223 protein-coding genes and 2 tRNA genes (2 of these 225 running past the window's edge) are annotated in these 220,909 nt (G+C 66.8%); 97 read left to right on the top strand and 128 right to left on the bottom strand.

The window, feature by feature from the left end:
- From pheT to IEV56_RS02175, 4 genes are all read left to right on the top strand, one after another.
- A protein-coding gene (pheT, locus tag IEV56_RS02190; protein ID WP_188447268.1) for a phenylalanine--tRNA ligase subunit beta crosses the window boundary here: on the top strand, positions 1–1,222 show its 3' portion. It extends 1,151 nt beyond the left edge of the window; only the last 1,222 of its 2,373 coding nucleotides appear in the window; its start codon lies off the left edge, out of view; the stop codon is at positions 1,220–1,222.
- 29 nt (positions 1,223–1,251) lie between these two features.
- Entirely contained in the window at positions 1,252–1,551 is a 300-nt protein-coding gene (locus IEV56_RS02185) for an integration host factor subunit alpha (protein ID WP_188447266.1), read from the top strand.
- On the top strand, positions 1,532–1,885 hold the full coding sequence (locus IEV56_RS02180; protein WP_188447264.1) for a MerR family transcriptional regulator: 354 nt from the start codon (positions 1,532–1,534) through the stop codon (positions 1,883–1,885). The genes IEV56_RS02185 and IEV56_RS02180 overlap by 20 nt, the downstream gene beginning before the upstream one ends.
- A gap of 34 nt (positions 1,886–1,919) precedes the next feature.
- Positions 1,920–1,996: transfer RNA gene (locus IEV56_RS02175), tRNA-Pro, on the top strand.
- 51 nt (positions 1,997–2,047) lie between these two features.
- Here IEV56_RS02175 and IEV56_RS02170 read toward each other — a convergent pair.
- Together IEV56_RS02170 and IEV56_RS02165 are read right to left on the bottom strand one after the other, a co-directional pair.
- Entirely contained in the window at positions 2,048–3,817 is a 1,770-nt protein-coding gene (locus IEV56_RS02170; protein WP_188447262.1) for an acyl-CoA dehydrogenase C-terminal domain-containing protein, read from the bottom strand.
- Between the two features lie 31 nt (positions 3,818–3,848).
- Positions 3,849–4,310 carry an LEA/WHy family protein gene (locus IEV56_RS02165; protein WP_188447260.1) on the bottom strand — a complete coding sequence of 154 codons (462 nt, stop codon included), beginning with the start codon at positions 4,308–4,310 and terminating at the stop codon, positions 3,849–3,851.
- Between the two features lie 93 nt (positions 4,311–4,403).
- Between IEV56_RS02165 and IEV56_RS02160 the strand changes: the two genes are divergently transcribed.
- Positions 4,404–5,303 carry a S41 family peptidase gene (locus IEV56_RS02160; protein WP_188447258.1) on the top strand — a complete coding sequence of 300 codons (900 nt, stop codon included), beginning with the start codon at positions 4,404–4,406 and terminating at the stop codon, positions 5,301–5,303.
- Here the strand turns inward: IEV56_RS02160 and IEV56_RS02155 are convergent.
- Positions 5,282–6,685, bottom strand: a complete 1,404-nt coding sequence (locus IEV56_RS02155; RefSeq protein WP_188447257.1) for a GntP family permease — start codon at positions 6,683–6,685, stop codon at positions 5,282–5,284. The two genes, IEV56_RS02160 and IEV56_RS02155, sit on opposite strands and share 22 nt — an antisense overlap.
- Before the next feature lie 160 nt (positions 6,686–6,845).
- On the opposite strand from IEV56_RS02155, the gene IEV56_RS02150 reads away from it, so the two are divergent.
- Entirely contained in the window at positions 6,846–9,062 is a 2,217-nt protein-coding gene (locus IEV56_RS02150) for a TonB-dependent receptor (protein ID WP_188447254.1), read from the top strand.
- 104 nt (positions 9,063–9,166) lie between these two features.
- A complete protein-coding gene (locus tag IEV56_RS02145) occupies positions 9,167–12,496 on the top strand; it encodes a hybrid sensor histidine kinase/response regulator (RefSeq protein ID WP_188447252.1) in 3,330 nt (1,109 codons plus the stop codon).
- Here the strand turns inward: IEV56_RS02145 and IEV56_RS02140 are convergent.
- Both IEV56_RS02140 and IEV56_RS02135 read right to left on the bottom strand, forming a co-directional pair.
- Positions 12,493–13,155, bottom strand: a complete 663-nt coding sequence (locus IEV56_RS02140) for a response regulator transcription factor (protein WP_188447250.1) — start codon at positions 13,153–13,155, stop codon at positions 12,493–12,495. The two genes, IEV56_RS02145 and IEV56_RS02140, sit on opposite strands and share 4 nt — an antisense overlap.
- Before the next feature lie 4 nt (positions 13,156–13,159).
- Positions 13,160–13,963 carry a 3-hydroxybutyrate dehydrogenase gene (locus IEV56_RS02135; protein ID WP_188447248.1) on the bottom strand — a complete coding sequence of 268 codons (804 nt, stop codon included), beginning with the start codon at positions 13,961–13,963 and terminating at the stop codon, positions 13,160–13,162.
- A 137-nt stretch (positions 13,964–14,100) separates the two neighbouring features.
- On the opposite strand from IEV56_RS02135, the gene IEV56_RS02130 reads away from it, so the two are divergent.
- Together IEV56_RS02130 and IEV56_RS02125 are read left to right on the top strand one after the other, a co-directional pair.
- Positions 14,101–15,882 carry a 3-hydroxybutyrate oligomer hydrolase family protein gene (locus IEV56_RS02130; protein WP_188447246.1) on the top strand — a complete coding sequence of 594 codons (1,782 nt, stop codon included), beginning with the start codon at positions 14,101–14,103 and terminating at the stop codon, positions 15,880–15,882.
- 77 nt (positions 15,883–15,959) lie between these two features.
- Positions 15,960–17,339: a CapA family protein gene (locus IEV56_RS02125; RefSeq protein WP_188447243.1), complete on the top strand. Its 1,380-nt coding sequence runs from the start codon at positions 15,960–15,962 to the stop codon at positions 17,337–17,339.
- A 63-nt stretch (positions 17,340–17,402) separates the two neighbouring features.
- On the opposite strand, the gene IEV56_RS02120 is transcribed toward IEV56_RS02125, so the two are convergent.
- Positions 17,403–17,478 (bottom strand) — tRNA-Phe (locus IEV56_RS02120).
- Between the two features lie 165 nt (positions 17,479–17,643).
- Between IEV56_RS02120 and IEV56_RS02115 the strand changes: the two genes are divergently transcribed.
- Entirely contained in the window at positions 17,644–18,063 is a 420-nt protein-coding gene (locus IEV56_RS02115; RefSeq protein WP_188447241.1) for a DUF6491 family protein, read from the top strand.
- On the opposite strand, the gene IEV56_RS02110 is transcribed toward IEV56_RS02115, so the two are convergent.
- Genes IEV56_RS02110 through ftsY form a run of 3 tightly spaced genes read right to left on the bottom strand, consistent with a single transcriptional unit; the run spans position 18,064 to position 20,599 of the window.
- Positions 18,064–18,330, bottom strand: coding sequence for an oxidative damage protection protein (locus tag IEV56_RS02110; RefSeq protein WP_188447239.1), 267 nt, complete (start codon positions 18,328–18,330; stop codon positions 18,064–18,066).
- The gene (gene mutY, locus IEV56_RS02105; RefSeq protein ID WP_188447237.1) at positions 18,327–19,376 is read right to left on the bottom strand and encodes an A/G-specific adenine glycosylase; all 1,050 of its coding nucleotides are present in this window, start codon (positions 19,374–19,376) and stop codon (positions 18,327–18,329) included. The genes IEV56_RS02110 and mutY overlap by 4 nt, the downstream gene beginning before the upstream one ends.
- Positions 19,373–20,599, bottom strand: coding sequence for a signal recognition particle-docking protein FtsY (gene ftsY / locus IEV56_RS10560; protein WP_425488558.1), 1,227 nt, complete (start codon positions 20,597–20,599; stop codon positions 19,373–19,375). Before ftsY ends, mutY begins: the two co-directional genes overlap by 4 nt.
- On the opposite strand from ftsY, the gene rsmD reads away from it, so the two are divergent.
- Genes rsmD through IEV56_RS02065 form a run of 7 tightly spaced genes read left to right on the top strand, consistent with a single transcriptional unit; the run spans position 20,531 to position 25,423 of the window.
- Positions 20,531–21,037, top strand: coding sequence for a 16S rRNA (guanine(966)-N(2))-methyltransferase RsmD (gene rsmD / locus IEV56_RS10555; RefSeq protein WP_425488551.1), 507 nt, complete (start codon positions 20,531–20,533; stop codon positions 21,035–21,037). The two genes, ftsY and rsmD, sit on opposite strands and share 69 nt — an antisense overlap.
- Before the next feature lie 33 nt (positions 21,038–21,070).
- Positions 21,071–21,580 carry a pantetheine-phosphate adenylyltransferase gene (gene coaD / locus IEV56_RS02090; protein WP_188447230.1) on the top strand — a complete coding sequence of 170 codons (510 nt, stop codon included), beginning with the start codon at positions 21,071–21,073 and terminating at the stop codon, positions 21,578–21,580.
- 11 nt (positions 21,581–21,591) lie between these two features.
- A complete protein-coding gene (locus IEV56_RS02085) occupies positions 21,592–22,110 on the top strand; it encodes a hypothetical protein (protein ID WP_188447228.1) in 519 nt (172 codons plus the stop codon).
- A gap of 58 nt (positions 22,111–22,168) precedes the next feature.
- On the top strand, positions 22,169–22,423 hold the full coding sequence (locus IEV56_RS02080) for a YfhL family 4Fe-4S dicluster ferredoxin (RefSeq protein WP_188447226.1): 255 nt from the start codon (positions 22,169–22,171) through the stop codon (positions 22,421–22,423).
- Complete coding sequence (gene ggt / locus IEV56_RS02075) at positions 22,420–24,150, top strand: gamma-glutamyltransferase (RefSeq protein ID WP_188447224.1); 1,731 nt, start codon at positions 22,420–22,422, stop codon at positions 24,148–24,150. The genes IEV56_RS02080 and ggt overlap by 4 nt, the downstream gene beginning before the upstream one ends.
- Positions 24,147–25,010 (top strand): MBL fold metallo-hydrolase, encoded by an 864-nt coding sequence (locus IEV56_RS02070; RefSeq protein ID WP_188447222.1) that lies wholly within the window; start codon positions 24,147–24,149, stop codon positions 25,008–25,010. Before ggt ends, IEV56_RS02070 begins: the two co-directional genes overlap by 4 nt.
- Before the next feature lie 11 nt (positions 25,011–25,021).
- Positions 25,022–25,423 (top strand): MAPEG family protein, encoded by a 402-nt coding sequence (locus tag IEV56_RS02065; protein ID WP_188447220.1) that lies wholly within the window; start codon positions 25,022–25,024, stop codon positions 25,421–25,423.
- 48 nt (positions 25,424–25,471) lie between these two features.
- On the opposite strand, the gene IEV56_RS02060 is transcribed toward IEV56_RS02065, so the two are convergent.
- Together IEV56_RS02060 and IEV56_RS02055 are read right to left on the bottom strand one after the other, a co-directional pair.
- Complete coding sequence (locus tag IEV56_RS02060) at positions 25,472–25,909, bottom strand: nucleoside deaminase (RefSeq protein WP_188447217.1); 438 nt, start codon at positions 25,907–25,909, stop codon at positions 25,472–25,474.
- A gap of 129 nt (positions 25,910–26,038) precedes the next feature.
- A complete protein-coding gene (locus IEV56_RS02055; RefSeq protein WP_188447215.1) occupies positions 26,039–27,538 on the bottom strand; it encodes an aminotransferase class III-fold pyridoxal phosphate-dependent enzyme in 1,500 nt (499 codons plus the stop codon).
- A 139-nt stretch (positions 27,539–27,677) separates the two neighbouring features.
- Between IEV56_RS02055 and queA the strand changes: the two genes are divergently transcribed.
- The 5 genes from queA to secF all read left to right on the top strand — a co-directional run bounded on the left by queA (position 27,678) and on the right by secF (position 33,091).
- Entirely contained in the window at positions 27,678–28,712 is a 1,035-nt protein-coding gene (queA, locus tag IEV56_RS02050; RefSeq protein ID WP_188447213.1) for a tRNA preQ1(34) S-adenosylmethionine ribosyltransferase-isomerase QueA, read from the top strand.
- A complete protein-coding gene (gene tgt, locus IEV56_RS02045) occupies positions 28,709–29,821 on the top strand; it encodes a tRNA guanosine(34) transglycosylase Tgt (protein WP_188447211.1) in 1,113 nt (370 codons plus the stop codon). The genes queA and tgt overlap by 4 nt, the downstream gene beginning before the upstream one ends.
- A 75-nt stretch (positions 29,822–29,896) precedes the next feature.
- Positions 29,897–30,235 (top strand): preprotein translocase subunit YajC, encoded by a 339-nt coding sequence (yajC, locus tag IEV56_RS02040; RefSeq protein ID WP_188447209.1) that lies wholly within the window; start codon positions 29,897–29,899, stop codon positions 30,233–30,235.
- 33 nt (positions 30,236–30,268) lie between these two features.
- On the top strand, positions 30,269–32,143 hold the full coding sequence (gene secD, locus IEV56_RS02035; RefSeq protein WP_188447207.1) for a protein translocase subunit SecD: 1,875 nt from the start codon (positions 30,269–30,271) through the stop codon (positions 32,141–32,143).
- Positions 32,144–32,194: 51 nt separating this feature from the next.
- The gene (gene secF, locus IEV56_RS02030; protein WP_188447976.1) at positions 32,195–33,091 is read left to right on the top strand and encodes a protein translocase subunit SecF; all 897 of its coding nucleotides are present in this window, start codon (positions 32,195–32,197) and stop codon (positions 33,089–33,091) included.
- 66 nt (positions 33,092–33,157) lie between these two features.
- Here secF and IEV56_RS02025 read toward each other — a convergent pair whose 3' ends face one another.
- From IEV56_RS02025 to IEV56_RS02005, 5 genes are all read right to left on the bottom strand, one after another.
- On the bottom strand, positions 33,158–33,913 hold the full coding sequence (locus IEV56_RS02025) for a glucose 1-dehydrogenase (RefSeq protein WP_188447205.1): 756 nt from the start codon (positions 33,911–33,913) through the stop codon (positions 33,158–33,160).
- Between the two features lie 74 nt (positions 33,914–33,987).
- Positions 33,988–34,257, bottom strand: coding sequence for a DUF2752 domain-containing protein (locus IEV56_RS02020; RefSeq protein ID WP_188447203.1), 270 nt, complete (start codon positions 34,255–34,257; stop codon positions 33,988–33,990).
- 43 nt (positions 34,258–34,300) lie between these two features.
- A complete protein-coding gene (locus IEV56_RS02015; protein WP_188447201.1) occupies positions 34,301–34,627 on the bottom strand; it encodes a TM2 domain-containing protein in 327 nt (108 codons plus the stop codon).
- Between the two features lie 56 nt (positions 34,628–34,683).
- Positions 34,684–34,896, bottom strand: coding sequence for a TM2 domain-containing protein (locus IEV56_RS02010; protein WP_188447199.1), 213 nt, complete (start codon positions 34,894–34,896; stop codon positions 34,684–34,686).
- Between the two features lie 218 nt (positions 34,897–35,114).
- A complete protein-coding gene (locus tag IEV56_RS02005; RefSeq protein ID WP_188447197.1) occupies positions 35,115–35,915 on the bottom strand; it encodes an inositol monophosphatase family protein in 801 nt (266 codons plus the stop codon).
- A gap of 135 nt (positions 35,916–36,050) precedes the next feature.
- Between IEV56_RS02005 and IEV56_RS02000 the strand changes: the two genes are divergently transcribed.
- Entirely contained in the window at positions 36,051–36,794 is a 744-nt protein-coding gene (locus IEV56_RS02000) for an RNA methyltransferase (protein ID WP_188447195.1), read from the top strand.
- Here IEV56_RS02000 and IEV56_RS01995 read toward each other — a convergent pair.
- Together IEV56_RS01995 and IEV56_RS01990 are read right to left on the bottom strand one after the other, a co-directional pair.
- Positions 36,782–37,393, bottom strand: coding sequence for an exopolysaccharide biosynthesis protein (locus IEV56_RS01995; protein ID WP_188447193.1), 612 nt, complete (start codon positions 37,391–37,393; stop codon positions 36,782–36,784). The two genes, IEV56_RS02000 and IEV56_RS01995, sit on opposite strands and share 13 nt — an antisense overlap.
- Before the next feature lie 3 nt (positions 37,394–37,396).
- Positions 37,397–38,704 carry a hemolysin family protein gene (locus tag IEV56_RS01990; protein WP_188447191.1) on the bottom strand — a complete coding sequence of 436 codons (1,308 nt, stop codon included), beginning with the start codon at positions 38,702–38,704 and terminating at the stop codon, positions 37,397–37,399.
- 146 nt (positions 38,705–38,850) lie between these two features.
- Between IEV56_RS01990 and IEV56_RS01985 the strand changes: the two genes are divergently transcribed.
- The gene (locus tag IEV56_RS01985) at positions 38,851–39,480 is read left to right on the top strand and encodes a DUF47 domain-containing protein (RefSeq protein ID WP_188447189.1); all 630 of its coding nucleotides are present in this window, start codon (positions 38,851–38,853) and stop codon (positions 39,478–39,480) included.
- 10 nt (positions 39,481–39,490) lie between these two features.
- A complete protein-coding gene (locus tag IEV56_RS01980; RefSeq protein WP_188447187.1) occupies positions 39,491–40,621 on the top strand; it encodes an inorganic phosphate transporter in 1,131 nt (376 codons plus the stop codon).
- Here the strand turns inward: IEV56_RS01980 and IEV56_RS01975 are convergent.
- A complete protein-coding gene (locus tag IEV56_RS01975) occupies positions 40,618–41,028 on the bottom strand; it encodes a hypothetical protein (RefSeq protein ID WP_188447185.1) in 411 nt (136 codons plus the stop codon). The genes IEV56_RS01980 and IEV56_RS01975 overlap by 4 nt on opposite strands.
- A gap of 33 nt (positions 41,029–41,061) precedes the next feature.
- Here IEV56_RS01975 and IEV56_RS01970 point away from each other — a divergent pair, with 33 nt between their 5' ends.
- Both IEV56_RS01970 and IEV56_RS01965 read left to right on the top strand, forming a co-directional pair.
- A complete protein-coding gene (locus tag IEV56_RS01970) occupies positions 41,062–41,391 on the top strand; it encodes an MGMT family protein (RefSeq protein ID WP_188447183.1) in 330 nt (109 codons plus the stop codon).
- A gap of 43 nt (positions 41,392–41,434) precedes the next feature.
- Positions 41,435–42,085, top strand: coding sequence for a rhomboid family intramembrane serine protease (locus tag IEV56_RS01965; protein WP_229730135.1), 651 nt, complete (start codon positions 41,435–41,437; stop codon positions 42,083–42,085).
- Here IEV56_RS01965 and IEV56_RS01960 read toward each other — a convergent pair.
- A complete protein-coding gene (locus tag IEV56_RS01960) occupies positions 42,082–43,059 on the bottom strand; it encodes a hypothetical protein (protein WP_188447181.1) in 978 nt (325 codons plus the stop codon). The two genes, IEV56_RS01965 and IEV56_RS01960, sit on opposite strands and share 4 nt — an antisense overlap.
- 85 nt (positions 43,060–43,144) lie before the next feature.
- Complete coding sequence (locus IEV56_RS01955; RefSeq protein WP_229730162.1) at positions 43,145–45,199, bottom strand: M13 family metallopeptidase; 2,055 nt, start codon at positions 45,197–45,199, stop codon at positions 43,145–43,147.
- Between the two features lie 316 nt (positions 45,200–45,515).
- Between IEV56_RS01955 and serA the strand changes: the two genes are divergently transcribed.
- Genes serA through IEV56_RS01925 form a run of 6 tightly spaced genes read left to right on the top strand, consistent with a single transcriptional unit; the run spans position 45,516 to position 52,227 of the window.
- Positions 45,516–47,078, top strand: coding sequence for a phosphoglycerate dehydrogenase (gene serA, locus IEV56_RS01950; RefSeq protein WP_188447177.1), 1,563 nt, complete (start codon positions 45,516–45,518; stop codon positions 47,076–47,078).
- Positions 47,079–47,088: 10 nt separating this feature from the next.
- The gene (locus IEV56_RS01945) at positions 47,089–47,733 is read left to right on the top strand and encodes a histidine phosphatase family protein (RefSeq protein WP_188447175.1); all 645 of its coding nucleotides are present in this window, start codon (positions 47,089–47,091) and stop codon (positions 47,731–47,733) included.
- On the top strand, positions 47,730–48,980 hold the full coding sequence (folC, locus tag IEV56_RS01940) for a bifunctional tetrahydrofolate synthase/dihydrofolate synthase (protein ID WP_188447173.1): 1,251 nt from the start codon (positions 47,730–47,732) through the stop codon (positions 48,978–48,980). Before IEV56_RS01945 ends, folC begins: the two co-directional genes overlap by 4 nt.
- A gap of 42 nt (positions 48,981–49,022) precedes the next feature.
- Positions 49,023–49,931, top strand: coding sequence for an SPOR domain-containing protein (locus IEV56_RS10660; protein WP_188447171.1), 909 nt, complete (start codon positions 49,023–49,025; stop codon positions 49,929–49,931).
- A gap of 21 nt (positions 49,932–49,952) precedes the next feature.
- Positions 49,953–51,416, top strand: a complete 1,464-nt coding sequence (gene purF, locus IEV56_RS01930; protein WP_188447169.1) for an amidophosphoribosyltransferase — start codon at positions 49,953–49,955, stop codon at positions 51,414–51,416.
- Between the two features lie 7 nt (positions 51,417–51,423).
- Positions 51,424–52,227 (top strand): ferritin-like domain-containing protein, encoded by an 804-nt coding sequence (locus IEV56_RS01925; RefSeq protein ID WP_268235745.1) that lies wholly within the window; start codon positions 51,424–51,426, stop codon positions 52,225–52,227.
- On the opposite strand, the gene lpxH is transcribed toward IEV56_RS01925, so the two are convergent.
- The 4 genes from lpxH to IEV56_RS01905 are packed head-to-tail and all read right to left on the bottom strand — an operon-like array spanning position 52,205 to position 54,532.
- Positions 52,205–52,945 carry a UDP-2,3-diacylglucosamine diphosphatase gene (gene lpxH / locus IEV56_RS01920; protein ID WP_188447167.1) on the bottom strand — a complete coding sequence of 247 codons (741 nt, stop codon included), beginning with the start codon at positions 52,943–52,945 and terminating at the stop codon, positions 52,205–52,207. The two genes, IEV56_RS01925 and lpxH, sit on opposite strands and share 23 nt — an antisense overlap.
- On the bottom strand, positions 52,946–53,602 hold the full coding sequence (locus tag IEV56_RS01915; protein WP_188447165.1) for a peptidylprolyl isomerase: 657 nt from the start codon (positions 53,600–53,602) through the stop codon (positions 52,946–52,948).
- Between the two features lie 31 nt (positions 53,603–53,633).
- Positions 53,634–54,080, bottom strand: a complete 447-nt coding sequence (locus tag IEV56_RS01910) for a DUF3465 domain-containing protein (protein ID WP_188447163.1) — start codon at positions 54,078–54,080, stop codon at positions 53,634–53,636.
- Entirely contained in the window at positions 54,077–54,532 is a 456-nt protein-coding gene (locus tag IEV56_RS01905; protein WP_188447161.1) for a GNAT family N-acetyltransferase, read from the bottom strand. The genes IEV56_RS01910 and IEV56_RS01905 overlap by 4 nt, the downstream gene beginning before the upstream one ends.
- Positions 54,533–54,724: 192 nt before the next feature.
- Between IEV56_RS01905 and gltX the strand changes: the two genes are divergently transcribed.
- Both gltX and IEV56_RS01895 read left to right on the top strand, forming a co-directional pair.
- A complete protein-coding gene (gene gltX / locus IEV56_RS01900; protein WP_188447158.1) occupies positions 54,725–56,134 on the top strand; it encodes a glutamate--tRNA ligase in 1,410 nt (469 codons plus the stop codon).
- Positions 56,131–56,631 carry a transcriptional repressor gene (locus IEV56_RS01895; protein WP_188447156.1) on the top strand — a complete coding sequence of 167 codons (501 nt, stop codon included), beginning with the start codon at positions 56,131–56,133 and terminating at the stop codon, positions 56,629–56,631. The genes gltX and IEV56_RS01895 overlap by 4 nt, the downstream gene beginning before the upstream one ends.
- 34 nt (positions 56,632–56,665) lie before the next feature.
- On the opposite strand, the gene IEV56_RS01890 is transcribed toward IEV56_RS01895, so the two are convergent.
- The 4 genes from IEV56_RS01890 to IEV56_RS01875 form a co-directional block, all read right to left on the bottom strand.
- Positions 56,666–57,049: a DUF4870 domain-containing protein gene (locus tag IEV56_RS01890; RefSeq protein WP_188447154.1), complete on the bottom strand. Its 384-nt coding sequence runs from the start codon at positions 57,047–57,049 to the stop codon at positions 56,666–56,668.
- Positions 57,050–57,115: 66 nt separating this feature from the next.
- Positions 57,116–57,799 (bottom strand): glutathione S-transferase family protein, encoded by a 684-nt coding sequence (locus IEV56_RS01885; RefSeq protein WP_188447152.1) that lies wholly within the window; start codon positions 57,797–57,799, stop codon positions 57,116–57,118.
- A complete protein-coding gene (locus IEV56_RS01880) occupies positions 57,796–59,031 on the bottom strand; it encodes a threonine/serine exporter family protein (RefSeq protein ID WP_188447150.1) in 1,236 nt (411 codons plus the stop codon). The genes IEV56_RS01885 and IEV56_RS01880 overlap by 4 nt, the downstream gene beginning before the upstream one ends.
- Positions 59,032–59,079: 48 nt before the next feature.
- Positions 59,080–61,149: a TonB-dependent receptor gene (locus IEV56_RS01875; protein ID WP_188447148.1), complete on the bottom strand. Its 2,070-nt coding sequence runs from the start codon at positions 61,147–61,149 to the stop codon at positions 59,080–59,082.
- 96 nt (positions 61,150–61,245) lie between these two features.
- On the opposite strand from IEV56_RS01875, the gene IEV56_RS01870 reads away from it, so the two are divergent.
- On the top strand, positions 61,246–61,653 hold the full coding sequence (locus IEV56_RS01870) for a MerC domain-containing protein (RefSeq protein ID WP_188447146.1): 408 nt from the start codon (positions 61,246–61,248) through the stop codon (positions 61,651–61,653).
- A 76-nt stretch (positions 61,654–61,729) separates the two neighbouring features.
- Entirely contained in the window at positions 61,730–61,906 is a 177-nt protein-coding gene (locus IEV56_RS01865) for a 30S ribosomal protein THX (RefSeq protein ID WP_188447144.1), read from the top strand.
- Between the two features lie 58 nt (positions 61,907–61,964).
- Here IEV56_RS01865 and pcp read toward each other — a convergent pair whose 3' ends face one another.
- From pcp to IEV56_RS01825, 8 genes are read right to left on the bottom strand one after another with little or no spacing between them, the layout of a single operon-like run.
- Entirely contained in the window at positions 61,965–62,606 is a 642-nt protein-coding gene (pcp, locus tag IEV56_RS01860) for a pyroglutamyl-peptidase I (protein ID WP_188447142.1), read from the bottom strand.
- The gene (locus IEV56_RS01855; RefSeq protein WP_188447140.1) at positions 62,603–63,556 is read right to left on the bottom strand and encodes a DUF979 domain-containing protein; all 954 of its coding nucleotides are present in this window, start codon (positions 63,554–63,556) and stop codon (positions 62,603–62,605) included. Before IEV56_RS01855 ends, pcp begins: the two co-directional genes overlap by 4 nt.
- Positions 63,549–64,256 carry a DUF969 domain-containing protein gene (locus tag IEV56_RS01850; RefSeq protein ID WP_188447138.1) on the bottom strand — a complete coding sequence of 236 codons (708 nt, stop codon included), beginning with the start codon at positions 64,254–64,256 and terminating at the stop codon, positions 63,549–63,551. Before IEV56_RS01850 ends, IEV56_RS01855 begins: the two co-directional genes overlap by 8 nt.
- Positions 64,253–65,005, bottom strand: coding sequence for a LamB/YcsF family protein (locus IEV56_RS01845; RefSeq protein ID WP_229730134.1), 753 nt, complete (start codon positions 65,003–65,005; stop codon positions 64,253–64,255). Before IEV56_RS01845 ends, IEV56_RS01850 begins: the two co-directional genes overlap by 4 nt.
- Positions 65,002–65,952, bottom strand: coding sequence for a 5-oxoprolinase subunit C family protein (locus tag IEV56_RS01840; RefSeq protein ID WP_188447134.1), 951 nt, complete (start codon positions 65,950–65,952; stop codon positions 65,002–65,004). The genes IEV56_RS01845 and IEV56_RS01840 overlap by 4 nt, the downstream gene beginning before the upstream one ends.
- Positions 65,946–66,638, bottom strand: coding sequence for a 5-oxoprolinase subunit PxpB (pxpB, locus tag IEV56_RS01835; RefSeq protein WP_188447132.1), 693 nt, complete (start codon positions 66,636–66,638; stop codon positions 65,946–65,948). Before pxpB ends, IEV56_RS01840 begins: the two co-directional genes overlap by 7 nt.
- A complete protein-coding gene (hutI, locus tag IEV56_RS01830; RefSeq protein ID WP_229730133.1) occupies positions 66,622–67,824 on the bottom strand; it encodes an imidazolonepropionase in 1,203 nt (400 codons plus the stop codon). Before hutI ends, pxpB begins: the two co-directional genes overlap by 17 nt.
- 26 nt (positions 67,825–67,850) lie before the next feature.
- The gene (locus IEV56_RS01825; RefSeq protein ID WP_188447130.1) at positions 67,851–69,011 is read right to left on the bottom strand and encodes a CaiB/BaiF CoA transferase family protein; all 1,161 of its coding nucleotides are present in this window, start codon (positions 69,009–69,011) and stop codon (positions 67,851–67,853) included.
- A 23-nt stretch (positions 69,012–69,034) separates the two neighbouring features.
- On the opposite strand from IEV56_RS01825, the gene IEV56_RS01820 reads away from it, so the two are divergent.
- From IEV56_RS01820 to IEV56_RS10540, 4 genes are all read left to right on the top strand, one after another.
- Positions 69,035–70,249 carry a formimidoylglutamate deiminase gene (locus tag IEV56_RS01820; protein WP_188447128.1) on the top strand — a complete coding sequence of 405 codons (1,215 nt, stop codon included), beginning with the start codon at positions 69,035–69,037 and terminating at the stop codon, positions 70,247–70,249.
- Positions 70,246–70,917: a YoaK family protein gene (locus IEV56_RS01815; RefSeq protein ID WP_188447126.1), complete on the top strand. Its 672-nt coding sequence runs from the start codon at positions 70,246–70,248 to the stop codon at positions 70,915–70,917. The genes IEV56_RS01820 and IEV56_RS01815 overlap by 4 nt, the downstream gene beginning before the upstream one ends.
- Before the next feature lie 41 nt (positions 70,918–70,958).
- Positions 70,959–72,626 (top strand): urocanate hydratase, encoded by a 1,668-nt coding sequence (gene hutU / locus IEV56_RS01810; RefSeq protein WP_188447124.1) that lies wholly within the window; start codon positions 70,959–70,961, stop codon positions 72,624–72,626.
- A gap of 109 nt (positions 72,627–72,735) precedes the next feature.
- A complete protein-coding gene (locus IEV56_RS10540; RefSeq protein ID WP_229730132.1) occupies positions 72,736–73,224 on the top strand; it encodes a hypothetical protein in 489 nt (162 codons plus the stop codon).
- 6 nt (positions 73,225–73,230) lie between these two features.
- On the opposite strand, the gene IEV56_RS01800 is transcribed toward IEV56_RS10540, so the two are convergent.
- The 6 genes from IEV56_RS01800 to bcp all read right to left on the bottom strand — a co-directional run bounded on the left by IEV56_RS01800 (position 73,231) and on the right by bcp (position 77,942).
- Positions 73,231–73,587 (bottom strand): DUF1428 domain-containing protein, encoded by a 357-nt coding sequence (locus IEV56_RS01800; protein ID WP_188447122.1) that lies wholly within the window; start codon positions 73,585–73,587, stop codon positions 73,231–73,233.
- An 83-nt stretch (positions 73,588–73,670) separates the two neighbouring features.
- On the bottom strand, positions 73,671–74,549 hold the full coding sequence (locus IEV56_RS01795; protein ID WP_188447120.1) for a cytochrome c3 family protein: 879 nt from the start codon (positions 74,547–74,549) through the stop codon (positions 73,671–73,673).
- Positions 74,546–75,115 carry a hypothetical protein gene (locus tag IEV56_RS01790; RefSeq protein ID WP_188447118.1) on the bottom strand — a complete coding sequence of 190 codons (570 nt, stop codon included), beginning with the start codon at positions 75,113–75,115 and terminating at the stop codon, positions 74,546–74,548. Before IEV56_RS01790 ends, IEV56_RS01795 begins: the two co-directional genes overlap by 4 nt.
- Before the next feature lies 1 nt (position 75,116).
- The gene (locus IEV56_RS01785) at positions 75,117–76,328 is read right to left on the bottom strand and encodes a 2Fe-2S iron-sulfur cluster-binding protein (protein ID WP_188447116.1); all 1,212 of its coding nucleotides are present in this window, start codon (positions 76,326–76,328) and stop codon (positions 75,117–75,119) included.
- Positions 76,329–76,424: 96 nt separating this feature from the next.
- On the bottom strand, positions 76,425–77,315 hold the full coding sequence (locus IEV56_RS01780; protein ID WP_188447114.1) for an EamA family transporter: 891 nt from the start codon (positions 77,313–77,315) through the stop codon (positions 76,425–76,427).
- A gap of 6 nt (positions 77,316–77,321) precedes the next feature.
- Positions 77,322–77,942, bottom strand: coding sequence for a thioredoxin-dependent thiol peroxidase (bcp, locus tag IEV56_RS01775; RefSeq protein WP_188447112.1), 621 nt, complete (start codon positions 77,940–77,942; stop codon positions 77,322–77,324).
- Between the two features lie 108 nt (positions 77,943–78,050).
- Here bcp and gabT point away from each other — a divergent pair, with 108 nt between their 5' ends.
- Complete coding sequence (gabT, locus tag IEV56_RS01770; RefSeq protein ID WP_188447110.1) at positions 78,051–79,334, top strand: 4-aminobutyrate--2-oxoglutarate transaminase; 1,284 nt, start codon at positions 78,051–78,053, stop codon at positions 79,332–79,334.
- Positions 79,335–79,393: 59 nt separating this feature from the next.
- Here gabT and IEV56_RS01765 read toward each other — a convergent pair whose 3' ends face one another.
- Both IEV56_RS01765 and IEV56_RS01760 read right to left on the bottom strand, forming a co-directional pair.
- Positions 79,394–80,293 carry a peptidylprolyl isomerase gene (locus tag IEV56_RS01765; RefSeq protein WP_188447107.1) on the bottom strand — a complete coding sequence of 300 codons (900 nt, stop codon included), beginning with the start codon at positions 80,291–80,293 and terminating at the stop codon, positions 79,394–79,396.
- An 8-nt stretch (positions 80,294–80,301) separates the two neighbouring features.
- Complete coding sequence (locus IEV56_RS01760) at positions 80,302–80,904, bottom strand: methyltransferase (protein ID WP_188447105.1); 603 nt, start codon at positions 80,902–80,904, stop codon at positions 80,302–80,304.
- 127 nt (positions 80,905–81,031) lie between these two features.
- Here IEV56_RS01760 and IEV56_RS01755 point away from each other — a divergent pair, with 127 nt between their 5' ends.
- Together IEV56_RS01755 and IEV56_RS01750 are read left to right on the top strand one after the other, a co-directional pair.
- Positions 81,032–81,397, top strand: coding sequence for a PadR family transcriptional regulator (locus IEV56_RS01755; RefSeq protein ID WP_188447103.1), 366 nt, complete (start codon positions 81,032–81,034; stop codon positions 81,395–81,397).
- Complete coding sequence (locus IEV56_RS01750; RefSeq protein ID WP_188447101.1) at positions 81,394–82,323, top strand: sensor domain-containing protein; 930 nt, start codon at positions 81,394–81,396, stop codon at positions 82,321–82,323. Before IEV56_RS01755 ends, IEV56_RS01750 begins: the two co-directional genes overlap by 4 nt.
- 66 nt (positions 82,324–82,389) lie before the next feature.
- On the opposite strand, the gene IEV56_RS01745 is transcribed toward IEV56_RS01750, so the two are convergent.
- The 3 genes from IEV56_RS01745 to IEV56_RS01735 all read right to left on the bottom strand — a co-directional run bounded on the left by IEV56_RS01745 (position 82,390) and on the right by IEV56_RS01735 (position 85,900).
- Positions 82,390–82,773: an MAPEG family protein gene (locus IEV56_RS01745; protein ID WP_188447099.1), complete on the bottom strand. Its 384-nt coding sequence runs from the start codon at positions 82,771–82,773 to the stop codon at positions 82,390–82,392.
- 61 nt (positions 82,774–82,834) lie between these two features.
- A complete protein-coding gene (locus IEV56_RS01740) occupies positions 82,835–83,965 on the bottom strand; it encodes a BaiN/RdsA family NAD(P)/FAD-dependent oxidoreductase (protein ID WP_188447966.1) in 1,131 nt (376 codons plus the stop codon).
- A gap of 63 nt (positions 83,966–84,028) precedes the next feature.
- On the bottom strand, positions 84,029–85,900 hold the full coding sequence (locus IEV56_RS01735; RefSeq protein ID WP_188447097.1) for a DEAD/DEAH box helicase: 1,872 nt from the start codon (positions 85,898–85,900) through the stop codon (positions 84,029–84,031).
- Between the two features lie 117 nt (positions 85,901–86,017).
- Here IEV56_RS01735 and IEV56_RS01730 point away from each other — a divergent pair, with 117 nt between their 5' ends.
- Positions 86,018–86,434, top strand: a complete 417-nt coding sequence (locus IEV56_RS01730; RefSeq protein WP_188447095.1) for a CopD family protein — start codon at positions 86,018–86,020, stop codon at positions 86,432–86,434.
- Here IEV56_RS01730 and IEV56_RS01725 read toward each other — a convergent pair.
- The 3 genes from IEV56_RS01725 to IEV56_RS01715 all read right to left on the bottom strand — a co-directional run bounded on the left by IEV56_RS01725 (position 86,431) and on the right by IEV56_RS01715 (position 89,595).
- Positions 86,431–87,471 (bottom strand): synaptic vesicle VAT-1 family membrane protein, encoded by a 1,041-nt coding sequence (locus tag IEV56_RS01725; RefSeq protein ID WP_188447093.1) that lies wholly within the window; start codon positions 87,469–87,471, stop codon positions 86,431–86,433. The genes IEV56_RS01730 and IEV56_RS01725 overlap by 4 nt on opposite strands.
- 99 nt (positions 87,472–87,570) lie before the next feature.
- Entirely contained in the window at positions 87,571–88,881 is a 1,311-nt protein-coding gene (locus IEV56_RS01720) for a DEAD/DEAH box helicase (protein ID WP_188447091.1), read from the bottom strand.
- Positions 88,882–89,076: 195 nt separating this feature from the next.
- Positions 89,077–89,595: a C40 family peptidase gene (locus IEV56_RS01715; RefSeq protein WP_229730131.1), complete on the bottom strand. Its 519-nt coding sequence runs from the start codon at positions 89,593–89,595 to the stop codon at positions 89,077–89,079.
- 115 nt (positions 89,596–89,710) lie between these two features.
- On the opposite strand from IEV56_RS01715, the gene IEV56_RS01710 reads away from it, so the two are divergent.
- From IEV56_RS01710 to IEV56_RS01690, 5 genes are all read left to right on the top strand, one after another.
- A complete protein-coding gene (locus IEV56_RS01710) occupies positions 89,711–90,190 on the top strand; it encodes an FKBP-type peptidyl-prolyl cis-trans isomerase (protein WP_188447087.1) in 480 nt (159 codons plus the stop codon).
- 39 nt (positions 90,191–90,229) lie between these two features.
- Positions 90,230–91,417, top strand: coding sequence for a DUF418 domain-containing protein (locus IEV56_RS01705; RefSeq protein WP_188447085.1), 1,188 nt, complete (start codon positions 90,230–90,232; stop codon positions 91,415–91,417).
- Between the two features lie 24 nt (positions 91,418–91,441).
- The gene (locus tag IEV56_RS01700) at positions 91,442–92,692 is read left to right on the top strand and encodes an NAD(P)/FAD-dependent oxidoreductase (protein ID WP_188447083.1); all 1,251 of its coding nucleotides are present in this window, start codon (positions 91,442–91,444) and stop codon (positions 92,690–92,692) included.
- Positions 92,692–93,477 carry an N-formylglutamate deformylase gene (gene hutG / locus IEV56_RS01695; protein WP_188447081.1) on the top strand — a complete coding sequence of 262 codons (786 nt, stop codon included), beginning with the start codon at positions 92,692–92,694 and terminating at the stop codon, positions 93,475–93,477. Before IEV56_RS01700 ends, hutG begins: the two co-directional genes overlap by 1 nt.
- A gap of 63 nt (positions 93,478–93,540) precedes the next feature.
- A complete protein-coding gene (locus IEV56_RS01690; protein ID WP_188447079.1) occupies positions 93,541–93,714 on the top strand; it encodes a hypothetical protein in 174 nt (57 codons plus the stop codon).
- An 18-nt stretch (positions 93,715–93,732) separates the two neighbouring features.
- Here IEV56_RS01690 and parE read toward each other — a convergent pair whose 3' ends face one another.
- Positions 93,733–95,622, bottom strand: a complete 1,890-nt coding sequence (parE, locus tag IEV56_RS01685; RefSeq protein WP_188447077.1) for a DNA topoisomerase IV subunit B — start codon at positions 95,620–95,622, stop codon at positions 93,733–93,735.
- A 128-nt stretch (positions 95,623–95,750) separates the two neighbouring features.
- Between parE and pyrG the strand changes: the two genes are divergently transcribed.
- From pyrG to truD, 7 genes are read left to right on the top strand one after another with little or no spacing between them, the layout of a single operon-like run.
- A complete protein-coding gene (gene pyrG / locus IEV56_RS01680; RefSeq protein WP_188447075.1) occupies positions 95,751–97,394 on the top strand; it encodes a CTP synthase in 1,644 nt (547 codons plus the stop codon).
- A 4-nt stretch (positions 97,395–97,398) separates the two neighbouring features.
- The gene (gene kdsA / locus IEV56_RS01675) at positions 97,399–98,232 is read left to right on the top strand and encodes a 3-deoxy-8-phosphooctulonate synthase (RefSeq protein ID WP_188447074.1); all 834 of its coding nucleotides are present in this window, start codon (positions 97,399–97,401) and stop codon (positions 98,230–98,232) included.
- Positions 98,233–98,282: 50 nt separating this feature from the next.
- Positions 98,283–99,569: a phosphopyruvate hydratase gene (gene eno / locus IEV56_RS01670; RefSeq protein ID WP_188447071.1), complete on the top strand. Its 1,287-nt coding sequence runs from the start codon at positions 98,283–98,285 to the stop codon at positions 99,567–99,569.
- 4 nt (positions 99,570–99,573) lie between these two features.
- Positions 99,574–99,912, top strand: coding sequence for a cell division protein FtsB (ftsB, locus tag IEV56_RS01665; RefSeq protein WP_188447069.1), 339 nt, complete (start codon positions 99,574–99,576; stop codon positions 99,910–99,912).
- Positions 99,909–100,604 (top strand): 2-C-methyl-D-erythritol 4-phosphate cytidylyltransferase, encoded by a 696-nt coding sequence (gene ispD / locus IEV56_RS01660; RefSeq protein WP_188447067.1) that lies wholly within the window; start codon positions 99,909–99,911, stop codon positions 100,602–100,604. Before ftsB ends, ispD begins: the two co-directional genes overlap by 4 nt.
- Positions 100,604–101,077: a 2-C-methyl-D-erythritol 2,4-cyclodiphosphate synthase gene (gene ispF, locus IEV56_RS01655; protein ID WP_308419386.1), complete on the top strand. Its 474-nt coding sequence runs from the start codon at positions 100,604–100,606 to the stop codon at positions 101,075–101,077. Before ispD ends, ispF begins: the two co-directional genes overlap by 1 nt.
- Positions 101,074–102,081: a tRNA pseudouridine(13) synthase TruD gene (truD, locus tag IEV56_RS01650; RefSeq protein ID WP_188447065.1), complete on the top strand. Its 1,008-nt coding sequence runs from the start codon at positions 101,074–101,076 to the stop codon at positions 102,079–102,081. The genes ispF and truD overlap by 4 nt, the downstream gene beginning before the upstream one ends.
- Here truD and IEV56_RS01645 read toward each other — a convergent pair.
- From IEV56_RS01645 to IEV56_RS01635, 3 genes are read right to left on the bottom strand one after another with little or no spacing between them, the layout of a single operon-like run.
- Entirely contained in the window at positions 102,078–102,776 is a 699-nt protein-coding gene (locus tag IEV56_RS01645; protein WP_188447063.1) for a VIT1/CCC1 transporter family protein, read from the bottom strand. The two genes, truD and IEV56_RS01645, sit on opposite strands and share 4 nt — an antisense overlap.
- A 28-nt stretch (positions 102,777–102,804) precedes the next feature.
- Positions 102,805–103,347, bottom strand: coding sequence for a Smr/MutS family protein (locus tag IEV56_RS01640; protein WP_188447061.1), 543 nt, complete (start codon positions 103,345–103,347; stop codon positions 102,805–102,807).
- Positions 103,348–103,381: 34 nt separating this feature from the next.
- Positions 103,382–104,005 (bottom strand): hypothetical protein, encoded by a 624-nt coding sequence (locus IEV56_RS01635; protein WP_188447059.1) that lies wholly within the window; start codon positions 104,003–104,005, stop codon positions 103,382–103,384.
- A gap of 116 nt (positions 104,006–104,121) precedes the next feature.
- Between IEV56_RS01635 and surE the strand changes: the two genes are divergently transcribed.
- The 4 genes from surE to IEV56_RS01615 are packed head-to-tail and all read left to right on the top strand — an operon-like array spanning position 104,122 to position 106,971.
- Entirely contained in the window at positions 104,122–104,895 is a 774-nt protein-coding gene (gene surE / locus IEV56_RS01630; RefSeq protein ID WP_188447057.1) for a 5'/3'-nucleotidase SurE, read from the top strand.
- Positions 104,892–105,575, top strand: a complete 684-nt coding sequence (locus IEV56_RS01625; RefSeq protein WP_188447055.1) for a protein-L-isoaspartate(D-aspartate) O-methyltransferase — start codon at positions 104,892–104,894, stop codon at positions 105,573–105,575. The genes surE and IEV56_RS01625 overlap by 4 nt, the downstream gene beginning before the upstream one ends.
- Positions 105,575–106,183, top strand: a complete 609-nt coding sequence (locus IEV56_RS01620; RefSeq protein ID WP_188447053.1) for a YqaA family protein — start codon at positions 105,575–105,577, stop codon at positions 106,181–106,183. Before IEV56_RS01625 ends, IEV56_RS01620 begins: the two co-directional genes overlap by 1 nt.
- Positions 106,180–106,971: a peptidoglycan DD-metalloendopeptidase family protein gene (locus IEV56_RS01615; protein WP_229730130.1), complete on the top strand. Its 792-nt coding sequence runs from the start codon at positions 106,180–106,182 to the stop codon at positions 106,969–106,971. Before IEV56_RS01620 ends, IEV56_RS01615 begins: the two co-directional genes overlap by 4 nt.
- Positions 106,972–106,990: 19 nt before the next feature.
- Here IEV56_RS01615 and IEV56_RS01610 read toward each other — a convergent pair whose 3' ends face one another.
- The 11 genes from IEV56_RS01610 to IEV56_RS01560 form a co-directional block, all read right to left on the bottom strand.
- Positions 106,991–107,398 (bottom strand): FAD synthase family protein, encoded by a 408-nt coding sequence (locus IEV56_RS01610; RefSeq protein ID WP_188447049.1) that lies wholly within the window; start codon positions 107,396–107,398, stop codon positions 106,991–106,993.
- Positions 107,395–108,840: a CDP-glycerol glycerophosphotransferase family protein gene (locus IEV56_RS01605; RefSeq protein ID WP_188447047.1), complete on the bottom strand. Its 1,446-nt coding sequence runs from the start codon at positions 108,838–108,840 to the stop codon at positions 107,395–107,397. The genes IEV56_RS01610 and IEV56_RS01605 overlap by 4 nt, the downstream gene beginning before the upstream one ends.
- The gene (locus IEV56_RS01600) at positions 108,830–109,636 is read right to left on the bottom strand and encodes a Stf0 family sulfotransferase (protein WP_188447045.1); all 807 of its coding nucleotides are present in this window, start codon (positions 109,634–109,636) and stop codon (positions 108,830–108,832) included. Before IEV56_RS01600 ends, IEV56_RS01605 begins: the two co-directional genes overlap by 11 nt.
- 124 nt (positions 109,637–109,760) lie before the next feature.
- The gene (locus IEV56_RS01595) at positions 109,761–110,519 is read right to left on the bottom strand and encodes a queuosine precursor transporter (RefSeq protein WP_188447042.1); all 759 of its coding nucleotides are present in this window, start codon (positions 110,517–110,519) and stop codon (positions 109,761–109,763) included.
- A 3-nt stretch (positions 110,520–110,522) separates the two neighbouring features.
- Positions 110,523–111,161, bottom strand: a complete 639-nt coding sequence (locus tag IEV56_RS01590) for a DUF502 domain-containing protein (protein ID WP_188447040.1) — start codon at positions 111,159–111,161, stop codon at positions 110,523–110,525.
- 19 nt (positions 111,162–111,180) lie between these two features.
- Complete coding sequence (trxA, locus tag IEV56_RS01585; protein ID WP_188447038.1) at positions 111,181–112,038, bottom strand: thioredoxin; 858 nt, start codon at positions 112,036–112,038, stop codon at positions 111,181–111,183.
- Positions 112,039–112,058: 20 nt separating this feature from the next.
- Positions 112,059–112,523, bottom strand: coding sequence for a 6,7-dimethyl-8-ribityllumazine synthase (gene ribH, locus IEV56_RS01580; protein WP_188447036.1), 465 nt, complete (start codon positions 112,521–112,523; stop codon positions 112,059–112,061).
- Entirely contained in the window at positions 112,520–113,755 is a 1,236-nt protein-coding gene (ribB, locus tag IEV56_RS01575) for a 3,4-dihydroxy-2-butanone-4-phosphate synthase (protein WP_188447034.1), read from the bottom strand. Before ribB ends, ribH begins: the two co-directional genes overlap by 4 nt.
- Positions 113,752–114,381, bottom strand: coding sequence for a riboflavin synthase (locus tag IEV56_RS01570; RefSeq protein WP_188447032.1), 630 nt, complete (start codon positions 114,379–114,381; stop codon positions 113,752–113,754). The genes ribB and IEV56_RS01570 overlap by 4 nt, the downstream gene beginning before the upstream one ends.
- Before the next feature lie 4 nt (positions 114,382–114,385).
- Positions 114,386–115,393: a bifunctional diaminohydroxyphosphoribosylaminopyrimidine deaminase/5-amino-6-(5-phosphoribosylamino)uracil reductase RibD gene (ribD, locus tag IEV56_RS01565; protein WP_188447030.1), complete on the bottom strand. Its 1,008-nt coding sequence runs from the start codon at positions 115,391–115,393 to the stop codon at positions 114,386–114,388.
- Complete coding sequence (locus IEV56_RS01560; RefSeq protein WP_188447028.1) at positions 115,393–116,682, bottom strand: metal-dependent hydrolase family protein; 1,290 nt, start codon at positions 116,680–116,682, stop codon at positions 115,393–115,395. The genes ribD and IEV56_RS01560 overlap by 1 nt, the downstream gene beginning before the upstream one ends.
- An 85-nt stretch (positions 116,683–116,767) precedes the next feature.
- Between IEV56_RS01560 and nemA the strand changes: the two genes are divergently transcribed.
- From nemA to rlmH, 7 genes are all read left to right on the top strand, one after another.
- Positions 116,768–117,865, top strand: a complete 1,098-nt coding sequence (nemA, locus tag IEV56_RS01555) for an N-ethylmaleimide reductase (RefSeq protein WP_188447026.1) — start codon at positions 116,768–116,770, stop codon at positions 117,863–117,865.
- A 112-nt stretch (positions 117,866–117,977) separates the two neighbouring features.
- Positions 117,978–120,647 carry a leucine--tRNA ligase gene (gene leuS / locus IEV56_RS01550; RefSeq protein ID WP_188447024.1) on the top strand — a complete coding sequence of 890 codons (2,670 nt, stop codon included), beginning with the start codon at positions 117,978–117,980 and terminating at the stop codon, positions 120,645–120,647.
- Positions 120,647–121,141, top strand: a complete 495-nt coding sequence (locus tag IEV56_RS01545; protein ID WP_188447022.1) for an LPS-assembly lipoprotein LptE — start codon at positions 120,647–120,649, stop codon at positions 121,139–121,141. Before leuS ends, IEV56_RS01545 begins: the two co-directional genes overlap by 1 nt.
- Positions 121,138–122,175, top strand: coding sequence for a DNA polymerase III subunit delta (holA, locus tag IEV56_RS01540; RefSeq protein ID WP_188447020.1), 1,038 nt, complete (start codon positions 121,138–121,140; stop codon positions 122,173–122,175). Before IEV56_RS01545 ends, holA begins: the two co-directional genes overlap by 4 nt.
- Entirely contained in the window at positions 122,130–122,810 is a 681-nt protein-coding gene (gene nadD, locus IEV56_RS01535; RefSeq protein ID WP_188447018.1) for a nicotinate-nucleotide adenylyltransferase, read from the top strand. Before holA ends, nadD begins: the two co-directional genes overlap by 46 nt.
- The gene (gene rsfS, locus IEV56_RS01530; RefSeq protein WP_188447016.1) at positions 122,810–123,238 is read left to right on the top strand and encodes a ribosome silencing factor; all 429 of its coding nucleotides are present in this window, start codon (positions 122,810–122,812) and stop codon (positions 123,236–123,238) included. Before nadD ends, rsfS begins: the two co-directional genes overlap by 1 nt.
- Positions 123,239–123,241: 3 nt before the next feature.
- Positions 123,242–123,712: a 23S rRNA (pseudouridine(1915)-N(3))-methyltransferase RlmH gene (gene rlmH / locus IEV56_RS01525; RefSeq protein ID WP_188447014.1), complete on the top strand. Its 471-nt coding sequence runs from the start codon at positions 123,242–123,244 to the stop codon at positions 123,710–123,712.
- Positions 123,713–123,769: 57 nt separating this feature from the next.
- On the opposite strand, the gene katG is transcribed toward rlmH, so the two are convergent.
- The 3 genes from katG to IEV56_RS01510 form a co-directional block, all read right to left on the bottom strand.
- Positions 123,770–125,932 (bottom strand): catalase/peroxidase HPI, encoded by a 2,163-nt coding sequence (gene katG, locus IEV56_RS01520; protein WP_188447012.1) that lies wholly within the window; start codon positions 125,930–125,932, stop codon positions 123,770–123,772.
- A 108-nt stretch (positions 125,933–126,040) separates the two neighbouring features.
- Positions 126,041–126,334, bottom strand: coding sequence for a hypothetical protein (locus tag IEV56_RS01515; RefSeq protein WP_188447010.1), 294 nt, complete (start codon positions 126,332–126,334; stop codon positions 126,041–126,043).
- Between the two features lie 3 nt (positions 126,335–126,337).
- Complete coding sequence (locus IEV56_RS01510) at positions 126,338–127,966, bottom strand: alkaline phosphatase family protein (protein ID WP_188447008.1); 1,629 nt, start codon at positions 127,964–127,966, stop codon at positions 126,338–126,340.
- An 87-nt stretch (positions 127,967–128,053) separates the two neighbouring features.
- Here IEV56_RS01510 and IEV56_RS01505 point away from each other — a divergent pair, with 87 nt between their 5' ends.
- Genes IEV56_RS01505 through IEV56_RS01490 form a run of 4 tightly spaced genes read left to right on the top strand, consistent with a single transcriptional unit; the run spans position 128,054 to position 134,620 of the window.
- Positions 128,054–128,635 (top strand): Maf family protein, encoded by a 582-nt coding sequence (locus IEV56_RS01505; protein WP_188447006.1) that lies wholly within the window; start codon positions 128,054–128,056, stop codon positions 128,633–128,635.
- A 7-nt stretch (positions 128,636–128,642) separates the two neighbouring features.
- Positions 128,643–130,112, top strand: coding sequence for a ribonuclease G (gene rng, locus IEV56_RS01500; RefSeq protein ID WP_188447962.1), 1,470 nt, complete (start codon positions 128,643–128,645; stop codon positions 130,110–130,112).
- Positions 130,113–130,115: 3 nt separating this feature from the next.
- Positions 130,116–133,886: a YhdP family protein gene (locus IEV56_RS01495; protein WP_188447004.1), complete on the top strand. Its 3,771-nt coding sequence runs from the start codon at positions 130,116–130,118 to the stop codon at positions 133,884–133,886.
- Complete coding sequence (locus IEV56_RS01490; RefSeq protein ID WP_188447002.1) at positions 133,883–134,620, top strand: N-acetylmuramoyl-L-alanine amidase; 738 nt, start codon at positions 133,883–133,885, stop codon at positions 134,618–134,620. The genes IEV56_RS01495 and IEV56_RS01490 overlap by 4 nt, the downstream gene beginning before the upstream one ends.
- A gap of 14 nt (positions 134,621–134,634) precedes the next feature.
- Here IEV56_RS01490 and upp read toward each other — a convergent pair whose 3' ends face one another.
- From upp to IEV56_RS01455, 7 genes are all read right to left on the bottom strand, one after another.
- On the bottom strand, positions 134,635–135,288 hold the full coding sequence (upp, locus tag IEV56_RS01485) for a uracil phosphoribosyltransferase (protein ID WP_188447000.1): 654 nt from the start codon (positions 135,286–135,288) through the stop codon (positions 134,635–134,637).
- 126 nt (positions 135,289–135,414) lie between these two features.
- A complete protein-coding gene (locus IEV56_RS01480; RefSeq protein WP_188446998.1) occupies positions 135,415–136,011 on the bottom strand; it encodes a hypothetical protein in 597 nt (198 codons plus the stop codon).
- Between the two features lie 184 nt (positions 136,012–136,195).
- On the bottom strand, positions 136,196–136,891 hold the full coding sequence (locus IEV56_RS01475; protein ID WP_188446996.1) for a hypothetical protein: 696 nt from the start codon (positions 136,889–136,891) through the stop codon (positions 136,196–136,198).
- 548 nt (positions 136,892–137,439) lie between these two features.
- Positions 137,440–138,024: a hypothetical protein gene (locus tag IEV56_RS01470; RefSeq protein WP_188446994.1), complete on the bottom strand. Its 585-nt coding sequence runs from the start codon at positions 138,022–138,024 to the stop codon at positions 137,440–137,442.
- A 101-nt stretch (positions 138,025–138,125) separates the two neighbouring features.
- On the bottom strand, positions 138,126–138,737 hold the full coding sequence (locus IEV56_RS01465; RefSeq protein ID WP_012822995.1) for a cation efflux transmembrane domain-containing protein: 612 nt from the start codon (positions 138,735–138,737) through the stop codon (positions 138,126–138,128).
- Between the two features lie 94 nt (positions 138,738–138,831).
- Positions 138,832–139,623, bottom strand: a complete 792-nt coding sequence (locus tag IEV56_RS01460; protein ID WP_001261740.1) for an ANT(3'')-Ia family aminoglycoside nucleotidyltransferase AadA2 — start codon at positions 139,621–139,623, stop codon at positions 138,832–138,834.
- A 96-nt stretch (positions 139,624–139,719) separates the two neighbouring features.
- A complete protein-coding gene (locus tag IEV56_RS01455) occupies positions 139,720–140,061 on the bottom strand; it encodes a hypothetical protein (RefSeq protein ID WP_188446992.1) in 342 nt (113 codons plus the stop codon).
- Positions 140,062–140,328: 267 nt separating this feature from the next.
- Between IEV56_RS01455 and tldD the strand changes: the two genes are divergently transcribed.
- Positions 140,329–141,774: a metalloprotease TldD gene (gene tldD, locus IEV56_RS01450; RefSeq protein WP_188446990.1), complete on the top strand. Its 1,446-nt coding sequence runs from the start codon at positions 140,329–140,331 to the stop codon at positions 141,772–141,774.
- On the opposite strand, the gene yjgA is transcribed toward tldD, so the two are convergent.
- Entirely contained in the window at positions 141,771–142,313 is a 543-nt protein-coding gene (yjgA, locus tag IEV56_RS01445; RefSeq protein ID WP_188446988.1) for a ribosome biogenesis factor YjgA, read from the bottom strand. The two genes, tldD and yjgA, sit on opposite strands and share 4 nt — an antisense overlap.
- Positions 142,314–142,343: 30 nt before the next feature.
- Here yjgA and pmbA point away from each other — a divergent pair, with 30 nt between their 5' ends.
- The gene (gene pmbA / locus IEV56_RS01440) at positions 142,344–143,687 is read left to right on the top strand and encodes a metalloprotease PmbA (RefSeq protein WP_188446986.1); all 1,344 of its coding nucleotides are present in this window, start codon (positions 142,344–142,346) and stop codon (positions 143,685–143,687) included.
- 465 nt (positions 143,688–144,152) lie between these two features.
- Here the strand turns inward: pmbA and IEV56_RS01435 are convergent, their stop codons facing one another.
- From IEV56_RS01435 to rpsB, 24 genes are all read right to left on the bottom strand, one after another.
- Positions 144,153–144,374, bottom strand: coding sequence for a helix-turn-helix transcriptional regulator (locus IEV56_RS01435; protein WP_268235743.1), 222 nt, complete (start codon positions 144,372–144,374; stop codon positions 144,153–144,155).
- Positions 144,371–144,796: a hypothetical protein gene (locus tag IEV56_RS01430; RefSeq protein WP_188446984.1), complete on the bottom strand. Its 426-nt coding sequence runs from the start codon at positions 144,794–144,796 to the stop codon at positions 144,371–144,373. The genes IEV56_RS01435 and IEV56_RS01430 overlap by 4 nt, the downstream gene beginning before the upstream one ends.
- Positions 144,797–144,891: 95 nt before the next feature.
- Complete coding sequence (locus IEV56_RS01425; RefSeq protein WP_188446982.1) at positions 144,892–145,752, bottom strand: polyprenyl synthetase family protein; 861 nt, start codon at positions 145,750–145,752, stop codon at positions 144,892–144,894.
- Complete coding sequence (locus IEV56_RS01420; protein WP_188446980.1) at positions 145,742–146,002, bottom strand: exodeoxyribonuclease VII small subunit; 261 nt, start codon at positions 146,000–146,002, stop codon at positions 145,742–145,744. The genes IEV56_RS01425 and IEV56_RS01420 overlap by 11 nt, the downstream gene beginning before the upstream one ends.
- On the bottom strand, positions 145,999–147,279 hold the full coding sequence (tilS, locus tag IEV56_RS01415) for a tRNA lysidine(34) synthetase TilS (RefSeq protein ID WP_188446978.1): 1,281 nt from the start codon (positions 147,277–147,279) through the stop codon (positions 145,999–146,001). The genes IEV56_RS01420 and tilS overlap by 4 nt, the downstream gene beginning before the upstream one ends.
- A 4-nt stretch (positions 147,280–147,283) precedes the next feature.
- Complete coding sequence (locus IEV56_RS01410) at positions 147,284–148,246, bottom strand: acetyl-CoA carboxylase carboxyltransferase subunit alpha (protein ID WP_188446976.1); 963 nt, start codon at positions 148,244–148,246, stop codon at positions 147,284–147,286.
- Between the two features lie 41 nt (positions 148,247–148,287).
- Positions 148,288–151,815 carry a DNA polymerase III subunit alpha gene (dnaE, locus tag IEV56_RS01405; protein ID WP_188446974.1) on the bottom strand — a complete coding sequence of 1,176 codons (3,528 nt, stop codon included), beginning with the start codon at positions 151,813–151,815 and terminating at the stop codon, positions 148,288–148,290.
- Positions 151,816–151,912: 97 nt separating this feature from the next.
- On the bottom strand, positions 151,913–152,113 hold the full coding sequence (locus IEV56_RS01400) for a hypothetical protein (protein WP_188446972.1): 201 nt from the start codon (positions 152,111–152,113) through the stop codon (positions 151,913–151,915).
- A gap of 93 nt (positions 152,114–152,206) precedes the next feature.
- Entirely contained in the window at positions 152,207–152,878 is a 672-nt protein-coding gene (gene rnhB / locus IEV56_RS01395; RefSeq protein ID WP_425488557.1) for a ribonuclease HII, read from the bottom strand.
- Positions 152,788–153,933, bottom strand: a complete 1,146-nt coding sequence (lpxB, locus tag IEV56_RS01390) for a lipid-A-disaccharide synthase (RefSeq protein WP_188446968.1) — start codon at positions 153,931–153,933, stop codon at positions 152,788–152,790. The genes rnhB and lpxB overlap by 91 nt, the downstream gene beginning before the upstream one ends.
- Positions 153,934–153,937: 4 nt before the next feature.
- Positions 153,938–154,729, bottom strand: a complete 792-nt coding sequence (gene lpxA / locus IEV56_RS01385) for an acyl-ACP--UDP-N-acetylglucosamine O-acyltransferase (protein WP_188446966.1) — start codon at positions 154,727–154,729, stop codon at positions 153,938–153,940.
- On the bottom strand, positions 154,708–155,181 hold the full coding sequence (gene fabZ, locus IEV56_RS01380) for a 3-hydroxyacyl-ACP dehydratase FabZ (protein ID WP_188446964.1): 474 nt from the start codon (positions 155,179–155,181) through the stop codon (positions 154,708–154,710). Before fabZ ends, lpxA begins: the two co-directional genes overlap by 22 nt.
- A 2-nt stretch (positions 155,182–155,183) precedes the next feature.
- Positions 155,184–156,194 (bottom strand): UDP-3-O-(3-hydroxymyristoyl)glucosamine N-acyltransferase, encoded by a 1,011-nt coding sequence (gene lpxD / locus IEV56_RS01375; protein WP_188446962.1) that lies wholly within the window; start codon positions 156,192–156,194, stop codon positions 155,184–155,186.
- A gap of 6 nt (positions 156,195–156,200) precedes the next feature.
- Positions 156,201–158,723, bottom strand: a complete 2,523-nt coding sequence (bamA, locus tag IEV56_RS01370) for an outer membrane protein assembly factor BamA (protein ID WP_188446960.1) — start codon at positions 158,721–158,723, stop codon at positions 156,201–156,203.
- A 30-nt stretch (positions 158,724–158,753) separates the two neighbouring features.
- Positions 158,754–160,088, bottom strand: coding sequence for an RIP metalloprotease RseP (gene rseP, locus IEV56_RS01365; RefSeq protein ID WP_188446958.1), 1,335 nt, complete (start codon positions 160,086–160,088; stop codon positions 158,754–158,756).
- A 10-nt stretch (positions 160,089–160,098) separates the two neighbouring features.
- The gene (locus tag IEV56_RS01360) at positions 160,099–161,268 is read right to left on the bottom strand and encodes a 1-deoxy-D-xylulose-5-phosphate reductoisomerase (protein ID WP_188447959.1); all 1,170 of its coding nucleotides are present in this window, start codon (positions 161,266–161,268) and stop codon (positions 160,099–160,101) included.
- Positions 161,253–162,077 carry a phosphatidate cytidylyltransferase gene (locus IEV56_RS01355; RefSeq protein ID WP_188446956.1) on the bottom strand — a complete coding sequence of 275 codons (825 nt, stop codon included), beginning with the start codon at positions 162,075–162,077 and terminating at the stop codon, positions 161,253–161,255. The genes IEV56_RS01360 and IEV56_RS01355 overlap by 16 nt, the downstream gene beginning before the upstream one ends.
- Complete coding sequence (uppS, locus tag IEV56_RS01350; protein WP_188446954.1) at positions 162,074–162,814, bottom strand: polyprenyl diphosphate synthase; 741 nt, start codon at positions 162,812–162,814, stop codon at positions 162,074–162,076. The genes IEV56_RS01355 and uppS overlap by 4 nt, the downstream gene beginning before the upstream one ends.
- Positions 162,815–162,824: 10 nt before the next feature.
- Positions 162,825–163,382, bottom strand: a complete 558-nt coding sequence (frr, locus tag IEV56_RS01345; RefSeq protein WP_188446952.1) for a ribosome recycling factor — start codon at positions 163,380–163,382, stop codon at positions 162,825–162,827.
- Between the two features lie 75 nt (positions 163,383–163,457).
- Positions 163,458–164,378 carry a cation diffusion facilitator family transporter gene (locus IEV56_RS01340; protein ID WP_188446950.1) on the bottom strand — a complete coding sequence of 307 codons (921 nt, stop codon included), beginning with the start codon at positions 164,376–164,378 and terminating at the stop codon, positions 163,458–163,460.
- 2 nt (positions 164,379–164,380) lie between these two features.
- A complete protein-coding gene (gene pyrH, locus IEV56_RS01335) occupies positions 164,381–165,097 on the bottom strand; it encodes a UMP kinase (protein WP_188446948.1) in 717 nt (238 codons plus the stop codon).
- Between the two features lie 54 nt (positions 165,098–165,151).
- Complete coding sequence (locus IEV56_RS01330; protein WP_188446946.1) at positions 165,152–165,508, bottom strand: cupin domain-containing protein; 357 nt, start codon at positions 165,506–165,508, stop codon at positions 165,152–165,154.
- A 60-nt stretch (positions 165,509–165,568) separates the two neighbouring features.
- Complete coding sequence (gene tsf, locus IEV56_RS01325) at positions 165,569–166,441, bottom strand: translation elongation factor Ts (RefSeq protein ID WP_188446944.1); 873 nt, start codon at positions 166,439–166,441, stop codon at positions 165,569–165,571.
- A gap of 83 nt (positions 166,442–166,524) precedes the next feature.
- On the bottom strand, positions 166,525–167,346 hold the full coding sequence (gene rpsB, locus IEV56_RS01320; protein WP_188446942.1) for a 30S ribosomal protein S2: 822 nt from the start codon (positions 167,344–167,346) through the stop codon (positions 166,525–166,527).
- Between the two features lie 216 nt (positions 167,347–167,562).
- On the opposite strand from rpsB, the gene map reads away from it, so the two are divergent.
- The 7 genes from map (at position 167,563) to IEV56_RS10690 (ending at position 175,396) form a co-directional block, all read left to right on the top strand.
- On the top strand, positions 167,563–168,339 hold the full coding sequence (gene map, locus IEV56_RS01315; RefSeq protein WP_188446940.1) for a type I methionyl aminopeptidase: 777 nt from the start codon (positions 167,563–167,565) through the stop codon (positions 168,337–168,339).
- Between the two features lie 20 nt (positions 168,340–168,359).
- The gene (gene glnD / locus IEV56_RS01310; RefSeq protein WP_188447957.1) at positions 168,360–170,957 is read left to right on the top strand and encodes a [protein-PII] uridylyltransferase; all 2,598 of its coding nucleotides are present in this window, start codon (positions 168,360–168,362) and stop codon (positions 170,955–170,957) included.
- Complete coding sequence (dapD, locus tag IEV56_RS01305) at positions 170,954–171,781, top strand: 2,3,4,5-tetrahydropyridine-2,6-dicarboxylate N-succinyltransferase (protein ID WP_188446938.1); 828 nt, start codon at positions 170,954–170,956, stop codon at positions 171,779–171,781. The genes glnD and dapD overlap by 4 nt, the downstream gene beginning before the upstream one ends.
- On the top strand, positions 171,778–172,134 hold the full coding sequence (locus IEV56_RS01300) for a Spx/MgsR family RNA polymerase-binding regulatory protein (protein WP_188446936.1): 357 nt from the start codon (positions 171,778–171,780) through the stop codon (positions 172,132–172,134). The genes dapD and IEV56_RS01300 overlap by 4 nt, the downstream gene beginning before the upstream one ends.
- Before the next feature lie 10 nt (positions 172,135–172,144).
- Complete coding sequence (gene dapE, locus IEV56_RS01295; RefSeq protein ID WP_188446934.1) at positions 172,145–173,305, top strand: succinyl-diaminopimelate desuccinylase; 1,161 nt, start codon at positions 172,145–172,147, stop codon at positions 173,303–173,305.
- Between the two features lie 171 nt (positions 173,306–173,476).
- Complete coding sequence (gene asnB, locus IEV56_RS01290) at positions 173,477–175,162, top strand: asparagine synthase B (RefSeq protein WP_188446932.1); 1,686 nt, start codon at positions 173,477–173,479, stop codon at positions 175,160–175,162.
- 72 nt (positions 175,163–175,234) lie between these two features.
- Positions 175,235–175,396: a peptidoglycan-binding domain-containing protein gene (locus tag IEV56_RS10690; RefSeq protein ID WP_425488550.1), complete on the top strand. Its 162-nt coding sequence runs from the start codon at positions 175,235–175,237 to the stop codon at positions 175,394–175,396.
- Here IEV56_RS10690 and IEV56_RS10655 read toward each other — a convergent pair.
- Complete coding sequence (locus IEV56_RS10655; RefSeq protein WP_268235742.1) at positions 175,330–175,464, bottom strand: hypothetical protein; 135 nt, start codon at positions 175,462–175,464, stop codon at positions 175,330–175,332. The genes IEV56_RS10690 and IEV56_RS10655 overlap by 67 nt on opposite strands.
- A 23-nt stretch (positions 175,465–175,487) precedes the next feature.
- Positions 175,488–177,737, bottom strand: a complete 2,250-nt coding sequence (gene parC / locus IEV56_RS01280) for a DNA topoisomerase IV subunit A (protein WP_188446927.1) — start codon at positions 177,735–177,737, stop codon at positions 175,488–175,490.
- A 105-nt stretch (positions 177,738–177,842) separates the two neighbouring features.
- Here parC and IEV56_RS01275 point away from each other — a divergent pair, with 105 nt between their 5' ends.
- On the top strand, positions 177,843–178,016 hold the full coding sequence (locus IEV56_RS01275; protein WP_188446925.1) for a hypothetical protein: 174 nt from the start codon (positions 177,843–177,845) through the stop codon (positions 178,014–178,016).
- Positions 178,013–179,269: a multidrug effflux MFS transporter gene (locus IEV56_RS01270; protein ID WP_188446923.1), complete on the top strand. Its 1,257-nt coding sequence runs from the start codon at positions 178,013–178,015 to the stop codon at positions 179,267–179,269. The genes IEV56_RS01275 and IEV56_RS01270 overlap by 4 nt, the downstream gene beginning before the upstream one ends.
- A 71-nt stretch (positions 179,270–179,340) precedes the next feature.
- Here the strand turns inward: IEV56_RS01270 and IEV56_RS01265 are convergent, their stop codons facing one another.
- Genes IEV56_RS01265 through IEV56_RS01235 form a run of 7 tightly spaced genes read right to left on the bottom strand, consistent with a single transcriptional unit; the run spans position 179,341 to position 185,399 of the window.
- Positions 179,341–180,429: an aromatic ring-hydroxylating oxygenase subunit alpha gene (locus tag IEV56_RS01265; RefSeq protein WP_188446921.1), complete on the bottom strand. Its 1,089-nt coding sequence runs from the start codon at positions 180,427–180,429 to the stop codon at positions 179,341–179,343.
- Entirely contained in the window at positions 180,429–182,348 is a 1,920-nt protein-coding gene (locus tag IEV56_RS01260; RefSeq protein ID WP_188446918.1) for a M2 family metallopeptidase, read from the bottom strand. Before IEV56_RS01260 ends, IEV56_RS01265 begins: the two co-directional genes overlap by 1 nt.
- Before the next feature lie 16 nt (positions 182,349–182,364).
- Entirely contained in the window at positions 182,365–182,904 is a 540-nt protein-coding gene (locus IEV56_RS01255; RefSeq protein ID WP_229730127.1) for a hypothetical protein, read from the bottom strand.
- Between the two features lie 2 nt (positions 182,905–182,906).
- Positions 182,907–183,185 (bottom strand): cell division topological specificity factor MinE, encoded by a 279-nt coding sequence (minE, locus tag IEV56_RS01250; RefSeq protein ID WP_188446916.1) that lies wholly within the window; start codon positions 183,183–183,185, stop codon positions 182,907–182,909.
- A gap of 3 nt (positions 183,186–183,188) precedes the next feature.
- The gene (gene minD / locus IEV56_RS01245; protein WP_188446914.1) at positions 183,189–183,998 is read right to left on the bottom strand and encodes a septum site-determining protein MinD; all 810 of its coding nucleotides are present in this window, start codon (positions 183,996–183,998) and stop codon (positions 183,189–183,191) included.
- A 50-nt stretch (positions 183,999–184,048) separates the two neighbouring features.
- On the bottom strand, positions 184,049–184,801 hold the full coding sequence (gene minC, locus IEV56_RS01240; protein ID WP_188446912.1) for a septum site-determining protein MinC: 753 nt from the start codon (positions 184,799–184,801) through the stop codon (positions 184,049–184,051).
- Between the two features lies 1 nt (position 184,802).
- The gene (locus IEV56_RS01235) at positions 184,803–185,399 is read right to left on the bottom strand and encodes a GNAT family N-acetyltransferase (protein ID WP_188446910.1); all 597 of its coding nucleotides are present in this window, start codon (positions 185,397–185,399) and stop codon (positions 184,803–184,805) included.
- Between the two features lie 150 nt (positions 185,400–185,549).
- Between IEV56_RS01235 and IEV56_RS01230 the strand changes: the two genes are divergently transcribed.
- From IEV56_RS01230 to IEV56_RS01205, 6 genes are all read left to right on the top strand, one after another.
- Positions 185,550–186,710 carry a sensor histidine kinase gene (locus tag IEV56_RS01230; RefSeq protein ID WP_188446907.1) on the top strand — a complete coding sequence of 387 codons (1,161 nt, stop codon included), beginning with the start codon at positions 185,550–185,552 and terminating at the stop codon, positions 186,708–186,710.
- Positions 186,707–187,348 carry a response regulator gene (locus tag IEV56_RS01225; RefSeq protein WP_188446905.1) on the top strand — a complete coding sequence of 214 codons (642 nt, stop codon included), beginning with the start codon at positions 186,707–186,709 and terminating at the stop codon, positions 187,346–187,348. Before IEV56_RS01230 ends, IEV56_RS01225 begins: the two co-directional genes overlap by 4 nt.
- Positions 187,349–187,465: 117 nt before the next feature.
- Complete coding sequence (locus IEV56_RS01220; RefSeq protein ID WP_188446903.1) at positions 187,466–188,515, top strand: polyketide cyclase; 1,050 nt, start codon at positions 187,466–187,468, stop codon at positions 188,513–188,515.
- Between the two features lie 99 nt (positions 188,516–188,614).
- The gene (locus IEV56_RS01215; protein WP_188446901.1) at positions 188,615–189,541 is read left to right on the top strand and encodes an ABC transporter ATP-binding protein; all 927 of its coding nucleotides are present in this window, start codon (positions 188,615–188,617) and stop codon (positions 189,539–189,541) included.
- Positions 189,538–192,096 (top strand): Gldg family protein, encoded by a 2,559-nt coding sequence (locus IEV56_RS01210; protein WP_188446898.1) that lies wholly within the window; start codon positions 189,538–189,540, stop codon positions 192,094–192,096. The genes IEV56_RS01215 and IEV56_RS01210 overlap by 4 nt, the downstream gene beginning before the upstream one ends.
- Positions 192,083–192,748 (top strand): DNA-3-methyladenine glycosylase family protein, encoded by a 666-nt coding sequence (locus IEV56_RS01205; protein WP_188446896.1) that lies wholly within the window; start codon positions 192,083–192,085, stop codon positions 192,746–192,748. The genes IEV56_RS01210 and IEV56_RS01205 overlap by 14 nt, the downstream gene beginning before the upstream one ends.
- Here IEV56_RS01205 and IEV56_RS01200 read toward each other — a convergent pair.
- From IEV56_RS01200 to IEV56_RS01175, 6 genes are all read right to left on the bottom strand, one after another.
- Entirely contained in the window at positions 192,739–193,533 is a 795-nt protein-coding gene (locus tag IEV56_RS01200) for a M15 family metallopeptidase (RefSeq protein WP_188446894.1), read from the bottom strand. The two genes, IEV56_RS01205 and IEV56_RS01200, sit on opposite strands and share 10 nt — an antisense overlap.
- Positions 193,533–194,063, bottom strand: a complete 531-nt coding sequence (locus tag IEV56_RS01195) for a PH domain-containing protein (RefSeq protein WP_188446892.1) — start codon at positions 194,061–194,063, stop codon at positions 193,533–193,535. The genes IEV56_RS01200 and IEV56_RS01195 overlap by 1 nt, the downstream gene beginning before the upstream one ends.
- A 4-nt stretch (positions 194,064–194,067) precedes the next feature.
- On the bottom strand, positions 194,068–195,435 hold the full coding sequence (locus IEV56_RS01190; RefSeq protein ID WP_188446889.1) for an alpha/beta hydrolase: 1,368 nt from the start codon (positions 195,433–195,435) through the stop codon (positions 194,068–194,070).
- Positions 195,432–195,629 (bottom strand): type II toxin-antitoxin system antitoxin, encoded by a 198-nt coding sequence (locus tag IEV56_RS01185; RefSeq protein WP_188446887.1) that lies wholly within the window; start codon positions 195,627–195,629, stop codon positions 195,432–195,434. Before IEV56_RS01185 ends, IEV56_RS01190 begins: the two co-directional genes overlap by 4 nt.
- 9 nt (positions 195,630–195,638) lie before the next feature.
- Positions 195,639–196,505 carry an SPFH domain-containing protein gene (locus IEV56_RS01180; protein WP_188446885.1) on the bottom strand — a complete coding sequence of 289 codons (867 nt, stop codon included), beginning with the start codon at positions 196,503–196,505 and terminating at the stop codon, positions 195,639–195,641.
- A 135-nt stretch (positions 196,506–196,640) separates the two neighbouring features.
- Positions 196,641–197,573 carry a hypothetical protein gene (locus tag IEV56_RS01175; RefSeq protein ID WP_188446883.1) on the bottom strand — a complete coding sequence of 311 codons (933 nt, stop codon included), beginning with the start codon at positions 197,571–197,573 and terminating at the stop codon, positions 196,641–196,643.
- Between the two features lie 42 nt (positions 197,574–197,615).
- Here IEV56_RS01175 and purT point away from each other — a divergent pair, with 42 nt between their 5' ends.
- The gene (gene purT, locus IEV56_RS01170) at positions 197,616–198,812 is read left to right on the top strand and encodes a formate-dependent phosphoribosylglycinamide formyltransferase (protein ID WP_188446881.1); all 1,197 of its coding nucleotides are present in this window, start codon (positions 197,616–197,618) and stop codon (positions 198,810–198,812) included.
- Here the strand turns inward: purT and IEV56_RS01165 are convergent.
- A complete protein-coding gene (locus tag IEV56_RS01165; RefSeq protein WP_188446878.1) occupies positions 198,809–199,957 on the bottom strand; it encodes an endonuclease/exonuclease/phosphatase family protein in 1,149 nt (382 codons plus the stop codon). The two genes, purT and IEV56_RS01165, sit on opposite strands and share 4 nt — an antisense overlap.
- A 79-nt stretch (positions 199,958–200,036) precedes the next feature.
- Between IEV56_RS01165 and IEV56_RS01160 the strand changes: the two genes are divergently transcribed.
- Positions 200,037–201,878: a DUF4153 domain-containing protein gene (locus IEV56_RS01160; RefSeq protein WP_188446876.1), complete on the top strand. Its 1,842-nt coding sequence runs from the start codon at positions 200,037–200,039 to the stop codon at positions 201,876–201,878.
- A gap of 18 nt (positions 201,879–201,896) precedes the next feature.
- Here the strand turns inward: IEV56_RS01160 and asd are convergent, their stop codons facing one another.
- Positions 201,897–202,736 carry an archaetidylserine decarboxylase gene (gene asd, locus IEV56_RS01155; protein WP_188446874.1) on the bottom strand — a complete coding sequence of 280 codons (840 nt, stop codon included), beginning with the start codon at positions 202,734–202,736 and terminating at the stop codon, positions 201,897–201,899.
- Positions 202,733–203,368 (bottom strand): SCO family protein, encoded by a 636-nt coding sequence (locus IEV56_RS01150; protein ID WP_188446872.1) that lies wholly within the window; start codon positions 203,366–203,368, stop codon positions 202,733–202,735. The genes asd and IEV56_RS01150 overlap by 4 nt, the downstream gene beginning before the upstream one ends.
- Positions 203,369–203,450: 82 nt before the next feature.
- On the opposite strand from IEV56_RS01150, the gene prmB reads away from it, so the two are divergent.
- The 4 genes from prmB to IEV56_RS01130 are packed head-to-tail and all read left to right on the top strand — an operon-like array spanning position 203,451 to position 207,969.
- Positions 203,451–204,365, top strand: a complete 915-nt coding sequence (gene prmB / locus IEV56_RS01145) for a 50S ribosomal protein L3 N(5)-glutamine methyltransferase (RefSeq protein WP_188446870.1) — start codon at positions 203,451–203,453, stop codon at positions 204,363–204,365.
- 8 nt (positions 204,366–204,373) lie between these two features.
- Positions 204,374–205,483 (top strand): chorismate synthase, encoded by a 1,110-nt coding sequence (gene aroC / locus IEV56_RS01140; RefSeq protein WP_188446868.1) that lies wholly within the window; start codon positions 204,374–204,376, stop codon positions 205,481–205,483.
- Between the two features lie 9 nt (positions 205,484–205,492).
- Positions 205,493–206,524: an aspartate-semialdehyde dehydrogenase gene (locus tag IEV56_RS01135; RefSeq protein ID WP_188446866.1), complete on the top strand. Its 1,032-nt coding sequence runs from the start codon at positions 205,493–205,495 to the stop codon at positions 206,522–206,524.
- A 26-nt stretch (positions 206,525–206,550) separates the two neighbouring features.
- On the top strand, positions 206,551–207,969 hold the full coding sequence (locus IEV56_RS01130; protein ID WP_188446864.1) for a type IV pilus assembly protein FimV: 1,419 nt from the start codon (positions 206,551–206,553) through the stop codon (positions 207,967–207,969).
- Positions 207,970–207,981: 12 nt separating this feature from the next.
- Here the strand turns inward: IEV56_RS01130 and IEV56_RS01125 are convergent, their stop codons facing one another.
- From IEV56_RS01125 to IEV56_RS01115, 3 genes are read right to left on the bottom strand one after another with little or no spacing between them, the layout of a single operon-like run.
- The gene (locus IEV56_RS01125; protein ID WP_188446862.1) at positions 207,982–208,383 is read right to left on the bottom strand and encodes a hypothetical protein; all 402 of its coding nucleotides are present in this window, start codon (positions 208,381–208,383) and stop codon (positions 207,982–207,984) included.
- Complete coding sequence (gene tesB / locus IEV56_RS01120) at positions 208,380–209,264, bottom strand: acyl-CoA thioesterase II (protein ID WP_188446860.1); 885 nt, start codon at positions 209,262–209,264, stop codon at positions 208,380–208,382. Before tesB ends, IEV56_RS01125 begins: the two co-directional genes overlap by 4 nt.
- Positions 209,261–209,845 carry an N-acetylmuramoyl-L-alanine amidase gene (locus tag IEV56_RS01115; protein ID WP_188446858.1) on the bottom strand — a complete coding sequence of 195 codons (585 nt, stop codon included), beginning with the start codon at positions 209,843–209,845 and terminating at the stop codon, positions 209,261–209,263. Before IEV56_RS01115 ends, tesB begins: the two co-directional genes overlap by 4 nt.
- 66 nt (positions 209,846–209,911) lie before the next feature.
- On the opposite strand from IEV56_RS01115, the gene IEV56_RS01110 reads away from it, so the two are divergent.
- Positions 209,912–210,433 carry an alpha/beta fold hydrolase gene (locus IEV56_RS01110; protein ID WP_188446856.1) on the top strand — a complete coding sequence of 174 codons (522 nt, stop codon included), beginning with the start codon at positions 209,912–209,914 and terminating at the stop codon, positions 210,431–210,433.
- A complete protein-coding gene (gene rlmKL / locus IEV56_RS01105; RefSeq protein WP_188446854.1) occupies positions 210,430–212,562 on the top strand; it encodes a bifunctional 23S rRNA (guanine(2069)-N(7))-methyltransferase RlmK/23S rRNA (guanine(2445)-N(2))-methyltransferase RlmL in 2,133 nt (710 codons plus the stop codon). The genes IEV56_RS01110 and rlmKL overlap by 4 nt, the downstream gene beginning before the upstream one ends.
- Before the next feature lie 40 nt (positions 212,563–212,602).
- Here rlmKL and IEV56_RS01100 read toward each other — a convergent pair whose 3' ends face one another.
- The 6 genes in view from IEV56_RS01100 to ppk1 are tightly spaced (at most 59 nt apart) and all read right to left on the bottom strand, a layout consistent with a single transcriptional unit that may run on beyond the window.
- On the bottom strand, positions 212,603–213,721 hold the full coding sequence (locus tag IEV56_RS01100) for a polyamine ABC transporter substrate-binding protein (RefSeq protein WP_188446851.1): 1,119 nt from the start codon (positions 213,719–213,721) through the stop codon (positions 212,603–212,605).
- A 59-nt stretch (positions 213,722–213,780) separates the two neighbouring features.
- Positions 213,781–214,281 (bottom strand): phosphoglycerate mutase family protein, encoded by a 501-nt coding sequence (locus IEV56_RS01095; RefSeq protein WP_188446849.1) that lies wholly within the window; start codon positions 214,279–214,281, stop codon positions 213,781–213,783.
- A complete protein-coding gene (gene mfd / locus IEV56_RS01090; RefSeq protein WP_188446847.1) occupies positions 214,278–217,724 on the bottom strand; it encodes a transcription-repair coupling factor in 3,447 nt (1,148 codons plus the stop codon). Before mfd ends, IEV56_RS01095 begins: the two co-directional genes overlap by 4 nt.
- Positions 217,725–217,750: 26 nt before the next feature.
- Positions 217,751–218,593, bottom strand: coding sequence for a 23S rRNA (adenine(2030)-N(6))-methyltransferase RlmJ (locus IEV56_RS01085; RefSeq protein WP_188446845.1), 843 nt, complete (start codon positions 218,591–218,593; stop codon positions 217,751–217,753).
- A 1-nt stretch (position 218,594) separates the two neighbouring features.
- Positions 218,595–220,112, bottom strand: a complete 1,518-nt coding sequence (locus IEV56_RS01080) for a Ppx/GppA phosphatase family protein (RefSeq protein ID WP_425488556.1) — start codon at positions 220,110–220,112, stop codon at positions 218,595–218,597.
- On the bottom strand, positions 220,109–220,909 hold the end of the coding sequence (gene ppk1, locus IEV56_RS01075; protein ID WP_188446841.1) for a polyphosphate kinase 1. The gene runs 1,272 nt beyond the window's last position; 801 of the gene's 2,073 nt are visible here — the last part of the coding sequence; the start codon falls outside the window, past its right edge — the gene reads right to left on this strand; it ends in the stop codon at positions 220,109–220,111. The genes IEV56_RS01080 and ppk1 overlap by 4 nt, the downstream gene beginning before the upstream one ends.

Here is a 220,909-nt window from a genome sequence, read left to right as displayed (position 1 = left end):
CGGCAAGGCCGGTCCGGTGGTCTGCGCCGACGCGTCGGCGCACATCCCGCCACCGGCGCCGGTGATGCTGCGCCGCACGCGCCTGGCGCGCGTGCTTGGCATGCAGGTGCCGGACGAACGCGTCGAACGCATCTTCCGTGCGCTCGGCATGCGCGTCGAAGCGCAGGCCGACGGCTGGTCGGTGACCGCGCCCAGCAGCCGCTTCGACATCGCGATCGAAGAGGACCTGATCGAGGAAGTCGCCCGCATCGTCGGTTACGAACACATCCCGGTGCGCACCCCGAGCGGCGAAGTGCCGCTGGCGGCGCGTTCCGAACTGGCCATCGACGAGGCTGTGCTGCGCGCGCAGCTGATCGCGATGGACGTGCAGGACACCATCAACTACGCGTTCGTGGACGCGGCGCTGCTGGATACCTGGCAGCTGCAGGCCGATGCCTTGGCGCTGGCCAATCCGCTCAGCGCCGAACTGGCGGTGATGCGCACCTCGCTGTTGCCGGGTCTGGTCTCTGCGCTGACCGCCAACAGCGCGCGCCAGCAGACGCGCCTGCGCCTGTTCGAAATCGGCCGCGTGTTCCATCGCCGCGACAACGCCGCGCCCTCGGAACGCAATACCCTGGCTGCCGTGTTCAGCGGACCGGCGCTGCCGGAGCAGTGGAGCGGCAAGTCGGCGCCGGTCGATTTCTATGACGCCAAAGCGGTGCTGGACGCGGCCCTGGCGCGCATCGGCTTCCGCGCCGAGTATGTGCCGGCCGCGGTGCCGCACCTGCATCCGGGCCGCAGCGCCGAAGTCCGCATCGCCGGGCAAGCGGTCGGTCTGATCGGCGCCCTGCATCCGGCCTTGAACAAAACGTTGGATCTGCCGGGCGACGTGTACGGCTTCGAAATCGACCTGTCGGCCCTGCCGACGCGCGCCCTGCCGCAGGCGGCGCCGGTGTCGCGTTTCCCGAGCGTGCGCCGCGACCTGGCCCTGTTGGTGCCGGAAGCGGTCGATTGGTCGCGCATCGAGGTCTGCGTCCGCCGCCGTCTGGGCGAATCCCTGCAGTCCGTGGTGCTGTTCGACGTCTACCGCGGCGCCGGCTTGCCGGAAAACACCAAAAGCCTCGCTATTGGCTTGATTTTGCATGATATTTCGCGCACTCTAAACGAATCGGAGGTCGAACAGTCGATCGCCGGCGTGTTGACCGCCCTGGGCGACGAGTGCCAAGCCGTATTGCGCACCTGACCTTTCATACCGGAATCGGAAACCTACTCATGGCATTGACCAAAGCAGAAATGGCCGACCGTTTGTTCGAGGAAGTGGGATTGAACAAACGCGAGGCGAAAGAGTTCGTCGATCTGTTCTTCGACACCTTGCGCGGCGCGCTCGAATCGGGCCGTCAGGTCAAGCTGTCGGGTTTCGGCAACTTCGACCTGCGCCGCAAGAACCAGCGCCCGGGCCGCAATCCCAAGACCGGCGAGGAGATCCCCATCACCGCGCGCACCGTGGTAACCTTCCGTCCTGGCCAGAAACTGAAAGAGCGCGTGGAGAACTATGCTGGATCCGGGCAGTAACAAGGAGCTCCCTGAAATCCCCGCCAAGCGCTACTTCACCATCGGCGAAGTCAGCGAGCTGTGCGACGTGAAGCAGCACGTGCTGCGTTACTGGGAAACCGAGTTCGAGAGCCTGAATCCGGTCAAGCGCCGCGGCAACCGCCGTTATTACCAGCACCACGACGTGCTGAAGGTGCGCGAGATCCGCGACCTGCTGTACCACCAGGGTTACACCATCGGCGGCGCGCGCCTGCGTCTGGAGGGCGGCCGCCGGCCGGAGGCGCCGAGCGCCGATCCACAGCTGCTGCAAGGCATGCGCCGCGAACTGGAGGAAATCCTGCGCATTCTCGGCTGAGCCGGAGGCAGGTGCGGTATAATATTTTCTGATTCGGGGCGTAGCGCAGCCTGGTAGCGCATCTGCCTGGGGGGCAGAGGGTCGTGGGTTCAAATCCCGCCGTCCCGACCAAACGGAAAAGAGCCGCATCGCGGCTCTTTTTTTTCGCCCGGAAACCCGGATTCAGAACAGTTCGGCGTCCAAGGCCATCAGGCTGGCGCTACCGCCGCGGATCGCCGCGGCATGCTGCGCCGCGCGCGGCAGGATGCGGTCGAAGTAGAAGCGCGCGGTTTCCAGCTTGGCTTTGGCCAGGGCGGCATCGCCCGAGGCCTGTGCCACTCGCGCCGACTCCGCCCACCAGTAGGCGAGGCAGGCGTAGGCCGACAGGAACAGGTAGTCGACCGACGCGGCGCCGACCGCATCCGGATCGGCCGCCGCCGCGCCGCCGATTTCACGGGTGACCGCGGCCCACAGCGCGGCGGTGTCCTTCAGCCGGGCGCTGAACTCGCCGTCCGGTTCGGCCGCGACCAAAGCCTCGATCAAGCCGAGGAAGCGCTTCAGGCCGGCGCCTTGCGTGTGCAGGGTCTTGCGGCCGAGCAGATCGAGCGCCTGGATGCCGGTGGTGCCTTCGTAGATGGTGGTGATGCGGGCGTCGCGCGCCAGTTGCTCCATGCCCCATTCGCGCACGTAGCCGTGGCCGCCGAAGCATTGCAGCGCGTGGTAGGCGCATTCGTTGGCCCATTCGGTCAGCGCGCCCTTGACGATCGGGGTCAGGAAGCCGAGGAACAGCTCGGCCTCGGCGCGCGCTTCCGGGCTGGCCGCGCGTTCGGCCTTGTCGATTTCCACGGTGGCCTGGTAGGCCAGGCAGCGGGCGCCTTCGGTCAGCGCCTTGCAGGTCAGCAGCATGCGCCGCACGTCCGGATGCACGATGATCGGGTCGGCCGGCTTGTCGGGGAACTTGGCGCCGGCGGCGGCGCGCATCTGTAGGCGCTCGCGGGCGTACGCCAGCGCGTTCTGGGTCGCCCGGTCCATCAGGCCCAGGCCCTGCAGGCCGACCGCCACGCGCGCGGAGTTCATCATGGTGAACATCGCGTTCAAGCCGCGGTTCGGCTGGCCGATCAGGTAGCCTTGCGCACCGTCGAAATTCATCACGCAGGTGGCGGAGCCGTGGATCCCCATCTTGTGCTCGATGGAGCCGCAGCGCACCGCATTCGGACCACCGGTGCTGCCGTCGCGCGCGGTTTTCAGCTTCGGCACGATGAACAGCGAGATGCCCTTCACGCCGGCCGGCGCATCCGGCAGGCGCGCCAGCACCAGATGCACGATGTTGTCGGTCAGGTCGTGCTCGCCGCCGGTGATGAAGATCTTGGTGCCAGTGACGGCGTAGCTGCCGTCGGCCTCGGGCACGGCGCGGGTCTTCAACAGGCCGAGGTCCGAGCCGCAATGCGGTTCGGTCAGGCACATGGTGCCGGTCCAACGGCCGGCCACGATCGGTTTCAGGAACGCCTCGCGTTGCCAGTCCTCGCCGTGGTGCTTCAGCGCCTCGGTGGCGCCGTGCGACAGCAGCGGGTAATTGCCCCAGCTCAGGTTGGCGGCATCGATCATTTCCTTGAACACGCAGGCCAGGCTTTCCGGCAGGCCTTGGCCGCCGAATGCCTCGGGCGCGGTCAGGCCGCTCCAGCCGCCCTCGACGAACTGCGCGTAGGCCTCGCGGAAGCCCGGCGGCGTGGCGACCGCGCCGGTGTCGCGGTCGAAACGGCAGCCTTCGCGGTCGCCGTCGGCGTTGATCGGCGCCAGCACGGTTTCGGCGAACTTGGCGGCTTCCTCCAGCACGGCGTCCGACAGTTCGCGGTCGGCGGCGGCGAGGTCGAGCTCACGGTAGGTCCGTTCGGCCTTGAGCAGGTCGAACAGCACGAATTTCATGTCTTTCAGCGGGGCTTTGTAGGTGTTCATCGCGGTGTCTTCGGTGGCGGGTTGGCGGGCTTCAGCGGTAAACGCCGTCAAGGCCCGGTGCGGGGTTCAGGCGGCCGTCGTACTGCAGCTCGTAACGGCGGTTCGGGTCGACGCTGCGCACGCTGCCTTCCAGCCGATAGCGTAAGGGCTGAGACTTATCCAAGCGATTGTCGAGCTCGGCGCGTGTGGCCGCCGTGAACGCGGCCGGCACATCCACCACCTCGGCGGCGTTGGCGCCGATCTTCGGCAGCTCGGCGGTCGTGAGTTGGCTCCACTCGCCGTCCAGGATGCGCACTTTCAGCGCCAGATCGCGGAACGCCACCGGTCCGGTGCTGAAGTTCTGCAGGCGGACCTGGGCTTGCCAACTGCCGTCCGGCAGGCGCTGCAGCTGTTGCAGGCTGGCCTGCGGCGGATAGTGGCGCACGGCAGGGGTGCTGGCGCAGGCGGCCAACAGGCCGAGCAGGGAAACGGTCAGGAAACGGCGGTATCGCATCGGGTCATCCGTGGTTGCGGTTACCCTGAAAGAATACCACCGGGCCGTCATGTTCGGCTTGCGTCGGCGGCCGCTTTCCCGCGAGAATGCCGAATGCCGAATCAATCGTTCCTGTTGGGTCTGTTGTTGCCGTTGGCGGATGCGCCGCCGCCTGCCGGACAGCCGTCCCTGAAATCCGTGGTCCATGAGCTGTACATCGACGATCTGGACCGTGCACGGCTGGAGTCGCTGTCCGGCAGCGACCATATCGACGGCTTGGACGGCCACAGCCATTTCGTCGACGCCCGCGACCAGGCCGAAATCGAACGCCTTGGCCATAAGCCGGTGTTCGCCGTGCCGTTGCCGGGCGGCGCGCTGTACCTGCGCATCCCGTCGTTCCATGCCGGCACCGCGCGTGCCGTGCACGCCGCGCTGGAGCCGCATGTCCGGAGCGCGCCGGTGCGCCATCTGGTGATGGATCTGCGCGACAACCGCGGCGGAACCATCAGCGGCGCGATCGAAGTCGCCGACGAGTTCATCGACGACGGCGTGCTGGCCGGCACCCGCGGCCGCGCCGATATCGCCAACATGCTGTTTTTGGCCAAGCCGGCCGGTTTGCTGCCGAAAGCCGGCGTGACCGTACTGGTCGACCGCATGACGGCCTCGGCCGCCGAATTGCTGGCCGGCATCCTCGCGCACCGGCGCGACGCGCTGTTGGTCGGCCGCGATACCTACGGCAAGTCCTCGGTGCAAAGCCAGGTCCATCTCGACGAGGCGCAGGACGTCATGCTGACCATCGCCCGCTACTATTTCGACGACGGCACCAGCATCGGCCGCCGCGGTCTGCATCCGGACATCCGGGTGTCGACCAGGCGTCTGCACAGACAGCGGCCGCCGGAATCCGCGGCCGAGGTGCCGGCGCTGCTCGGCGCCGATTCGCTGATTCTCGAGGCGCTGGAGGCCTTGCGCCGGCGCGATGCAGCCGGCGCGGTTCAGACCAGCCCGAAGGCGTAATACAGGCCGATGATGACGAACACCGCCGAGGTCTTGATCAGGGTGATGGCGAAGATGTCCTTATAGGCCTGCCGGTGGGTCAGGCCGGTGACCGCCAACAGGGTGATCACCGCGCCGTTGTGCGGCAGGGTGTCCATGCCGCCGGAGGCCATCGCCGCCACCCGGTGCAGCACCTCCATCGGGATGCCGGCCGCGTTGGCGTTGGCGATGAAGGTTTCCGACATCGCGGCCAAGGCGATGCTCATGCCGCCGGAGGCCGAGCCGGTGATGCCGGCCAGCGCGGTGACGGTGATCGCTTCGTTGATCAGCGGGTTGGGGATGGCCCCCAAGGCGTTGGCGACCAGCAGGAAACCGGGCAGGGCGGCGATCACCGCGCCGAAACCGTATTCCGAGGCGGTGTTCATCGCCGCCAGCATGGCGCCGCCGACGGCGGCGCGCGCGCCTTCGCTGAAGCGGCCGATCACCGGCTTCCAGGCCAGCGCCAGCACGCTCAGGATGCCGACCAGCAGCGCGCCCTGCACCGACCAGATGGCCGCTACCTTCGGGATTTCCTGCACCACCGGCGCGGCGCTGCCGATCACCGCCGGATCGAAGCTGTGGCTGTCGCCGTACCAGAGCGGAATCCAACCGCTCAGCAGCTTGTTGCCGACACCGACCAGCAGCAGCGGCAGCAGCGCGACCAGCGGATGCGCCAGACGGTCGCCGCCGAACGCGGCCGGCTCGTTGTGCAGGCTGTCCGGATCGCCGTAGCCTTCGCCTTTGCCCAAGGCGGCGCGTCGGCGCCATTCCAGATACACCAGGCCGACGGCGAGGATGAACACGCCGCCCAAGGTGCCGAGCCAAGGCGAGGCCCAGGTGTCGGTGCCGAAGAACGAGGTCGGGATGATGTTCTGGATCTGCGGGCTGCCGGGCAGGGCGTCCATGGTGAAGGTGAACGCGCCGAGCGCGATGGTGCCGGGAATCAGCCGCTTCGGGATGTCGGCCTGCCGGAACAGTTCGGCCGCGAACGGATAGACCGCGAACACCACCACGAACAGCGATACGCCGCCGTAGGTCAGCAGGGCGCACACGGCCACGATCGACAGCATCGCGCGCTGCGGCCCGAACAGGCGGATCACGGCGCCGACGATGGATTTGGAGAAGCCCGACAGCTCGATCAGCTTGCCGAACACGGCGCCGAGCAGGAATACCGGGAAATACAGCTTCAGGAAGCCGACCATCTTGTCCATGAACAGACCGGTGAACATCGGCGCCACCAGCGAGGGGTCGGTGGCCAGCACTGCGCCGAGCGCCGCCACCGGCGCGAACAGGATGACGCTGTGGCCGCGGTAGGCGATCCACATCAGGAACAACAGCGCGGCCAGGATGATCAACAGATCCATGCGGGGACTCGAAGCGGAAACCGGCCTGCAGTGTCGGTGAAAGCGCCCCCGCCCTCATACTGTACCAAGGTACAACTGCGGCCTCCCCGCAAACGGCATAGTCTGCTACCCAACCGGTATTTCAGCCGCGGACAACAGCACCCAAACACCAGGGAGAGTTATGAACAAGAATTATCTGAGTCTGGCCATCGGTCTTTCGCTCGTCGCCGGCATGGCGCAGGCGCAGGACGCCCAAACCGCCAAGCCCGCCGACGGCTCCGCGGCCAAGACGCTGGACAGCGTCACCGTCACCGCCCGCCGCCGCGCCGAGTCCATCCAGGACGTGCCGGTCGCGGTCAGCGCCTTCAGCGAAGACGACATGAAGGACCTGCAGGCGACCAACATCGACGGCCTGCAGGGTTCGGTGCCGAACATGAACATCGTGCAGGGCCGCGGCTCCTCGAACAGCGTCAACGTGTTCATCCGCGGCATCGGCCAGCCGGACGCGTTGCAGACCTTCGACCCGGGCGTCGGCATGTACGTCGACGACGTGTACTACTCGCGCATCAACGGCGCGCTGTTCTCGCTGTTCGACGTGCAGCAGGTGGAAGTGCTGCGCGGTCCGCAGGGCACCCTGTACGGCAAGAACTCCACCGGCGGCGCGGTCAAGATCACCACCAAGAACCCGTTCGATGACGAGGGCGGCGCCGTCGAGCTGACCGCCGGCAACTACGGCCGCGCCGAAGGCCGCTTCTACGCCAGCGGCAAGCTGAACGATGTGGTGGCGATGAGCGTGGCCGCCGCCAAGATCACCCGCGACGGCTACGTGACCGATCCGGTGACCAAGCAGGATTACAACGACGAGGACACCAGCGCCATCCGCGCCAAACTGGCCCTGCGTCCGCGTGACGGCCTCGACATCAGCGTGGCCTTCGACTACACCCGCCAGGACAACGCCCTGACCCTGGGCCGCCCGACCGCGCCGCTCACCAGCGTACCGCCGCTGGCCGCCCCGACCGGCGAATACGATTTCGAGACCCGGACCTCGTTCTCGCCGGATCAAGGCCAGGAAATGACCCACAAGGGCGTCACCGCCGCCATCAACTGGGAAATCAACGAGCGCTGGCTGCTGAAGGCGATCAACGCCCACCGCACGCTGCAGACCGAGTCCTTCATCGACATCGACGCCTCCGAGCGCGAGCTCGGCGACGTGCTGGTGGCGCTCGACCAGCAGCAGAGCAGCCAGGAAGTGCAACTGCAGTACGACAGCGGCGCCGGCCTGAAGGCCACCTTCGGCCTGTACTACATGAACGAGCAGGTGCCGTCCTACCAGGAAGCCTACGCCGATGATTTCTTCGGCGTGTCGTTCCTGCGCACCATCAGCGACGACCTGGAAACCGACAGCAAGGCCGCCTTCGCGCATGCCAGCTGGGATTTCGCGCCGACCTGGACCCTGTCCGCCGGCGTGCGCTGGACCCAGGACCACAAGGATTACTTCCGCACCACCAGCACTTTCTGGGGCGGTTTCTACAGCGTGCTGAACGAAACCGTGTCGCTCAACACCGACAAATCCTGGTCAGCGGTCACGCCGTCCGCCAGCCTGCAGAAGGCGTTCAGCGATAATGTGATGGGTTACGTCTCGGCCAACCGCGGCTTCAAGTCCGGCGGCTTCAACGGCCGCGCCAACTCGGCGTTCGAGGCCAGTAACCCCGAGTTCGCGCCGGAGTTCGTCTGGACCTATGAAATGGGCGTCAAGATGCAGTCCGCCGACAAGCGCCTGAGCGGCCGTCTGGCGGCCTTCCACAGCAGCTACGAGGACTTCCAGGCCCGCGTCTCCGAAGTCACCAATCCGGGCGCGCCGGTTCCGAGCTTCGGCTTCCCGGTGTTGAACGCGGCCGAGCTGACCATCGACGGCATCGAGTTCGAAGGCGTCGCGCTGCTGGGCGAAGCCACCCGCCTGTCGACCCAGCTGGGTTGGATGGACGCACGCTACGACAAGTTCGTCGATCCGCGCGTCGACCTCAACCCGGCGCTGGCCAACCTGCACGACCATGTGCCGTTCTCGCCGGAGTTCACCGCCCGCGTCGCGCTGCAGCACAGCTTCAGCCTGGCCAACGGCAGCACCTTCAGCGTCGGCGCCGACGCGTCCTACCGCAGCGAGACCTGGCTGTCGGTCGACAACCGTCCGGGTCTGGTGCAGGACGCCTACACCCTGGTCGGCCTGTACGGCGTCTGGGATTCGGCCGACGCCAAGTGGCAGGCCCGCGCCGGCGTGCGCAACCTGACCGACGAAGTCTACAAGACCGACGGCCAGGAGTTTTCCTCGGTCGGCAACATCCAGACCGCGTACTACGGCATGCCGCGCAACTGGTACGCCTCGCTCCGCTACAACTTCTGATCCGCGCCGATCGGAACCGGAAAGGCCGCAAGCGATTGCGGCCTTTCCTTTTGTAAGGCCTGCGCATTTCGGGTAGAGTGGTGCGAACCGTCAGCGTCCCGGCCATGTTCAGCGAATTCCAACTCATCCTCGTCGCCCTGGTCTGGATCGCCCTGCTGTTCGGCACCGCGCTGTGGGTCGAGCGCCGCCCGGGCCTGCTGTCGCGGCATTGGCCCTACGTCTACAGCCTGTCGCTGGCGGTGTACTGCACGTCCTGGACCTTCTACGGCACAGTGACCCAGGCCTTGCGCTCGGGTTGGCCGATTCCCCCGACCTTCATCGGCAGCATGCTGTTCTACCTGTTCGCGTTCGGCTTCGTGCGCAAGCTGCAGCAGCTGGCGCAGGAGCACAACGCCACCTCCATCGCCGACCTGATCGCCAGCCGGCTCGGCCGCGATTCGACGCTTGCCGCCGCCATCACCGCCGTGGCGGTGGTCGGCATCGTGCCTTACATCGCGCTGCAGCTGAAGGCGGTGACCATGAGCTACGGCATGCTGCGCGGCGCCTACCAGCCGGCCACCGAGGCCTGGAAGGACAGTGCGCTGTACGTGGCGCTGGTGATGGCGGCGTTCGCCATGCTGTTCGGCACCCGGCGCGCGTCGGTCAGCGAACGCAACCGCGGGCTGGTGCTGGCCATGGCGGTGGAGTCGCTGTTGAAGCTCGGCGCCATGCTTGCGCTCGGCCTGTACGTCTGGCTCAACTTCGATCTCGCCGTCGAGGTGCCCGACGCCATCCGCCAAGGCGGCGCCGAAGGCTTTCCGGCCCTGATCCTGCTCGGCGTGTTCGCCATGGTCACCTTGCCGCACCAGTTCCATGTCGGCTTCATCGAATTGCGCGACGGCCGCGACCCGCAGACCGCGCGTTGGCTGTTTCCGCTGTACATGCTGCTGATCGCGATTCCGATCCTGCCGATCGCGCTGGCCGGGCAGCGGGTGCTGGCGCCGGCCGGCATCGACTCCGACCTGTTCGTGCTGGCCTTGCCGCTGTCGCGCGGCGACGGCGGCATGGCCCTGCTGGCCTTCATCGGCGGCTTGAGCGCCGCCACCGGCATGGTCATCTTCGCCACCTTGGCGCTGTCGGTGATGGTCTCCAACCACTGGTTGACGCCGATCTGGCTCAAGACCGCCTGGTCGCACGCGGCTACGCGTGCCGGCGGCGACCTCAGCCGGCCGCTGCTCTGGGCGCGCCGCGCCGGCATCCTGGTGCTGGTGCTGTTGGCCTGGGGCTACAGCCGCGCCGGCGGCGACAATGACGCCTTGGCCGACATCGGCGCGGTCTCGTTCTCCGCACTCGGCACCCTGGCGCCGGCCTTGGCCTTCGCGGTCTGGCGTCCGCAGATGCCGGCGCGCTCGGTCCTGTTCGGCTTGGCCGGCTCGGTGCTGCTGTGGCTCTGGATTCTGCTGCTGCCGGCCTTGGCCGACGGCTTCGGCTGGTATCCCGGCTGGTTGCTTCAGGGGCCGTTTGGTTGGCAATGGCTGGCGCCGGACTCGTTGTTCTGGCTGCAGGACTGGAGCCGGCTCGGCCGCGCGGTCACCTTGAGCCTGCTGGCCGGCGCGGTATTGCCCTATCTGCACGCGGCGTATTTCAAGCCGGGCCAAGCCGCCCATCCGGCCGCCGGCCTGAACCGCGACAGCCTGCTCAACATCGCCGGCCGCTTCCTGCCGGCGGCGCGCGTCCAGCGCCTGCTCGATGAACACGGCGAGCAGCTGCCGGCGTTGCAGAAGCGCATCGAGCGCGAGCTGTCGTCGGTGTTGGGCGCGGCGTCGGCGCGTCTGCTGTTCGACGCCGCGCGCCGCGAACAGGGCGCCGATCTGGACACCGTCGCCGCCATCGTCGGCGAGGCCTCGCAGGCGTTGCGCTTCAACCAGCAGGTACTGGAGGCGGCGCTGGAGAACATGAGCCAGGGCATCAGCGTGGTCGATGCGCAACTGCGCCTGGTGGCCTGGAACCGGCGTTACGCGTCGCTGTTCCAGTATCCGAAGAACCTGCTGCAGGTCGGCGTGCCGGTCGAGCGGCTGGTCGCCTACAACGTCGAACGCGGCCTGCTCGGCGACAGCCGCGGTGCGTCCGACATCGAGAAGCGCATCGCCTACATGAAAGCGGGCACCGCCTACATCACCGAACGCCGCTTCGGTGACAGCATCGTCGAGATCCGGGGCAATCCGATGCCCGGCGGCGGCTTCGTGGCCACCTTCACCGACGTCACCGAATTCCGCGAGAGCGAACGCAAGCTCAAATCGATCGCCGAGACGCTGGAGGCGCGGGTGTCCGAACGCACCGCGCAGCTTCAGGCCGCCAGCGCCGAAGCCGAGCGCGCCAACCGCGCCAAGTCGCGTTTCCTGGCCGCGGTCAGCCACGACCTCGCCCAGCCCCTGCATGCCGCGCGTCTGTTCAGCCACGCGCTGGAGCAGAAGCTGCAGCATGCCGAATACCGGCCGTCGCTGGCCAACATCGACGGCGCGCTGAATTCCGCCGAGAGCCTGCTGGCCAGCGTGCTGGACATCTCGCGTCTGGACGCCGGCGGCATGAAGCCGGACGTCAACGTCTTTCCGGTCGATGAATTGCTGGCCGGTCTGGCCAGCGAGTTCTCGGTGTTGGCGCACGAAAAGGGGTTGGCGCTGCATGCGGTGCCGTGCCGGCTGTGGGTCGAGAGCGACGCGCAGCTGCTGCGCCGCATCCTGCAGAACTTCCTGTCTAACGCCATCCGCTACACCGCGCAGGGCCGCATCCTGTTCGGTTGCCGGCGCGCCGGCGGGCGCCTGTGGATCCAGGTCTGGGACACCGGTCCGGGCATCGCCGACGCCGACCGCGGCATGATCTTCGAGGAGTTCCGCCGGCTCGACCGCGCCGGGCAGGGCATGGGCCTGGGGTTGGCCATCGCCGACCGCATGGCGCGCCTGCTCGGTCATCCGATCCGCCTGCATTCGCGCATCGGCGCGGGTTCGATGTTCGCGGTGGCGGTGCCGCTGGCGGACGCGGCGCCGTCAGCGCCCAAACCGGCGGCGGCGCAACCGGTGCCGGCACCGGCGGCGTGCGTGTTGGCGGTCGATAACGATCCGGACGTGCTGCGCGCGATGCAGGAACTGCTGGGCCAGTGGGGTTGCGAGGTGACGGCGGCGGCCGATCCCGAACAGGCCGTCGCGCTGTCCCGGACGCAGCGTCCGGACGTGCTGGTGCTCGACTACCACCTCGATGCCGGCGCCACCGGCGTGGCCCTGCACGCGCGCATCGAGCGGCTCATCGGTCCGGTGCCGTGCATCGTGGTCACCGCCGACCGCAGCGAAGCGGTGCGCAACGAAATCCTCAACGCCGGTTGCCAGATCCTGCACAAGCCGGTCAAGCCCTTGGCGCTGAAGACCGCGTTGGCCGCGCTGTTGCCGAAACGCCGCGCCTAGGGCAGGGCGCTGTTCGGGTCGGCCAGTTCCAGCGAGCGCAGCAGCACGCCGGCCTGGGTCCGGTTCTTGACGCCGAGCTTCTCGAAGATGGCGCTCATGTGCGCCTTGACCGTGCGTTCCTGGATGCCGAGCTCGTCGGCGATCTGCTTGTTCAGCAGGCCGCGGGTGACCCGGGTCAGCACCTTGAACTGTTGCGGACTGAGCGAGGCCAGTTTTTCGTCGAGGCTGTGGTCGTCGGCGCTGAGTTCGGCCTGCGCCACGGACTTGCGTACCGAGGCCGGCAACCACTCCTGGCAGGACAGCACCGCGGTCAGGCTGTTCTTGAGGTCGGCCAGTCCGGTGCGTTTGGTCAGGTAACCGACCGCGCCGTAATCCAGCGAGCGCCGGATGGTGGCCGGGTTTTCGTGCGCGGAGATGACGATCACCGCCACGCCGGGATGTTCGGCGCGGATCGAGGCCAGGCCCATCAGTCCGTGACAGCCCGGCATGTGCAAGTCGAGCAGCACGATGTCGGTATCGGGGTTGGCCTGCAGATAGGCCATCACCGAGTCGTGATCCTCGGCTTCGCCGATGCGCGCGTCGGGCATGAAGCCGCGAATCGCCTGGGTCAGCGCCATGCGGTACAGCGGATGGTCGTCGGCGACCAGCAGATGGTTCATGGCCTTATTGTGCCGTCCACGCCCCGTCGATGGCAATCGTGGCGCCGGTGATGTTGTGCGCCTCGCGCCGGCACAGCCAGAGCACGGAATCGGCGATTTCCTCCGGACGGGACATGCGCAGGCTCGGCTGCTTCTCGCGCAGCAGAGCGCGCACGCCGTCGTCGCGGCTGCCGCCGTTCATCCGCGCCTCGATCTGAGGCTCGATCAGCGGCGTTTCCACCCAGCCCGGGCAGATGCAGTTGACGGTGACGCCGCCGGTTTCGCGCGAGCCGGCCGCGGCGTATTCCAGCGCCAAGGCCTTGCTCAAGCCGACCAGGCCGAATTTGCTGGCCACATACGGCGCTTTGCCGGCCGAGGCCACCAGGCCGTGCACCGAGGCGATGTTGACCACGCGGCCGAAGCCTTTGGCCGCCATCGCCGGCAGCGCGCGGCGCATGCTGTGGTATGCGGCGCTCAGGTTGACCGCGATGATCGCTTCCCACGCGCCATCCGGCAGCGCTTCCAGCGGCTTGGCGATCTGCATGCCGGCGCAGTTGACCAGGATGTCGATGCCGCCGTCGGCGGCGCAGCGCGCCATCATCGCGTCGATGGCTTCCGGATCGCGCAGGTCGGCCGGATCATGGCGGGCCGGCTGCGTGCCGTGCGCTTCGATGCCCGACAGCGCGGCGGCGATCTGGGCGGCGTCGCCCAAACCGTTGATGCTGACGCGGCAACCGGCCGCGGCCAGGGCCTCGGCGATGGCCAAGCCGATGCCGGAAGTGCCACCGGTGACCAATGCCGTGCGTCCGGCGAGGAAAATGTCGTTCATGGAGCCGCCATACGGTGATTGTCTGCCGATTACGATACGCCGGATGCCTGCGGCATTCAGCTGTACCAAGGTACCATGACCGCCCTGGCGCGCTTTGTTACGGTATGCTCAGCCCATTCCCGATCCCGGAGATTTCCATGCGTCACACGCACACCCTCATCGCCGGCATATTGCTTGCCGGCACCGCGTCACTGGCCGTTGCGCGCGGTCCGGTGCCGCTGGCCCAAAGCCTGCACACGCATGCCGATCTGCTGTCGGCCGGCCTTGGTTTGGACGGCCTGCGCAATCCGACGGCACCCGCCGGCGAGACCTCCGCCGAGCTGCTGCGCCAGCGTGCGCTCTGGGCCAATTGGCGCGGCATCGCCGATCTTGCTCCCGGCGGCGGCTACGGCGACTGGTACGGCCGCATCGCGCCGGTGCCGGGCCGCGAATACAGCGCGCTGCTGCGTTTCAAAGGCAACACACAACCGCACCGGGTGATGGTGCAGATTCCCGACAACTATGACTTGGACAAACGCTGCCTGGTGGTCACCGCGTCCAGCGGCTCGCGCGGCATCTACGGCGCCATCGCGTTGGCCGGCGCCTGGGGCCTGAACCATGGTTGCGCCGTGGCCTATACCGACAAAGGCGCCGGCACCGGATTTCTGGCCGCCGAGGGCGAAGGCTACGCCGTGGACGGCCATCTGAGCCGCGACGGCACCCCGAAGGAATTTGTATATCCCACCGGCGCCAAGAGCATCGCGGTCAAGCACGCGCACTCGGGCGACAACCCGGAGGCCGATTGGGGCCGCTATGTGCAACAGGCCAGCGAATACGCGCTGGCCACGCTCGACAGCCGCTTCCCGCATGCGGCGCCGTTCACGACCAAGAACACGCGCACGCTGGCGGTCGGCGTGTCCAACGGCGCCGGCGCGGTGCTGCGCGCGGCCGAATTGCCGGGCAACTGGCTGGACGGTGTGGTGGCGGTGTCGCCGAACATCCACGCGCCGGGCAGCCGTCCGCTGTACGACTACAGCACCGAAGCGGCGTTGCTGATGCCTTGCGCCTTGAATGCGGCCGATTTCGATACCGTAGCCTATGCCCGGCCCGGCGGCGTCAAGTCCGCGGCCGGCACCCTGCGCTGCGCCTCGTTGAAAGCCGATGGCATGCTTGCCGCCGACACGCCGCAGGCGCAGGCCGAAGCGGCTTGGGCGATGTTACGCGCCGCCGGTTGGCGGCGTGAGGCTGTGGCGGCCGGTGCGGTCAGCACCGCCTTCGATCTCTGGCGCGCGGTGGCGGTGACCTACGCCTCGGCCTACCTGCGCAGCGGCCCGGACGACATGCCCTGTGGTTACCGTTTCGACACGCTGGACGCCGCCGGCAAACCGCGCATGGCCGCAGAGGCCGAGCGCGCGCTGTGGTGGAGCGACAGCACCGGCATTCCGCCTTCGGTCGGCGTCGGCATCGTCGACGGCCAAGCCACCGGCAACGATGCCGCGTTCGCCGGACTGAAATGCCTGCGCGCGCTGTGGACCGGCAATGACGCTGAAGCCCAAGCTTTGCGTCAATCGATTACCGCGACCCAGGCCAAGCTACCGGCCAAAGGCCTGCCGGTGCTGGTCATCCACGGCGCGGACGACGGCCTGGTGCCGGAAGCCTTCAGCGGCGGCGCGTATGCCGCCTGGGCCGGCAAGTCGCGGCCGTCGGTGCGCTATTGGCAGGTACAACACGCCCAGCATTTCGACGCCTTCTTGGCGCAGCCGGTGCTGGCCACGCAGTACGTGCCGTTGATGCCCTATGCCTACCGCGGCCTGGATGCGGTCTGGGCCGCGATCGCCGAGTCCAAGCCGCTGCCGGACAGCCGCACGATTACGCCGGTGCCGCGCAAAGCCGGCGCCGGCGGTCTGCAGCCATTGACGGCGGAAAGCCTAGGCCTCTAGGATGGTGACGATCGAAGCCCTGCGCAGCGGGGCTTTTTTCAGGAACGATAACACGCCATAACACACGGGATTCCGCCATGCCGACCACTTCTCCGCTGCTTCGACATGCCTTGGCCGCATGCTGCCTGTCGATCTTGTCCGCCATGACCTGCGAGGCGATGGCCGCGCAGGCGACACGCAGCTTACCGGGCACCATCACTTCGACGCGCCAGGAGGCCACCTCGGTCTACAACCACCGCGTGCGTCCGGCCGAGCCGCGCTCGCGCATCGACTGGAAAAAGCGCATCGACGCCCTGCTGGTGGAAGAGCCGGGCGACGTCATCCTGACCGCGGTCGGCGACATGATCTTCAACGAGCCGATCACCCACCTGCAGGACCCGGAGCGCAAGCAGCTGCTGCGCCTGATGCAGGAAGCCGACATCGCCTACGGCAACATGGAGTTCCCGATCAACTCCAAGCCCGAGCTGCTGAAGCCGTTCTACAATTTCCGCGCGCCGCCGGAATTCGTCTGGGAGGTCGCGCGCACCGGCATCAACCTGGTCAGCCTGGCCAACAACCACACGCTCGACTTCGGCCAGGAAGGCCTGCGCGAGCACCTGCACGTGCTCGACCACAGCGGCATCAGCTACGCCGGCGCCGGCGATACCCTGGCCGAGGCGCACAAACCGGCGGTGATCTCGCCGCTGCACGCGCGGACCCGCTTCGCCATGCTGTCGTACATGCGCTTCTGGCACGACCGCTACCGCAGCCGCGATCCGGACGCGCCGTCGCTGGCCACCATCGATCCGGCCAAGGTCACGCTCAGCCGCGGTCCGGGGCAGGTCGAATCGGTGGAGGGCCTGCTGACCTCGGACCTGACCGCGATGGACGACGACATCATCCTGGCCAAACGCAAGAACGACCAGGTCATCGTCGCCCTGCACGTGCACGACGTCAGCCACGCGCGCATCAACGGCATCCAGAACCGGACGCCGCCGACCGAGGAGATGCTGTTCCGCCGCGCCGTCGACAGCGGCGCCGACATGGTGCTCGGCCACGGCCCGCACGTGCTGCGCGGCATCGAGTTCTACAAAGGCAAGCCGATCCTGTACAGCCTGTCGAACTTCATCTACCAGTACCGCACGCCCGAAGCCATCCCGGTCGACATCGTGCACCAGCGCGACAGCGAAATGCCGCGTCCGACCAACGTCTCGGTGTTCGACCGCCGCGATTCGCCGGAAGTGATGGAAGCGGTGATGGCGCGCATGGTGATGAACGACGGCCGGCTGAAGAAGCTGCAGCTGATTCCGGTCACCATCGACGACGAGGGCCCGCTGTACGGCGTGCCGAAGCTGGCCAACGACCGCCGCGGCGCCGAGATCCTGGCCACCGTGCAGCGCCTGTCGGCGCCGTACGGCACCCGCATCGAGATCAAGGGCTGGTACGGCGAGGTGGTGCTGCCGGCCGAGTCGCCCTGAGTCGGCGGATTCCCTTAATCGGGCAAATAAAAACCCCGCCGAGGCGGGGTTTTTTCTGAATAGTGGTGGCCAATCTCGGAATCGAACCAAGGACACAGGGATTTTCAATCCCTTGCTCTACCAACTGAGCTAATTGGCCATTCAGGCGTTCTATTGTATGTCCTCGGCCGACGACATGCAAGCTTTTCCTGGCTGACGCCCGACTGAACGGCACTGTATCGGCTCTGGCGCGTCCGTCCGGCCTTTGCTAGCTTGGAGCAAACCGAACCCAGGGGGCCGTGCCATGATCCGCCAATCCGCCGCAATGTTGTTGTCCATCCTGATCGCCACCGCCGCCTCGGCCGCCACCACCAAGACCGACCGCCAGACGCGCATGGACGAACGCCGGGAATTCGTCACCGGCTTCGCCGGCGAGCCCCAGTCCTCGGTTCGCTTCAGCCGCTTTTACGACTTCGAACCGCTGGGCAGCGACACCCTGTTGCTGTACGAATCGCTCAACCGCGCCTACCTGGTGAAGATCGAGGACTTCTGTCCGGACATGCCGAGCGCATTCAAGCTCGGCGTCGACAATTCCTCTTCCAGCCTGAACGTACGCCTGGACGCGATCGTCGTGCGTGGCAACCGCTGCCGCATCATCGAAATCCGCCCGGTCGACGTCAAGGCCATGAAAGCAGCGCAGAAGGCCAAGCGCGAAGCCGCCAAAGCGGCCGCCAAGCCGGCCTGATCAGGCCGGGGTATAGCCTTCGGGCTTGTCCGAGCCGGCACCGAACAGGAACTTCTCCATTTCCGCCTGCAGGAAGGCGCGGTGCTTCGGGTCCAGCGGCGACAGCCGGTTCTCGTTGATCAGCATGGTCTGATGCGCCAGCCACTCGGTCCAGGCGGCTTTGCCGATGTGGTTGAACACGCGCTTGCCGAGCTCGCCCGGCCACGGCGCGAAATCCAGGCCGTCGGTTTCGGTTCGGGTCTTTTCGCAGAATACGGTTCGGCTCATGGCAGGTCCTGAAGCAGGGTTTTAATCGGGGCGGGCAGGCCGATGCGCGGCCACTCGTGCGGCGCCAGCCAGCTTAGCGCGTCATTATCGGCGATTGCCGCGTTCGGTGTGCAGCCGCGCCAATGCAGGGCGCGGACGTTCAGCCGGAAATGGCTGAATACATGCGTGAACGGCGGCAGGCAATCGGGATCGCCGCCGACGCCACGGGCCAGACGCTTGGCCAGACGCCGGGCCGCGGTTTCGTCGGCCGCTTCCGGCAGCGAATGCAGGCCGCCCCAGATGCCGCTGCCCGGCCGGCGTTCGAGCAGCACCGCGCCGTCCTTGCGTTGCAGCACCAGCATGTGGATGTCGCGGTCCGGCACCGGCTTGCGCGTCTTGCGCTCCGGGTATTGCGCGACTGTGCCGCTGCGTTGCGCCTGGCATTGCGGCGCCAACGGGCAGACGCCGCAGCCGGGCTTGGCGCGCGTGCACAGCGTGGCGCCCAGATCCATCAGCGCCTGGGTGTAGTCGGCCATGCGCGTGGCGGGCAACAGCGATTCGGCGGTGCGCCACAGGCGCGCCGAAACCGCGGCGCTGGACGGGTCGCCGTCGATGGCGAAGAAGCGGGTCAGCACCCGCTTCACGTTGCCGTCGAGGATGGCGTGGCGCCGGCCATGTGCCTGGCTGAGGATCGCGCCGGCGGTCGAGCGCCCGATGCCGGGCAGGGCGAGCAGGGCATCGAAGTCCTCGGGCAGTTCGCCGCCGTGCGACGCCAGGCATTGCTGCGCGGCGCGGTGCAGGTTGCGCGCCCGAGCGTAATAGCCCAGTCCCGCCCAGTGCTGCATCACCGCCGCCTCCGGCGCCTCGGCCAGGGCCGTGAGCGTGGGGAAACGCTGCATGAAGACGTTGAAATAGGGGATGACGGTCTTGACCTGGGTCTGCTGCAGCATGATTTCCGAGACCCAGACCCGGTAAGGCGTGCGCGGGTGCTGCCATGGCAAATCATGCCGGCCGTGGCGGGCATGCCAGCCTAGCAGGGTATCGGCGAAATCGGCGGTACGGCTCAAGCGCGCGCCGGTAGCAGGGCGTCCACGTAGGCCTGGGCGTCGAATTCGCGCAGGTCTTCCGGCTTTTCGCCCAAGCCGATGAAGCGGATGGGGATGCCGAATTCACGCGCCAAGGCGAACAGCACGCCGCCCTTGGCGGTGCCGTCGAGCTTGGTCACCACCAAGCCGGTGACGCCGACCGCCTCGTGGAAGGCACGGCACTGGTTGATGGCGTTCTGGCCGGTGGTGCCGTCGATCACCAGCAGCACCTCGTGCGGCGCCTCCGGGTCGAGCTTGGCCAGCACGCGTTTGATCTTGGCCAGTTCCGCCATCAGATGGTTCTGGGTATGCAGGCGGCCGGCGGTGTCGGCGATCAGGATGTCGAAGCCGCGCGATTTCGCGGCCTGCAGGGCGTCGAAGGCGACCGAGGCCGGATCGGCGTCCTGGCCCTGCGCGACGACCGCGACGTTGTTGCGCTCGCCCCAGATCTGCAGCTGCTGCACGGCGGCGGCGCGGAAGGTGTCGCCGGCGGCCAGCATCAGGCTGTGGCCGTCCTTCTGGAAGCGGCGCGCCAGCTTGCCGATGGTGGTGGTCTTGCCGACGCCGTTGACGCCGACGGTCAACAGCACGAACGGTTTATGGCCGCCGTCGATCGCCAGCGGCTTGGCGATCGGCTCCAGAATCGCTCGCAACTGCGCGCGCAGGGTGTCGTGCAGCTGCCCGGAATCGGCGAACTCGCGCGCCTTCAGGCGCTTGCGCAGGTCGGCCATGATTTCGGCGCTGACCCGCACGCCGACATCGGCGCTGATCAGTGCCTCCTCCAGCTCGTCGAGCAGTTCCGGGTCGAGCTTGGGATGGCGCGAGAACAGGCCGCCGAAGGTGCGGGCGAAGAAGCTCTTGCCGACCGTCTGCTTGACCGCCTCGCGGGTGTCCACCACCTCGGCGGCATCGCCGGCCGCGTCCGCCTCGGCCGTCTGCGCCGGCGGCTCCGCCATCGCCGGGCTTGCCGGTTTTTCGGCCTCGGGCTTGGGTTTTTTCTTGAGGAAATCGAACATAGGGCGGTTCTGCGTCACAATAGGCGGGACATGCGGAGGATATGGAGGCGAAGCGTGCGAAAAACAGGGCTTGGCCACGTCCGTATTATAGCCGGTAGCCTCAGGGGCTCGAAATTGCCGGTGCCGGATGCCGACGGCCTGCGGCCGACCGGCGACCGCGTGCGCGAGACCCTGTTCAACTGGCTGCAGAACCGGATCGAAGGCCGGCGCGTGCTCGATCTGTTCGCCGGCTCCGGCGCACTCGGTTTCGAGGCGGCTTCGCGCGGTGCCGCCGAGGTCCTGTTGGTCGAAAGCCATGCCCCGGCCGCCGCTTCGCTGCGTGCGAGTCGGGAGCGCCTGAAGGCCGATCGGCTGCAGGTGGTGCAGGCCGATGCGTTGGCGTGGATGGCCGGCAACGCCGGCGAGCGCTTCGATCTGGTGTTCCTGGATCCGCCGTTCGCCAGCGATTTCTGGCCCCGGCTCTGGCCGCTGTTGTTGCCGCTGCTGCATGACGGCGCCTTGGTCTATGTCGAGGCCGCGGCCGCCGCCGCTTTGGCCTTGCCGGATGGCTTGGTGGCGCTGAAAGAGGGCAAAACCCGGGAGTCCCGCTATTTGCTGGCGCAATGGCAAAAACCGGCGGGCGGCTGATACACTATCGGCACTTTCCGTTCGAGCCCGAACATGAGCCAAAACCAGTACCGGACAGCGGTCTATCCCGGCACCTTCGACCCCATCACCAACGGTCATGTGGATCTGGTCGCCCGGGCGTCCCTGCTGTTCGACGAGGTGGTGCTGGCGGTGGCGCAGAGCCCGAATAAACAGCCGGTTTTCGGCCTGGACGAGCGCGTGGCGATGGCCGAAGAGGCGCTGCGCGCCCACCCGAACGTGCGCGTCACCGGCTTCAGCGGCCTGTTGGCGCATTTCGTGCACGACATGAAGGCCGGTGTGCTGTTGCGCGGCCTGCGTGCGGTGTCCGATTTCGAATACGAATTCCAGCTCGCCAGCATGAACCGGCACCTGATTCCGGACGTGGAGACCATGTTCCTGACCCCGTCCGAGCAGTTCAGCTTCATCTCGTCCTCGCTGGTGCGCGAAGTCGCGCGCCTGGGCGGCGACGTCTCCGAGTTCGTCCCCGGCAACGTACGTTCGGCGTTGGCGGCCAAGTGGAAGCAGTCAACAACACACCCATAACGAGGTTCACTATGTCACGCAAACTCATCGCCCTGTCCGCCCTGCTCGCCGTCGCCGTCTCGGCCTGCGGCAAGAAAGAGGAAGAAAACACCGAAGCCGCCGCGCCGGCCGTGGTCGCCGTGCCGACCACCGACGACAGCAACGCCTGGAAGCAGTATCTCGGTAGCGTCGCCGCCAAGCCGGAATACCAGGAAGTGGTCACCGACCGCACCATCCCGTACTTCCTGCCGTCCAACAGCAAGACCCCGGACAATCTGGCCAACACCGAAGAGTCCAGCCCGTACAGCCGCCAGATGGAAGTGGTCCAGCCGGCCATCCAGCGCACCGTGACCAAGGGCAACCTGCTGGTGTTCGGTTCGCCGGACAGCAAGACCATGGCCGACTTCATCGTCGAAGCCTTCGACGGCGCCGTGCCGACCGCGCTGAAAGGCTCGCACGTGCTGTTCATCGGCAAGTCGGAAGACGCCGAGCGCGTGAAAGCCGTGGTGGAAGCCGCCGGCGGCGGTTTCCTGTTCGAAGAAGTCCAGTAAGCGTCCACGCAGTCCCTTCCAGCGGCTCGGCTTTGCCGGGCCGCTTTGGTTTAAGCCCATGGCCCTGATCATCCATTCCGTCTGCATCAACTGCGACGTCTGCGAACCGGCCTGTCCCAACCAGGCCATAAGCCAGGGCGAGGACATCTACGTCATCGACCCCGACCGCTGCACCGAATGCGTCGGCCATTTCGACGAGCCGCAATGCGTGGTGGTCTGCCCGGTCGAATGCATCGAAAAGGATCCGGCGCATCCGGAAACCGAAGCGCAGCTGCTGCACAAGCTGCGGCGCCTGCAGGAGGAACAACCATGAACATCCGCCTCGTCTTGTTGCTCGTCCTGCTGTCGTTGCCGAGGGCATCCGGCGCCGCAGCCGCCAAGCCGCACCAGCATGCCGTCGCCTCGGCGCATGCCCTGGCCACCGAAGCCGGGCTGGAGGTATTGGCCCAAGGCGGCAACGCCTTCGACGCGGCGGTGGCGGTGTCGAGCACGCTGTCGGTGGTCGAGCCGATCAGCTCGGGTCTCGGCGGCGGCGGGTTCTTCCTGCTGCATGAAGCCAAAACCGGACGCGACCGCTTCATCGACGCGCGCGAGACCGCGCCGGCCGCGGCCACGCCTGACAAATACCTGGACGCCGGCGGCGGCCTCGACCGCGACCGGGCGGTCAACGGTCCGTGGTCGGCCGGCATTCCGGGCTTGCCCGCCGGCCTGGTGCATCTGGCGCGCGAGCACGGGCGCTTGCCGTTGTCGCAATCGCTGGCGCCGGCCATCCGCATCGCGCGCGAGGGCTTTCCGGTGTACGAACGCCTGGCCAAGGGCTACGCCGCCCGCCGCGAAGTGATGGAGCGTTATCCCGGAACCCGCGCGGTGTTCCTGGCCGACGGCGATCCGCCGGAGGTCGGCGAGATCCTGCGTCAGCCGGATTTGGCGCGGACGCTGGAATTGCTGGCGGCCAAGGGCCACGACGGCTTCTATCGCGGCGAGGTGGCCGGCAAGCTGCTGGCCGGCGTCGCCGCCGAAGGCGGGCAGTGGCAGGCCGACGAGCTGGCCGCATACCGCGTGCGCGAACGCCAGCCGCTGCGCTTCAGCTACGACGGCTGGACCGTGGTGACCGCGCCGCCGCCGTCATCGGGCGGCATTGCGTTGGCGCAGATGCTGCAGATCCTCGAGCCCTGGGATCTTTCGGCGATGGCGCCGGCGCAGCGCGTGCATCTGGTCACCGAGGCCATGCGCCGCGCTTTCCGCGACCGCACGTTCTACCTCGGCGATCCCGATTTCGTGCGTATTCCGCAGCGCATGCTGACCAGCCGCGACTACGCCGCCGGCCTGCGCGCCACCATCCATCCCGGCAAGGCCACGCCGAGCGATCTGCTCTCGGGCCAGCAGACGCCGTTGGAGGACGAGGACACAACCCACTTCTCGATCATCGACGCCGACGGCAACCGTGTCGCCGGCACCCAGACCGTCAACCTGTTGTTCGGTTCGGGCTTGGTGGCGCCGGGCACCGGCGTGCTGCTCAACAACGAAATGGACGATTTCGCGCTCAAGCCCGGCGAGCCCAACGCCTTCGGCGTGATGGGTTTCGAGGCCAACGCGCCCAAGCCCGGCAAGCGCATGCTGAGCTCGATGACACCGACCTTCATGGAATCGCCCGGCCGCGTGGCGGTGCTCGGCACGCCCGGCGGCAGCCGCATCATCACCATGGTGCTGCTCGGCGTGCTCGGCTACGCCGACGGTCTGGACGCGCAGCAGGTCGCGGCGTTGCCGCGCTACCACCACCAATGGCTGCCGGACGTGTTGTCGGCCGAGCGCGGCGCCTTGCCGGCCGACGTGGCGGCCGCGTTGCGCGCCATGGGCCACACCGTGGATACGCCCGAAGATGCCGCCGGCGGACGACGCTCCAGCGACAGCTGGGGCAACTTGCAGACGGTGGAGTGGGACCTGAAGACCAACACGCTGCATACCGGCAGCGATCCCCGCAACCCGATCGGCCTCGGCAAAACCGTCGAGGCCGGAAAGAAGACGAAGGTGAAGCCATGAACGCCTGGTCCCTGCTCGGCAATTCGCAGAAACTCGATGGCGGCGCCATGTTCGGCAACGCGCCCAAGGCCATGTGGGAAAACTGGGTTACGGTCGATGACCTGAACCGCATCGATCTGGCCTGCCGCGCGCTGCTGGTGGACGGCCTGAACGGCAAGCGCGTGCTGTTCGAGGCCGGCGTCGGCGCCTTTTTCGAGCCGAAGCTGCGCGAACGCTACGGCATCCAGGAGGCCGAGCACGTGTTGCTGGCCGAGCTGGGCAGGGCCGGCTTCAACCACGAGGACATCGACGTGGTGGTGCTCTCGCACCTGCACTTCGACCACGCCGGCGGCCTGCTGGCGCCGTGGGCCGAAGGCCAGCCGATGCGCCTGCTGTTCCCGAACGCCAAATTCGTGGTCGGTGCCGAGCATTGGCGGCGCGCGCAGGCGCCGCATCCGCGCGACCGCGCCAGCTTCGTGCCGGAACTCAACGCGCTGCTGGCGGCCAGCGGCCGGCTCGAGCTGGTCGACGGCGACCACACGCCGAGCCTCGGCGATGCCGTGCGCTTCCACCATTCCGACGGCCACACGCCGGGCCTGCTGCTGGCCGAAATCCGCGGCGCCGCCGAGTCGGTGGTGTTCTGCGCCGACCTGATTCCCGGCCGGGCCTGGGTGCATCTGCCGATCACCATGGGCTACGACCGCAACGCCGAGCTGGTGATCGACGAAAAACGCGCGTTCCTGGCCGATATGCTGGCGCGCGGTGTTACCCTGTTCTTCACCCATGACGCCGAAACCGCCGCCGCGCGGCTGGTGCAGGACGACAAGGGCCGCTATTCCACCACCGATGCCCGGGCCGCGTGGGCCGCGCATCCCCTGTAAAGGAGCACGCGATGATTTCGATGATGTACGCCGGCCTATGCACGCTGTTGGTGATCGTCCTGGCCCTGCGCGTGGTCAAGCTGCGGCGCGAGCACGGCGTCGGCCTCGGTCATGGCGGCAACATGCAACTGTTGCAGGCCACGCGCGCGCACGCCAACGCCACCGAGAACATGCCGCTGGCGCTGATCCTGCTCGGCTCGCTCGAGCTGACCGGTTACCCGCCGGCGGTGATCCACGCCTTCGGCGGCGTGTTCCTGTTCTCGCGGCTGCTGCACGCCTGGGGCGTCAGCCGAAGCGAGGGCCGTTCGCTCGGCCGCTTCTGGGGCATGACCCTGACCTGGCTGCCGATGATCGTGATGGCGGTGTTCGCCATCGTCGGCTCGCTCAGCGCGCAGGTGCCGCGCTTCCAGTAAGCCCGGAGAAAAGGCCGCTAAGCGGCCTTTTTCATTTATCGGCAGAAGTCATTCGCCTATGTCTTCGGCCCAGAGTGTCGGGTTGTCGTGCATGAAGTCGCGCATCAGCCCGATGCAGCGTTCATCCTGGCGTACCTCGAGCGCCACGCCGTGGCTGCATAGCCATTGCTCTTCGCCCATGAACGAGCGGTTCTCGCCGATGACCACCCTCGGGATGCCGTACAGCACGACGGCGCCGCTGCACATCGGGCAGGGCGACAGCGTGGTGTACAGCGTGCATTCGCGGTAGAAGCGGGCGCTGCGGCGGCCGGCGTTCTCCAGCGCGTCCATCTCGGCGTGTAGCACCGTGCTGCCTTTCTGCACGCGGCGGTTGTGGCCGCGGCCGACGATGGCGCCGTCGTGCACCAGCACCGAGCCGATCGGGATGCCGCCTTCGGCCAGGCCGAGTTCGGCTTCCTCGATGGCGGCGAGCAGGAACGGATCCATGGCGGTTCTCCAAGCAGGGGCGTATGTCGATTAAATACCAAAGCCGCGCCATCGGCAATGTTGCGGCCGGCGGCCAGGCAAGAAAAACCCGCCATGCGGCGGGTTTTCCGGTCACGCGCGGCGCGCGGTTCAGGCCGCTTCGGCTTCGGACTTGCGCGGGCCGTGCAGCAGGGCGTGGCGCACATGCTCGATCACCAGATCGAGTTCCTCGCTGGTGATGTTGAAGTGCGGGGTGAAGCGCAGCGAGTTGGTGCCGCCATGGATCACGCCGATGCCGCGTTCGCGCATGTATTCCTCGGTCGAGCCGGCGCCGTAGCACTTGAAGCGCGGGTCAAGCTCGCAGCTGAACAGCAGGCCGGTGCCCTGGACCTTGGTGATCAGGCCGCCGAGTTCGTCCTTCAGCGCGTTCAACTTGGCCACCGCTTCCTGGCCGCGTTCGCGGATGTTGGCGCGCACGTCCGGCGTCAGCTGGCCCAGCACGGTCGAGGCGATGTCCATCGCGCGCGGGTTGGTGGTCATGGTGTTGCCGTAGGTGCCTTTGGCGTAGGTCTTGGCCGCGCGTTCGTTCACCGCCAGCACCGACAGCGGGTACTGGCCGCCGTTCAGGGCCTTGGAGTAGGTTTCCATGTCCGGCGCTTCCAGATTTTCGAAGCCCGGATAGTCGACGATCGACAGCGTGCCCTGGGCGCGGATGCCGGCCTGGATGGAGTCCACCAGCAGGAAGGTGCCGTGGGCTTTGGTCAGTTCGCGGGCGACGGCATAAAATTCCGGCGGCACGGCGCGGCCCGGATCGCCTTCGCCCATCACCGGCTCCAGGAACATGGCTTCGATGTACCAGCCGTTGGCGTCGGCGTCGGCGAACGCCTTTTTCAGGCCGTCGATCGAATACGGTTCGATGGTGATCAGCTGGTCGTTGTGGTGCTTGTAGCTGGCCAGGTTGGCCAGGTAGGCCTTGCGCGAGGAGTCCGAATACAGCGCCGGCAGTTCGGTGCGGCCGTGGAACGCGCCTTGCACGGCGATGCGTTTGACGCGCTTGCCGGCGTGGCGGGCGCCCGGGTCGGTCATCAGCTTGGTGTTGGTGTCGGCGATGCGGCCGGCCAGCGACACCGATTCCGAACCGGAGTTCAGGGTCAGGAAGCGGGCGTACGGGCAGCCGCCGCGGCTGTGGCCGATCTCGGCGCGCAGGGCGCGGGTCACGCGCAGTTGCGACAGGCTCGGCGACATGATGTTGGCCATCACCTGCGGCTTGGCCATGGCGGCCAACACCGATTCCGGGGTGTGGCCGAAGCCGAGCATGCCGTAGCCGCCCGAGTCGTGCAACACGCGGCCCTTCAGGGTGACGATCCAGGGGCCGGCGGCGGCGATGGCGACGTACGGGTTGACCGCGTCATCCGGGTAGAAGTTGACAAAACCGGCCTGCACGGCGTCGATCTGGGCCTGTTCGTCGGCGTCGGCCAGCTCCGGGAATTCCGCGACCAGCGCCGGGAAGGCGGCGGCGGCGCGTTCGGCGGCCACGGTCAGCTCCGGGAAGCGGCCGGCCAGACGGACCAGGCTGGCGTCATCCAGGCCTTGGGTGCGGACGGCGCCGGCGCGCGCGCGCAGGGGTTTCAGGATATCCAGGATGCTCATGTGTCGACTCCGGCGGCTGGGCCGCTTTATGGTTATGGTGACGCAAAAGACGATTTTACCATGCGGGTTTTCGCGCCGTAACCCCCGCCGGGCGGAATCAACCACTTAGGCTACAATATGCGGCTTATTCCGGAGCCCCATGAAGAAGTCCGATTTCCATTTCGAGCTGCCGCCCGAGCTCATCGCCCAGGCCCCTTTGCCCAACCGCAGCGATTCCCGCCTGCTGCTGGTGCCGCCCGGTGACGCGTCGTTCGAAGACCGCCGTTTCCGCGACCTGACCGATTTGCTGCGCCCCGGCGATCTGTTGGTGTTCAACGACACCCGGGTGATTCCGGCCCGTCTATACGGCCGCAAGCAGACCGGCGGTGAAGTCGAGATATTGATCGAACGCCTGTTGCCGGGGCAGGAAGCGCGCGCGCAGATCGGCGCCTCCAAATCGCCCAAGCCCGGCAGCGGCATCACTCTGCAGAACGGCACACGGATTACCGTGCTCGGCCGCGACGGCGGCTTCTACCACCTGCGCTTCGAGACCGACGAACCGGTCGAGACCGTGCTCAACCGGATCGGCAAGCTGCCGTTGCCGCCTTACATCCAGCGCGCGGCCGATGCAGACGACGACAGCCGCTACCAGACCGTGTTCGCCCGGCACGCCGGGGCGGTCGCCGCGCCCACCGCCGGCCTGCATTTCGACCAGGCCCTGTTGGCGGAATTGGCGGCCATGGGCGTGCAGTCCGGGCATGTGACCCTGCATGTCGGCGCCGGCACGTTCCAGCCGATGCGCGCCGAAAACGTGAAAGACCACGTGATGCACAGCGAATGGCTGAACGTGGGCGCCGAACTGTGCGCGCGCATCCAGTCCACGCGCGCCGCCGGCGGCCGTGTGATCGCGGTCGGCACCACGGTGCTGCGCGCGCTGGAAAGCGCGATGGTGGACGGCGAGGTCCGGCCGTTCGCCGGCGACACGCAGATCTTCATCTTCCCCGGCTACCGCATCCGCAGCATCGACGCGCTGATCACCAATTTCCACCTGCCGGAAAGCACCTTGCTGATGCTGGTGTCGGCCTTCGCCGGCAAAGAGCGCATCTTCGCCGCCTACCGGCACGCGGTGGCGCAGCGCTACCGCTTCTTTTCCTATGGCGACGCCATGTTGCTGTTCCCCGGAGACGCGCCATGAGCCGCATGCAGTTCCGTAAATTCGGCCAGGACGGCAACGCCCGCCGCGGCGAGTTGACCTTCCCGCGCGGCAGCGTGCAGACGCCGGCGTTCATGCCGGTCGGCACCTACGGCTCGGTCAAGGCCATGAAGCCGCAGGACATCCTGGATACCGGCGCCGAAATCATCCTCGGCAACACCTTCCATCTGTACCTGCGTCCCGGGCTGGAGGTGATCGAAGCGCACCGCGGCCTGCACGACTTCACCCGATGGCAGAAGCCGGTACTGACCGATTCCGGCGGTTTCCAGGTCTGGTCTCTGGCCAAACGCCGCAAGATCACCGAGCAGGGCGTCACCTTCGCCTCGCCGGTGGACGGCGCCAAGGTCTTCATCGGGCCCGAGGAAAGCATGCGGATCCAGCGCGTGCTCGGCTCCGACATCGTGATGATCTTCGACGAATGCACGCCGTATCCGGCCATCGAGGTCGTCGCGCGCAAATCGATGGAGCTCAGCCTGCGCTGGGCCGAGCGCTCCAAGCGCGCGCACGAAGGCAACGACGCGGCGCTGTTCGGCATCGTGCAGGGCGGGGTGTATCCGCATCTGCGCACGGCCTCGGCCGAAGGCCTGCAGGCGATCGGCTTCGACGGCTACGCGGTCGGCGGCCTGGCGGTGGGCGAGCCCGCGCACGAGCGCGAACAGACGCTGTCGGCGATCTGTCCGCAGCTGCCGGACGACAAGCCGCGCTACCTGATGGGCGTCGGCAAGCCGGAGGACATCGTCGAGGCGGTCGCGCGCGGCATCGACATGTTCGACTGCGTGATGCCGACCCGCAACGCGCGCAACGGCCATTACTTCACGCGCCAGGGCCAAGTGCGCATCCGCAACGCCCGCTACGAGAAGGACCTGTCGCCGATCGAACCGGGCTGCGCCTGCTACACCTGCACGCACGGTTTCACCCGCGCCTACCTGCGCCATCTGGACCGCTGCAACGAGATCCTGGCCTCGATGCTGGCCACCATCCACAACCTGCATTACTACCAGCAGCTGATGCGCGAAATCCGGCAAGCCATTGAAAACCAATCGTTCGAGGCCTTCCGCGAGGCGTTCTACCGGGCCCGCAGCCAGTCTTGATAAGGCCAGACGCGGCCCCACTTATGTCATAATCGACCCTCCGTTTCACCGACCGAATCCAAAGGATTGCCGACCATGTCCCTGCTCGATCTGATCATCTCCCCGGCCGCCGCCCAGGCCGCTCCCGCCCAGCAAGGCAGCCCGATGTCGCTGCTGATCATGATGGTGCTGTTCTTCGCCGTGTTCTACTTCATGGCCATCCGCCCGCAGATGAAACGCGCCAAGGAACACCGCGCCCTGTTGGCCGGCCTGTCCAAGGGCGACGAGGTGATCATGGCCGGCGGCATCGCCGGACGCGTGGAAGAGCTCGGCGAGAGCTTCGTCGGCGTCGAAATCGCCGATGGCGTCAAGATCAAAGTGCAGAAGAACGCCATCACCGCCGTGTTGCCGAAGGGCAGCCTGAAGTCCGCCTGATCCATCTTAGGGGCTGCGGCCCGGGTTTTCGCCATGCTTGAATTTCCGAAGTGGAAGTACGCCGTGATGTTCCTGGTGCTGTTCGCCAGCGCCTTGTATTCCTTGCCCAACCTGTACCCGAAACAGCCTGCGGTGCAGATCAGCGTCACCCGCGGGGCGATCGAAGAGGGACTCGCCGCCCGCATCGACCAGCGGCTGAAGGCCGAAGGCATCGCCGGCGCCTCGGTCGGTCCGGACGGCGACGGCCTGATCGTGCGCCTGCCGGGTACCGACGCGCAGACCAAGGCCGCCGAAGTGCTGAAGCAGGAACTGGGCAGCCGCTACACCGTGGCGCTGAACCTGGCCTCGAGCGTTCCGGCTTGGCTGTCGGGCCTCGGCGGCAAGCCGATGACGCTGGGCCTTGACCTGCAGGGCGGCGTGCACTTCCTGATGGAGGTCGACCAGAAGGCCGCGTTGGAAAAGCGCGAGAACGCCTATCTGGACGAAATCCGCGGCGCCTTGCGCGACGCCAAATTCGGCGATTACGACGCCAGCCGCGGCGTGGACGGCATCGCCATCCGCCTCAAGAACCCGCAGGACCTGCTGCGCGCCGAAAGCCTGCTGATGAAGGGCTTTCCGGCCCTGCAGTTCAGCCAGCCCGACAGCGGCAACGGCCTGCTGCTGAAGGCCCAGGCCACGCCGGCCGAGGCCAAGCGCATCGCCGACGGCGCCGTGGACCAGAACATCACCATCCTGCGCAACCGCATCGACGCGCTCGGCGTCAGCGAGCCGGTGATCCAGCGCCAAGGCGGCAACCGCATCATCGTGCAGCTGCCGGGCGTGCAGGACACCGCCGAAGCCAAGGACAGCATCGGCGCCACCGCCACGCTGGAATATAGGGCACAGATCGGCGATCTCGGCCAGGCCGCCGAAGCCCTTTCGTCCGGCATCGTGCCGCCGGAAGCGCGCCTGTATTTCATGCGCGAGACCAATCCGGACGGCAGCCGCATCCCGATCCTGCTGTCGCGCCGCGTGATCGTATCCGGCGACCAGCTGGTCGACGCCACGCCGATCAGCGATCCGCAGACCGGACGCCCGGCGGTCAGCATCAAGCTCGACGCCTCCGGCGGCAAGCGCATGTTCAACCACACGCTCGAGAACGTCGGCAAGAACATGGCCGTGGTGTACGTCGAGCGCGTGCCGGAGACCAAAATCGTCGGCGGGCAGACCGTCAAGACCGTGCGCATCAACGAGGACGTGATCAACTCGGCCACCATCCAGGGCGTGTTCGGCAAGGATTTCCAGACCACCGGCCTGGATCCGCAGGAAGCCGAGCGCCTGTCCAAGCAACTGAAGGCCGGCGCGCTGGCCGCGCCGATGGACTTCGTGCAGGAGCGCGTGGTCGGTCCCAGCCTCGGCGCCGAGAACGTCAAGCGCGGCGTGCAGGCGGTGCTGTATTCCTTCGTGTTCGTGATGGTGTTCTTCGTGCTGTACTACCGCATGTTCGGTCTGATCACCAACATCGCGCTGCTGCTCAACCTGCTGCTGGTGGTGGCGGTGATGTCGCTGTTCGGCGCCACGCTGACCCTGCCGGGCTTCGCCGGCATCGCGCTGACCGTCGGCATGTCGGTGGACGCCAACGTGCTGATCAACGAACGCATCCGCGAGGAGCTGCGCCTGGGCAACACGCCGCTGGCCAGCATCGCGGCCGGTTACGACAAGGCCAGCGGCACCATCGCCGACGCCAACGTCACCGCGCTGTTGGGCGGCATCGCGATGGCGGCATTCGGCTCCGGCCCGATCCGCGGCTTCGGCATCACCCTGATCATCGGCATCCTGACCTCGATGTACACCGCGGTGTCGGTGTCGCGCGGGGTCGCCACCTTGATTTACGGCGGCCGGCGCAAGCTGGCCAAGCTTTCGATCTGACGCACGGAGTCCGACGTGGAACTGTTTCCTTCCAATAGCAAATTCGATTTCATGCGTCTGCGCTGGGTCTCCCTGGGCCTGGCCGGCCTGCTGATGGTCGTGGCCATCGGCGCCATGGCGGTCAAGGGCTTCAACTTCGCGCTCGACTTCACCGGCGGTACCGAGACCGAAATCCACTTCAGGAAGCCGGCCGACGTCGAGGCCGTGCGCCAGAAGCTCGAGGCCGCCGGCTATCATGGCGCTCAGGTGCGCACCTTCGGCTCCGCCACCGACGTGGTGGTGCGCATGCAGCTGCAGAAGGACGGCGCGCGCCAGAGCGGCACCGACATCCTGAACGCCGTGCAGACCGCGGAGAACCCCGGCGTGTTGCGGGACAGCTACTACGTCGGCCCGCAGGTCGGCAAGGAGCTGGCCGAGAACGGCTTTCTGGCCGTGCTGTTCGTGGTGCTCGGATTCCTCGCTTACGTCTGGATGCGTTTCGAGCTGAAGTTCGCCATCGCCGCCATCATCGCCACCCTGCACGATATGCTGCTGGTCTGCGGCTGGTTCGCCTTGTTCGGCATCGAATTCGATTTGGCCGTGCTGGCCGGCGTGCTGTCGGTGATGGGCTACTCGATCAACGATACCATCGTGGTGTTCGACCGCGTGCGCGAGAACTTCCGCAATCTGCACAAGCTGTCGCCGGCGGAGGTGCTGAACCGCTCGGTCAATCAGACCCTGTCGCGCACCATCATCACCTCGTTCGTCGCCTTGCTGACCGTGCTGGCCCTGTATTTCTACGGCGGCGATTCGTTGCAGGGCATGGCCATCTCGCAGGTGCTCGGCATCGTCATCGGCACCCTGTCCTCGATCTTCGTGGCCAGCCCGCTGTTGCTGATGATGGGCGTCACCAAGCAGGACCTGATGCCGAAGGCGCGCGACGAAGCGGAGCTGAACGCCCGCCCCTGAGCGCCATGCGATCCGATGAAAAACCCCGCTTCGGCGGGGCTTTTCGTTTCCCGGAAGGCGCCCGCTTCAGCGCGCCACCAGTCCGCCGTCCACCGCCAGGGCCTGGCCGGTGACGAATCCGGCCTGCGACGAGCACAGCCAGACCACGGTGTCGGCGATTTCGCGCGGCGTGCCCATCCGGTTCATCGGATGTATTGCCGCGTACTGCGCCTCGACCGCGGGATCCTGACGGGTGATGCGGTTAACCATCTCGGTCTTGATTACGCCCGGGCAGACCGCGTTGACGCGGATGCCGCGGTCGCCGTATTCCACCGCCGCGGCGCGCGTCAGTTGCACCACGCCGCCCTTCGAGGCGCAATACGCCGGCAGTCCGGCGAAACCGACCAATCCGGCCACCGAGGCGATGTTGACGATGGCGCCATTGCGGCGCGGCAGCATCAGCCGGATCTGCTCGCGCATGCAGGCGAACACACCGCGCAGATTGACGTTGATGACGCGGTCGAAGTTGGCCAGGCTGGCTTCGCCGGTGGCGGCGGTCTCGCCTTCGATGCCGGCGTTGTTGCAGGCGGCGTCGAGCCGGCCGCAGGTCTCGGCGATCCGGCGGTGCAGGGCGGCGACCTGCTCCGCGTCGGCCACGTCGCAGGCGATGAACAGGGCGTCGTGGCCGGCGGCGCGCAGGCGCTCGGCGGCTTCGGCGCCGCGTACCGCGTCGCGGTCGCACAGCACCGTGCGGCATCCGGCCTGCGCGTAAGCGGTGGCGGTTTCCAGTCCGATGCCGGTGGCGGCTCCGGTGACCAATGCGACGGCGTCTTTTTCGAACATGGGCGTCTCCCGGCGGATGGGTGTCCTGATTATGGCACCGCGGCAGGCTGCGGGCAAAAGCCCGGCCGGGCGGCTCAGGCCTGCGTCGCTTCGCTACGGCTGAAGCGCAGGAAATCCCGGAGCAGATAGGCGCCGACCGCCGGTAACACTAGGAACACCAGCGGATTGCTGGCATAGGCGGCGGCGGGATCGAGGTGGAGCAGGTGCAGCATCGCGGTGGTCAGGCCGCAGCCCGGGCAGTCGGCGCCGGTCAGCAGTTTCCAGACGCAGGGCGGCAGCACGTCGATGCCGCCGAATCGCATCAGCGCCAGGCCGGCGCCGAAATAGGCGACCGCCGCCGCCATCACCCGGTTGCGCCGCAGATAAGCGGCGCCCAGATGTATGGAATCAGCCGTTCTTGACCGGATTGCCGTCGGCATCGCGGAAGTTGCCGGAGACCAGGATGATGAAATCGACCAAGGTCCAGATGCCGCAGGCGCCGAACGTAAGCAATTGCACGATGCCGATGGCGATGTGGCCGGTGTAGAAACGGTGGATGCCGAATACGCCCAGGAACCAGCACAGCAGCAGGGCCACGATCCAGCGGCTGTTGTCGGCGGCCGGCGCGGGCTTGGCCGGCGCTTCCTGGCGGACGCCGCATTTCGGGCAGATTTCCGCCTTGATGTTGATCAGCTCACCGCATTCGGTGCAGTATTTTTCGTTGTCGTTTTTCATGTCGTGCCGTGGCAGAGCAGGGCGGACCGCGCCGGAGCGCGGTCCGCGGGTGCGGATCAGGTCAGGTCGCGGCCATCGGCCATTTTCAGGCTGCCGGTCAGGATGCGGATCAGGTCGATCAGGGCCCAGAAGCCGCAACCGCCGAAGGTGATCAGCTGCAGCCACCAGTTGGAGTGGCCCATCACCAGACGGTGGATGCCGAAAACGCCCAGGAACCAACAGACGAAGAACATCAGGATTTTGGATTGCGCGGGTTTTTGCTCAGACATGGGGCTACCTCTATGGCTTGGTTGATGGATGCGCTGCCCATGGCAAAGTCGACGTCGGCCGGTCAACGGCAGGCCGCATCGTCAGGATGCGGATTCAGATTCCCCGGCAGACCGTCGTTTTTTTAATGGGTCTGGCCGGGATTGTACCGATTCGATTAACAAAACTCCAGAACATGCCGCCGGGACCCGCCGCGCCCACGCACGCGCGGCGGCCGGATTCAGAAGCTTCTGCCGTATTCCGACTGCGCGATGGCGGCCTGCAGCAGCGGATTGACGCGCACGTTGCCGGCTACGATGTTGCCGGCGTCGAGGATCTTCTCGCCGCGGCCCTTGACGTCGCAGACCCGGCCGCCGGCTTCGCGCACCAGCAGCATGCCGGCCGCCACGTCCCAGGCCTTGATGCCGGATTCGAAATAGGCGTCGGCCCGGCCGCAGGCGACATAAGCCAGGTCGAGCGCGGCCGAACCGGTGCGGCGGATGTCCTCGGCGGTGCCCAGCAGCGCCTTGCAGAAGTCCAGATGCGGGCCGACGCGGCCGCGGTCGCGCGGCGGCGTGCCGGTGATCACCATCGCGCCGGACAGGTCGCGGCGGTCGGTGACGCGGATCTTGCGGTCGTTCAGCAGCGCGCCCTTGCCCTTGCTGGCGGTGAACAGCTCGTTCTTGATCGGATCGTAGATGACCGCCTCGACCGGCTCGCCGTTCTCCACCAGCGCGATCGACACGCAGTAGTGCGGGATGCCGTGCAGGAAGTTGGAGGTGCCGTCGAGCGGATCGATGACGAAGGTCTGCTTGCCCTTGCCCATGGCGCCGGATTCTTCGCACAGGAAGGCGGCCTGCGGATAGGCGCGCTTGAGTTCCTTGATGATCTCGGCCTCGGCGAGTGAATCGACTTCGCTGGCGTAATCCTGCTTGGATTTCTCGAACACGCTCAGGCTGTCGAGCTTGTTCATATGGCGTAAAATGACGGTGCCGGCCTGACGCGCGGCCTTCACCATCACGGTGACGACGGGGTTCTGCATGGGATTACCCTTGGGCTGAGTTGGTATGAGAACGCGATGCCGTCCAGCGGCACCCGCGTATGATACCCGAAAGCGCCGCCGTCCTGAACCGATGACGCCTGCCACCATTCATTCCCGAGCCGGAAACGACCTGCCATGAGCCAAGCCGACCCCATCCGCATCGTCCTCGTCGGCACCTCGCACCCGGGCAACATCGGCTCGGCCGCGCGCGCGATGAAGACCATGGGCCTGTCCAACCTGGTGCTGGTGTCGCCCTCGCGCTTTCCCGATCCGGAAGCGCTGGCGCTGGCCGCCGGCGCCGACGACGTGCTGGCCGGCGCGCGTGTCGTGGCCACGCTGGACGAGGCGCTGGAGGGCTGCCGTTACGCGCTCGGCAGCACCGCGCGCGACCGTGCCGTCAGCCTGCCCGAGCTGTCGCCGCGCGAGGCCGCCGCCGAGCTGGTGACGCGCACGGCGCAGGGCGACGTCGCCCTGCTGTTCGGGCGCGAGCGTACGGGCCTGGACAACGAGGAGCTGCATCGCTGCCACGGCCGCGTGTTCATTCCCTGCAACCCGGACTACGCCTCGCTCAATCTGGCGGCGGCGGTGCAGGTGCTCAGTTACGAAATCCGGCTCCGGCGCCTGGAGGCCGGACTGCAGGCGGGCCGCACACCATCGCCGGCCGAGGAGGCGCCGGCCAGCTTGGACCAGATGGAGCGCCTGTTCGGGCATCTGGGCGAATTCATGGACGAGATCGATTTCCACAAGGGCCGTTCGCCGGACATGGTGACCCAACGCCTGCGCCGGCTGTTCCTGCGCGCCGGCATGGATGAGCGCGAAATCAAGATCCTGCGCGGAATCCTGTCCGACGCGCAGCGGCTGCTGCGTCAGGAGAAGTAGCGCAGCAGGTCGGCCAGATGGCCGATGATCAGGCCGGAGAATTCGGCCAGCAGCACGATTTCCACCAGCCCCAGGATCCAGCCGATGCCGAGCAGGAGACCGTCGCGCTCGATGAAGCCGAGGCTGAAGGCCAGCACGATCATTCCGAACGGGTAGTTGGTGAACGGGATCGGCAGCGCCAGCAGCACGCCCAGCACGACCAGCAGCAGGCCGCTGAAGGCGCGCGCCCAGGCGTGGTCGAAGGCGTATTCGAAGCGCGGCTTGCACAGCTTCTCGACGAAGCCGAGCCAACGGTCGAAGCGGCGCTGGAAGTTGATCACGTGCGCGCGCTTGAAGGTCTTGCGGCCGATGAACGCAGGCACCCAAGGATGCTCCAGCTGCCACAGCAGCTGGGCGCCGATCAGGGTGGTCAGCAAGCCGCTGAACGCGCCTTGTCCGGCCGGAATCGGGATGAACACCGGAATCAGCACGATCAGCAGGAACAGGCCGTAACTGCGGTGGCGGAAGCTGTCCAGCACCAGCTCGAAGCTCAGGTCGTCGTCCGGCCGGCCGGACGCCAGCTGCTGCAGCAGGATGCGGGTGCTGATTTCGTGGCTCATGGCTTACTCGTCGAAGGCCGGGTCGTTCTGCGGCCGCGGCCCGATCAGCAGCTTGTCGATGCGGGCGCCGTCGAGGTCGACCACTTCCACGCGCCAATCGCCGAATTCGAAGATCTCGCCGGTGTGCGGGATGCGGCCGAAGTGGGCGATGACCATGCCGGCGACGGTGGTGAAATCGCCGTCATCCTCGCCTGGCAGGCTTTGCAGGTTGAGCAGTTCGTGCAGCTCCTCGACCGCCAGGCGGCCGTCCACCAGCCAGCTGCCGTCGTCGCGCTCGATCACCAGCGGTTCGGTCTCGTCGCTTTCCAGGCTCTGGATGCGGCCGAGGATGGCGCCGAGCAGGTCGTTCAAGGTCACCATGCCCTGGATGTCGCCGTATTCGTCGACCACCAGGGCCAGGGTCTGCTGCTCTTCGCGGAAGATCTCCAGCAGCTTGAGCGCGTTGGTCGATTCGGAGACGAACAGCGCCGGGCGCAGGCTGCCGAACAGCTCGTCGGTGCTGCGGCACTCGCGGCCGACCAGGGTCTTGGATTCGAGTACGCCCAGCACGTTGCTGTCGTCGCCGCGGTACACCGGGTAGCGGGTGAACGGCTGTCCGCGCAGCACCGCCTGGTTTTCTTCCAGCGGAGCGTCGGCGTCCAGCCAGGTGATCAGGGTGCGCGGCGTCATCAGCGATTCGGCGCTGCGGTCGCCCAGGCGCAGCACGCGGTTGAGCATGTTGCGCTCGTCGGCGTCGATCATGCCCTGCTCGTGGCTTTCCGCCACGAGATGGCGGATCTCCTCGTCGGTGACTTTCTCTTCGGAGACGTTGCTCAGGCCGAGCAGGCGCATCAGGAAACGGGTGCTGCCGGCCAGCACCACCACCACCGGCCGCGCGACCGTGGCCAAAAAGCGCATCGGCAGGGCCACCGCCACCGCCAGCTGTTCGGGGCGCAGGGTGCCCAGGCGTTTGGGCAGCAGTTCGCCCAAGACCACCGAGACGAACAGGATGCCGCCGAAACTGAGCGCGTAGGCGATGATGTGGGCGTAATCCGCCAAGGCCGGCAGGGCGGCGAAGGCCGGCTGGATGCGTTCGGCCAGCGACTCGCCGCCGAAATAGCCGGTCAGCAGGCCGAGCAGGGTGATCCAGACCTGGACCGCCGACAGGAAGCTTTCCGGATGTTCCGACAGCTCCAAGGCGGCTTGGGCGCGCTTGGAGCCCTGCGCCAGCTGTTTCAGGCGCGACTTGCGGGAGGTCACCACCGCCATTTCCGACAGGGCGAAGAACCCGTTCAGCAGGACCAAAACGAGGACGACGGCGAGCTCAAGCATCGAGGCGGCGGGTTTTTCCGTTCACAGCCGATAGGATACTCCATGCCGGCCGGGGTCGTCCGGACTATGTTGCCGGTTGTCACAATCGCGTCATATTTCGCCTACAATAGCGCCAGCCCGATTAACCGCCCGTTCAGGAGCCCGCCATGTTCTCTCTGCAAACCATCTTCGGCAAAGGCGACAAGTTCTACGGCCTGCTGGAAGCCAGCGCCGCCGCCGCACGGGAAAGCACGGCGGCACTGGCCGACCTGCTGGCCACGCCGCCGCAGCAACGTTCGCTGGAGAAGTTCAAGCTGGCCCGCCAACGCGAGAAGGACTTGGCCGCGCAGATCAGCCAGGAGCTGATCAACACCTTCGTGACCGCGCTCGAGCGCGAGGACATCGAGGCGCTGTCGAACGTGCTGTACAAGATTCCCAAGGTGGTCGAAAAGTTCGCCGAGCGCTTCACCCTGTCGGCGCACCGCTTGGGCGACGTCGATTTCGTGCCGCGCGCCAAGATGCTGGAGCAGAGCACCGAGGTTCTGGAGCAGATGGTCGGCCAACTGCGCAAGGGCATGAACATCGAGACCAGCAAGGCGCTGAACGACCGCATGCAGGCCATCGAGTCCGAGGCCGACCGCCTGATTCTCGAGCTGTACCGCGACACCTACCAGAACGAAACCGACCCGATGCGCTACATGATCCTGAAGGACCTGTTCGAGATGCTGGAGAAGGCCATCGACAAGTGCCGCGACGCCGGCAACGTGGTGCACCACATCATCCTGAAGAACTCCTGAGGATCCGGCCATGGACTTCGCCCTGGTCCTGCTGCTGCTGGTGATCGTCACCGCGCTGGTGTTCGAGTTCATCAACGGCTTCCACGACACCGCCAACTCCATCGCCACCGTGGTGGCGACCAAGGTGCTGACCCCGACCCAGGCGGTGATGCTGGCGGCGGTCACCAACCTGATCGGCGCGTTCTGGGGCACCGCGGTGGCCAAGACCATCGCTTCCGGCCTGATCGACACCGACGTCGTGCATGTCGGCTCCTTGGTGCTGATCTGCGCCCTGGCCGGCGGCATCATCTGGAACCTGATCACCTGGTGGCGCGGCCTGCCGTCCTCGTCCAGCCACGCGTTGATCGGCGGCCTGTGCGGCGCGGCGGTGGCCGCCGCCGACAACGATTTCGGCGCGCTGGTGTGGTCGCAGGCCGGCGAGAACTGGACCAAGAACGCCGGTCTGCTGTGGAAAGTGGTCATCCCGATGGTGACCTCGCCCCTGGCCGGCTTCCTGCTCGGCGTGCTGATCATGGCGCTATTGATGGCGCTGATCAGTTCGATGAATTCGGCCGGCGGCTGGTTGGCGCGCGTGTCGCGCCCGCGCTGGATCAACGCCGTGTTCGGCAAAGCGCAGATCGGCTCGGCGGCCTACATGGGTTTCGCGCACGGCACCAACGACGCGCAGAAGACCATGGGCATCATCGCGCTGGCCATTTTCGGCGCGGAAGCGTCCGGCACCCTCAAGGACCTGCCCGAGTGGCTGTCGTTCCTGCATCCCAGCGGCGGCGAGAAGGACATCGACAAATGGATCGTGGTGACCTGCGCGCTGGTGATGGCGGCCGGCACCGCGATGGGCGGCTGGCGCATCATCAAGACCCTCGGCCACAAGATGGTCAAGCTGCATCCGATCAACGGTTTCGCGGCCGAGACCAGCTCCGCCACCATCCTGTCGGTGGCCGCACATTTCGGCATGCCGGTGTCCACCACGCACAGCATCTCGACCGCCATCATGGGCGTCGGCTTCGCCAAGAACCCGCGTGCGCTGAAGTTCTCGGTGATCGAGCGCATCATCTGGGCCTGGATACTCACCATTCCGGCCGCCGGCGGCATCGCCTGGGGCCTGGTGCGCCTGCTCAAGCACTACGGCGTCGGCTTCTAGAACGCGTCGCCGCCCTGCAGTTGCCGTTCGATGCCGTCGCCCAGTCCGCCGATGCGCAGCAGGGCGCGCTCCAGCTCGGTCGCGTCGAGTCCGGGATAAGCCCGGTTCTCGCACAGGTGCAGGTAGCTGCGGCCGCCCATCTCGCCGAGCGCCAGATAGCCGGCGCGGCTCTGCCAGTTGAATTCCAGGGCTTTCGCCAGCGCGTCACGGCTGTGTTCGCGGTCGGCGACCGCGGTGCTGATGCGCAGCACGCGGCCGCCGTCTTCATCCATCAGTTCCGACAGGAACACGCTCTGCCGCCGTCGGCCCTGGTCGAGCGAGAGCTCCAGCGCCAACAGGAACGGCTCCATGTGCGTGACCGTGTAGTGTTGCGCCACCCAATCGGCGATTTGCTCGAAGCTCCGCATCGCACACCTCCTTTTCCGTTATGCTACGCCGCGATGGGTGAAAAAAACATTAAGCAGGCGATCATCCGGCGCATCCGCGCGATTCCGCGCGGCACGGTGATGGCCTACGGCGACGTCGCCGCGGCGGCCGGATTCCCCGGACGCGCGCGTCTGGTCGCGCGCATCCTGTCCGAGTCCGACGGCGACCTGCCCTGGCACCGCGTGCTGCGCGCTTCAGGGCAGATCGCGTTCCCGCCCGATTCGCCGCTGTTCGCCGAACAGACGCAGCGCCTGCGCGCCGAGGGCGTGCGGGTCGAGAACGGCCGCGTCAAATTGCGGCGCAGCGGTCCCGACCTCGATGCGCTGCTGTGGGCGCCGGACTGAGGCAATCGGGTATCCTATCCACAGCCAATCACGGAACTCCCGCATGCATCTGCCGCCGATGACCCGCAACCTGCTCTGGATACTCGCCATCGCGTTCCTGGCGCAGCAATTCCTCGGCGATGCCGTGCTGCCGCTGATGCTCTGGCCGTTCGGCGAGCATCCGGTCGGCATCGGCGCCGACGGCCTGCCGGTGAGCCTCGGCTTCCAGCCCTGGCAGTTGCTGACCTATGGGTTCCTGCACGGCAATTTCACCCATCTGCTGTTCAACGGCATCGCGCTGTACCAGTTCGGTGCGCGCTTGGAATACCTCTGGGGCCCGAAGAAATACCTGACCTTCTTCCTGGTCTGCGTGGCCGGCGCCGGCCTGTGCCAGCTGCTGTTCACGGCCTTGGTGCCACAATCGGCCGGCCCCACGCTCGGCGCCTCGGGCGGCGTGTACGGCCTGCTGCTGGCCTACGGCCTGCTGTTCCCGCGTGAGCGCGTGATGCTGCTGATTCCGCCGATTCCGATGTCGGCACGCACCCTGGTGCTGGTGTTCGGCGCGCTGTCGCTGTTCATGGGCGTCACCGGCACCGGCGGCGGCATCGCGCATTTCGCGCATCTGGGCGGCATGCTGTTCGGCTGGTTGTTGATCCGCTATTGGCGCGGGCAGCCGCCGTTCAAGGCCAAGCGCCGCGGCCCCTGGGGCGTTTAACGCCCGTTTTTGCCGAACAGCGCGAACTCCGATCCGACCACCAGGCGCAGCGCCAACAGGCGCCGCATGTCCTGTTGGCCTGCTTCCTCGCGCGCCGCCTGCAACAGGTTGGGATAAATCGCTTCCAGGCTGCGCCGGTACGGCTTCATGTCGATCACCGCATGGCGGGCGCGGTACAGCGACTGCGCATTGGGCTGGAAGCTGCCGAGCCGGTTGAACTTGGCGTCCACGGCGAGCGCCGTCAGCGCGCCGTCATCGCGGCCGAATACCGTCTGCAGCACCGCGCTGCGCGCCGGCAGGCTGTCGTCGATCATGAAGCTGGCGCCGCCCGCACCGCTGGCGAGGAAAGCGCGGCGGGCCGCGGCGTACAGCGGGTGCACGGCGTCCAACAGGGTGCTGCCGTCGTCGTCGGCGTGCTCCGAGGGAAACCGGCAGGGCAGGGACGCCGGCAAGGCCTGTTCGAAATCCGGCACCGACAGCTCGCGGCTGTCGAGCAGGAACCGGTGCGGCGTCAGCGGCGCGACGCGTCCGCCGAAATGCGTCAGCAAGTCGAGCGCCAGCTGTTCGAAGCCGGACTGGTCGAGTTGCGCGGCGGCCAGCGCCGCGCTGCGCAGGTCGAACAGATGGCTCGGGTCGCAGGCGTTCAGCGGCAGCCGCACGTCAATCGGCAGCGACGCCTGTTCCGGGTCGAGCGCGCCTTCCAGCCGCCATTCGCCGCCGCAACGGTAGCGCAGCATGCCGTCGGTTTCCCCGACCTCCTCGACCTCGAGCGCGCGGCCGTCAATCGTGATGTGGTCGCCGACCGCGAAGCGCACGCGGACCAGCGGCGAGGCGGCATGGGTGAAGCGTTTGAGTTCGCCGCAGCCGGTGAACACGATGTCGGCTTGGCGGTTGTCGGACCGGAGGATGGTGCCCAGGCCCAGTTCGGGTTCGGCGGTGGAAGACCAGCGTTGGCCGGGGCGGATCATCAGCATGCGGCGCATTGTACCGGCATCGGCCGGCGCGCGCAAAACAAAAACCCCGGCGATGCCGGGGTTTTCGTTACGGCCGCAGGCCCGATCACCAGATGGCGATCTTCTGCGCGCCGCTGCGCACCATCGGGTCGCCGGCCTTGCACTGGAACGCCGCCGCGAACGCGTCCATGTTGGACGGCGTGCCGTTGGCGCGGAACTTGGCCGGCGCGTGCGGATCGGTGACCAGACGCACGGCCAGCTCCTTCTCGGTGAAGTTGCGGCGCCAGACGGTCGCCCAGTTCATGAAGAAGCGCTGTTCCTGCGTATAGCCCTCGATCTCGGCCACTTTCTTGTCGGCCAGCTCGATGCGCAGCGCGTCCAGCGCCACGGTCAGGCCGCCGAGGTCGGCGATGTTCTCGCCCAGGGTCAGGTTGCCGTTGACCTTCTTGCCGGGCAGGGCTTCGTAGCCGTCGAACTGCGCGACCAGCTGGTTGGTCTTGGCCTTGAAGCCTTCGGCGTCGCTCGGCTGCCACCAGTTGGCGAAGCTGCCCTTGGCGTCGAAGCGCGAGCCTTGGTCGTCGTAGCCGTGCAGCATCTCGTGGCCGATGACGGCGCCGATGCCGCCGTAGTTCAACGCCGGGTCGGCCTTGGCGTCGAAGAACGGCGGTTGCAGGATGGCGGCCGGGAACACGATTTCGTTCATCAACGGGTTGTAGTAGGCGTTCACGGTCTGGGGTGTCATGCCCCAGTCCTTGCGGTCCTTGGGCTTGCCGATCTTGGCCATTTCATAGGCGTGGTTGAACTTGGCGGCGGCCAGGATGTTGCCGACGTAGCTGTCGCGGCCGGTGCTCAGGCCGGCCCAATCGCGCCATTTGTCCGGATAGCCGATCTTGGGCGTGAAGCTGGCCCATTTTTCGAGCGCCTTGGCGCGGGTTTCCGGAGTCATCCATTCCAGCTTCTCGAGGCGGGTCTTGAGCGCGGCCGACAGGTTGCCGACCAGCTTCTCCATCTGCGCCTTGCTCTCGGCCGGGAACGCGACCTCGACGTACAGCTGGCCGAGCGCTTCGCCGGCGCTGTCGTTGACGGTGTCGAGCACGCGCTTCCAACGCTCCTTCTGCTCCTGCTGGCCGCGCAGGGTCTTGCCGTAGAACGCGAAGTTCTGGTCGGCGAAGGCCTTGCTCAGGTACGGCGCCAGGCCGTCGATGGTGTGGAAGCGCAGGTAGGCCTGCCAGTCCGCCATCGGCACCGAGGCGAACATGCCGTCCAGGGTCTTGAAGAACGTCGGGTTCGACAGCGAGAACTGCGCCGGGCGTTTGATGCCGTTGGCGTCGAAGTAGGCGCCCCACTCGAAGGCCGGGGTGATCTTGTTGGCGGCGTCGATCGAGACCGGGTTGTAGTATTTGGAGACATCGCGCGACAGTTCCTCGTTCGAGTAGCTGACCTTGGCCAGCGCGGTTTCGATGGCCAGGATGGCGGCGGCCTGCTTGGCGGCGTCGGCGTCGGTGGCGCCAGCCAACTTCAGCGTGGCGGCGATATGCGCCTGATAGGCTTCGCGCTCGGCCTTGTGGGCGTCGCCGCTGTAGTAGGTCTTGTCCGGCAGACCCAGGCCGCCCGGTGCGGCGTAGGCGATGACTTGGCTGGAATCCTTGAAGTCGGATTCGCCGCCGAGGCCGAACAGGCTCATGCGGCCTTCGGCGGCGGTCTTGCGCAGGTAGGCCGGCAAGTCGGCCGGGGCTTTCAGCGCGGCGATTTCATCCAGGAACGGCTGGATCGGTTTGATGCCGGCGGCTTCGATCGCGGCCTCGTCCATGCCGGTGGCCCACAGGTCGCCGATCAGCTTATGCGTGCCTTTGGCATCCTTCATGCCGGCGGCGGCTTCCACGATCTGGCGCTGGGTGGCGAGCGAACGCTCGGCCAGCATCTCGAAGCTGCCCCAGCTGGTGCGGTCGCCCGGTACCGGATTGGCGGCCAGCCATTTGCCGTTGACGAACTGGTTCAGGTCGGTGCAGGCCGACACGCTGGTGTCGAGGTCGGCGACCGCGAACGCCGGCAACGGCGGCAGTTTGGCGAGGTCGATGCTCAGCTTCGCAGGTTCGGCCACGACGGCTTCTTCTTTCTTGCAGGCGGACAGGCCGAGCGCGATGGCGGCGCTCAAGGTCAGCAATTTCAGGGACTGGTTCACGAAACACTCCGGTAAAGGGGATGGCGGGCATAAAACACCATCGAGCATACGCTTTTTCCGCAGGCGACGGGATAGGCCGGAAGTCATGCCGGCTTGGCAAACCGGCCGCGATTTGCTAGGGTGAACGGGAAATCTGGTTCAGGACTCCCATGCGTATGACGCCCCGTCTCCTGGCCTCTGCGGTCGCCCCGTGCGATCGCCGTAGCCCGTATACATCGTTATTTTCTCTCCGACTCCACGCATGGGGTTCTGGCGCGCGGTTTCCCGCCTTGAATCTTCCCCACTTGGAGCTCCCATGAAAATCCTCGCCTGCGACGGCATCCATGCCGACGGTCTGACCCTGTTCGAACAAGCCGGTTTCTCGGTCGAAACCAGCGATCCCATCAAGGATGCGTCCGTGTTGGCCGAAAAACTGAAGGATTTCGACGCCGTGGTGGTGCGTTCGGCCACTTTGATCACGGCCGACGCGCTGAAGCAGGCCACGCATCTGAAGGTCATCGGCCGCGCCGGTGCCGGCGTCGACACCATCGACGTCGAGGCCGCCACCGCGCGCGGCATCGCGGTGATGAACGCGCCCGACGGCAACACCCTGGCCGCCGCCGAGCACGCGGTGTCGCTGCTGTTCTCGATGGCGCGCCATGTGCCCAAGGCCGACGCCGGCATGAAGGCCGGCGAGTGGCCGAAGAACGGCCTGACCGGTTTCGAGCTGGAAGGCAAGCGCTTGGGCGTGATCGGCCTGGGCCGCATCGGCGCCACCGTAGCGCGCAAGGCCGCCGGCATCGGCATGGATGTGGCCGCCTTCGATCCGTTCCTGCCGGCCGCGGCCTCCGGCCGTCTGAGCGTGCCGATGAAGACGCTGGACGAGCTGCTGGCCTGGGCCGACATCATCACCCTGCACATCCCGCGCACCAAGGACACCACCAACCTGATCGGCGAGGCGCAGATGCGGCGCATGCGCAAAGGCGCGTACCTGATCAACGCCGCCCGTGGCGGCTTGGTGGATGAAGCGGCCCTGCTCAAGCTGCTCGACGAAGGCCATCTGGCCGGCGCCGCGCTCGACACTTTTGTGACCGAACCGCTACCGAAGGACTCGCCGCTGCGCGCGCATCCGAAACTGATCCTGACGCCGCATCTGGGTGCCTCGACCTCGGAAGCGCAACAAGCGGTCAGCACCATACTGGCGCGCCAGATGATCGACTTCCTGAAGACCGGCGCTGTCGCCGGTTGCGTCAACCTGCCGCCGCTCAGCGCCGAGGCCGCCAAGGAAGTCGGTCCGTGGATTCCGCTGATGACCGAACTCGGCAAGTTGGCCAACCGGCTGGTGCCGGCCGCCAGCAAGCTGCACATCACCTATGCCGGCCGCACCGAGGCGCTCGATACCCGTCCGCTCAGCCGTCTGCTGGTGGCGGCGATGCTGGGTAGCGCCTCCGGCCGGGTCACGCCGGTCAACGCCTTGGGCGAAGCGGCCGTACGCGGTCTGGCGGTCTCGGAAACGCTCGGTGGCGATGGAGACGGTTTCGACCGCCTGCTGCGCATCGAAGTGGCGGGCGAGCAAGGCAGCAGGCGCATCGAAGCCACCTTGCACCGTGGCCCGCGCGTAGTGCGGCTGGACGGCGTCGAGCTCGACTTCGACCCCGGCGCGCATGTCCTGCTGATGAAGAACGAGGACAAGCCCGGCGTGATCGGCCTGCTCGGCTCGAACCTGGGCGCGGCCGGCATCAACATCGTGAACTTCTCGCTCGGCGCCACCGGCGACGGCCACGCGTTGGCGGCGATCACCGTCGACCGCGAGGTCTCGGCCACGCAGCTCTCGGGTCTGCGCACCATCCCGGGCATCGTGTCCCTGGACATGATTTGAGGCGCGCCCGATGAAGATCATCCTCGCCCGTCATGGTGAAACCCCGTGGAACGCCGCCGGCCGCTACCAGGGCCAGATCGACATCCCGCTCTCGGACGTCGGCCTGGCGCAGGCCGCCAAGCTCGGCGAACGCCTGCGCGACGTGCCGATCGCGCGCGCGGTCAGCTCGCAGTTGGCGCGTGCCAAGGCCACCGCCGAAGCGGCCTTGGGCGATGCGCGCAAGCAGATGCTGGCGATCGATCCGCGCCTGCAGGAAATCGCCCACGGCGAGTGGGAAGGGCTGCTGGCCGGCGAAATCGCCGCGCGCGACCCGGATACGTTCCGTGCCTGGCGCGAAGCGCCGCAGACCGTGCAGATGCCGGGCGGCGAGAACCTGCAGCAGGTGCTGGATCGGGCCTGGGACGGCTTCCGCGCCGCCTGCGAGGGACTCGGCGCCGACGACATCCTGCTGTTGGTGGCGCACGACGCCGTCAACCGCGTGTTGCTGTGCCGGATTCTCGGACTCGACCTGTCCCGCTTGTGGGCGTTCCGTCAGGCGCCGACCACGCTCAACCTGCTCGAAGGCGACTCGGTGGACAATCTGGCTGTGGTGCGTTTGAATGACTGCCAACACCACACGCCGCTGTTCGGTGAAGCCCTGCACCGCGCCCTGTGAACGAACGCACGCTCGAGCAATGGCTGGAATACCAGCTGCATACGCACCCCCAGGGCATCGCCATGGGCCTGGAGCGCGTGCGCGAGGTGGCGCGGCGCATGGATCTGCTGCACCTGCCGTGCCCGGTCATCACCGTGGCCGGCACCAACGGCAAGGGCTCGACCGTGGCCTTCATCGAGGCCATCGCCACCGCCTCGGGGTATAAGGTCGGCGCGTTCACCTCACCGCACTTCCTGCGCTACAACGAGCGTATCCGCATCGGCGGCGCGGAAGTTTCCGACGCCGATCTGGTGCGCGCATTCGAGGCCATCGAGCTGGCGCGGGCGGATATCCCGCTGACCTATTTCGAGTTCGGTACCTTGGCGGCGCTGGTGCTGTTCGCCGAAGCCGGCTTGGATCTGGCCGTGCTCGAGGTCGGCTTGGGCGGGCGTCTGGATGCGGTCAACATCCTCGATGCCGACGTCGCGGTGGTCACCACCGTCGACCTCGACCACCAGGCCTATCTGGGCGAAGACCGCGAGGCGATCGGTCTGGAGAAGGCCGGCATCCTGCGTCCGGGCAAGCCCTGCGTCCTGGGCGAGAAGGATCCGCCGTCCTCGGTGCTGCGCTACGCCTATGAAAACGGCGTCTATTGCGTGCGCGGCTTCAGCGATTACCTGATCGACCGCTTCGACGACCACTGGGTCTGGCGCGAGCCGGGCTTCAGCCTGGAACTGCCGTATCCGGGGCTAAAGGCGCCGGTACAGCTGCAGAACGCCGCCTGCGCCATCGCGGCCTTGCGTGCGTCGCCGCTGGATATCGCGGATGCGTCCTGGGCCGCCGGCGTGGCCGCGGCCACGATCACCGGCCGTCTGCAGCGTTGGCGCGAGTCGCCCGAGGTGGTGCTAGACGTCGCGCATAATCCGCAGTCGGTGGCGCAACTGGCGCAGTGGTTGGCCGCGCATCCGAAGCCGACTGTGGCGGTATTCAGCGCGCTGAAGGACAAGGACATCGCCGGCATGCTGGCGGCGATGGCGCCGCACATCGCGCATTGGCATGTCGGATGCCTGGCCGAGCCGGCCGATCGGGTGCCGGATGCGGTTGATTGGATGGCGGCATTATCCGCCAGCTTGCCGGAAACGGCCTTCAGCCTGCATGCCAGCGTGCCCGCGGCGTACGCGGCGGCCTTGGCTGAAAACCACGGCGAACGCATCCTGGTGTTCGGCTCCTTCCACACGCTGGAAGCGGTGATGCGGCTCCCGCGCTGAGGACGCTAGGGGTATAATTGGCGCTCCCACCGGGAGGGTTCCATGGAAGCACCGTTGAAGCAACGCCTGATCGGCGCCGTCGTTCTGGCCGCCTTGGCCCTGATTTTCGTGCCGATGCTGCTGAAAAGCCCCGACGTCAAGGATCCGGACAGCGCCGACGTGCCGCTGAGCATCCCCGACGAACCCGATGACGACGGCATCACCACCATCGATATTCCGCTCGATGCCCCGGCCGAACCCGCCAAGGCACCGACCGTTGCCGCATCCGTGCCGCAGACGGCGGTGACTGCCGCTGCGGCCCCTGATGCCGCTGCGCCGGTTGACGCAGGTCCGGCGCAAGCCGCCGGCCAGTATGCGCTGGTGCTCCCCGCCGCCGATGACGCCGGTGCCAAGACGCTGCTGGCGGCCGTGCGCAAAGCCGGTTTGAATGGCGTGGTGCAGGGCAATGGCCAACGCTTCCGTGTCCGGGTCGGCCCGTTCAACGCGCGTGAAAGCGCCGAGCAGGCCCGTCTGCGCCTGGCCGCCGCCGCCCCGGGCGGCCTCGTGGTGGCGATGGATGCCGCCGTCGCCTCGACGGCTGAATCGAATCCCGCCGCTCCGGCCGTCAAGCCGGCATTGCCCGCCGCTATGCCGACGCAGGCGGTTCCGGTCGCCGCGAAACCGGCCGAGACCAAGCCCATGCCGGCGCCGGCCAAATCCGAGCCGATGTCCGCGGCCAAGGGCTTCGCCGTGCAGATCGGCGCGCCGGCCAGCGAGCAGGCCGCCATCGGCCTGCGCGACAAGGCGCGCGCGGCCGGCTTCACCAGCTTCATCCAGCCGGTCGACACCGAGTCCGGACGCCGCTACCGCGTGCGCATCGGGCCGGAGGCCAGCCGCGAGTCGGCCGCCGCGCTGTTGGCGCGCGTCAAACAGAACACCGGCATCGACGGCATCGTCGTCGCCCATCCCTAAACCAGCAGGTCTGAACAGCGTATGTGCGGAATTCTCGGAATCGTCGGAACCACGGATGTCGCGGCATTGCTGTATGACGGCCTGACCGTGCTGCAGCACCGCGGCCAGGACGCGGCCGGCATCGCCACGGTCTCGGGCCGCCGCATCAATTTGCACAAGGGCAACGGCCTGGTCAGCGACGTGTTCGGCCCGCAGCAGATGGCGCTCCTGCGCGGCCGCGTCGGCATCGCGCATTGCCGCTACCCGACCGCCGGTTCCTCCGGCAGCGACGAGGCGCAGCCGTTCTACGCCAACGCCCCCTACGGCATCTCGCTGGCGCACAACGGCAATCTCACCAACACCGACACCCTGCGCCGGGAAGTGGTGGGCCAGGATCACCGCCACATCAACACCGAATCCGACTCCGAGGTGCTGCTGAACGTGCTGGCGCACGAGCTGCTGGAGCAGGGCGCGTTGACGCCCGACGCCGCGCTGAAGGCGGTCGAGGGCGTGCACCGGCGCGTGCGCGGCGGCTACTCGGTGGTCGCCACCGTGTTCGGCCTCGGCCTGCTGGCGTTCCGCGACCCGAACGGCATCCGTCCGCTGGTGCTGGGCAAGCGCGAGACCGAGGCCGGTGACGAATACGCCATCGCTTCGGAATCGGTCGCGCTCGACATCCTCGGTTTCGCCCGCCTGCGCGACGTGGCGCCGGGCGAGGCGGTGGTGGTCACCGACGACGGCCGGCTGTTCACGCACCAGGCCGCGCCGGGCCATCCGCACACCCCGTGCATCTTCGAATACGTGTACTTCGCGCGCCCCGACTCGATGATGGACGACATCTCGGTGCACAAGGCGCGCATGCGCATGGGCGTCAAGCTCGGCGAGAAGATCCTGCGCCTGCGGCCCGACCACGACATCGATACCGTGATCCCGATTCCCGACACCTCGCGCGACGCCGCGCTGGAGATCGCCAACCTGCTCGGGGTCAAGTACCGCGAGGGCTTCATCAAGAACCGCTACATCGGCCGCACCTTCATCATGCCCGGCCAGAGCCAGCGCGTGCGTTCGGTGAAGCGCAAGCTGAACCCGATTCCGCTCGAGTTCGAGAGCCGCGTGGTGCTGCTGGTCGACGACTCCATCGTGCGCGGCACCACCAGCCAGCAGATCGTGCAGATGGCGCGCGAAGCCGGCGCGCGCAAGGTCTACCTGGCTTCGGCGGCGCCGCCGGTGCGCTATCCGAACGTCTACGGCATCGACATGCCGGCCGCCTCCGAACTGGTCGCGCACGGCCGCAGCGAGGAAGAGATCCAGACGCTGCTGGGCTGCGATTGGCTGATCTACCAGGACATCCAAGACCTGGAAGAGGCGGTCGCCGGTCCGAAACGCAAAGTCGCGCGCTTCGATTCCTCCTGCTTCACCGGTGAATACGTCACCGGCATCGAAGCGGGCTATTTCGAGGCGCTCGAACGCGCCCGCAACGACGCCGCCAAAGCCAAGACGGCCTGAGTCCGCCGTGGCCGCCGAGTTACGCGCGTTGGCCTATGCCGCCCTGTGCGAGCGGGCGGTCGAGGCCAAACTGGCGGTGGTCGATGCGTTAGCCCATGCGTTGTCTGACGGCATTAAAGCCGATGCCGCGGCGGCATTCGCCGATATCGGCCATCCCGGCCGTCCGGGCAAGCCGCCGCTGGTTGAGCCGAAAGACCTGCCCAAGCGCGGCCTGGGCAGCGCCGAGGGCCGGGCCGCCCTGCTGCATGCCATCGCGCACATCGAATTCAACGCGATCAACCTGGCCTGCGACGCCGTGCAGCGCTTCGCCGGCATGCCGGACGCGTTCTACCGAGACTGGGCCGGCGTGGCGGTGGACGAGGCCCGCCATTTCCGTCTGCTATGCGCGCGCATGGCCGAGCTCGGCTGCGGATACGGCGACCATCCGGCCCATGACGGCCTGTGGGCGATGGCGGAAAAGACCCGGCACGATTGTCTGTCGCGCATGGCGTTGGTGCCGCGTCTGCTCGAGGCGCGTGGGCTGGACGTGACGCCGGGCATGATCGCGCGCCTGCGTCAGGTCGGCGACGAAGCCTCGGTGGCGGTGTTGGAGGTGATCCTGCGCGAGGAAGTGGCGCACGTCGCCATCGGCACGCGCTGGTTCCGGCACTCCTGCGCGCAGGCGGGCCGCGATCCGGAGCCGACCTTTCTGGCCTTGCTGGAATCGGTCGGCGGCGCGGCCCTGAGCGGGCCGTTCAATCTGGACGCCCGCAGCGAAGCCGGCTTTAGCGCATCCGAGATGCAGGCGATCAGCCGGCTGGCGCCGCGCTGAGCTCGAGCCTGCCGTTTTCGTCGCGCAGGCGCGATTCCTGCGTGTACCAGTCGCCGAGCACGATGCGTTCGGCCGGCATGCCGTCGATTTCCAGCGCGTGCCGGGCCGGACGGTGGGTATGGCCGTGGATCAGGCGTCGCACGCCGTAACGGCGCATCACCGAGACCACGTCCGCCGGCGTCACGTCGGTGATGGTTTCCAGCTGGCTGGTGTCCTTCAATCCCTGTTGCCGGATTTGGCTGGCTTGCCGCGCGCGTTCGGCGAAGGCGTGCCGCGCGGCCAGCGGCTGCGCCAGGAACGCCGACTGCCAGGCCGGATCGCGCACCTGGGCCCGGAACGCCAGATATTCGCTGTCCTGCGTGCACAGCAGGTCGCCGTGCATCAGTAGCGCCGGCTCGCCGGCGCAGGTGATCACCGCGAAGTCGGGCAGCAGCTGTGCGCCGATGCGCGCGGCGAAGGCGGGGCCGAGCAGGAAATCGCGGTTGCCGCGCTGCACGAACAGACGCGTACCGGCGGCACTGCATATCGCCAGCGCATCCTGCACGCTCTCCGCCAGCGCGCTGTCGTCGTCGTCGCCGATCCAGGCCTCGAACAAATCGCCCAGGATGTACAGCGCCTCGGCGCCGCGGCATTCGGCCGCCAGGAAGTCGAGGAACTGCGCGGTGGTCTGCGGTCGTCCGGCGTCCAGATGCAGGTCGGAAATGAACAGTCGGCTCACTCAGTCCTCGACGGTGACGCGGCGGATCACGATCGGCGCTTTCGGCACCTGCGCGCCGATGCCGGGGCGGCTTTCCACCGGCGTCTTGCGCAGGGCGTCGACCACCGCCATGCCCTCGACCACCTCGCCGAACACGGCATAGCCGCGGCTGGCGGCATCGGCGGCGGAGACGAAATCGAACTGCGGGTTGTCGACCACGTTGATGAAGAACTGGGCGCCGGCGGAATCGGCGTCGTTGGCGCGGCGGGCGGCGGCGACGGTGCCGCGCAGATTGCGCAGGCCGTTGTCGGATTCGCTGCGGATGAAGCCGCGTTCGGGCTTAATCCGGTAATCCGCGGTATAGGCGCCGCCTTGGATCAGCAGGTCACCGGCCACGCGGTGGAATACGGTGCCGTCGTAATGCCCGGTTTCGGCGTAGGCGCGGAAATTGCGCACGGTCTCCGGCGCCTTGTCGGCATGCAGCGCGATCACGATGTCGCCGGCGTCGGTGTGCAGCCGCGCTTTCGGATACTCGGCCAGGGCGGTTTCGTGGGCGGTGCGTTCGGCGTCCGGATCGATCGCCACCTCGCTGACCGAACGGCCGTCGTTTTTGCCGCCGCAGGCGCTCAGCGCCGCAGCCAGAGCCAATGTCGTCAGGAGTTTGGAGGGGGAATGCATGCGGCTAGTTTAACATCCGCGGCCGTCGGCATCATCGGTAACGGCGGCCCTGGTGCAGCAGCCAGCCGCCCGGGTGGCGGCCGTCCGGGTCGTGGTGGGTCCAGTGCACCACGCCGCCTTTGGCGTTCCACACGTATTCGCCCTTGAAGCCGACGCTGTCGCCGGGGCGCAGGCCGCCGATGCGCGGCGCCAAATCGATGTTGTGCGCCACCAGCACGGTATGGCCGGCGCCGGTGTCGAGCAGGAAGCGTTGATGGCGACTGCCCTCGACGTCGTCCGGAAGCAGTTTCACCACCCGGCCTTCGGCCTCGACCGGCACGTCGCGCAGACGGCGGCTATAGGCATCGGCGATGGCGGCATTGCCGGCGGCCGGCAGGGTGGCTGCGGAATCCGACGTGTCCGCCGGCAGCAGCGTGGGCTGCCGGCCGAACCAGAGCGCGGCGAGCAGCAGCAACGCGGCCAAAGCCGCTTTTTTCATCGCAGGGATTTGCCGTAAGTGAAGAAGCCGGTGTCGCGTTGCCAGCCTTGGGCTTCGTACAGCGATTGCGCGGCGGTGTTGTCGGTGGCGGTGGCCAGTTCGAGCGCGTCCAGTCCGAGTTTGCGCGCCAGGTCTTCGGCGGCCGACAGCAGGGCGCGGCCGGTGCCGCGCCCGCGCTCGGATTCGGCCACGAACAGGTCGTTGAGGATGGCGATGCGGCTGGTGCGGGTCGAGCTGAAACTGGGGTACAGCTGCGTGAAGCCGACCAGGGTTTCCCCGCGTTGCGCCACCAGGATCCAGGCGTCGTGCCGGTTCAGGCGCTCGCCGAGGAAGTCGCGGGCGCGCTCGAGGTCGGCGGGCTGCCCGTAGAAGCGGCGGTAGGCGTCGAACAGCGGTGCCAGTTCACCCAAATCAGAGGGTGAGGCCATGCGGATGCCGACCGGACGGTTCATGGGTGGATTGCCGATGCCGCGCCGTGCGGGCCTGAAGTCGGGTGCATGTGCCGTTCCGTGCCGATGGGAGATTTCCACACTATGCCATAAAGACCCGCGCCGCTGTGCGGCAACCAGCCGCAAACGTCTGTTTTTCCAGACGCCATCGGCCAAATCCGCTAAAATTACGGCAGTTTTCCGATAGGTTCCGCCATGACCGCCTGCCGTACCCGCTTCGCCCCCAGCCCCACCGGATTCCTGCACATCGGCGGCGCCCGCACCGCTCTTTATTGCTATCTCGAAGCCCGCCGCCGAAACGGCGCCTTCGTGCTGCGCATCGAGGACACCGACCGCGAGCGTTCGACCCAGGCTGCGGTGGACGCCATCCTGGACGCGATGGACTGGCTGGGCCTGGAGTACGACGAAGGTCCGATCTACCAGACCGCGCGCCTCGATCGTTACCGCGAGGTCGCCGAGCGCCTGGTGGCCGAGGGCAAGGCCTATTACGCCTATGAAACCAAGGACGAACTCGAGGCCATGCGCAACGAGGCGCTGGCCCGCAACGACAAGCCGCGCTACAACGGCGTGTACCGCGACGCCAACGCCCCGTACCGAGACGATCCGAACCGCGTGATCCGATTCAAGAATCCGCTCGAGGGCACGGTGGCCTGGGACGACAGCATCAAGGGTCGCATCGAGTTCAGCAACACCGAGCTCGACGACCTGGTGATATTCCGCTCCGACGGCTACGCCACCTACAACTTCGCGGTGGTGGTGGACGACCTCGACATGGGCATCACCGACGTCATTCGCGGCGACGACCACGTCAACAACACGCCGCGCCAGATCAACATCTACAAGGCGCTCGGCGATTTCCTGCCGCGCTTCGGGCATATGCCGATGATCCTCGATCCCGAGGGCGCCAAGCTGTCCAAGCGCCACGGCGCCGCCAACGTGATGCAGTACCGCGACGACGGCTACCTGCCGCACGCGCTGCTGAACTACCTGGTGCGGCTGGGCTGGTCGCACGGCGACCAGGAGATCTTCAGCAAGGACGAGATGTTCGCGCTGTTCCGCATCGAGGACGTCAACTCCAAGGCTTCGCGCCTGGATCCGGCCAAGCTGAACTGGATCAACCAGCATTACCTGAAGACCGACGCGCCGCAGGACGTGGCCAAGCATCTGGTCTGGCATCTGCAAAAAGCCGGCTATGACCTGGCCGACGGCCCCGAGCCGGCCGACGTGGTGGTGGCGCTGCGCGACCGCGTGCAGACCCTGAAGGAAATGGCCGAGAAGGCGCGTTGCTGGTACATGCCGCTGACCGACGCCGACATCGACCCGGTCGCCGCGGCCAAGCAGCTGACCGCCACCGTGCGCGCGCCGCTGTCGCTATTCACCGCCAAGCTGCGGGCCTTGCCGGAGTGGACATTGGCCGGCGTGCACCAGGCTTTCGCCGACACCCTGGCCGAGCTCGAGCTGGCCATGGGCAAGGTCGGTCCGGCCATCCGCGTGGCGGTCACCGGCAGCACCGCCTCGCCCTCGATCGACCACACGGTGTTCCTGTGCGGTCGCGAACGTGCCTTGCAGCGGCTGGATGCGGCGTTGGAGAAACTGCCGCAATGAGCCATGCCGGCCACGGCTGCACGCATCCGCACCATCATGTGCATGATGCCGAGGCCTATGTCGTGGCGGTCAAGGCCGCCTGCGCGGCCCGCGGCCTGCGGCTGACGCCGATCCGCGAACAGGTGCTGGGTCTTATCGCGCGTAGCGGCAAGCCGGTGAAGGCCTACGACCTGCTCGAGCGCATGCAGTCCGAGGTCGGCGCCAACGCGCCGCCGACCGTGTACCGCGCGCTCGATTTCCTGCTGGCCAACGGCTTCATCCATAAATTGGCGTCGATCAACGCCTTCGTGGCCTGCCATCATCCGAGTGTGCGGCACACCGTGCCGTTCCTCATCTGCGATGTCTGCCACAACGCCATCGAGCTCGAGGACGAATCGGTCGCCCGCGACCTAGACGCCAAGGCCCAGGCGCTCGGCTTCTCGCCGCGGGCGCAGGTGCTGGAAGTGCATGGCGTATGCCGCGATTGCGCGGCGGCGGCCGAAAAAAACGCCGGCTGACAAGCCGGCGTTCGCGTATTCGGGCCTTTGCGGTTCAGCTCAACAGGCGCATGGTCACCGGATAGCGGTAGTCGCGGCCGTCGAAGCCGGCCATCGCGCCCTGTACCGTGCACCAGATCCAGACCACCGCCAACACCACCGCGATCGGAACGGTCACGATCAGCCCCAGGCCGAGCGTCACCAGGCTGAAGAATACCCCGACCAGGGTGTAGATGAACATGCTGAAATTGAAGTTGAAGGCCTCCGCCGCATGCCGGCGGATGAAAGCCGATTCATCCTTCTTGATCAGCCAGACCACGAACGCGGCGACCATGCCGCCGACGCCGGCCGACCAGGACGTGACCAAGGCCAGCACCAGTGCGCCGACGTGCACGCCACCGGCCCATTTGCCGTCTTGCGCGGAATTCAGGTTGTCCATGGCATTCTCCTCGGGTGTGTGGCCTTTAAGGTAGCGCGGATCTCGCCCGTGCGCATGGGCCATCGGTCACAAGCGCAGATCGGCCAACAGCTCGGCCTGCTGCAGGGTCTCGCGTTCGTGCTCGGCTTCGCGCCAGGGTTCGCGCAGCGCCGCTTGGTACCAGTCCCGCATGCCGGGTAAGGCCAGCAGGCGCGTGGCGTAGTCCTGCGCCGGCGCGCTCAGCGGCAGGCCGTAGGTCTGCACCCGGAACGCCACCGGCGCGTAGAAGGCGTCCACAGCGCTGAACGCCGCACCGGCCAGGAACGGACCGCCGAAGCGTTGCAAGCCGTCGCACCAGAGTTCGTCTATGCGCGTCAGGTCGGACAGCATCGCCGCCGGCGGTGTGTGCAGGCGCAGACGCAGGCCGCAGTTCATCGGGCAGACGTTGCGCAGGGCGGCGAAGCCCGAGTGCATCTCGGCCGCGGCCGAACGCGCCCAGGCGCGCGCGCCGGCATCCGCCGGCCACACGCCGGGATGGCGTTCGGCGAGGTACTCGATGATCGCCAGCGAATCCCAGACCACGATATCGCCGTCGTGCAGGCACGGCACGCGCGCGTTCGGGGCGACCGCCTTGAAGCGCCCGTGGTTGTCGGCCTCGAACGGCAGCAGCACCTCATCGAAGCCGATGCCGCGTTCGCGCAGCAGCAGCCAAGGGCGCAGCGACCAGGACGAATAGTTCTTGTTGCCGATGTACAGGGTATACGCGCTCATGCCGATTCCTCCTCGAGTTCGGACCGGGCGCCGCGCGCGAACCGCGACAGCGCCAGGCTGTTGGCCAACAGGGTGCCGATCACCAGCGCGACGCCGGTGACCGCCATGCTGGTGATGGTGCTGATGCCGGCCAGGTTGTCCTGTTCCATCAGCGCGTGCAGGCCTCTGAAACCGACGCTGCCGGGCACCAGGGTGATCAGGCCGGGAATCTGCACCAGGATGCCCGGTTCGCCGCTGAAGCGCTGGTACAGATGGCCGGCCAGAGCCACGCTGAAGGCGGCGGTGAACGCGCCGGCGACCGGCGTCAGCCAAGCGCCGACGCTGCTGCTGACTGCGAACGCCAGCAGACAGGCGCCCATCATCACGTGCAGGGCGCGCAACGGGGCCTGCAGGAACACCATCAACGTGGCGCCGAGCAGGGCGATGGCCGGCCATAGCGTCCAGTCCGGCAACTTCTCCAGGCCCGGCAGCAGACGCACCGGCAGCCATTCGGTGCCGAGCGTGGTGCCGATGGCGACGCCGGCGCCCATCAGCAGCATCAGGATGAACGCGCCGGCCAAGCGTCCGGTGCCGGCCAGCAGGTTGCCGGTGGCCAATTCGGTCATCGCGATGGTGATGGTGAAGCCCGGCAACAGCAATACGATGCTGGCCAGGATCACCACGAACGGCGAGGTCACCGGCACGATGAGCGTGAACGCATACGCCAATAAGGCCGCCAGAGCGCACAGCAGCACCGGCATCACCGGCGCCAAGCCCGGACGCGCGGCCAGATACACATATGCCAGCACGAACAGCAGGCCGTTGAGCCCGGCCACCGCCATTTCCGGCAGGCCGCCGCCGAGCAGCACGGCGATGCCGGCCGACAGCGCCAGCCCGCTCAGCACCATCTGCCAGGGCTTCCATGGCGAGGGCTGGGCCATGATCGCGCCGAGCGTGGCGACGGCTTCGGGCAGTTGATCCAAAGAGCTCAGCCGGCGCACCATGTCTTTCAGCGCGATCAAACGCGCCATGTTGAAGTCGTAGTTCGGCAGCCGCAGCAGTTTGCTGCGTTGCGCCCGGTCGTCGTCTTCCAATGTGATGGTCAGCATGGTCGGCAGCGCGAAGCAGTGCGCTTCGACCCCGAAGCGCCGGCCCAGGGCATGGATGTGCCGTTCCAGCTCATGCGCGTTGGCGCCGCTGACGTGCATGGCCTGCGCCAAATCGGCGAGGAAGTTGATCAGGCGCTCGGTCATGCCGGCATTATCGCACAAGCCCGTCACGTGACAGCGCACCTGTCGGGTTTAGAAAAACACGCGGAAACCGGCTTGCAGCGAGCGGCCGGGCAGGGGCGCGATTTCCTTCAGGAACGAGGTGTGCGCCCGGGCCTCGGCGTCGGTCAGGTTGCGGCCTTCCAGGAATACTTCATAGCCGGTGTCGCCTTGGTCCCAATGATAGGTCACGTTGGCGTTGATCGATGTGTAACCCGAGGTCGGCTCTTCGCCGGCCGCCACATCGGTCTGGGCGCTGACGCGCATGCCGCCCAGGCGGGCGCTCCAGCCCTGGCGTTCCCACAGCAGTTCGGCGCCGACTCGCGCCGGCGCGATGCGCGGCAGGTTCGAGCCGTCGTCGAGTTCGGCGCTGACGCGGTCGGCGTTGGCGCGCAGGCTCCACAGGCCGCTGGCGTTCTCGACCAGATCCATCGTGACCTCGGCCTCCCAACCGCGGAATTCGGCGTCGCCCTGGCTCCAGCGCGCCGCCGGCAGGCCATCGAGCTCGCCGCCGATGCCGCGCAGATAGATGTAGCCGTCATAGCGGTTGCGGTACAGCGACAGCTTGCCGTCGATGCGGCCGCTGTGCAGGTGCAGGCCGAGTTCGACGTTGCGGGCGGTTTCGGTGTCGAGTGCGGCATCGCCGATTTCATAGGTGCCGGTGGCCACATGCGGGCCGTCGGATAGCAGTTCCTCCGGCGTCGGCGCGCGCTGGGCGCGGTCGAGGTTGAGGCTCAGATGCCAGGCTTCGCCGAGCTTCCAGATGCCGCCGAGCGCGACGCTGTTGGCGCCGAACGAACGTTCCGGCGCGACATCGGACGCGATGCGGACGCGGTCATGGCGGGCGCCGAGCTCCAGCTTGAACGGGCCGAACGCGCGTTCCTGCAGCGCGAACAGGCCGGTGTCGCGCGAGCGCGACGCCGGCACGAAGGCCTCGTCGCCCTCGGCCCGGAAATCGCGGGTGCCGTATTGGATGCCGAACGCGCCGTCCCAGCCGCGCCAGGTGTTCTGCACGGCCTCGATGCGGGTTTCCCGCGCGCGGTTGTCGAAGCGGGTGCCGACGGCGCCGCCCTCGAATTCGGTATGGGTGTAGGTGTTGTTGCTGAAGCGCAGGTTGATTTCGCGGAAGGCGCCGACCTCGCGTACGCCGCCTTTCACATCGAAGCGGTTCTGGCGCAGACCGATGCGCACGAACTCGTCGGCGGCGGCTTCCGGCAGCAGCGCGTCGGGCGCGGCTTCGTGCGCGTGCGCGCCCGGCGGAATGCCGTAATCGGATTCGTAGCGGCTGAGCGCGGCGCCCAACCAGCCGCGGTCGCCGAACCAGCTCAGCCCGGCGGCGGCACCCTGGGTTTCTAGCGCGGAGTTCGGCACTTTGCCTTTGACGAACTCGTCCAGGCTGCCGCCTGCGGCCAGATCTTCCTCGATCAGGTGCTCATGGAAGGCGTAGCCGGGAATGGCGTAATCGCCGGTGTCGCGGCGGAAGCCGTCCAGATGCCAGCTCAGGCCGGTACCGGCGATGTCGCCGTCCAGACGCAGGGCGCCGGTCTTGCCGTTGTCGTTGTCGCCGAAGCGCGCTTCGGCACGGCCTTTCAGCGCCGCACCGACCGGCTCGGCCGGAATCCGGCCATCGACCACATTGACCGCGCCGGCGATGGCACCGGAACCGTACAGCAGCACGGCCGGACCGCGCAGCACTTCGATCTGGTCGGCCAAAAACGGCTCGATGCTGACTGCGTGGTCGGCGCTGACGGTGGACACATCGGCCGAGCTCATGCCGCCGCTCAGGGTCTGCACGCGCGCGCCTTCCTGGCCGCGGATGATCGGGCGGCCGACGCCGGCGCCGAAGAAGCTCGATTGCACGCCGGCTTCGCGTTCCAGCGTTTGGCCCAAGGTGCCGGCTTTGCGGGCATCCAGTTCCGTGCCGGCCAGCACCGAAATCGGCCGCGCCACGTCATCGATGGCGCTGCGCAGCGGCGAGGCGGTGACCTGCACGCGGTCCAGTTCCTTGGCCTCCGGGTGCGGGTGCTCGTCGGCGTTCTGGGCCAGTGCCAAGGCGGGCGTCAGCAGCGTGGTGATGGCGAGGGCAAGCGGCAGTCTGTTCATGGTCGGGTGTTTCCTGCGGGCAATGGTGTTATTGTGTAACAGTTCGAAAAAAATGTTACTATGTAACGATACGGTTTGACAAGGCCTCCGCCCGCCATGCGTTTCCAGCGTTTCCTCGACCAATTCGGCACCACCGCGTCCATGGTCTGCGCCGTGCACTGCGCGCTGCTGCCAGTGCTGATTTCGGTATTGCCGGCGTTGGGCTTGGGCGTGCTGGCCATGAACGGCCTGGAATGGGGCTTCGTGGTGTTCGCCACGCTGCTCGGCCTGTTCAGCCTGTGGCTAGGCTACCGCCGGCACCGCGTGTACCGCGCGTTGGCGTTCCTGGTGCCCGGTCTGGGTCTGGTCTGGCTCGGTGTGCTGGTGCCGCAGATCCACCTGCAACCGCTGCGGCACGCGGTGGTGATGACCGCCGGCGGCATCCTGATCGCCATCGCGCATCTGGTCAATCTGCGCCTCAGCCACGGCCACGTGCACGACGCCAATTGCCGCCACGGACACTGAATACTTGGTTCAGACCGCCCGTGGTGGTAATCTATGGGCCTTAACTTCCAACAATATCCCTACAAGGAACGCAATCATGGGCAAAGGCGACCGCAAGACCGCGAAAGGCAAACGCAACATCTCCAGCTATGGCAACGCCCGTCCGGGCACCGCCAAGAAAGCCGCCGTCGCGGTTGCGGTGAAGAAGGAAGCGGTGAAGAAAGCCGCGCCGGCCAAGAAGGCTCCGGCCAAGAAAGCCGCCGCCAAGGAATGATCCCTCGCTGAAGGGAGCGTAAAAACGGCCCTGCGGGGCCGTTTTTCATGGGTGGAAATCAACACTCCGTGCCGGCGGCGATTTTCAGGTCCTGTCCGGTTTGCAACGCCACCTGCACGCACAGCGTCAGCGCCCGTACGATGTCATCCAGTGCCATGCTGGCCTTGCCGGGATGCGCCACGGCCTGCCCGGGCAGATAGGGGATGTGGATGAATCCGCCGCGCAGGCCGGGCCGGCTGCGGCACAAGGTCATCAGGCCGTAAAACACGTGGTTGCAGACGAAGGTGCCGGCGCTGTTGGAGACTTCGGCCGGAATGCCGGCTTGCTGCAAGGCGTGCAGCATCGCCTTGATCGGCAGGCCGCTGAAGTAGGCGGCTTCGCCGTCGGGATCGATCGGCGCATCGATCGGCTGACGGCCGGCATTGTCCGGAATGCGCGCGTCGTCGATGTTGATGGCGACCCGCTCCAGGCTGATGCGGTCGCGGCCGCCGGCTTGGCCGACCGCGATCACCAGGCACGGATTATGGCGTTCGACCAAGGCCCGGAGCGTTTCCAGCGCGCGCCCGAACTCGGTCGGCAATCGGCCGGCGACGAGCGTGTGCCCGTCGATGCGGGAACCGTCTAGGCGCTCGGCCGCAAGCCAGGAAGGATTGACGGACTCGCCGCCGAAGGGATCGAAACCGGTGATCAGGATGTTCATGGCAGGGCCAGCCAGTAAATGAGCAGCAGGTTGCAGGCGATCAGGGGCAGGGCGGTCATCACCTGCATCCGGATCACGGCGTTCTGGTCGCGCAATTCCAGCAAGGCGACCGGCACGATGTTGAAGTTCGCCGCCATCGGCGTCATCAGGGTGCCGCAGTAACCGGTCAACATGCCGATCGCCGCCAACGGCGCCGGGTCGGCGCCGTGCTGCGCGACTAGGATCGGCAGGCCGATGCCGAGCGTCATCACCGGAAAGGCGGCGAAGGCGTTACCCATCACCATGGTGAACAGCACCATGCCGAGGCCATAGGCGAGTACCGCGACCCAGGCATGCTGCAGCGGCAGACCGCGGGTCAGCAGCTCGGCGACCAGATCGCCGATGCCGGCCTTGTTGAACAGTCCCCCGAGCATGGCCAGCAGCACCGGCAGCAACACGGCCCAGCCGATGGCGTCCAGGATTCCGCGCGAGCCATGGACCGCATCCGGTAAGCGTTCGCCGGTGATCTTCAGCGCCGCCAACAGTGCGCCGAGGCAGGCCAGGGCGAGGCAGATCACCGCGGTCTGTTCGCCGGCCAGCAGGCGCCATTCGTTCCAATGCACGTGCTTCAGGCCGAGCACACCGGCCAGAGTCAGCAGCGGAATCAGCAGGGCCGGCGCGAACAGCCGGTTGCCCAGCGCCAGAGCCTTGGTCTCGCGCTGCGCCGCCGTCGCGTTCCGGTAGTCGCCGCTGCCGACCGCGCCGAAGCCGGCCAGGCCGGCGATGGCGAGCACCATCAGGCCCATCACGGTGGGCGGCAACCGGTCGCCGGCCAGGAACGCCGCCGACAGCAGTCCCCAGAACGCGGCGGTGCCGATACGCTTGCCATGGGCGCGGTCGCGCAGGGTCTGCAACGCGACATAGGCCAGATACAGACCGCACAGCCAGTACACATGCGTCAGCTCAAGCATCGCCGGAGCCTCCGTGCGCCTGCCGGTCCGGCGGCGGTACGCCCGGCCGGCGGTCGAAACGGCGCAGGCGGAAGGCGTGGATGGCGAACGCCAGGATCGCGGTGGGGATGCCCCACAGCGCGATATGCAGCGGCTCCATGGGCAGGCCGCTGTCGGCGTAGATGCTTTGGATCAGCAGCACCGCGCCGAACGCGAGGAAGATGTCTTCGCCGAAGAACAGGCCGACGTTGTCGGTGGCGGCCGCCATCGCGCGCAGGCGCTGGCGTTCCTCATCGTCGAGTGCGCCGCCGCGCAAGGTTTCGGCACTGGCCTCGGCCATCGGCGCGAGCAGCGGCCGCACGGTCTGCGCCTGGCCGCCCAGGCTGGTCAGCCCGAGCGCGGCGGCGGTCTGGCGCAGGGCGAGATAGAGCGTCATCAAGCGTCCGGGCGTCAGCGAACGTCGGCTGGCGACCCAGCGTTGCGCGTGTTCGCGCAGACCGGCCCGCTCGAGCGCGCCCAGTACCGGCAGGGTCAGGATGATGATCAGCAGGAAACGGTTCTTGGCGAAGCCGTTGCCGATTTCGGCCAGTATTCCGGTGAACGAAAGACCGGACGCGAAACCGGCGGTCAGGGCCGCCGCCACCACCACCAGCACCGGATTCCAGCGCCGCATGAAGCCGACGACCACCACCGCGACCGACAACAGAGGCCAGTAATTCATGGCCGCTCCGCGCTTATCTCGACGCCTTCGCCCTCAAGGCGACTGCGCAGGGCGCGCGCGAACGCCAAGGCGGAGGGTCCGTCACCATGCAGGCATACGGTGTCGACCGAGAGGGCGACATCCTCGCCGGACGACGCGCGTACCCTGCCGTCCGACAACATGCCCAACACCTGGGCAACCGCCTCGTCGGTCGATTCGATGCAGGCATCCGGTGAAGAGCGCGGCACCAGCCGTGCTTGTGCGGTGTAGCGGCGGTCGGCGAAACCTTCCGCGGCTACGCGGAGGCCCGCGCGCCGGCCCGCGGCCAGGGATTCGGAGCCGGCCAGGCCGACCAGCATCAGTCCGGCATCGACCGAGGCCACGGCGTCGGCGATGGCATCGGCCACGACGGCATCGCGTGCCGAACGGTTGTACAGCGCGCCGTGCGGCTTGACGTGTCCGACACGCACGCCCTGCGCGGCCGCGACGGCCTGCAGGGCCCCGATCTGGTAGCGCACCAGTTCGCGGATCTCATCCGCCGGGATGTCCAGCTCGCGGCGGCCGAAGTGCGCGCGGTCCCAGTATGAGGGATGCGCGCCGACGGCCACGCCATGCGCCTTGCATAAAGCCACGGTCTCGCGCATGCGCAGCGGCGAGCCGGCATGGAAGCCGCAGGCGATGTTGGCCGAACTGAGGTACGGCATCAGCGCGGCGTCGTCCGCCGCATCCATTTCGCCCACATCGGCGTTGAGGTCGATACGCCGTTTCAATCCCGCCACCATCGCATCATATGCTCCTGCCAATCCCGAAAGCGCCGTTCGCGCGCGCGCCAAAGCGTCTGCGCCTGCGCCACGTCGATGACCGCGAAGCGCAGGCCGTCGCCGGGCCGGCACTGCGCCAGACGCGGGTGCGAAACCGTCGCCACCGTGCCTATGATAGGGTAGCCGCCGGTGGTTTGCCGGTCGGCCGCGAGAATGATCGGACGTCCGTCCGGCGGCAACTGCACGCTGCCGAACGCCACGCCGGTGGACAGTACCGGTGCCGGCGCCCGCGCCGTGGCCAGACTCTGCACCAGACGCAGGCCCATGCGGTCGCTGTCCTTGCCGACCGTCCAGGTTCGTGCCAAGCATTCGCGTTGTGCGTCCGTGTCCAGTTCCGGCCAAGCCGGGCCGGGAATCAGCCACAGCGGTTCGTCGTCTTCGAAGGCCGGATTGGCCCAGCAGGTATGCCAACGGATGCGCCGCGCAGGCACGGCCTCGGACCGGAACGCCAGCGTATCGCCGCGCCGGAGCCAGCGGCCGTCCACACCGCCCAGGCCGGCAGACGCATCAGTCGATGCGCTGCCCAGCACCGGATCGACCGCGAAGCCGCCACGCACCGCCAGATAGGCCCGGCAGCCCCGCTTGGCATTGCCGAAGCGCAACAGGCTGCCGGATTCCAACAGGATCGGGGCGCAAAGCGGCACCGGCCGGTCGTCTACGGTCGCGCTCAGGTCGGCGCCGGTCAGCGCGAACCATTGTGTTTTGACGATGCGGAAGGCGGCGGCGCCGAGCGTGATTTCGATCACCGCCGTGTTGTCCGGATTGCCGAGCAGCACGTTGGCGGTGCGTGCCGCCAGGTCGTCCATCGCGCCGGATTCGCCGATGCCCTGGTTCTGGTAGCCGTTGCGTCCCAGATCCTGGATGGCGCTGAAGCCGGGCTTTTCGACTGTCAGCATTGGCCGCCCAGCTCCCGGTAGGCGTCGAAGTCGATCGGCTCGAAGCGGACATGATCGCCGGCCTGCAACAGGCTGGGCGGCGTCTGTTCCGGATCGAACAGGCGCAGCGGCGTGCGGCCGATTAGCTGCCAACCGCCCGGCGAGCTGTCCGGATAGATGCCGGTCTGCGCGCCGCCGATGCCGACCGCGCCGGCCGGCACGCGCAGGCGCGGCGTGTCGTGCCGCGGCATGTACAGGGACGCATGCAGGCCGCCGAGATAGGCGAAGCCCGGTTTGAAGCCGAGGAAAAACACCCGGTAGTCGGCGCCGCTGTGGCGCCGCACCACCTCGTCTTCCGATAGCCGGCAATGCGCCGCCAGCGCCGGCAGATCAGGCCCCAGACGCGGGTCGTAACACACCGGTATGCTGACCGTGCGCGCCCGGAAGGCGGCTTGCACGGTTTCCGGTTCCGCGGCGCGTATGCGCTCCGCCAGCTCCTCGAAGCCGTAGCGCCACGGATGATAGTGCACGGTCAGCGTGTGATAAGCCGGCACCAGGTCGAGGATGCCGTGCCGGATATTGGCCGCGATCCAGGCCGCAAGGGCATGCACGCGTTCATTGGTGGCCTCGTCGATCGCCGCCGGCAGGCGCAGCACCAGCGCGCTGTCACCCAAGGCGTCGATGCGGATGTCAGCCGGCAGCGCCATCGCCGGACAGAACCAGAGTCTGCAACAGGTCGCCGCCCAGCCAATAACACAGCTCCGACGGATGCCGGACGCGCCACAGCGCCAGATCGGCGCGTTGGCCGACGGCCAGCCGGCCGCGGTCGTGCAGGCCGAGCGCGCGGGCGGCGTGCTCGGTGGCGCCGCGCAGCGCTTCTTCCGGTGTCAGCCGGAAATGCGTGCAGGCCAAGGCCATCGCCAATCGCAACGACAGCAGCGGTGCGGTGCCCGGATTGCAGTCGCTGGCCACGGCCATCGGCACGCCGTGCGCGCGGAAAGCGTCCAGCGGCGGCAATTGGGTTTCGCGCAGCACATGGAACGCGCCCGGCAACAGCACCGCCACGCTGCCGGCGTCCGCCATGCGGCGTACCGAATCGGCGTTGGTGTATTCCACATGGTCGGCCGAGAGGCCGCCGAATTCGGCTACCAACGCCGCACCGGACAGGTCGCTGAGCTGGTCGGCATGGCATTTCACCGGCAGGCCGAGCGCGCGCGCGGCCTCGAACACGCGCCGGCTCTGCGCCGGCGAGAAGCCGATGCCTTCGCAGAACACGTCGACGGCGTCGACCAGGCCGTCGGCATGCAGCACCGGCAGCCAGTCGCAGACCGCGGCGATGTAGTCGTCGGCGCGGCCGGCGTATTCCGGCGGCAGCGCGTGCGCGGCCAGATACGTGGTCTTCACCGTGACGCCGGTTTCCCGGCCGAGCCGGCGTGCCACGCGCAGCATCTTGCGTTCGTTGGCCAAGTCCAGGCCGTAGCCGGATTTGATTTCGACGCAGGCCACGCCATCGTGCATCAAGGCCTGCAGGCGCGGCAGGCTTTCGGCGAACAGGGCGTCTTCGCTCGCTTCGCGGGTCAGGCGCACCGTCGACAGGATGCCGCCGCCGGCCTGGGCGATGTCGGCGTAACTGACGCCGCGCAGACGCTGCTCGGCTTCCGGCGCGCGGTTGCCGGCGAACACCAGATGCGTGTGGCAATCGATCAGCGCCGGGGTGATCCAGCCGCCCTGTGCGTCGATCTCCGCCGCCGGCGCGCCGCCGAGCGTGGCGCGTGCCGCGGCCATGTCGTGACCGACGTACACGATGACGCCGTCGCGCCAGGCCAGGCAGGCGTTTTCCCGCAGGCCGTAATCGGCGCCGTCCAGCGTGGCCAGATGCGCATTGACGAGCACGCCCCGGTTTTGTCGTAGGATCCGGCTCACTTCACCACCCCGAGCGCGGCGTAGCGGTCGAAGTCGAGTCCGGCCTGTTCCAGGATCTCGCGCGAGTGCGCGCCCAGCCGCGGCGGCGCATGCCGCAATTCAACCGGCGACTCGGCCAGCTTCAGCGGGCTGGCCACCATCGGGATGCCGTCGCGTTCGATGACGTTGCCGTTGGCCTTGGCCAGCGGACTTTCCAGCGCCTGCTTGACCGAGTTGATCGGCGCGCAGGGAATGCCGCGGCGGCCGAATTCGGCTAGCCAATGCGCCATCGGGCGCGTGGCGAAGATGGCTTGCAGGCCGTCGCTGACCGCCTCGCGGTTCAGCACGCGCTGGCGGTTGCTGCAAAAGCGCGGGTCGTCGATCCACTCCGGCCGGCCGACGGCTTCGCACAGCGCCTGCCAGAGTTTTTCGTTGGCCACGGTCAGCACGAAGTGCTGGTCGGATGCGCGGAAGTCCTGATACGGCACGATGCTGGCGTGCTCGTTGCCGTAGCGCGGCGCGTCCTGACCGGTGAACAGCACGCTGGAGCCGATGTTGGCCAGCCAGCTCAGTTGCGTGTCGAACAACGACACCGCGACCTGCTGGCCGCGGCCGGTGCGTTCGCGCTGCAGCAAGGCGGCGAGGACGGCGATGGTCGCGTTCTGGCCGGTGGCCAGATCGACCACCGCCACCGCCACTTTATTGGGCGCGCCGTCGCGTTCGCCGGTGATCGCCATCAGCCCGCCCTCGGCCTGCACCGCGTAATCGTAGCCGGCGCGGGTCGCGTCCGGGCCGGTGCGGCCGTAGCCGGAGATGGAGCAATAGATCAGGCGCGGATTGACCGCGCGCAGGGCTTCGTAGCCCACGCCCAGGCGTTCGGCGGTGCCGGTGCGGAAGTTCTCGATCAGCACGTCGGCGTCCTTGACCAGGGCGCGGATGACCTCGGCGCTTTCCGGCCGGTGCAGGTCGAGGCAGAGCGAGCGTTTGTTGCGGTTGGCGCAGGCGAAGTAGGCCGAGATCTCGCCCAGATAGAGCGGCCCCATGCCGCGGGTGTCGTCGCCGTCGAAGGACTCGACCTTGATCACGTCAGCGCCGAGGTCGGCGAGCGCCTGTCCGCACCAGGGACCGGCCAAAACCCGCGACAAATCCAGTACCTTCACCCCGCTGAGTGCCGACATCGCTTCTCGCTTACAATGCAACCATGGATCGGTTCATTCTACCCGCAATCCCGAACAGCCATAGCCACGCCTTCCAGCGCGCCATGGCCGGTCTGGCCGAACGCCGCGGCGATCCGGCCGACAGTTTCTGGACCTGGCGCGAGTGGATGTACCGCTTCGCCGAGCGCATCAATCCCGAGCAGATGTACGCCATCGCCGCGCAACTGTACGGCGAGATGCTGGAGGCCGGCTACACCCAGGTCTGCGAATTCCATTACCTGCACCACCAGCCCGGCGGCAAGCCGTACGCCGATCCGTCCGAGATGTCGCAGGCCATCATCCGCGCCGCCGAGGACGCCGGCATCGGCCTGACCCTGCTGCCGGTGCTGTACCAGACCGGCGGCTTCGACGGCCGGGCGCTGAACGCCACCCAACAGCGCTTCGGCCACACACTGGACGCCTATCTGGCGCTGATCGAACGCCTGCAGCGGCAGGAAAGCCATCTGCTGAAGATCGGCATCGCCCTGCACAGCCTGCGCGCGGTGCCGGAAGACACGCTTAGGGCCCTGCTGCCCTGGCTGGACGGCCGCGAACTGCCAATCCACATCCACATCGCCGAGCAGATGGCCGAAGTGCGCGAGTGCGAGGCCGTGCGCGGCGCCCGGCCGGTGCAATGGCTGCTCGACAACCTGCCGGTGGACGCGCGTTGGTGCCTGGTGCATGCCACCCACATGACCACCCGCGAGACCCGCGCGCTGGCCAAGTCCAAGGCGGTGGTGTCGATCTGCCCGACCACCGAAGCCAATCTGGGCGACGGCTTGTTCCCGTTCCCCGAATACCTGAAAGCCAAGGGTCGCTGGTCGGTCGGTTCCGATTCCAATGTCTCGGTGTCGGCGGTCGAGGAGCTGCGTTGGCTGGAATACGGCCAGCGCCTGAAACACCAGCAGCGCAACCTGGCCGCCAACGACAAACAACCCGACGTCGGCCGCTTCCTGCTCGACGGTGCCGCCAAAGGCGGCTGGCAGGCCGCCGGCGTGGCCAAGCGCGACGACCACATCGAGCTCGACGCCGAAGCGCCGGTGCTGTTGCAGGCCAGCCCCGAGGACGTGGCCGGCCGCTTCGTGTTCGCCGGCAACCGGCCCTTGGTGCGGCGCGTGTGTTCGCATGGCGTCGACCGCGTGCTCGACGGCCGGCACATCTTCCGCGAACCGTTCTACGCCGGCTACCGGCTGGCGCTGCAGCAGCTGCTGGCCGGATGATCACGCGGCTGCCGCGCTGGGTGCTAGTGTATGCCGCGCTGTTGGCGTTCATGGCCGGCATCATCAACGTGGTCGGCTTCCTCAGCTTCGAACATCAGGCCGTCACCCATCTGACCGGCACCACCACTTTGCTCAGCGCCGCCTTGGCCGGCGGGCAGGGCGGCATGGCGCTGCATCTGCTGGCCGTGCTCGGCTCGTTCTTCGCCGGCGCCGCGCTCAGCGGCCTGATCATCGGCGACAGCATCCTGCGTCTGGGCCGGCGCTACGGCGTGGCGCTGCTGATGGAATCGGCGGTGCTGATCCTGGCCGTGCGCTACCTGCAGGACGGCGCCAACCTCGGCATCTATCTGGCCGGCCTGGCCTGCGGCCTACAGAACGCCATGGCCACCACCTTCAGCGGCACGGTCATCCGCACCTCGCACGTGACCGGCATGTTCACCGATCTGGGCATCTACTTCGGCCATCTGCTGCGCCGGGCACCGGTCGAGCGCCGGCGCGTGATCATCAGCCTGACCGTGATCGGCGGCTTCGTCGCCGGCGGCGTCAGCGGCGCGCTCGGCTTCCAGCCGTGGGGCTTCGGCGTGCTGTATGTGCCGGCCGGTCTGGCGGCCGGATTGGCGCTGGTGTATGCCGGCTACCGCTGGCGCACGGCCGGGCAGGGCGGCTAGCCCGCGGTTTATACTAAGGGCCTCTTTCTGGAGCGCCCGCCATGTCCGATCCCCGTTTCGACGCCACCCGCGTCATCCGCGCCCCGCGCGGTGCCGAACTGTCCTGCAAATCCTGGCTGAGCGAAGCCGCGTTCCGCATGATCCAGAACAATCTGGACCCGGAGGTGGCCGAGAACCCGCAGGGTCTGGTGGTGTACGGCGGCATCGGCCGCGCCGCGCGCGATTGGGCCTGCTTCGACGCCATCCTCGACAGCCTGAAGGCGCTGAACGACGACGAGACCCTGCTGGTGCAGAGCGGCAAGCCGGTCGGCGTGTTCCCCTCGCACCCGGATGCGCCGCGCGTGCTGCTGGCCAATTCCAACCTGGTGCCGCACTGGGCCACCTGGGAGCACTTCAACGAGCTCGATAAGAAAGGCCTGATGATGTACGGCCAGATGACCGCCGGTTCGTGGATCTACATCGGCTCGCAGGGCATCGTGCAGGGCACCTACGAGACCTTCGTGGAAATGGGCCGCCAGCACTACGGCGGCGATTTGACCGGCAAGTGGATCCTGACCGCGGGCCTGGGCGGCATGGGCGGCGCGCAGCCGTTGGCCGCGAGCATGGCCGGCGCCTGTTCGCTGAACATCGAATGTCAGCAGTCGCGCATCGACATGCGCCTGCGCACGCGCTACGTGGACGAGCAGGCGACCGATTTGGACGACGCCTTGGCGCGGATCGAAAAATACTGCGCCGACGGCAAGGCGGTATCGGTGGCGCTGCTCGGCAACGCCGCCGAGATCCTGCCGGAACTGGTGCGCCGCGGCGTTCGCCCGGACGCGGTGACCGACCAGACCAGCGCCCACGATCCGCTGCACGGCTACCTGCCGGCCGGCTGGACCTGGGAGCAGTACCTGGACGAGCAAAAGCACAGTCCGGCCAAGGTGGTGGACGCCGCCAAGCACTCCATGCGCGTGCACGTGGAGGCCATGCTGCACTTCCAGAACATGGGCATTCCGGTGTTCGACTACGGCAACAACATCCGCCAGATGGCCAAGGACGTGGGCTGCGCGGACGCCTTCGATTTCCCCGGCTTCGTGCCGGCCTACGTGCGGCCGCTGTTCTGCCGCGGCGTCGGCCCGTTCCGCTGGGTGGCGCTGAGCGGCGACCCGGACGACATCGCCAAGACCGACGCCAAGGTGAAGGAGCTGATCCCGAACGATCCGCACCTGCACCGTTGGCTGGACATGGCCAAGGAGCGCATCGCCTTCCAAGGCCTGCCGGCGCGCATCTGCTGGGTGGGCCTGGGCGACCGCCACCGCTTAGCGCTGGCGTTCAACGAGATGGTGGCCAAGGGCGAGCTGAAGGCACCGATCGTGATCGGCCGCGACCATCTGGACTCCGGTTCGGTGGCTTCGCCCAACCGCGAGACCGAAGCGATGAAAGACGGCTCCGACGCCGTGTCCGACTGGCCGCTGCTGAACGCCATGCTGAACGTGGCAGGCGGCGCCACCTGGGTGTCGCTGCATCATGGCGGCGGCGTGGGCATGGGCTATTCGCAGCACTCGGGCGTGGTCATCGTGGCCGACGGCACCGAGGCCGCGGCCAAGCGCCTGGCGCGTGTGCTGTGGAACGATCCGGGCACGGGTGTGATGCGCCATGCCGATGCGGGTTATGAGATTGCCGTGGATTGTGCCAAAGAGAAGGGTTTGAAGTTGCCAATGCTGTAATTCGCCAAGACCGTAGCCTGGGTTACATAACCCAGCCTATCTTCGGATCCGACACAAATCCGTCACAAAATCGTCATAGACTGGTCACATCTTAAATTGATGTGACGTCATGGCCGCCTTCCGATTCTTTATTTTTGCTTTAGTGTTCGCACTCTGCGGCGTTGCATCCGCCGCCGCGCCCTATGTGCCGCTGGAACAGCGCCTGAGCGCCGAACAGCTGCGCGAAACCGGGCTCGACACGCTCTCGGCCGAGCAATTAGCCGCGCTGAACCGCGTGTTGCAGGGCGAAACCATCGCGAAGCAGATCGAGGCGCCGCCTGCCCCGGTGGCGCAGATGCCGTCGAAAGTCGATACACCGCTGCTCGGCTTTACCGTGGAGCCGATCCGAAGCCGCTTGAAAGGCACCATCACCGGTTGGCAGGAAGGCACGGTGTTCGAGCTGGAAAACGGCCAGCAGTGGAAAGTGCTGAAGGGCTACATGACCTTGCCCAAGCCGATGCAGAGCCCCGACGTGCGCGTGGTGCCCGGCATCGCCGGGCGCTGGTTCCTGGAAGTGCATGAGGATTACCCGAAGGCGCGGGTGTACCTCATCAACTGAGCCGGCTCAGTAGCCCACGATTTCCTTGAATCCGCCCCAGATCATGCGCTTGCCGTCGAACGGCAGCGTTTTCGGATCCATGAACTTGGCCAGGCGCTTGTCGGTCATCACCGCGTTCATGATGCGGTCGCGTTCCTTGCGGCTGGTGTACAGCACGTAGGCGAACACCACCACCTCGTCATCCTGCAGCTTCACCGCGCGCGGGAACGAGGTGCGCTTGCCGTACGGCGCGTCGTCGGCCACGGCCTCCAGATACTGCAACGCGCCGTGTTCCTTCCAGATCTTGCCGCAGGCGCGGGCCATCTTCTTGTAATCGGCGAGTTTGTCCTTCTTCACCGGGGTCAGGAATCCGTCGACGTACATGGCAGTTCTCCGTTAGGTGGAGCGCCCATCATGCACCCGTTCGGGTCGGCGCGCATCTGCCGCCGTATGCCATGCCGCGGCCGCTAGTCGTCGCCGGATTCGCCGTAGCCTTCGGGCTCCACGCGCGGATCGCGGTGGCATTTCACGCAGTTGTTGAAGTTGCGGATGCCTTCCTCCAGATGCTCGGCGCGGATCTTGGCCGGTGTGTGCTCGTGGCAGCCGTAGCAGGTGTACTGTTTGAAATCCGTGCCGCCGATGCCGCGTAGATTGCCGGTATGGCAGGTGGCGCAGTCGGTGTTGTGGTCCTTGTCCAGCACGAAGTAGCGGTTGTGGTTGAAGGTGGCCGGCTCCCAGGCCGTGGTGCTGTGGCAGCTGCCGCAATTGCCGGTGAACGGCCGATGCATGCGGTCCTGCGGTTTTTCATGGCAGCTCTGGCACTGCGCCAGCGCCGTTTTCGGCAGGCTTGCATGGCTGAACTGAGCCGGCTTCCAGGCTTCGCTGCTGTGGCAGGCGCCGCAGTTGGCGGTCAGCGGCCGGTGCAGGGCGTTGGTCGGTTTCGTATGGCAGGACGCGCAATCCTGCCGGATATCGGCCGGCAGCAGATCATGCGAGAACCGCCGGATGTCGCCTTGGGTCAGCTTCGAGCCCCGGTGGATGCTGTGGCAGCCCATGCAGTCCGGGTTCGCCAACGCGTGGTGGAATTTCGCGGTCTTGCCCTTGCGCGCCAACGGCCGGCCCTGGGTGTCCTTGATGCCGATATCGGCCAGTGCGTGGCAGCTCTGGCAGCGCGCTTCCGAGGCGCCCAGGAACGGCTGATGGCAGGCGAAGCAGTCATTGCCTAGCGTGGCGTGCGCGGCGCCGGTACTGCCCGGGCTGACCATGAACTCAGGGTAGATGAAGGTCAGCGCGATCAGCGCCAGCACGTTGGCCGCGATCACATACAGTACGGTGCGCTTGTTCATCGCCAACCCCAGAACAGGAAAATGCTGATGATGTGCGCCAAGGCCAGGAAACCGAACGCGAACGCGATCGGGAAGTGCACCTTGCGCCATTGGGTCACGGCGTCCACGGTCAAGCTGTCCCAGAAGTGGCCGGATCCGGCCTCGCCATCGGGTCCGGCCGGGCTTTCACCGGCCTGGCGCATGCGTTCGCGCGCGCGTTTTATCAGGAACTTGCCAGTCAGGCCGCTGGCCACGTTGACCAGCATGGCGGCCACCGCCAACCAGCCGAGGATGGCGTTGAAGTGCACGCCGGCGTGCACCAGCACCATCAGCGAACCCAGCCAGGCCAGCACTTCGTGGTAGGACAGCAGGCGCGGCAGACTGCGGGTCTTGATTTTGCGGCGTTTGGCCAGCGAATAACCGAACGAGCCGATGATCAGCAGCGTGCCGGGAATGCCCAGATAGCGCCCGACCCAGACCAGATCGAGCTGGTGCAACAGCCGGTCGGAAAGCAGCGTGGCCAACGCCAGACCGACGAACCAGATCAGGAACGGCAACACCACGGTGCGGATCAGGTGCGCTTGCATCTCAGGCCTCCAACGCTAGCTCGCCGGCCGGCCGGCAGACGCAGGGCAGGCAATGGCCGTCCTGTACCGGGAAGTCCGGCGGCTCCGGGTAGATTACGTCGCCTTTGCCGATTTTGGTTTCGCAGGTGCCGCAGTTGCCGGCACGGCAGGCGTTGGCGATCTCCACGCCGACGCGCTCGGACAGTTCCAGCAGACTGGCATCGCGTCCGTCCCAGACCGCGTTGACGCCGGATCGGGTGAAGGTGACGGGATACGTAGTCGCGTTATCGACCGGCGCTTCGACTGGCGCGGCGTTGGTCAGCGCCGAGGGTCCGAAGGCTTCCAGATGGATGTCTTTCGCCGCCACACCCCAACCGCGCAGACCGTCGGTCATCGCCTGCATCATCGCGTTCGGGCCGCACAGGTAGAACTGCGCCGGCCCGTAGGGCAGTTGCCGCTGCAGCAGTTCGATGGTGATGAAACGGCCATCGCGCACGCCCGGTAGATCCGAGTCGCCGGGTTCCGGGCTGTCGAACAGCAGATGCCGTTTGAAGTGCGGATGGCGCGCGGCCCAGTCCTCGATCAGGTTGCGGAACGCCATTTCACGAGCGTTGCGGGCGCCGTAGAACAGATGCACCGGTCGCTGCGGCCGGTTGGCCAGCAGCCATTGCAGCATGCACAGCAGCGGCGTGATGCCGATGCCGCCGGCGATCAGCACCACCGGCGTATCGGATCCGGTATCCAGCGTGAAGCGGCCCATCGGCGCACGCGCCATGATCGTATCGCCGACCTGCAGCTGTTCGTGCAAATGCACCGAGACCGGCATCGGCGGGCCCGGTTGCGCATCCCATGGCACGCGCTTGACGCTGATGCGGTAACGCCGGCCGTCGCCGTTGTCCGACAGCGAATAGCAGCGGGTGCGCGCTTTGCCGTCCGCCGCCGGCGGCGCCTTGAACGTCAGGTATTGGCCGGGCAGGAAGGGTGGCAACTCGCCGCCATCGACGGCTTCCAGATAAAACGAGCAGATTGTGCCGGCCGCGTCTTCATATCCGCGCCGGACCACGCGCAGTGCCCGCCAGCCATCCCATCCAGCCGGAGTTTTTGCCGGTGTGGCCACGGGGGCGGGCGTTGGCTTCGGTGCGCGCACGCGCCGCCACAACGCATAGGCGGCAAACAGCAGCACTTGCAGCGTCAAGGCGGAGACGATGATCAGCGTGAGTTTCGCGGCGGTCATACCCTGCCATCATACTTCGGCAAGGCCTGTCACGCATTGACCACAGTCAATACCAAAGCCGCTACGGATGCGAGTGATTCGCACTCGCGCGTGATGTCAGGCCGCGCGCTTCGGTTTCAACAGCAGCGGTTGCACGAACACCGCCGCCAGCACGATGGCCACACCGAGGTAGAACTGCGGCGTCAGCTCGCGGTGTTCCTTCAGCCACAATGCGGCGATGACGATGGCGTATACCGGCTCCAGGTTCAGCGCCAGCTGGGTGGAGAACGCGCTGATGTGGCGCAATGCGTGCAGGGACAGGATGAACGGTAGCAGCGTGCAGGCCAGCGCCAGCACCAACAGCAGGCCGGCGTCGCGACAGTCCGGCAGGATGAAGGTTTGATCGAGGCCGAAATAGCCGATGCTGACGAGCGCCAGGAACGACGCGCCGACCAGCATCTCGATGAAGGTCACCGATTCGGGATCGGCGCCGTGCACGTAGCGTTTGTTCAGCACCGCGAACAGCGCGGTGAGGAAGGCCGAGACCACGCCGACCACGATGCCGGTGTGCATGTGCAGCGGCACGCCGCCCACCAGCAGCACCACGCCGGGAATCACCATCAGCCCCAGCAGCAGTTCGCTCCAGGCGTGCGGCTTGTGCGTCAGCAGCGGCTCCAGCACCGCCGCGAAGATGGAGCCCAACGCCAGGCAGCTGACCGCCACCGAGGCGTTGGCCAGCTTGATGGCGCCGTAGAAGGTGAGCCAGTGCAACGCGACCACGGCGCCGATGCCGGCGTAGATGGCGATCATCCGCGGCGGCAACGCGCGCACGCCGCGCCAGACGCGCGGCAACACGGCCAGGAACGCGCTGACCAGCAGCATGCGCCAGACCACCAGCGCCTGCGCCGGCAGGCTGATCAGTTTGCCGAGGATGGCGGTGAAGCCCCACAACAGCACGCAGAAATGGATTTGCCAGAACGCCTTGCGTTCCGCGTGGGTGTGGGGCATCGACGCTTACTTCTTCTTGGCGGTTTTTTTCGCGGCCGTTTTCTTGGCCGGGGCTTTTTTCGTGGCCGCCTTTTTAGCAGGCGCTTTCTTTACCACGGCTTTCTTGGCCGGTGCCGGTTTCGCCGCCGCTTTCGTTACAGGCGCTTTCTTCGCCGCCGGCGCGGCCGCGCCGCCGTTCACGAACGCCAGCACGTCCTGCGCGTGGGTCTTGGTGTTGGCCTTCTCCCAGACCTGCTCGATCTTGCCGTTGGCGCCGACCAAAAAGCTGCTGCGCGAGATGCCCATGTAGCGCTTGCCGTACATCGATTTCTCGACCCAGACGCCGTAGGCCTCGATCAGCTTGCGTTCGGTGTCGGCCAGCAGGCTGAAGCGCAGGCCGTATTTGTCGGCGAATTTCTTGTGGCTGGCGACGCTGTCCATGCTCACGCCCAGCACGCGGATGCCGAGGCCGTTGAACTGCGCCAGATCCGACTGCAGGCCGCAGGCCTGCATCGTGCAGCCCGGGGTCGAATCCTTCGGGTAGAAATACACCAGGTAGCGTTGGCCTTTCAGGCTTTTCGCGTCCAGCGCGGCGCCGGATTGGTCGGGCAGGGTGAAGGCGGGTGCGGTATCGCCGATGGCCAGCATGGTTGATCCTTTGGCAAATGAACGGGAAGTGTAGTCTAGTCAGGCGTTTGCTTGCATTGCGTGAAGCGGGGGTGTTTAATATATTAAACATCTGTTGAGGAAACCGCCATGAGCAAAAACGCCGAATTGCAGCAGCGCCGGGTCGACGCGGTCGCCCGCGGCGTGGGCAACGCCACGCAACTGTTCGCGGTGAAGGCCGAGAACGCCCTGATCTGGGACGCCGACGGCCGCCGCTACATCGATTTCGCCGGCGGCATCGGCGTGATGAACACCGGCCACCGCCACCCGAAGGTGATGGCGCGCATCCAGAAACAGCTGGAGGGCGTGGTGCACAGCTGCTTCCAGGTGATGCCGTACGAGCCCTACATCGAGCTGGCCGAGGAGCTGAACAAGCGCGCCCCGATCGCCGGCAAGGCCAAGACCCTGTTCGTCACCACCGGCGCCGAAGCTGTGGAGAACGCGGTCAAGATCGCCCGCGCCTACACCAAACGCCCGGGCGTGATCGCTTTCGGCGGCGGCTACCACGGCCGCACCCTGCTTACCCTCGGCCTGACCGGCAAGGTCGCGCCGTACAAGATCGGCTTCGGCCCGTTCCCGGCCGACATCTTCCACGCGCGCTTCCCGCATCCGTACCACGGCGTCACCGTCGAGGACACCCTGCAGGACATCACCAACCTGTTCAAGTACGACATCGAGCCCTCGCGCGTGGCCGCCTTCATCATCGAACCGGTGATCGGCGAGGGCGGCTTCGTGCCGACGCCGCCGGAACTGATGCGCGCCCTGCGCGCGCTGTGCGACGAGCACGGCATCCTGCTGATCGCCGACGAGGTGCAGAGCGGCTTCGCGCGCACCGGCAAGCTGTACGCCATGGAGCACTTCGACGTCAAAGCCGACCTGATCACCACCGCCAAATCGCTGGCCGGCGGCATGCCGCTGTCGGGCGTGATCGGCCGGGCCGAGGTCATCGACGCGCCGGCCGCGGGCGGCCTGGGCGGCACCTACGGCGGCAATCCGGTGGCCTGCGCCGCGGCGCTGGGCGTGCTGGAAGTGATCGACTCCGAAAACATCCTGCAACGCTCGACCGAGCTCGGCGCGCAGCTGGCCGCGTTCGTCAATAACCTGGCCAAGGAGCCGGCCCTGGGCATCGGCGAAGTGCGCCACCTCGGCGCGATGTTCGCGTTCGAGTTGATCAAGCCCGGCACCGCCAACACGCCGGACGCCGACGCCGCCAAGGCGCTGACCGCCAAGGCCGCCGAACTCGGCCTGATCCTGCTCAGCTGCGGCGTGTACGCCAACAGCATCCGCGTGCTGGTGCCGATCACCATCGAGCCGGACATCCTGCAGGAAGCGCTCGCTATTCTCGAGAAGGCGCTGCGCGCTGTGCGCGGCTGACGCCTCGACAGGCTCGGTACCCGCGTTGCAACGAAAAAGCCGCCCGAGGGCGGCTTCTTTCATTTCGGGCTGCGGACCGAAATCGGAATGTTGCACAGGTCGATGTGGCCGGCCTTGTGAAGATACCAATCGTCGCTGCGGTTGCGGCGCGCTTCCACCAGCGCATCGAAGGTGGCGGTATCGGTGCGCAGCACTTCCAGTCTCGGGCGTTCGGCATCCGGCAGGGCCGAGGCCAGCGCGAGGCGCACGATCGGCGTGCGCTGTTCGGGCTTTTCATAGAAGCCGAGCGGCCCGGTACCGCGCGGCAGCACCGACAGATGTTCCATGCCTTGCAGCACGCGGCCGACGGTGGTGATGTTCAGGTCCAGTTGGCGCGGCGACTGGCCGGTCACCACATACAGTTCGGTGCCGTTGCTGGAATCGGGTTCGTTGCCGCGGCCGGCGCCGAGCGTACCGTAGCAATGCGCCAGCCAAGTCCGCTTGCGGTCGGTGGCGGCGGGGAAGCCCTGCACGAAACCGGCGCGCTTCGACCAACCGTCGCGGTCCTGCACCGGATGGAACGCGGTTTTGTCATAGCCGGCGCGGGCGAATTCGGCCGGCAACTTGGCCTTGGCCGAGCCCAACGGCTTGGCCTGTGCCGGATCTTCGGCCGGATCGCCCCACTGCACCACGAAGTTGTCCTGCGAACGGTTGATCGACAGCCCGTTCCAATAGCCTTCGCGCGCCAGCGTGCGGATGTTGGCCACATGTTCGGGCGCGAAGTACGGCGCCAGCTCGATCACCGCGCGGCCGCCGGGCAGGTCCAGCACCAGCAGGTTGTCCGGGTCGGGCGTGCGCCAATCGGCGGCGGTGCTGGCCTCGAGGATCTCGGCCATGGTCTTGCCTTTGGCGGCATAGGCACCGGAGGGCAGGGCGGCGAGGACGAGGATGAAAGCGGTACGGGTCAGGCGTGTCGGCATCGGGATTCTCACAGACGTTCAAGGGCGGCGACCGGGCTGTCGCAGACGGGGCTGAGGTAACAATGGCTGCCCAGCGCGGTGAACCCGGCGTCTTGGAACAGCTTACGGTACGCGGCGCGCGGACGGGCGATGAAGCCCTGGAAATCGCCGGTGATTTCGTCCTCGCGGCAGAACACGTCCAGATAGGCCACGCCGCCGCACAGCTCGGCGAAGCCCTGCAGGCCGCGTTTGAGTTCCGCGCCCGGCACGTAATGCATCACGTCGCTGCATACCAATAAGTCGGCCGGCGGGCCCAGCCGCAGCTGTTGCATCTGGCCGAAGCCGGCCAAGGCGATGTTGCGCGTCCGGCCGAAGCGGCGCACGGCGTATTCGCTGGCGTCCACGCCTTGGTAATGCAGGCCCGGGCGCAGCGTGAGCAGCGGTTTGCGCCAGGCGGCTTCGCCGCAGCCGATGTCCAGCACGCTGCGGATCGGCCGGCCCAGATGCCATTCGGCCACGGCCACCGCCACCGCGACTTTGCGGGCTAGGGTCTTGGCGTCGGTGGCGTGTTTGCCGCGGTACCAGCGGTCGAAATAGGCCTGATCGTAGCGTTTCGGTGTATGACGTGACATGCAATGATTCCGGTAACTGATTGATCAGCATACGCGATTGCCGTTTTTTACGCAGGCATGACTTCCAGCACAGGACATAGTATTGAGTTCGACTTAGCATGAACTCCATAACGCACCGGAGGTCGTGATGAGCGAGTTGGAAACCCAAGTCAAGAAGTTCCAGAAAGAGCTCAGCGCCGGCACCGTGGCTCTGATGCTCTTGGCGCAGCTGGCCAAGGCCGAGGAGCCGCTGTACGGCTACCAGATCGCCAAGCAGTTGGAGCAAGCCGGCGACGGCGTGCTGGCCGGCAAGCAGAGCGCCCTGTATCCGGTGTTGCGCAATCTGGACGCGGCCGGCCTGCTCAGCAGCGAGGTCGAGCCCTCGGTGGCCGGCCCGCCGCGCCGCTATTACCGCATCACCGCGTTCGGGCGCGAGGTCCTCTCGGCCTGGCGCGTGAACTGGCAACAGACCCAATCCCTCGTGAACACCGTGCTGCAAGGAGCACCGCTATGAGCGCCGTCACCCCGAAATCCATCGCCGAATACCTGGACCTGCTGCGCGCCGCGCTCAAGGGCGCCGACGCCTCGCTGGTGCAGGACGCCCTGTACGACGCCGAGGAATACCTGCGCTCGGAGCTGGCCGCCAACCCGGGCACCTCGGAAGCCGAGTTGCTGGCGCAGGTGGCCGGCAGTTACGGCGCGCCCGAGGAAGTGGCCGAGATCTACCGCGATACCGAGGTGACCGTGCAGAAGGCGCTGCGCACGCCGGTGCCGCGCGCATCGGGATCTTCAGTCAAGGCACCGGCCGAGGCCGCGCACGTCAAGGGCTTCTTCGCGGTCGCGCTCGACCCGTACACCTATGGCGCGCTGTTCTACATGCTGCTGAGCCTGGCCACCGGCATCTTCTATTTCACCTGGGCCACCGCCGGCCTGAGCATGAGCGCCGGCATGCTGGTGCTGATCGTCGGCATCCCGTTCTTCATCCTGTTCATGGCCTCGGTGTACGCCATCTCGCTGCTGGAAGGGCGGTTGGTGGAAACCCTGCTGGGCGTGCGCATGCCGCGCCGGCCGGTGTACCGCGCGGCCTCGACCGGCTGGCTGGAACGCATCAAGGGTCTGCTGACCGACGTCCGCACATGGCTCAGCCTGTTGTATCTGGTGCTGATGCTGCCGCTGGGCGTGGCGTATTTCACCCTGGCGGTGACGCTGCTGACGGTGTCGGTGGCGGTGGCCGCGGCGCCGGTGCTGCTGTGGTTGCAGGAACTGGGCTATCTGCACATCCAGGGCGACCTCACCGTCGCCGGCGGTCTGGCGATGTCGCCGCTGCTGTTCGTCGCAGGTGTCCTGGGCTTCTTCGCCAGCCTGCACCTGATCCGCTTCATCGGCCGTTGGCACGGCCGTTTCGCCAAACACCTGTTGGTGGAATCCGGCGCGGAATGAGCCGTCGATAAGCGAAAAGAAAAAGGGCGGAATATTCCGCCCTTTTTTGTTTGACGCCTGCGGCGCTTATGCCATGTTCTGATAGAGGCCGATGGCGCTCAGCACGAACAGGCCGAGGAAGGCCAGGAAGCCGAGCAGGAAGCCGCCGCTACGCGCCGACGGCGCCTTGTTGTAGCCGACGATGTACCAGACGCGGCCGAGGATCCAAGCCAGACCGAGCCAATGCGCCCAGAGCTCAAAGCCGTTCAGCGAGGCGATCCACAGCACTGGCAGGAACATCACGGTCTGTTCGACTGTGTTCAGGTGCGCGCGGTAGGCGCATTCGAAGCCCTCGTGGCCGCTGCAGGCCGGAGCCTTGATGCCGTATTTGCCGCGGGCGCGGCCGACCAGACCCATGGCGAAGAACAGCACGAGCACGTTGAGCAGGGTGATGAAGGAGGCGCTTTGCATGGGAGTTTCCGATCGGTGGAGGTAGGCCGATGATAGCCCCATCCAGGCGCCGGCGGCAATCTCACACCGCCGAGCCGCAGGCGTGTCCCGAGGCCCAGGCCCACTGGAAGTTGTAGCCGCCCAGCCAGCCGGTCACGTCCAATACCTCGCCGATGAAATAAAGTCCGGCTTGGTGCTTGGATTCGAAACTGGCGGAGGATACGCCGTCGGTGTCGACGCCGCCCAAGGTGACTTCCGCGGTGCGGTAGCCTTCGGTGCCGCTGGGCGTGATCCGCCAGTGCTGCAGCGCGAAGCCGATGTCTTTCAACTCGGCGTGTTTGTACTGATTGACCGGCTTGTTGGCGAAGAACGCCGTGCACAGCAGCTGCGCCAGCCGTTTCGGCAGCCATTCGGACAGCACCGTCTTCAGTTCAGCCTTGTGGCCCTGACGTTGCAGGGCCAGCAACTCGGCGGCGGCGTCGCGCCCGGGCAGCAGGTCGATTTCGACCGCCTGGCCGAGTTCCCAGTACGATGAGATCTGCAGGACGGCCGGACCGCTCAGGCCGCGATGGGTGAACAGCAATGCGTTGCGGAATTCGGTGTCGCCGGCGCGCACCGCCACCGGCACCGCCACGCCGGCCAGTTCGGCGTACTGCTCCAGCGGTTTGCCGCTGAGGGTGAACGGCACCAGCCCGGCGCGGGTCTCGCGCAGCGCATGGCCGAATTGGCGCGCGATGGCGTAGCCGATGCCCGAGGCGCCGAGGCTGGGGATGGACAGGCCGCCGGTGGCGACCACCAGTTTCGGCGCGCGGAACCGGCCGCGCGCGGTGTCGACCACGAAGCGGTCGCCGTCGTGCCGGACCGATTCGATGCCGGCGCCGGTGACGATGCGCACGCCGGCCCATTCGCATTCATCCAGCAGCAGTTTCACGATCTGCTTCGATGATTCGTCGCAGAACAGCTGGCCGAGCTCTTTTTCGTGGTAGGCGACGCCGTGGCGCTCGACCAGTTCGATGAAGTCGGCCGGCCGGTAGCGGGCCAGCGCCGATTTGCAGAAGTGCGGATTGCGCGACAGGAAGTTGGCCGGCGAGGTGCCGGTGTTGGTGAAATTGCAGCGGCCGCCGCCGGACATCAGGATCTTCTTGCCGCAGCGGTTGCTGCCTTCCAGCACGGTCACGCGCCGGCCGCGATAGCCGGCGGTGGCGGCGCACATCAGCCCGGCGGCACCGCCGCCGAGCACCAGCACGTCCGCGTCGGGCGCGCCGTCAGGCACCGGTCAGTCCTTGAATTTGTTTTTCTTCTTGGCCTGGCGGAACTCGAAGAAGGCCTCGTTCTTGATCTTTTTCTTGCCCGGGGTGTCGGCGCGCTCGCGGGTGTCCGGGCGGCGCGGCGGACGCGGGCCTTTCGGCGCGGTATCCGGCGGCGTGCCGTCGCGGGTGATGCGCAGCTGCTGGCCGGCGCACCAGACCGTCTTCAGGTGCTTGAGGATTTCCTTCGGCATGCCTTCCGGCAGGTCGACCAGGCTGTAGTCGTCGAAGATCTCGATGCGGCCCATGTGCTTGGCGTCCAGTCCGGCTTCGTTGGCGATGGCGCCGACGATGTTGCCCGGCTTGACGCCGTGCTCGTAGCCGACCTCGATGCGGAAGGTCTCTTTGCCCGGTTCCGGCGCACGTTCGGCGCGCTCCTTCTTCTCGCGGAACGGACGCTCGGGGCGCTCGCCGCGGTCCTCGCGTTCGAAGCGCGGTTCGCGGGCCGGGCGTTTGTCGGCGCGTTCGCGCGGCTCGAAGGCCTTGGCCGGGCGCTCGTCGCGCTTCGGCGGCTCCAGCAGCAGCGGTACGTCGCCGCGCGCCATCTTGGCCAGGGCGGCGGCGATCTCGATCGCCGGCACGTTCAGCGCCTGCTCGTAATCCTCGACCAGCTTGCGGAATAGGGTCAGGTCGGACGATGCCAGGGTTTCGGTGATCTGCTGCTTGAACTTGTCCATCCGCACTTCGTTGATGGTCGCCACGCTCGGCAGTTCCATCGGTTCGATCGGCTGGTTGGTGGCGCGTTCGATGGCGCGCAGCATGCCGCGTTCGCGCGGCGCGATGAACAGGATGGCTTCGCCGCTGCGGCCGGCGCGGCCGGTACGGCCGATGCGGTGCACGTAGGATTCGGTGTCGTAGGGCACGTCGTAGTTCACCACGTGGCTGATGCGGTCGACGTCCAGGCCGCGCGCGGCCACGTCGGTGGCGACCAGGATGTCGATGCGGCCGTCCTTCAGCTGGTCGATGGTGCGTTCGCGCTGGGCCTGGTTGATGTCGCCGTTGATGGCGGCGGCCGAGAAGCCGCGCGCCTGCAGCTTCTGCGCCAGCTCGTCGGTGGCCAGCTTGGTGCGCGCGAAGATGATCATGCCGTCGAACGGCTCGACTTCCAGGATGCGGGTCAGCGCATCCAGCTTATGCAGGCCGGAGACCTGCCAGCAGCGCTGGCGGATGTTCTCGGCGGTGCGGGTCTTGGCCTCGATCTGGATCTCGACCGGCGATTTCAGGTATTTCTGCGCGATGCGCTTGATGGCGGTCGGCATGGTGGCCGAGAACAGCGCCACTTGGCGTTGCTCGGGCGACTTGCGGATGATGGTCTCGACGTCGTCGATGAAGCCCATGCGCAGCATCTCGTCGGCCTCGTCCAGCACCAGCGTCTTCAGCTCCGACAGATCCAGCGAATTCTTCTCGATGTGGTCGATGACCCGGCCCGGGGTGCCGACCACGACCTGCACGCCGCGGCGCAGCGCCGACAGCTGCGGGCCGTAGCTCTGGCCGCCGTAGATCGGCAGCACGTGGAAGGCCGGCAGGTTCTCGGCGTATTTCTGGAACGCCTCGGCGACCTGAATGGCCAGTTCGCGGGTCGGCGCCAGCACCAGCACCTGCGGCTTGCCGGCCTTGGCGTCCAGTCCGGCCAGCAGCGGCAGCGCGAACGCGGCGGTCTTGCCGGTGCCGGTCTGGGCCTGGCCGAGCACGTCGCGGCCGGCCATGATGTGCGGGATCATCGCGGCCTGGATCGGCGACGGCGTTTCATAGCCGAGGCCGGCGAGTGTGGTCAGGATCGGTTCGGGCAGGCCGAGGTCGCGGAAGCTGACGGCGGTGCTGTCGGGGGTTTTGCTGGTCATGGGATCGATTCAACTCGGAAGACGCAGGCGGATCGCCTGGAAAGTGGGGTATATTCTACTCCCATCCGCAAATCCTTGCTTGAACAAGCATTTATATTCCTTTGGAGTTTTAAGCCGATGCTGTACCCGATCCTCAAGTCCGCCCATCTGTTGTTCGTCATGGCCTGGGTCGCGGCCGTGTTCTATCTGCCGCGCCTGCTGATCAACTTCGCCGAAGCGCCCGGCCAGCATGACGTGCAGGCGCGTCTGCTGATCATGGCGCGGCGCCTGTACCTGTTCGGCCACGTGATGTTCGGCCTGTCGCTGCTGTGCGGCATCGGCCTGATCCATTTCAGCGGCGCCGGCGGCTGGCTGCATGCCAAGCTCACCCTGGTGGCAGTGCTGTTCGCCTATTTCATCCTGTGCTACAAGCGCCTGCAGGCCACGCAACGCGGCCGCGCCTTGCCGTCGCCGCGCACGCTGCGTCTGCTCAACGAGCTGCCGGTGTTCCTGCTGTTCGCGGTGATCTTCCTGGTGATCGGCAAGCCGTTCTAAGGAATCAGCACCAGTTTGCCGGTGGTCTTGCCGGATTCGATCGCGGCCTGCGCCTTGGTCGCGTCTTCCAGCGCGTAGGCGGTGACCGGCGGCGGCTGCAGCCGGCCGGACTCGAACAACGCCAGCAGTTCGCGCATGCCGGCGGTCAGCAATCCGGCGTGCGCCGACAGGAAACTCAGATTGGCGGCCAGTACGCTTTTGTTGCTCTGGGTCATGTCGAGCGGATTGAAGCGCGGCGTGCGCAGCCAGTCCCAGGCCATTTTCAGCCAATTCAGCCGGCCGTCGTGCGGCAGCATGCTGGCGAAGCCGTAGATGCACAGTTTGCCCATCGGCGCCAGATGGGCATAGCTCTGCGCCAGGGTGGACACGCCATTGGCGTCGAACACCGCCTGGAAGCCGGCTGGCGCCAGGCGCTTGGCCTCGCGCCACAGATCCTGGGTCGATTTGTCGATGACGTCGTCCGCGCCCATCGCCAACGCATCGTTGCGTTTGTGCGCGCCGCCGACCACGCCGACCACCCGGCAGCCGTGCAGGCGGCCGAGCTGGCACAGCGCCGAACCGACGCCGCCGGCGGCCGAATGCACCAGCCAGACATCGCCGGATTTCGGCAGCACCTGTTCGCGCACCATGAACCAGGCGGTCAGGAACACCGTCGGCAAGGCCGCGGCCTGCTCGAACGACAGACTCGCCGGCCTGCGGAACACCCGGTCGGCGGGCAGGGTGATGTGCGAGGTGTAACCGCCGAACAGGGTCAAGGCCAGCACGGCATCGCCGACCGCGAATTCGGTGACGCCGGCGCCGATGGCGGCGATGACGCCGGACAGCTCGAAGCCGGGTGTGATCGGGTAGCCGTGCAGCTGCTTGGCCGAGGCGTACAGGCCCATGCGGATGATGCCGTCGGCGTAATTCACGCCGCAGGCGCGGACCTCGATCAGCACTTCGCCGTCGCCCGGCGTGCGGATCGGCGCCTGCACGGTTTTCAGGGCGTCATAGCCGCCCGGTCGGTCGATTTGGATTTTGCGCAGCAGGTCGGTCATGGCGGCGAGGGTGTCGGGGATAGACGATTACAGTAACCGATGCGGATCGCCGCCATCAAAAAAGCCGCCTTGCGGCGGCTTTTTCGAGGGGTGCCGGCGTCAGCGTTGCGGCGAACGCTGCTGGCCGCGCGGCCGGTTGCCGCCCGGGCTGCCGGCCTTCGGCTTCTGCGAGGCCAGGCCATGGCCTTTCAGATGGCCCGGCTGCGCCGGCTTGCGGCGCGGCGCCTGATGGCCGGACGGCTTGCCGCGCGGCGGGGTCAGGTCCATGCGCATCTGCGTGGTCGGCTCGAAGCCGGGCTTGGCTTCCAGCGCGATGTCCTGTTTCAGCAGGCGGTTGATGGCGCGCAGCAGGCCGCCCTCGTCGGTGGCCACCAGCGAGATGGCTTCGCCGTTGGCGCCGGCCCGGCCGGTGCGGCCGATGCGGTGCACGTAATCCTCCGGCACCATCGGCAGGTCGTAGTTGATCACCAGCGGCAGCAGCGGGATGTCCAGGCCGCGGGCGGCCACGTCGGTGGCGCACAGCACGCGCACGTCGCCGCTCTTGAAGTCGGCCAGCGCCTTCAGGCGCGCGCCCTGGCTCTTGTTGCCGTGGATGGCCAGGGCCGGAATGCCGTCCTTGGTGATCTGCTCGGCGATGCGGTTGCACAGGTGCTTGGTCTTCACGAACACCAGGATCTGGTCCTGGTAGCGTTCGCTCAGGATGTTGAGCAGCAGGTCGCGCTTCTTGCCGGCGTCGACCGGATGCGCCGTGTGGTTGACGGTCTGCGCCACGGTGTTCTGGCTGGAGACCTGCACTTCCACCGGGTTGCGCATGAACTGCAGCGCCAGCTGCTTGATCGGGGCGTCGAAGGTGGCCGAGAACAGCAGGGTCTGGCGCTGCTTCGGCACCTGGTTGAGGATCTTCTTGATCGCCGGCAGGAAGCCCATGTCGAGCATGCGGTCGGCTTCGTCCAGGATCAGGGTCTCCACGCGGTGCAGCTGCGCGGTGCCGCGTTCCAGATGGTCGATCAGGCGGCCGGGCGTGGCCACCAGGATGTCGAGGCCCTTGCCGAGCGCCATCATCTGCGGATTCATGCTGGCGCCGCCGTACATCACCGCGGTGCGCAGGCGGATGTGTTTGCCGTACTCGCGGATGCTGGTGTGCACCTGCACCGCCAGTTCGCGGGTCGGCACCAGGATCAGCACGCGCGGCCCTTTGGCTTTCGGATTCGGGGTTTCGGCCAGACGCTGCAGGATCGGCAGGGTGAAGGCCGCGGTCTTGCCGGTGCCGGTCTGGGCGCCGCCCAGCACGTCGTCGCCGGCGAGGATGGCCGGAATGGCTTGTTTCTGGATGGCGGTCGGTTCCGTGTAGCCCTTATCGGACAGCGCACGGACGAGCTCGGGCATCAGCCCAAGGGATTGGAAAGGCATGTTGGAACTCCTACGAAGGCAATGCGCCTAAACACCAGCATTGCGGTACCACTGCGCGTATGCGCCTGAGAATGGGTTCGTATGGAGTCAGTGCCGGGGCAAAGCGATTAGGAGACGAACCGTTTCTTTGAGCCGATAGTGTAACCGTTCCCGCGGCAAGACGCGAATGCGGCCTGAATCGGCCGTTCAGGGGCGTCAGTCGGCGGCCAGCACGCGTTTGGCGTCGACATAATGTTTGCGCCAGTACGGCGTGTCGAGGTTGTCCATGCGCACCGTGCCGCCGGAACTGGGCGCATGCACGAAACGGCGTTCGCCGACATAGACGCCGATGTGGCTGACCCGGCCGCCGAGCGTGTTGAAGTACACCAGATCGCCCGGATACAGGCGCTCGCGGTCGACGCGCGGGGCGTCGATATCAATCAGCTCGCCGGTGGTGCGCGGCAGTTTCAGGCCGGCGCCGTTCAGGAACACGTAGTTGATCAGGCCCGAGCAGTCGAAGCCGGTTTCCGGCGAACCGCCGCCGTAGCGGTAGGGCGTGCCGACCAAGGCGAGGGCCTGGAACAGTACGTCGTTGGCGGTGGATTTGAGGCTTTCCGGCAGTCCGGCGTCGTCTTCACCCAGCCCGGTCACTTCCGGCGAATAGTCGCCGGCGGAGCGTTCGGGTCGGTCGGGCGCGCTGGCGCAGGCCGTCAGCAGGAACAAAAGGGCGGTCAACAGAGCGGTTTTCGCGGAATTTACTGGCATTTCGGCGCCTGAACTCGGATAATAGCCGACTGCATTGTGCCCGATTGCGGGCCGCTCCGTCATCTACTTACCGCCTGGATCCGCCATGACCATCGAAAAGAACTCCGTCGTCACCTTCCACTACACCGTCGCCGAAGCCGGCCAAGCGCCGCTGGAAAGCTCGGCCGACGGCCAGCCGCTGAGCGTGCTGGTCGGCCATGGCGCCATCATTCCGGGCTTGGAAGAGGCGTTGATGGGCAAGGCCGAAGGCGACAAGGTCGAAGTGACCGTCGCGCCGGAGCAGGCCTACGGCCAGCGCCGCGAGGGCATGACCCAGCGCATCCCGAAGAAGCTGTTCAAGAACGCCAAGCTCGCCGCCGGCATGCAGGTGGTGCTGCCGACCGAAATGGGTCCGCGTGCGATGACCGTGCTGAAGGTCGGCATGACCGCGGTCGATGTCGACCTGAACCACCCGATGGCCGGCAAGGCGCTCGATTTCAAGGTCGAAATCCTCGGCGTGCGTGCCGCCAGCGATGAAGAAATCGCGCACGGCCACGTGCACGGCGACGGCGGCGTCCAACACTAAGCCGCGCCGGCCATGGCAGCTTCCGATCCGGACCCCGCCATGGCCGCTTCCGTCGAATCCGACCCCGGACGCATCGCTTGGCTCGATGCGGTCCGGGGTTTCGCGTTATTGGGCATCCTGCTGATGAACTTGGAGGCCTTCACCGGGCCCTACCTGCAGGCGATGTCCGGAATCGATCCGGCGTTGTCCGGCCTCGACCGCCTGGCCGACGCGTTCGTGTACGTGTTCGTGCAGGGCAAGTTCTGGACCCTGTTCTCGCTGCTGTTCGGCGTCGGTTTCGCGCTGATGCAGGACGGCGCGCACCGCGCACGCGCCGATTTCGGCCTGATCTACAGTCGGCGGCTGATGGCCTTGGCGGTGTTCGGGCTGGCGCACGCGCTGCTGCTCTGGGAGGGCGACATCCTGTTCACCTACGCCGTGGCCGGCGCCGTATTGCTCTGGCGGGTGCGCGCCGATGCCGTGCCACGGCTGGCGCGCATCATTGCCGTCTATGCCGCGCCCTTGCTGTTGATCGCGTTGATGGGCCTGCTTGATGCCGGCCCGGCCGAGCCGCAGGCGTTGGCCGACGCCATCGCGCGCGAGGCCCGCATCCAGGGCGCCGGCGGTTATGCCGAAGTCGCCGTCTGGCGGCTGGAGAAGTTCGCGCAGGGCTTGGGCGGCTTGGTGGTGCTGTTGCCGATGGCGGTGGCGATGTTCGCGCTCGGCGTACGCCTGCACCGCAGCGGCTTCACGCGGCCGCCGGAGCGCCCGACGCGCGCCGATGCGGTGCGCGCGCTGGCGTTGTTCACCGTCGGTCTGGCGCTGACGCTCGCCGGCGTCGCTGTGTCGCCCACTGTCGATCCGCTCAGCATCGATATGCGGTCCGCCGCCGTCGGCATCCTCAATCTGCTCGGTGCACCGTTGATGTGCCTGGGCTATTTCTTCGCCCTGCGTTGGCTGTGGGGGCTGGGCCGCGGCCGCCGGTTATTGGCCTGCTTCGCGCCGGCCGGACGGATGGCGCTCAGCAATTACCTCGGCCAATCCTTGATTTGCACGGTGCTGTTCTACGGCTACGGCGCCGGTCTGTTCGGCCAGTTGCCGCGCGCCTGGCAGATTCCGTTCGCGTTGGCGGTATTCGCCGCGCAACTGGCGTTCAGCCGTTGGTGGCTGGCGCGCTTTCGGATGGGGCCGATGGAGCATCTCTGGCGCCGGCTGACTTACGGCGCGCGCCTGAAGTTTGTATCATAGGGACAGTCCATCACGCGGCGTGCCATGTCCCAGTCTTCGGAAGATGTCCTGATCCTCGGCGGCGGCGTCATCGGCCTCAGTTGCGCCCTGTTCCTGCTGCGCGAGGGCCGTTCGGTCCGCATTCTCGACAAAGGCCGCGTCGGTGCCGCCACCTCGCACGGCAACTGCGGCACGCTCACGCCCAGCCATGCGCCGCCGTTGGCCGCGCCGGGTATGATCGGCAAGGCCCTGCGCTACATGGCGCAGGCCGACGCGCCGTTCTACATCAAGCCGTCCACCGATTTGGCCCTGCTGGAGTGGTTGCTGCGCTTTTCCCTGCGCTGCAACGCCAAGGACATGCGTCAGTCCGCGCTGGCGCGGGCCGCGCTGTTGAACGCCTCGCGCGATCTGCTGCGCGCCACTATCCGCGACAACGCCATCGAGTGCGGCTTTGCCGAAACCGGCGAGCTGTACGTGTGCCGCAGCCAGGAAAACCTGGACGAATTGGCCGCCGACATGCCGCTGCTGGCCGAGTGCGGGGTCGAAGTGGAACTGCTGGACGGCGCCGCCATCGCCGCGCGCGAACCGGCCTTGCTGCCGGGCATGGCCGGCGGCCTGTATTTCCCGGGCGACGCCCATCTGCGGCCGGACGCCTATTGCGCCGGGCTGGCGCGCTTGGTGCGCGCGCTGGGCGGCGTCATCGAAGAGGACTGCGAGGTGCTGTCCTTGCATGCCGAGGGCGACGTCATCGCCCATGTCGAGACCTCGCGCGGGCGCCGCACGGCGCCGCAGGTGATCGCGGCGCTGGCGTCTTGGTCGCCGGCGGTGCTCAAAGGCCTGGATCTGACCATTCCGGTACAGCCCGGAAAAGGCTATTCGATTACCTTCAGCCGCCCGGCGCTCTGCCCGAAGACGCCGCTGGTGCTGAAGGAGCGCAGTGTCTGCGTCACTGCCTGGGACGATGGCTACCGCCTGGGCAGCACCATGGAGTTCTCCGGTTTCGACGACAGCCTGAACGCCCGCCGCCTGGCGGCGTTGGAGCGCGGCGCGCGCGAATACCTGATCGAGCCGGTCGGCGGCGAGGTGCGCGAGCAGTGGTACGGCTGGCGGCCGATGACCTACGACGACCTGCCGATCCTGGGCTTCTCGCCGCGCCAGCGTAACCTGTTCCTGGCCACCGGGCACGGCATGCTGGGCATGAGCATGAGCGCCATCACCGGCCGGCTGGCGGCCGAGGCGCTCACCGGCCGCACGCCGTCCATCGACCTTGCCCCGTTTTCGCCGGCGCGCTTCTGATGCCGACCTTCACGCTGCACCAAGGTCATATCCCGCTGTTGCTGAGCCTGCCGCATAACGGCTCGGAGATTCCGGACGACATCCGCGCCGCGCTGCGGCCGTTCGCGCAGACCGCGCCGGACACCGATTGGTTCGTCGATCGCCTGTACGCGTTCGCCCGCGATATGGGCGCATCCGTGCTGGTGCCGCGCTACTCGCGCTACGTGATCGACCTCAACCGGCCGCCGGACGACGTATCGCTGTATCCGGGCCAGAACAGCACCGGCCTGTGCCCGCGCACGGCGTTCACCGGCGAGCCGATCTATCTGGACGGCAAGGAGCCGGATGCGGAGGCCGTGGTGCGTCGGCGCACGCAGTATTGGCAACCGTACCACGCCGCCTTGCAGGCCGAACTGCAGCGCCTGAAGCGCCAGCACGGCAAGGTGCTGTTGTGGGAAGGGCATTCCATCCGCCCGGAGCTGCCGTTCCTGTTCGAGGGCCGCCTGCCGGATTTCAACCTGGGCACCGCCGACGGCCGCAGTTTTCCGGAGGACGGTCTGCGCCGGCTGGAGGCCGTGCTGTCGGCGCAATCGGCGTACAGCTGGGTCAGCAACGGCCGCTTCAAGGGCGGTTACATCACCCGCCATTACGCCGAGCCTGACGAACGCATCCACGCCTTCCAGCTGGAACTGGCGCAGAGCGCCTACCTGGACGAAGCCATGACCGCGTTCGACGAAGCGCGCGCCGCACCGGTGCAGGCGCTGCTGGAGCGCCTGATGCGCGCCGCGCTGGACTTGCCCGACTGATCGAATCGCGTTACCGTGTCGGGCGGGCACATCGGCCCGTCACATCGTCGTTTCAGGGGAACCATGAAGAATTCCGATCCGAATCCGCGCCACCTCAAAGGCGGCGGCATCATCCAGCGCCTGTTCTCCATCGGCGTGTTCGTGGTGTTCCTGTATCTGATCAAACTGGCGATCGAGGGCAACTTCGATGCCGAAGTCGCCCGTTTCGCGGCCTGGCTGGAAAATCTGTTGGGCTGAGCCTGCCCGCCCTTAGCCTCAAATCTCGAGCGAGGCCAAGTCCCCCTTGGTCTCCAGCCACTGCTTGCGGTCGCCGGCGCGTTTCTTGGCCAGCAGCATGTCCATCAGCGAATCGGTCTGGCCCGCATCGTCGATGGTCAGTTGCACCAGACGGCGGGTGTCCGGATGCACGGTCGATTCGCGCAGCTGGGCCGGGTTCATCTCGCCGAGGCCCTTGAAGCGGGTGACGCTGACCTGGCCCTTGAGCTTTTCGCGCTCGATGCGCTCGAGCAGGATGCGTTTTTCCTCTTCATCCAGCGCATAGAACACCTGCTTGCCCACGTCGATGCGGAACAGCGGCGGCATCGCCACGAAGATGTGGCCGGCGCGCACCAGGGCCGGGAAATGCTTGAGGAACAGGGCCGAGAGCAGGGTGGCGATGTGCAGGCCGTCGGAGTCGGCGTCGGCCAGGATGATGACCTTGCCGTAGCGCAGGCCGTCGATGTTGTCCACGCCCGGATCGCAGCCGATGGCCACGGCCAGATCATGCACTTCGTTCGAGGCCAGCACGCCGGAGCTCGCCACTTCCCAAGTGTTCAGGATCTTGCCGCGCAGCGGCAGGATGGCTTGGAAATCCTTGTTGCGCGCCTGCTTGGCGCTGCCGCCGGCCGAATCGCCCTCGACCAGGAACAGCTCGGTACGCGAGAGATCCTGCGAGGTGCAGTCGGCCAGCTTGCCGGGCAGGGCGGGGCCCTGGGTGATCTTCTTGCGCACCACCTGCTTTTCGGTCTTCAGGCGCGCGGCGGCACGTTCGATGGCCAGCTGCGCGATGGCGGTGCCGGCCTCGACGTGTTGGTTCAGCCACAATGAGAACGCGTCGTGCGCGGCCGATTCGATGAAGGCCGCGGCCTGGCGCGAGCTCAGGCGTTCCTTGGTCTGGCCGCTGAACTGCGGATCGGTCATCTTCAGGCTGAGCACGAAGCCGACGCGGTCCCAGACATCCTCCGGCGCCAGCTTGACGCCGCGCGGCAGCAGGTTGCGGAAATCGCAGAACTCGCGCAGGGCGTCGGTCAGGCCGGAACGCAGGCCGTTCACATGCGTGCCGCCTTGGGCGGTGGGGATCAGGTTGACGTAGCTTTCCTGCACCAGCTCGCCGTCGGGAATCCAGGCCAACGCCCAGTCGACCACTTCGCTTTCCTTGGCCAGCCTGCCGGTGAACAGTTCGGCCGGCAGCAGTTCGCGGCCCTGCAGTTCGCCCAGCAGGTAGTCCTGCAGGCCGTTTTCGTAGTACCAGCGGTTGCGTTCGCCGCTGGCCTCCTCGAACAGCGAGACCTCCAGGCCCGGGCACAGCACGGCCTTGGCGCGCAGCAGGTGGCGCAGCGCGCGCACCGCGAATTTGTTGCTGTCGAAGTACTTGCCGTCCGGCCAGAAGCGCACGCGGGTGCCGGTGTTGCGCTTGCCGACGGTGCCGACGGTCTCCAGCGCCGAGGAACGGAAGCCGTCGCGGAACTCCATGCGGTATTCGTTGCCGTCGCGCTTGATGCCGACTTCGACCTTGGTCGACAGCGCATTGACCACCGACACGCCCACGCCGTGCAGGCCGCCGGAGAAAGTGTAGTTCTTGCCGCTGAACTTGCCGCCGGCGTGCAGGCGGGTCAGGATCAGCTCGACGCCGGGAATGCCTTCTTCGGGGTGGATGTCGACCGGCATGCCGCGGCCGTCGTCGGTCACCTCGCAGCTGCCGTCGGCGTACAGCACCACCGCCACCGATTTGGCGTGGCCGGCCAGGGCTTCGTCGATGGCGTTGTCGATGACCTCTTGGGCCAGGTGGTTCGGGCGGGCGGTGTCGGTGTACATGCCCGGGCGGCGTTTGACCGGGTCCAGGCCCGACAGGACTTCGATGTCGGCGGCGTTGTAGCGTGTGTTCATTCGGAATTCGGTACGGCGATGAGGCGTTCAGGATGCTATCTGCGCCCGGTCAGGTCAAGGCCCGCGGGAAAAGATGCGCTTTTGCGCCAAAGCCGGTAAAATGGTGCTTTCCAACGCCCCCTTTTCCCATGACGCGTTTAATCTTCGTTACCGGCGGTGTGGTCTCTTCCCTGGGCAAAGGCATCGCTGCCGCGTCCTTGGCCGCCATCCTCGAGGCCCGCGGCCTCAAAATCACCATGATGAAGCTGGATCCCTACCTGAACGTGGATCCGGGCACCATGTCGCCGTTCCAGCACGGCGAGGTCTACGTGACTGACGACGGCGCCGAGACCGACCTCGACCTCGGTCATTATGAGCGCTTCGTGCGCACGCACCTGACCCGCCGCAACTCGATCACCACCGGCCGCATCTACGACAACGTGATCCGCAAGGAGCGCCGCGGCGATTACCTCGGCGGCACCGTGCAGGTCATTCCGCACGTCACCGACGAGATCAAACACGCCATCTACACCGCCACCGAAGGCTTCGACGTCGGCCTGGTCGAGATCGGCGGCACGGTCGGCGACATCGAGTCGCTGCCGTTCCTGGAAGCCATCCGCCAGATCCGCAGCGAGCGCGGTCCGGACCGGGCCATCTTCCTGCACCTTACCCTGGTGCCGTATATCGCCGCCGCCGGCGAGCTGAAGACCAAGCCGACCCAGCACTCGGTCAAGGAGCTGCGCTCGATCGGCATCCAGCCCGACATCCTGCTGTGCCGCAGCGAACACCCGCTGCCGGACGGCGACCGGCGCAAGATCGCGCTGTTCACCAACGTGCCGGAAGAGGCGGTGATCAGCTGCCTGGACGTCGATACCATCTACAAACTGCCGCTGTTCCTGCACGAGCAGGGCCTGGACGAGATCGCCATCCGCCGCCTGCGGCTGGAGGACAAGGTCGGTCCGGCCGACCTGCATGAGTGGCAGGCGGTGGTCGACGCGGTCGAGCATCCGGTCGACGAGGTCACTATCGCCGTGGTCGGCAAGTACGTCGACCACCAGGACGCCTACAAGTCGATCGGCGAGGCGCTGCGCCACGGCGGCCTGCGCCAGCGCACGCGCGTGCGCCTGAAGTGGCTGGAATCCGAACAGGTCGAGACCGACGGCGTGTCGGTGCTGGCCGGCGTCGACGGTATCCTGGTGCCGGGCGGATTCGGCGACCGCGGCTTCGAAGGCAAGGTGCTGACCTCCAAATACGCGCGCGAACACGGCGTGCCGTATTTCGGCATCTGCTACGGCATGCAGGCCGCGGTGGTCGACGTGCTGCGCCACAAAGCCGGCCTGCCGGGCGCCAACACCACCGAGATCGACCGCCACTGCGCCGATCCGGCCATCGCGCTGATCACCGAATGGCGCACCGCCTCGGGCGAAATCGAACGCCGCAGCGCCGATTCCGACCTGGGCGGCACCATGCGTCTGGGTCTGCAGGAATGCCGCCTGAAGCCGGGCACGTTGGCCCATAAACTCTACGGCCAGGAGGTGGTGGCCGAACGCCACCGCCACCGCTATGAATTCAACAACGCCTACCGCGAGGCGGTGGAGCAGGCCGGCATGACCATCTCGGCGCAGTCGATGGACGGCCTGCTGGTGGAGATGGTCGAGATTCCGTCGCATCCGTGGTTCCTGGCCTGCCAGGCGCATCCGGAGTTCCTGTCCACCCCGCGTTACGGGCATCCGCTGTTCACCGGCTTCATCGAAGCCGCCCGCCACGCCAAAGCGCGCCACACGCAAGGATAAGCCGATGAAACTGTGCGGATTCGAGGTCGGCCTCGAGCAACCCTTCTTCCTGATCGCCGGTCCGTGCGTGATCGAGTCGCTGCAGCTGCAGCTCGATACCGCCGGCCAGCTCAAGGAGATCACCTCGGCGCTCGGCATTCCCTTCATCTTCAAATCGAGTTTCGATAAAGCCAACCGTACCTCCGGCACCAGCTTCCGCGGCCCCGGCCTGGAAGAGGGCCTGAAGGTGCTGTCGGAAGTGAAGCGCCAACTCGGCGTGCCGGTGCTGACCGACGTGCATGAATACACCCCGATGGACGAGGTCGCTTCGGTGGTCGACGTGCTGCAGACCCCGGCCTTCCTGTGCAGGCAGACCGATTTCATCCAGAAGGTGGCCTCGGCCGGCCGGCCGGTGAACATCAAGAAAGGCCAGTTCCTGTCGCCGTGGGAGATGAAGCACGTGGCGGCCAAGGCGTTGGCCACCGGCAACACCCAGATCATGGTCTGCGAACGCGGCGCCAGCTTCGGCTACAACAATCTGGTGTCCGACATGCGCTCGTTGAGCGTGATGCGCGACACCGGCTGCCCGGTGGTGTTCGACGCCACGCATTCGGTGCAGCTGCCGGGCGGTGCCGACGGCAAGTCCGGCGGCCAGCGCCAGTTCGTGCCGGTGCTCTCGCGCGCGGCGATGGCGGTCGGCATCGCCGGCATCTTCATGGAAACCCATCCGAATCCGGACGTGGCGCTGAGCGACGGCCCGAACGCCTGGCCGCTGCCGAAGATGAAGGCGTTGCTGGAAAGCCTGGTGCAGATCGACCGCGTCGCCAAGGCCGGCGGTTTCCTGGAAGACACGCTGTAACTTCCGCACACCCACGATTCATACCCTATCCACGAGTCCGAGCCGACATCATGACCACCATCCAATCGATCATCGCCCGCGAAATCCTCGATAGCCGCGGCAATCCGACCCTCGAAGCCGAAGTGACCTTGGCCTCCGGCCATGTCGGCCGCGCCGCCGTGCCCTCGGGCGCGTCCACCGGCTCGAAAGAAGCCATCGAGCTGCGCGACGGCGACAAGACCCGCTACCTGGGCAAGGGTGTGCGCAAGGCGGTCGACAACGTCAACACCGAAATCGCCAAGGCTTTGGCTGGTTTCGACGTGTTCGACCAGAACGGCCTGGACCAACGCCTGATCAACTTGGACGGCACCGAGAACAAGGCCCGGCTGGGCGCCAACGCGTTGCTGGGCGTGTCGATGGCCGCCGCGCACGCCGCCGCCGCCGCCAAGAACCTGCCGCTGTGGGCCTATCTGGCTGGCGGCCGCGAGGTGTCGCTGCCGGTGCCGATGATGAACATCATCAACGGCGGCGCGCATGCCGACAACAACGTCGACATGCAGGAGTTCATGGTGCTGCCGGTCGGCTTCGATTCGTTCTCGGAGGCGCTGCGCGCCGGTACCGAGATCTTCCACAGCCTGAAGTCGGTGCTGAAGGGCCGCGGCCTGAGCACGGCGGTCGGCGACGAGGGCGGCTTCGCCCCCGACCTGCGCTCCAACGAAGAGGCGCTGGAGACCATCCTGGAAGCCATCGCCAAAGCCGGCTACACCGCCGGTGACGACGTGCTGCTGGGCCTGGACGTGGCCAGCACCGAGTTCTTCGAGAACGGTAAATACAACCTGTTGGGCGAGGGCAAGCGCCTGAGCTCCGAGCAGTTCGCCGAGTTCCTGACCGACTGGAGCCGCAAGTACCCGATCATCACCATCGAAGACGGCATGGCCGAGGACGATTGGGCCGGCTGGAAACTGCTGACGCAGTCGATCGGCAAGAAAGTGCAACTGGTCGGCGACGACCTGTTCGTGACCAATCCGAAGATCTTCCAGGACGGCATCGACCAGCAGGTGGCCAACGCCATCCTGATCAAGGTCAACCAGATCGGCACGCTGACCGAAACCCTGCAGGCGATCGCCATGGCCGATGCCAACCGCTACGCCGCCATCGTCTCGCACCGCTCGGGCGAAACCGAAGACACCACCATCGCCGATATCGCGGTGGCCACCACCGCCACCCAGATCAAGACCGGCTCGCTGTGCCGCAGCGACCGCGTGGCCAAGTACAACCAGCTGCTGCGCATCGAACAGGCGCTGGGCGCCAAAGCGCGCTACGCCGGCCGCGGCGCGTTCGTGAGCCTGAACCGCTGAGCTCATGGAGACCCTGAACCGCCGCCTCTGGCCGTTCGTGGTGCTGGCCGCCGTGCTGGCGCTGCTGCAGGCCAAGCTGTGGTTCGGCCAGGGTAACTGGCGGCAGGTGGTCGAATTGCGCAGCCAGGTGGCGGCGCAGAAGACCGAAAATGGCGAACTGCTGCGCCGCAACAAGGCGTTGGCGGCGGAAGTGAAGGATCTGAAGTCCGGCGTGGACGCGGTGGAAGAGCGCGCCCGCAACGAGATGGGCATGATCAAGCCGGGCGAGACCTTCTACCGGGTGATCGATCCGGACAAACGCCTGCAGCCGGCAAAAACCGAGGCCGGAGAGGAGTCGCCGTGATCTGGGCCATCCTGCCGGCCGCCGGCACCGGCTCGCGCTCGGGTTCGGCGCTACCCAAGCAATACCGGCCCCTGCTGGGCCGTCCGATGATCGAATACGCCATGGACGTGCTGGCCGCGCATCCGGACATCGACGGTCTGATGCTGGCTTTGGCGCCCGACGACCGGCGTTGGGACGATATCACGCACTGGCGCAACAAACCGCTGCGCACCTGCCTCGGCGGCGCCGAGCGCCGCGACAGCGTGCTGGCCGCGCTGGATGCTTTGGCCGAAGCGGGCTTGGCTTCGGATGATTGGGCCTTGGTGCATGATGCCGCACGGCCCTGCCTGCGCGTCGAGGACCTGCATCGGTTGATCGAGTCGGCCACCGCGCATCCGGTCGGCGGCCTGCTGGCCGGGCGCATGAAGGACACCGTGAAGCGCGCCGACGCCGACGCCCAAGTGCAGGGCACGCTCGACCGCACGCCGCTTTGGCGCGCGTTCACCCCGCAGCTGTTTCCCGCACGCAGCCTGCGCCGGGCGCTGCAGCACGCCGCGCAGGAGAATGCCGTGATCACCGACGAGAGTTCCGCCATGGAACGCCTGGGCCTGTCGCCGTTGCTGGTGGAAGGCGCCGACGACAACATCAAGGTCACCCTGCCGGACGATTTCGCCTTCGCCGAAGCCATCCTGGCCGCGCGGGGAGCACGCTGATGCGCATCGGCAGCGGCTTCGACGTGCACGCCTTCACCGGCGGCGACCAGGTCATCATCGGCGGCGTGCGCATCGCGCACAGCCGCGCGCTGCTGGCGCATTCCGACGGCGATGTGCTGATCCACGCCCTGTGCGACGCCCTGCTGGGCGCGCTGGCGCTGGGCGACATCGGCGTGCATTTCCCGCCGTCCGACGCGCGCTGGAAGGGCGCCGACAGCACCGAGCTGCTGTCGCAGGTGATGGCGATGGTGCGCGCTCGCGGCCATGAGCTCGGCAACGCCGACATGACCGTGATCTGCGAGGCGCCCAAGATCAATCCACACGTGCCGGCCATGCGCGCGCGTCTGGCCGAGGTGATGGGCGTCGATGTCGACCGTCTGTCGGTCAAGGCCACCACCACCGAAAAACTCGGCTTCACCGGCCGCGGCGAGGGCATCGCGGCCCAGGCCACGGTCCTTCTGGAAACACGATGAACCAGCCCCGTGCCTTGAGCGCGCCCGCCTTCCGCGGGCGCATCCGCAGCGTTCCCGAGGATTTCATCGTCGAGGAGCTGCCGGCGTTCGAAGCGACCGGCGAGGGCGAGCATCTGCTGTTGACCGTACGCAAACGCGGCATGAACACCGCGTTCTGCGCCGAGCGCATCGCGCGCTGGGCCGGCATCGACGTGCGCGACGTGTCCTACGCCGGCCTGAAGGACCGCCATGCGGTCACCACCCAGCGCTTTTCGGTGCGCCTGCCGAAGAAGACCGCGCCGGATACGGCCCTGCTCGACGATGACGAATGCACGGTGCTGGACGCCGCCTGGCACAACCGCAAGCTGGCGCGCGGCGCCCTGGACGGCAACCGTTTCACCCTGGTGCTACGCGAGCTGGAAGGCGATCTGCCGGCGCTGGAAGCGGCTTTGCAGGCGCTCAAGGCCCACGGCGTGCCGAACTATTTCGGCGAGCAGCGTTTCGGCATGGAACAGGCCAACGTCGGCAAGGCGTTGGGCATGTTCGAAGGCCGGCGCGTGGACCGCGCCAAGCGTTCGATCTACCTGTCGGCGGCGCGTTCCTATCTGTTCAACCACGTGTTGGCGCAGCGGGTCTCGGCTGGCAACTGGAACACGCCGCTGGACGGCGAGGTCTGGATGCTGGACGGCAGCAAAAGCATCTTCGGCCCTGAGCCGCTGGACGAGGCCATCGCCGCGCGCTGCGCCGCGCTCGACATCCATCCGACCGGCCCGTTGTGGGGCGCCGGCGACCTCCGCAGCCAAGGCGCGGTAAGGGAACTGGAGGCGCAACTGGCCGACTGGCAACCGCAGCTGTGCAAGGGGCTGGAGAAAGCCGATCTGCGCCAGGAGCGGCGCGCATTGCGTCTGCTGCCGAAAAATCTGGCTTGGCGCCTGCTCGACGCCAATACGCTGGAACTGCGTTTCGAACTGCCGCCGGGCGCCTACGCCACCGCGGTGTTGGCCGAATTGGGCGAGTTCGCTTAAGCCACGCCGACGCCGAACAGGCTGCCCACCCCCCAGGTCGCGGCCATCGCCAACACGCCCCAGAACAACACGCGCCAGGCGCCTTTGCCCATATCGGCGCCGCCGGTGCGTGCGGCCACCGCGCCGAGCAGGGCCAGGAATACGGCGGTGCTGGCCGCCACCGTCCAGACCATCGAATCGGTCGGCACCAGCCAGGCAATCAGCAGCGGCAGCACCGCGCCGGCCGCGAAGCTGGCGGCCGAGGACAGCGCGGCCTGCACCGGCCGGGCGCTGAAGGCCTCGGAGATGCCGAGTTCGTCGCGGGCGTGCGCGCCGAGCGCGTCGTGCGCGGTCAGTTCCACCGCCACCTGCCTGGCCAATTCCGGCGACAGACCGCGTTGCATGTAGATGCCGGTCAGCTCGCGCAGCTCGCCGTCGGGGTCGGTTTCCAGTTCGCGGGTTTCCTTGGCGATGTCGGCTTTTTCGGTATCGGACTGCGAGTGCACCGAAACGTATTCGCCGGCCGCCATCGACATGGCGCCGGCGACCAGGCCGGCCACGCCGGCCACGAGCACCGGTTCCTTGCCGCCGCCGGCGGCCGCCACGCCCAGGATCAGGCTGGCGGTGGACACGATGCCGTCGTTGGCGCCGAGCACGGCGGCGCGCAGCCAGCCGATGTGTTCGGTTTTATGGCGTTCCGGATGGCGATGCGACATGGCGGCGTTCCTTATGGTTTGGGTGGAGTCATTCGAGCAGAACCAAGGCGGCGCCGGCGCCGCCCTGGTTCTGCGGTGCGCTGCAGAACGCCAGCACGCGGCCCTGGTGCCGCAGTACCTTGTCGACCACGTTCATCAGCACCGGCCCGGCTTCCGAGCGCGAACCCTTGCCGTGGATGATGCGGATGCAGTGCAGGCCTTCCTTGTAGGCGTCGAGCAGGAACTGCTTGAGCCAGCGTTCGGCGTCCAGTGCGGTCATGCCGTGCAGATCGAATTCGGCGTCGATGCGGATGCCGCCGGATTTCAGCGTGCGCATCAGCCGGGCGTCCACTTTCGGGCCTTGGAACAGCAGCGGTTCGTTGCCGAGCAAGAGCGCCTCGGCTTCGCCCATGCGCCGCGACTGCAGCAGAGCCTCGAGCTCGTCACGCTCGAACATGCGCGCGCGCGGCTTGGGCTTGGCTTTCTGCAGCCGGCTTTCGGTATGCCGATGCACGATGACCGGACCGATGGCCTCGCGGAACAGCTCGCTGTCTTCGGGGGCGATCGGGGGCGGGGCCGGCTTCTTGCTCATGCCGGCCATGATAGCAAAGCGCGTGGCGCGCCGATCAGCCGCCGGCGTCCGGGCAACCGAAGAAGTAGGGCAGGCCTTGTCCGGCATCGAGCAGGGCCGGCTCCGGCGCAATCGCGCCTTTGAGCGCCATGATCAGGGGCAGGTCGCGCGCGAAGCGGTCCTGGATCTCGACTCCGCTGGGGTTCGGCAATCCGCTGCAGCGAAGTATATGTACCGGATCGCTGTGGAACACCAGGCTGCCGAGGTAGCGGTTCTTGCCGGCTTCGACCGTGAACGGCAGGCGGATTTTCCGGCTGCTGGCCGCGCGCAGCATCTCGATGCCGATGATGTCGTATTCGCCCGGCTCCAGGCACAGCATGAACGCGCCGGCGCGCAGCGTGCCGGCGTCGATGCCGTGTTTTTTATCGAGCGTGGTGAAGCCGAAATAGGCTTTGTTGAACTCGGCCTTGTCGCTGAACCGGCGTGCCGCGAAATTGACGATGACGTTGTAGTTCCTGCCGGGAATGGTCGAGCCGACCGTGCCGCTGACGCAGCCGCCGCCGTCGGCCAGACTGCGCTTGTATTTGCCGAAGCCGCCGTAATCGGTGAAGGTGCCGGCATTCGCGCCGCCGGCAAGAAACGAAAGCGACAGCAGGGCGGCGGACAGCGATCGTTTCATGGCAATGCGTCAGGTGGCGGTGTTGCCATTAGAAAGGCCGCCGGCAGGCAAGTCAATCCGGCCCGCCGATGCCGTTCCGACGTTCATGGCCGGGCCAAAATTGCTATCATTCAGGGATGCGCATCCTCATCAGCAACGACGACGGCATCGAGGCACCGGGCATCATCGCCCTGGCCGACGGCCTGGCCGCGGCCGGACACCAGCTTTTCATCGTCGCGCCCGACCGCGACCGCTCCGGCGCCTCCAATTCCCTGACCCTGGGCTCGCCGATCCGCGCCCGGTCCTTGGCCGAAAACCGCATCAGCGTGACCGGCACGCCGACCGACTGCGTGCATCTGGCATTGGCCGGCCTGTTGCCGGAAGATCCGGACATCGTGCTATCCGGCATCAACAACACCGCCAATCTGGGCGACGACGTGATCTATTCCGGCACCGTGGCCGCCGCGATGGAAGGCCGTTGCCTGGGTCTGCCGGCCATCGCGCTCAGCTGCGCCAGCCCGGACCACAACCCGGTCCACTACGCCAGCGCCGTGCGCGTGGCCACCGTGCTGATCGAGCGTCTGCTCAGCGATCCGTTGCCGGCCGACACCATCCTCAACGTCAACATCCCGGACCTGCCTTGGCATGAGATCCGCGGCTTCGAGGTGACCCGCCTGGGCCACCGCCACCGCGCCGAACCCTGCGTGCAGCAGACCGATCCGCGCGGCCGCCCGATGTGGTGGATCGGTCCGGCCGGTCCGGAAATGGACGGCGGACCGGGCACCGATTTCCATGCGATCAAGACCGGCTTCGTGTCGATCACCCCGATCCATGTCGATCTGACCCGCTACCAGGCCTTGGACAAGGTCGCCGGCTGGGTCGGCGAGTTGGCCAAAGAAACCGCCGCATGATCCACCGTCTGGACCTCCGCCCCGAAGCCAAAGGCGTCGGCATGACCTCGCAGCGCGCCCGCGACCGGATGGTCGAGCGCCTGCGCGAGCAGGGCATCCGCGACGAGCGCGTGCTGAACGTGATGCGCGCGCTGCCGCGGCACGCCTTCATCGACGAGGCCTTGGCTTCGCGCGCCTACGAAGACACCGCCTTGCCGATCGGCAAGGCCCAGACCATCTCGCAGCCGTGGGTGGTGGCGCGGATGACCGAAGCGCTGATCGAGCAGGGCATGCCGGCCACCGTGCTGGAAATCGGCACCGGTTCTGGCTACCAGACCGCGGTGCTGGCCTCGCTCGGCATCCGCGTGTTCACCGTGGAGCGCATCGAGGAACTGCTGCGTACCGCGCGCCCGCGCTTCCGTACGCTCAACCTGCACGAGCTGATCCGCTCCAAGCATGCCGACGGCAATCTGGGCTGGGCCGAGAACGGGCCGTTCGACGCCATCCTGCTGACCTGCGCCGCACCCATGCTGGTGCAGCCGTTGCTGGCGCAGTTGAACGATCCGGGCGTGCTGATTTCGCCGGTCGGCACCGAGGCCGGCAAACAGAAGCTGCTGCGCGTCGCCAAGCGCGAGGGACGCAGTCTCGAGCAGGACCTCGGTCCGGTCAGTTTCGTGCCCTTGTTGCCGGGAGTGCTCTGATGGCCCTGTTCAAGAACCTGTACGAGCGCGCCATCCTGTGGGCCGCGCATCCGCACGCCGAACGCTATCTCGGCGGCCTGAGCTTCATCGAAGCCATCTTCTTCCCGGTGATGCCGGAAGTGATGATGGGCCCGATGTGCCTAGCCAAGCCCACGCAGGCCTACCGCTACGCCACCATCAGCATGGTCGGCGGTTTGGCCGGCTCGCTGGTCGGCTACGGCCTCGGCTATTTCGCCTATGAGACGATCAGCCCGCTGTTGAGCGAAGGCATGCGCACCGGCATCGACGCCTGGGTGCAGACCCTGCGTACGCAGATGAACGAGCACTGGCTGACCATGCTCGGCGCGCTGGTGATCGCCGCGCTGCAGCCGGTCATCCCGATGAAGGTGGTGACCTGGGCCGCCGGCATCGTCGGCATTCCGATCGGGCCGTATCTGGCCTGCATGGCCATCGGCCGTGGCAAGCGCCTGTACCTGCTGGCGGCGGCCATCCGCTGGGGCGGCGAGAAGGCCGAAGCCGCCTTGCGGCGCTACAGCGAGTGGCTGGGCTGGGCCGCCATGGCGCTGATCGCGGCGGCGGTCGCCGCCTATTGGATCTGGAAAGCGTGAGCCTGCGCCGGACCGGCATCGCGCTTGCGGCACTCTCAGCGCTGTTGCTGTCGGCCTGCCAATCCGGCTACCAGACCGTGCAGGACAAGCAACGTGAGCGTGCCGCCAAGCCGGTGCGTTCCGGCGAACGCATCGCCGCGTCCGGCACGCATACCGTGCAGGCCGGCGACACCCTGTTCGGCATCGCGTTCCGCGCCGGCTTGAGCTACCACGATTTGGCCTTGTGGAACGGCATCGACGAGCCCTATACCATCCGCGTCGGGCAGACGTTGCGGCTCACGCCGCCGCCGGCCTACGCCGACAACAGCACTCTGGCGCGCAAGCCCGCGCCCTTGCCGAACACGCGGCCGCGCACGCGTCCGGCACCCGTGGTGCAGTCTTCGCCCGGTTCCGCCGATGCCGCACCGGTGTTGTCGAACATCGCCTGGCGCTGGCCGGCCAAGGGCGAGCTGGTCGGCCGGTTCGTGGCCGGCGACAAGACCCGCCAGGGCATCGACATCGCCGGCAAAGCCGGGCAGCGCATCGAGGCCGCGGCCGACGGCACGGTGGTGTATTCCGGCGCCGGCCTGATTGGCTACGGCGAGCTGTTGATCGTCAAGCACGACAACGAATGGATTTCGGCCTATGCGCACAACGCGCGGCGTCTGGTGGCCGAAGGCGACAAGGTCAAGGCCGGCCAGCACATCGCCGATATGGGCGCCACCGGCAGCGTACGCACCATGCTGCATTTCGAAATCCGCCGGCACGGCAAGCCGGTCGATCCGCTGCTGTATCTGCCGAAGCCCTGAGGCAGGAAGCCGCCAGGGCTTATTGGTTGGCCAAAAGCTGCCGGATTTGTGTCGTCGAAATGCCGTTGGTATAGGGAATTTCGACAATCATCGAGGCGGGCAGTTCCCGGCAATCGGCCAGTCTGAATTGGCGCTCCGATTCCGTGGCAGTGCCGAATGCGTAGATATGGAATCCATGCTCCCGCATGAATGCCAATGTGATTTCGCGCGGGCCATCGGTGATGACCTCGTCCACGTAGCGTATCGAGGAAATCACCTCCGCGCGCCGATCTTCCGTGAACATCGGTTTTCGCTTCAACGCCGTGGCGCGGGAATCAGGGCTGACGCCGACCGTCAGCCAGCCGCCGAGCGCACGCGCTTCGCGCAGGAAGTTCACATGCCCGTAGTGCATGATGTCGAACACGCCTTTGGCGTAGATGCGGATCATGGTGCATTTTCCCTGAGATGGTTGATGATGAGTCCGGCGGTACGTTGCGAGGCCATTCCGTCCTTCAGGTCGCCGAACAGATATTCGGCAAACCTATTCCGGTCTTCCGCCATTCCGTCCGGTCCTTGAAGTGCGGCCTGTACAGCCGAGGATAGGTCGTGTGGGTCGTCGACCGCATGGGCGCACTCGAGCATCCGCCATTCCAGGCCATCCGGAGCGTAATGCGGCGACTCCGCCGCCGCATTCCGATTCACGAGGCAGATCAGCGGGCGGCCAAGCGCGAGCCAGGCGAGCGCGGCGCTGGATACATCGGAGATCATCAGGTCGACATCGACGAAGAGGTCCATCAGGTTCAGCGCCGAATCCGTTTCGAGCACGACGTTGGGGTTGATGGCGGCCTCATCCGACCAGCGTGCAATCAACTCCGGAGCTTTGGTCGGCAAATGCGGATGGGGACGGATCAGGATATGGATGTCCGTGTTGTCTCCGCGGATGGACTGGACCAGGTTTTCCGTGAGCAGTGTTGCCGCACTCAGGCCGGGATTGAAGGTCGGAGCGAACAGTACTGTTTTATTCCTGCCGCCTTGACTATCCGTCTTGCCTGGCCCGGCCGCACGAGTCCGGAATAGGCCGTCCATCTGCGGATATCCCGTTACCCAGATTTTTTCGCGGGGAACCAGCATCTGCTCGGCCAGGAGGTCGGCGATCGAAGGCGACGAAACACAAATCCTGTCGCACTGCGATGCGCCCAAGGCTGCATGGTTCTTGTCACCCAGTCCATGCCGGGTATTCACGATCAGGCATTCGGGCAGATGGCGGCGAACCGGCTCCAACTCGGTATAGAGCGCTTCGGAGACGACCAGCACCTTCGGTTTTGCCGCAAGCGCGAACCAAATGTTGTCGGAGAACAGTGTGTTTACGCGATTATCGCGCAGGTTCCCGGCGATTTCCTTCTGGATCGCATAGTGGAATGGGCAACGTAGATAACACACTACGTCGACACGGCCAGACAGGCGGCCGCGGTTGAACGTCTCAATCTGACCGCCCAAGTCCATCAAGGCGGCGGGCTGTTCGGGCGCGCGACCATCCAAGGCCGCAAGCAGACGGAGATAGTAGACGGACTTGGCCAGCTTGGGGTTTCCAGTCACGCATGAGTCCGGAAGCGTAAGGGCGATCTCCGAGGCTTCAGTGATGTTCATGGAGCGGATCAGGGCGCCCATGCACAGCTTCATCGCATCCGTGCTTCCCGGAATCGCAGCCAGCAATTTCTTGGACTGGATCGCGATTTCACGGTGGTTGTTCTGCTTCAGCAAGCAATCGAATAGCAAAGACCAGATGTCGAGGTTTGTGATTTCCTCGGAAAGGTATTTCCGGCATAGGACTTCACGGATCCCATAGGTCGGTTTCGCCAGGATTCGCGCTATGCGCTCATCATGCCGCATCGAACTGCTCCGCACGGATTCCCGTGGCTTTCAGGACCTCCTCTCTGAACCTCTCCGGCAGACCACCATGCTCCATCCGCGGCGTCATGTCGGGAATGGAGGCGGCTTCGATACCCAGGAAGCCGATGATTCGGGAGCACGTTTCCGCATAATCGGAAATCAGGTCCTCGTATTCGACGTGAAGGAAGGGTTTTCCGCTACGTCGGAAGAAGTCCGTCCAGCCGCGCTCTTCTTCCAGTACGTCGGCGAGATGCCTCAGCGCCCGTTCGGGTGACAGTGGCGGCTGGGCGGCACCCAGGTCTTTCAGCCATTCCTGCTGGTCCGCGTGGAATACGCCGGTCGATTCCGCGATGTGGTAGCTGATCGCCTGGCGCAACTTGTCGCGTCGTGTGATGAATATGAACTTCTCTTGACGCATGAGCAGTGGCCTAACCACGGTTTCAGGGACGTTTCTTGCCAGAAGATTTTTCACATGCCGCCAGTGGAGTTTCATTCCGAACGAGCCGTTGCCGGATGTTCTTCGGCTTTCGATTTCGGCCATGTAGGCGCCGAGCGAAAGGCGGCGGCCGGGGTTTAGCCGACTCCAGGCGCGCAACAGGAGGGGGTTCAGATACTCTCTCGGAGCGCCTGCAGCCCCTGTTCCGGCCAGCATGCGTGCCAGAAGGATGGAGCCGCTGCGTGGAGTGCTGGCGATACAATAGCGGAAGGTCGGAGTGGCTCCGGCCGATATGTCATTGCCGGCCGACATCTGGTTTTCATGGTACAGCTTGCGCCGGCGGGATATTTCGGGATGCATTCACGGCCTGCTGGGTTAGTCAACCCGCTATTTTATCGCCCGTGCGTATTGAGCACTTTTGTCCAAAGCGCTGCGTATCCAAAAGTTTTGGCCCGAGCGATTTCCGTTGCAGAGAGCCCGCAGTTCAGTCGTGCGCGTCGCGGTGCATGCGCTCGGCGTGCTCGTGGCCGAGGTACCAGTGGATGCCGCGGCGGACCGCGTACAGAAGCGGGATCATCGCCAGCGCCGCCAGCATCTTGTAGGCGTAGTTGAGCGTGGCCACCGCGAAGAACAGGTCGTAACCCCATTGCTGCGGGCCGAGCACGAAAGCGATGTACAGCACCACGAAGCTGTCGACCAGCTGCGACACGGCGGTCGATCCGGTGGCGCGCAGCCAGACCATGCCGCGGCCGGTGGCGCGGCGGATGCGCGTGAACACCGAGACGTCCACCAGTTGGCCGATCAGGAAGGCGATCACCGAACCCCAGATGGTCCACAGGCCTTGGCCGAAGATGGCGGCGAACGCGGCCTGCAGGTCGGGGACGCCCTGGTCCTTGTTGACGCCGACCCACCATGCGGCCGGCGCCAGATGGATGGCGGCGTAGGCGAACAGGAAGCCGTACAGGATCAGGCCGACCGCCAACCAGCTGATGAAGCGCACGCCGCGCTGGCCGAAGTATTCGTTGACGATGTCGGTCATCACGAACACGATCGGCCACAGCAGGGTGCCTGCGGTGAAGTTCAGCGAACCGCTCTGGCCGAACAGGTTCCATTCGAACGGCGCGATGCCGAGTGTGGCCTCGAGCGCGAAGATCTTGACGCCGATGAACTCGGCCAGCACCGCGTTGACGCAGAAAAACGCGGCCAGGACCAGGTACAGGCGCTGCGGTTTCTCCAGTTGCATGGCTCAGCTCCGCGAGAACGGGATCTTGTCGGGCGACACCGCGCCGCCGGAGATGATGAACGACATCGCCTGGTCGGCGGTCCAGTCGGTCGGGATCAGCTGGCTGACCGGCACGATTTCCAGATAGCCCGAGGTCGGATTGGGCGTGGTCGGCACATAGACCGCGGCCAGTTCTTCGCCGGTATGTTCGTCGGCCAGGATACGGGTGACGAAGCCCACCGACTTCATGTGCTCGTGCGGGAAGTTGATCAACACCACGCGCTGCGTGCCGTCCGGTTTGGTCTGCAGCAGGTCGAGCAGTTTGCGCGCGCTGCCATAGATGGTCTTGGCCAGCGGGATGCGGTCGACCAAGGCCTCGAACCAGGCCAGCAGACGTTGGCCGATCACGCGCCGCGCCAGAAAGCCGACGGCGAGGATGAAAGCGACGGTGACCGCGATGCCGATGGCGGTCTGCGCCCAGGGCCGGGTCAGCCAACCCAGCATCACCGGATTCTGCGCGGCGAGCAGGGCGCTGAGCGGCGCGGTGACCGGCTGGCTGAGGTCGGACAATAAGCCGAACACGAAATCGAAGACGATGATGACCAGCCAGATCGGGGTCAGCGTCAGCAGGCCGGTAAGGAAATACGCTTGCAGTCGGTTCATGCCCGACAGTATAAGCGGTTTAGTTCAGCAAACTGGCCATCCGGCGCCGGTAACGGCGCACCAGATCCTCGTCAGCCACGGTGTCGAAGGCCTCGATCAGCAGTTTGCGTGGCAGCCCGTCCTGATAGCCGCGGTTCAGCCGGAACAGCTCCAACAGCTGCGCCAGCCCGGCTTCCTCGTCGCCACGCGCCAACAGCTGAAGTCCGAGCAGGCGGTGCGCCTCGAAATCGTCCGGATTGCCGGCGATGGCGGCCTGTAGCACCTCCACCGGCGGCGCCTCCTTGACCCGTTCGGCCAGATCGATGCGGGCGCGGGCCTTGACCACACGCGGATCCAGCGCCAGATTGGCGGACAGGGCATCGAACAGCGCGGTGGCTTCGGCATATGCGCCGGTCGCGGTCAGCGCCAGCGCCAGTTCCAGCTTGAGGTTGTCGTCGGCCGGGGCCTCCTGCACGGCGTGGCGCAGGCGCACTACCTCAGCGTGCGGATCGGCCGCGGTGCCGGTCTCGGCTTCAGCCGGTTCCTGCTCGGCGGCCGGCACGATCTGGTGGTGGCTGAGGAATTCGCGCAGCTGGGCCTCGGGCAGGGCGCCCGGGAAGCCGTCGACGATCTTGCCGTCCTTCAGCAGCATCAGGGTCGGGATCGACTTGATCTGGAAGTAACCGGCCAGCTGCTGGTCCTTGTCGACGTCGACCTTGGCCAGCACGAAGGCGCCACGGTAATCGGCGGCCAGTTTTTCCAGGATCGGGCCGACCTGCTTGCAGGGGCCGCACCATTCGGCCCAGAAGTCGACCAGCACCGGCGTCTGCTTGGATTTCTCGATGACGTCCTGCTCGAAGCTGTCGAGTTTGGCATCGAATACGTGGGCGTTGCTCATGGCGGGCTCCAGGCGCGGGTTCAACCGGTGATTTGCGGCATCAGGTCGGCCATTTCAAGGGCGGTCAGCGCCGCGTCCCAGCCTTTGTTGCCGGATTTGCCGCCGGCGCGGCTGATGGCCTGTTCGGTGTTCTCGGTGGTGACCACGCCGAACACCACCGGCACGCCGGTCTGCAGGCCGGCCGCGGCGATGCCCTTGGCGGCTTCGTTGCAGACGTAGTCGTAATGCGTGGTGTCGCCGCGGATCACCGCACCCAGACAGATCACGGCGTCGTACTTGCCGGTCTTGGCCAAGGTCAGCGCCGCCAGCGGCAGTTCGAACGCGCCCGGCACATGCACACGCACGATGGCGTCGTCGGCCACGCCATGCCGGCTTAGGCCGTCGACGGCGCCGGCCAGCAGGCGCTCGGTGATGAAATCGTTGAAGCGGGCGGTGACGACGGCGAAACGGCGGCTTTGGCCGTTCAGGGAACCTTGGATGTTCATGGGATGTTCTCGGTGGGTGGCGCCAGATCCAGCGCATGGCCGAATTTGCGCTGTTTGGTCAGCAGGTAGTGGTGGTTGACGGCGTTAGCCGGAATCGCCAGCGGTTGGCGCGTCACGCGCCGGCCGGGCGCGGCCAGTGCCGCCAGCTTGTCGGGGTTATTGGTCAGCAGGCGCAGGTCGTTGACGCCGAAGTGGTTCAAAATCTGCCGGGCCATGGTGTAGTCGCGCGAGTCGGCGGCGAAGCCGAGGCGCAGGTTGGCTTCCACGGTATCCAGGCCCTGATCCTGCAGCTGATAGGCGCGGACCTTGTTGAACAGGCCGATGCCGCGGCCCTCCTGACGCAGGTAGATGATCAGGCCGGAGCCGGCGGCTTCGATGGCGTCGATTGCTTCCTGCAGCTGACTGCCGCAATCGCAACGCTGCGAGCCGAGCACATCGCCGGTGAAGCATTCGGAATGCACGCGCACCAGGGTGCCGGGTTCGCGCAGGCGCTCGGGCGGGCCCTTGACCAACGCCAGATGTTCTTCGCCCAGCAGGGCCGAGCGGAACATGTGCAGATTGAAGGCGCCGCGGCCGGTCGGCATCGGCACCGCCTCGACTTCGGAAATCAGGTTTTCGTTGGCCTTGCGCCAGGCCAACAGGTCGGCGATGGAGATGATCTTCAGATCATGCTCGGCGGCGAATGTTTCCAGATCCGGCAGGCGCGCCATCTCGCCGTCGTCCTTGATGATCTCGCAGATCACCCCGGCCGGCTGGAAGCCGGCCAGGCGCGCCAAGTCGACCGCCGCTTCGGTGTGGCCCTGGCGGGTGAACACGCCGCCGTCCTGGGCGATCAGCGGGAAAATATGGCCCGGCCGGTTGAAGGCGTCGGCCTTCACCGCCGGATTGGCCAGCAGGTTCAGGCACACGGCGCGGTCGGCGGCGGAGATGCCGGTGCTGGCGTTCTCGCGCGCGTCCACCGTCACGGTGAAGGCGGTGCGCATCGACTCGGTGTTGTACATCACCTGCAACGGCAGTTCCAGTTCGCGTGCGCGCTCGGCGGTGATCGGCGCGCACACCAGGCCGCGGCCGTAACGGATCATGAAGTTGACCGCTTCCGGCGTCGCGGTCTGCGCCGGCATCAGCAGGTCGCCTTCGTTCTCGCGGTCCTCGTCGTCGACCACGATGATCATCCGGCCCCGGCGCAGTTCGTCCAGCGCGGTTTCGATGGAGCTCAGCGGCGAGGCGCTCATGCCGGCACCGCCGGCAGCCAGCGCGCGGCCAAGCCGGGATCGCCGCGCAGCAGGGATTCGACGTACTTGGCCATGGCATCGAACTCCAGGTTGACCGCATCGCCGGGTGTGCGGTCGCGCAGGTTGGTGCGTGCCAGCGTGTGCGGGATCAGCGACACGGTGAGCGCTTCGTCGTCGAGCGCGGCCACGGTCAGGCTGACGCCGTCGACGGTGATCGAGCCTTCGGCCATCAGGTAGCGGCGTTGCTCGGCGGGGTAGGCGATGCGGATCAGCCGGTTGTCGCCGCGTTCGGTGACGGCCAGCACGCGGCCGGTGGCGTTGACGTGGCCCTGCACCAGATGGCCGCCGAGCCGGTCGCCCATGCGCAGCGCCAGCTCAAGGTTGATGCGCGCGCCTTCGGGCAGGCCGCCGAGCGTGGTCTTTTCCAGCGTGACCGGAATGGCGTGGGCGCTGAAGCCCTCGGCATCGACCGCGACCGCGGTCAGGCATACGCCGTTGCTGGCGATGGAATCGTCCACCGCGATGGCGCCGGCCAGCTCCGGGCAGCGGATGCGCAGACGGCGGCCGTCGGGGCGTTGTTCGGCGCCGGCCAAGGTGCCGACGGCTTGGATCAATCCGGTGAACATGGCTTTATATCCGTCCGGTCAGGACCAGATCGTTTCCGAGAGATGTGTATTTTACGCCTTTGAGCGTGATGCGACGGTGCAGATCGGCCAATCCGTAGGGTTCCAACGCCGCCTGGCCCTCGCCGAGATAGCTCGGGTTCAGGTAATGGCTGACGCGCTGCACCAGGCCGGCGCGCAGGAATGCGGCCGCCAGGCCGGCGCCGCCTTCCAGCAGGATGTTGGCCACGCCCTCGGCGTGCAGTTGGGCGAGCGCATCTTCCAGCGGTATGCCGCTGAATACCCGGGTACGCGCGGCGTCGGCGTCGATGAATACATGGGCGTCGGCCGGCAGCTTGCCGCCGCGGCTGAACACCAAGCGCTGCGGTTGCGGACCGTCGTAGCCCGGCAGGCGCACGGTCAGCCGCGGGTTGTCGGCGCGCAGGGTGCCGGCGCCGACCGCAATGGCGGCGTGCGCCGCGCGAAGCCGGTGCGCGTGTTCGCGCGCCGCTTCGCCGGTGATCCAGCGCGATTGGCCGTCGGGCATGGCGATACGGCCGTCGAGCGTGCTGGCCAGTTTCAGGTGCACGAACGGCCGGCGTTCGCGCTGGGTATGGAAGAACACCTCATTGAGTTCCTCGCCTTCCTCGGCCAAGACGCCGGTGACGACCTCGATGCCGGCTTCTCTCAGCAACGCGATGCCGCCGCCGGACACCGCCGGATGCGGATCGACGTTGGCGACCACCACGCGCGCGACGCCTTCGGCGATCAGCCGCTGGGCGCAGGGCGGGGTGCGCTTGGCGGTATGGCAGCAGGGTTCCAGGTTGACGTAGGCGGTGGCGCCGGCCACCGGTTCGACGGCGCGGGTGATGGCGTCGAGTTCGGCGTGCACCTGGCCGGCTTGGGCGTGGAAGCCTTCGCCGATGATGCGGCCGTCTTTGACCAGCACGCAGCCGACCATCGGGTTCGGCCAGGTGCGGCCGTGCGCCTGCCGCGCCAGTTCGAAGGCGCGGCGCATGTGCAGCGCGTCGTCCATCAGGGCTGTTTGACGATGACGCCGTCCTTCATCACGAAATCGACGCGCTCGGTGACGGTGATGTCGGCGGTCGGGTCGCCGGGCATCGCCACCACGTCGGCCAGCAGGCCGGCCTTGAGCTGGCCGACGTCGGTGCTGCCGAGCACGCGCGCGGCGTTGTAGGTGGCGGCCTGCAGGGCGGCGGTGGCCGGCATGCCGGCTTCGACCATGAAGAAGAATTCGCGGGCGTTGTCGCCGTGGTAGCCGACGCCGGCGTCGGTGCCGAACGCGATCGGCACGCCGGCCTTGTAGGCGCGCGACAGGGTGTCCTGGATCAGCGCGCCGATGCGGGCCGCCTTCGGACGCACGACCTCGGGGTAGAAGCCGTCGATCTTGGCCTTTTCGGCCACGAACTTGCCGGCCGAGACGGTCGGCACGTACCAGGTGCCCTGTTTCTTCATGAGCGCGAAGATCTCGTCGTCCATGTAGGTGCCGTGTTCGATCGAATCCACGCCGCCGAGGATGGCGCGCTTCATGCCTTCCTTGCCGTGCGCGTGCGCGGCCACCTTGTAGCCGTAGTCGCGGGCGGTATCGACCACCGATTTGATCTCCTCGACCGTGAACTGCGGCGCGTCGCCGCTCTTGGCGTAGCTCAGCACGCCGCCGGTGGCGGTGATCTTGATTACGTCCGAGCCTTCCTTGTAGCGTTGGCGCACGGCCTGGCGCGCCTGTTCCGGGCTGTTGACCACGCCGTCTTCCGGACCGGGATGGCCGACCGCGTCCGACAGGAAGTGGTTCAGGCCGTTGGTCGGGTCGGCGTGGCCGCCGGTGGTGGCGATGGACTTGCCGGCGGCCCAGATGCGCGGGCCGGGCACTAGGCCCTGGTTGATCGAGTCGCGCAGGGCCGGAATGATTTCGCCGCCGAGGTCGCGCACGCTGGTGAAGCCGGCCTTCAGGGTCTTGTCGGCGAAGCCGACCGAACGGAACGCGTAGTGCTCGGGATTCAGCCGGAAGCCTTCCGAGTAGCTGTTCGGGTTCGACTGGTTCGACAGATGCACGTGCAGGTCGATGAAGCCGGCGCTGCAGGTGTGGCCGGACAGGTCGACGCTCTGCGCGCCGTCGACCTCGGTCTTGCCGTCGAGCACCGCCTTGATGCGGTTACCCTCGACTACGATGGTCTTGGCGCCGAGCAGCCGGGCCGAGGCCGAATCGAAGGTCTTGCCGCATTGCAGGGCAAAGCCGGCGGCGGAGGCGGAGTTGGCGGCCAGAACGAACAGGGCAGCGGCGGAAGCGAGCGGGAGGGCTTTCATGGCGGTTCCTGTGAATGCGGCGCGAAGCCGGATTTGAAAAGTGTAGCGCAGTTTGTCAGCATGACGGATCGACTCCGGAGTTCTTATGCGCAAAACACTGTTTCAGCCCATTACCCTGGGCGCCCTGCAACTGCCCAACCGCGTGTTCATGGCGCCGCTGACCCGCATGCGCGCCAGCCAGCCCGGCGATATGCCGAACGCGCTGATGTGCGAGTATTACCGCCAACGCGCCGGCGCCGGCCTGATCATCAGCGAGGGCGCGCAGGTCTCTCCGGAGGGCAAGGGCTACATGGACACGCCCGGCATCTATAGCGCGGAACAGGCCGCGGCCTGGCGCGAGATCACCGACGCGGTGCACGCCGAAGGCGGCCACATGGCCGTGCAGCTCTGGCATGTGGGACGCGTATCGCATGCCAGTCTGCAGCCGGGCGGCCAGCCGCCAGTGTCGGCCTCCGACCGGCCGTACGAGAACCGCACCACCATCCGCGACGGGCAGGGCAAGCCGGTGCGGGTGCCGTGCAGCACGCCGCGGGCCCTGCGCACCGACGAGCTGCCGCGGGTGGTGGAGGATTTCCGTCAGGCCACGCGCCTGGCCCGCGCCGCCGGTTTCGACATGGCCGAAATCCACGGCGCGCACGGCTATCTGCTGGCCCAGTTCCTGTCGGCCGAGAGCAATTTCCGCGACGACGCCTACGGCGGCAGCCTGCAGAACCGCGCACGCCTGTGCCTGGAGGTGCTGGACGCGGTGATCGACGAGTGGGACGCCGGGCATGTGGGCATCCGCATTTCGCCGCTGGGCGTGTTCAACGGCTTGGACGACAGCGCCGGCCTGGAGATGGCGCTGTATCTGGCCGGCGAGTTCGCCCAGCGCGGCATCGCCTATCTGCATCTGTCGGAACCCGACTGGGCCGGCGGTCCGGCGTTGGACATGGACTTCCGTCGGCAGGTGCGCGCCGCGTTCCCCGGCACCTTGGTGGCGGCCGGCAACTACACGCCGGAAAAGGCGCAGGCGCTGCTGGACGAAGGCTTGATCGACGCCGTGGCGTTCGGCCGGACTTTCATCGCCAATCCCGATTTGCCGAAGCGGCTGGCGGGCGGGCATGCGCTCAACCGCGGCCGCCCGGAGCTGTATTACGGCGGCGGCGTGGAGGGCTATACCGATTACCCGGCATTGGCCGATTGAGGCCTGGTTAAATCCGGGGACGGAGGTACCTCCGTCCCTGCGGCTGAATTGCTGTCTAAACCCAGGCGCATGCGGTACCCTATAAGGAATTTCCCTTTGGTTCCGCCCGCCCATGTCCGCCCCCGTCGATAACGCCGAATACCAACCGCAACTCATTGAAAAACAAGCCCAGGGCTTCTGGGATGCCCAGCGGGCGTACGAGGTCAACGAGCAGTCGGCGCAGCCCAAGTATTACTGTCTGTCCATGCTGCCATACCCCTCGGGCGCGCTGCACATGGGCCATGTGCGCAATTACACCATCGGCGACGTGATCTCCCGCTTCAAGCGCATGCAGGGCTTCAATGTGCTGCAGCCGATGGGTTGGGACGCCTTCGGCCTGCCGGCCGAAAACGCCGCCATCAAGAACAAGACCGCGCCGGCCAAGTGGACCTACGCCAACATCGCGCACATGCGCAGCCAGCTGAAGAGCCTGGGCTACGCCATCGACTGGTCGCGCGAGCTGGCCACCTGCACGCCCGAGTACTACCGCTGGGAACAGCTGATGTTCACCCGCTTGTACAAGCAGGGCATCGTCTACCGCAAGAACTCGGTGGTGAACTGGGATCCGGTCGACCAGACCGTGCTGGCCAACGAACAGGTGGTGGACGGCCGCGGCTGGCGCTCCGGCGCGCTGGTGGAGAAACGCGAGATCCCGCAGTGGTTCCTGAAGATCACCGATTACGCGCAGGAGCTGCTGGACGGACTGGACGACCTGGCCGGCTGGCCGGATGCGGTCAAGACCATGCAGCGTAACTGGATCGGCCGCAGCGAAGGCCTGGAGATTCGCTTCGGCGTCGACGGCCACGAGGACCTGACCGTATTCACCACCCGTCCGGACACCCTGATGGGAGTGACCTACGTGGCGGTGGCGGCCGAGCACCCGCTGGCGCTGAAGGCCGCCGAGTCCAATCCCGATTTGGCCGCGTTCATCGCTTCCTGCAAGCAGGGCGGCGTGTCGGAAGCCGAGCTGGAGACGCAGGAGAAGAAAGGCGCGGCCACCGGCCTGTACGCCATCCATCCGATCTCCGGCGCCAAGCTGCCGGTGTGGGTCGCCAACTTCGTGCTGATGGGCTACGGCACCGGCGCGGTGATGGCGGTGCCCGGCCACGACGAACGCGACCACGAATTCGCCCGCAAGTACGGCCTGCCGATCACCCAAGTGGTGGCGCATCCGGCCTGGATCGACGGCGTCAACGCCGGCCGCAGCGCCGAGGACCTGCAGGCGTTCGCCTACGATCCGGCCGAGTGGAAGAGCTGGTATTCCAGCAAGGACAACGGCGAGGTCTACATCGTCAACTCCGACCCGATTCCCGAGGGTTCGACCTACAGCCAGGCGTTCCAGCATGTGCGCGAGCTGCTCGAAGCCAAGGGCGCCGGCGCGCTGAAGGTCAACTTCCGCCTGCGCGACTGGGGCGTGAGCCGCCAACGCTACTGGGGCTGCCCGATTCCGATGGTGTACTGCGCCGGTTGCGGCGCGGTACCGGTGCCGGAAGACCAGCTGCCGGTGCGGCTGCCGGAAGACGTCGAATTCGCCGGCACCGGTTCGCCGATCAAGACCGATCCGGACTGGCGCAAGACCGTCTGCCCGCAGTGCGGCGGTGCCGCCGAGCGCGAGACCGACACCTTCGACACCTTCATGGAATCCAGCTGGTACTACGCGCGCTACACCTCGCCCGGCGCGCAGGACCTGGTGGACGGCCGCGCCGACTACTGGCTGCCGGTCGACCAGTACATCGGCGGCATCGAGCACGCCATCATGCATCTGATGTACTTCCGTTTCTACCACAAGCTGATGCGCGACGCCGGCCTGGTCAGCAGCGACGAACCGGCCACGCACCTGCTGTGCCAGGGCATGGTCATCGCCGACACCTTCTACCGCCTGGAAGCCGACGGCTCCAAGACCTGGTACAACCCGGCCGAGGTCGCCATCGAGACCGACGAGCGCGGTAAGATCACCGGCGCCACGCTGTTGGCCGACGGCCGGCCGGTGCTGATCGGCGGTACCGAGAAGATGTCGAAGTCGAAGAACAACGGCGTCGATCCGCAGGCGATGGTCGACCGCTTCGGCGCCGACACCGTGCGCCTGTTCTCGATGTTCGCGGCGCCGCCCGAGCAGAGCCTGGATTGGAGCGAGTCGGGCGTGGAGGGCATGGCGCGTTTCCTGCGCCGGCTGTGGGCGCAGGTCAACCGGCACGTCGAAGCCGGTCCGGTGCCGGGCCTGCACGTGGCCGCGCTCGGCGCCGAGGCCAAGGCCTTGCGTCGCCAGCTGCACGAGACCATCGCCAAGGTCGGCGACGATTACGGCCGCCGGCTGACCTTCAACACCGCCATCGCGGCGGTGATGGAACTGCTGAACGCGGCGTCGAAATTCCAGCCGGCCGACGGTAACGACCGCGCCCTGCTGCAGGAGCTGTTCGAGGCCGTGACCCTGCTGCTGAATCCGATCACCCCGCACATGGCGCACGCCCTGTGGCAGCGGCTGGGCAACCCGGAGACGGTGCTGGAGACCGTGGCCTTCCCGAGCGCCGACCCGGCCGCGCTGGTGCGCGACAGCGTGGCGCTGGCGGTGCAGGTCAACGGCAAGCTGCGTGCGACCATCGAGGTCGCGGTCAACGCGGCCAAGGACCAGATCGAGGCGCTGGCGCTGGCCGAACCGAACGTGCGGAAGTTCATGGAGGGCCTGAGCGTGAAGAAAGTGATCGTGGTGCCCGGCAAGATCGTCAACATCGTGGCGGCGCCCTGATGCGCGCCCTGGCTCCCGCACTCTGCCTGCTGCTCGCCGCCTGCGGCTTCAAGCCCAGCAACGTGGTCGAGTTCCAGGCCGCTTCGGCGCCGTTCACGGTCAAGGCCAAGGATCCGTACAGCCCGCTGGCCGACAACATCGAACGCGCGCTCAGCGCCTCCGGCGTGGAACTGGCCAAATCCGGGCAGACCGGCTACACCATCACCATCGAGCGCGAGGACGCGGTGCTGCAGCCGCTGTCGCTGGACAGCTTCGCGCAGGTGCGCGAATACGTGTCGCGCTACCGGGTCGAATATTCGCTGACCGACCCGCAGGGCAAGACCCTGATCGACAAGCAGGCGGTCGAGCTGCGCCGCGAGTTCACCTACGACGTCAACCTGTCGGCCGGTAGCCCGGCCGAACAGGAACTGCTCAAGCGCGAGATGCAGGCCGAGATGATCCAGGCCATCCTGCGCCGAACCAACCTCGTGTTGCAGCAGAACCCGGTGCGATGAGCGTATCGGCCGACGCCTTCCTGGGCGGCCTGGAACGCGCCGCCGTCAAGCCGGTGTACCTGATCGCCGGCGCCGAACCGTTGCTGGTGCAGGAATGCGCCGACGCCCTGCGCGCCAAGCTGCGCGCCGCCGGCTTCAGCGAGCGCACCGTGCTCGACAGCGACGAGAGCGGCTTCGACTGGAACGACCTGCACCAGCAGGGCGCCAGCATGAGCCTGTTCGCCAGCCAACGACTGCTGGAACTGCGGCTGCCGACCGGCAAGCCGGGCAAGGACGGCGCGCAGGCGATCCTGGAATACTGCCAGTCGCCGCCGCCGGATACCGTGCTGCTGATCACCAGCCAGGAATGGAGCAACAAGCACGGCGGCAAATGGTCCGAGGCGCTGGAAAAGGTAGGCCAGCTGGTGATCGCCTGGCCGGTGAAACCGCATGAGATGACCGCCTGGGTCGGCCAGCGCCTGGCCGCCAAAGGCATCCAGGCCGCGCCCGACGCGCTGCAGCTGCTGGTGTCGCGGGTCGAGGGCAATCTGCTGGCCGCCAACCAGGAAATCAACAAGCTCGCCATGCAGGGCGTGCAGGGCCGCATCGGCGCCGAGCAGATGCAGCAATGGGTGGCCGACAGCAGCCGCTTCGACGTGTTCAAGCTGATCGACGCCTGTTACGACCGCGACTTCCCGCGCGCCGCGCGCATCCTGCGTGGGCTGAAGGCCGAAGGCGAACAGGTGCCGGCGCTGGTGCCGATGGTCGGCAAAGAGCTGATGACGCTGGCGCATTACGCGCGCATCCAGGAAAACAGCCGCCGCGCGCAGGCGCAGATGCAGGCCGACCGCGTCTGGCAGAGCAAGCAGGCGCAGATGCTGCGCTGCATCGACGGCGCCTCCAGCCGCCATTTCGAGGCCTTGGCCGGCCAGCTCGGCCGGGTCGATTTGATGTCCAAGGGCCGGCTGGAGGGCGATGCCTGGACCGCGCTGGAGCGGGTGCTGGCGCAATGGGCCGACGCCAAAGCCAAAGGCCGCGTGTCGGTGTGCGCCTGACGCTGGTCTACGGCGGCACTTTCGATCCGCCGCACAACGGCCATCTGGCCGTGGCCGCCGCCGCCGCCACCGCGTTCGGTGTGCCGGTCGCTTTCCTGCCCAGCGCCGATCCGCCGCACCGCGCGCCGACCGAAGCCGCGGCCGAACAGCGCGCGGACATGGTCGAGGCCGCCATCGCCGGCGACATCCGTTTCGCCTGCGACCGCCGTGAACTGCGCCGCGGCGGTCCGTCCTACAGCCTGCTGACGCTACGCGAACTGCGCGCCGAGCTGGGGCCGGAGCGGCCGATCGGTTGGCTGATCGGCGTCGATGCCTTCCTCGGCCTGGACCGTTGGCATGCCTGGCGCGAACTGTTCGAACTGACCCATTTCATCGTGGTCGAACGCCCCGGGCGCCCGCTCGAGGCCATGGGCGCGGAACTGGCGTCCGTCTGCCGGCCGCGTTGGCGGGATACGCCGCAGGCGCTGACGCAGGCGCCGCACGGCCTGCTGTACCGGCTACCGATGCCCCTGCGGCCGGAGTCGGCCACCGGCATCCGCGACGGTCTGCGCGCCGGACACGACATGAACGCGCAGTTACCCGCGCCGGTGGCGGCCTACATCCGCCGCCATGGCCTGTACCCATCGGGGGTATAATGGCCGCCGAGCCAACCGAGGACAGCCGCTTGACCCAAGCCCACATCATCAAGACCCAATTGCCGAATCCGCTGCCCAAGCCGGAGGACCTGCTGAAGCAGGTGCATCTCGCATTGGAGGAAATGAAAGCCAAGGATGCGGTGGAAATCGACGTGCGCGGCAAGACCAGCATCGCCGACTTCCTGGTGGTCGCCTCGGGCACCTCCACCCGCCACGTCAAATCGGTGGCCGACGAAGTGGTGAAGTTCGCCAAGAAATGCGGCGTGATGCCGCTGGGCGTGGAAGGCGAGCGCGAAGCCGAATGGGTGCTGGTCGACCTCGGCGACGTCATCGTGCACGTCATGCTGCCGCGTATCCGCGAGTACTACGCCATCGAGCGCCTGTGGACCGTCGGCGACCAGCCGCCCGAGGGCGAATCGGCCGACTGAGCCGTGAAAGCGCGCCTGATCGCCGTCGGTGAACGGGCGCCGTCCTGGGTCGCCGAGGGCTTCACCGAATACCAGAAACGCCTGTCGCACTGGCTGCCGTTCGAGCTGGTCGAAGTCGCGCCCGGCGTGCGCGGCAAGAACCGCGACGCCGCCCGCGCGCAGGCCGACGAAGGCCAGCGCGTGCTCGCAGCCTTGCCGAAGAACGCCTACGTGGTGCTGCTCGACGGCCGCGGCCGCAACCATTCCTCGGAAGCCTTGGCGCAGCGCCTGGAAGTCTGGCGGCAGCAGGGCAGGGACCTGGCGTTTTTGATCGGCGGCCCGGAAGGTCATAGCCCGGAGGTCGCCGCCAAAGCCGATGAAAGCTGGTCGATCGGCGCCCTGACGCTACCGCATATGCTGGTCAGGCTGATCGTGGCCGAGCAGCTGTACCGCGCCGCCAGCCTGTTGGCCAACCATCCTTACCATCGGGCGTAAGGCAAAAAAACGGGCCGTCTAAACGGCCCGTTTTTTTCTTGCGGTGGATCCGAACGCTTACGCCAGGTCGAAACGGTCGGCGTTCATCACCTTGGTCCAGGCGGCGACGAAGTCCTTCACGAACTTCTCTTTGTTATCGTCCTGGGCATACACCTCGGCGTAGGCGCGCAGGATCGAGTTGGAGCCGAACACCAGGTCGACGCGGGTCGCGGTCCACTTGGTGGCGCCGGTCCTGCGATCGACGATGGCATAGCTGTTGCGGCCGGTCGGTTCCCAGCGGTACGACATGTCGGTCAGGTTGACGAAGAAGTCGTTGCTGAGCGTGCCGACGCGGTCGGTGAACACGCCATGCGCGCTGCCGCCGTGGTTGGCGCCGAGCACGCGCAGGCCGCCGACCAGCACGGTCATTTCGCTGGCGGTCAAGTCCATCAGCTGGGCGCGGTCGAGCAGCATCTCCTCCGGCTGCACGGTGTAGTGCTGCTTCTGCCAGTTGCGGAAGCCGTCGTGCAGCGGTTCCAGCACTTCGAAGGATTCGACGTCGGTCTGCGCCTGGCTGGCGTCGCCGCGGCCCGGCGCGAACGGCACCTGCACCGGGAAGCCGGCGGCCTTGGCCGCCTGCTCGACGCCGACGTTGCCGGCCAGCACGATCACGTCGGCCACGCTGGCGCCGGTTTCGGCGGCGATCTTCTCCAGCACGGCCAGCACTTTCGCCAGGCGCGCCGGCTCATTGCCGGCCCAGTCCTTCTGCGGCGCCAGGCGGATGCGCGCGCCGTTGGCGCCGCCGCGCTTGTCGGAGCCGCGGAAGGTGCGGGCACTGTCCCACGCGGTGCTGACCAGCTCGGCCACGGACAGGCCGCTGGCGGCGATCTTGGCCTTGACCGCGGCGACGTCGTAGTCGGTGCGGCCGGCCGGCACCGGATCCTGCCAGATCAGGTCTTCGGTCGGCACGTCCGGGCCGATGTAACGCGCCTTCGGACCCATGTCGCGGTGCGTCAGCTTGAACCAGGCGCGGGCGAACACGTCTTCGAAATAGGCCTGGTCGGCGGCGAAGCGTTCGGAGATCTTGCGGTAGTCCGGATCGACCTTCAGCGCCATGTCGGCGTCGGTCATCATCGGCATGCGGCGGATGGACGGATCTTCCACGTCGGCCGGCATGTCTTCTTCGCGGATGCCCACCGGCTTGTACTGCCAGGCGCCGGCCGGGCTCTTGGTCAGCTCCCACTCGTGCTTGAGCAGCATCTGGAAGTAGCCGTCGTCCCACTTCGTCGGGTTCGTGGTCCAGGCGCCCTCGATGCCGCTGGTCACGCTGTCGCGGCCGACGCCGCGGGTCTTGCGGTTCATCCAGCCGAAGCCTTGTTCTTCCAGGTCGGCGCCTTCCGGCGCGGGGCCCAGATTGCCGGCGTCACCGTTGCCGTGCGCCTTGCCGACGGTATGGCCGCCGGCGGTCAGCGCCACGGTCTCTTCGTCGTTCATCGCCATGCGGGCGAAGGTCACGCGCATGTCGCGCGCGGTCTTCAGCGGATCGGGCTTGCCGTCCACGCCTTCGGGGTTGACGTAGATCAGGCCCATCATCACCGCGGCCAGCGGATTGGCCAGGTCGCGTTCGCCGGAATAGCGGCTGCCTTCGCCGCCGCTCGGCGCCAGCCATTCTTTTTCGGAGCCCCAGTAGATGTCCTTTTCCGGATGCCAGATGTCCTCGCGGCCGAAGGCGAAGCCGAAGGTCTTGAAGCCCATCGACTCATAGGCCATGTTGCCGGCCAGGATCATCAGGTCGGCCCAGCTGATCTTGTTGCCGTACTTCTTCTTGATCGGCCACAGCAGGCGGCGGGCCTTGTCGAGATTGCCGTTGTCCGGCCAGGAGTTCAGCGGCGCGAAGCGCTGCGCGCCGGTGCCGCCGCCGCCGCGGCCGTCGGCGATGCGATAGGTGCCCGCGGCATGCCAGGCCATGCGGATCATCAAGCCGCCGTAGTGGCCCCAGTCGGCCGGCCACCAGTCCTGGCTCTCGGTCATCAGCGCCTTGAGGTCGTTCTTCAGCGCGGTGACGTCCAGCTTCTTCACTTCCTCGCGGTAGTTGAAGCCGGGGCCGAGCGGGTCGGTCTTGCGGTCGTGTTGATGCAGGATGTCGAGGTTCAGGGCCTTCGGCCACCAGTCGACATTGGATTGCGCGCCTTGCTGGGCGCGGGCGCCGGAATGGAACGGGCATTTCGGTTCGGTGGACATGATGCTCTCCTTCGCGTTGTGGACGGTAGACTCATGGTGCGCCGCGGTCGGCTATTTATCCAATGGATTGATTGAATAAAATCCATTGAATGTGGCTATTGGTTTGGTTTATTGGTAACGGCTGCTGCCCGCAGCCAAGGCCACCATACCCGCTTTCAGCCAGAGTATCCAGCCAAGCAGGGCCAGTACGGCCATCTCGTCGTGACGCCACGCCAGATACGTCAGCGCGGCGCTGCCGGCCGCCAAGCCCAGCAGGACGCGTCCGGCGAAGACATGCAAAGCCCGCCGGTCGCGGACGCGGCGGTAATCGACCAGATTGAGGATGGGGTCGTCGCCGGCGAAGCGCACCGCCAGCCCGAACACCAGAAGCAGGACGGTGGCGACGGCCAGACCGACGAACACGGCTTACATCGCTTTCGGCAACCGTGACGGCACGCCGTCCTCGCAATAGCCGGCGCCGCACAGATAGGCGCGCAACACCGGCTGCGGTTGGGTCAGCAGGTGGAAGATGGTGTTCTGTTCCAGCGTGCCGCGCACCGCCTGCGCGCCCGGGCCGCGGGCCCAGATGCCGACGTCGTCGCCGCCGTGGGTTTCCGAGTTGGTCGGCACCAGCGCTTCCTGCATGAAGTTCGGATGCTCGGTGTCGACCTCGGTCAGGTCCGGACGGCCGGTGGCCGGTTCGAAGTAGCCGCCGGGGTTGTGCGGGAAGTTCTTGGTGCCGGCCGGCTGCAGGCTGCTTTCGCCCGCGTAGCCCGGACCGTTGGCGTACACCAGGGTGGTATAGGGTTTGCCCAACAGGTCCTTGACCAGGCTCGGCGGCTCGTCCTCGCCGGCCTTGCCGAACACCTTGCCGAGGATCGGATTGCCGCGCTGCGGATAGCCCACGAAGCTCATGGTATGCGCGTGGTCGGCGGTGACAAGGATCAGGGTGTCATCGGCCGAGGTCAGCTCGTCGGCGGCGCGGATCGCGTCGCTGAAGGCGATGGTGTCGTGCAGGGCGCGGTAGGCGTTGCCGGAGTGGTGCGCGTGGTCGATGCGGCCGCCCTCGACCACCAGCACGAAGCCCTTGTCGCCGCGCTTCAGCACATTGATCGCGGCGCGGGTCATCTCGGCCAGGCTCGGTTCGTCTTCCTTGTCGGCCACGCGGTCGTATTCATAGCTCAGGTGGTCGCCGTTGAACAGGCCGACCAGCTTGCCGGTCTTGCCCAGGTCGAGCGCGGCCAGTTCGCTGCCGGTGCTGACGAACGCGGTCTTCGGCTGGGCCTTGCGCCATTCGGCCATCAGGTTGCGGCCGTCCATGCGCGCGCCGCGGGCGTTGGGGTAGCGCGGATCGGACTTGGCCGCCGGCAGGAACTTGTTCAGGCCGCCGCCCAGCACCACGTCGATGCCGGTGCCGCGGGCATAATCGAGCAGCTGCCGGGCGATGTCCTTGCAGGCGCCGCCGCGCAACGCGCTCGGCAGGTCGGCGTCGCTTTCCCAGTTGCGTTCGGTCACGTGCGCGTAGGTCGCGCCGGGCGTGGCGTGGGTGATGCGGGTGGTGGTGACCACGCCGGTGGCCAAGCCGGCCTGTTTCGCCAGCGTCAATGCGCTGGCCACCGGCTGCGTGCGGCCGCCGTCGCAGTCGCCGCGCTCGGGGATCTGGCCGACGCCGAGGAAGCCCATGCGCGTCTTCACGCCGGTGATCATCGCGGTCATGGTGCCGGCCGAATCGGGCGTCTGGCTGTCGGTGTTGTAGGTCTTGCTGAACGCGGTGTTCGGGAAGCGTTCGAAGCTGAGCAGGTTTTCCTCGCCCGGCTGCTGCCTGAGCTGGCCTTCGCGGATGCGGGCCGCGGCCACGGTGGTCAGGCTCATGCCGTCGCCCACGAACAGGATCACGTTCTTGGCCTTGGCCTGTCCCGAGCCCAGACGGTCGGCGCGCTGCGCGCCCTCGCGGAACCAGCGTTCGGCCGATTCGCCGGTGTCGGCGGCGCTGAGGCCCTGGCTGCCGAGCAAGGCGGCAAAGGCAAGTACAATACGGGAAGAGGTCTTGGTCATGGGGCGTGCGTCCGTCGCGGGCATCGTGCTATGTTCAATCCCACATATTACCGCTTTATGGCAGGCGTCTGCATTAATGGTAGGACAATGATCTATCTGGCCTCGCAATCCCCCCGCCGGCGCGAACTGCTCGAGCAGCTCGGGGTCGCGTTCGACACCGTCGACGCCGAAATCCACGAGCAGCGCCTGCCGCAGGAGTCGCCGGCGGATTACGTCAGCCGCGTCGCGCGCGAAAAGGCCGGCGCCGGACTGCTGGCCTTGGCCGCGCGCCCCGACGCCGTGGTGCTCGGCGCCGACACCGACGTGGTGCTCGACGGCGAGGTGCTCGGCAAGCCGAGTGATGCCGCGCACGCCGCCGAACTGCTGGCGCGCCTGTCCGGCCGTACGCATGAGGTGATCAGCGCGGTCTGGCTGCTGTCCGACCGCCGCGAGGAACGCCGGCTGGCGGTCAGCACGGTGCGTTTCGCGCCGCTGTCGGGCGCCGACATCGCGGCCTACGTCGCCACCGGCGAACCGTTCGGCAAGGCCGGCGCCTACGCCGTGCAGGGCCGCGCCGCGGCCTTCATCGAACGCATCGAGGGCAGCTATTCCGGCGTGATGGGCCTGCCGCTGCACGAAACCTGGCAGCTGCTGCGGAACTTCGGCGTGCCGGCGTGGTCGAGGAACTGACATGCCCGTGAACGCCGAACTGCTGATCAACGTCACCCCGCGCGAGACCCGCGTGGCACTGGTCGAGAACGGCCTGCTGCAGGAGCTGCACATCGAACGCAGCTCCCGCCGCGGCGTGCTCGGCAACATCTACAAGGGCCGCGTGCAGCGCGTGATGCCCGGCATGCAGGCCGCCTTCGTCGACATCGGCCTGGAGCGCGCCGCGTTCCTGCACGCCTCCGACATCGTGGCCGCGCGCCCGGCCGACGCCGCCGAGAGCGAACCGCGTCCGCAGCCGCTGATCACCTCGCTGGTGCACGAAGGCCAGGACATCGTGGTGCAGGTCATCAAGGACCCGATCGGCAGCAAGGGCGCGCGCCTGACCACCGAGATCTCGATGCCGTCGCGCTATCTGGTGCTGTTGCCGGATTCGCGCACGGTCGGCGTGTCCAGCCGGATCGACGACGAGGACGAACGCCAGCGCCTGAAGGGCATCGTGCAGGCGCACGCCGAGGCCAAGCGCTGCGGCTACATCATCCGCACCAACGCCGAGGGCGTCGACGCCGCGTTCATCGAGCAGGACATCGCCTACCTCGAGCGCGCCATCGGCGTGCTGCGCCAGAACGCGCAGTCGGCCAAGGCCGGCGACTGCGTGTACGAGGACCTGTCGCTGCCGATGCGCGCGGTGCGCGACATGCTGCGCGTCGAGGTCGCCAGCGTCACCATCGATTCGCGCGAGACCTTCGAGAAGGTCGCGCGCTTCGCGCAGAAGCTGATGCCGGACCTGGCCGGCCGCATCCGCCATTACGGCGGCGAGCGCCCGATCTTCGACATGTACAGCGTCGAGGACGAGATCGGCCGCGCGCTCGACAAGCAGGTGCCGCTGAAGTCCGGCGGCTATCTGGTGTTCGACCAGACCGAGGCGATGACCTCGGTCGACATCAACACCGGCTCCTTCCTGGGCCAGAAGAACCTGGAGGAGACCGCCTACCGCACCAACCTGGAGGCCGCGCAGTCGGTGGCGCGCCAGCTGCGCCTGCGCAACCTGGGCGGCATCATCGTCATCGACTTCATCGACATGCAGGACGAGGAGCACAAGCGCCAGGTGCTGCGCACGCTGGAGAAGGGCTTGGCGGCCGACCATGTGAAGACCACGGTGTACGACTTCTCGCCGCTCGGGCTGGTGGAGATGACCCGCAAGCGCACGGTCGAGAGCCTGCAGCGCCAGCTGTGCGAGCCGTGCGCGGCCTGCGCCGGCCGCGGCTACATCAAGACCGCCGAGACCGTGATCTACGAGATCTTCCGCGAAGTGACCCGCGCCGTGCGCCAGTTCGAGGCCGACAAGGTGATGGTGATGGCCGCACCCAAGGTGGTGGCCAAGATCACCGAGGAGGAATCGGCGGCGGTGGCCGAGCTCGAGGAGTTCATCGGCAAGGACATCCGCTTCCAGCCCGACGAGCAGTACGCGCAGGACCAGTTCGACGTGGTGCTGTCCTGAGCCATGCCGACGCGTTGGCGCCGGACTTTCCGCTACACGCGCCGCACGCTGGGCTATGGCGTCCTGGTGTTGCTGATCCTGGCCGCGGTGCTGGTCAGCGCCGCCAACCTGATGCTGCCGTTCATCGAAGAGAACCCGGCGCGCGTGCAGGCCTGGCTCTCCAAGCAGGTCGGGCAGCCGGTCAGTTTTTCCGGCAGCGAAACGCGCTGGACCCGGCGCGGTCCGCGCATCAGCCTGAGCGGGCTGAAGGTCGGTAGCGGCGAGGCGGCGGTCGAGATCGCCCGCGCCGAACTGTTGGTGGCGGTGTATTCCGGCCTGTTGCCGGACCATCCGCTGACCGAGCTGAAGGCCAAGGACCTGACGCTGCGCCTGGAGCAGCAGCCGGACGACAGCTGGCGCCTGCTGGGCGTGCCGCACGGGGCCGACAGCCGCACCGACGCGCTGGACGTGCTGTCCGGCTTCGGCGAGCTGCAGGTCGAACGTTCCTCGTTGACGGTGCAGGCCAAAGGCCGCGCGCCGGTGCTGTTCCCGCGCGTCGACATGCGCCTGCGCGTGCAGGGCGACCGCCTGCGGCTGGGCCTGCGCGCCGAAGCCAAGCGCGCCGCCGCGCCGCTGCTGCTGGTGGCCGATCTCGACCGGCGCGCGATGTCGGGCCGGGTCTGGCTCGGCGGCGAGCGCCTGCAGCCGGCGCACTGGCTGGCGATGATGCCGGAATGGCGGGTGCCGCCGCTGAGCTCGCGTTCGCGTCTGGATCTGTGGGCCGAGGTCGAGCGCCGGCGGGTGATGCGCGTGCGCGGCCGGTTGCAGACCGAGGACCTGACGCTGGACGGCGCGCCGACGCGCGCCTTCGGACTGGCGCGGGAAACCCTGTACGACCGCATCGAGGCCGATTGGCTCTGGCAGCGCGAGCGTACCGGTTGGCGGCTGCAGGCGCCGGCCATCGTGTTCCGCAAAGGCCGCGCCAGCGAACGTATCGAGAATCTGCGTCTGCGCTCTGACGGACGCCGCTGGCATGCGCGCGTCGACGGCGTCGCGTTGCGGCCGTTGAGCGCGGTGATGCCCTTGGGCAAAGGCCGCCTGCCGCGGCTGGAGGAATGGTCGCGGCGGGTCGGGCTGGACGGCGCGTTGACCGGCATCGATGCCGTCGGCGATACCGGCTCCGGCCAGTGGCGCGCCAGTGGCATCGCGCGCGGCGTCGGCTTCAATCCGATCGGCAAGGCGCCCGGCCTGCGCGGCGTGCATGCGGCGTTCGTGGCCGACGAGCGCGGCGGCAGCCTGCGCTTCCGCCCGGATGCGGTGACGCTGGACTGGCCGATGGCCTTCGGCGCGCCGGTCGACAGCCGCTTCGACGGCTCCCTGGCCTGGTGGCGCAGCGGTCCGGATTGGGTGATCGGCGGCCGCGGCCTGCGTTGGCGCGGCGAGGGCATGGACCTCGATCTGGACGCGCAACTGCAGTTCATGCCCGGCCGCAAGGCGCCGCTGCTGAATCTGGCCGCGCGCCTGGCGCCGTTCGATTTCGCCGTGGCCAAACGCTTTTGGCCGCGGCATGTGATGCCGAAGACCACCATCGCCTGGCTCGACATGGCGCTGGAAAAGGGCAGCGTGCGCGACGGCCAGGTGCTGATCGCCGGCGATCTGGCCGACTGGCCGTTCGCGGCCAAATCCGGCCGTTTCCACGCCACCGCCAGCGTGCATGCCGAACGTTTCAAGTTCAACCGCGAGTGGCCGGCCGCCGAGAACGCGGTGATGCCGGTCGACTTCAACGGCCCGGGTTTCGCCGCCACGGGCCGTGCGATGTTCCTGGGCAATCCGGTCGAGATCCTGCCGAGCGGCATCGCCGCGTTCAAGCAGTCGGAACTGCGCGTCGACGTGCGCACGCGCTCCGATTTCGCGCGTCTGCTGCCGGTGTTGCGCGACACGCCCTTGAAGGACCGCGTCGGTCCGGCCGTGCTCGCCCTGCAAGGCGGCGGGCCGGTCGAGGCCGACGTGCGCATGTTCTTCCCGCTGAAGCAGGGGCCCGCCGGCAACCGCATCGAAGGCGACATCGCGTTCCGCGGCGCCGACGTGCGCGCGCCGGAATGGAAGCTGCGGTTGCAGGACGCGCGCGGCCGCGCCCGCTTCGACAACGGCGGCTTCCGCGCCGAGCAATTGGCCGGGCGCATGCTCGGCCAGCCGGTGCGCTTGGATCTGCGCGTCGGCGACGGCCATGTGCGCGCGGCCGGCAACCGCGTGGAAGCGCTGCTGGCCGGCGAGTTCCCGGCCGAGACGCTGTTGGCCTACGACGCCGCCTTGGCCGATCTGCGGCCGGTGCTGAAGGGCCGCAGCGCCTGGCGCTTCGCGGTCAGCGTGCCGAAGGCGCCGGAAGGCGACGAGGCGCCGGTCTGGCTGGAGGCGCAGTCCAGCTTGGCCGGCACCGCGGTGCTGTTGCCGACGCCTTTGGCCAAGCCGGCCGGCGAGGCCACCGCGTTCTCGCTGCGCACGCGTTTGCCGGTCGAGCAGGGTGTGCTCGAATTCCGCCTCGGCCCCGAGTTCCGGCTGCTGCTGAGAAAGCCGAAGAACCGGCCGATGGCCGGCGTCGCGCTGTTCGGCGCGCAGACCCAGGGCGCGTTGCCGGCGTCCGGCATTTCGGTGCGCGGCAGCGCCGCCGAATTCGACGTGCCGGCTTGGCTGGCCTTGGCGAAAAAGGCGGTCGGCGGCGACGGCCTGCAGGGTTTCGATCTGGCGGTCAGCCGTTTCCGTCTGCTGGGCAACGATTTCGGCGCCGTGCGCCTGCAGAAGCTGCCGGGCGACGGCGTCTTGAACCTGCGCGCCAGCGGCGCGCGCCTGGACGGCAACCTGAGCGTGCCGGACGCCAAAGGCGCGGCCATCGCCGCGCGCTTCGGCAAAGTGCATTTCAACGGCTTCGGCGTGCCCGGCAAACCGGCGACGCCGGATACCGCCCTGGATCTGGGCGATCCGGCGCAGTTGCCGCCGGTCAACGTGGTCATCGACGACCTGCGCTTCGGCGAACTGGCGCTGGGCCGGGCCGAACTGCAGACCGCACCGTCGGCGCAGGGTCTGCAGATCCGCCGCCTGAACACCCGCTCGGCGGCGCTGTCGATCGACGCCGGCGGCCAGTGGCAGCGCATCGGCGGCCGCGACCGCACCGCCTTGCAGGCCGAGGTGAGCAGCCCGGACCTGGGCAAGGTGCTGACCGCGATGCGCTACGCCGGCGTGATCAAACGCGGCAAGAGCCGAGCCGAACTCAATGGCGTTTGGGACGGCGCGCCGGTCGACTTCAGTCTGGCGGCGTTCCGCGGCAGCATGGCGCTCGACATCCGCGACGGCCAGATCCTCGGCGTCGACCCCGGCGGCGGCCGCGTGCTGGGCCTGATCAGCTTGGCCGAATTGCCGCGCCGGCTGACGCTCGACTTCCGCGATTTCTTCAACAAGGGCATGGCGTTCTCCCGCATCACCGGCCGCTTTGATTTCGCCCAGGGCAAGGCCGAGACCCGCAACCTGCTGATCGACGCGCCGGCCGCCGACATCCGCATCAGCGGCAGCACCGATCTGGTCAAGGAGCAGTTCGACCAGCGCGTGCGCGTGGAGCCCAAGGCCGGCGGTCTGCTGCCGGTGATCGGCGCGGTCACCGCCGGCCCGATCGGCGCCGCCGCCGGTGTGGTGGCGCAGGCGGTGTTGGACAAACCGCTGAAGCAGGGCTCGGCCATCGAATACCGCATCCGCGGGCCGTGGGCCGCGCCCGAGGTGCTGAAGGTGGAGGAGGGCACGCCATGATCCGTCGCGTCTGGCCGGTGTTGTTGGCCGCGGCGCTGTCGGCCGCCTGTACGCATGTGCCGCAGAAAAGCGCCTTGGCCGAGTGGTCGCCGTCGCGCAACTTCGATGACCGCCGGCCGCGCCTGATCGTGCTGCACGCCACCGAGATGGACAGCGCCGAAGGCGCGCTGCGCGTGCTGAAGAGCGCCAACAGCGGCGGCCGGGTCAGCGCGCATTACCTGATCGCCGAGGACGGCCGCATCGTGCAGCTGGTGAAGGATTCGCAACGCGCCTGGCATGCCGGCGGCGGCCGCTGGGGCGGCTACAACGACCTCAACTCAGTGTCGCTCGGCATCGAACTGGACAACGACGGCGAAGAGGCGTTCGCGCCGGCGCAGATCGAATCCCTGCTGCGCCTGCTGGCCGATCTGTGCCAGCGCCACGCCATCCCGCGCGAGGCGGTGATCGCGCACGGCGACATGGCGCCGACCCGCAAGCGCGACCCGAGCGCGCGCTTTCCCTGGCAGCGCTTGGCCGAGGCCGGCTTCGGCCTCTGGTACGGCGACGATCTGCCGGAACCGCCGGCCGGTTTCGACGCCGCTTTGGCGCTGCGCGCCTTCGGTTATGACACTCGCGACCTGCCGGCCGCCGTGCGTGCGTTCACCCGCCGTTTCCGCGGCGAGGAACGCGAGGCGTTGGACGATACCGACCGCCGGATTTTGTTCGATCTGTTGAACGGCGGCGCGCGGCCTTAGCCGCCGCCTGCGAATTACCGTTTGTCGCCGAACGCCAGATCGCCGGCGTCGCCCAGGCCGGGAACGATGTAGCTGCGCGCGTCCAGGCGCTCGTCGAGCGCGGCGACCCACAGCCGGCAGTCGGCCGGCAGGTGCTCCCGCAGATGGGCGATGCCTTCCGGCGCGGCGATGACCGCCGCGATGTGCACGGCCGCCGGTTTGCCGCGTTCCATCAAACGCCGGTACGCGGCCACCAGCGATTGCCCGGTGGCCAGCATCGGATCGACCAGCAGCACGGTCTTGCCGTCCAAATCGGCGACGGCCTGGTATTCGACGCGGATCTCGAAGTCCGCGCCGCCGTCCGGGTGGTGGCGGTAGGCCGAGATGAAGCCGTTGTCGGCGGCGTCGAACACGTTCAAAAAGCCGGTGTGCAAGGGCAGGCCGGCGCGCAGGATGGAGCACACCACGATCGGGTCACGCAGGCGCCGCACGGCCTTCACGCCCAGCGGCGTGGTCACTTCGGCGGCGGCGTAGGGCAGGGCCTTGCTGATCTCATACGCCATCACCTCGCCGATGCGCTCGATGTTGCGCCGGAAGCGAAGGCGGTCGCCGTGCACCGCCACGTCGCGGATTTCGGCCAGATACTGGTGCAGCGCGCTGTCGGTGTCGGAAAGGTGGTGGACGTGCATCGGGGCTCCGGGAACGGTTCGCGGTCTGCTGCGATTCTACGGCTTTTCGGCGGCCGCCGGCTGGTCCACCGTGATTTCGCCCCAGGGCTTGAACGCCTAGGTGACGGCCTCCGCTTGCCTTGGCCCTTACTTGTTCAGCCCCATGGCCTTGTATTGCTTATAAGCCGCCACGTCCGGAAACTCCTTGCCGGGGCAGGTGCTGGGCAGAGCATCTTCGGGCGTTCGGGCGCGGCGGGCCATGGCGGCTTCCAAGGCGTCTTTGTACATATTCCAACGCGTTGCCATTTCGCTGCCGTCGCGGCAAGCCACGCCCTCGTAGAGTTCGCCGTAGAAGAAGCGTGCCCCGGAGGAGGAATGCATCTGCTGATGGTCCTGAATGCTCCAGTTACCGTCGGTCTTGCTCAGGGTGAACGTGCCATATTTGCCGTTATAGGGCGTTTGATAGGCCACGCTGGCCTGTTCCGGGCTGAGCGTGACTTTGGAGATATACACGAACCAAGCCAACTGCTCCGACCTGACATCGTCCCGCGTCTTGATGGTGATTGGCTGGCCGAATGCCGTAATGTTTACCGGAAGCGTGATGTCTGGCGCCGATACGATCGGCCGAACCGTGCTGGGTCCGCCTGCAACGGGCTTGTTGAAGACATTTTCGAGCGAAACCGATATGGCCCTGGAAAGTCCGTAGGCATCGGCGGCGGTAATAGGAGCCGCATGTGCGGGCATATGCAGAAGGGATGTCAGGATTGCTAGGCAGGGTTTATGCATATTGTTTATTTAATTTCAATTAATGTGATGCGACGTTGCATTCTAACGATTGAATTAAGTGGCAGCCGCCGCGACAACATCAGTTTACTCAAAATCCAGGGCGGCTGACCGCTTGAATGAATTGTTATACGTCTGCTTACACCTATACACGACGAGGACTGCCATGCAAGACGCCATAACAGTTTTCACCAAACGGCCCGATAAACAACTGGAATACCGGTTCGGTTACAACTCCATCTGCGCCAGCAATTGTATAGCTCCCGAATTTATCAATAACTTGATAGGTGCTGTAATCGCGGCTGTCATCGTAAGTTAAATTGATGCCGATAACCTCTCCGTTTGGAAGCTCCACGAGCGAGATTGGATTACCGAAAGTTTCAAGGTAGTTTCTAAGTGCTTCTTTGCCGGAGCCGCCATACCAGAACTCAATGTTGGTTGCTTTTTCAAGAAGTGGCACGGATGCGATTGGATCTTCTGAAGCAGAGACAGTACCAAACTCTTCTTTTGCGAAGATAGTAGGAAATATAAGCTTAGCGGCCTGGTAAAACCTACCGTCGGTTGCCCGGCGACGCTGCCATTTGAAGTACTGTCGTTCAGAAAAACCATGCTTAATTACACGAGACTCGATTTCCTTTGGAATCGTCATGTGGCACTGAGAAAATGAGGGTTCACGCTGTTCAGGATTGTGGTGTAGGCTGATATGCAGAAGGTGGCCGCCCTCGCCCTCAATGTATGTGCCATTGCTTTTTATTGCGATCACATAAGGAAAGAATCCCTTGGTTCCGTTCGTAACATGAAGTCTTGAAAAATAAAGCGATCCGTTAGAACCAATTGCCACGGGGCCCCCGAATTTGAGACGTATAACGCCTGAATTAAGCCGCGCCGCGAAGCGGAGACGGCTTGGACGAATTGTTAGGCCAACAGCTATCGCTGTTCCACACGGCCTGGATCATTTCCTTGGCAATGGAGAACATAGCTCCGGCCTGCCTCAAATTTGGCTGACACCGTCGGCGGGCCATCCATCACAAGGTGATTTGGGCACCAGTAGCCAATCGTATGGTGACCTGGAGGCATCTCAATGGTCGTGGGCGTGTCTTCAATCGGCTTGCCGTCAAGCGTGCGAAAGCTACCCGGAAAGCCCTCTACGGTGCCGATGATTGCAAAAGACAAGCGCGCTGGCTTCTCGTCCGGCCGGGCGTTTTTTGTCCCGCAGCCGGCTGCGAGCGCGAACAAGACAGAAGCAGCGAGACAGAGTTTTCGAGTCACTGTGAACTATCCATGTTGGCCTAACGCCTGAGTTAAGCCGGAGCGCTTTGCGGCCACGGCGTTGTGACAATTGACCGAACAACTCCGCGGCCGCGAAGCGATCTCGGCTTGAACGAATTGTTAGGTTGCACCCGCTGATGCCTGAGCAAATGCTTCCGCAGGAGTGAAGCCGTCCATGAGCAAGTCAAGAATAAGCTCACGTTTCTTGGTGATGCCAGGGGGAAGTTGAGCCTTGTGCGCAGAGTAGTACTGTGACATCAGCTCGCGAGCGGCTGGAAGTTTGATGCGCTTTCTAGGCGTAATGGACGTCGCGGTGTGCTCGATGAATCCGTCGAAGTCGGGTGAGACAGTGCTCCAGTCAAAAGCAAAGACCTTCTCTCGGGCGGCGATGGGATCAAAGTGATCTGTGAAGCCAGAGCCGCACTCACCAGCGTTCTTGTTGATGATTAGGCAAGTAAGGTCTGGCAGATTTCGCTCAGCAGTGAAGATGCGGACGACGTCGAGCTTGCGCCCGGCGGAGACGGCAATGGCGTTCTGAACGGCTTCCTTGGATGGGTAGGTTTGCTTTGCTCTTTCAACGAGTTCGCTGTACGTCAGGCAATGCTTGTGTTTAGCGAGGTCAATCAGAATTGGATAGTAAGCAGACGCCAACTGAACGTCGTTCAGGGTGATGTTTTTGTAGAAGCTTTCAGTCGAATCAGTCATGCGAAAACCTTTCAGTGCAACCTAACGCCTGCCTTCAGCCGCCCACTTGGAGCGAATGACCGAAGGGAAGTAGCGGAAAGTGGGTCGGCTGCAAGGCATTGTTAGGTAACAATTTCTTGGGATTTGGTTGCTTTGGCATCTTTAAGAATTTTTATGCCGCCTCTGACTACTACGGCGGATATTATTGCCCCGATAACTAAATCTGGGTATCTACTACCGAGGAGCCAAACGAGAGCGCCAGAACAGATGACGCCAACGTTAGCAATTACGTCATTTGTGGAGAATATCCAGGATGCTCGCATGTGAACCCCGCCGTCTCGGTGCTTGGATATGAGCATTAGGCAGGCTACGTTAGCTATTAGCGCTAGAAGCCCGACAGCCATGATGAGCATGCTTTGAGGTTCGCTTCCATAGAGTGAGCGACGCACAACCTCAAAAAGGACTCCAAGACCGAGAATGATTTGGAGTACACCGCTTACACTTGCTGCTTTTGCTTGCTGAGAAATGCCTTTACCTACGACGTAAAGTGATATTCCGTAAACGGTAGCATCCGCTAGCATGTCCAATGAATCTGCGATAAGGCCGGTTGATTGGGCGTAGAAGCCTAACGCAGCCTCAACCACGAACATTACCCCATTGATAGAAAGAAGATAGGCCAGAGTAGTTCTTTCTAGCTTCTCTGCTTGCTCTGCGCCGCAGCCGCAATCTGACATTGGTTTGATTCCTCTTTGAGGGTGGGACTTGTTACCTAACGCCGGAGTTAAGCCGCCGCGCGTAGCGCGGTCGGCTTGAACGAATTGTTAGACATCATTTACCAACTGACTTGATGATCTCGCCTTTCACAAAGCGAATAAATTCTTCCAAGTGATCTGCGCGTGAGGCCAAGTGATCTTCTTTTTGTCCCAGATAAGCTTGCTTAGCTTCAAGTAAGACGGGCTGATACTGGGCAGGTAGGCGTTTTATTGCCCAGTCGGCAGCGACATCCTTCGGCGCGATTTTGCCGGTTATTGCGCTGTACCAAATGCGGGACAACGTAAGCACTACATTTCGCTCATCGCCGGCCCAGTCGGGCTGCGAGTTCCATAGCTTCAAGGTTTCCCTCAGCGCCTCGAATAGATCCTGTTCAGGAACCGGGTCAAAGAATTCCTCCGCTGCCGGACCTACCAAGGCAACGCTATGTTCTCTTGCTTTTGTAAGCAGGATAGCTAGATCAATGTCGATCATGGCTGGCTCGAAGATACCCGCAAGAATGTCATTGCGCTGCCATTCTCCAAATTGCAGCTCGCGCTTAGCCGGATAACGCCACGGGATGATGTCGTCATGCACGACAAGGGTGACTTCTATAGCGCGGAGCGTCTCGCTCTCGCCAGGGAAAGCCGAAGCCTCCATAAGGTCATTGAGCAATGCTCGCCGCGTCGTTTCATCAAGCTTTACGGCCACAGTAACCAACAAATCAATATCGCTGTATGGCTTCAGGCCGCCATCCACTGCGGAGCCGTACAAATGCACGGCCAGCAACGTTGATTCCAGATGGCGCTCAATGACGCTTAGCACCTCTGATAGTTGGTTCGAAATTTCGATGGTCACCGCTACCCTCATGATGTCTAACGATTGAATTAAGCGGCTGCCGCCGCGAACAGAATCAGAATACCAAGTAACGGGGCGGCTGTCCGCTTGGATGACTAGTTAGGCACTTCACGAAAAAATATCAATAATAAGAAATACGATGTACGCATAAACAGAAAGTTTTGAATAGAAATCAGCAGTTTTAAAGGCATTACTGTTTCCGTCTCCATGTTTCATCCACTCGCGTAGCTTAATTGCATTGGTTGGAACAGCAATGAGAACTACAGCATAAAAGGCAACTGCATCTATGCTCTGTAAATGTTGAATTCCAACTCGGGTTGGCAAGAGAAGGTCGTTCTGATAAAGGCCATAAGCCCCGTATACCAGAAATGCAGCTGATAGCAACATTGCGCCAACAAGGCTTTCTAGTGTTACAGAATTTTTTGCTTGTGGTGCGATGTCGCGCTGCATTTAAAGTGCCTAACTATTAATAGACGGCGTCATTGCCGTATAAATCCATTAGAAATCAGTTCTGAAATTTATTCAATTAGAAAAAGTCTTGGGAAATCAGCCTTATTTTCCGCGTGGCACCGGATTCGCGTCGGCGACGTTAGGGGGCTTTAACGGCCAGAATGCCCCGATATGGGTTATGACGGCGGAAAGACTCCGATAAACGCCCGAGAAACGCCGCCTGCGCGCGGCACCAGCCCTTCACGGCCCGGACTGCTAAAATAGGCCATGACCGACATACTGACCCGCGCCACGGCGCAACTGCTGACCCCCTATAACCTCGATCTGGATGGCATCGACCGCGCCATGGGCGACCTGATGGGCCCCGGCATCGACTTCGGCGATTTCTACTTCCAGCACAGCAAACGCGAGAACTGGACCTTCGAGGACGGCATCGTGAAGGACGGCGCCCACTCCATCGAGCAGGGCGTGGGCGTGCGCGCCGTGAGCGGCGAGAAGACCGGCTTCGCCTATTCCGACGCCATGGACGCCGCCGCCCTGCGCGAATCGGCCCTGGCCGCCCGCGGCATTTCGGCCAACGGCGCTTCGCAGGCGCACCGCACGGCCGGCCGCGGCCCGGCGCCCACGGCGCTGTACGACGGCCTGGACCCGGTGGCGGCCATGCCGGCCGACGAGAAAGTGGCGCTGCTGCGCGCGGTGGACGCCTATGTGCGCGCCAAGGACCCGCGGGTGATCAAGGCCACGGTCAGCCTGGCCGGCGCGGTCGATACCGTGCTGGTGCTGAACTCGGTGGGCGTGTTGGCGGCCGACATCCGGCCGCTGGTGCGGGTCAACGTGCAGGTCATCGTGGAGCAGAACGGCCGGCGCGAATCCGGCTATGCCGGCGGCGGCGGGCGCTTCGATTACGCCGAGCTGTTCAGCGGCAAGCGTCCGTTCGAAATCGCCGATGAGGCCTTGCGCCAGGCGCAGGTCAATCTGGAAGCGATTGATGCCCCGGCCGGCGTGATGCCGGTGGTGCTTGGTTCCGGCTGGCCCGGCGTGCTGCTGCACGAGGCGGTCGGCCACGGCCTGGAGGGCGACTTCAACCGCAAGGGCATTTCGGTGTATTCCGGCCGCATCGGCGAGCGCGTGGCGGCCAAGGGCGTCACCATCGTGGACGACGGCACGCTGGCCAAGCGCCGCGGTTCGCTGAGCGTGGACGACGAAGGCACCCCGAGCCAATGCAACGTGCTGATCGAGGACGGCATCTTGCGCGGCTACATGCAAGACACCCTGAACGCGCGCCTGATGGGTGTGGCGCCCACCGGCAACGGCCGCCGCGAGAGCTTCGCGCACCTGCCCATGCCGCGCATGACCAACACCTACATGCTGGCCGGCAGCACGCCGCCGGAAGAGATCATCGCCTCGGTGAAGAAGGGCCTGTACGCGCCGAACTTCGGCGGCGGCCAGGTCGACATCACCTCCGGCAAGTTCGTGTTCACCGCCTCGGAGGCGTATCTGATCGAGGACGGCAAGATCACCCGGCCGGTGAAGGGCGCCACCCTGATCGGCAACGGCCCGGACACCATGACCAAAGTGAGCATGATCGGCAACGATTTGGCGCTGGACGCCGGCGTCGGCATCTGCGGCAAGGACGGCCAGAGCGTGCCGGTCGGTGTCGGTCAGCCGAGTCTGAAGATCGACGGCATGACCGTCGGCGGCACGCACGCTTAATCGTGCGCGGCCGGAGGCTCCCGATGCAGCTCGCGCAGCACGCGGAACAGTTCGCGGTAGGCGTGCGGCGGCTTGTTCTTCTGCCGCTCGAACTGCGCGTTGCGGATCAGCTGGCGGATGTGCTGGCTGTCGGCCTGCGGAAACTGGCCCAGCAATTGCGTCAGGGCGTTCGCGTCGCCGTCCACCAATTTATCGCGCAGCGCTTCGATGCGGTGCGCTTCGGCGATCTCGCGGCGCACGTCCTGCTTGTCGAAGTCCAGCAGCGCGCGCCAGGAATCGAGCGTTTCCGCCTCTTCCTTGCGCATCTGCTTGGCCACGTATTGGATCTGGCGCTTGCGCGCGATCTGCGCGGTGATCTTCTGCGCCGTCGCGATGTGCGCCAGCATGTCCTCGGACACCGGCATCTGCATCAGGCGCGCCATCGGCTGTTCCACCATGCGCGCGGCCAGCTCCAGCACCGCCAGGGCGGCTCGGCGTTCCTCGCCGCGGCTCGGGCCTAGGAATTCGCCGGTTTCTTCATCGATGCCACGTTTCGTCATTCACGCAATCCCATTCAGGTATACCAGACCATGAACACCACGCCCACAGATCCGCCGTATGCCGCGCCATTGTACACCCTGGCCGAGCAGGTCCTGCGCCTGGCCCGCGACAGCGGCGCGCATCAGGCCGAGGTTTCGCTGTCGCAGGACACCGGCTTCGCCGCCAACGTGCGCCTGGGCGAGGTGGAGACCGTGGAGCGCACCAACGACCAGGGCGTGGCGGTCACCGTGTACATGGACCAGCGCAAAGGCACCGCCAGCACCGCCGATTTGCGTCCGGAATCGCTGCGCGAGACCGTGGCCCAGGCCTGCGCCATCGCGCGCTATACCGAAGCCGATCCGGCCTCCGGCCTGGCCGACGCCGAACGCATGGCCACGCGCGTGATGGACTTCGACCTTTGGCATCCGGCCGAAATCGACGCCGGGCAGGGCATCGCGCTGGCGCTGGCCTGCGAAGCCGCCGGCCTGGCGCGCGACGGCATCAGCAATTCCGACGGCGCCTCGTTCAGCAGCGGCCGCAGCACGGCGGTGTACGCCAACTCGCACGGTTTCTTCGGCGCCGAACGCAGCACGCACTATTCGCTCAGCTGCTCGCTGATCGCCGGCAAGGACCAGGCCATGCAGCGCGACTACTGGTATTCCACCGCGCTGGCCTTCGACGGCCTGGACCCGGCCGAGGCCATCGGCCGCAAGGCCGCCGAGCGCACGGCGGCGCGCCTGAATCCGCGTTCGGTGAAGACCGGCCAGTATCCGGTGCTGTTCGCGCCGGAGCTGGCGCGCGGCTTGATCGGTTCGTTCCTGGGCGCGGTCTCCGGCGGCAGCCTGTACCGCCACGCCAGCTTCCTGCAGGATTCCATCGGCCGGCAGATCTTCCCGGAATGGGTCGAGTTGTACGAGGATCCGCACATCGTGCGCGGCTTCCGGTCGGCCTATTTCGACGCCGAAGGCGTGGCCACCGCGGCCAGCGCCATCGTTGCCGGCGGCGTCATCCGGCGCTATCTGCTCGGCAGCTATTCGGCGCGCCGGCTCGGCCTGCAGAGCACCGGCAACGCCGGCGGCGTGCATAACCTGCGCGTCACGTCCAACGCCGGCGACCTGCCGAGCCTGATCAAGGCCATGGGCACCGGCCTGCTGGTGACCGAGCTGATGGGCCAGGGCGTGAACACGCTGACCGGCGACTACTCGCGCGGCGCGGCCGGATTCTGGGTCGAGAACGGCGAGATCCAATACGCGGTCGACGAACTCACCGTCGCCGGCAATCTGGCGCAGATGCTGCCGGCCATCGAGGCCATCGGCAGCGATATCGACACCCGCTCGCACATCCGCGTCGGCTCGATCCTGGTCGGCAAGATGACGGTGGCCGGCAACGATTGATCCACATGTAGGGGCGCTGCTTGCTGCGCCCGGATCACTCAACGCAGCGCCCGGATCACTCAACGCAACGCCCGGATCATTCAGCGCAGCGCCCGGATCATTCAACGCAACGCCCGGATCATTCAGCGCAGCGCCCGGATCATTCGACGCAACGCCCGGATCATTCAACGCAACGCCCGGATCATTCAGCGCAGCGCCCGGATCATTCGACGCAACGCCCGGATCATTCAACGCAACGCCCGGATCATTCAACGCAACGCCCGGATCATTCAGCGCAGCGCCCGGATCATTCAACGCAACGCCCGGATCATTCAACGCAACGCCCGGATCATTCAGCGCAGCGCCCGGATCATTCAACGCAACGCCCGGATCATTCAACGCAACGCCCGGATCATTCAACGCAACGCCCGGATCATTCAACGCAATGGGCGCAGCAAGCAGCGCCCCTACCCGCTGATTGTCCGATTAAACCGTCGCGGTGGCATCCCACTCGAACACCTCGGCCAGCGGCACGCCGAACACATCGGCGATGCGGAACGCGGCCTCCAGCGAGGGTGCGTACTTGCCGGCTTCGATCGCGGCCACGGTCTGCCGTGTCAGGCCGATGCGCTGGCCCAGCTCGGCCTGCGACATCTCGCCGTGCAGGAAGCGCAGGGTGCGGATCTTGTTGCGGATCACGCCGCTCACGCGTGCTGCCTGCGGTAGGCCCGGATGATGCCAATAGAGAACACCGCTTCGGCCAGCACGATCATGAAGAACGCGGCGTTGGCGATTTCCCAGCCGCCGTGGGTGAATGGCATCATGCCGCCGACAAGAATCATCCCGGCGATCAGCACGCCATAGGCGTAGCCGCGGGCTTTATGGGCGATGGCGATGTCGCGTTCGTCCATCGGCAGTTTGGCCTCGCCCGGCGAGCGCCAGCGCAGCACTAGGTGGCCGATGCCCAACAGCGCCGCCCAAGACAGGCTGGTGACGGCATACAGCGCCATCTGGCCGAGGTTGGGGATTTCCGGCCCCGGCGGATGCAGCGTGCTCCAGGTGAAATACGGGATGAACACCGCCAGCATGGTCAGCAGCGACAGCCAAGCGACTTTTTCGCGGTACGGCATAGGAGGCCCCTTGTGTATGGATAACATCACATGATGTTAAATAAACTATACACAAAGTTAAAAATAGATGTCAAGAATCGATGGAGACCCCGGTTTCAATGACCGCGGCTGACCGCGAAATCGGCCAATTCGCGCAGTTCGTTCGCCCGCTCGCCGAAGCGCGCCAGATGCCGCGGCAGGCGTTCCGCCAATTGCGCCAGCCAGGCTTTCGCGCCGTCCAGGCCGAGCAGGGCCGGGTAGGTCGATTTGTCCTGCGCCGCGTCCTTGCCGGCCGATTTGCCGAGCTGTTCGGTGCTGGCCTCGACGTCGAGGATGTCGTCGCGGATCTGGAACGCCAGGCCCAGGTCGTCGGCGAACGCCGACAGGTCGGCGAGCGCCGCGGCATCGGCGCCGGCCAATTCCGCCGGCATCCGGATCGCGGCCTTGATCAGCGCGCCGGTCTTCAGCGCGTGCACCTGCCGCAGCGCGTCCAGGTCCAGGCCTTGGCCGTTGGCGTCCATGTCCAGCTGTTGCCCGCCGCACATGCCGCGTGAGCCGGACGCCGCCAGCAACGCGGCCAGCACGCGGAGCTTGGCCGCATCCGGCCAGTCGGCGCCGGCCAGCGCCTGGAAGGCGGCGGTCTGCAGGGCGTCGCCGGCCAGGATGGCGGTAGCTTCGTCGAACGCCACGTGCACGGTCGGTTTGCCGCGGCGCAGGGCGTCGTCGTCCATCGCCGGCAGGTCGTCGTGCACCAGCGAGTAGGCGTGGATCAGCTCGACCGCGCAGGCGGCCGGGTCGAGCGTGGCTTCCGGCAGGCCGAACAGGCGGCCGGTGGCGTACACCAGCCGCGCGCGCAGGCGCTTGCCGCCGTCCAGCGCGGCGTAGCGCATGGCCGCGTGCAGGCGCGCGGGAATGGCATCGGCCGGCGGCAACAGGGCGTCGAGGGCGCGCTCCAAGCGCGCGGCGTCAGTCGGCATCGGATTCGCGGAACGGCGTCTGCGCGTCCGGATCGGCCGCGTTGGTGACCAGGGTCACGCGCTGTTCGGCCTGCTCCAGCGCGCTCTGGCATTGCCGGTACAGGGCGATGCCGCGTTCGTAGGACGCCAGCGACTGGTCCAGGCTCTGTTCGCCGCGTTCCATGGCCGCCACCACCTGTTCCAGTTCGGCCAGGGCCTTTTCGAAGTCGGCGACCGGCGAGGTCTCGGGCGTTTTCGGGGATTTGCTCATGTCGGGCTCGCGGCGGGATGCCAACGCAGGCGGATGCCGTGTCGGCGTGAAAGATCGTCCAGAACCGCCGAGACCAGCACGTCGCCGACCGCCAGCAGTTCACCGTCGTCATTATAAACAAAGGGCAGGGCGGCGCGTTCCCACGGCGGCACGCGCTCGGACAGCAGTTTTTTCACGGAATGATGCATGTCGCGGCCGGGCAGGCGGATGCGCTCGCCGCCGAGCCGGTAGCGCACGCGCAGCGGAAACGGCGCCTCGCCGGCCCAGGCCAGTTCACCGCCGCGCGGCAGCCGCAACGGCGTGCGGCCGTCCCACAGCTGGTCGAATGCCGCGATATCCGCCGCATCGGCATCCGGGCGCAGATGCAGCTCGCCGGCCCAGAGCGCGATGCGGTAGCCGGGGCCGTCCAGCCGGGTGTCGTCGTCGGGGGTGTGTTCGGCCAGCTGGCGCAGGAACTCGCGCAAGGCCTCCGCACCGGGCGCCGTGTGGCCGGCGCGTTGCAGCCAGGCGCGCAGCACGTGCCCTTGCAACGCGGGTGTCAGCGCGCGTAGCGGTTGCAAGGACAATCCGGCCTCGGAGCGGCACATCACCAACGCGTCGTCGAGCAGCGGCCGCAGCAGGTCGGCGTCTTCGCGCAGCAAGGCGGCACTGTGGTTCAATCGGGCGCGCACGTTGCCGAAGCGAGATTCAAGCAGCGGCAGCACGCGCTGGCGCAGGAAGTTGCGGTCCGGTCCGGTGTCGGCGTTGCTGGCGTCTTCCACCCAGGCCAGCGCGTGCGCCTGCGCGTAGGCCAGCAGCTCGGCGCGTGAAAATCCGAGCAGGGGCCGCCACAGGTGGTAGCCGGCGCGGGTTTCGCGCTCGGCCATATTGCCCAGCGCCTCGGTACCGGCGCCGCGCATCAGCCGCAGCAGCAGGGTTTCGGCGACGTCGTCGCCGTGGTGCGCAAGGGCCAGGGTGTCGCCGGCCTGCAGGCGGCGTTCGAAGGCGGCGTAGCGCGCCTCGCGCGCCTGCTGTTCGACGTTGCGGCTACGGTCCGCGATGCGCACCTGCTCGATTTGCAGGGGAATGCCCCAATCGGCGCACAGCACCCGGCAATGCGTTGCCCACGTATCGGCCTCGGCCTGCAGGCCGTGGTGCACATGGATGGCGTGCAAGACGGCATCGGCCGGCAACGTGTGCTTCAGCCAATGCAGCAGGACGGTGGAATCCAGCCCGCCGCTGAAGCCGACCCGGACCGTGGCCGAGGGTGGCAGGCAGGCGGCCGGCAAGGCGCGCATGGCCTCAGGAGGCGACGTCGTACGCTCCGTAGCCGCGCAGGCGCTTGTAGCGGCGCTCGAGCAGCTCGTCGGTCGGAATCGCTTCCAGCTTCTGCAGCTCGTCCCAGATCGCGGCTTTCAGCATCTCGGCCATGGCGGCCGGATTGCGGTGCGCGCCGCCGAGCGGTTCGGGCACCACGCGGTCGACCAGACCCAGGTTCTTCAGGCTGGTCGCGGTCATGTTCATCTGCTCGGCCGCTTCCTGCGCCTTGTCGCGGGTCTTCCACAGGATGGAGGCGCAGCCTTCCGGGGTGATCACCGAATAGGTGCTGTATTCCAGCATCAGGGTCACGTCGCCGACGCCGATGGCCAGCGCGCCGCCCGAGCCGCCTTCGCCGATCACGCTGCAGACCACCGGCACGCGCAGCTCCGACATCTCCAGCAGGTTGCGTGCGATGGCTTCGGACTGGCCGCGTTCTTCGGCGTCGATGCCCGGCCAGGCGCCGGCGGTGTCGATGAAGGTCAGCACCGGCAGGCCGAAGCGCTCGGCGGTCTGCATTAGGCGCAGCGCCTTGCGGTAGCCTTCCGGGCGCGGCATGCCGAAGTTGCGGCGGACCTTGCTCTTGGTGTCGCGGCCCTTCTCGTGGCCGATGACCATGCAGGCGCGGCCGTTCAGGCGCGCCAGGCCGCCGACGATGGCGTTGTCGTTGGCGAAGGTGCGGTCGCCGGCCAGTTCGTGGAACTCGTCGAACATCAGCTCGAAGTAGTCCAGGCTGTATGGGCGTTGCGGATGGCGCGACAGCTGCGAGATCTGCCAGGCGCTGAGCTTGCCGAAGATCTCGGCGGTACGCTGCTCCAGCTTGCGTTGCAGGCCGTCCACCTCCAGCTCGATATTGACGCCCGGCCCGTGGCTGGCGCGTTTGAGCTCCTGGATCTTGGCGTCCAGGTCGGCGATCGGCTGTTCGAAGTCGAGGAAATTGGGGTTCATGGTCGGGTCCGCGGAACGATGGCGCTATTGTATCAGGGCTTTCAGGCCGCGCTCGCGGTGCCGGCCAGCGCCCACGGCCGGGCCAGCGCCACCTGCACCTCGCCCATGCCCTCGATCTGCCGCAGGCGGCTGATCAGCCCGGCTTCGCAGCGCACCGAGTGGTGCGCGGGCGCGCGCAGGCGGCCCTCGGCGCTGGCGGTGCGCAATTGCAGCATCACCGGCGTCGGCCCCGGCCGGTACGACATCAACAGGGCCTGCAGCGTCTGCCAGGTGTCCGGGTGGCAGAGGTCGAGCTTGCACTGGATGCCCTTGGCGTACTGCAGCAGCAGGGCGTGGAAATCCCAGCAATGCTTGGCGCGCAGCGAGAAGCCGCCGTTGAAGCTGTCCTCGCGCAGGCTGCCTTCGATCAGCACGATGCGGTCGCGGGTCAGCAGCGCCGACGACTCCTGGTAGGCCTCGCTGAAGAACGCGCACTCCAGGCCGTCCTGCTGGTCCTCGACCAGCACGAAGGCCTGGTTGTCGCCGCGCTTGCGCATCTGGCTGATCAGGCCGGCCACCACCACGTGCGCTTCGCCGCGGCGGTCCTTGCGCTCCTGCCAGGTCTTTTCCAGTTCCGACAGCGGGCACACGCCCAGCTGCTTCAGTTCGGCCGCCCACGGATCGAGCGGGTGGCCGCTGAGGAAGAAGCCGAGCGTGTCGCGTTCGGCCTTCAGGCGTTCCTCCACCGGCCAGTCGGCGATTTCCGCCAGCTCGATGCGGATGTCGTTGCTCGGGCCTTCGCCGAACAGCGAGACTTGGCCCGATTGCGCTTCGCGCGCCATCTGTTCGGTGGCCTTCAGCACTTCCGGCAGCTGCAGCATCAGCGAGGCGCGGTTGGCGCCCAGCGCGTCCAGCGCGCCGGCCTGAATCAGCGCCTCGAGCACGCGCCGGTTGAGCTTGCTGGAGTCCACGCGTTTGCAGAAATCCAGCAGGTCGGCGAACGGGCCACGGGCTTCGCGTTCGCGCGCGATCGCCAGGCAGGCGCCTTCGCCGACGCCCTTGACCGCGCCTAGGCCGTAGCGGATGGTGTGCCGGTCGAGCGCGGCGAACATGTAGGTCGAGGCATTGACGTCCGGCGGCAGCACGCGGATGCCGAAGCCGCGGCAGTCCTGCAGGAAGTTCACCACCTTGTCGGTGTTGTCCATGTCGGACGACAGCGTGGCGGCCAGGAACTGCGCCGGGTAATGCGTCTTCAGCCAGGCGGTCTGGTAGGCGACCAGGGCGTAGGCGGCCGAGTGCGACTTGTTGAAGCCGTATTCGGCGAACTTCTCCATCAGGTCGAACACGCCGGTGGCGATCTTGCCGTCGATGCCGAGCGCGCGCGCGCCGTCCTCGAACTTCAGGCGCTCCTTGGCCATCTCCTCGGGCTTCTTCTTGCCCATCGCGCGGCGCAGCAGGTCGGCACCGCCGAGCGAGTAGCCGGCCATCACCTGCGCGATCTGCATCACCTGTTCCTGGTACACGATGACGCCGTAGGTCGGCTTCAGGATGCCTTCCAGGCTGGGGTGCGGATACACCACCGGCTCGCGTCCGTGCCGGCGGTTGATGAAGTCGTCGACCATGCCCGAGCCGAGCGGGCCTGGCCGGTACAGCGCGGCCAGCGCGATCAGGTCCTCGAAGGTGCTCGGCTCGAGCTTCTTGATGTAATCCTTCATGCCGCGCGATTCGAACTGGAACACCGCGGTGGTCAGGCCCTTGGACAGCAGCCGGTAGGTGTCGGCGTCGTCCAGCGGGATGGCCAGGATGTCGATCGGATCGTCGGCCGACTGCGCGCGCGCGGCGTTCACCGCGTCCACCGCCCATTGGATGATGGTCAGCGTGCGCAGGCCGAGGAAGTCGAACTTCACCAGACCGACCGCCTCCACGTCGTCCTTGTCGAACTGGGTGACCACGCTGGTCGGCGTCTCGCCGGGGCTGACCTGTTCGGCGTACAGCGGGCTGAAGTCGGTCAGCGGCCGCGGCGCGATGACCACGCCGCCGGCGTGCTTGCCGGCGTTGCGGGTCAGGTCCTCGAGCTTGCGCGCCAGGTCGATCAGGTCGCGCACGTCGTCTTCGCTGTGGTAGCGCGCGATCAGTTCGCTGGAGGCCAGCGAGGCGTCCTTCTTGGCCGCGTCCGAGAGGCCGAGCGCGTCGTCGAGGCTGATGCCGAGGGTCATCGGAATCAGCTTGGCGACCGAGTCGACCAGGCCGTAGGGCATGCCCAGCACGCGGCCGGTGTCGCGCACCACCGCCTTGGCGGCCATGGTGCCGTAGGTGATGATCTGGCTGACCTTGTCGCGGCCGTATTTGCGCGCCACGTAGTCGATGACCTCGTCGCGGCGGTCCATGCAGAAGTCGATGTCGAAGTCAGGCATCGACACCCGTTCCGGGTTCAGGAAGCGCTCGAACAGCAGGTCGTAGCGGATCGGGTCGAGGTCGGTGATGCCCAGCGACCAGGCCACCAGCGAACCGGCGCCCGAGCCGCGGCCCGGACCGACCGGGATGCCCTGGCTCTTGCCCCAGTTGATGAAGTCGGCCACGATCAGGAAGTAGCCGGGGAAGCCCATCGTCACGATCACGTCGAGCTCGGTGTCCAGCCGCTGGCGGTAGCTCTCGCGGTCATGCCCCGGCGCCAGCGGGAATTTGGCAAGGCGGCGCGCCAGCCCTTCGTGCGCTTCGTGCCGGATCCAGCTGTCCAGGTCATGGCCTTCCGGTACCGGGAAGTCGGGCAGGTAATAGGTGCCGAGCGACAGCTCGAGGTTGCAGCGCTTGGCCAGTTCCACGCTGTTGGCCAAGGCCTCGGGCAGGTCGGCGAACAGCGCCGCCATTTCCTCCGGCGACTTCAGGTACTGCTCGGCGTTGTAGGCCTTGGGCCGCTTCGGGTCGTCCAGCACCCGGCCGGCGGCGATGCAGGTGCGCGCCTCGTGCGCCTCGAAATCGGCGGCGTCGAGGAAGCGCACGTCGTTGCTGGCCAACAACGGCAGATGGTGGCGGTTGGCGAAGGCGATCGCGCGCGGGTTGAAGCCGGCTTCCTCCGGCAGGCCGAGCCGGGTGATCTCGATGTACAGCCGGCGCGGGAACAGGCTCAGCCATTCCGCGGTCCGGCTTACCGCGTCGGGCTTGTCGCCCTGAAGCATCAGATGCGCCAGCGGACTGTGCCGGCCGTGCAGCACGATCAGGCCTTCGCTCTCGGCGAACAGCCATTCCGGCTCGATCACCGGCAGTTCGCGGGTGTGGCCTTCCAGATGCGCGCGCGAGATCAGCCGCGACAGGCCGAGGTAGCCGGCCTGGTTCTGGCACAGTACGGTGATTCGGTGGAAGCCGCCCTGGCCGTTGTCCATGAACAGGTCGGCGCCGGCGATCGGCTTGATGCCGGCGCCCTCGGCGGCCTTGAAGAACTTGACCAGGGCGAACAGGTTGCAGTTGTCGGTCACCGCCACCGCCGGCATGCCCAGCGCCGCACAGCGCGCCACCAGTTCGGGCAGACGGATGGTGGAATCCGTCAGCGAGAATTCGCTGTGCAGGTGGCAGTGGACGAAGGTCGGGGTCATGGTCGCGCCTGGAACGGACCTTAAGCTTAGACGCCCCGTCCGGGGATAACAAGGCTTGACAGCGCGCCGTATGGCGCTCCGCCGCGTGCCGCGGGCTTCAGCGGAACAACGGCGCGTGCGCCTCCGGCCGGTAGCGGCCGCCGCCCGGCCAGGGCTGCAGCGTGGCCTGGCATGTCAGCCGGTGGATGTCCCACTGCAGCCACAGTTCCTCGGCGCTGCCGCGCACGCGTCGGGTTTCCACGAAGTCCAGGAAGCGGCTCCATTCATGGTCGTCTTGGAAGCGGGGTTTCAGGCTCATCAGGGTCGGATTGCAGGACATGGGACACCTCGGCTGTCGGCGGATTGCCCCATCAGTATCCATGCCGGCAGCGCGGCGCGCATGCGGGGGAAGTCAGGGTGACTTTCCGCCTAATTCCGCAATAGCCGCGCGCACCGGCGCGAAGCTGCGCCGGTGTTGCGGACAGGCGCCATGGCGATGCAGGGCCTGCAGATGCGCCGGAGTCGGGTAGCCCTTGTGACGGTCGAATCCGTATTCGGGATATTCGGCATGCAGCGCCAGCATCTGCCGGTCCCGGCTCACTTTCGCCAGCACCGAGGCCGCCATGATGCTGCGCTCCAAGGCATCGCCGCCGACCAGCGCCCGTGCCGGGCAGGGCAGGCCGGGCGGGATCTTGTTGCCGTCGATCAGCGCCAGCTCCGGACAAACTGGCAAAGCACGTATTGCGCGTGCCATGCCCTGCATCGTGGCCTGGAAGATGTTCAGCCGGTCGATTTCCTCGGCCGCCACCGCCACGATGGCGTAGCCGACAGCCGCATCGCGGATGGCGTCGAACAGGCGTTCGCGCCGGGCTTCGGTCAGTTTCTTGGAGTCGTCCAGCCCCGCCAGACCGTCATCCGGCGGCAGGATCACCGCCGCGCACAGCACCGGCCCGGCCAGCGGTCCGCGTCCGGCCTCGTCGACGCCGGCGACGGTCATGGCCGCGTGCCGCCGACCCGTTCCAGCACCGCATCGGCGGCGCGTCCGGCGGCGTCCTGCCGGAGCAGATGATGCAAACGCGTGTATTCGGCCAGCAGCGCCGGGTCGGGCGTGTCGCGCGTCAGCATCGGCAACAGCGTGTCGGCGATGCGTTCGGGCGTGCAGTCGTGCTGCATCAGTTCCGGCACCAGATCGCGGCCCGACAACGCGTTCGGCAGGCTGAAGCGTTCCACCTTCAGCAGTCCCAACAGCTTGACGATGCGGTAAGTCAGCGGCGAGATGCGGTAGGCCACCGCCATCGGGCGTTTGCACAGCATGGCCTCCAGCGCCGCGGTGCCCGAGGCCAACAGCACCGCGTCGGCGGCGATCATCGCGGTCCGCGCCTGACCATCAAGCACCTGCACGTCATCGATGCCGGCGACGGCCAGCTGCGCGTCGATCGCCTGCCGGCAGCGGGCATCGGCGGCCGGAATGCAGAAACGGATGCCGGGCAGGCCGTGCCGGATGCGCGTAGCGGCCTGCAGGAACACCGGCAGCAGACGCTGGATTTCCGACAGCCGCGAGCCGGGTAGGATGGCCAGCACGCGCGTGTCGGCTTCCAACCCCAGCGTGGCGCGCGCCCCCGCGCGTTCGGGTTCCAGCGGTACGGCATCGGCCATCGGATGGCCGACGAACACCGCATCGACGCCGTAACGGGCGTAGATCGGCGGCTCCATCGGAAACAGGCACAGCACGCGGTCGGCGGATTCGGCGATGCGGGCCGCGCGCTGCTCGCGCCAGGCCCAGACCGAGGGGCTGACGAAATGCACGGTGCGCAGGCCGGCGGCCTTGCAGCGCTTCTCCAGTCCGAGGTTGAAGTCCGGCGCGTCGACGCCGATCACCACGTCGGGGTTCTGCGCGAGGATGCGCGCCAGCAGATCCCTGCGCAACCGCAGCAGGTCGGGCAGGTGCTTGAGCACTTCCACCAGCCCCATCACCGACAGTCGGCCGTAATCGAACCAGGAGCGCAGACCCTGGGCCTGCATGGCCGGGCCGCCCAGGCCGATGAACTCGACATCCGGGCGCCGCGCGCGCAACGCCGCCATCAGCGCCGCCGCCAGCTGGTCACCCGAGGCCTCGCCGGCGACGATGGCGATCTTCATCGGTTCAGCGCAGGATGCCGCGGCTGCTGGCTTCGATGAAATCCAGCATCAACTTCACGTCGTCGGATTCGGCCGCCATCGCGCGCAGCTCGGCCTTGGCCTCCTCGAGCGGTTTGCCGGCCATGTACACCGTGCGGTAGGCGTTCTTGATGGCGCGGATGCGCTCCGGGCCGAAGCCGCGGCGCTTCAGGCCTTCGGCGTTGATGGTGCGCGGTTCGGCGTATTGGGTCGAGGTCATCACGAACGGCGGCACGTCGGCGTTGACCAGGCTGCCCATGCCGACGAAGGCGTGCGCGCCGATCTTGCAGAACTGGTGCGCGCCGGAGAAGCCGCCGAGGATGGCCCAGTCGCCGACTTCGGCGTGGCCGGCCAGCGAGGCGTTGTTGGCGAAGATGGTGTGGTCGCCGATGACGCAGTCGTGCGCGATATGCACGTAGGCCATGATCCAGTTGTCGTCGCCCATGCGGGTCACGCCGCCGCCGTCGCCGGTGCCGCGGCTGAAGGTGGTGAACTCGCGGATGGTGTTGCCGTCGCCGATCACCAGCTCGCAGCGTTCGCCGCGGAATTTCTTGTCCTGCGGATCGCCGCCGAGCGCGGCGTGCGAGTAGATGCGGTTGTTGCGGCCGATGCGTGTCGGGCCGGTGATCACGCAGTGCGGGCCGATCTCGGTGCCTTCGCCGATCTCGACCTCGCCCTCGATCACGGTGTACGCGCCGATGCGCACGCTGGGGTGGATGCGCGCTTCGGCCGAGATCACGGCGGTCGGGTGGATGTTCACTGGCCGCCCTCCGCGCACAGGATCTCGGCGCTGGCCACGTCCTTGCCGTCGACCCGGGCCACGCCCTCGTACAGCGCCATGTTGCGGATCTTGCGCTTCAGGGTGACGTCCAGCACCAGCTGGTCGCCGGGCACCACCATCTTGGAGAAGCGCACGTTGTCGATCTTGACCAGATAGAACAGCTTGCCCTCGTTGCCGGTGCAGCCGTCGTCGCCCATCAGCGTCAGCTGGCTGAGCAGGCCGCCGGCCTGCGCCAGGGCCTCCACGATCAGCACGCCGGGCATCACCGGCGCGCCGGGGAAGTGGCCGTTGAAGAAGGCCTCGTTGACGCTGACGTTCTTCAGCGCGCGCACGCGCACGCCCGGCTCGAATTCGGTGACGCGGTCGACCAGCAGGAACGGATAGCGGTGCGGCAGCAGCTTCTGGATGCAGACGGCGTCGACGGGCAGTTTGGAAACATCGTATGGCATGGTCAATCCCGGGATTTCTTCAGTGTGTTGAGTTCGCGCGCCATGGCGTCCAGGCGCGCGAAGCGGGCGGCGTTGCGGCGCCATTCGCCTTTGGGTTGGATCGGTGTGCCGGAGGCGTATTCGCCCGGTTCGCGCAGCGAGTGCGTGACCAGGCTCATGGCGCCGACGGTGATCCGGTCGCCGATCTCGATATGGCCGACGATGCCGGCCGCGCCGCCGATCAGGCACCAGCGGCCGATGCGGGTCGAGCCGGCGACGGCGACGCAGCCGGCGATGGCCGTATGCGCGCCGATGCGGACGTTGTGGCCGATCTGGATCTGGTTGTCGAGCCGCACGTCGTTCTCGAGCACGGTGTCCTCGATGGCGCCGCGGTCGATGGTGGTGTTGGCGCCGATCTCGCAGTCGTCGCCGATGGCGACGCCGCCGAGTTGGGCGATCTTGGTCCAGTGCCCGTCGTGGAAGGCGATGCCGAAGCCGTCGGCGCCGAGCACCGCGCCGGAGTGGACGCGCACGCGCCGGCCGAGGCGCACGCGCTTGACCAGCGTGACCTTGGGCATCAGCACGCAGTCTTCACCCACCACGCAATCGGTACCGACGTGCGTATGCGCGTGCAGTTGCGCGCCGGCGGCGATGACCGCGCGTTCGCCGACCACCGTATACGGGCCGATGCGCGCGCCGGGCGCCACGGCGGCGCTGGCCGCGATGACCGCGGTCGGATGCACGCCGGTGGGCAGGTCGTCGCCATCATCGAACAGGACGCTGATCAGCGCGAAGCTGGTGTAGGGGTTGGCGCTGATCAAACAGGCGCAGGGGCAGGCGTCGGCCTCGGCCTCGGACAGCACCACCACCGAGGCCTTGGTGTCGGCCAGCTGGCCGGCGTATTTGCCATTGGCCAGGAACGCCAGCTGGCCCGGTCCGGCGTTGGCCAAGGTGCCGATGCCGTGCACCGGCGTACCCGGGTCGCCCCGGTAGGGCAGTCCGAACCGCTCCGCCAGCGCCTTTAGCGTCAGCATCCGCGTTTAGAACTGCTGGCCGAAGGTGAACTGCAGACGTTCGACGCGGTCCAACTCGCCTTCGTTGATCGGCATCGCGTAGCTGATCGAAATCGGGCCGACCGGGGCCTGCCACTGCAGGGCGACGCCGGCCGAGGCGCGCAGGGCGTTCAGCTTGAATTTCTCGGTGCCGTACACCGCGCCCACGCTCGGATCGGTGTAGCCGCTGTAGTCGAAGCTGCCGGCGAAGGCGTTGCCGTAGTCGAGGAAGGCCGACAGGCGCGTGCCGCGCGAGTTGAACAGTTTCGGGAACAGCAGCTCGAAGGTGCCGGCTACTTTCAGGGCGCCGCCGAGCGGCTGCAGGTAGTTCGGAACGCAGGTGGTTGCCGGCGCGACGATGGCGCAGGTGCCGTAGCTCGGTCCCAGGGTGTTGGCCTCGTAGCCGCGCACCGACTGCGGCCCGCCGACGTAGAAGTTCTTGAAGAACGGCAGGCCGTAACCGCCGCTGTTGCCGTAGCTGTCGCCGTAGCCCAAGTCCGTGCCGATTTTGAGCACCAGCCAGGAATTCAGCGGACGGTAGTGTTCGAACTGGTAGCTGAGCTTGTAGTAGGAGATGTCCGAGCCCGGGAACGAGAATTCGGCGCCGATCCGGTGGTAGGTGCCGGCGGTCGGCAACAGGTAATCGTTGCGCGAGTCGCGGCCCCAACCGGCTTGCGCGCGCACCTGACGGGTCGGCCAGGTCTGGTTGAAGCCGCAGATGTCGGGGTCCGGCGCCGCGGGGTTGTTGTCGTCGTTCTCGGACGGCGTCGCGGGGTTGTTGTCGTCGTCGACCGACGGGAAGCACGGAAAATACGGCTGGGTGCCGAGGATGTCGTCGAGGTAGTCGATCAGCGGCTTGGGGGTCGAGCCGAGGGTGGTGGTCAGGTCGATCTTGTCGAAACCGAGCGCGAACTGCACGCTGTCGGTCTCGCTCAGCGGGATGCCGATGACCGACTCGAAATTGAAGTTCTTCGAGGTGTAGCGCGCGGTGTTGAAATCGCCTTGGTTGTAATCGCTGAACGAGACGTTGTAGCCGACGCTGACGCCGTTCTCGGTGAAGTAGGGGTCGGTATAGGAGAAGCTCAGGCGCTTGGAATAGCTGTTGTTCTGCACCGAGACCGCCATCCGGTTGCCGGTGCCGAGGAAGTTGTTCTCGCTGAGCTGCACCGAGGCGGTCATGCCGTACAGCTGCTGGTAGCCGAGACCGAACACGAAGCTGCCGGAGTTGCGCTCCTTGACCTTCATCACGACATCGACCTGATCCGGGCGTCCCGGAACCGGTTTCGATTCGACTTCGACGGTCTCGAAGAAGCCCAGGCGCTGCAGGCGGATCTTGGAGCGGTCCAGCGCCGACTGCGAATACCAGCTGTTTTCGAACTGGCGCATCTCGCGCCGAACCACTTCGTCGTTGGTGCGCACGTTGCCTTCGATCTCGATGCGGCGGACCTGCACGCGCGGTCCGGGGGTGACCACGAAGTCGATTCCGATCTCCCGGCCCTCGCGGTCGATTTCCGGGACCGGGTTCACTTCGGCGAAGGCATAGCCGATGTTGCCGAGCATGGCGGTGATGCGGTCGTTGGTCGCGGTCAGCAGTTGGCGGGAGAAGGTGTTGCCGGCGCGGACCAGCACCAGCTTCTCGACTTCGGCGACCGGCACGATGGTGTCGCCGCTGACCTTGACCGAACTGACCTTGTAGACTTCGCCTTCGGTCACGTTGGCGGTCAGGAAGATGTCCTTCTTGTCCGGGGTGATCGCGACCTGGGTCGATTCGACGTTGAAGTCGACGTAGCCGCGGTCGAGGTAATAATCCGAGAGCTTCTCGAGGTCGCCGGACAGCTTCTCGCGCGAATACTGGTCGTCGCGCTTGTACCAGGACAGCCAGTTGCTGGTGTTCGATTCCCAGCCTTCGCGCAGCACGTCGTCGGCATAGACCGCGTTGCCGACGATGTTGATGTCACGCAGGCGCGCGCCCTTGCCTTCGGCGATGTCGAGCGTGACGTCGACCCGGTTGCGGTCGATGGTGGCCACGGTCGGGGTGATGGTGACGCCGTATTTGCCCTTGTTGTTGTACTGGCGCAGCAGTTCCTGGGTGACCCGGTCCAGGTTCAGCGGGTTGTAGGTCTCGCCCTCGGCCAGGCCGATGCCTTTCAGGCCCTTGAGCAGGTCTTCGGTCTTGATTTCCTTGTTGCCTTTGAGCGTCAGGGTGTTGATCGACGGCCGCTCGACCACGCTGACAACCAGGATGTCGCCCTGGCGCTCGAAGCGGACGTCGCTGAAGAAGCCGGTCTTGTAAAGGGCGCGGATGGCCTCGGTGGTCTTGGCGCCGGTGACCTCGTCGCCCTTCTCGATCGGCAGGTAGGTGAACACCGTACCGGCCGAGATGCGCTGCAGGCCGTCGACCCGGATGTCGCCGGCGACGAAGGTGTCGGCGACCTGGGCGTGGACGGGCTGTCCGAGCGCCACGGCCAAGGACAGGCACAGCAGGCTTTTGCGGAATTTGGGAGAGGTCATGGGGATTCCAGTGTGGTGACGCCGGGTGGATTAGGAGATGATACGAAAAAAATCGTTGAAAATGGCCATTCCGATCAGGCCGGCCAGCAAAAGCAGGCCGATGCGCTGGCCGATGGCCTGTGCGGCTTCCGACAGCGGCCGGCCGGTCGCCCATTCCACGGCGAAATACAGCAGATGGCCGCCGTCGAGCACCGGAATCGGCAGCAGGTTCATGATGCACAGCGCCAGCGACACCGCGGCCAGGAACGACAGGAACGCCGCCAGACCCCAGCCGGCCTGGTGGTCGGCGGCCTGCGCGATGCCGACCGGGCCGGACAGGTTGTCCATCGAGGCCGCGCCGGTCAGCAGGCGCTTGATCACCGACAGGCTGTTGGCGGTCATGTCGGCGGTCTTGCCGATCGCTTTCGGCAGCGCTTGCCAGAACGGATACTGCACGGTCCGGGTCGCCGCCGGGCTGGCGATGCCCAGCCGCCAGCGGGTTTCGCCGCCGACCGCCATCGCCTTCGGTTCGATCAGGAACTGCAGTGCCGCACCGCCGCGCGCGACGTCCACGCGCAGATTGCGCCCGGTGCCCGAGCGTTCCTTCAACAGCGCGGCGACATCGCCGAAGTCCTTGACCGGCTCGCCTTCGATGGCGGTGATGCGGTCGCCCGGGCGCAGCACGCCGTCGGCCGGACTGCCGGCTTCGACGCTGCCGACGATCGCGGCCGGTGCGGCGAAGTAGGGGCTGAGGCCGATTTCCTGCAGCAGCTTGCCTTGCGCGAAGTCGGCCGGCAGGCGCTCCAGCGCCAGATGGCGCGTACGCGATTCGCCGTCCAGGGTTTCGACGTCGATGCGGATCGGACGCCGGTCGATGGCGGCCAGCGCCAGCGGCGGCAGGGCGTCGTTCCAGGTCTGCACCGGACGGCCATCGACCGCCCGCAGTTCGTCGCCGGCTTGGAAACCGGCCTGCTGCGCCAGCCCGTGCGCCGGGCCGAGCAAGGGCCGCAGTTCCTGTACGCCCAACCCGAACGCGGCCCACAGCAGGCCGATGCACAGGATCAGGTTGGCCAGCGGACCGGCCGCGACGATGGCGAAGCGGCGGCCGACCGGCTGCCGGTTGAAGGCGAACGGCCGCAGCTCGGCCGGCACGTCGCCGTCGCGTTCGTCCAGCATCTTCACGTAGCCGCCGAACGGAACCAGCGCCAAACGGTATTCGGTGCCATTGCGGCCGGTGCGCGACAGCAACGCGCGGCCGAAGCCGATCGAGAAGCGCTCGACGTGCACGCCGCAGGCGCGCGCCACGATGAAATGGCCCCATTCGTGTACCGCGACCAAAACGCCGATGGTGATGATGTACCAGAAGACGGGGCTGATGACGTTCATGGCTCGCAGGTCAGAGGGCTTGGCCGGCGGCGCGCAGTCGCGCTTCGCCGTCGCTGGCCAATAGGACCGCCAAATCGGCCGCGGGTTCCCATGGCACGGCGGCCAACACGCGCGCGATGGTGTCCGGTATGCCCAGGAACGGCAGATCGCCGGCCAGGAAGCGCTCGACCGCGACCTCGTTGGCGGCGTTCAGCACGGCCGGCGCGTTGCCGCCGCGGGCGATGGCCTCGTAGGCCAGGTCGAGGCAGGGGAAGGTGGCGCGGTCGGGCGCTTCGAACTCGAGTTTGGCCAAGGCGGCCAAGTCCAGCGCGCCGACGCCGGCGTCGATCCGCTCCGGATGCGACAGGCCGTAGGCGATGGCGGTGCGCATGTCGGGCAGGCCCATCTGGGCGATCACCGAACCGTCGAGGTAGTCGACCATCGAATGCACGATGCTTTGCGGGTGCACCACCACGTCGATGCGCCCGGGCGGCATGTCGAACAGGTGGTGCGCCTCGATCACTTCCAGGCCCTTGTTCATCAGGCTGGCGGAATCCACCGAAATCTTGCGGCCCATCGACCAGTTCGGGTGCTTGCAGGCCTGCTCGGGCGTGATGGCTTCCAGCTGCGCGCGCGAGTAGCCGCGGAACGGGCCGCCGGAAGCGGTCAGCACCAGACGGCGTACGCCCTGTCTGCCGCCGTTTGGCGGCAGGCATTGGAAGATGGCGTTGTGTTCGCTGTCGATCGGGAACAGTTGCGCGCCATGCGCCTGCACGGTCCGCATCAGCAACTGCCCCGCCAGCACCACCGATTCCTTGTTGGCCAGCAGGATGCGTTTGCCGGCGCGGGCGGCGGCGAGCGTGGACGACACGCCGGCTGCGCCGACGATGGCGGCGACCACGGTATCCGAACCGCCGTCGGCGGCCAATGCGTCCAGTCCTTCCGCGCCGGCCAAGGCTTCGGTGTCGAGGCCGGCGGCGCGCAGGCCGTCGCGCAGCTGCGGATGCAGATCGGCCTGCGCGATGCAGGCTTGTTTGGGACGATAACGCCGGCACAGTTCGAGCAGGGCATCGACCTGGGTGTGCGCCGACAGCGCCGACACCGTGAAGCGCTCCGCATGGCGGTCGATCACGTCCAGGGTCGAGCGGCCGATGGATCCCGTCGCGCCGAACAGGCAGACGCGTCTCATAGACCCAGCCAGAACTTCACCAAGGCCGCCACCACCAGTCCGGACACGATGCTGTCCAGGCGGTCCAAGAGGCCGCCGTGGCCGGGAATCAGGCTGCTGGAGTCCTTGATGCCGGCGTGGCGTTTCAGCAGGCTTTCCAGCAGGTCGCCGACCACCGAGAAGATGCCGACCGCGAGTCCGAGCAGCGCGAAACGCGCGTAACCGGCGTTGGACGTATCGAACAGCGGCAGACACAGCGCGGCCAAGGCGACGGTGGCGGCCAAGCCGCCCCAGAAGCCTTCCCAGCTTTTGCCCGGGCTGATGTTCGGCGCCAGTTTGCGTTTGCCGAAATTGACCCCGAACAGATAGGCGCCGCTGTCGGCGGCGGCGATCAGGCCGATGACGAACAAGGTCCAGACCGGTCCTTGCGGGCTGCCGTGGATCCAGACCAGGGCGGCCCAGGCCGGGACGCAGGCCAAGGTGCCGGCCAACAACTTCAGGACGCGGCTGCGGATCGAACGCTCACGCAGGAAATCGAAGCGCCAGAGCCACAACGCCGCCAACAGCCAGAACGCGCCGCCGGCCAGGCAGGCCAGCCACAGACCGCGGTGTCCGGGGCCGTCGGTCCAGGCCAGCGCCGCCATCAGCGCGGCATTGGTCAGCAGATACAGCTGCTTGCCGCGCGGCGTATACAGCCCGGCCATGCCGGTCCATTCATGCAGGCCGGCCAGCAATACCGCCGCCATCAAAGCGCCCATCCAGGGCGTCGGCAGGTACAGCACCGCCGCGACCGCCAGCGGAATCATCCAGAGGGCCGATTTCAGCCGTGCGCCATGGCTCATGCCGATTCTCCGCGCACTTGCGCGCTGATCAGGCCGAAACGGCGCTCGCGTCCGGCGTAGTCGTCGAGCGCCTGCTGCAGCACGGCGCGGTCGATGTCCGGCCAGAGCACCGGGGTGAACCAGAACTCGGTGTAAGCCATCTGCCAGAGCAGGAAGTTGCTGATGCGGCAGTCGCCGCCGGTGCGGATCAGCAGGTCGGGCTCGGGCTGGTCGGCCAGGGCCATGAATCCGCCGAGACTTTCCTCGGTGACCTGTTCGGCGCGCAGCGGCGCGCCGTCATTGGCCGCGAGCAACCGGCGGCAGGCGTTGACGATGTCCCAGCGGCCGCCGTAGCTACCGGCGATGTTCAGGCGCAGGGTGTCGTTGCCGGCGGTCAGGCGTTCGGCCCAATCCATCTTTTCCCGGATTTCGGCCGGAAAATCGCTGCGCTGGCCGATGAAGCCGATGCGCACGCCGCGCCGGTGCAGTTCCTCGATCTCCGATTCGAGCATGCGCAGGAACAGCTTCATCAGCGTGCCGACTTCCTCTTCCGGGCGCCGCCAGTTCTCGCTGGAGAACGCGAACAGGGTCAGGCAGCCGATGCCGCGCTCGAGGCAGAATTCGATGGCGGTCTGCACCGCCTTGGCGCCGGCGCGGTGGCCGACGCTGCGGATGCTGCCGCGGCGCTCGGCCCAACGCCCGTTGCCGTCCATGATGACGGCGATGTGGCGGGGCAGGCGCGCGGCCTCGGTAGGCATGGCCATCGGCTCAGACGGCCAGCAGCTCGGATTCTTTCGCCTTGGCGACGTCGTCGATGTCCTTGACCGCCTTGTCGGTGATCTTCTGGATCTCGTCCTCGGCGCGGTGCGCCTCGTCTTCCGAGATGGCCTTGTCCTTGAGCAGATCCTTCACCGCCGAGATGGCGTCGCGGCGGATGTTGCGCACCGAAATCTTGGCGTTCTCGCCTTCGGCGTACACGTGCTTGATCAGCTCCTTGCGGCGTTCTTCGGTCAGCGGCGGCAGGTTGATGCGGATGACCTGGCCGAGGGTGTTCGGGGTGAAGCCGAGGTTGGAGGCCAGGATGGCCTTCTCGACCGCGCCGACCATGGATTTCTCCCACGGCGTGATGGTGATCGAGCGCGCGTCGGCGATGGCGACCGTGGCGACCTGGCTGAGCGGGGTGTCGGTACCGTAGTAATTGACTTTCAGGTTGTCGACCAGGCCGGTGCTGGCGCGTCCGGTACGCAGCGAGCTCAGCTCGTGCTTGAGGGCGTCGATGCTTTTGGCCATGCGCGTCTGCGCGTCTTTCTTGATTTCGTTGAGCATGCGTGGCTCCGGTTTTCGGGACAGGCCCAATTATAGCCCGAGCGGCCGCTAAACGCTTAAAATCGCTGAAAAAGCTCAGTGGTGCGGGGCGTGGTCGTGGTGGTCGTGCAGGCAGGCGCCGCCGAGCTCGATCTGCAGCGTGGCATGGTTGATGCCGAAGCGTTCGTGCAGCCCGTGGTTGGCGGCGTCGATGAAGTCGTCATGGCCTTCGGCGGTGGCGCGCACGACATGCGCGGTCAGCGCGATCTCCTCGGCGCCGAGCGACCAGATATGCACGTGGTGCACGGCCGAGACGCCGGGCAGGGCCAGCAGCCAGCGTTCGACCTCGGCTTTATCCAGTCCCTCGGGAACGGCGTCCATCACCTGCAGAAAGCTGGCCTTCAGCAGGCCCCAACTGCCGACGCCGATCACCACCGCCACCAGCACCGCGGTCAGCGGGTCGAGCCAGCGCCAGCCGGCCCACCAGATGCCGAGGCCGGCGATGACCGCCGCCAGCGACACCGCGGCGTCGGCCAGCAGATGCAGGTAGGCGCCGCGCTTGTTCAGGTCGGTGTGCTGGCCGCGGTGGAACAGGGCGGCGGTACCCAGGTTGACCACGATGCCGAGCCCGGCGACGGCCATCACCGTCAGCCCCGGTACCTCGGGCGGCGCGTGCAGGCGGGTAATCGCCTCCCACAGCAGGGCGCCGCTGAAACCGACCAGGATCAGTGCGTTGAACAGCGGTGAGATCTGCGTGGCGCGGCGCCAGCCGAAGGTGTGGCGCTCGGTCGGCGGTTGGCTGGCCATCCAGGCCGCGCCCCAGGCCAAAGCCAAGCCGGCGGCGTCGCCCAGATTGTGCAGGGCGTCGGAAATCAGCGCCAGCGAATTGCTGTAAATGCCGATGCCGGCCTCCAGCGCCGAATACGCCAGGTTGATCCACATCGCCCAGGCGAACAGATGCTGGCTGTTTCCGTGGCCGGCATGCCCGTGTCCGTGGCCGTGCGGATGCGCGTGCATGGTTAGCGGGTGACCAGGGTGCCGATGTCCTCGCCCTGCAGGATGCGCATCAACGCGCCTTCGCGGCCCATGTCGTAGATGCGCAGCGGGATGTCGTTCTCGCGGCACAGGGCGAAGGCGGCGGTGTCCATCACCTGCAGGTCGCGCGCGAGCACTTCGTCGTAGGTCAGTTTGTCGAAACGCTTGGCGCCCGGGTTCTTCTTCGGGTCGGCATCGTAGATGCCGTCGACCTTGGTCGCCTTCAGCAGCAGCTCGGCGTTGATCTCGGTGGCGCGCAGCGCGGCGGCGGAGTCGGTGGTGAAGAACGGGTTGCCGGTGCCGGCCGCGAACAGGGTGATGCGGCCTTTCTCCAGATGGCGCACGGCGCGGCGGCGGATATAGTCCTCGCAGATCTGGTTGATCTTGATCGCGCTCATCACCCGGGCGTTGACGCCGTGCTTCTCCAGCGCGTCCTGCATGGCCAGGGCGTTGATTACCGTGGCCAACATGCCCATGTGGTCGCCGGTGACCCGGTCCATGCCGCCGGCGGCCAAGCCGGCGCCGCGGAAGATGTTGCCGCCGCCGATGACCACGCCGATCTCCGCGCCGGCTTTCTGCGCTTCGATGATTTCCTTCGCCAAGCCGTTGATCACGGCCGGGTCGATGCCGTAGTCGCCGTCGCCCATCAGGGCCTCGCCGGACAGTTTCAACAGGATGCGGCGGTATTTGAGTTGGCTCATGGCGGGCTCCGGGCGGTGTGCGGTGGGTATTTTAACGGAAAGGCGGTCGGCGGTTCAGGCTTTCGGTTCGAAGATGACGTAGACCTTGCGCGCCGGCTCGAGCACTTCCCAGGTGCCGCGGTAGCCGGCTTCGATGGTGAAGCGGTCGCCTTTGCGCACGGTGCGTGCGTGGCCGGCGTCGTCGGTCATCACGATCACGCCGTCGAGGATCTCGCAGTATTCGTGTTCGGTATAGGCGACCCGCCATTTGCCGGGCTGCGCTTCCCAGAAGCCGACATGGAATTGGCCGGACGGGTCGCTGAAGGCGTTGCGCACAGCCTGCTCCGGGCTGCCTGCGAGCATCTTCTCCGGCGCCACCCGGTAGGCCTCATGCGGGAGGCTGGCGTAATCCAAGGGGGTGATTCGGCTCATGTGTCTTCCTTGTTCGAGGTCAGGCGAAAAAAAAGCCACCCGAGGGTGGCTTTTTCCGGATCAGACCGCCATGGCCTTGGCGACTTCGGCGGCGTAGTCTTCCACCACCTTCTCGATGCCTTCGCCGACCACCAGGCGCTGGAAGCCGATGACGTCGGCGCCGCCGGCCTTGACCGCGGCTTCGACGCTCAGGTCGGTGTTCAGCACGTACGGCTGGCCGTACAGGGTGACTTCGTTGACGATCTTGCTGACCTTGCCGGCGATGATCTTCTCGAGGATGTCGGCGGGCTTGTTCTTGTCCTTCTCCGGCATCTTCGCCAGCTCGATTTCCTTCTCTTTGGCGATGAAATCGGCCGGCACGTCGGCGGCTTTGTTGTACGGCGGGTTCATGGCGGCCACGTGCATGGCGATGCCGCGGGCCAGTTCGTTGTCGCCGCCGGCCAGTTCCACCAGCACGCCGATGCGGCCGCCGTGGATGTAGGCGGCGACGTTGTTGGCCGATTCCACGCGCACCAGGCGGCGGACCTGCACGTTCTCGCCGACCTTGGCGATCAGCGCGGCGCGGGCTTCTTCCACGGTGCCGCCGGCCATCGGGGCGGATTTCAGGGCGTCGGCGTCGGCGGCGCCGGAGGCCAGTGCGGCTTGGGCGACGGCGTTGACGAAGTTGACGAAGTTCTCGTCCTTGGCCACGAAATCGGTTTCGGAGTTGACTTCGACCAGCACGGCCTTGCCGCCGTCGGCGGCCATGCCGATGCGGCCTTCGGCGGTGACGCGGTCGGCTTTCTTGTCGGCCTTGGCCAGGCCGGTCTTGCGCAGGAATTCCATCGCGGCGTCGATGTCGCCGTTGTTCTCGGACAGCGCCTTCTTGCATTCCATCATGCCGGCGCCGGAGCGCTCGCGGAGTTCTTTCACCAGGCTAGCGGTAATTTCCATTGGGGACCTCGGATTGTTCAGGGAGTCGCATCGGCGCTCGGCCGATGGGGAAGGGGGTGCTTGCGCACCCCCGGGGTCACGGCTCAGGCGTCGCGTTTTTCGCGGCGCGGGGCGGCTTTCTTGGCCGGGGCGCGGCGGGCGCCTTTCTTGTCGTCTTTGCCGACCGGGTTGCCGTCGGCGTCCAGTTCGACGAACTCGTCGTTGCCGGAAGCCACGATCGGGGCGGCGGCCTTGCCTTCCAGCACGGCGTCGGCGGCGGCGCGGACGTACAGCTGCACGGCGCGGATGGCGTCGTCGTTGCCCGGGATGGCGTAGTCGACCAGGTTGGGGTCGTAGTTGGTGTCGACCACCGCGATCACCGGGATGCCGAGCTTCTTGGCTTCCTGGATGGCGATGTTCTCATGGCCGATGTCGATGACGAACAGGGCGTCCGGCAGGCGGTTCATGTCCTTGATGCCGCCCAGCGAGGCTTCCAGCTTGTCGCGTTCGCGGCGCAGGCCCAGCACTTCGTGCTTGACCAGCTTCTCGAAGGTGCCGTCGGTTTCGGCCGCTTCCAGCTCCTTCAGGCGCGAGACGGACTGCTTCACGGTGCGGAAGTTGGTCAGCGTGCCGCCCAGCCAGCGCATGCTCATGTACGGCATGTTGCAGCGGGTCGCTTCTTCCTTGATGGCTTCGCGCGCCGAACGCTTGGTGCCGACGAACAGGATGGTGCCGCGCTTTTGGGCGATGGCCGAGATGAAGTTCATGGCGTCGGTGAACAACGGCATGGTCTTCTCGAGGTTGATGATGTGGATCTTGCCGCGGGCGCCGAAGATGTACGGACCCATTTTCGGGTTCCAGTAGCGGGTCTGGTGGCCGAAGTGGACGCCGGCTTCCAGCATCTGGCGCATGGTGACTTGGGACATGGTGAATCCTTTTCGCGAAAGGGAACCGGCCTGTCTGCAGGCGTCGGGTTCCGGGGTTGGGCCTCCACCGGATCGCCGCTTCGAACCCCGAGGGGCACCCCGAAGCGGGGGAATATCCGGTGTGTGAATTCGCCGATTGACGCTCGGCGTGGGCGGTGAAGCCCCGGAATTATACAAGAAAGTGCGATTTTGCCGCAAGTATCGGATAATGGCGGGATGAAAGTATCGATCAAAACCCCCGAAGACGTCGAAAAGATGCGCGTGGCCGGCCGCCTGGCCGCGGAAGTGCTGCAGGTCGTGGCCCCGCATGTCAAACCCGGCGTCACCACCGCCGAGCTCGACCGCATCTGCCATGAACACATCGTTCAGGTCCAGCAGGCCATCCCGGCCAACGTCGGCTACAAGGGCTTCCCGGCCACGGTCTGTACCTCGGTCAACAACGTCATCTGCCACGGCATTCCGTCCCCGGCCAAGGTGCTCAAGGACGGCGACATCATCAACATCGACGTGACCGTGATCAAGGACGGCTGGCACGGCGACACCAGCCGCATGTACTACGTCGGCGAGCCGTCGGTGAAGGCCCGGCGTCTGGTCGAAATCACCCGCGAGGCGATGTTCGCCGGCATCCGCGCCGTGCGCCCGGGCGCCACCTTGGGCGACATCGGCCACGCCATCCAGACGCTGGCCGAGGCCGAGCGCTTCTCGGTGGTGCGCGAATACTGCGGCCACGGCATCGGCCGCGTGTACCACGAGGACCCGCAGGTGCTGCACTACGGCCAGCCGGGTGCCGGTCTGCGTCTGGAGAAGGGCATGACCTTCACCATCGAGCCGATGATCAACGAGGGCGCCCGCCACACCCGGCTGATGCCGGACGGCTGGACCGTGGTCACCAAGGACCGTTCGCTGTCGGCGCAGTGGGAGCACACCGTGCTGGTGACCGACGACGGCGTGGAGATCCTCACCCGCCTGCCGGGCGACGACAACGACCTGTGACCGACGGGGCCGAGCCGCGGCTGTCGGATGCGCTGGCGGCTTGCGGCCGCGCCGGATCGGCGCCGGAGTTCAGCGCCGCCGCGAAAGTCCTGCTGGCCGAAGCGCGCCTTGAGTTGACCGAACGTCTGGTCGCCGGCGCACCGGTCGAGGCCTTGATCGCGCACTACCGCACCATCATCGACGCGCTGACCGTGCGCGCTTGGACGCTGACCTTGGGCGAACAGGTGCCGCTGGTCCTGGTCGCCACCGGCGGCTACGGCCGGGGCGAGCTGTATCCGCATTCCGACGTCGACATCCTAGTCTGCGGCTCCCCGGAGGCGCAGCAGGCCCGCGCCGAGGCCGTGGCTGGCTTCTTCTCGCTGTTGTGGGACTGCGGCCTGAAGCTCAGCCAGGCGGTGCGTTCGGTCGATGACTGTCTGGCCGAGAGCCGCGCCGAGGTGGCGACCTACACCGCCTTGTTGGAGACGCGTCTATTGGCCGGCGATGCCGGAATCCACGACGCGCTCAAGCAGGCGATCGAATCGCCCGAGGTTTACGGCGCCCGCGAATACTTCGAGGCCAAGCGCGACGAGCAACGCCGCCGGCATGCACGCTTCCACAACACCGCCGACAACCTGGAACCGAACCTGAAGGACGGTCCGGGAGGCCTGCGCGATTTCCATACCCTGAACTGGTTGGCCAAGAAGCTGTACGGCGTGCCGTCGTTGGCCGGCCTGGTGCCGCTGGGTCTGCTCGGCGAGGCCGAATGGGACGCGCTGCTGCGCGATTGGCGCATCGTGGCGCGGCTGCGTTTCGGTCTGCATCTGCTGGTGAAGCGGCCCGAGGAGCGCCTGTTGTTCGACCACCAGAAGCGCCTGGCGGAACTGTACGGCCTGCACGACAGCCCGGAGAGCCTGGCCGTGGAACAGCTGATGCAGGCCTTCTTCCGCGCCGCCGCCATCCTGCTGCGCATCAACGACCGCCTGTTGCAGCGCTTCGAGGAGCATCTCGCCGTCGAGCCGGCGATCACGCCGCTGGCCGACGGTTATGTGCTGAAGAACGGCTACCTGTTGGCCGCCGACAACCGCTTCGCCGAACTCGGCATGCCGGCGCTGTTGGGCCTGTTCCGGATCTGGGGCAGCCAGGATGCCTGCAAAGGCCTGCATTCCGATACCGCCCGTGGCCTGGCCGAGGCGCTCGACACCATCCTGCCGTATGGCCAGCAACCGGAGCCGGCACGCGCCGCGTTCATGGAGCTGGTCGCCCAGCCGCACGGCGTGCTCAGCCTGCAGCGCATGGCGCGTCTGGGCGTGCTGGCGCGTTACCTGCCGGAGTTCGGCAAGGTCACCGGGCGCATGCAATACGACCTGTTCCATGTCTATACCGTGGACCAGCATACGCTGAACGTGCTCGAATACCTGCGCCGCTTCGAGCAGGGCAGGTTGGACGGCTTCGCGCTGCCGCACGAAGTCTTCCCGCGTCTGCGCAAACCTTCGTTGATCTGGCTGGCCGGCCTGTTCCACGACATCGCCAAGGGCCGCGGCGGCGACCATGCCGAGCTCGGCGCCTACGACTTCCTGCGCTTCGCGGCCGCGCACGGCCTGCCCAGCGCCGACGCCCAGCTGGTCGAGTGGCTGGTGCGCCAGCATCTGCTGATGTCCTTGACCGCGCAGAAATCCGACATCTCCGATCCGGACGTGGTCAACGCCTTCGCCCGTACGGTCGCCGACCGCGAACATCTGGACTACCTGTACGTGCTGACCTGCGCCGACATCGCCGGCACCAGCCCGAAGCTGTGGAACGCGTTCAAGGACCAGCTGCTGGCCGATCTGTACACCGCCACCCGCTACGTGCTGCGCGTCGGTCTGGAGCATCCGCTGAACGCCGCCGACATCCGCGCCGACACCCGCGATATGGCGATGGCGGCGCTGATGGACGCCGGCCTGGACGAAGCCGTGATCGCCGCGCTGTGGGATACGTTCCCCGAAGACGCTTTCCTGCGCTACCGGCCCGAGCAACTGGTCTGGCAGACGCAGGGCATCCTGGCCGCCGCCGGCGACACCCAGGTGCTGGTGCGTGAGCTGCCGGGCGGCGATTCGCTCGAGGTGTTCGTGCGCACGCCGAACCGCGACGGCATCTTCTCCGGCCTGATGGCCACGCTCGACCGCCTGGATTTGGGCGTGGCGCACGCGCGCGTGCTGCTGTCGATCGACGGTTACGCCCTCGACAACTTCGTCACCCTGAAAGGCGGCCACACGCCCGACGCCAAGCGCGTGGCGCAGACCCTGCAGGCGGCGCTGAAGGATCCGGCCAGCATCCGGCCGGCCAAACACCTGCTGCCGATCCGACTGCGGCATTTCAAGATCGCGCCGCGCATCGAATTCAGCCCGTCCGCCGCCGACGGCCGCACTCTGATGAGCCTGGTCTGCGCCGACCGCCCGGGCCTGCTGGCCGGCATCGCCTACGTGCTGCTGCAGCGCAAGGTGCGCGTGCACGACGCCCGCATCGCCACCTTCGGCGAACGCGCCGAGGACATCTTCGTGCTCAGCGACCGCGAAGACCGCGCCATCACCGATCCCGACGCCCTGCATTCGCTGCACGAGGCGCTGTTAGACTATCTGCAAGGAAGGAAACCATGACCGCCGAACTGAAACTCCGCATCGAACACGCCTTCGACAACCGCGCCGCGCTCGACGCGGCTGCCATCGAGACCCTGAAACCCGACCTGTACCACGTCATCGCGCTGCTGGAATCCGGCGACGCGCGCGTGGCCGAACCGGCCGACGGCGGCTGGAAGGTCAACGAATGGCTGAAGAAGGCCGTGCTGCTGTATTTCCGCTGCCACGACATGCAGGTGATGGGCGAACCGGCCAATCCGTTCTGGGACAAGGTGCCGCTGCGCTTCGAGAACTACGACGCCGACGACTTCCGCCGTCTGGGCGCGCGCGTGGTGCCGGGTACGGTCGCCCGCGCCGGCAGCTTCATCGGCAAGGACGCGGTGCTGATGCCGAGCTTCGTCAACATCGGCGCCTACGTCGGTCCCGGCACCATGGTCGACACCTGGGCCACGGTCGGCTCCTGCGCCCAGGTCGGCGCGCGCTGCCACATCTCCGGCGGCGCCGGCATCGGCGGCGTGCTGGAACCGCTGCAGGCGGCGCCCACCATCATCGAGGACGACTGCTTCATCGGCGCGCGCTCGGAAGTGGTCGAGGGCGTGATCGTCGAGCGCGGCTCGGTGATCGGCATGGGCGTGTTCATCGGCCAGAGCACCCGCATCTACAACCGCGCCACCGGCGAAATCGGCTATGGCCGCGTGCCGGCCGGATCGGTGGTGGTGTCCGGGTCGCTGCCTTCGGCCGACGGCACGCATTCGCTGTACTGCGCGGTGATCGTCAAGCAGGTCGACGAAAAGACCCGCGGCAAGACCTCGGTCAACGAACTGCTGCGCGGAGCCGTGGAATGAGCCTGACCCTCTACGGCCTGCCGAACTGCGACACCTGCAAAAAGGCGCAGAACTGGCTGAAGCGCATCGAGCGGCCGTTCACTTTTATCGATTACCGCAGCAACCCGGTCGCCCCGGAGATGCTGAGCGCCTGGGCCGAACAGCTCGGCGGCTTCGACGCGCTACTGAACAAGGCCAGCACCACCTGGCGCAACCTGTTGCCGAACAAGAAATCGCCGGGCTCCAAGCCCGAGTACCTGATGCTGCTGAAGGAATATCCGGCGCTGGTGAAGCGTCCGGTGCTGGTGTTCCCGGACGGCCGTGTGGTGCTCGGCTTCAAGGACACCCAGTACAAGAAACTGTTCGCCGAGTGAGGATGCGGCCATGAGCGACGTGTTGGCGTTGACCCAGGAATTGATCGCCCGGCCGTCGATCACCCCGGACGATGCAGGCTGCCAGCAGCTGATCGCGCAGCGCTTGCAGTGTGCCGGGTTCGCCTGCGAACACCTGCGCTTCGGCGAGGTCGACAACCTGTGGGCGACGCATGGCAGCGGCGACGGGCCGGTGCTGGTGCTTCTCGGGCATACCGATGTGGTGCCACCAGGGCCGCACGGGGATTGGGCCAGCGATCCGTTCGTGCCCGAAGTGCGCAACGGCGTGCTGTACGGACGCGGCGCAGCGGACATGAAGGGCAGCGTGGCTGCGTTCGTCGTTGCCCTGGAGGCCTTCGTTGCCGCGCATCCGGACCATGCGGGGACGGTGGCGTTGTTGCTGACCTCGGACGAGGAGGGCGATGCCATCGACGGCGTGCGCAAGGTCGCCGACACCTTCCGCGAGCGCGGCCAGCGCATCGACTGGTGCATCACCGGCGAACCGTCGTCGAAATCGACGCTTGGCGACCTGCTGCGCGTCGGTCGTCGCGGCACGCTGTCCGCCACGCTGACGGTGAAGGGCATCCAGGGCCACGTGGCCTATCCGGAAAAGGCGCGCAACCCGATCCACCAGTCGCTGGCGGCGCTGGCCGAACTGGCGTGGAAGCAGTGGGACGCGGGCTACGAAAGCTTCCCGCCGACCAGCCTGCAGATGTCCAACATCCACGCGGGTACCGGCGCCAACAACGTGATCCCGGGCGAGCTGCAGGTGCTGTTCAACCTGCGCTACAACCCGAACTGGACCGCGGTGCAGCTGGAAGCGGAGTGCGAGACCATCCTGCGCGAATACGGCCTGGATTTCGTGATCCGGTGGCATCGCGGCGGCGAACCGTTCCATACCCCGGAAGGCCCGTTGCGTGCGGCCGCGCGCGCCGTGCTCGGGGAATTCGCCGGTGCGCCGCCCGAGGAAAGCACCGGTGGCGGCACCTCGGATGCTCGCTTCATCGCGCCGCTGGGCGCGCAGTGCATCGAGATCGGGCCGGTCAACGCCAGCATCCACAAGGTCGACGAACACGTGGCGGTCGCGGACCTGGAGCGCCTGCCGGCGCTTTACCTGGCGCTGGTGGAACGGTTGCTGGCGCAACCGTTGCGCAGCGGCGCAGAGGCGGGTTAAGATCACCCCATGACTTTCGTGTGCGCCAATAACAATCGCAATAACGCCAGCCCCCGCGGGTCGGCGATTAGCGCGCGCGTCACACGCTGATCTCTCCGAAGCCCGCACTGAGAAGTGCGGGTTTTTTCGTTTTCCCCTTCGAATAACAACACCTCCACAAGGATTTCCACGATGTGCTCGATCCTCGGCGTCTTCGACCTCCGCCCCGGCGCGGACCTGCATCCCCTGCGGCCACTGGCACTGTCGCTGTCCGCGCGCCAGCGGCACCGTGGGCCAGACTGGAGCGGGGTGCACGTGGATGCGAACGCGCTGCTGGTCCACGAGCGGCTGGCGATCGTCGATCCCGCCGGTGGCGCGCAACCCATCCATTCCGCCGATGGCGACCTTGCGCTGGCGGTGAACGGCGAGATCTACAACCACCGCGACCTCGAACGCCGCCTCGCCAAGCCCTACGCGTTCCAGACCGGCTCCGACTGCGAAGTGATCAACGCCCTGCATCGCGACGGCGAAGCGCCCGAGACCTGGCTGGGCCGGCTCAACGGCATCTTCGCTTTCGCATTGTGGGATGCAGCCGCGAAGCGCGTGCTGATCGCGCGCGACCACATGGGCATCTGTCCGTTGTACTGGGGCCACGATGCCGATGGTCGCCTGTGGGTGGCGTCGGAGATGAAATCGCTGGTGCGCGTCTGCGACGACGTGGCGGCGTTCCCGCCCGGCCATGTCTACGACAGCGCGACCGGCGAGCTGGTGCACTGGTACAAGCGCGCCTGGCGCGACTATGACGCGGTCCAAGGCGTGGCCGCGGACAAGGCCGAACTGCGCGAGGCCTTCGAGCGCGCGGTGCATCGCCAGCTGATGAGCGACGTGCCGTACGGCGTGCTGCTCTCGGGTGGGCTGGATTCCTCGCTGGTCGCGGCCTGCGCCGCCAAGTTCGCGCGCAAGCGGGTGGAGGACGACGACAAGGGCGAAGCCTGGTGGCCGCGCCTGCACAGTTTCGCGATTGGCCTGGAGGGTTCGCCGGATCTCGCTGCCGCGCAGATCGCCGCGGATGCATTGGGCACCGTGCATCACGGTTTCACCTACAGCTTCGCCGAAGGGCTGGATGCGCTGCCGGAAGTGATCCGCCATATCGAGACCTACGACGTCACCACCATCCGTGCATCGACGCCGATGTTCCTGCTGGCGCGCCGGATCAAGGCGATGGGCGTGAAGATGGTGCTGAGCGGCGAGGGCAGCGACGAACTGTTCGGCGGCTACCTGTACTTCCACAAGGCACCGAACGCGCGCGAATTCCACGAGGAGCTGGTGCGCAAGCTCGACGCGCTGCACAGCTTCGATTGCCTGCGCGCCAACAAGTCGATGATGGCCTGGGGCGTGGAGCCGCGGGTGCCGTTCCTGGACGTCGAGTTCATGGACGTGGCGATGCGCATGGACGCGATGCACAAGATGAGCGGCGGCGGGAAGATGGAAAAGTCGGTCCTGCGCGAGGCCTTCGAGGGTTACCTGCCGCAGGAAATCCTGTGGCGGCAGAAGGAGCAGTTCAGCGATGGCGTGGGCTACGGCTGGATCGATGGCCTGAAGGCGCATGCCGAGGCCCACGTGAGCGATGCGGATTTCGCCGCAGCCGAGCAACGCTTCCCGATCAACCCGCCGCAGACCCGCGAGGCGTATTTCTATCGCCGGATCTTCGAGGACATCTTCCCGGGCGACGCCTGCGCGAACACGGTGCCGGGCGGCAAGTCGATCGCGTGCTCGTCACCGGCGGCGATCGCCTGGGATGCCGCGTTCGCGACCATGGCGGATCCTTCCGGCCGCGCGGTGGCCGGCGTGCACAACGCCGCGGTGGCGGCGATCTAGCCGCTTCGACAAGCGGCCTATGGCGTTCGATGAATTGTCGGGCGCCCGCGTGGCGGATGGAATGAGCGCCCCATGCCATCGGGTCGCGCCATGAGCTATGCCATCGCAGAGTACGGAAACATCCTGCCCATCGTCGCGGTCACCCAGGTGCTGCTCAAGCGGGCGGGTTACCAGGTCAAGCCCGATGGGCATTTCGGCCCGATGACCCGGGAGGCGGTGCGCAGCAGGCCGTAGGCCGCCAATACCAGCAGCAACACCAGCGCGGTCAGCGCCAACAACAGACGTTTCAGGATCACACGCATGGCGGCTCCGGCTTAGGTGGGGATTATTGGCTTTCGATGCTGTCGACGCGCTGGAAGCCGCGCGGCAGGGCGTGGCCGCGCTGGGCGCGCGCGCCCTGGTAGGCCTGCAGGTCGCGCCAGGCCAATACCAGCTTGCGCTGGCCGCAGTGCAGCACCAATTCGCCGCCCAGCTTGACGCAGGTGATGGCGATGACGGTTTCCTCGCCGGCTTTCAGCTTGGCCGGCGGGATCTGCAGGATCTTGTTGCCTTTGCCCTTGTCGAGCTCGGGCAGTTCCTTGGCCGGGAACGCCAACAGGTTGCCGGTCGAGCTGATCGCCACCACGAAATCGGTCTCGATGTCGTGCACCGCGGCCGGCGGCAGGATCTCGGCCGCAGCGTCGGCGTTGATCAGCTGCTTGCCGGCCTTCTTGCCGGCCAGGAAGTTCTCGAACGCGGTGATGAAGCCGTAGCCGAAGCTGCTGGCGACGATGAACTTCTGCGCCGGTTCGGCCGAGGCCAGGCCGACGAACTCGGCCCCGGACGGCGGCGTGAAGCGGCCGCTGAGCGGTTCGCCGTTGCCGCGCGCCGAGGGCAGGGTGTGGGTCAGGCAGGAATAGCTACGGCCGGTGGAGTCCAGCACCGCCACGTTCATCGTGCTGCGGCCGCGCACGAAGTCGCGCAGGGCGTCGCCCTCGCGGTAGCCCAGCGCCGCCGGATCGAGCTCGTGGCCCTTGCCGGCGCGGATCCAGCCTTTCTGCGACAGCACCACGGTCATCGGTTCGCTGGCCACCAGCGCGCTTTCGTCGATGGCCTGCGCCGAGCCGCGGGTGACCAGCGGCGACAGGCGGGCGTCGCCGAACTTGGCGGCATCGGCCTGCAGTTCGTCCTTCAGCAGCTTCTTGAGCTTGGCGTTGGAACCCAGGATGGCCGTGATCTTGGCCAGCTCGGCCGCCAACGATTCCTGCTCGCCGCGGATCTTCATCTCCTCCAGGCGCGCCAGCTGCTTCAGCTTGGTCTCCAGGATGTAGTCGGCCTGTTCCTCACTGAGTCCGAAGCGCGCCATCAGCACCGCTTTCGGCTCGTCTTCGGTGCGGATGATGTGGATCACCTCGTCCAGGTTGAGGAAGGCGGTCAGCAGGCCTTCCAGCAGGTGCAGGCGGCGCTCGACCTTGTCCTTGCGGTGGTTCAGGCGTTTGCGCAGGGTGTCCATGCGGAAGCCCAGCCATTCGCCCAGCAGCGATTTCAGGTCCTTGACCTGCGGCCGTCCGTCCAGGCCGATGATGTTGAAGTTGACCCGGTAGCTCTTCTCCAGGTCGGTGGTTGCGAACAGGTGGCCCATCAACGCGTCGACGTCGACCCGGTTCGAGCGCGGCACCAGCACCAGGCGGGTCGGCGTCTCGTGGTCGGACTCGTCGCGCAGGTCCTCCAGCCAGGGCAGCTTCTTGGCGCGCATCTGCTGCGCGATCTGCTCCATCACCTTCGAGGGCGACACTTGGTACGGCAGCGCGGTCAGCACGATGTCGTTGCCTTCCTTGACGTAGGTGGCGCGCGCGCGGATCGAGCCGCCGCCGCTCTCGTACATGGCCGCGATCTCCTGGCGCGGCGTGATGATCTCGGCCCGGCTCGGATAATCCGGGCCCAGCACGTGTTCGCACAGGTCGCGCACGCTGGCGTCGGGGTCGTCGAGCAGGCGGATGCAGGCGCTGACCACTTCGTTGAGGTTGTGCGGCGGGATGTCGGTGGCCATGCCGACGGCGATGCCGGTGGTGCCGTTGAGCAGGATGTGCGGCAGACGCGCCGGCAGCCAGGTCGGCTCCTGCAGGGTTCCGTCGAAGTTCGGGTTCCAGTCCACGGTGCCCTGGCCGAGTTCGCCCAGCAGCACTTCCGCGATCGGGGTCAGCTTGGATTCGGTGTAGCGCATGGCCGCGAACGATTTCGGGTCGTCGCTGGAGCCGAAGTTGCCCTGGCCCTCGATCAGCGGATAGCGGTAGGAGAACGGCTGCGCCATCAGCACCATGGCCTCGTAGCAGGCCGAATCGCCGTGCGGGTGGTATTTGCCGATGACGTCGCCGATGGTACGCGCCGATTTCTTCGGTTTGGCCGAGGCGTTCAGCGACAGCTCGCTCATGGCGTAGATGATCCGGCGCTGCACCGGCTTCAGGCCGTCGCCGAGGAAGGGCAGGGCGCGGTCGAGCACCACGTACATGGAGTAGTCGAGATAGGCGCGTTCGGCGTATTCGCGCAGCGGAATCTGCTCGAAGCCGTGGAAACTGGGGCGGGTCATGTCGGTCATGCGGAACTCGGATGCTGCAAAGCCCCATTCTAACGGGGAACGCCGGGCAACGGGCGGCCTTGGCGCCGCCATGATGGAGTAAACTAGACGGGCAAAGGAGCCTGCATGAGCACCACCCTCGTCACCGGTCTGGTCATCGGCCTGATTGCCGTTTTCTGCCTGTATCTGCTGTTCAAGGCGGCCGGCTTCCTGCTGCGTCTGGGCCTGGTCGCCTTCGTGCTGGCCGCGGCCTGGTGGTATTTGGCGCCGGCGCTCGGCCTGCCGCCGATTCCGCTATGAGCCGCGCCGGAAATCTGGCGATTTCGCGCCGCCGGTTGGCGATCATCCTCGGCCTGCTGGCGATGGTCGGGCCGTTCGCGATCGACAGCATCTTCCCCGCCTTCCACGCCCTGGCGGTCGACCTGCGGGTGATGGACGCCGCCATCCAGCAGACCATCAGCGTCTATCTGCTGGGCTACGCCGCGATGTCGCTGTTACATGGCGCGCTGTCGGACGCTTTCGGCCGGAAACCGGTGATCCTCGGTGGGCTGGCGCTGTTCCTGCTGGCCTCGGTCGGCTGCGCCATGGCCGGCAGCCTGCAGGAACTGCTGGTCTACCGCTTCGTGCAGGGCCTGTGCGCCGGCGTCGGCCTGATCGTCGGGCGCGCGGTGATCCGCGACGTGTTCGACGGCGACCACGCCCAGCGCATGATGAGCCTGGTGTCGATGATCTTCTCGATCGCGCCGGCGGTGGCGCCGATTATCGGCGGCTTCATCCTGGTCGGCAGCGACTGGCGCGGCATCTTCTGGTTCCTGGTGGCGCTGTCGGCGCTGATGCTGGCCATCGTCGGCAGCCTGCTGCCGGAATCGCACCCGGCGGCCAAGCGTACGCCGCTGCATCCGGTCACGCTGGCCAAGGCTTACGGCGGCATGCTGTCCAGCCGGCCGTTCCGGCTGCTGGCGCTGACCAGCACCAGCCTGTTCGGCTGCCTGTTCCTGTACATCGCGGCGGCGCCGGATTACGTGATGCTGCACCTGCGCCTGGACGAGACCCAGTTCGGCTGGTTCTTCGTGCCCACCATCGCCGGCATGAGCGTAGGCGCCTTCCTCAGCGGCCGTCTGGCCGGCAAGGTCTCGGCCTCGCGTCTGGTGGCCTGGGGCTTCGCCATCTGCCTGCTGTCGGCCGTGGCCAATCTGGCGTATTGCCTGTCCACCGAGACCCTGCGCCTGCCGTGGGCGGTGCTGCCGATGACCGGCTTCGCGTTCGGCATCGCGCTGGTGTTCCCGATCGTGACCATCGCGCTGCTCGACCTGTATCCGGCCATCCGCGGCACGGCATCCTCGATGCAGGCCTTCATCGGCCTGATGGGCAACGCGCTGATCTCCGGCCTGCTGGTTCCCCTGCTGGGCAAGCACCCGCTGCATCTGGCCATCGCCGCGCTGCTGTTCGTGGTCGCCGCCATCGGCATCTGGCTGGTCTATCTGCGGCAACCGCACGCACCGCCGCACAGCCCGGCCGAGCCGGCGGCGTTCGAACCGACCGACGAGTTGTGATGTCGGGGTTCGATCCAAAAAACACGGCGCACCGAAGTGCGCCGCGTGAACTTGGATCTTTAGCGCATGGATCAGCCGGCTGATCCGCCGTGCGCGCGGTAATCCGCGCGCAGCAGTTCCTGGAAGTGGTGCAGGGCGTTCTCGCGTAGCGGGTTCAGCCGGCCGGCGTGATACGAGCCGCTGTCCAGGCCCTTCTGCACGTCGATGCAGATGCGGATGTCCTCGTCCTGCACCACATCGGAGAATTCCAGGTCGCGCTGGCGGCGGATGTCGTCGCTTTCGCCTTTGCTCTCCACGTAGAAGAAATCGAACTCCACGCGGCAGCGGTTGCCCGGTAACGGCAGCACCCGGTTGGTCTGCAGGCGGCCCGGCAGGATGTTGAGCATGGTGTTCGGGTACATGAAGTAGTACAGCGCCTCGCCCGAGCCGTACAGGTCGTCGCCGCTTTCCAGCGGGCTGAACTGCATGGAATGCCAGCGCTTGGTTTCGGTCACGTAGCTGCGGTAATCCAGCAGCTTGTTGAGCTCCGGATGCACGTGCGGCACGTGGTAGCCTTCCAGATAATTGTCGACGTAGGTCTTCCAGTTGCAGTCGATGTCGTAATGCAGGTGCTGGTGGAAGCGCAGGTCGACCAGACGGTGGCCGCTGACCGCCAGGCGTTCGGCGATGCCTTCCACGTACTCTTCGAACGGCGGCGCATCGTTCGAGGCGGCGGCGAACACCAGGCCCTCGAACTCGCGCACGTGCACTTCCGGCAGGCGCACGTCGGCGATGTCGAAGTCGGCCACGTCCTTCATCTCGGTCGCGGTGCGCAGGCTGCCGTCCAGATTGTAGGTCCAGCCGTGGTACTTGCAGCGCAGCTGCTTGGCGCCCTTGCCGGGGCAGTGCGCCATCGGGCCGGCACGGTGCCGGCAGACGTTGTGGTAGCCGCGCAGGCCGTCGGCGGTGCGGATCACGATCACCGGCAGGCGGCCCATGGCCGCCACCGTGTAATCGCCCTCATCGCCGATCTGGCTGGCGTGGCAGATGTATTGCCAGTGGCGGTCGAACACCGCCCGCTGGTCGAGATCGGCCGTCGCCTCGCCGGTGTAGAAACGCGCGGGCAGGGCGGTGGCGGTGGCCAGCGGCTGCGGTGCCAGATCGGCGGCGTCGGCGCGCATCAGGCCTCCGGCGCCTGCCAGCCGCACTGCTTGCCTTCGTTCTGCTTGGTCAGCCAGGCCTGCAGCGGCGCGAAGTATTCCAGCACGGCCGAACCGTCCATTTCCTCCTTGCCGGTCAGCTCCTTCATGGTCTGCTGCCAGGGTTGGCTGGCGCCTTTGCCCAGCATGGCCCAATACCGGCGACCGGCTTCGGCGTTGCCGGCGAAGTTGCACTGGTACAGCGGACCCTTATGGCCGGAGGCGTCGCACAGCGCCTTGTAGAACTGGAACTGCAGGATGTGCGATAGGAAGTAGCGGGTATACGGGGTGTTGCCCGGCACATGGTACTTGGCGCCGGCGTCGAAGAATTCCTCGCCGCGGGCATCGGCCGGGGCCACGCCCTGGTACTTGGCCTTCAGGCTCCACCAGGCCTTGTTGTAGTTCTCCGGCGCGATCGAGCCGTCGAACACGCCCCAGCGCCAGCGGTCGATCATCAGCCCGAACGGCATGAACGCGACCTTGGCCAGCGCCATGCGCATCTGGGCGTTGATCACCGCTTCGTCGCTGACCGCCGGCTTGTCGACCAAGCCGATCGAGTTCAGGTATTCCGGCGTCATCGACAGCACGATGGTGTCGCCGATGGCCTCGTGGAAGCCGTCATGCGCGCCGTTCTGGAACAGGTAGGGCTGGTCCTTGTAGGCCAAGTAGTAATACACGTGGCCGAGCTCGTGGTAGATGGTGGTGAACTCCTCCTCGTTCGGCTTGATGCACATCTTGATGCGCACGTCGCCGCTGGTGTTCATCGGCCAGGCGCTGGCGTGGCAGACCACGTCGCGGTCGCGCGGCTGCACCAGCTGCGAGTTGGCGTAGAACGACTTCGGCAACGCCGGCATGCCCAGGCCGGTGTAGAAGCTTTCCGCCATGCGGGTCATGGCCACCGCGCTTTCCAGGTCGGCCTTGCGTTCCAGTTCGGCCAGCTGCACGGCGCTCAGCTTCTCGGCGCCGCCGGCGTCGGCCACCAGTTTGTCGAACAGGGCCTTGCGCTTGGCGGCCAGCGCGCCGTTGATGTCGAGACTGCCGACGCCTTTGTACGGCTCCAGCAGCGGCCACAGCGCGCCCCAGTCCTGCTGCCACAGGTTGCCGGTCAGATGCGCGGGGATCATGCCGTCGATCTCGCCCTTGCTGCCGTACTTCTGCACCAGTTTGTTCTTGGCGTAGCACTGCAGCTGTTCGTACAGCGGACGCACCTGGCCCCACAGGCGGTCGCTTTCCTGCTGGAAGTCGGCGGGACTCATGTCGTAGCCGGAGCGCCACTGGTCGCCGGTGTTGGCGAAGCCCATTTCGCGTGCGCCGGTGTTGGTCAGCTCGACGAAGCGCTGGTAGTCCTTGCGCATCGGCACCGAGATGGTGTGCCAGCCCTTCCAGGCGCGCTCCAGTTCCTCGTAGCTCTTGCCTTGGGTGTCGGCCAGGATGTCGGAGATTTCGCCGATGTCCAGGCACGCGTCCGGTTTGGCGGCGTCCGGGCAGTATTTGCCGGCGCCGTAGGCGGCGCCGAGGCGGCTGACGATCTCGGTCAGTTCCTTGAGCTGGGCCGGATCCTGCGGCGCCGGCATCGCGGTCGACAGCCGGATCAGCTGCAGCGCGCGCGCGGTGTCGGCGCGGTAGTGGCCGCGGTAGCGTTTGGCCTGCTCCAGAAAGCCGTTCAGCATCGTCAGGCTGCGCTGGTTGGCGGCCGATTCGATGCGCTGGCTGTCTTCGTTGATGTAGGTGGCGGCCAGCCAGGAGGCCGAGGTCAGCTCGTTGTAGATGTCGCTGAAGGATTTGTTGACCCGCGCCACGAACTGGTCGGCCGATTCCGGCTCCGGTTTCTTGGCGGCGGCGCTGTGGCCCGCGCCGAGGGCGAGCAGAAGGGCGAGGGCGATCGGTGTGCGGCGGTTCATGGCGGGCTCCTGTGGATCAGCGTTCTAGCGTAGGGTCTGGCGCGGCTTTCGGCAAGTGCGCCAGCAGCGGAAGGGCGCCGTCCGGGGCCAACAGGCCGGCGCGCTCCAGGAAGGCACGCGCGTCCTCGGCGTCGCGCTCGAACCAGGCGCCGGCCGAGCCCAGCCGGAAGCTGTAGCCCCAGGCGTCCATGTCGGCGCAGGCGCGCGAAAAACCGAAGCCAGGCAGGTAATCGGCCAGCCGCAGCTGCAGGTAGCAGGTGGCGTCCTCTTCCGGCACCGAATCGGTGGCGTCGGTGTGCACCGCGGCCCGGCGCTCGGGCGGCAGCACGATCAGGTGGCAGGCCTCGTGCAGCAGCGAGTGCAGGGGCGTGTCGGCGCGCGCGTACACGTCGCTGCCGATCAGGCCGGCCTCGCATTCGCCCCAATAGCTGCCGGGGATCGGTTCGCCGTCGGCGACCACGACCAGCCGCAACGAAAACAGGCCCAGCAGATGCCGGGCCTGTCCGATGTCGGTGTCGCGCAGACGCAACACCGGCGCGTCCGCCTCGAATCCCATGCTCAGCCTTTGTCGGGCAGGGCGATCTGGATGTCGAGCACTTCCTGGATGCCGTCGCGGTCCTTTTCGAAGTTGACCTTGACCGCCTCTTCGTTGACCTGCACGTACTTCTTGATCACTTCCAGCAGTTCGCTGCGCAGGCGCGGCATGTAGTCCGGGGCGTTGGCGTCGCGGCGGGTCTGGTTGACCAGGATCTGCAGCCGGTTCTTGGCGGTGGCCGCCGAGGTCGGTTTGCTGTCCAGTTTCTCGAGTTGTTCGATGATGTTGCGCAGCAGTCCCATGGTTCAGCCTCCGAACATCTTGGAGAAGAAACCCTTCTTCTCGACCGTGGTGAAACGCATCGGGCGGTCCTCGCCGAGGATGCGGGCGACGGCGTCGGTGTAGGCCTGGCCGGCCTGCGATTCTTCGTCGAGGATCACCGGATTGCCCGAGTTGGAGCTCTGCAGCACTTCCGGCGATTCCGGGATCACGCCGACCACGCTCAGGCCGAGGATCTCCTGCACGTCGGCGATCGACAGCATCTCGCCTTTCTCCACGCGCGCCGGGTTGTAACGGGTCAGCAGTAGATGCTCGACGATGCGTTCGCCGGCTTCGGCCTTCTTGGTCTTGGAGGCCAGCAGGCCGAGGATGCGGTCGGAGTCGCGCACCGAGGACACTTCCGGATTGACCACGACCACCGCGCGGTCGGCGAAGTACATCGCCAGGAACGCGCCTTTTTCGATGCCGGCCGGGGAGTCGCACAGGATGTAGTCGAAGCCTTCGGCCTGCAGGTCGTTCAGCACCTTGCCCACGCCTTCCTTGGTCAGCGCGTCCTTGTCGCGGGTCTGCGAGGCGGCCAATACGAACAGGTTGTCGAGGCGCTTGTCCTTGATCAACGCCTGCTTCAGGCTGGCTTCGCCGTGCACGACGTTGACGAAGTCGTACACCACGCGGCGTTCGCAGCCCATGATCAGGTCGAGGTTGCGCAGGCCGACGTCGAAGTCGATCACCACGGTCTTCTTGCCGGCCTTGGCCAGGCCGCAGGCGATGCTGGCGCTGGAGGTGGTCTTGCCGACGCCGCCCTTGCCGGAGGTCACTACGATGATTTCTGCCAAAACTGCTCTCCTTATGTTTTTCGTTTCCGGTTCCCCGCAGCCATTATGCCTCAGGCCAGCTCTTCGATGCGCAGCTGGTCCTTGTCCAGCCAGATCTGCACGGCCTTGCCCAACAGCTTCTTGGGGATCTCGTCGAGCACCTTGTAGGTGCCGGCGATGGCGACCAGCTCGGCGTTGAACTCGCGGCAGAAGATGCGGGCCTTGGCGTTGCCCGAGGCCCCGGCCAGGGCCCGGCCGCGCAAAGCGCCGTAGATGTGGATGGAGCCGTCGGCGATGGCTTCGGCGCCGGCGCCGACCATGGCGCACACGGTCAGGTCGCGGCCGGCGGCGTACACCTGCTGGCCGGAGCGCAGCGGTTGGGTCTGCAGCACGCCGGGTTCGGCTTGGGCCGTGGCGGTCGGCGCGGCGGCCGGTGCGGCAGGCGGCGGCGCGGCGGGCGCGGCCACCGGTTCGGCGGCTTCGCGTTCGTAGCCGGCGCGGAACTTGGCCAGGATCGGCAGGCCGACCTGCGCGGCCAGTTGCTCGATGGCCGGGGTGCCGTAGGCGATGGCGACCGGCAACACGCCGGCGCCGCGCAGGACGTCGATCAGACGGTCCACGGTGTCGGCCGCCGGGCAGGCCGACAGGGCGCTGAAATCCAGGATTACCGCGGCGTTGCGGAACAGCTTCGGGGCGCGCTCGACGCGCTCGCGCATTTCCGCGGCCAGGGCGTCGATGTCGAGCGACTGGATGCGCAGGTTGGCGATGCCGACCTGGCCGAATTTGACTTCCCCGTGCTGTTCGAGAGAGGCGCTCTTGGCCATGTCAGGTTCCCGTGGCCCGGCGCGCGTCGGCCGCCGGCCGGCGGCGGCCCTGCAGCCAGGGCACGGCCGGCAGCTGGCTGCCGTAGGTGGCCTGCACGAACGGGTAGCTGCACATTTCCTTGTACAGCATCGCGGCGCGCAGCGGCGAATCCGGCATCTGGTGCTGGCCGACCTCATGGAAACCGAAGCTGCCGTGGAACAGCAGGGCGGGGTGCGTGCTTTCCTCCATGAACACCTCGGCCACCAGGGCCGGGGCGCGCACTTCGGCGAAGCTCTGCACGTCGGCATAGAACAGGCGGCCGATGCCGGCGCTGCGTTGGCCTTTGGCGATGACAATGCGGTCGACGTACACGAAGGCGCCGTAATGGTCCTTGAACCAGCGGAAGTTGCTGCTCTCGTAATCGGCGTCGCGGGTCATCGCGATCAGGAAGCCGACCAGGCAGTCGTCGGTTTCGGCGACCCGGAAATAGTCCGCGTTCTGCCAGAAGTAGCGGATCTGGGCCTGATTCATCGGCAGGATTCCGCTGCCGGCGGCGTTGTTCATGGCCAAAATGGCGTCCAGTTCGTGCTCTTGCACGTCTCGGATCGTAATCGACATCGACACTGCTCCAAAAAACTTCCGGCCCGACTGCGGCTCAGGCGCGATTATCGCATGGAGTCCCCCGCGCGGGTGGGGGTTTTTGCCGGACGGCCGCGGGCATGACTTTCGGCCGCCGCCAAGTCCTTGATATGCGGGTATGATGCGGCTATGAATTCGCGCCTGAACCACCAGCAGCTGCTCCGTTACGCCGGCCTGTTCACCTGGGTCATGGTCGGGGTGCCGTTGGCCTACGCCTGGCACCAGGGCTTGGCCGAAAGCGGCCTGTTGGCGCGCTCGTTGGCCGGTTGGGTGGTGTCGTTCGCGGCCTTCGGCCTGCTGTACGTACGGGTCGCCGGCCGGCTCAGCATCTACCGCACCAGCTGGCGCGACGGCCTGTATCTGTTCCTGCTCAGCGCCTCGGCGATCGCGGTCAGTTATTACTCCTCGACCGGCCTGGGCAGCGTGCTGTTGATGGTCATCGCCGGCATCCTGCCCTGGCTGTTGCCGCTGCCTCTGGGACTCGCTTGGTTGGTGCTCAGCCATCTGACCGTGGTTCCGGTGTTCATTTTCGGACCGATGGACCTGACCTGGTGGGAGGCGCTGATGCAGAGCCTGCTGTACGCCGGGTTCTCGACCTTCGTGTTCGTCACCGGCTATGTCGCCAAACTGCAGGCCGCGGCCCGCGAGGAGCAGCGCCGGCTGAACGCCGAGTTGCGCGCGGCGCGCGCCCTGCTGGCCGAGGACTCGCGCATCGGCGAACGCCTGCGCATCTCGCGCGAGCTGCACGACCTGCTCGGGCACCACCTGACCGCGCTCAGCCTGAACCTGGAGGTGGCCGGCCACCTGACCGAAGGCCAGGCCCAGGAGCACGTGAAGCAGAGCCATTCGCTGGCCAAATTGCTGCTCTCGGACGTGCGCGAGGCGGTTTCCGAGATGCGCCACGGCCCGGCCATCGACGTGCTGGCCGCCATCGCGCCGTTGCTGGAATCGGTGCCGAATCTGGCCATCGAGCTGCAGGCCGACCCCGATCTGCGCATCGAGGATTCCGCCTGCGCCCAAGCCATCGTGCGCTGCGTGCAGGAACTGCTCACCAACACCATCAAGCACGCCAACGCCCGCAAGCTCGAATTGTCCTTGCAAAAGCTCGATAACCTGTTGATCCTGAAGTCCCAGGACGACGGCAAAGGCGGCGGTCCGGGCAGGCTCGGCAACGGCCTGCGCGGCATGAAGGAGCGCGTCGAGGCCGCCAAAGGCCAAATGCGCATCCAGACCGCGCCGGGGCAGGGCTTCGGCGTCACCATCACACTACCTTTGGGAGCCTGCACATGATCCGCGTCGTATTGGTCGATGACCAGACCTTGGTGCGCCAAGGCGTCAAGTCCCTGCTGTCCCTGGCCGAGAACATCCAGGTCATCGCCGAAGCCGGCGACGGCCAGCAGGCCATCGACACCATTCCCGGGCTGAAGCCCGACGTGGTGCTGATGGACATGCGCATGCCGGTCAAATCGGGCTTGGAAGCCGTGCAGGAGCTGTCGGCCAAAGGCTTGCTGCCGCCGACCATCATCCTGACCACCTTCGACGACGACGAGCTGGTGCTGGCCGGCATCAAAGCCGGCGCCAAGGGCTACCTGCTCAAGGACGTCAGCCTGGAGCAGCTGGTCGAGGCCATCGAGGTGGTGGCCAAGGGCGGCTCGCTGGTGCAGCCGGCCATGTCGCAGCGCCTGCTGTCCGGTCTGGAGGGGCTGAACAACCACTTCGTCAGCCTGGAGCGCCCGGACCCGCTGACCGAGCGCGAAACCGAGATCCTGCGCCTGATGGCCGGCGGTTTTTCCAACAAGGAAATCGCCAACTCCCTGCATGTGGCCGAGGGCACCATCAAGAACCACGTGTCCAACATCCTGTCCAAGCTGGGCGTGCGCGACCGGACCCGGGCGGTGCTCAAGGCCTTTGAATTGAAGATCGTCTGAACGGCGCCCGGCCCGGGCTGAAAAACGCCCGGGCGGACTGACCAAGGCGGCATTAAAGTGGTATCCTTTAGGACTGATTGCCCGGTAGGGCGGTTTGTCCTTGGAGAGAGTCTTTAAATGAACCGGATTTACGAATTCCTGATTTCACTGGCCGTGGTCGTGGTGCTGTTCGCCGCCGTGGCCCTGTTCCTGCCCTCGCAGCGCACCGTGGAATACAAAACCGAAAGCAACCGCCCGATCGGCACCGTGTTCGACGTGCTCAACGGCTTCAACCGCTTCGACGAATGGAGCGTCCTGCGTTCGGACAGCATGCTGAAATCGCAGGTCAGCGACCCGGCCTCGGGCGTCGGCGCGACCATGAGCTACAGCTCGCTGAACCGCTCCACCGGTTCGGGCAAGTGGGAACTGGTCGAAAGCGTGCCGGAAGAGAAGATCAAGTTCAAGATCGAGGACAGCTCGCAGGGCAGCGACAAGACCCTGACCATCTTCTTCAAGCGCACCGGTCCGCTGAACAAGAACGTCGAAATCCGCCAGGTCTATGAAGTCGATTACGGCTGGAACCTGCTGGGCCGCTACGCCGGCATGTACGTCGAGCGCAACGTCGGCGACAAGCTGAAGGCCGGCGGCAAGCGCCTGAACACCTTCCTGGCCACCGTGCCGAAGCTGAGCTACGCCGACCGCGAGAACCCGATCAGCTTCGTCGACCTGCCGGCCGCGAACGTGCTGAGCGCGACCGTGATCGCCAAGCGCGACAACAACGAAATCGCCCTGGCCATCGTCAATAAAATGGCCTGGATCAACAAGATCATCGCCGCCAACGGCCTGAAGGCCTCCGGCCCGATGCGCATCGTGACCAACGAATTCACCTCCGACAGCTACAGCTTCGACGTCGTGCAGCCGGTCAGCAAGGACGGCCAGACCGAAGGCGCCTGGGACGTGAAGACCGAAGCCGAAGTGGTGTTCGAACAGTTGCCGGCCGGCCGCGCCGCGACCACCGACTACACCGGCTACGCCACCGGTCTGGAAAGCGAGCGCCAGGTCGTTCGCGCCTGGGCTTTGGTCAACGGCGCTTCGACCCGCGACCGCGCCTACGAGGAATATCTGGTGCCGGTGCCGCAGATGATGACCGAGGACGCCAAGTTCAAGGTCTATTGGCCGGTCAAGTAAGCGTCGTGGATTCCGGAAAAAAGCGGGCATTGCCCGCTTTTTTCTTGTCCGCGGCCGGCTGCATCCGATAGACTGGCCGCTCATGGCAGAGACAGAAGGATGATCCAGGCTCAAGGACTTTGCAAGGCGTTCGCCGCCATCCAGGCCGTCGACGGGTTCACGCTGCAGGTCGAGCGCGGCGAGATCGTCGCCTTGCTCGGCCCGAACGGCGCCGGCAAGACCACCGCCATGCGCATGCTGGCCGGCTTCCTGCGGCCGGACGCCGGACAGGCGGCGATCGCCGGTTTCGACAGCATGCGGCAGGGGCTCGACGCCCGGCGCCGCCTCGGCTATCTGCCGGAACACGCCCCGATCTACCGCGAGGATACGGTGCTGGACTACCTGCGTTTCGTCGCGCGTGCCCGCGGACTACCGCGGGCCGAGGCCGTGCAGGCGCTCGAGGCCGTATTCGCCGGACTTTCGCTCAACGCCATCGCCTACCAGCCGGTCGCGACCCTGTCGAAAGGCTCGGCCCGGCGCGTGGCCTTGGCGGCGGCGGTGATGCACCGCCCGCCGGTGCTGCTGCTGGACGAGCCGACCGACGGCCTCGATCCGATCCAGAAGCAGCAGGTGCGCGCGATGATCCTCGAGCTTTCGAAACAGAGCGCGGTGCTGATGAGCACGCACCAGATCGACGAAGTGCTGTCGCTGTGTCCGCGCACGGTGATCATGGCGGGCGGCCGCATCCGGCTCGACAGGACCACCGACGAGCTGCTGCAGCAGTCGCGCTACCACAACGCGGTGTCGTTCGTGGCGCAGGAAAGCATCGCCGCGCGCGCCGCGCTGGAAGGTCTGTCCGGCGTCAGCGGCTTCGAGCAGAACGCGGTCGACGGGCGTCTGTACGTGTTCGTGCAGGGCAGCAAGCCGCAGAACCAGCTCATCGCCGAGCGCCTGGCGCACAGGCAGGTGCCGTATCAGGACATGCGTCTGGAATACGGCCGCCTGGACGAGGTGTTCGCCAAGACCGTGGCCGAGGCGCGCGCATGAGCGCCTTTCCGGCCCTGGTCCGGCGCGAGTGGCGGGCGTACTGGCGCACGCCGCTGGCGCTGGTGTACGTGGTCATCTTCCTGCTGCTGTCGAACAGCTTCGTGTTCTACCTCGGCGACCTGTTCGAGGCCGGCCAGGCCGGCATGCAGTCCTATTTCCGGCTGTTGCCGTGGGTCTGCCTGCTGCTGGTGCCGGCGCTGTCGATGCGCGCCTGGTCCGAGGAGTTCCGTTCCGGCACCATCGAACTGCTCGACGCGCTGCCGGTGCCGCCTTGGCAGACGGTGCTGGCCAAGTTCGCCGCGGCCTGGGGCGTGGCGGTCTCGGCGTTGCTGCTGTCGTTTCCGCTGTGGCTGAGCCTGTCCTGGCTCGGCGATCCCGACCACGGCGTCATCGCGCTCGGGTATGTCGGCGCCGCGGCCATGCTGGCGGCGATGCTGGCGATCGGCCTGTGCCTGTCGGCGCTGAGCGAGAACCAGCTGGTGGTGTACATCCTCAGCGCATTGCTGATCCTGCTGTATCTGCTGGCCGGCTATCCGCTGGCGCTGAATCCGGTGCGCGAGCTGTTTCCGCAGTCGGTGGTCGACCTGATCGCCTCGCTCAGCATGCTCACCCATCTGCAGTCGGTGACCCGCGGCGTGCTCGATCTGCGCGACCTGCTGTATTTCGCCATCACCGCCGCGTTCTGGCTCGGCGCCAACGTGCTGCTGCTGCAGGCGCGCAAGGGCGGCCTGCCGCTCTGGAAGCGCGCGGCGTTGCTGCCGCTGGCGGCCGTCGCGTCGGTTGTGTGCTATCTGGCGCTGGCGTTCGCGGTGCAGACGCTGCTGCCGCCGCTGCGCGTCGACCTGACCGAGAACCGGCTGTTCAGCCTGAGCGAGGGCAGCAGGCGCATCATCGCCGCGACGCGCGAGCCGGTGACCCTGACCCTGTATTACTCCGAAAAGGAGGCGCGTCCGTACCCGCAGTTCCGTCAATACGCCGATCGGGTGAGCGAGAAGATCGGCGAATACGCCGCGCAGTCGGGCGGCCGCATCCGTTTCGAGGCCGTGGATCCCGAGCCGTATTCGGCGGCCGAGGACCGCGCCATCGGCAAAGGCATCCTGGCGATTCCGCTGGAGGACGGCTCCGGACCGCTGTATTTCGGGCTGACCGCCGACTCCGGCGGCCGCAACCAGTCGATCGGCTTCATCAAGCCCGAGGCCGAACAGCATCTCGAATACGAGCTGTCGAAGCTGATTCAGTCGGTGCAGCGCCAGGAACGTCCGAAGGTCGTGCTGGTCAGCGACCTGCCGGTCTCGGGCGAGGGCAATCCGCTGCAGGGCGGCTCGTCGCCGGCCTGGGTCGTGTACCGCCAACTGTCCGAGCGTTATCAGCTCAGCCACCTGTCGCCGCAGGGCCTGCGCATTCCCGAGGACACCGACGTGCTGTGGATCATGCATCCGCGGCAATGGCCGGCGGAGACTCTGGCGCGCATCCGCGATTTCGTCGAATCCGGCGGGCATGCGGTACTGTTGCTGGATCCCGATGCCGAATCGGTCCCGGGCTTCCGGCTCGGCAGTCCGGTTCCGGCCGATCTCTACCTGGGTTCCGATTTCGGCGGCCTCCTGCGGCGTTGGGGCATCGGTTTCGATCCCGGCCAGGTGGTGCTCGACAGCAAATACGCCTGGCTGATGCAGCTCGACGAGAACCAGTTCCCGAAGCGCAACCCGGGCTTGATCAGCCTGCCGGCCGAGGCCATGAACCAGCGCGATCCGGTCACCGCCGACCTCGACCGCATCGTGCTGTCGGGCGCCGGCGCGCTGTCGGTGCTGGACGACAGCCCGCTGCGCATCGAGCCGCTGCTGCAGAGCTCGGATTCCTCGCGGCTGATCGCCGCCGACGCCTACCGCCAGGCCGCCGCCGATCCCGAACGGTTGCTCAACCGCTTCGTCTCGGCGCAGGAGCCGTTCGTGCTGGCCGCGCGGTTCAGCCGCGACAAGCCGGCCGCCGGCGGCGCCGGCATCAACCTGATCGTGATTGCCGACACCGATTTCCTGAGCGACCGGCTGTGGGTGGTCGAGAACAACCTGTTCGGGCAACCGGTGTTCAGCGCGCAGGCCAGCAACGGCGATTTCTTCTTCAACGCCATCGACCAGCTGTCCGGTTCCGACGACCTGATCAGCATCCGCAGCCGCGGCAGCGTCTCGCGGCCGTTCGACAAGGTCGACCGCATCCGTCGCGCCGCCGAGCAGGCCTATCGCGAAAGCCAGACCCGCCTGTTGGCCGAGCTGGACACCGTGCAGGCCGGCATCAACGGCCTGCAGGTGGACGGCCGCATCCCCGAGAACCGGCTGAACGACGCCGACTACCGCGCCTTGGCCGCCGACAAGGTGCGCCTGCGCCAGGAGCTTCGGCGCATCCAACGCGAACTCAACGCCGACGTCGAGCGGCTCGGGCAGCGCGTGAAGGCGGTCAATATCTTCGGCATGCCGCTGCTGCTGTTGGCGATCGCCGCGGTGTTGGCCTGGCGCCGGCGCAACCAGAAGGACTTCTCGAGGATCGGCCATGGTGCGCTTTAAACGCGGTTTCGACATCGATTTGGCGCGCCGCACCCTGCTCAAGGCCGATCCGGCGTTCGTGCCATGGGTCCGCCGCATCGCGCCGTTGGAGCACGCCGCCGGCTGGCGCAGGCCGTTCGATGTGGCCGACGCCTTGGCGCGCGCCATCCTGTACCAGCAGCTCAGCGGCAAGGCCGCGGCCACCATCGTGGCGCGGGTCGAACAGGCCATGGGCGCGCCGTCCTTCCATCACCGCAATCTGGCCCGGCTGAGCGATGAACAGCTGCGCGCCTGCGGCGTGTCCGGCAACAAGGTGCTGGCCCTGCGCGATCTGGCGCGGCGCGAGAAGGCCGGCGAGATCCCGGATTCGCGCCGCCTGCAGTATCTCGACAACGAGGCCATCATCGACGCGCTGGTGCCCACCCGCGGCATCGGCCGCTGGACGGTGGAGATGATGCTGATGTTCCGCTTGGGCCGGCCGGACGTGCTGCCGGTCGACGACCTGGGCGTGCGCCAAGGCGCGATGGCGTTGGACGGCCTGGCCGCGATGCCGGCGCCGAAGGCGTTGCTGGCGCGCGGCGAGGCCTGGGCGCCGTACCGCACGTTGGCCGCGTTCTATCTATGGCGCATCGCCGATTCCGGCAAACAGCCGGCCAAGCGCTCTCAGGACTGAGCGTCTTCCGACCAACACCAGTGCCACGGCTCGTAGGCGATGCCGTGGCGGTTGCCGCGCGGATAGCTCATGCCGAAACCGAAAGCGCCGGCGCGGGCCTGCAGCCAGGCGAAGGCGGCCGTGGCTTCGAAACGTTCTTCGGCCGGTGGCTCGCCGGGTGTGCCGATGTCGAGCGCGTGCCCGCTGTGGTGCTCGCTGAAGCCCGGCGCGGTGTTGACCTGCAGGATGTCGGAAACCGTCAGGCCGCGGGCCAGCTTGCGGCGGAAGATGCCCATCTGGTAATGCGCGCTGCGGAAGCCGGAAATGGCGTCCAAGATCACGCCGTCGCCACCGGCGGCGGCACGCATGCGCCGCCAGGCTTTGGCGGCGTCGTAGTCCAGCCACAGCGGCCGCCGGTAGCGGTCGCGGCCGGCGTATTCGAGTTGCACCGGTTCGGCCACCGGCGCCAGTCCGCTACGTTCCGCGTATTCCAGCACGTCCAGGCCAAGTTCGGCCAATAGCGGCTCAAGGTCGGACACCGGCCGCAGGCCCGATCCGGCAGCGGCATCGAACAACAGCTCATCCAGCGCATCGGCGCGCGGGCGCGGCCGGCTGTTGCGCAGGAAGAAGCGCGCGCGGCCGTGATGCAGCGTGGCGACGTAACGGCCGTCGCGGCGGTCGCGGACCAGCCAATCGGCCGACGCAAGCTGCCGCGCCTGCGCGTTGCCGTGGGCGCGGTACAGACAGGCCGGCACCGCGTCGTACACGCGGCCGTTGATCAGTCGGTATTCCGGGGGCGTCAGCATCAGGCGCTCTGCAGGGCGGCGAGGAAATCCCTCGGTCGCACCAAGCTTAATAAAATCGGGCCGCGTTGGGTAGGCAGCAACACCACCGCCTGCCGTGCCGTCAGGTACACGCGCGCGTTTCGGCCGTTGCGCAGCCGGAACAGCCCGGATTGCAGGCCGGGCAGGGCGGCCCCGAACAGCTTCCATCGCGGTTGCCAGTCGCGTTCGCCGTCCAGGTCGAGCAGGCGCGCCTGCTGCACCTGCAGGTCGGCGCGCCGCCAGCGCGTGCGGATCAGGCCCAATCGCAGCGTCAAATGCACCGCGTCCAATTCGATGCGCGGATTGCGCGCATGCAGCAGCCCGAATCCGATCAGCACCGGGCCGAACAGGATGATCATGACCAATGCCCATGCCGGCACAGCCTCGAACGCGGCCGGATCGCCGGCCCAGACGGCTGCCGTCACCAGCGCCGGCAGCAGGGCCGCGGCGATCAGCAGCAGATTCGCGGCCGGACCGGGTGGCGCCAGTTCGAAGGATTTCACGGTCGCCATGGCCTCAGTGCGCCTTGATCCACGCCGCGATGTCGGCGATCACGGCGGCATCGACCTGCGCGGGCTTGAGGTACTCCTGCGGATTGCCCCGGCCTTGGCCCGGCATCAGCAGATGGTTCAACGCCGGATAGCGCCGGATGCGCACGTCGGCTCGGCCGGACAGGCCTTTCTGCCAGCGCGCCAGATCGCCGGCCACCGTCACTTGGTAGTCGCGTTCGCCTTGGACCAACAGCATCGGCAATTTCAAGGCCTTGGCTTCGGCTACCGGATCGTAAGCCAGCAGCCCGCGCCAATAGGTTTCCGGCAAACCCAGCATCGGCTTGGCCGGCGCCGGTCCGCCGCCGCGCATCGCCTCGATTTCATCGCGTTGCGCGCGCATCGCGGCAATCGCCTGCAACTCCGGCTCGGTGACCGCATCGTCCAGTTCGGCCAGGTATTCGACCTGCTCCGGCACGATGTCGTGCAGATCGCGGGCGTTGGCCGCCAACAGCACGAGACCGCGCACGTTGCCGGCCTGTCTGGCGATCATCGGCGCCGCGTAACCGCCCAGACTATGGCCGAGCACGAATACCCGGGCCGCATCGATGCCGGGCGTCCGGCGCAGGAGCGCCAGTGCGGCGACGGCGTCGTCCACCGTTTCTTCGCGCAGCGTGAAATGGCCGCCGGCGAAATCCTGCGGCCGCGCCTTGGTGCGTTTCTCGTAGCGCAGCACGGCGATACCGTCGCGCGCCAGACCATGGGCCAGATCGCTGAACGGTTTGTTCGGCCCAATGCTTTCGTCGCGGTCGTGCGGCCCGGAGCCGTGCACCAGCACCACGGCGGGGAAGGGGCCATCGCCGGCGGGCAGGGTCAGCGTCGCCGGCAGTCCGGTGGCGTCATCGCCGATCTGCAACATGCGTTCCGAAAACGCGGAATCGGCGACAGGTAAGGGAGTGGGAGGCGTCTGCGCCGCCGCAGGCAGGATGCGGAAGCCCGAAATCCTGCCGCGTGCATCGACCGCGACCAGCGCATCCAGTGCCGCATTGGCGAATTGGTGGCGGTAGAACACCAGGTTCTGGCCGTTTTGCGCGGTCAGCCGCGCCGCGCCGCGGCTGCGCAGCGCGCCGAATTGGCGCGGCAGCGCGTTCCAGACATCGCCCAACTGTACCGACGACAGGCTTTTCCCGAGGGAGTCGTCGAACAGGGCATGCGCACCGGCATGGTCGCCGGCATCGAGCAGGACCAGGAAGCGATCCGCGATGCCGATGGCCGGTGCGGATTCGGTATTGGCCGAGGCAGTGGCCCCGGTGCCGGGTGTGTTGCCGGCGGCGGCCATAGTGCAAGGCAGGACCATCGCCAGCAGCAGCGGCAGGACTGTCGGTGCGTGTTTCATTCGGATTCTCCTGTGCCGGCGTTTTCCCCGGTATCCGCGTTCGGTGCCTTCAATCGGCCGTTGCGGCGCAACGCGTCGCGCAGCACATATTCGATCTGTGCGTTCAGCGAGCGCAACTCATCATCGGCCCAGTGCTGGACGGCTTCCAGCACCCGGGCGTTGATGCGCAGCGGAAAGGCCTTTTTCTCGCTCATGGCGAGCGGTCAGTAGATCGAGCCGGCATTGACCACGGGCTGGGTGCCGCGTTCGCCGCACAGCACCACCAGCAGATTGGATACCATCGCGGCGCGGCGCTCGGGATCGAGCTCGACCACGTTGCGCTTGGACAGCTCGCCGAGCGCCATTTCGACCATGCTGACCGCGCCTTCGACGATGCGGGTGCGGGCCGCGATGATGGCGCTGGCCTGCTGGCGCTGCAGCATGGCCTGGGCGATTTCCGGCGCGTAGGCCAGATGGCTGATGCGCGCTTCGATCACGCGCACGCCGGCTTCGGCCAGGCGCTCCTGGATCTCTTCGGTCAAGTGCTTGGCGATTTCGTCGGCGTGGCTGCGCAAGGCGATCTTGCCGTCCTCGTGCTGGTCGTACGGATAGCTGGTGGCCATCGCGCGCAGCGCCGCTTCCGACTGGATGTGCACGAAGCTTTCGTAGTCATCGACGTTGTACACCGCTTCGGCCGAGTCGACCACGCCCCAGACCACCACCGCCGCGATCTCGATCGGGCTGCCGTCGAGGTCGTTGACCTTCAGCTTGCCGGATTCGAAGTTGCGCACGCGCAGCGACACCTTCTTCTTGCCGTAGAACGGATTGTTCCAACGCAGGCCCTGTTCCTTGACCGTGCCGACATATTTGCCGAACAGGCTGAGCACGGCGGCCTGGTTCGGCTCCACCATGTACAGACCGGCCAAGCTGAAGGCGGCCAATGTCAGCATCAGTAGCGAGCCAATGCCAATAGCCGGCGCCTGGCCTTGCACGCCACCAATGAAGAAGCCGAAGCCGGCGACGGCGATGACGAGCAGGCCGACGAGGAGGCTGACGATGCCGTGATAGGACGCGAGTTGGTTTTCTTTCATGGGATTCTCCGTGATTGGTATCAAAATGATATCAAATATATTGACTGCGTCAAGTGAAGGAAAAATATTAAAAATCAATGAAATAAAAAAGGCGACGAGGGTCGCCTTGGTAATTGGACGGAGCCGGCTATCCGCTCAGGGCTGGATGCGGTCGAAGCGGATCAGCGGCGTCGGTGCCTGTTCGCTGCCGACGAACAGGCTGTCGCCGTCGGCGGAATAGCCGATGGCTTCGGCCTGCGGCAGCCACGGCAGGGTGATGGTGGCCAGCGGTTTCAGTGCCGGCACCGGACGCTCGGGCAGGGCGAAGAAATTGATCTGCTGGTAATTGAGCACCGCGAACACTTGGCCGTCCGGTTCGAGGTCGGCGCCGGTGATCTGCGCGCGGTAGCGGCCGAAGTCACCCTTGGTATTCATGGTCTTCGCATCCGGCTGGGCGATGCCGTCCAGCACCGACAGCAGTTCCGGCGAGCTGCCGTCGGCGGCGTCCATGGCCAACGTGAACAGTTCCGCCGGCACGCGCTTCTTGGAAATCAGGTAGAAGCGGCCGCGTTGACCGGAGGCCATCATCGATTCGACGTCACGGGCGCCGTCGGCCCAACGGAAGCGGAGGCTGCGTATCGGCTTGAGCGTGACGTCGGCCAGTTGTTCGGGCTCTTCGAATATATGGATGAACAGCTCCGGCCGGATGCCGCCGTTGTCGCCGGTATCGGCGATGGCGAGATAGCTGCGGCCGTCGATTTCATAGCTGGCCACGTCTTCCCAGTCGATGTTGCGCACGCCCTCGACTTGGATTGTCGCACGGGTCTTGGCTTGCGCGTCGATGGCGACCAGCTCGGCGGCGTTGTCGCCGTCGTTCATGGCCCAGAAGATGCCGTCATGGCGGTTGGAGCGCGCCATGCCGGACAGTTCGCCGAGTTTGCCTGCGTCGGGAATGCCGGCGAACGCCGGTTCCGACCAGCGCTGCACGGCCGACTCGGACGTCGCCTGGCAGGCTGAAAGCAACAAGGGTCCGGTACAGAACAGGGTCAGCAGTGCGGGGCGCAGGCGCGCCGGAACGAGGCGTTTCATCCTGCGTATAATGACATACCCCATCATCCGCCGACAATCGCCATGACCGTCCAAGCCACCGCCATCGGCACGCCCGAAGCCCGCAACGCCTTCCGTGTCCTGCTGCTCGGCGCCGGCGAACTCGGCAAGGAAGTGGCCATCGAACTGCAGCGTTTCGGCGTGCAGGTGATCGCCGCCGACCGTTACGACAACGCGCCGGCGATGCAGGTGGCGCACGAATGCCATACGCTGAACATGCTCGACCCGGCCGCATTGCGCGATCTGATCGCGCATGTCAGACCGCATCTGGTGGTGCCGGAAATCGAAGCCATCCACACCCAGACCTTGGTGGAGTTGGAGGAGGGTGCCGGCCTGCGGGTGATTCCGACCGCGCGCGCCGCGCGCCTGACCATGGACCGCGAAGGCATCCGCCGGCTGGCCGCGGAAACGCTCGGGCTGCCCACCTCGCCGTACGGCTTCGTCGACACCGAGGCCGAATACCTGGAAGCGGTCAAGGCCATCGGCCTGCCGTGCGTGGTCAAGCCGCTGATGTCCTCGTCCGGCAAGGGCCAGAGCACGGTGCGCGGCGTGGACGACATCGCCCCGGCCTGGGAAAAGGCGCAGACCGGCGGCCGCGCCGGCCAGGGCCGCTGCATCGTCGAAGGCTTCGTCGACTTCGATTACGAAATCACCCTGTTGACCGTGCGCCACCGCGACGGCACCTCGTTCTGCGCGCCGGTCGGCCATCTGCAGGTCGACGGCGACTACCGCGAGAGCTGGATGCCGCAGCCGATGCGCGACGCCGCGCTGGCCGAGGCGCAACGCATCGCCCGCGCCGTCACCGACGAGCTCGGCGGCTACGGCGTGTTCGGCGTCGAGCTGTTCGTGAAAGGCGACAAGGTCTGGTTCAGCGAAGTCTCGCCGCGCCCGCACGACACCGGACTGGTCACACTGATCTCGCAGGAGCTGTCGGAATTCGCCCTGCACGCGCGCGCCATCCTCGGCCTGCCGATTCCGGAAATCGCCGATTACGGACCGTCGGCTTCGGTCGCCATTCTGGCCAAGGGCAAGGGCATTCCGCAGTTCCGCGAGGTCGACCGGGCCTTGATCGAACCCGGCACCGCACTGCGCCTGTTCGGCAAACCGTCGGTGGACGGCTCCCGCCGCGTGGCGGTCACCTTGGCCCGCGATGTGTCGATCGAGGCCGCGCGCGCCAAGGCGCGCCGCGCCGCCGCCGCGTTGAAGGTCGACCTGATTTAATCCGTCAGATCGACCCACACCATGCGGTGGTCGCTGGCGTCCAGCCAGTCCGCGCCGGTTTCGTCCGGCATCGGCCAGAACACGCCCGAGGCGGTGGCCCGGAAACCGGTCGACGGCAACACGTAATCGACGCGCAGATTGCCCGATTGCGGCCCGAACGCGGCGGTGTCGTGCCGGTGCGCGCCACGGTGACCGGTGTTGGCGCCGCCATCGGCCCAAGCCGCCGCCTCCGCACCGACGGACTGCGGTGTGGCCATGCGCAATATGCGCGGATGTTCCAATAACTCGATGATGGCCTCGCGCCGGCCGCCGCCGTCGGCCGGATCGGCGTTGAGGTCGCCCACGATCACGAAGCGCGCTTCCGCGGCCAAGCCGCCGCGCCGGCCCTCGTCGTCGACGATCCAATCGGCGTTCTGCGTCGATATATAGTCACGCCAGAACCGGATTTCATCGGCGTTACGCCGGCCGTTGCGGTCTTCCGGGCCGTCGAACACCGGCGGCGTGGGGTGCGCGGCCAACAGATGAATCGTGCCCAGCGGCGTCCGTACCGGCACGTCCCAGTGCGATTTCGAGGACAGCGGGAACACGTGCCACGCCGCGGGCGGATACCAGGACGAGCCGTCCGGATGCTGTGGCGCCAAGGCGCCGGGCATGTCCCGCCAAAGGACGTCGCGGAACGTGCGTACCGCTGATTGCTCGATCGGAAAGCGTGACAGCACCAACATGCCGTATTGGCCGGGATGCCGGCCGAAACCCCAAGCATCACCGGGGCCGTCGCAGCGGCCGTCGCCGTCCAGGTCGAAACCGCTTGGCACGCCGGTGTTGACCGGCGCGAAGTAACGGTACGGGTAGCTGATTTCCGCCTGGCCGTATTGCGGCACGGCCAGATAGCGTTGCTGGAACAGGTCGGCGGCGGTGCCATCGGCGTCGTAGTCGAATTCGTTCAGCAGCAGGATGTCCGGCCGTTTGTGCTGGATGACCGCGGCGATCTTGCGTGCCGCCGGATCGTCATTCCGCAGGCGTTCGACCAAGCCGTCGGCGCGCTCGGAATACAGCGAGGCGTTGAACGTGGCCACGCGTACCGTGGCGGCCAAGGCCGGCGAAATCAAGCCGGCGGACAACGCGAGCAGGGCGGGAATGCGCATGGTGTACGGCTCCGGTGGAATGGCATCATTCTGCCATGGCGGGGCTATAATCGCGGCAAAGCCTCCGGAGACCGCCGCCATGTCCGAGACCGAAAGCCGCGTACCGCGTTCCGACGTCAACCGCGCCACCGCCGGCGCCCGCGTGCTGATCGGCCTGCTGCAGGGCTTGGCGCTGTACCTGATCTACCAGGCCGCCGAGAACGGCATCTGGAACGCCGGCAACTCCGGTCTCTTCGCGGCGCTGCTGCTGGTCGCCGCCATCGCGCCGGGTCTGGCGATTTCCGGGCTCGGGCACATTCCAGGCCGTAGCCTGCTGCGCTGGTTGCTTCCGGCGGCGCTGGTGCTGGCCCTGCTCGGCTTTTACGACATCTGGCGCAGCCTCGGCGCGCCGGATTGGCGTTACGGTGTCACCCCCGGCGGCGCCCGCTATCCGTCGCCCGAGTTGTGGGTGCATGCCTTGGCCGGCTTCTTCATCGCGCATTCGATGGTCACCGCCGCCGCGCTGGACGGCCGCCGCATCGCATCCTATCGCAGCTATTTCGAGTCTTCCTGGAAACTGCTGATCCAGGTCGCGTTCGCGGCCGCGTTCACCGGCCTGTCCTGGCTGGTGCTCGTGCTCGGCGCGGCGCTGTTCCACCTGATCACGCTCGATTTCCTGCGCGATATGCTGGACGAGCCGTGGTTCGCGATTCCGGTCACCACCTTCGCCTTCGCCTATGCCCTGCACATCACCGACGTGCGGCCGGCCATCGTGCATGGCGTTCGCAGTCTGGTTTTGGTTTTGCTGTCCTGGATTCTACCGGTGGCCGTGCTGCTAATCGGTGGATTCCTGCTGGCATTGCCGTTCACCGGCCTGGAGCCGCTGTGGGCCACCAAAGCCGCGACGGCATTGCTGTTGGCTGCATCGGCAGTTCTCGCGGTATTAATTAATGCCGCGTTCCAGGATGGCAGTGTCAGTTCGGAAGTCGCGCTGCCGATTCGCTTCGGTGCGAAAATTGCGGTCCTGTTGATTCTGCCTCTGGCCCTGATTGCCGCCTATGCACTCAGTCTGCGGGTCGGACAGTACGGCTGGACCGTCGACCGCCTGGTCGCCGCGTTCTGTCTGGTGGTGGCCTTGGGCTGCGGAGCGGGTTATTTCTGGGCCGCGCTGCGTAGCCCGCAATGGCTGTCACGGATCGCGCCTGTCAACATCTTCACGGCCTTCATGCTGCTGTTCCTGTTACTGGCGATTTTCTCGCCGGCGCTCGATCCGGCACGCATTTCGGTCAACAGCCAGGTCGCGCATCTGCGTGCCGGCAACATCACCGCCGCCGCCTTCGATTACGACTACCTGCGCTTCAGCGGCCAACGCTTCGGTCAGGACGCCCTGCGCGATCTGCAATCGGACAACACGCTGGCCGATGCCGCCACCGTCCGGCTGAAGGCCGCGGCGGCCTTGGCCAAACAGACCGAATGGAACGCGCAGCCGGCGAAGATGAGTCGGGAATTGTTGGCCACCAACATCCGCGTGTGGCCGAACGGCGCGGCGCTGCCTGCCGATTTCCTGGCCCAGGACTGGCCGGCGGCGATGAAAGACGAATCCTGGCAATATCCCGAATGCCTGCGCGACAGCGGCAAGACCTGCGACGCCTACCTGATCGACCTTGACGCCGATGGCACGCAGGAGGTGGCGCTGCAGCTCGGCTCCGGTTCGCTCGGCGTGCTCAAGCGCGGGCCGCAGGGGTGGCACCGGATCGGCAATCTGCTGTTGCCGTTCAATTGCCCGGGCACGCGCGAGGCGTTGCGGGCCGGCCGTTTTGCCGTGGTGCCGCCGGTATTACGGGAACTGGAAATCGCCGGTACGCGTTATCGCATGGATCTGGACGACAAAGTGGAGGAATGCGGCGAGACGGAGAAAGCCGGCGCGCCGCCGCCATCCTGATCGGACCGGCGCCTTGCGTTAACGCACGCGGCCCATGCGCCGGCCGAGCACGGTCGGCTGCTGATGCGCGAACGCATCCAGTTCGATCTTGCCTTCCGGGAACAGCAGGATCACGGTCGAGCCGTAGTTGAAGCGCGCCATTTCCGCGAAGCGTTCCAGGCGGATGTTCCGGCCGCGGAAGTCGATGCGTTTTGGGCGGTCGGCGTATTCGGGGATGTTGACGCCGTTCCACACCGTCTCCACGCCCGAGACCAGCATGGCGCCGACCATCACCGCGCACATCGGCCCGAAGTCGGTGTCGAAGTGGCAGACCAGACGCTCGTTGCGGGCGAACAGGCGCGGCACGTCGGCCACGGTGCCGGGCGAGACGCTGAACAGCCGGCCCGGCACGTGCAGGGTTTCCACCAGGGTGCCGGTCCAGGGCATGTGCACACGGTGGTAGTCGCGCGGCGACAGGTAGATGTTCATGAACTCGCCGTGGCGGTAGGCTTCGGCCATGCCGGCGTCGCCCAGCAGTTCGGCGGCGGTGAAGTGGTGGCCCTTGGCCTGGAAGATGCGGCCGTCCTCGATCTTGCCGCATTGGCTGACCTTGCCGTCGGCCGGCAGCAGCAGCGTGCGCGGGTCCGGATCGGCCACGCGCGCGCCGGGTTTCAGCGCACGGGTGAAGAACGCGTTGAAGCTCGGGTAGCTGTCCGGATCCGGATTGGCGGCTTCGGCCAGGTTGACGTCGAAGTTCGCCAGGATGGTGTGGATGAAGCGGCGCTTGATCCATGGCGTGGTCGAATGCGCCAGCCGGTAGGCCAGCGACGACAGCAGGCGGTGCGGCAGCAGGTATTGCGCGAGCGAACTCGGTTTCATGGCGTGGCCTTGGTCAGCGCCAGCAGGTCGCGCGCGATGGCGTCCGGCTTCAGCGGCGGGCGGATCAGGCCGGCGAATTCGGCCTTCGGGTTGAGCAGCACCAGAGTCGCGGAATGGTCCATGGTGTAGCTGTCGCCTTGCGGCACTTTCATGTACACCAGGCCGAGGTCGCGGGTGAACGCGCCCAGCTGCGGCTCGGCGGCGGTGGCGGTCAGCGTATCGGGGTGGAAATAGGCCGCGTACTCGGCGATGCCGGCCGGGGTGTCGCGCTCGGGGTCGATGGACACGAACAGCAGGCGCGGCGCGTTCGGCAGTTTCGCTTCGGCCCAGATCTTCTGCGCTTTGGCCAAATCGGTCAGCGTGGTCGGGCAGACGTCCGGGCAATGCGTGAAGCCGACGAACACCACGGTCCAGTGGCCTTTCAGACTCTCAGCGGTCAGCGCGCCGTCGGCGCTTTGCAGGGTGAACGGAGCCAAGGCGCGCGGCGTGTCGATGACCTTGCTCACTTCCAGCGCCGGCAGGGCCGGTGCGGCGTTGCCGGGCAGACTGGGCGGGAACAGGCGGCTGGATAGGGCCAAGCCGAGGCCGGTGGCCAAGGCGACGATCAGGATGGTGGTGATTTTGCGGTTCATCGGCGGCAAGTGGCGGGAATTCAAGGGGAATTATAGCCTTTGCGGCCGTATAATAGGCGTCCACGCACCTGCCGGAACCGCCATGACCGCCGAATTGTCCACCCTCATCGATTTCATCCGTTATGGCGCCAGCCGCTTCGGCGAAGCCGGGTTGACCTTCGGCCATAGTTTCGACAATGCCTTGGACGAATCGACCCAGCTGGTGCTGCACGCCCTGCATCTGCCGCACGATATCGGTCCGGCCTATGGCCAGGCCAAGCTGACCGCCGCGGAAAAGGACGCTGTGCTGAATCTGTTCCGCCGCCGCATCGACGAGCGCATCCCGGCCTGCTACCTGACCGGCGAGGCCTGGTTCGCCGGCCTGAGCTTCAAGTCCGATACGCGCGCCCTGGTGCCGCGTTCGCCGATCGCCGAGTTGATCGAATCCGGTTTTGAACCCTGGTTGGGCGGCCGTCCGGTCGTATCCGCGCTCGACCTGTGCACCGGTTCGGGCTGCATCGCCATCGCCATGGCGCATTACAATCCGGACTGGCAGGTCGACGGCGTCGATATCTCCGACGACGCGTTGGCGTTGGCCGCCGAGAACAAAGCGCGTCTGTACGCCGATAACTGCAGCTTGATCAAGAGCGACCTGTTCGCCGGCCTGCAGGGCAAGGTCTACGACCTGATCGTGACCAATCCGCCGTACGTCACCAACGACGAGACCGACGCCTTGCCGAAGGAATATGCCTACGAGCCGGACCTCGGCCTGCGCGCCGGCGACGACGGTCTGGACTTCGCGCTGAAGATCCTGCGCGACGCCCCGGCGCACCTGAGCGAGCACGGTCTGCTGATCTGCGAAGTGGGCGAGAGCGAGCGCCATCTGGCGGCGTTGCTGCCGGAAGTGCCGTTCCTGTGGATCGAGTTCAAGGTCGGCCAGATGGGCATCTTCGCGATTGACCGCAACGACATCCTCGCCCATCATGGACGCATCAAAGCACTCGCGGATGCGCGCTGAGGAAACCCGTGTCGGATAACCGTTTCGGAAAACTGTTCACGGTCACCACCTTCGGCGAGAGCCACGGCCCGGCCATCGGCTGCGTGATCGACGGTTGCCCGCCCGGTTTGGCCATCGACGCATCCGAGTTCGCCGCCGACCTGGCCCGACGCGCGACCGGCAAGAGCCGGCACACCTCGCAGCGCCGGGAAGAGGATGCGGTCGAGATTCTGTCCGGCGTGTACCAGGGCCTCACCACCGGCACCCCGATCGCCTTGCTGATCCGCAACACCGACGCCCGCTCCAAGGACTACGACGCCATCGCCGCGCAGTTCCGCCCGGGCCACGCCGATTACACCTACCACCACAAGTACGGCATCCGCGATCCGCGCGGCGGCGGCCGCTCGTCGGCGCGCGAGACCACGATGCGCGTGGCTGCCGGCGTCATCGCCAAGAAGTGGCTGGCAGGGAAATACGGCATCGCCGTGCATGCCTGCGTCAACCAGGTCGGCACGTTGCGCGCCGAGATGCCGGCCGTCATCGACTGGTCGGTGGTCGAAGCCAATCCGTTCTTCTGGCCGGATGCGGCGCAGGTGCCGGAACTGGAAGCGCTGCTCGACGCCACCCGCAAGTCCGGCGATTCGCTCGGCGCGCGTGTGCTGACCGTGGCCACCGGCGTGCCGGTGGGCTGGGGCCAGCCGATCTACGGCAAGCTGGACGCCGAATTGGGCGCCGCCATGCTGTCGATCAATGCGGTCAAGGGCGTCGAGTTCGGCGCCGGGTTCGCCGCGGTGGAACAGCCCGGTAGCCGGCACCGCGACCTGATCGGCGCCGACGGCTTCCACAGCAACCACGCCGGCGGCATCCTCGGCGGCATCAGCAGCGGCCAGGACATCACCTGCCAGGTCGCGTTCAAGCCGACCTCCAGCCTGCGCCTGCCCGGCGAGTCGCTGGACGCCGACGGCAAGGCGGTCGAGGTGGTCACCACCGGCCGCCACGATCCCTGCGTCGGCCTGCGCGCGCCGCCGATCTGCGAGGCGATGATGGCGCTGACCCTGATGGACCTGGCGCTGCGCCACCGCGCGCAATGCGGCGACGTGCCGGCGCAGACGCCGCGCGTGCCCGCCGGCCGCAACTGAAATTCCCGAATGAGTGACGAAACCATGCGCAAGACCTTCACCGTAGCCGTCGTCGGCGCCACCGGCGCCGTCGGCCAGACCATGCTCAGCATCCTGGAGGAGCGCGACTTCCCGGTCGGTACCCTGATACCGCTGGCGTCCGAGCGTTCCGCCGGCGACCAGGTCGAGTTCAAGGGCGGCAAGCTCACCGTGCGCGACCTCGCCACCTTCGATTCGAGCGGCGTCGATTTCGCGCTATTCTCGGCCGGCGGCGGCATCTCGAAGGAATACGCGCCGAAATTCGCCGCGGCCGGCGCCGTCGTGATCGACAACAGCTCGGCGTTCCGCATGGACGCCGATGTGCCGCTGGTGGTTTCGGAAGTGAACCCCGAGGCGCTGGATTCGATCCCGCGCGGCATCGTGGCCAACCCCAACTGCTCGACCATGCAGATGCTGGTGGCGCTGGCGCCGATCCACCGCGCCGCCGGCATCCGCCGCATCAATGTCGCCACTTACCAGTCGGTGTCCGGCGCCGGCCGTTCGGCGCTGGAAGAGCTCGGCCGGCAGACCGCCAACATCCTCGGCTTCAAGGAGCCCGAGCCGCAGCGCTTCCCGGTGCAGATCGCGTTCAACCTGATTCCGCACATCGACGAGTTCCTCGACAACGGCTACACCAAGGAGGAGATGAAGCTGGTCTGGGAGACGCGCAAGATCCTCGGCGACGACAGCATCCAGGTCAACCCGACCGCCGTGCGCGTGCCGGTGTTCTACGGCCATTCCGAGGCCGTGCACGTCGAGACCGAGCGCAAGCTGTCGGCCGCTGAGGCGCGCGTGCTGCTGGAGAAGACGCCGGGCGTGACCGTGGTCGACGAGCGCGCGCCGGGCGGTTATCCGACACCGGTGACGCACGCTTCCGGCACCGATGCGGTCTATGTCGGCCGCATCCGCGAGGACATCTCCTGCCCGAACGGCTTGAACTTGTGGGTGGTTTCCGACAATATCCGCAAAGGCGCCGCGTTGAACGCGGTGCAGATCGCCGAATTGCTGGCGGCGAAACGCTGATTCGACGACAAGGACACCGCGTACCCATGACGCTCCGCCCCCACGCACTGGCACTGGCCGCGGCACTGGCCGCCTCGCCGGCGTATGCCGTGAGTCTCGGCCAGGTGCAGATGCAGTCCGGGCTGGGGCAGCCGCTGCTGGCGACGGTGCCCGTGTATGACGCCGACGCCGACGACCTGCGCAGCCTGGACTTTCGTCTGGCCTCCGACGACGCCTTCCGCCGCCTGGGCCTCGAGCGCGGCCAGTACCAGGACATCCAGATCCGTCTGGTGTACGACGACAGCGGCCGGCCCGTGTTGCAATTGAGTTCCGAACGCCCGTTCAACGAGCCGGTGTTCAACCTGCTGCTGGATGCCAACTGGCGCGACGGCGGCCGGTTGGTGAAGGAAGTCACCGCCTTGGTCGATCCGCCGTTCATCGCCCGAACCGCGGTGCAGACCATCGACGCGCCGACCGTGGAGTTGGCGCCGGTGGTGGCGGCCCCGGTTCCGTCGCCGGCGCCGCGTACGCCCGCGATCCCGACCGGAAGCCGAACGGAGTCGCGTGAGCCGGCGCCGGTTGCTGAGGAAAAGCCGTCGGCACCCGTCAAGCCGACCGCCAAACCGGCGCCGCGTCCTGCGCAATCGGCGACGTCTGCGCCGCCGCGCGTGCCGGCGATTCCGGCCACGGCCGACAACCAACGCGAAGTGCGCGCCGGCGAAACCCTGTATGCCATCGCCACCGAACGGCGCGGCCAATTGGCCGACAGCCGCATCAGCCTGAACCAGATGATGGCGGCGATCCAGCGCGCCAATCCCGAGGCCTTCATCCGCGGCGACGCCAACCGGCTCAAGCGCGGCAGCGTGCTGCGTCTGCCCGACGAGCGCCAGACCCGCGCGTTGCTGCCCGAAGACAGCGCCAATCTGCTCAACAGCCAATGGGCGCGCAAGGTACAGGCGCAGCCGGCGCCGGTGCTCGATGCAGCCAACCGGCTCGGCCGCGGCGCGGATTCCGCCCCGGCACGCAAACCGGCGGGCGCGGTGGCAATCAATCAAGGACGGCTGAAAATCGTGCCGACGGTGGGGAACATGAATACTGCGGGAAGCCAATCCGGTGCCAGCCGTTCCGGCCAAGGCAATGAACTGCGTTCCGAGAACGCCGCCGGCGCCGAGGAAATCGCCGCGCGCCAGGTCGAAATCGCCAACCTGCGCAAGCAGCTGGACGAGGCTGCGAAACTGCAGACGGAGAGCAAGCGCCTGATTGAACTGCAGAACAGCCAGATCAAGCAGCTGACCGAGCGCATGCAGCAGATCGAGAAAGGCGTTCCGGCCGCGCCGGTGGCCGCCGGCGCGCAACCGGCCGTCGAGGCCGCCGCGCCCTGGTACGCCAGTCCGTTCGTATCGGTCGCGGGCTTGTTGCTGATCGCCGGCTTGGCCGGCGCGTTGTTGATCCGTCGCCGGCGCTGAGCCGGCGCTTTCTCAGGCCGCCATCAGGCGGATGCCCTGGATCACGATCAGGCCGATCACCACCACCAACAGCAGCATACGCGCCTTGTTCAGCCGGTCGGCCGGTTTCGCGGCGCGCTTCGGCGCCTGCCGGTAGCTTTCCGGCAGGTACGAAGGTTCCGCCGACTTGCCTTCCAGCAGGCCCTGCTGCTTGAGGATCTCGCGCGCGGCGCGGTAATCGTCGGCGCGCGACACCCACAGCTGCGGTTGCGGCTCGTCGAGCACTGCCTGCTTCTCGTTGTAGCTGAAGCCGCGGCGCGAGTAGGTCTTGTAACTGCGGCCGCCGATGATGCGGCATTCGATGCCGGCGGCGTCGAACAGCGCTTTCACCTGCTCGACGTTCTCCAGCCGGGCCGAGCTGAACATCATCCTCATGCCTTGTTCTCCGGTTCCTGCGGCAATACGCGGATCAGGCCTTCCTGCGCCACCGAAGCCACCAGCACGCCGTCGCGGGTATAGATGCTGCCGCGCGCCAGGCCGCGCGCGCCGGAGGCCGAGGGGCTGTCCAGCGAATACAGTAGCCAGTCGTCGATGCGGAACGGGCGGTGGAACCACAGCGCGTGGTCGAGCGAGGCCATCTGCACGGTCGGCTGGTAGTAACTGATGCCATGCGGGAAGGTGCTGGTGCCGAGCAGATAGAAATCCGAGGCATAGGCCAGCATGGCGCGGTGCAGGTTGACGTCGTCGCCGATCGGACCGCTGAGGCGGAACCAGACCTGCTGGTAGGGCGGACGCTTGCTGGGCTTGAGTTCGTCGCGCGGATACACCGGGCGCATCTCGAACGGCCCCATGCGCGACAGCCAGCGCTGCATCTTGGCCGACAGATGCGACAGCACTTCCGGGCTGGGCGGCTGGGGCGGCTCGACGTCCTCGGGCTGCGGCACTTCCGGGATGTGGAACTGGTGGCTGACGCCGTCCTCGTGCTTCTGGAACGAGGACGCGAACACCAGGATCGGCTTGCCGTGCTGGATCGCGGTCACCCGCCTGACCGAGAAGCTGTGGCCGTCGCGGCCGCGGTCGACGTCGAACACGATCGGCGCGTTGATGTCGCCGGCGCGCAGGAAGTAGGCGTGCAGCGAATGCACCGCGCGCTCGTCGCCCACCGTCTGCTGTGCCGCGCTCAACGCCTGGCCCAACACCTGGCCGCCGAACACGTATTTGGTGCCGATGTCGCGGCTTTGGCCGCGGAACAGGTTCTCCTCGAGGCGTTCGAGGGTCAGCAGTTCGATCAGTTCGTCGACGACGCGGTTGCTCATGCGGGATTGTCCGGTTGCAGGCGGGTGAGGCCGCAGGCGTCGAGCACCTGCGGCCAAGGGAAATGCGGGCCGGGATCGCGCTTGCGCCAGACCGTCCGCGCCGGGTCGTCGCTGGCCGGCACACGCGCGGTGTCCAGGTCTTCGTGGCCGGCGATGAAGCGCAGCGCCGGCAGTTCCTGCCGCAGGCACCGCAACAGCGCAATCACGGCGGCAATCTGCGCCGGCGTGTAGGGCTCATGCATGGCCTGATGCCGGCTGTCATACCACTCGGGGTAGCGGCCGGTGTTGACGATTTCGATGCCGACCGAGCGCGGGTTGTAGCCGCGGGTGTGATGCGCGATGCGTAGCGGGTCGACGTAGCGCAGCACGCTGCCGTCGCGGTCGATGTAGTAGTGTCCGCTGTTGCCGGTGCCGGATTCGTGCAGGATGCGCTCGCCGTATTCGCGCGCCATGGCCAGGTCCGGCAGCTCGGTGCAGTGCATCACCACCAGGTCGATGGCCGCCGCATCGCGCGTCGGCAGCCGGTCCGCATACGGCAGGGGCTGGTCGGCAATCGGGCAGGGCGCAGCGGAATCGCTCATAATACGCACAGTTTACCATTCCCCGGCGGCCGCCTCCCGGCCGAACCGCCCCATCCCGGAGCCTCCATGAGCGGACACGTCATCATCTCGCACGGCCTGAACAGCGGCCCCGACGCCACCAAGGCCATGGCCCTGGCGCAAGCCTGCGACCTGCTCGGCTGGCGCTGCGAGATTCCCGATTACCGCGACCTGGACGCCGTGATGCCGCCGATGGGCGACGTGCGCGCACGCATCGCGCGCCTGCAGGCGCGGGTCGACGCCGCCGGGGGTCCGGTGGTGCTGGCCGGTTCCAGCATGGGCGCCTTCGTCTCCTGCCGGGTCGCGTTGGCGCGGCCGGTTCAGGGTCTGTTCCTGATGGCGCCGCCGATCGCGCTGGACGGCTTCGACGATCTGCCCCTGGATGCGCCGGCGGTGCCGCTGTCGATCGTGCACGGATGGCACGATGAACTGATTCCGGCCGGACATGTGGTGGCCTGGGCGGAGAAGCGCTCGGCGCGCCTGAGCCTGGTGAACGATTCGCACCGTCTGGCCGAACACGTCGATCACTGCGCGCAGCAATTCGCGCTCCTGCTCGGCGCGCTGTCGTGAAGTTCTTCCTGTCCTGCGCCAAAGGGCTCGAATACCTGCTGGTCGACGAACTCAAGGCCTTGGGTGTGCCGGCCACCGCCACCGTGGCCGGCGTCAACGCCGAGGGCACGCTGGCCGACGCGCAGCGCGCGGTCATGCATTCGCGGCTGGCCTCGCGCGTGCTGTGGCCGATTGCGCATTTCGACTGCCGCGACGAGAACGACCTCTATCAGGGCATGCATGCCCTGCCGTGGGAAACGCATATCCCGGCCGGCGCCACGCTGGCCATCGACGCGCGCATCTCCGGCCAGGGCCTGACCCATGAGCGTTACGCCGCGCAGCGCGCCAAGGACGCGATCGTCGACCGCCTGCGCGCCCGCACCGGCACGCGGCCGGACATCGACGTCGAGCATCCGGACGTGCGCGTCAACCTGCACGTGCGCAAGGACCGCGCCGACATCGCCATCGACCTCGGCGGCGGCTCCCTGCACAAGCGCGGCTGGCGTCAGGACCAAGGCGAAGCGCCGATCAAGGAGAATCTGGCCGCGGCCATGCTGTACCGCGGTAAATGGCCGGAGGTCTACCGCGCCGGCGGCGCCGTACTCGATCCGATGTGCGGCAGCGGCACCTTGCTGGTCGAGGCCGCATTGATGGCCGCCGACGAAGCGCCCGGCCTGTACCGCCATGGCGAACGCCTGCCGACGCAGTGGTCGGGTTTCGACGCCGCGGCCTGGCAACAGATCCGCGCCGAGGCCAAGACCCGCGCCGAGGCCGGCCGCGCCGCGCTCAAGCCGGTGTTCTACGGCTACGACGAACAGGCCGAGGTGTTGCGCAAGGCGGTAGCCAACTGCGACCGTGCCGGCTTGGCCGAACTGGTGCGTTTCGAGCGCCGCCCGGTGTCGGCGCTGCAGGCGCCGCGCGAGGAACACGGACTGGTGGTCTGCAACATGCCGTACAACCAGCGCCTGCAGGCCGATCCGGCGCTGTACCGCGAAACCGGCGACGCGCTGCGCACGCAGGTGCCGGGCTGGCGCGCGGTGCTGCTGTGCGGCAACGACGACCTAGCCTTCGCCAGCGGCCTGCGCGCCAAGAAGAAATACGAGTTCCACAACGGTTCGCTGGCCTGCACCCTGCTGGTCTGCGATCCGATCCATGTGCCGCGCCCGGAGCGCGAAGGCTCACGGCCGCTGTCCGAGGGCGCGCAGATGGTGGCCAACCGGCTGCAGAAGAACCTGAAGAACCTCGGGCGCTGGGCTACGCGCGAGGGCGTGGACTGCTATCGGGTGTACGACGCGGACCTGCCGGAATACGCCGCCGCCATCGACCGCTACCCCGAGGCCGACGGCCAGGGCCGGCTGTTCCTGCATGTGCAGGAATACGAGGCGCCGGCTGAAATTCCCGAGCAGACCACCCAGCACCGTTTCAAGGAATTGTTGCAGGCGGTGGAGTCGGTGTTCGCGCTGCCGCGTGCGCAGGTCTCGGTGAAGAAGCGCCGGCGCGGCAAGGGCGGTAGCAAGTACGGGCGCATGGACGAAACCCACGACTTCCTGCAGGTGGCCGAAGGCCGCGCCCGGCTGTGGGTCAATCTGTTCGACTACCTCGACACCGGCCTGTTCCTCGACCATCGGCCGATGCGCCTGCGGCTGGGGCAGGAAGCGCGCGGAAAGCGTTTCCTCAACCTGTTCTGCTATACCGGTACCGCCAGTGTGCACGCCATCCTCGGCGGCGCGTCGGCCTCGACCTCGGTCGATCTGTCGAGCACCTATCTGGACTGGGCCGACGCCAATTTCGAGCTCAACGGCATCACCGGCGGCAGCCACCAGCTGGTGAAGGCCGACGTGATGGAATGGCTGGGCAACTGCCGTCAATCCTACGATCTGGTGTTCTGCGATCCGCCGACCTTCTCCAACTCGGCCAGCGCCGAGGACTTCGACGTGCAGAAGGACCATGTCGCGCTGCTGCGCGCCATCGTCGGCCTGTTGGCGCCGGGCGGCGTCTGCTATTTCTCCAACAACTTCCGCAAGTTCCGCTTCGACCTGGCGGCGGTGTCGGAATTCGCCGCGGTCGAGGACATCTCGGCGCAGACCATCGCGCCGGATTTCGAGCGCAATCCGAAGATCCACCGCTGCTGGAAACTGGGCAAAAAATAAACCCGCCGGAGCGGGTTTATTTTCCAGCATGCCGGCCGTGTCACTTGCCGGTCTTGATCGTGGTCCACAGCCGCACGCGTTCGCGTTGCACGTCCATCGGGAACGTGGCCGGATCGACCAGTTTGGCGGCGACCTCGGGCTTGGGATAGATCGACTCGTCGGTTTGCACCTCGGCCGGCAACAGGGCCTTGGCGGCGGTGTTCGGCGTGGCGTAGGACACGTATTCGGCGACGCCGGCGGCGACCTCGGCCTTCATCAGGAAGTCGATGAACTTCATGGCGTTGGCCTTGTTCGGCGCGTCGGCCGGCACGGCCATCACGTCGATCCAGCGCGCGGCGCCTTCCTTCGGGATGACGAAGGCGATCTCCACGCCGTTGCCGGCTTCCTCGGCGCGGTCGCGGGCCTGGAACACGTCGCCGGAATAGCCCATCGCCACGCAGACGTCGCCGTTGGCCAGGTCGGTGATGTATTTCGAGGAGTGGAAGTAGGTGATGTTCGGACGCGTACCCAGGAACGCGGCTTTGATGCCGTCCAAGGTCTTGGCGTCGGACACCTTCGGATTCAGGCCTTTCCACAGCACGGCCGAGGTGAAGGCGTCTTCGGGGTCGTCCAGCACCGCGATGCCGCATTGCGCCAGCTTGCCGGCCACGGCCGGATCGAAGATCAGCGACCAGCTGTCGAGCGCGGCGTCTTCGCCGAGGATCTCGCGCACTTTCTTGACGTTGATGCCGATGCCGGTGGTGCCCCACAGATACGGCATCAGCTTGGCGTTGCCCGGATCGATGCCGGCCAGCGCGGCCATCACCGACGGATCGTTGTTCTTGGCGTTCGGCAGCGCGGCCTTGTCGAGGTCGGCGTAAATGCCGGCGGCGATGTGCTTCTCGGCGAACGGACGGGCCGAGGGGAACACCACGTCGTAGCCCGAGGCGCCGGCCAACAGCTTGGCTTCTAGAGTCTCGTTGCCGTCGTAGACGTCGTACACCACCTTGATGCCGGTTTCCTTCTCGAACGCGGCCACGGTGTCTTCGGCGATGTAATCGCTCCAGTTGTAGACATACAGGTTCTTCGACACCGCCTCGTCGGCTTTCGGGGCATCATCCTTGCCGCCGCAGGCGCTTAACAGGCCGCAGGCGGCCAAGACAAACAACATCCGTTTCATCGCAGATCCTCCAGGTGGGTATCGGCCGCCATTCTAGCGCACTGCGGCTGAGGCGTGACTTAATAGCGCAACACGCTGACACCGGCGACCCGGCAGTTCTCCAGCCGGACCACATAGATCCGCCCGTAGTCGCCGTCGGCGATGGCCTCGGCCGGCTCGCCGCTCCAGGCCTGCACCAACGCCGGCACGGTGTTGCTGTGGCCGACTACGGCTGCGGTCGATCCGTCCGGCAACGCGCACAGACGCGACAGCAATTCCTGCGCACGGGTCGCGGCCGGCAGCATGCGGATCGGCACGCCGGCGGCCAAGGCCAACGGCCGTGCGGTCTGCTGGGTGCGCTGGAATTCGCTTGCATATACCGCCGCCGGCAACGCATTGGCCACCAATGCCGACAGGCGTTCGGCGCGCGCCGCGCCCATCGGGCTGAGGTCCGGATCGCGGCCGAGCGTGGCGGCCTTTTCGCCGTGGCGGAGCAGGATGACGGTCTGCTTGGCGGCCTCGGCCGGCGGGCCGAGGCACAGCAACAGGCCCAGCACGGCAACCAGCCGCCGGCGCGTCATGTTGCGCTACCCAGCTGGGCGAGCAGGGCGCGCAGGAACATCACGCGTTGCTCGCCGGTTTCGGTTTTGTTGCTGATCTTCAGGCGTTCCGGGCCCTGCATGGCGTAGGTTTTCGGGTTGCGCTGGATCAGGCGGATCACCGCCATCGGATCGACCGCCGGCTTGGCGCTGAACAGCAGGCTGCCGCCGCCGTCGTGCAGGTCGATCTTGACGATGCCCAGGCGCTGCGCCTGCAGGCGCAGCCCGGCGCAGTCGAGCAGGTGTTGGGTCGGCGGCTCCAGCAGGCCGAAGCGGTCGATCATCTCCACCTGCAGGTCGCGCAGCGCGTCGTCGCTGTCGGCCGAGGCGATGCGCTTGTACAGGGTCAGGCGCGTATGCACGTCCTCGATCACGTGCTCGGGAATCAGCGCCGGGCTGTGCAGGTTGACTTCCGACGCGCGTGCGGCCGGATTGAACACGTCCGGGATGCGGCCATCCTTGATCGAGGCCACCGCGCGTTCGAGATATTGCGCGTACAGGGCGAAGCCGATTTCGGCGATCTGTCCGGATTGGCCTTCGCCGAGCAGTTCGCCGGCGCCGCGGATCTCCAGGTCGTGGGTCGATAGCGTGAAACCGGCGCCGAGTTCTTCCAGCGAGGCCAGCGCGTCCAGGCGCTTGCGCGCGTCGGCGGTCAGCCGCTTCATGTCCGGCACGATCAGGTAGGCGTAGGCGCGGTGGTGGCTGCGCCCGACGCGGCCGCGCAGCTGGTGCAGCTGCGCCAGGCCGAAGCGGTCGGCGCGGTTGATGATGATGGTGTTCGCGCTCGGGATATCGATGCCGGACTCGATGATGGTGGTCGACACCAGGATGTTGAAGCGCTGCTTGTGGAAATCCAGCATCACCTGTTCCAGCTGGCGTTCCGGCATCTGGCCGTGCGCCACCCGGATGCGCGCGTCCGGCACCAGCACGCCCAGCTCGCGCGCGGTCTTCTCGATGGTGTCGATGTCGTTGTGCAGGAAATAGATCTGGCCGCCGCGCGCCAGTTCGCGCTGGCAGGCCTCCAGCAGGGTGGCGTCGTCCCACGGGCAGATGAAGGTCTTCACCGCCGTGCGGTGCGCCGGCGGCGTGCCGATGATCGACAGCTGGCGCAGGCCGCTCATCGCCATGTTGAGCGTGCGCGGGATCGGCGTGGCGGTCAGCGTCAGCAGGTGCACGTTGGCCTTCAGCGCCTTCAGCGCCTCCTTGTGGCGCACGCCGAAGCGCTGCTCCTCGTCCACGATCACCAGGCCGAGGTCGTCGAAGGCGACGTCCTTCTGCAGCAGGCGGTGGGTGCCGATGATGACGTCGATCTTGCCGAGCGCCAGCAGCTCGAGCGCCTGCTTCACCTCTTTCACGCTCTTGAAGCGCGACAGCACCTCGACCTTGATCGGCCAGTCGGCGAAGCGGTCGCTGAAATTTCGGAAATGCTGTTCGGCCAGCAGCGTGGTCGGCACCAGCACCGCCACCTGCTTGCCGGCCATGGCCGCCACGAACGCGGCGCGCAGCGCGACTTCGGTCTTGCCGAAGCCGACATCGCCGCAGACCACGCGGTCCATCGGATTGTTCTGCGCCATGTCGGCCAGCACGGCCTCGATCGCCTGCTGCTGGTCGGGTGTCTCCTCGAACGGGAAGGCGGCCGCGAAGCGTTCGTACAGCGGCCGGTCCAGCGCCAGTCCGAAGCCGCTCTGCGCCTGGCGCTTGGCCTGGATCTCGAGCAGTTCGGCGGCCACGTCGCGCACCTTGTCGGCGGCGCGGCGCTTGGCCTTTTCCCAGGCTTCGCCGCCCAGGCTGTGCAGCGGCGCGTGATCGGCGTCGGCGCCGGAATAGCGCGACACCAGATGCAGCTGCGCCACCGGCACGTACAGCTTGTCGCCCTTGGCATATTCGATGCTGAGGAATTCGCCGACGCTGCCGCCGGCCTCGAGGCTGATCAGGCCCTGGTAGCGGCCGACGCCATGGTCTTCGTGCACGATCGGCGAGCCGATGCTGATTTCGTTCAGGTCGCGCAGGATCGCTTCCGGGCTCTTCGCCGCGCTTTTGCGGCGGCGGCTCTGGCTGGCGCGCTCGGGGAACAGCTGGCGTTCGGTCAGCACCGCCAAGGCTGGTTCGCGCAGGCTGAAGCCGTCGCTGAAGCCGGCCGCCGCCAAGGTCAGCGTACCCGGCGCGGCGGCGGCGAGCGCGGCCGGCCAGTCGGCCGCCACCTGCGTTTCGATACCGGCGCCCTTGACCAGGTCCTTCAGCGCTTCCCGCCGCCCGGCGCTGTCGGCGGCCAGGATCACCCGCCCGGGATAGGCCTGCAGGAACGTGCGCAACGCGTCGCCTGCGGCCGATTGGCCGTCCTGCCAGGCGCAGGCCGGTGCCGGTCCCACGTCCAGCGGCTGCACGGCCAGCTCGCCGCCGTCCTGGCGGAATTCGTAACGATGGCCGCGGTTCAGGCGCGCGCGCAGTTCGTCCGGTGCGATGTACAGCTCGTCCGGCGCCAGGATCGGACGCTCGATGTCGTGCCGACGCTGCTCGTGGCGTTCGCGCACCTGCTGCCAGAAGTGGTCGGCGGCGTCCAGCGCGTTCGGCGCCAGCAGGATGTCGACGCCGCCGGGCAGGTAGTCGGCGAGGGTGCCGGTGTGTTCGAAGAACAGCGGCAGGTAGTACTCGATGCCGGCCGGCGCCACGCCTTCCTTGAGGTCGGCGTACAGGCCGCAGGTGCGCGGATTGATGTCGAAGCGTTCCAACAGTTCGCCGCGGGCGCGTTTGCAGCTGTCGGCGTCGAGCGGGAACTCGCGCGCCGGCAGCAGCTTGAACCGCGTCCGGCTTTCGCCGGAGCGCTGGGTTTCCGGGTCGAACAGACGCAGCGAATCGATGCTGTCGTCCAGCAGCTCGATCCGGATCGGCTGCTCGGCGCCGCTGGGGAACAGGTCGAGGATGGCGCCGCGGATCGAGAAGTCGCCGGCGTCCATCACCCGCGGCACATGCCGGTAGCCGAAGCGCTGCAGGCGCAGGCGTTCCTCGCCCAGATCCAGGCGCTGGCCGACGGCCAGGTCAAGCACCTGCGCGGCGATCCACTCGGCCGGCGCGATGCGCTGCATCAGGCTGCTGACCGGCACCACCAAGACGCCGCGGCGGCTTCCCGGCAGGCGGTACAGGCAATCGATGCGCTGCGAGACCAAGTCCGGATGCGGGCTGAACTGGTCGTACACCAGCGTTTCCCAATCCGGGAAGTGCAGGATCGGCAGCTCCGGCCGGAACGCGCGCAAATCCTGCTCCAGCTGCTGCGCGCCGAAACTGTCGGGGGTCACCACCAGCTGCAGCGTGTCGGCCGCGCGCGCGTGGCGCAGCAGGGCGTACGCCAGAGCGGCGCCGTTGGCCGGAACCTGCAGCGCGGTGATTTTGTGCGGGGACGCTGCTTTCGGCAGCAAGGCGGAATCCATCCGCCTATTTTAGCAGTCCGCGGCGTTCAGTCCGCGTTTTTCAGCCATTCGACGCGGTGGCTGGCGCCGCCGTCGTCGAGCAGTTCGACCAGTTTCGACAGCGAGGAGCCCAGTTCGGCGTCCATCCGGAACGGCGCATTGAGGATCAGCATGCCGCTGCCGTTCATCCGCAGCGGCGAGTTGTCCGGCCGTACCAGCAACTCCAGCACCAAGGCCGACTTGCAGGGCAGTTGTGCCGCCCTGCGCAGGAACGGCTTGAGCGCGGCGCGCTGTTTGATCGGGTACCAGACCGCATAGATGCCGGTCGGCCAGCGCGCCAAGCCGTCATTCAGGGCCTGCAGGATCAGGCCGTATTCCTGCTCCTGCGCCTCGTAGGGCGGGTCGATCAGCACCAGGCCGCGGCGTTCCTTCGGCGGCAACTGGGCCTTGACCGCGGCGTAGCCGTCGCCGGCCAGTACCTGCACGCGGCCGTCGTGCGCGAACAGCGACTTCAGCGCGTCGGCCTCGCCCTTCTGCGCCTCCACGCACACCAGCCGGTCTTCGGCGCGCATCTGCTGCGCGGCGATCAGCGGTGAACCCGGGTAGCTGACCAGCGCGCCGACCGGATTGTCGCGTTCGACCTGTTCCAGATAAGCCGCCAGCGGCGCCGGCAGCTTGCGCAGGGTGATCATGCGGAACACGCCGCCCTGGGCCTCGTCGGTCTTGCGCGCCTGTTCGCCCTGGATCAGGTAGCGGCCGCGCCCGGCGTGGGTATCAAGCACGAAGAACGGTTTGTCTTTGGCCTTCAGGCGCTTCAGCAGATGGATCAGCACCGTGTGCTTGAGCACGTCGGCGTGGTTGCCGGCATGGAATCCGTGCAGGTAGTTCATGTCATTTCTCGACGATTGCCAGGCCGACGCCGGCGGCCTTGAGGTAGGCGCGTTCGCTCTCAAGGTCGGAGCGCGTCAGCGGATGCCGTTCCAACCAGCGTTTCGACAGCACCAGCGACAGCCGACTGCGTTCGACCTTCAGCTTCGGCTTCGGGATCTTCTCATCGGAGTGGCTGCGGTAGAACAGCACCGCCAGCCGCAGCAGCAGGATGCAGCGCAGGGCGTCGACCGCACGCGCTTCGCTCAGCGTCATCAGGCTCTTGAAGTGGATGCCGCGGCGCTGGTTGCGGATCAGCACCGAGATCAGGTGCTGCTCGGTGCGCGAGAAGCCGGAGATGTCCGAGTTCGCCACCAGATACGCGCCGTGGTGGTGGTGCTGGCTGTGCGCCACGGTCAGGCCGATTTCGTGCAGGCGGCAGGCCCAGGCCAGGGCCTCGCGGTCGGCGGCCGACAGCCCCCAATATTTGCGCACCTGGTCGAACAGGGCGACCGCGTAGGCCTCGACCCGTTCGGCCTGGCGCACGTCGATCGAATAGCGTTCCTGCAGCGCCTTGACCGAGTCCAGACGCGGGTCATGCTCGCGGTTGCGGCCGAGGATGTCGAACAGGGCGCCCTCGCGCAGCGCGTAGTCGCTGGTCTGCAGGCTTTCGATGCCCAGGGCCTCGAACGCCGCCTCCAGCGCCAGCAGGCCGCCGGCGATGGATTTGCGGCGCGAGGCCGAGATCTGCGGCCAGCGGATGGCGTTGATGAGCCCGAAGCCGATTAGCTCCTGGCGCAGCAGCTGCAGGATCTTCAGGTTCAGTGTGCCGTCCGACAGGCCGCGGACCTTGGCCATGTCCGACAGCGCCTTGATGGTGCCGGACGCGCCGTACACTTCCTTCCAGCCATGCCTGCGGAAGCTCTCCATGAACGGCTGCATGTCGACGCCGATCTGGGTCTTGGCTTTGTGCCACTGCTTCGGCGTCAGCTTGCCGTCCGGGAAGAAGCGCTTGATGTTGGCGATGCAGCCGATCTGCAGGCTTTCGCGCTCGATGACGGCAAAGCCCTTGCCGATGACGAATTCGGTCGAGCCGCCGCCGATGTCGATGACCAGGCGCTTGCCTTTGCGCGGCGGCTTGTCATGCGCGACGCCGAGGTAGATCAGCCGCGCCTCCTCGCGTCCGGCGATGACGTCGATGCGGTGGCCGAGCGCGGCTTCCGCGCGCTCGAGGAAGGCGGCCGGATCGACCATGGTGCGGATGGTGTTGGTGGCGACCACGCGCACGTTGCCGGGCCGCACATAGGCCAGGCGTTGCCCGAACAGCGCCAGGCAGTCGAGCGCGCGCTTGGCGGCGGCGTCGCTCAGGCGCTTTTCGGCGTCCAGTCCGTCGGCCAGCTGCACGTGTTCCTTGATGCGGTCGATGATGCGCAGCTGGCCCAGCACGTGGCGCGCCACCACCATGTGGAAACTGTTCGAGCCCAGGTCGACGGCGGCGACCAGGTCGCCGTCCTTGAGCTGTAGCGGCGTCGCGGCGGTCAGCGTTTTCGGCATAGTTTGGCCAGCAGGTGGGCCTGGGCGGAGAACGGCGCCTCGCCGTCGGCCGGCGCGATCTTCTCGTAGCTGCCGTCGGACAGCAGGCGCCAGGCCTGGGCGTTGTCGCGCAGGTAGTATTCCAGCTCTTCCTTGAACACGCGCGCGGCCAGTTCCGGCTCCAGCACCGGGAAGCAGGTCTCCACCCGGCGCAGCAGGTTGCGTTCCAGCCAGTCGGCGCTGGAGCAGTAGATCTCGGATTTGCCGTTGTTGCCGAACCAGTACACGCGGCTGTGCTCGAGGAAGCGGCCGACCAGCGCGCGCACGGTGATGTTCTCGGACAGGCCCGGCACGCCCGGGCGCAGGCAGCAGGCGCCGCGCACGATAAGCTCGATCCTGACGCCGTCCTGCGAGGCGGCGTACAGCGCCTTGATCACGTCCGGCTCGTTGATCGCGTTCATCTTGGCGATGATGTGCGCCTTCTTGCCCTCGCGCGCCAGCTTGGCCTCGCGCTGGATCTTCTTCAGCAGACCGGCGTGCAGCGTGAACGGCGAGGTCAGCAGGTGCTTGAGCTTGATGGTCTTGCCCAGGCCCGAGAGCTGCTGGAAGATCGAATGCACGTCCTGGGTGATGCCCGGATGGCAGGTCAGCAGGCCGATGTCGGTGTACACCTTGGCGGTGCCGGCGTGGTAGTTGCCGGTGCCCAGGTGCGCGTAGCGGCGCAGCACCTTGCCTTCGCGGCGCACGATCAGCATCATCTTGGCGTGGGTCTTGAAGCCGACCACGCCGTAGATGACCTGCACGCC

The sequence above is a fragment of the Arenimonas maotaiensis genome, assembly GCF_014638745.1.
GTDB classification, from domain to species: domain Bacteria; phylum Pseudomonadota; class Gammaproteobacteria; order Xanthomonadales; family Xanthomonadaceae; genus Arenimonas; species Arenimonas maotaiensis.
Note: the sequence above shows the minus strand (reverse complement) of the source record. Positions and strands in the feature narration are given on the sequence as shown.

Excerpts from the sequence above, each read along its gene's own strand:
- IEV56_RS01970 (WP_188447183.1), top strand. The coding sequence starts at position 41,062 with ATGGGTGAAAAAAACATTAAGCAGGCGATCATCCGGCGCATCCGCGCG.
- ggt (WP_188447224.1), top strand. The coding sequence starts at position 22,420 with ATGAACATCCGCCTCGTCTTGTTGCTCGTCCTGCTGTCGTTGCCGAGG.
- tgt (WP_188447211.1), top strand. The coding sequence starts at position 28,709 with ATGAGCCGCATGCAGTTCCGTAAATTCGGCCAGGACGGCAACGCCCGC.
- IEV56_RS02115 (WP_188447241.1), top strand. The coding sequence starts at position 17,644 with ATGTTGTTGTCCATCCTGATCGCCACCGCCGCCTCGGCCGCCACCACC.
- IEV56_RS01410 (WP_188446976.1), bottom strand. The coding sequence starts at position 148,246 with ATGAACCCCAATTTCCTCGACTTCGAACAGCCGATCGCCGACCTGGAC.
- rseP (WP_188446958.1), bottom strand. The coding sequence starts at position 160,088 with ATGAACGTCATCAGCCCCGTCTTCTGGTACATCATCACCATCGGCGTT.
- kdsA (WP_188447074.1), top strand. The coding sequence starts at position 97,399 with ATGAAACTGTGCGGATTCGAGGTCGGCCTCGAGCAACCCTTCTTCCTG.
- IEV56_RS02070 (WP_188447222.1), top strand. The coding sequence starts at position 24,147 with ATGAACGCCTGGTCCCTGCTCGGCAATTCGCAGAAACTCGATGGCGGC.
- IEV56_RS01865 (WP_188447144.1), top strand. The coding sequence starts at position 61,730 with ATGGGCAAAGGCGACCGCAAGACCGCGAAAGGCAAACGCAACATCTCC.
- IEV56_RS01460 (WP_001261740.1), bottom strand. The coding sequence starts at position 139,623 with ATGAGGGTAGCGGTGACCATCGAAATTTCGAACCAACTATCAGAGGTG.
- IEV56_RS02130 (WP_188447246.1), top strand. The coding sequence starts at position 14,101 with ATGCGTCACACGCACACCCTCATCGCCGGCATATTGCTTGCCGGCACC.
- hutU (WP_188447124.1), top strand. The coding sequence starts at position 70,959 with ATGTCCGATCCCCGTTTCGACGCCACCCGCGTCATCCGCGCCCCGCGC.
- IEV56_RS01270 (WP_188446923.1), top strand. The coding sequence starts at position 178,013 with ATGAGCCGCGCCGGAAATCTGGCGATTTCGCGCCGCCGGTTGGCGATC.
- IEV56_RS10540 (WP_229730132.1), top strand. The coding sequence starts at position 72,736 with ATGGCCGCCTTCCGATTCTTTATTTTTGCTTTAGTGTTCGCACTCTGC.
- IEV56_RS01570 (WP_188447032.1), bottom strand. The coding sequence starts at position 114,381 with ATGTTCACCGGATTGATCCAAGCCGTCGGCACCTTGGCCGGCGCCGAA.
- bamA (WP_188446960.1), bottom strand. The coding sequence starts at position 158,723 with ATGACCTCTCCCAAATTCCGCAAAAGCCTGCTGTGCCTGTCCTTGGCC.
- IEV56_RS02140 (WP_188447250.1), bottom strand. The coding sequence starts at position 13,155 with ATGAACCATCTGCTGGTCGCCGACGACCATCCGCTGTACCGCATGGCG.
- IEV56_RS02155 (WP_188447257.1), bottom strand. The coding sequence starts at position 6,685 with ATGGATCTGTTGATCATCCTGGCCGCGCTGTTGTTCCTGATGTGGATC.
- pyrH (WP_188446948.1), bottom strand. The coding sequence starts at position 165,097 with ATGAGCCAACTCAAATACCGCCGCATCCTGTTGAAACTGTCCGGCGAG.
- IEV56_RS01980 (WP_188447187.1), top strand. The coding sequence starts at position 39,491 with ATGGACTTCGCCCTGGTCCTGCTGCTGCTGGTGATCGTCACCGCGCTG.
- ftsB (WP_188447069.1), top strand. The coding sequence starts at position 99,574 with ATGGAGACCCTGAACCGCCGCCTCTGGCCGTTCGTGGTGCTGGCCGCC.
- IEV56_RS01600 (WP_188447045.1), bottom strand. The coding sequence starts at position 109,636 with ATGCATCCCGAAATATCCCGCCGGCGCAAGCTGTACCATGAAAACCAG.
- IEV56_RS01425 (WP_188446982.1), bottom strand. The coding sequence starts at position 145,752 with ATGCCGACTGACGCCGCGCGCTTGGAGCGCGCCCTCGACGCCCTGTTG.
- IEV56_RS01825 (WP_188447130.1), bottom strand. The coding sequence starts at position 69,011 with ATGTCGGCACTCAGCGGGGTGAAGGTACTGGATTTGTCGCGGGTTTTG.
- IEV56_RS01265 (WP_188446921.1), bottom strand. The coding sequence starts at position 180,429 with ATGCGCGCCGACGCCGCCGATCTGGCACCGCAGCCGCTGGCCACCGCC.
- nemA (WP_188447026.1), top strand. The coding sequence starts at position 116,768 with ATGCGCAAAACACTGTTTCAGCCCATTACCCTGGGCGCCCTGCAACTG.
- rpsB (WP_188446942.1), bottom strand. The coding sequence starts at position 167,346 with ATGTCCCAAGTCACCATGCGCCAGATGCTGGAAGCCGGCGTCCACTTC.
- IEV56_RS01200 (WP_188446894.1), bottom strand. The coding sequence starts at position 193,533 with ATGCTGACGCCCCCGGAATACCGACTGATCAACGGCCGCGTGTACGAC.
- IEV56_RS01420 (WP_188446980.1), bottom strand. The coding sequence starts at position 146,002 with ATGAGCAAATCCCCGAAAACGCCCGAGACCTCGCCGGTCGCCGACTTC.
- IEV56_RS01510 (WP_188447008.1), bottom strand. The coding sequence starts at position 127,966 with ATGACCAAGACCTCTTCCCGTATTGTACTTGCCTTTGCCGCCTTGCTC.
- IEV56_RS02055 (WP_188447215.1), bottom strand. The coding sequence starts at position 27,538 with ATGAGCATCCTGGATATCCTGAAACCCCTGCGCGCGCGCGCCGGCGCC.
- IEV56_RS01605 (WP_188447047.1), bottom strand. The coding sequence starts at position 108,840 with ATGCGGCATGATGAGCGCATAGCGCGAATCCTGGCGAAACCGACCTAT.
- IEV56_RS10655 (WP_268235742.1), bottom strand. The coding sequence starts at position 175,464 with ATGCGTGTGATCCTGAAACGTCTGTTGTTGGCGCTGACCGCGCTGGTG.
- katG (WP_188447012.1), bottom strand. The coding sequence starts at position 125,932 with ATGTCCACCGAACCGAAATGCCCGTTCCATTCCGGCGCCCGCGCCCAG.
- gltX (WP_188447158.1), top strand. The coding sequence starts at position 54,725 with ATGACCGCCTGCCGTACCCGCTTCGCCCCCAGCCCCACCGGATTCCTG.
- frr (WP_188446952.1), bottom strand. The coding sequence starts at position 163,382 with ATGCTCAACGAAATCAAGAAAGACGCGCAGACGCGCATGGCCAAAAGC.
- IEV56_RS01210 (WP_188446898.1), top strand. The coding sequence starts at position 189,538 with ATGAGCGCCTTTCCGGCCCTGGTCCGGCGCGAGTGGCGGGCGTACTGG.
- IEV56_RS02080 (WP_188447226.1), top strand. The coding sequence starts at position 22,169 with ATGGCCCTGATCATCCATTCCGTCTGCATCAACTGCGACGTCTGCGAA.
- IEV56_RS01215 (WP_188446901.1), top strand. The coding sequence starts at position 188,615 with ATGATCCAGGCTCAAGGACTTTGCAAGGCGTTCGCCGCCATCCAGGCC.
- IEV56_RS01085 (WP_188446845.1), bottom strand. The coding sequence starts at position 218,593 with ATGAACTACCTGCACGGATTCCATGCCGGCAACCACGCCGACGTGCTC.
- IEV56_RS01885 (WP_188447152.1), bottom strand. The coding sequence starts at position 57,799 with ATGAGCGCGTATACCCTGTACATCGGCAACAAGAACTATTCGTCCTGG.
- lpxB (WP_188446968.1), bottom strand. The coding sequence starts at position 153,933 with ATGAAGATCGCCATCGTCGCCGGCGAGGCCTCGGGTGACCAGCTGGCG.
- IEV56_RS01505 (WP_188447006.1), top strand. The coding sequence starts at position 128,054 with ATGATCTATCTGGCCTCGCAATCCCCCCGCCGGCGCGAACTGCTCGAG.
- IEV56_RS01340 (WP_188446950.1), bottom strand. The coding sequence starts at position 164,378 with ATGCACGCGCATCCGCACGGCCACGGACACGGGCATGCCGGCCACGGA.
- yjgA (WP_188446988.1), bottom strand. The coding sequence starts at position 142,313 with ATGACGAAACGTGGCATCGATGAAGAAACCGGCGAATTCCTAGGCCCG.
- IEV56_RS01260 (WP_188446918.1), bottom strand. The coding sequence starts at position 182,348 with ATGAACCGCCGCACACCGATCGCCCTCGCCCTTCTGCTCGCCCTCGGC.
- IEV56_RS01705 (WP_188447085.1), top strand. The coding sequence starts at position 90,230 with ATGGCCGCTTCCGTCGAATCCGACCCCGGACGCATCGCTTGGCTCGAT.
- IEV56_RS01230 (WP_188446907.1), top strand. The coding sequence starts at position 185,550 with ATGAATTCGCGCCTGAACCACCAGCAGCTGCTCCGTTACGCCGGCCTG.
- IEV56_RS01975 (WP_188447185.1), bottom strand. The coding sequence starts at position 41,028 with ATGCGGAGCTTCGAGCAAATCGCCGATTGGGTGGCGCAACACTACACG.
- bcp (WP_188447112.1), bottom strand. The coding sequence starts at position 77,942 with ATGCTGGCCATCGGCGATACCGCACCCGCCTTCACCCTGCCCGACCAA.
- IEV56_RS01890 (WP_188447154.1), bottom strand. The coding sequence starts at position 57,049 with ATGGACAACCTGAATTCCGCGCAAGACGGCAAATGGGCCGGTGGCGTG.
- IEV56_RS01185 (WP_188446887.1), bottom strand. The coding sequence starts at position 195,629 with ATGAGCGAGAAAAAGGCCTTTCCGCTGCGCATCAACGCCCGGGTGCTG.
- holA (WP_188447020.1), top strand. The coding sequence starts at position 121,138 with ATGAGCGTATCGGCCGACGCCTTCCTGGGCGGCCTGGAACGCGCCGCC.
- IEV56_RS02125 (WP_188447243.1), top strand. The coding sequence starts at position 15,960 with ATGCCGACCACTTCTCCGCTGCTTCGACATGCCTTGGCCGCATGCTGC.
- IEV56_RS01220 (WP_188446903.1), top strand. The coding sequence starts at position 187,466 with ATGAACCGGATTTACGAATTCCTGATTTCACTGGCCGTGGTCGTGGTG.
- dapE (WP_188446934.1), top strand. The coding sequence starts at position 172,145 with ATGAGCGACGTGTTGGCGTTGACCCAGGAATTGATCGCCCGGCCGTCG.
- IEV56_RS01130 (WP_188446864.1), top strand. The coding sequence starts at position 206,551 with ATGACGCTCCGCCCCCACGCACTGGCACTGGCCGCGGCACTGGCCGCC.
- IEV56_RS10660 (WP_188447171.1), top strand. The coding sequence starts at position 49,023 with ATGGAAGCACCGTTGAAGCAACGCCTGATCGGCGCCGTCGTTCTGGCC.
- IEV56_RS01800 (WP_188447122.1), bottom strand. The coding sequence starts at position 73,587 with ATGTACGTCGACGGATTCCTGACCCCGGTGAAGAAGGACAAACTCGCC.
- IEV56_RS01880 (WP_188447150.1), bottom strand. The coding sequence starts at position 59,031 with ATGACCGAGCGCCTGATCAACTTCCTCGCCGATTTGGCGCAGGCCATG.
- tesB (WP_188446860.1), bottom strand. The coding sequence starts at position 209,264 with ATGAGCAACCGCGTCGTCGACGAACTGATCGAACTGCTGACCCTCGAA.
- hutG (WP_188447081.1), top strand. The coding sequence starts at position 92,692 with ATGCCGACCTTCACGCTGCACCAAGGTCATATCCCGCTGTTGCTGAGC.
- IEV56_RS01790 (WP_188447118.1), bottom strand. The coding sequence starts at position 75,115 with ATGCAAGCGCACCTGATCCGCACCGTGGTGTTGCCGTTCCTGATCTGG.
- ribD (WP_188447030.1), bottom strand. The coding sequence starts at position 115,393 with ATGGACGACGCGCTGCACATGCGCCGCGCCTTCGAACTGGCGCGGCAG.
- IEV56_RS01115 (WP_188446858.1), bottom strand. The coding sequence starts at position 209,845 with ATGAGCGATTCCGCTGCGCCCTGCCCGATTGCCGACCAGCCCCTGCCG.
- IEV56_RS01700 (WP_188447083.1), top strand. The coding sequence starts at position 91,442 with ATGTCCCAGTCTTCGGAAGATGTCCTGATCCTCGGCGGCGGCGTCATC.
- IEV56_RS02000 (WP_188447195.1), top strand. The coding sequence starts at position 36,051 with ATGAGCCAAGCCGACCCCATCCGCATCGTCCTCGTCGGCACCTCGCAC.
- IEV56_RS01710 (WP_188447087.1), top strand. The coding sequence starts at position 89,711 with ATGACCATCGAAAAGAACTCCGTCGTCACCTTCCACTACACCGTCGCC.
- IEV56_RS01730 (WP_188447095.1), top strand. The coding sequence starts at position 86,018 with ATGCTGTACCCGATCCTCAAGTCCGCCCATCTGTTGTTCGTCATGGCC.
- IEV56_RS01785 (WP_188447116.1), bottom strand. The coding sequence starts at position 76,328 with ATGACCGCCGCGAAACTCACGCTGATCATCGTCTCCGCCTTGACGCTG.
- tsf (WP_188446944.1), bottom strand. The coding sequence starts at position 166,441 with ATGGAAATTACCGCTAGCCTGGTGAAAGAACTCCGCGAGCGCTCCGGC.
- uppS (WP_188446954.1), bottom strand. The coding sequence starts at position 162,814 with ATGCCTACCGAGGCCGCGCGCCTGCCCCGCCACATCGCCGTCATCATG.
- IEV56_RS01960 (WP_188447181.1), bottom strand. The coding sequence starts at position 43,059 with ATGCTGATGATCCGCCCCGGCCAACGCTGGTCTTCCACCGCCGAACCC.
- IEV56_RS02005 (WP_188447197.1), bottom strand. The coding sequence starts at position 35,915 with ATGCAGAACCCCGTCGTCACCGTGATGGTGAAGGCCGCGCGTCAGGCC.
- trxA (WP_188447038.1), bottom strand. The coding sequence starts at position 112,038 with ATGAGCAACGCCCACGTATTCGATGCCAAACTCGACAGCTTCGAGCAG.
- IEV56_RS01740 (WP_188447966.1), bottom strand. The coding sequence starts at position 83,965 with ATGTGCGCCGCCACCGCCGGCTATCGCGGCCGGCGCGTGACCGTGCTG.
- IEV56_RS01495 (WP_188447004.1), top strand. The coding sequence starts at position 130,116 with ATGCCGACGCGTTGGCGCCGGACTTTCCGCTACACGCGCCGCACGCTG.
- IEV56_RS01480 (WP_188446998.1), bottom strand. The coding sequence starts at position 136,011 with ATGCCCGCACATGCGGCTCCTATTACCGCCGCCGATGCCTACGGACTT.
- IEV56_RS01195 (WP_188446892.1), bottom strand. The coding sequence starts at position 194,063 with ATGGCGACCGTGAAATCCTTCGAACTGGCGCCACCCGGTCCGGCCGCG.
- IEV56_RS01225 (WP_188446905.1), top strand. The coding sequence starts at position 186,707 with ATGATCCGCGTCGTATTGGTCGATGACCAGACCTTGGTGCGCCAAGGC.
- IEV56_RS01765 (WP_188447107.1), bottom strand. The coding sequence starts at position 80,293 with ATGCCGACACGCCTGACCCGTACCGCTTTCATCCTCGTCCTCGCCGCC.
- IEV56_RS01235 (WP_188446910.1), bottom strand. The coding sequence starts at position 185,399 with ATGTCGATTACGATCCGAGACGTGCAAGAGCACGAACTGGACGCCATT.
- IEV56_RS02170 (WP_188447262.1), bottom strand. The coding sequence starts at position 3,817 with ATGAACACCTACAAAGCCCCGCTGAAAGACATGAAATTCGTGCTGTTC.
- IEV56_RS02010 (WP_188447199.1), bottom strand. The coding sequence starts at position 34,896 with ATGTCTGAGCAAAAACCCGCGCAATCCAAAATCCTGATGTTCTTCGTC.
- pmbA (WP_188446986.1), top strand. The coding sequence starts at position 142,344 with ATGAACACCACGCCCACAGATCCGCCGTATGCCGCGCCATTGTACACC.
- IEV56_RS01430 (WP_188446984.1), bottom strand. The coding sequence starts at position 144,796 with ATGCCGTACCGCGAAAAAGTCGCTTGGCTGTCGCTGCTGACCATGCTG.
- pxpB (WP_188447132.1), bottom strand. The coding sequence starts at position 66,638 with ATGGCGCTGCCGGCTGACATCCGCATCGACGCCTTGGGTGACAGCGCG.
- IEV56_RS01895 (WP_188447156.1), top strand. The coding sequence starts at position 56,131 with ATGAGCCATGCCGGCCACGGCTGCACGCATCCGCACCATCATGTGCAT.
- IEV56_RS01095 (WP_188446849.1), bottom strand. The coding sequence starts at position 214,281 with ATGACGCGCCGGCGGCTGGTTGCCGTGCTGGGCCTGTTGCTGTGCCTC.
- IEV56_RS01300 (WP_188446936.1), top strand. The coding sequence starts at position 171,778 with ATGAGCCTGACCCTCTACGGCCTGCCGAACTGCGACACCTGCAAAAAG.
- IEV56_RS01780 (WP_188447114.1), bottom strand. The coding sequence starts at position 77,315 with ATGCCCCACACCCACGCGGAACGCAAGGCGTTCTGGCAAATCCATTTC.
- IEV56_RS02085 (WP_188447228.1), top strand. The coding sequence starts at position 21,592 with ATGTCACGCAAACTCATCGCCCTGTCCGCCCTGCTCGCCGTCGCCGTC.
- tilS (WP_188446978.1), bottom strand. The coding sequence starts at position 147,279 with ATGCGCGCCTTGCCGGCCGCCTGCCTGCCACCCTCGGCCACGGTCCGG.
- IEV56_RS01180 (WP_188446885.1), bottom strand. The coding sequence starts at position 196,505 with ATGAAAGAAAACCAACTCGCGTCCTATCACGGCATCGTCAGCCTCCTC.
- IEV56_RS02025 (WP_188447205.1), bottom strand. The coding sequence starts at position 33,913 with ATGTTCGAAAAAGACGCCGTCGCATTGGTCACCGGAGCCGCCACCGGC.
- queA (WP_188447213.1), top strand. The coding sequence starts at position 27,678 with ATGAAGAAGTCCGATTTCCATTTCGAGCTGCCGCCCGAGCTCATCGCC.
- IEV56_RS01470 (WP_188446994.1), bottom strand. The coding sequence starts at position 138,024 with ATGACTGATTCGACTGAAAGCTTCTACAAAAACATCACCCTGAACGAC.
- IEV56_RS01205 (WP_188446896.1), top strand. The coding sequence starts at position 192,083 with ATGGTGCGCTTTAAACGCGGTTTCGACATCGATTTGGCGCGCCGCACC.
- map (WP_188446940.1), top strand. The coding sequence starts at position 167,563 with ATGAAAGTATCGATCAAAACCCCCGAAGACGTCGAAAAGATGCGCGTG.
- IEV56_RS01985 (WP_188447189.1), top strand. The coding sequence starts at position 38,851 with ATGTTCTCTCTGCAAACCATCTTCGGCAAAGGCGACAAGTTCTACGGC.
- IEV56_RS01330 (WP_188446946.1), bottom strand. The coding sequence starts at position 165,508 with ATGAGCCGAATCACCCCCTTGGATTACGCCAGCCTCCCGCATGAGGCC.
- IEV56_RS02180 (WP_188447264.1), top strand. The coding sequence starts at position 1,532 with ATGCTGGATCCGGGCAGTAACAAGGAGCTCCCTGAAATCCCCGCCAAG.
- IEV56_RS02015 (WP_188447201.1), bottom strand. The coding sequence starts at position 34,627 with ATGAAAAACGACAACGAAAAATACTGCACCGAATGCGGTGAGCTGATC.
- IEV56_RS01160 (WP_188446876.1), top strand. The coding sequence starts at position 200,037 with ATGTCCGAGACCGAAAGCCGCGTACCGCGTTCCGACGTCAACCGCGCC.
- IEV56_RS01850 (WP_188447138.1), bottom strand. The coding sequence starts at position 64,256 with ATGAATTACTGGCCTCTGTTGTCGGTCGCGGTGGTGGTCGTCGGCTTC.
- dapD (WP_188446938.1), top strand. The coding sequence starts at position 170,954 with ATGACCGCCGAACTGAAACTCCGCATCGAACACGCCTTCGACAACCGC.
- ribH (WP_188447036.1), bottom strand. The coding sequence starts at position 112,523 with ATGAACATCCAAGGTTCCCTGAACGGCCAAAGCCGCCGTTTCGCCGTC.
- IEV56_RS01965 (WP_229730135.1), top strand. The coding sequence starts at position 41,435 with ATGCATCTGCCGCCGATGACCCGCAACCTGCTCTGGATACTCGCCATC.
- secF (WP_188447976.1), top strand. The coding sequence starts at position 32,195 with ATGCGTCTGCGCTGGGTCTCCCTGGGCCTGGCCGGCCTGCTGATGGTC.
- leuS (WP_188447024.1), top strand. The coding sequence starts at position 117,978 with ATGTCCGCCCCCGTCGATAACGCCGAATACCAACCGCAACTCATTGAA.
- IEV56_RS01560 (WP_188447028.1), bottom strand. The coding sequence starts at position 116,682 with ATGAAAGCCCTCCCGCTCGCTTCCGCCGCTGCCCTGTTCGTTCTGGCC.
- rsfS (WP_188447016.1), top strand. The coding sequence starts at position 122,810 with ATGGCCGCCGAGCCAACCGAGGACAGCCGCTTGACCCAAGCCCACATC.
- ribB (WP_188447034.1), bottom strand. The coding sequence starts at position 113,755 with ATGAGCGCCTCGCCGCTGAGCTCCATCGAAACCGCGCTGGACGAACTG.
- IEV56_RS01620 (WP_188447053.1), top strand. The coding sequence starts at position 105,575 with ATGGCCCTGTTCAAGAACCTGTACGAGCGCGCCATCCTGTGGGCCGCG.
- IEV56_RS01870 (WP_188447146.1), top strand. The coding sequence starts at position 61,246 with ATGCGTTTCCAGCGTTTCCTCGACCAATTCGGCACCACCGCGTCCATG.
- gabT (WP_188447110.1), top strand. The coding sequence starts at position 78,051 with ATGAGCAAAAACGCCGAATTGCAGCAGCGCCGGGTCGACGCGGTCGCC.
- IEV56_RS01635 (WP_188447059.1), bottom strand. The coding sequence starts at position 104,005 with ATGAAACGATCGCTGTCCGCCGCCCTGCTGTCGCTTTCGTTTCTTGCC.
- parE (WP_188447077.1), bottom strand. The coding sequence starts at position 95,622 with ATGAACACACGCTACAACGCCGCCGACATCGAAGTCCTGTCGGGCCTG.
- IEV56_RS01720 (WP_188447091.1), bottom strand. The coding sequence starts at position 88,881 with ATGCCTTTCCAATCCCTTGGGCTGATGCCCGAGCTCGTCCGTGCGCTG.
- IEV56_RS01795 (WP_188447120.1), bottom strand. The coding sequence starts at position 74,549 with ATGAACAAGCGCACCGTACTGTATGTGATCGCGGCCAACGTGCTGGCG.
- IEV56_RS01750 (WP_188447101.1), top strand. The coding sequence starts at position 81,394 with ATGAGCGCCGTCACCCCGAAATCCATCGCCGAATACCTGGACCTGCTG.
- secD (WP_188447207.1), top strand. The coding sequence starts at position 30,269 with ATGCTTGAATTTCCGAAGTGGAAGTACGCCGTGATGTTCCTGGTGCTG.
- IEV56_RS02165 (WP_188447260.1), bottom strand. The coding sequence starts at position 4,310 with ATGCGATACCGCCGTTTCCTGACCGTTTCCCTGCTCGGCCTGTTGGCC.
- IEV56_RS01275 (WP_188446925.1), top strand. The coding sequence starts at position 177,843 with ATGAGCACCACCCTCGTCACCGGTCTGGTCATCGGCCTGATTGCCGTT.
- IEV56_RS01110 (WP_188446856.1), top strand. The coding sequence starts at position 209,912 with ATGAGCGGACACGTCATCATCTCGCACGGCCTGAACAGCGGCCCCGAC.
- IEV56_RS01595 (WP_188447042.1), bottom strand. The coding sequence starts at position 110,519 with ATGCAACTGGAGAAACCGCAGCGCCTGTACCTGGTCCTGGCCGCGTTT.
- IEV56_RS01815 (WP_188447126.1), top strand. The coding sequence starts at position 70,246 with ATGATCACGCGGCTGCCGCGCTGGGTGCTAGTGTATGCCGCGCTGTTG.
- tldD (WP_188446990.1), top strand. The coding sequence starts at position 140,329 with ATGACCGACATACTGACCCGCGCCACGGCGCAACTGCTGACCCCCTAT.
- fabZ (WP_188446964.1), bottom strand. The coding sequence starts at position 155,181 with ATGCCATACGATGTTTCCAAACTGCCCGTCGACGCCGTCTGCATCCAG.
- IEV56_RS01905 (WP_188447161.1), bottom strand. The coding sequence starts at position 54,532 with ATGAACCGTCCGGTCGGCATCCGCATGGCCTCACCCTCTGATTTGGGT.
- IEV56_RS01755 (WP_188447103.1), top strand. The coding sequence starts at position 81,032 with ATGAGCGAGTTGGAAACCCAAGTCAAGAAGTTCCAGAAAGAGCTCAGC.
- mfd (WP_188446847.1), bottom strand. The coding sequence starts at position 217,724 with ATGGATTCCGCCTTGCTGCCGAAAGCAGCGTCCCCGCACAAAATCACC.
- IEV56_RS02020 (WP_188447203.1), bottom strand. The coding sequence starts at position 34,257 with ATGGCGGCGGCGGTCGCCTATTTCGGCGCCGGCCTGGCGCTGATGCGA.
- minC (WP_188446912.1), bottom strand. The coding sequence starts at position 184,801 with ATGGCCAAGAGCGCCTCTCTCGAACAGCACGGGGAAGTCAAATTCGGC.
- IEV56_RS01910 (WP_188447163.1), bottom strand. The coding sequence starts at position 54,080 with ATGAAAAAAGCGGCTTTGGCCGCGTTGCTGCTGCTCGCCGCGCTCTGG.
- IEV56_RS01400 (WP_188446972.1), bottom strand. The coding sequence starts at position 152,113 with ATGAGCCTGAAACCCCGCTTCCAAGACGACCATGAATGGAGCCGCTTC.
- IEV56_RS01135 (WP_188446866.1), top strand. The coding sequence starts at position 205,493 with ATGAGTGACGAAACCATGCGCAAGACCTTCACCGTAGCCGTCGTCGGC.
- IEV56_RS02150 (WP_188447254.1), top strand. The coding sequence starts at position 6,846 with ATGAACAAGAATTATCTGAGTCTGGCCATCGGTCTTTCGCTCGTCGCC.
- IEV56_RS01190 (WP_188446889.1), bottom strand. The coding sequence starts at position 195,435 with ATGAAACACGCACCGACAGTCCTGCCGCTGCTGCTGGCGATGGTCCTG.
- IEV56_RS01875 (WP_188447148.1), bottom strand. The coding sequence starts at position 61,149 with ATGAACAGACTGCCGCTTGCCCTCGCCATCACCACGCTGCTGACGCCC.
- serA (WP_188447177.1), top strand. The coding sequence starts at position 45,516 with ATGAAAATCCTCGCCTGCGACGGCATCCATGCCGACGGTCTGACCCTG.
- IEV56_RS02135 (WP_188447248.1), bottom strand. The coding sequence starts at position 13,963 with ATGAACGACATTTTCCTCGCCGGACGCACGGCATTGGTCACCGGTGGC.
- IEV56_RS01640 (WP_188447061.1), bottom strand. The coding sequence starts at position 103,347 with ATGAGCAAGAAGCCGGCCCCGCCCCCGATCGCCCCCGAAGACAGCGAG.
- IEV56_RS01820 (WP_188447128.1), top strand. The coding sequence starts at position 69,035 with ATGGATCGGTTCATTCTACCCGCAATCCCGAACAGCCATAGCCACGCC.
- IEV56_RS02185 (WP_188447266.1), top strand. The coding sequence starts at position 1,252 with ATGGCATTGACCAAAGCAGAAATGGCCGACCGTTTGTTCGAGGAAGTG.
- IEV56_RS01465 (WP_012822995.1), bottom strand. The coding sequence starts at position 138,737 with ATGTCAGATTGCGGCTGCGGCGCAGAGCAAGCAGAGAAGCTAGAAAGA.
- yajC (WP_188447209.1), top strand. The coding sequence starts at position 29,897 with ATGTCCCTGCTCGATCTGATCATCTCCCCGGCCGCCGCCCAGGCCGCT.
- IEV56_RS01915 (WP_188447165.1), bottom strand. The coding sequence starts at position 53,602 with ATGCATTCCCCCTCCAAACTCCTGACGACATTGGCTCTGGCTGCGGCG.
- IEV56_RS02160 (WP_188447258.1), top strand. The coding sequence starts at position 4,404 with ATGCCGAATCAATCGTTCCTGTTGGGTCTGTTGTTGCCGTTGGCGGAT.
- upp (WP_188447000.1), bottom strand. The coding sequence starts at position 135,288 with ATGCACGTCCACCACCTTTCCGACACCGACAGCGCGCTGCACCAGTAT.
- IEV56_RS01690 (WP_188447079.1), top strand. The coding sequence starts at position 93,541 with ATGAAGAATTCCGATCCGAATCCGCGCCACCTCAAAGGCGGCGGCATC.
- IEV56_RS01745 (WP_188447099.1), bottom strand. The coding sequence starts at position 82,773 with ATGCAAAGCGCCTCCTTCATCACCCTGCTCAACGTGCTCGTGCTGTTC.
- dnaE (WP_188446974.1), bottom strand. The coding sequence starts at position 151,815 with ATGACCCCGACCTTCGTCCACTGCCACCTGCACAGCGAATTCTCGCTG.
- asd (WP_188446874.1), bottom strand. The coding sequence starts at position 202,736 with ATGAAACCGAGTTCGCTCGCGCAATACCTGCTGCCGCACCGCCTGCTG.
- IEV56_RS01255 (WP_229730127.1), bottom strand. The coding sequence starts at position 182,904 with ATGGGATTCGAGGCGGACGCGCCGGTGTTGCGTCTGCGCGACACCGAC.
- IEV56_RS01125 (WP_188446862.1), bottom strand. The coding sequence starts at position 208,383 with ATGAGGATGATGTTCAGCTCGGCCCGGCTGGAGAACGTCGAGCAGGTG.
- ispF (WP_308419386.1), top strand. The coding sequence starts at position 100,604 with ATGCGCATCGGCAGCGGCTTCGACGTGCACGCCTTCACCGGCGGCGAC.
- IEV56_RS01840 (WP_188447134.1), bottom strand. The coding sequence starts at position 65,952 with ATGCTGACAGTCGAAAAGCCCGGCTTCAGCGCCATCCAGGATCTGGGA.
- IEV56_RS01760 (WP_188447105.1), bottom strand. The coding sequence starts at position 80,904 with ATGTCACGTCATACACCGAAACGCTACGATCAGGCCTATTTCGACCGC.
- prmB (WP_188446870.1), top strand. The coding sequence starts at position 203,451 with ATGACCGCCGAATTGTCCACCCTCATCGATTTCATCCGTTATGGCGCC.
- IEV56_RS02065 (WP_188447220.1), top strand. The coding sequence starts at position 25,022 with ATGATTTCGATGATGTACGCCGGCCTATGCACGCTGTTGGTGATCGTC.
- purF (WP_188447169.1), top strand. The coding sequence starts at position 49,953 with ATGTGCGGAATTCTCGGAATCGTCGGAACCACGGATGTCGCGGCATTG.
- IEV56_RS01455 (WP_188446992.1), bottom strand. The coding sequence starts at position 140,061 with ATGCAGCGCGACATCGCACCACAAGCAAAAAATTCTGTAACACTAGAA.
- parC (WP_188446927.1), bottom strand. The coding sequence starts at position 177,737 with ATGACCGACATGACCCGCCCCAGTTTCCACGGCTTCGAGCAGATTCCG.
- surE (WP_188447057.1), top strand. The coding sequence starts at position 104,122 with ATGCGCATCCTCATCAGCAACGACGACGGCATCGAGGCACCGGGCATC.
- IEV56_RS01995 (WP_188447193.1), bottom strand. The coding sequence starts at position 37,393 with ATGAGCCACGAAATCAGCACCCGCATCCTGCTGCAGCAGCTGGCGTCC.
- IEV56_RS02110 (WP_188447239.1), bottom strand. The coding sequence starts at position 18,330 with ATGAGCCGAACCGTATTCTGCGAAAAGACCCGAACCGAAACCGACGGC.
- IEV56_RS01645 (WP_188447063.1), bottom strand. The coding sequence starts at position 102,776 with ATGTCGCATCGCCATCCGGAACGCCATAAAACCGAACACATCGGCTGG.
- coaD (WP_188447230.1), top strand. The coding sequence starts at position 21,071 with ATGAGCCAAAACCAGTACCGGACAGCGGTCTATCCCGGCACCTTCGAC.
- IEV56_RS02145 (WP_188447252.1), top strand. The coding sequence starts at position 9,167 with ATGTTCAGCGAATTCCAACTCATCCTCGTCGCCCTGGTCTGGATCGCC.
- IEV56_RS01945 (WP_188447175.1), top strand. The coding sequence starts at position 47,089 with ATGAAGATCATCCTCGCCCGTCATGGTGAAACCCCGTGGAACGCCGCC.
- IEV56_RS01165 (WP_188446878.1), bottom strand. The coding sequence starts at position 199,957 with ATGCGCATTCCCGCCCTGCTCGCGTTGTCCGCCGGCTTGATTTCGCCG.
- nadD (WP_188447018.1), top strand. The coding sequence starts at position 122,130 with ATGGGCCGACGCCAAAGCCAAAGGCCGCGTGTCGGTGTGCGCCTGACG.
- eno (WP_188447071.1), top strand. The coding sequence starts at position 98,283 with ATGACCACCATCCAATCGATCATCGCCCGCGAAATCCTCGATAGCCGC.
- asnB (WP_188446932.1), top strand. The coding sequence starts at position 173,477 with ATGTGCTCGATCCTCGGCGTCTTCGACCTCCGCCCCGGCGCGGACCTG.
- pyrG (WP_188447075.1), top strand. The coding sequence starts at position 95,751 with ATGACGCGTTTAATCTTCGTTACCGGCGGTGTGGTCTCTTCCCTGGGC.
- IEV56_RS01490 (WP_188447002.1), top strand. The coding sequence starts at position 133,883 with ATGATCCGTCGCGTCTGGCCGGTGTTGTTGGCCGCGGCGCTGTCGGCC.
- truD (WP_188447065.1), top strand. The coding sequence starts at position 101,074 with ATGAACCAGCCCCGTGCCTTGAGCGCGCCCGCCTTCCGCGGGCGCATC.
- IEV56_RS01610 (WP_188447049.1), bottom strand. The coding sequence starts at position 107,398 with ATGATCCGCATCTACGCCAAAGGCGTGTTCGACATCATGCACTACGGG.
- IEV56_RS01625 (WP_188447055.1), top strand. The coding sequence starts at position 104,892 with ATGATCCACCGTCTGGACCTCCGCCCCGAAGCCAAAGGCGTCGGCATG.
- lpxD (WP_188446962.1), bottom strand. The coding sequence starts at position 156,194 with ATGCTGACGCTAAAGGCGCTGGCGGAGCGGTTCGGACTGCCCTACCGG.
- IEV56_RS01150 (WP_188446872.1), bottom strand. The coding sequence starts at position 203,368 with ATGAACCGCAAAATCACCACCATCCTGATCGTCGCCTTGGCCACCGGC.
- IEV56_RS02060 (WP_188447217.1), bottom strand. The coding sequence starts at position 25,909 with ATGGATCCGTTCCTGCTCGCCGCCATCGAGGAAGCCGAACTCGGCCTG.
- IEV56_RS10690 (WP_425488550.1), top strand. The coding sequence starts at position 175,235 with ATGCCATCGGGTCGCGCCATGAGCTATGCCATCGCAGAGTACGGAAAC.
- IEV56_RS01590 (WP_188447040.1), bottom strand. The coding sequence starts at position 111,161 with ATGAACCGACTGCAAGCGTATTTCCTTACCGGCCTGCTGACGCTGACC.
- IEV56_RS01725 (WP_188447093.1), bottom strand. The coding sequence starts at position 87,471 with ATGACCGACCTGCTGCGCAAAATCCAAATCGACCGACCGGGCGGCTAT.
- pcp (WP_188447142.1), bottom strand. The coding sequence starts at position 62,606 with ATGAACATCCTGATCACCGGTTTCGATCCCTTCGGCGGCGAGTCCGTC.
- minE (WP_188446916.1), bottom strand. The coding sequence starts at position 183,185 with ATGGGACTGCTGCGCAACATCATCGAACAACTCGAGAAACTGGACAGC.
- IEV56_RS01545 (WP_188447022.1), top strand. The coding sequence starts at position 120,647 with ATGCGCGCCCTGGCTCCCGCACTCTGCCTGCTGCTCGCCGCCTGCGGC.
- IEV56_RS01100 (WP_188446851.1), bottom strand. The coding sequence starts at position 213,721 with ATGAAACGGATGTTGTTTGTCTTGGCCGCCTGCGGCCTGTTAAGCGCC.
- IEV56_RS01355 (WP_188446956.1), bottom strand. The coding sequence starts at position 162,077 with ATGAGCCATGGCGCACGGCTGAAATCGGCCCTCTGGATGATTCCGCTG.
- IEV56_RS01990 (WP_188447191.1), bottom strand. The coding sequence starts at position 38,704 with ATGCTTGAGCTCGCCGTCGTCCTCGTTTTGGTCCTGCTGAACGGGTTC.
- IEV56_RS01855 (WP_188447140.1), bottom strand. The coding sequence starts at position 63,556 with ATGCTTGAGCTGACGCATGTGTACTGGCTGTGCGGTCTGTATCTGGCC.
- IEV56_RS01175 (WP_188446883.1), bottom strand. The coding sequence starts at position 197,573 with ATGAAACGCCTCGTTCCGGCGCGCCTGCGCCCCGCACTGCTGACCCTG.
- purT (WP_188446881.1), top strand. The coding sequence starts at position 197,616 with ATGACCGTCCAAGCCACCGCCATCGGCACGCCCGAAGCCCGCAACGCC.
- IEV56_RS01735 (WP_188447097.1), bottom strand. The coding sequence starts at position 85,900 with ATGACCAGCAAAACCCCCGACAGCACCGCCGTCAGCTTCCGCGACCTC.